At 37.8% G+C, this 230,686-nt stretch carries 246 protein-coding genes, 1 other RNA gene, 1 pseudogene, 2 riboswitches and 1 other annotated feature (2 of these 251 only partly in view); of the genes and pseudogenes, 198 read left to right on the top strand and 50 right to left on the bottom strand.

Annotation, left to right across the window (positions count from 1 at the left end):
- Positions 1-917 carry the 3' portion of a ribonuclease Z gene (gene rnz, locus AN957_RS18455; RefSeq protein WP_053476907.1) on the top strand. 16 nt of this gene lie to the left of the window's left edge, so the window shows 917 of its 933 coding nt (coding positions 17-933); its start codon lies beyond the left edge, outside the window; it ends in the stop codon at positions 915-917.
- 72 nt (positions 918-989) lie between these two features.
- Positions 990-1,208: a binding site (T-box leader), on the top strand.
- 85 nt (positions 1,209-1,293) lie between these two features.
- Complete coding sequence (locus tag AN957_RS18450) at positions 1,294-2,634, top strand: sodium-dependent transporter (protein WP_053476906.1); 1,341 nt, start codon at positions 1,294-1,296, stop codon at positions 2,632-2,634.
- A gap of 44 nt (positions 2,635-2,678) precedes the next feature.
- On the opposite strand, the gene namA is transcribed toward AN957_RS18450, so the two are convergent.
- The 4 genes from namA to AN957_RS28595 form a co-directional block, all read right to left on the bottom strand.
- Complete coding sequence (gene namA, locus AN957_RS18445; RefSeq protein ID WP_053476905.1) at positions 2,679-3,701, bottom strand: NADPH dehydrogenase NamA; 1,023 nt, start codon at positions 3,699-3,701, stop codon at positions 2,679-2,681.
- Between the two features lie 95 nt (positions 3,702-3,796).
- Entirely contained in the window at positions 3,797-4,219 is a 423-nt protein-coding gene (locus AN957_RS28605) for a hypothetical protein (protein ID WP_245637798.1), read from the bottom strand.
- Positions 4,219-4,401, bottom strand: coding sequence for a hypothetical protein (locus AN957_RS29215; protein ID WP_425388914.1), 183 nt, complete (start codon positions 4,399-4,401; stop codon positions 4,219-4,221). The genes AN957_RS28605 and AN957_RS29215 overlap by 1 nt, the downstream gene beginning before the upstream one ends.
- 32 nt (positions 4,402-4,433) lie before the next feature.
- Positions 4,434-4,904 carry a glycosyltransferase family 2 protein gene (locus tag AN957_RS28595; protein ID WP_425388913.1) on the bottom strand — a complete coding sequence of 157 codons (471 nt, stop codon included), beginning with the start codon at positions 4,902-4,904 and terminating at the stop codon, positions 4,434-4,436.
- A 592-nt stretch (positions 4,905-5,496) separates the two neighbouring features.
- Between AN957_RS28595 and AN957_RS18435 the strand changes: the two genes are divergently transcribed.
- Complete coding sequence (locus AN957_RS18435; RefSeq protein WP_142108675.1) at positions 5,497-5,886, top strand: hypothetical protein; 390 nt, start codon at positions 5,497-5,499, stop codon at positions 5,884-5,886.
- A gap of 223 nt (positions 5,887-6,109) precedes the next feature.
- Here the strand turns inward: AN957_RS18435 and proC are convergent, their stop codons facing one another.
- Both proC and tagU read right to left on the bottom strand, forming a co-directional pair.
- Complete coding sequence (proC, locus tag AN957_RS18430) at positions 6,110-6,940, bottom strand: pyrroline-5-carboxylate reductase (protein ID WP_053476902.1); 831 nt, start codon at positions 6,938-6,940, stop codon at positions 6,110-6,112.
- Positions 6,941-7,308: 368 nt separating this feature from the next.
- Complete coding sequence (gene tagU / locus AN957_RS18425) at positions 7,309-8,238, bottom strand: polyisoprenyl-teichoic acid--peptidoglycan teichoic acid transferase TagU (protein WP_053476901.1); 930 nt, start codon at positions 8,236-8,238, stop codon at positions 7,309-7,311.
- A 295-nt stretch (positions 8,239-8,533) separates the two neighbouring features.
- Here tagU and AN957_RS18420 point away from each other — a divergent pair, with 295 nt between their 5' ends.
- The gene (locus AN957_RS18420; RefSeq protein WP_056685484.1) at positions 8,534-9,493 is read left to right on the top strand and encodes an MBL fold metallo-hydrolase; all 960 of its coding nucleotides are present in this window, start codon (positions 8,534-8,536) and stop codon (positions 9,491-9,493) included.
- Between the two features lie 26 nt (positions 9,494-9,519).
- Positions 9,520-10,314 (top strand): SDR family NAD(P)-dependent oxidoreductase, encoded by a 795-nt coding sequence (locus tag AN957_RS18415; protein WP_053476899.1) that lies wholly within the window; start codon positions 9,520-9,522, stop codon positions 10,312-10,314.
- 29 nt (positions 10,315-10,343) lie between these two features.
- Here AN957_RS18415 and AN957_RS18410 read toward each other — a convergent pair whose 3' ends face one another.
- On the bottom strand, positions 10,344-10,544 hold the full coding sequence (locus AN957_RS18410; protein ID WP_053476896.1) for a YqzH family protein: 201 nt from the start codon (positions 10,542-10,544) through the stop codon (positions 10,344-10,346).
- A 162-nt stretch (positions 10,545-10,706) separates the two neighbouring features.
- Between AN957_RS18410 and AN957_RS18405 the strand changes: the two genes are divergently transcribed.
- The 3 genes from AN957_RS18405 to AN957_RS28145 all read left to right on the top strand — a co-directional run bounded on the left by AN957_RS18405 (position 10,707) and on the right by AN957_RS28145 (position 12,553).
- A complete protein-coding gene (locus AN957_RS18405) occupies positions 10,707-11,966 on the top strand; it encodes a Y-family DNA polymerase (RefSeq protein WP_053476895.1) in 1,260 nt (419 codons plus the stop codon).
- A 19-nt stretch (positions 11,967-11,985) separates the two neighbouring features.
- Positions 11,986-12,318: a YolD-like family protein gene (locus tag AN957_RS18400; RefSeq protein ID WP_053476894.1), complete on the top strand. Its 333-nt coding sequence runs from the start codon at positions 11,986-11,988 to the stop codon at positions 12,316-12,318.
- Positions 12,319-12,391: 73 nt separating this feature from the next.
- Positions 12,392-12,553, top strand: a complete 162-nt coding sequence (locus tag AN957_RS28145; RefSeq protein WP_056685480.1) for a hypothetical protein — start codon at positions 12,392-12,394, stop codon at positions 12,551-12,553.
- 30 nt (positions 12,554-12,583) lie between these two features.
- Here AN957_RS28145 and AN957_RS18390 read toward each other — a convergent pair whose 3' ends face one another.
- Positions 12,584-12,796 (bottom strand): CDGSH iron-sulfur domain-containing protein, encoded by a 213-nt coding sequence (locus AN957_RS18390; RefSeq protein ID WP_056685477.1) that lies wholly within the window; start codon positions 12,794-12,796, stop codon positions 12,584-12,586.
- Between the two features lie 127 nt (positions 12,797-12,923).
- Between AN957_RS18390 and AN957_RS18385 the strand changes: the two genes are divergently transcribed.
- The gene (locus tag AN957_RS18385; RefSeq protein WP_053476891.1) at positions 12,924-13,256 is read left to right on the top strand and encodes an iron-sulfur cluster biosynthesis family protein; all 333 of its coding nucleotides are present in this window, start codon (positions 12,924-12,926) and stop codon (positions 13,254-13,256) included.
- A gap of 246 nt (positions 13,257-13,502) precedes the next feature.
- Here the strand turns inward: AN957_RS18385 and AN957_RS18380 are convergent, their stop codons facing one another.
- On the bottom strand, positions 13,503-15,233 hold the full coding sequence (locus AN957_RS18380; protein WP_053476890.1) for a glycine betaine ABC transporter substrate-binding protein: 1,731 nt from the start codon (positions 15,231-15,233) through the stop codon (positions 13,503-13,505).
- A gap of 3 nt (positions 15,234-15,236) precedes the next feature.
- On the bottom strand, positions 15,237-16,442 hold the full coding sequence (locus AN957_RS18375; protein ID WP_053476889.1) for a quaternary amine ABC transporter ATP-binding protein: 1,206 nt from the start codon (positions 16,440-16,442) through the stop codon (positions 15,237-15,239).
- Positions 16,443-16,727: 285 nt separating this feature from the next.
- Between AN957_RS18375 and AN957_RS18370 the strand changes: the two genes are divergently transcribed.
- Entirely contained in the window at positions 16,728-17,261 is a 534-nt protein-coding gene (locus AN957_RS18370; protein WP_231690099.1) for a hypothetical protein, read from the top strand.
- Positions 17,262-17,289: 28 nt separating this feature from the next.
- Here AN957_RS18370 and AN957_RS18365 read toward each other — a convergent pair whose 3' ends face one another.
- The 3 genes from AN957_RS18365 to AN957_RS18360 all read right to left on the bottom strand — a co-directional run bounded on the left by AN957_RS18365 (position 17,290) and on the right by AN957_RS18360 (position 19,731).
- Positions 17,290-18,207 (bottom strand): alpha/beta hydrolase, encoded by a 918-nt coding sequence (locus AN957_RS18365; protein ID WP_142108678.1) that lies wholly within the window; start codon positions 18,205-18,207, stop codon positions 17,290-17,292.
- Positions 18,208-18,623: 416 nt separating this feature from the next.
- Complete coding sequence (locus AN957_RS28900) at positions 18,624-18,755, bottom strand: hypothetical protein (protein WP_256376264.1); 132 nt, start codon at positions 18,753-18,755, stop codon at positions 18,624-18,626.
- A 70-nt stretch (positions 18,756-18,825) separates the two neighbouring features.
- Positions 18,826-19,731 carry a hydroxymethylglutaryl-CoA lyase gene (locus tag AN957_RS18360; RefSeq protein ID WP_053476888.1) on the bottom strand — a complete coding sequence of 302 codons (906 nt, stop codon included), beginning with the start codon at positions 19,729-19,731 and terminating at the stop codon, positions 18,826-18,828.
- Between the two features lie 425 nt (positions 19,732-20,156).
- Between AN957_RS18360 and AN957_RS18355 the strand changes: the two genes are divergently transcribed.
- From AN957_RS18355 to AN957_RS18335, 5 genes are all read left to right on the top strand, one after another.
- Entirely contained in the window at positions 20,157-21,344 is a 1,188-nt protein-coding gene (locus AN957_RS18355) for an acetyl-CoA C-acetyltransferase (protein WP_053476887.1), read from the top strand.
- 54 nt (positions 21,345-21,398) lie between these two features.
- Entirely contained in the window at positions 21,399-22,088 is a 690-nt protein-coding gene (locus tag AN957_RS18350; protein WP_053476886.1) for a CoA transferase subunit A, read from the top strand.
- 26 nt (positions 22,089-22,114) lie between these two features.
- Positions 22,115-22,783, top strand: a complete 669-nt coding sequence (locus AN957_RS18345; protein ID WP_053476885.1) for a CoA transferase subunit B — start codon at positions 22,115-22,117, stop codon at positions 22,781-22,783.
- A 62-nt stretch (positions 22,784-22,845) separates the two neighbouring features.
- Positions 22,846-23,217, top strand: coding sequence for a VOC family protein (locus AN957_RS18340; protein WP_056685474.1), 372 nt, complete (start codon positions 22,846-22,848; stop codon positions 23,215-23,217).
- Positions 23,218-23,261: 44 nt separating this feature from the next.
- Entirely contained in the window at positions 23,262-23,507 is a 246-nt protein-coding gene (locus AN957_RS18335) for a YqkE family protein (RefSeq protein ID WP_053476883.1), read from the top strand.
- 162 nt (positions 23,508-23,669) lie between these two features.
- Here the strand turns inward: AN957_RS18335 and AN957_RS18330 are convergent, their stop codons facing one another.
- Positions 23,670-24,584, bottom strand: a complete 915-nt coding sequence (locus AN957_RS18330) for an aldo/keto reductase (protein WP_056685471.1) — start codon at positions 24,582-24,584, stop codon at positions 23,670-23,672.
- Positions 24,585-24,770: 186 nt separating this feature from the next.
- The gene (gene mciZ, locus AN957_RS27025) at positions 24,771-24,920 is read right to left on the bottom strand and encodes a Z-ring formation inhibitor MciZ (RefSeq protein ID WP_075209179.1); all 150 of its coding nucleotides are present in this window, start codon (positions 24,918-24,920) and stop codon (positions 24,771-24,773) included.
- 77 nt (positions 24,921-24,997) lie between these two features.
- On the opposite strand from mciZ, the gene AN957_RS18325 reads away from it, so the two are divergent.
- From AN957_RS18325 to AN957_RS18235, 20 genes are all read left to right on the top strand, one after another.
- Positions 24,998-25,549: an NUDIX hydrolase gene (locus AN957_RS18325; RefSeq protein WP_056685468.1), complete on the top strand. Its 552-nt coding sequence runs from the start codon at positions 24,998-25,000 to the stop codon at positions 25,547-25,549.
- On the top strand, positions 25,550-26,713 hold the full coding sequence (locus AN957_RS18320) for an endonuclease Q family protein (protein ID WP_053476880.1): 1,164 nt from the start codon (positions 25,550-25,552) through the stop codon (positions 26,711-26,713). It abuts the gene before it with no gap.
- A gap of 103 nt (positions 26,714-26,816) precedes the next feature.
- Positions 26,817-27,455, top strand: a complete 639-nt coding sequence (spoIIM, locus tag AN957_RS18315; protein WP_053476879.1) for a stage II sporulation protein M — start codon at positions 26,817-26,819, stop codon at positions 27,453-27,455.
- Positions 27,456-27,667: 212 nt separating this feature from the next.
- Positions 27,668-28,144: a ferric iron uptake transcriptional regulator gene (gene fur, locus AN957_RS18310; RefSeq protein ID WP_053476878.1), complete on the top strand. Its 477-nt coding sequence runs from the start codon at positions 27,668-27,670 to the stop codon at positions 28,142-28,144.
- Positions 28,145-28,273: 129 nt separating this feature from the next.
- Positions 28,274-28,504 carry a YqzK family protein gene (locus tag AN957_RS18305; RefSeq protein WP_053477582.1) on the top strand — a complete coding sequence of 77 codons (231 nt, stop codon included), beginning with the start codon at positions 28,274-28,276 and terminating at the stop codon, positions 28,502-28,504.
- A gap of 8 nt (positions 28,505-28,512) precedes the next feature.
- The gene (gene xerD / locus AN957_RS18300) at positions 28,513-29,406 is read left to right on the top strand and encodes a site-specific tyrosine recombinase XerD (RefSeq protein WP_053476877.1); all 894 of its coding nucleotides are present in this window, start codon (positions 28,513-28,515) and stop codon (positions 29,404-29,406) included.
- A 121-nt stretch (positions 29,407-29,527) separates the two neighbouring features.
- Positions 29,528-29,665, top strand: coding sequence for a hypothetical protein (locus AN957_RS27825; protein WP_156319135.1), 138 nt, complete (start codon positions 29,528-29,530; stop codon positions 29,663-29,665).
- A 134-nt stretch (positions 29,666-29,799) separates the two neighbouring features.
- Complete coding sequence (deoB, locus tag AN957_RS18295; protein ID WP_056685465.1) at positions 29,800-30,984, top strand: phosphopentomutase; 1,185 nt, start codon at positions 29,800-29,802, stop codon at positions 30,982-30,984.
- 13 nt (positions 30,985-30,997) lie between these two features.
- Complete coding sequence (locus tag AN957_RS18290; protein ID WP_053476875.1) at positions 30,998-31,822, top strand: purine-nucleoside phosphorylase; 825 nt, start codon at positions 30,998-31,000, stop codon at positions 31,820-31,822.
- Between the two features lie 30 nt (positions 31,823-31,852).
- Positions 31,853-33,157: a pyrimidine-nucleoside phosphorylase gene (locus tag AN957_RS18285; protein WP_053476874.1), complete on the top strand. Its 1,305-nt coding sequence runs from the start codon at positions 31,853-31,855 to the stop codon at positions 33,155-33,157.
- Between the two features lie 139 nt (positions 33,158-33,296).
- Complete coding sequence (locus tag AN957_RS18280) at positions 33,297-34,466, top strand: D-alanyl-D-alanine carboxypeptidase family protein (RefSeq protein WP_053477581.1); 1,170 nt, start codon at positions 33,297-33,299, stop codon at positions 34,464-34,466.
- A gap of 225 nt (positions 34,467-34,691) precedes the next feature.
- Positions 34,692-35,042, top strand: coding sequence for an anti-sigma F factor antagonist (gene spoIIAA, locus AN957_RS18275; protein ID WP_053476873.1), 351 nt, complete (start codon positions 34,692-34,694; stop codon positions 35,040-35,042).
- Between the two features lie 3 nt (positions 35,043-35,045).
- Positions 35,046-35,486, top strand: coding sequence for an anti-sigma F factor (gene spoIIAB / locus AN957_RS18270; RefSeq protein ID WP_053476872.1), 441 nt, complete (start codon positions 35,046-35,048; stop codon positions 35,484-35,486).
- A gap of 12 nt (positions 35,487-35,498) precedes the next feature.
- A complete protein-coding gene (gene sigF / locus AN957_RS18265; protein WP_053476871.1) occupies positions 35,499-36,257 on the top strand; it encodes an RNA polymerase sporulation sigma factor SigF in 759 nt (252 codons plus the stop codon).
- A 205-nt stretch (positions 36,258-36,462) separates the two neighbouring features.
- Positions 36,463-37,083, top strand: coding sequence for a stage V sporulation protein AA (locus tag AN957_RS18260; RefSeq protein WP_053476870.1), 621 nt, complete (start codon positions 36,463-36,465; stop codon positions 37,081-37,083).
- A 13-nt stretch (positions 37,084-37,096) separates the two neighbouring features.
- A complete protein-coding gene (locus AN957_RS18255) occupies positions 37,097-37,495 on the top strand; it encodes a stage V sporulation protein AB (protein ID WP_053476869.1) in 399 nt (132 codons plus the stop codon).
- Positions 37,496-37,553: 58 nt separating this feature from the next.
- On the top strand, positions 37,554-38,132 hold the full coding sequence (gene spoVAEA, locus AN957_RS18250; protein WP_053476868.1) for a stage V sporulation protein SpoVABEA: 579 nt from the start codon (positions 37,554-37,556) through the stop codon (positions 38,130-38,132).
- Between the two features lie 13 nt (positions 38,133-38,145).
- Entirely contained in the window at positions 38,146-39,615 is a 1,470-nt protein-coding gene (locus AN957_RS18245; protein ID WP_379999331.1) for a spore germination protein, read from the top strand.
- A 149-nt stretch (positions 39,616-39,764) separates the two neighbouring features.
- Entirely contained in the window at positions 39,765-41,084 is a 1,320-nt protein-coding gene (gene lysA, locus AN957_RS18240; protein ID WP_056685463.1) for a diaminopimelate decarboxylase, read from the top strand.
- 464 nt (positions 41,085-41,548) lie between these two features.
- Positions 41,549-41,920, top strand: a complete 372-nt coding sequence (locus AN957_RS18235; protein ID WP_053476865.1) for a GNAT family N-acetyltransferase — start codon at positions 41,549-41,551, stop codon at positions 41,918-41,920.
- Here AN957_RS18235 and AN957_RS18230 read toward each other — a convergent pair whose 3' ends face one another.
- Both AN957_RS18230 and AN957_RS27020 read right to left on the bottom strand, forming a co-directional pair.
- On the bottom strand, positions 41,921-42,469 hold the full coding sequence (locus AN957_RS18230) for a DUF309 domain-containing protein (protein ID WP_056685460.1): 549 nt from the start codon (positions 42,467-42,469) through the stop codon (positions 41,921-41,923).
- A gap of 123 nt (positions 42,470-42,592) precedes the next feature.
- Positions 42,593-42,688 carry a YjcZ family sporulation protein gene (locus AN957_RS27020; RefSeq protein WP_075209178.1) on the bottom strand — a complete coding sequence of 32 codons (96 nt, stop codon included), beginning with the start codon at positions 42,686-42,688 and terminating at the stop codon, positions 42,593-42,595.
- 351 nt (positions 42,689-43,039) lie between these two features.
- On the opposite strand from AN957_RS27020, the gene AN957_RS18225 reads away from it, so the two are divergent.
- The 17 genes from AN957_RS18225 (at position 43,040) to AN957_RS18145 (ending at position 58,966) form a co-directional block, all read left to right on the top strand.
- Positions 43,040-43,801: a segregation/condensation protein A gene (locus AN957_RS18225; protein ID WP_053476863.1), complete on the top strand. Its 762-nt coding sequence runs from the start codon at positions 43,040-43,042 to the stop codon at positions 43,799-43,801.
- Positions 43,797-44,384, top strand: a complete 588-nt coding sequence (gene scpB, locus AN957_RS18220) for an SMC-Scp complex subunit ScpB (RefSeq protein WP_053477580.1) — start codon at positions 43,797-43,799, stop codon at positions 44,382-44,384. The genes AN957_RS18225 and scpB overlap by 5 nt, the downstream gene beginning before the upstream one ends.
- Positions 44,385-44,512: 128 nt before the next feature.
- Positions 44,513-44,932: a hypothetical protein gene (locus AN957_RS18215; RefSeq protein WP_053476862.1), complete on the top strand. Its 420-nt coding sequence runs from the start codon at positions 44,513-44,515 to the stop codon at positions 44,930-44,932.
- A gap of 146 nt (positions 44,933-45,078) precedes the next feature.
- Positions 45,079-45,969 (top strand): superoxide dismutase, encoded by an 891-nt coding sequence (locus AN957_RS18210; protein ID WP_053476861.1) that lies wholly within the window; start codon positions 45,079-45,081, stop codon positions 45,967-45,969.
- 100 nt (positions 45,970-46,069) lie between these two features.
- Entirely contained in the window at positions 46,070-47,215 is a 1,146-nt protein-coding gene (locus AN957_RS18205; protein ID WP_056685457.1) for a D-alanyl-D-alanine carboxypeptidase family protein, read from the top strand.
- Positions 47,208-47,795, top strand: a complete 588-nt coding sequence (locus AN957_RS18200; RefSeq protein WP_053476859.1) for a nucleoside recognition domain-containing protein — start codon at positions 47,208-47,210, stop codon at positions 47,793-47,795. Before AN957_RS18205 ends, AN957_RS18200 begins: the two co-directional genes overlap by 8 nt.
- Before the next feature lie 304 nt (positions 47,796-48,099).
- On the top strand, positions 48,100-48,636 hold the full coding sequence (locus tag AN957_RS18195) for a spore maturation protein (RefSeq protein ID WP_053476858.1): 537 nt from the start codon (positions 48,100-48,102) through the stop codon (positions 48,634-48,636).
- Between the two features lie 169 nt (positions 48,637-48,805).
- Positions 48,806-49,525 (top strand): 23S rRNA pseudouridine(2605) synthase RluB, encoded by a 720-nt coding sequence (gene rluB / locus AN957_RS18190; protein ID WP_053476857.1) that lies wholly within the window; start codon positions 48,806-48,808, stop codon positions 49,523-49,525.
- A gap of 165 nt (positions 49,526-49,690) precedes the next feature.
- Positions 49,691-50,215 (top strand): thiol-disulfide oxidoreductase ResA, encoded by a 525-nt coding sequence (gene resA / locus AN957_RS18185; RefSeq protein ID WP_053476856.1) that lies wholly within the window; start codon positions 49,691-49,693, stop codon positions 50,213-50,215.
- 19 nt (positions 50,216-50,234) lie between these two features.
- Positions 50,235-51,860, top strand: a complete 1,626-nt coding sequence (gene resB, locus AN957_RS18180) for a cytochrome c biogenesis protein ResB (protein ID WP_053476855.1) — start codon at positions 50,235-50,237, stop codon at positions 51,858-51,860.
- Between the two features lie 12 nt (positions 51,861-51,872).
- Positions 51,873-53,057, top strand: coding sequence for a c-type cytochrome biogenesis protein CcsB (gene ccsB / locus AN957_RS18175; RefSeq protein ID WP_053476854.1), 1,185 nt, complete (start codon positions 51,873-51,875; stop codon positions 53,055-53,057).
- A gap of 132 nt (positions 53,058-53,189) precedes the next feature.
- Positions 53,190-53,906, top strand: coding sequence for a response regulator transcription factor (locus AN957_RS18170; protein ID WP_053476853.1), 717 nt, complete (start codon positions 53,190-53,192; stop codon positions 53,904-53,906).
- Positions 53,903-55,684, top strand: coding sequence for an ATP-binding protein (locus AN957_RS18165; RefSeq protein ID WP_053476852.1), 1,782 nt, complete (start codon positions 53,903-53,905; stop codon positions 55,682-55,684). Before AN957_RS18170 ends, AN957_RS18165 begins: the two co-directional genes overlap by 4 nt.
- 350 nt (positions 55,685-56,034) lie before the next feature.
- Positions 56,035-56,586 carry an RNA polymerase sigma factor SigX gene (sigX, locus tag AN957_RS18160; RefSeq protein WP_053476851.1) on the top strand — a complete coding sequence of 184 codons (552 nt, stop codon included), beginning with the start codon at positions 56,035-56,037 and terminating at the stop codon, positions 56,584-56,586.
- Positions 56,561-57,790: a GerMN domain-containing protein gene (locus AN957_RS18155; RefSeq protein WP_053476850.1), complete on the top strand. Its 1,230-nt coding sequence runs from the start codon at positions 56,561-56,563 to the stop codon at positions 57,788-57,790. The genes sigX and AN957_RS18155 overlap by 26 nt, the downstream gene beginning before the upstream one ends.
- A 119-nt stretch (positions 57,791-57,909) precedes the next feature.
- Entirely contained in the window at positions 57,910-58,089 is a 180-nt protein-coding gene (locus AN957_RS18150) for a hypothetical protein (protein WP_056685453.1), read from the top strand.
- Positions 58,090-58,153: 64 nt separating this feature from the next.
- Positions 58,154-58,966 (top strand): histidinol-phosphatase, encoded by an 813-nt coding sequence (locus AN957_RS18145; RefSeq protein ID WP_053476848.1) that lies wholly within the window; start codon positions 58,154-58,156, stop codon positions 58,964-58,966.
- 256 nt (positions 58,967-59,222) lie between these two features.
- Here AN957_RS18145 and serA read toward each other — a convergent pair whose 3' ends face one another.
- Positions 59,223-60,803: a phosphoglycerate dehydrogenase gene (serA, locus tag AN957_RS18140; RefSeq protein ID WP_056685450.1), complete on the bottom strand. Its 1,581-nt coding sequence runs from the start codon at positions 60,801-60,803 to the stop codon at positions 59,223-59,225.
- 208 nt (positions 60,804-61,011) lie between these two features.
- Positions 61,012-61,215, top strand: a riboswitch (FMN riboswitch).
- Positions 61,216-61,379: 164 nt separating this feature from the next.
- Here serA and AN957_RS18135 point away from each other — a divergent pair.
- The gene (locus AN957_RS18135; RefSeq protein ID WP_053476846.1) at positions 61,380-61,964 is read left to right on the top strand and encodes an ECF transporter S component; all 585 of its coding nucleotides are present in this window, start codon (positions 61,380-61,382) and stop codon (positions 61,962-61,964) included.
- 102 nt (positions 61,965-62,066) lie between these two features.
- Here AN957_RS18135 and AN957_RS18130 read toward each other — a convergent pair whose 3' ends face one another.
- Entirely contained in the window at positions 62,067-62,315 is a 249-nt protein-coding gene (locus AN957_RS18130) for a ferredoxin (protein ID WP_053476845.1), read from the bottom strand.
- Positions 62,316-62,622: 307 nt separating this feature from the next.
- Between AN957_RS18130 and AN957_RS18125 the strand changes: the two genes are divergently transcribed.
- The 5 genes from AN957_RS18125 (at position 62,623) to AN957_RS18105 (ending at position 67,011) form a co-directional block, all read left to right on the top strand.
- Entirely contained in the window at positions 62,623-63,681 is a 1,059-nt protein-coding gene (locus AN957_RS18125) for a YpbB family protein (protein ID WP_056687229.1), read from the top strand.
- A gap of 14 nt (positions 63,682-63,695) precedes the next feature.
- Complete coding sequence (locus tag AN957_RS18120; RefSeq protein WP_245637797.1) at positions 63,696-65,183, top strand: RecQ family ATP-dependent DNA helicase; 1,488 nt, start codon at positions 63,696-63,698, stop codon at positions 65,181-65,183.
- Positions 65,183-65,782 carry a CPBP family intramembrane glutamic endopeptidase gene (locus AN957_RS18115; protein WP_053476843.1) on the top strand — a complete coding sequence of 200 codons (600 nt, stop codon included), beginning with the start codon at positions 65,183-65,185 and terminating at the stop codon, positions 65,780-65,782. Before AN957_RS18120 ends, AN957_RS18115 begins: the two co-directional genes overlap by 1 nt.
- Complete coding sequence (locus tag AN957_RS18110) at positions 65,775-66,467, top strand: LysM peptidoglycan-binding domain-containing protein (protein ID WP_053476842.1); 693 nt, start codon at positions 65,775-65,777, stop codon at positions 66,465-66,467. The genes AN957_RS18115 and AN957_RS18110 overlap by 8 nt, the downstream gene beginning before the upstream one ends.
- 85 nt (positions 66,468-66,552) lie before the next feature.
- On the top strand, positions 66,553-67,011 hold the full coding sequence (locus AN957_RS18105; protein WP_053476841.1) for a YpbF family protein: 459 nt from the start codon (positions 66,553-66,555) through the stop codon (positions 67,009-67,011).
- 41 nt (positions 67,012-67,052) lie between these two features.
- Here the strand turns inward: AN957_RS18105 and AN957_RS18100 are convergent, their stop codons facing one another.
- From AN957_RS18100 to AN957_RS18090, 3 genes are all read right to left on the bottom strand, one after another.
- On the bottom strand, positions 67,053-67,622 hold the full coding sequence (locus AN957_RS18100) for a manganese catalase family protein (RefSeq protein WP_053476840.1): 570 nt from the start codon (positions 67,620-67,622) through the stop codon (positions 67,053-67,055).
- Between the two features lie 80 nt (positions 67,623-67,702).
- Positions 67,703-67,963, bottom strand: a complete 261-nt coding sequence (locus AN957_RS18095) for a spore coat protein CotJB (RefSeq protein WP_053476839.1) — start codon at positions 67,961-67,963, stop codon at positions 67,703-67,705.
- Positions 67,960-68,187, bottom strand: a complete 228-nt coding sequence (locus AN957_RS18090) for a spore coat associated protein CotJA (protein WP_053476838.1) — start codon at positions 68,185-68,187, stop codon at positions 67,960-67,962. Before AN957_RS18090 ends, AN957_RS18095 begins: the two co-directional genes overlap by 4 nt.
- Positions 68,188-68,324: 137 nt before the next feature.
- On the opposite strand from AN957_RS18090, the gene AN957_RS18085 reads away from it, so the two are divergent.
- From AN957_RS18085 to AN957_RS18065, 5 genes are all read left to right on the top strand, one after another.
- A complete protein-coding gene (locus AN957_RS18085; protein ID WP_053476837.1) occupies positions 68,325-68,957 on the top strand; it encodes a CBS domain-containing protein in 633 nt (210 codons plus the stop codon).
- A 123-nt stretch (positions 68,958-69,080) separates the two neighbouring features.
- Complete coding sequence (locus AN957_RS18080; RefSeq protein WP_053476836.1) at positions 69,081-69,854, top strand: metallophosphoesterase; 774 nt, start codon at positions 69,081-69,083, stop codon at positions 69,852-69,854.
- Positions 69,855-69,964: 110 nt separating this feature from the next.
- Positions 69,965-70,537: a genetic competence negative regulator gene (locus tag AN957_RS18075; RefSeq protein WP_053476835.1), complete on the top strand. Its 573-nt coding sequence runs from the start codon at positions 69,965-69,967 to the stop codon at positions 70,535-70,537.
- 378 nt (positions 70,538-70,915) lie between these two features.
- Entirely contained in the window at positions 70,916-72,190 is a 1,275-nt protein-coding gene (locus tag AN957_RS18070; protein WP_053476834.1) for a Glu/Leu/Phe/Val family dehydrogenase, read from the top strand.
- A 225-nt stretch (positions 72,191-72,415) separates the two neighbouring features.
- On the top strand, positions 72,416-73,381 hold the full coding sequence (locus AN957_RS18065) for a YpdA family putative bacillithiol disulfide reductase (RefSeq protein WP_056685444.1): 966 nt from the start codon (positions 72,416-72,418) through the stop codon (positions 73,379-73,381).
- Positions 73,382-73,433: 52 nt separating this feature from the next.
- Here AN957_RS18065 and AN957_RS18060 read toward each other — a convergent pair whose 3' ends face one another.
- Entirely contained in the window at positions 73,434-74,411 is a 978-nt protein-coding gene (locus tag AN957_RS18060; protein WP_056685441.1) for an asparaginase, read from the bottom strand.
- Positions 74,412-74,611: 200 nt separating this feature from the next.
- Here AN957_RS18060 and prsW point away from each other — a divergent pair, with 200 nt between their 5' ends.
- The 9 genes from prsW (at position 74,612) to fni (ending at position 82,387) form a co-directional block, all read left to right on the top strand.
- The gene (gene prsW, locus AN957_RS18055) at positions 74,612-75,283 is read left to right on the top strand and encodes a glutamic-type intramembrane protease PrsW (protein ID WP_053476831.1); all 672 of its coding nucleotides are present in this window, start codon (positions 74,612-74,614) and stop codon (positions 75,281-75,283) included.
- Between the two features lie 132 nt (positions 75,284-75,415).
- The gene (gene sleB, locus AN957_RS18050) at positions 75,416-76,273 is read left to right on the top strand and encodes a spore cortex-lytic enzyme (RefSeq protein WP_053476830.1); all 858 of its coding nucleotides are present in this window, start codon (positions 75,416-75,418) and stop codon (positions 76,271-76,273) included.
- A gap of 14 nt (positions 76,274-76,287) precedes the next feature.
- Positions 76,288-77,637, top strand: a complete 1,350-nt coding sequence (gene ypeB, locus AN957_RS18045; RefSeq protein ID WP_056685438.1) for a germination protein YpeB — start codon at positions 76,288-76,290, stop codon at positions 77,635-77,637.
- Positions 77,638-77,743: 106 nt separating this feature from the next.
- The gene (locus AN957_RS18040; RefSeq protein WP_056687226.1) at positions 77,744-78,400 is read left to right on the top strand and encodes a flagellar brake protein; all 657 of its coding nucleotides are present in this window, start codon (positions 77,744-77,746) and stop codon (positions 78,398-78,400) included.
- Positions 78,401-78,470: 70 nt separating this feature from the next.
- Positions 78,471-78,650 (top strand): YpfB family protein, encoded by a 180-nt coding sequence (locus AN957_RS28140; protein WP_053476828.1) that lies wholly within the window; start codon positions 78,471-78,473, stop codon positions 78,648-78,650.
- Positions 78,651-78,773: 123 nt separating this feature from the next.
- Complete coding sequence (gene cmk / locus AN957_RS18030) at positions 78,774-79,448, top strand: (d)CMP kinase (RefSeq protein WP_056685434.1); 675 nt, start codon at positions 78,774-78,776, stop codon at positions 79,446-79,448.
- 3 nt (positions 79,449-79,451) lie between these two features.
- A complete protein-coding gene (locus AN957_RS18025) occupies positions 79,452-80,033 on the top strand; it encodes a lysophospholipid acyltransferase family protein (protein ID WP_056685431.1) in 582 nt (193 codons plus the stop codon).
- Positions 80,034-80,185: 152 nt separating this feature from the next.
- On the top strand, positions 80,186-81,325 hold the full coding sequence (rpsA, locus tag AN957_RS18020) for a 30S ribosomal protein S1 (protein ID WP_053476825.1): 1,140 nt from the start codon (positions 80,186-80,188) through the stop codon (positions 81,323-81,325).
- A gap of 12 nt (positions 81,326-81,337) precedes the next feature.
- The gene (gene fni / locus AN957_RS18015) at positions 81,338-82,387 is read left to right on the top strand and encodes a type 2 isopentenyl-diphosphate Delta-isomerase (RefSeq protein WP_053476824.1); all 1,050 of its coding nucleotides are present in this window, start codon (positions 81,338-81,340) and stop codon (positions 82,385-82,387) included.
- Positions 82,388-82,672: 285 nt separating this feature from the next.
- On the opposite strand, the gene AN957_RS27015 is transcribed toward fni, so the two are convergent.
- Positions 82,673-82,813: a YpzI family protein gene (locus AN957_RS27015; protein ID WP_075209177.1), complete on the bottom strand. Its 141-nt coding sequence runs from the start codon at positions 82,811-82,813 to the stop codon at positions 82,673-82,675.
- A gap of 128 nt (positions 82,814-82,941) precedes the next feature.
- Between AN957_RS27015 and AN957_RS18010 the strand changes: the two genes are divergently transcribed.
- From AN957_RS18010 to AN957_RS17825, 37 genes are all read left to right on the top strand, one after another.
- Positions 82,942-83,550, top strand: coding sequence for a YphA family membrane protein (locus AN957_RS18010; protein ID WP_053476823.1), 609 nt, complete (start codon positions 82,942-82,944; stop codon positions 83,548-83,550).
- A complete protein-coding gene (locus AN957_RS18005; protein WP_056685428.1) occupies positions 83,547-84,440 on the top strand; it encodes a YIEGIA family protein in 894 nt (297 codons plus the stop codon). The genes AN957_RS18010 and AN957_RS18005 overlap by 4 nt, the downstream gene beginning before the upstream one ends.
- Positions 84,440-84,625, top strand: coding sequence for a capping complex subunit for YIEGIA (locus AN957_RS18000; RefSeq protein WP_053476821.1), 186 nt, complete (start codon positions 84,440-84,442; stop codon positions 84,623-84,625). The genes AN957_RS18005 and AN957_RS18000 overlap by 1 nt, the downstream gene beginning before the upstream one ends.
- A 608-nt stretch (positions 84,626-85,233) precedes the next feature.
- Positions 85,234-86,544 carry a ribosome biogenesis GTPase Der gene (gene der / locus AN957_RS17995; RefSeq protein ID WP_056685425.1) on the top strand — a complete coding sequence of 437 codons (1,311 nt, stop codon included), beginning with the start codon at positions 85,234-85,236 and terminating at the stop codon, positions 86,542-86,544.
- 206 nt (positions 86,545-86,750) lie between these two features.
- The gene (locus AN957_RS17990) at positions 86,751-87,791 is read left to right on the top strand and encodes an NAD(P)H-dependent glycerol-3-phosphate dehydrogenase (protein ID WP_053476819.1); all 1,041 of its coding nucleotides are present in this window, start codon (positions 86,751-86,753) and stop codon (positions 87,789-87,791) included.
- 365 nt (positions 87,792-88,156) lie between these two features.
- Positions 88,157-88,357 carry a DUF2768 domain-containing protein gene (locus AN957_RS17985; RefSeq protein ID WP_053476818.1) on the top strand — a complete coding sequence of 67 codons (201 nt, stop codon included), beginning with the start codon at positions 88,157-88,159 and terminating at the stop codon, positions 88,355-88,357.
- Positions 88,358-88,423: 66 nt separating this feature from the next.
- Positions 88,424-89,137 (top strand): hypothetical protein, encoded by a 714-nt coding sequence (locus AN957_RS17980; protein ID WP_053476817.1) that lies wholly within the window; start codon positions 88,424-88,426, stop codon positions 89,135-89,137.
- 226 nt (positions 89,138-89,363) lie between these two features.
- Positions 89,364-90,842 (top strand): stage IV sporulation protein A, encoded by a 1,479-nt coding sequence (gene spoIVA / locus AN957_RS17975; RefSeq protein ID WP_053476816.1) that lies wholly within the window; start codon positions 89,364-89,366, stop codon positions 90,840-90,842.
- A gap of 496 nt (positions 90,843-91,338) precedes the next feature.
- Positions 91,339-91,611 carry an HU family DNA-binding protein gene (locus AN957_RS17970; RefSeq protein ID WP_053476815.1) on the top strand — a complete coding sequence of 91 codons (273 nt, stop codon included), beginning with the start codon at positions 91,339-91,341 and terminating at the stop codon, positions 91,609-91,611.
- 249 nt (positions 91,612-91,860) lie between these two features.
- Complete coding sequence (gene folE, locus AN957_RS17965) at positions 91,861-92,427, top strand: GTP cyclohydrolase I FolE (protein WP_053476814.1); 567 nt, start codon at positions 91,861-91,863, stop codon at positions 92,425-92,427.
- Positions 92,428-92,687: 260 nt separating this feature from the next.
- The gene (gene mtrB, locus AN957_RS17960; protein WP_053476813.1) at positions 92,688-92,924 is read left to right on the top strand and encodes a trp RNA-binding attenuation protein MtrB; all 237 of its coding nucleotides are present in this window, start codon (positions 92,688-92,690) and stop codon (positions 92,922-92,924) included.
- Positions 92,925-93,126: 202 nt separating this feature from the next.
- On the top strand, positions 93,127-93,939 hold the full coding sequence (locus AN957_RS17955) for a heptaprenyl diphosphate synthase component 1 (RefSeq protein ID WP_053476812.1): 813 nt from the start codon (positions 93,127-93,129) through the stop codon (positions 93,937-93,939).
- Between the two features lie 5 nt (positions 93,940-93,944).
- Positions 93,945-94,652, top strand: coding sequence for a demethylmenaquinone methyltransferase (locus tag AN957_RS17950; RefSeq protein WP_053476811.1), 708 nt, complete (start codon positions 93,945-93,947; stop codon positions 94,650-94,652).
- A 96-nt stretch (positions 94,653-94,748) separates the two neighbouring features.
- On the top strand, positions 94,749-95,711 hold the full coding sequence (gene hepT, locus AN957_RS17945) for a heptaprenyl diphosphate synthase component II (protein ID WP_053476810.1): 963 nt from the start codon (positions 94,749-94,751) through the stop codon (positions 95,709-95,711).
- A gap of 105 nt (positions 95,712-95,816) precedes the next feature.
- On the top strand, positions 95,817-96,263 hold the full coding sequence (gene ndk, locus AN957_RS17940; protein WP_053476809.1) for a nucleoside-diphosphate kinase: 447 nt from the start codon (positions 95,817-95,819) through the stop codon (positions 96,261-96,263).
- A 145-nt stretch (positions 96,264-96,408) separates the two neighbouring features.
- Complete coding sequence (locus tag AN957_RS17935) at positions 96,409-97,497, top strand: sensor histidine kinase (protein ID WP_172797654.1); 1,089 nt, start codon at positions 96,409-96,411, stop codon at positions 97,495-97,497.
- Between the two features lie 13 nt (positions 97,498-97,510).
- Positions 97,511-98,143, top strand: coding sequence for a response regulator transcription factor (locus AN957_RS17930; RefSeq protein ID WP_053476808.1), 633 nt, complete (start codon positions 97,511-97,513; stop codon positions 98,141-98,143).
- 157 nt (positions 98,144-98,300) lie between these two features.
- Positions 98,301-99,233, top strand: coding sequence for an ABC transporter ATP-binding protein (locus tag AN957_RS17925; protein WP_053476807.1), 933 nt, complete (start codon positions 98,301-98,303; stop codon positions 99,231-99,233).
- A gap of 13 nt (positions 99,234-99,246) precedes the next feature.
- A complete protein-coding gene (locus tag AN957_RS17920; RefSeq protein ID WP_056685422.1) occupies positions 99,247-100,509 on the top strand; it encodes an ABC transporter permease in 1,263 nt (420 codons plus the stop codon).
- Positions 100,506-101,603: an ABC transporter permease gene (locus tag AN957_RS17915; protein ID WP_053476805.1), complete on the top strand. Its 1,098-nt coding sequence runs from the start codon at positions 100,506-100,508 to the stop codon at positions 101,601-101,603. The genes AN957_RS17920 and AN957_RS17915 overlap by 4 nt, the downstream gene beginning before the upstream one ends.
- Positions 101,604-101,720: 117 nt before the next feature.
- A complete protein-coding gene (locus AN957_RS17910; RefSeq protein WP_053476804.1) occupies positions 101,721-102,494 on the top strand; it encodes a CheR family methyltransferase in 774 nt (257 codons plus the stop codon).
- 196 nt (positions 102,495-102,690) lie between these two features.
- On the top strand, positions 102,691-103,863 hold the full coding sequence (aroC, locus tag AN957_RS17905) for a chorismate synthase (protein ID WP_056685419.1): 1,173 nt from the start codon (positions 102,691-102,693) through the stop codon (positions 103,861-103,863).
- A gap of 1 nt (position 103,864) precedes the next feature.
- Positions 103,865-104,947, top strand: coding sequence for a 3-dehydroquinate synthase (gene aroB, locus AN957_RS17900; RefSeq protein WP_056685416.1), 1,083 nt, complete (start codon positions 103,865-103,867; stop codon positions 104,945-104,947).
- Positions 104,948-104,949: 2 nt separating this feature from the next.
- Positions 104,950-105,327, top strand: coding sequence for a chorismate mutase (gene aroH, locus AN957_RS17895; protein ID WP_053476801.1), 378 nt, complete (start codon positions 104,950-104,952; stop codon positions 105,325-105,327).
- 46 nt (positions 105,328-105,373) lie between these two features.
- A complete protein-coding gene (hisC, locus tag AN957_RS17890; protein WP_053476800.1) occupies positions 105,374-106,492 on the top strand; it encodes a histidinol-phosphate transaminase in 1,119 nt (372 codons plus the stop codon).
- A gap of 71 nt (positions 106,493-106,563) precedes the next feature.
- Positions 106,564-107,670, top strand: coding sequence for a prephenate dehydrogenase (locus AN957_RS17885; protein WP_053476799.1), 1,107 nt, complete (start codon positions 106,564-106,566; stop codon positions 107,668-107,670).
- A 49-nt stretch (positions 107,671-107,719) separates the two neighbouring features.
- Complete coding sequence (aroA, locus tag AN957_RS17880; protein ID WP_053476798.1) at positions 107,720-109,003, top strand: 3-phosphoshikimate 1-carboxyvinyltransferase; 1,284 nt, start codon at positions 107,720-107,722, stop codon at positions 109,001-109,003.
- A gap of 164 nt (positions 109,004-109,167) precedes the next feature.
- Positions 109,168-110,067, top strand: a complete 900-nt coding sequence (locus AN957_RS17875) for a hypothetical protein (RefSeq protein WP_053476797.1) — start codon at positions 109,168-109,170, stop codon at positions 110,065-110,067.
- A gap of 40 nt (positions 110,068-110,107) precedes the next feature.
- Positions 110,108-111,364 carry a tetratricopeptide repeat protein gene (locus tag AN957_RS17870; protein ID WP_053476796.1) on the top strand — a complete coding sequence of 419 codons (1,257 nt, stop codon included), beginning with the start codon at positions 110,108-110,110 and terminating at the stop codon, positions 111,362-111,364.
- 49 nt (positions 111,365-111,413) lie between these two features.
- Positions 111,414-111,965: a ReoY family proteolytic degradation factor gene (locus AN957_RS17865; protein WP_053476795.1), complete on the top strand. Its 552-nt coding sequence runs from the start codon at positions 111,414-111,416 to the stop codon at positions 111,963-111,965.
- A 144-nt stretch (positions 111,966-112,109) separates the two neighbouring features.
- A complete protein-coding gene (locus tag AN957_RS17860; protein WP_053476794.1) occupies positions 112,110-112,574 on the top strand; it encodes a YpiF family protein in 465 nt (154 codons plus the stop codon).
- Positions 112,575-112,723: 149 nt separating this feature from the next.
- The gene (locus tag AN957_RS17855; protein WP_053476793.1) at positions 112,724-113,230 is read left to right on the top strand and encodes a QcrA and Rieske domain-containing protein; all 507 of its coding nucleotides are present in this window, start codon (positions 112,724-112,726) and stop codon (positions 113,228-113,230) included.
- Positions 113,231-113,233: 3 nt separating this feature from the next.
- Positions 113,234-113,908 (top strand): menaquinol-cytochrome c reductase cytochrome b subunit, encoded by a 675-nt coding sequence (qcrB, locus tag AN957_RS17850; protein ID WP_053476792.1) that lies wholly within the window; start codon positions 113,234-113,236, stop codon positions 113,906-113,908.
- Positions 113,909-113,959: 51 nt separating this feature from the next.
- Complete coding sequence (locus AN957_RS17845; protein ID WP_053476791.1) at positions 113,960-114,727, top strand: menaquinol-cytochrome c reductase cytochrome b/c subunit; 768 nt, start codon at positions 113,960-113,962, stop codon at positions 114,725-114,727.
- A gap of 534 nt (positions 114,728-115,261) precedes the next feature.
- Entirely contained in the window at positions 115,262-115,855 is a 594-nt protein-coding gene (gene lhaT / locus AN957_RS17835; protein WP_053476789.1) for a lipoprotein heptaprenylglyceryl N-acetyltransferase LhaT, read from the top strand.
- Positions 115,856-115,963: 108 nt separating this feature from the next.
- Complete coding sequence (gene ypjB, locus AN957_RS17830; RefSeq protein ID WP_053476788.1) at positions 115,964-116,752, top strand: sporulation protein YpjB; 789 nt, start codon at positions 115,964-115,966, stop codon at positions 116,750-116,752.
- 69 nt (positions 116,753-116,821) lie between these two features.
- Complete coding sequence (locus tag AN957_RS17825) at positions 116,822-117,502, top strand: zinc metallopeptidase (protein WP_053476787.1); 681 nt, start codon at positions 116,822-116,824, stop codon at positions 117,500-117,502.
- Positions 117,503-117,565: 63 nt separating this feature from the next.
- Here AN957_RS17825 and AN957_RS17820 read toward each other — a convergent pair whose 3' ends face one another.
- Positions 117,566-118,438 carry a YitT family protein gene (locus AN957_RS17820; RefSeq protein WP_053476786.1) on the bottom strand — a complete coding sequence of 291 codons (873 nt, stop codon included), beginning with the start codon at positions 118,436-118,438 and terminating at the stop codon, positions 117,566-117,568.
- 184 nt (positions 118,439-118,622) lie between these two features.
- On the opposite strand from AN957_RS17820, the gene AN957_RS17815 reads away from it, so the two are divergent.
- The 18 genes from AN957_RS17815 to AN957_RS17735 all read left to right on the top strand — a co-directional run bounded on the left by AN957_RS17815 (position 118,623) and on the right by AN957_RS17735 (position 135,360).
- A complete protein-coding gene (locus AN957_RS17815) occupies positions 118,623-118,952 on the top strand; it encodes a nucleotide pyrophosphohydrolase (protein ID WP_053476785.1) in 330 nt (109 codons plus the stop codon).
- A gap of 12 nt (positions 118,953-118,964) precedes the next feature.
- Positions 118,965-119,765, top strand: coding sequence for a 4-hydroxy-tetrahydrodipicolinate reductase (gene dapB / locus AN957_RS17810; RefSeq protein ID WP_053476784.1), 801 nt, complete (start codon positions 118,965-118,967; stop codon positions 119,763-119,765).
- 14 nt (positions 119,766-119,779) lie between these two features.
- The gene (gene mgsA, locus AN957_RS17805) at positions 119,780-120,211 is read left to right on the top strand and encodes a methylglyoxal synthase (RefSeq protein ID WP_053476783.1); all 432 of its coding nucleotides are present in this window, start codon (positions 119,780-119,782) and stop codon (positions 120,209-120,211) included.
- Entirely contained in the window at positions 120,192-120,908 is a 717-nt protein-coding gene (bshB1, locus tag AN957_RS17800) for a bacillithiol biosynthesis deacetylase BshB1 (RefSeq protein WP_056687224.1), read from the top strand. The genes mgsA and bshB1 overlap by 20 nt, the downstream gene beginning before the upstream one ends.
- Positions 120,905-122,053, top strand: a complete 1,149-nt coding sequence (gene bshA, locus AN957_RS17795; protein WP_053476782.1) for an N-acetyl-alpha-D-glucosaminyl L-malate synthase BshA — start codon at positions 120,905-120,907, stop codon at positions 122,051-122,053. The genes bshB1 and bshA overlap by 4 nt, the downstream gene beginning before the upstream one ends.
- The gene (locus tag AN957_RS17790) at positions 122,050-123,249 is read left to right on the top strand and encodes a CCA tRNA nucleotidyltransferase (RefSeq protein WP_056685414.1); all 1,200 of its coding nucleotides are present in this window, start codon (positions 122,050-122,052) and stop codon (positions 123,247-123,249) included. Before bshA ends, AN957_RS17790 begins: the two co-directional genes overlap by 4 nt.
- Entirely contained in the window at positions 123,234-124,217 is a 984-nt protein-coding gene (locus AN957_RS17785; RefSeq protein ID WP_082446637.1) for a biotin--[acetyl-CoA-carboxylase] ligase, read from the top strand. The genes AN957_RS17790 and AN957_RS17785 overlap by 16 nt, the downstream gene beginning before the upstream one ends.
- A gap of 273 nt (positions 124,218-124,490) precedes the next feature.
- The gene (gene panB / locus AN957_RS17780; RefSeq protein WP_056685411.1) at positions 124,491-125,327 is read left to right on the top strand and encodes a 3-methyl-2-oxobutanoate hydroxymethyltransferase; all 837 of its coding nucleotides are present in this window, start codon (positions 124,491-124,493) and stop codon (positions 125,325-125,327) included.
- Positions 125,324-126,178, top strand: coding sequence for a pantoate--beta-alanine ligase (gene panC / locus AN957_RS17775; protein ID WP_053476778.1), 855 nt, complete (start codon positions 125,324-125,326; stop codon positions 126,176-126,178). Before panB ends, panC begins: the two co-directional genes overlap by 4 nt.
- 11 nt (positions 126,179-126,189) lie before the next feature.
- Positions 126,190-126,573, top strand: coding sequence for an aspartate 1-decarboxylase (gene panD, locus AN957_RS17770; RefSeq protein WP_053476777.1), 384 nt, complete (start codon positions 126,190-126,192; stop codon positions 126,571-126,573).
- 162 nt (positions 126,574-126,735) lie between these two features.
- Positions 126,736-129,537, top strand: a complete 2,802-nt coding sequence (gene dinG / locus AN957_RS17765) for an ATP-dependent DNA helicase DinG (protein ID WP_056685409.1) — start codon at positions 126,736-126,738, stop codon at positions 129,535-129,537.
- 193 nt (positions 129,538-129,730) lie between these two features.
- Positions 129,731-129,901, top strand: a complete 171-nt coding sequence (locus AN957_RS27010) for a YpmA family protein (protein WP_075209175.1) — start codon at positions 129,731-129,733, stop codon at positions 129,899-129,901.
- A 14-nt stretch (positions 129,902-129,915) separates the two neighbouring features.
- The gene (locus tag AN957_RS17760) at positions 129,916-130,389 is read left to right on the top strand and encodes a cell wall elongation regulator TseB-like domain-containing protein (protein WP_053476775.1); all 474 of its coding nucleotides are present in this window, start codon (positions 129,916-129,918) and stop codon (positions 130,387-130,389) included.
- Positions 130,390-130,402: 13 nt separating this feature from the next.
- Entirely contained in the window at positions 130,403-131,593 is a 1,191-nt protein-coding gene (locus tag AN957_RS17755) for a pyridoxal phosphate-dependent aminotransferase (protein ID WP_053476774.1), read from the top strand.
- Positions 131,594-131,999: 406 nt separating this feature from the next.
- Positions 132,000-133,295 carry an asparagine--tRNA ligase gene (gene asnS, locus AN957_RS17750; protein WP_056685406.1) on the top strand — a complete coding sequence of 432 codons (1,296 nt, stop codon included), beginning with the start codon at positions 132,000-132,002 and terminating at the stop codon, positions 133,293-133,295.
- A 152-nt stretch (positions 133,296-133,447) separates the two neighbouring features.
- Positions 133,448-134,158 (top strand): DnaD domain-containing protein, encoded by a 711-nt coding sequence (locus AN957_RS17745; RefSeq protein ID WP_053476772.1) that lies wholly within the window; start codon positions 133,448-133,450, stop codon positions 134,156-134,158.
- A 24-nt stretch (positions 134,159-134,182) separates the two neighbouring features.
- Entirely contained in the window at positions 134,183-134,836 is a 654-nt protein-coding gene (gene nth / locus AN957_RS17740; protein ID WP_056685403.1) for an endonuclease III, read from the top strand.
- A complete protein-coding gene (locus AN957_RS17735) occupies positions 134,836-135,360 on the top strand; it encodes a YpoC family protein (RefSeq protein ID WP_056685400.1) in 525 nt (174 codons plus the stop codon). Before nth ends, AN957_RS17735 begins: the two co-directional genes overlap by 1 nt.
- A gap of 31 nt (positions 135,361-135,391) precedes the next feature.
- Here AN957_RS17735 and AN957_RS17730 read toward each other — a convergent pair whose 3' ends face one another.
- Both AN957_RS17730 and recU read right to left on the bottom strand, forming a co-directional pair.
- On the bottom strand, positions 135,392-138,022 hold the full coding sequence (locus AN957_RS17730; protein ID WP_053476769.1) for a penicillin-binding protein 1A: 2,631 nt from the start codon (positions 138,020-138,022) through the stop codon (positions 135,392-135,394).
- Positions 138,023-138,075: 53 nt separating this feature from the next.
- Positions 138,076-138,687 (bottom strand): Holliday junction resolvase RecU, encoded by a 612-nt coding sequence (recU, locus tag AN957_RS17725; RefSeq protein ID WP_053476768.1) that lies wholly within the window; start codon positions 138,685-138,687, stop codon positions 138,076-138,078.
- Between the two features lie 116 nt (positions 138,688-138,803).
- Here recU and AN957_RS17720 point away from each other — a divergent pair, with 116 nt between their 5' ends.
- The 3 genes from AN957_RS17720 to AN957_RS17710 all read left to right on the top strand — a co-directional run bounded on the left by AN957_RS17720 (position 138,804) and on the right by AN957_RS17710 (position 140,919).
- Positions 138,804-139,799 carry a DUF2515 domain-containing protein gene (locus AN957_RS17720; protein ID WP_053476767.1) on the top strand — a complete coding sequence of 332 codons (996 nt, stop codon included), beginning with the start codon at positions 138,804-138,806 and terminating at the stop codon, positions 139,797-139,799.
- A gap of 404 nt (positions 139,800-140,203) precedes the next feature.
- Positions 140,204-140,476: a hypothetical protein gene (locus AN957_RS17715; RefSeq protein WP_053476766.1), complete on the top strand. Its 273-nt coding sequence runs from the start codon at positions 140,204-140,206 to the stop codon at positions 140,474-140,476.
- A 68-nt stretch (positions 140,477-140,544) separates the two neighbouring features.
- The gene (locus AN957_RS17710; protein WP_053476765.1) at positions 140,545-140,919 is read left to right on the top strand and encodes a YppE family protein; all 375 of its coding nucleotides are present in this window, start codon (positions 140,545-140,547) and stop codon (positions 140,917-140,919) included.
- 38 nt (positions 140,920-140,957) lie between these two features.
- Here AN957_RS17710 and AN957_RS17705 read toward each other — a convergent pair whose 3' ends face one another.
- Positions 140,958-141,140, bottom strand: coding sequence for a YppF family protein (locus AN957_RS17705; RefSeq protein WP_053476764.1), 183 nt, complete (start codon positions 141,138-141,140; stop codon positions 140,958-140,960).
- A 215-nt stretch (positions 141,141-141,355) separates the two neighbouring features.
- On the opposite strand from AN957_RS17705, the gene AN957_RS27005 reads away from it, so the two are divergent.
- The 3 genes from AN957_RS27005 to AN957_RS17690 all read left to right on the top strand — a co-directional run bounded on the left by AN957_RS27005 (position 141,356) and on the right by AN957_RS17690 (position 145,321).
- The gene (locus AN957_RS27005; RefSeq protein ID WP_075209174.1) at positions 141,356-141,949 is read left to right on the top strand and encodes a YppG family protein; all 594 of its coding nucleotides are present in this window, start codon (positions 141,356-141,358) and stop codon (positions 141,947-141,949) included.
- Between the two features lie 122 nt (positions 141,950-142,071).
- Positions 142,072-142,935: an ABC transporter permease subunit gene (locus tag AN957_RS17695; RefSeq protein WP_056685397.1), complete on the top strand. Its 864-nt coding sequence runs from the start codon at positions 142,072-142,074 to the stop codon at positions 142,933-142,935.
- Positions 142,928-145,321 carry an ABC transporter permease subunit gene (locus AN957_RS17690; protein ID WP_056685393.1) on the top strand — a complete coding sequence of 798 codons (2,394 nt, stop codon included), beginning with the start codon at positions 142,928-142,930 and terminating at the stop codon, positions 145,319-145,321. The genes AN957_RS17695 and AN957_RS17690 overlap by 8 nt, the downstream gene beginning before the upstream one ends.
- 36 nt (positions 145,322-145,357) lie before the next feature.
- Here the strand turns inward: AN957_RS17690 and AN957_RS17685 are convergent, their stop codons facing one another.
- Together AN957_RS17685 and AN957_RS17680 are read right to left on the bottom strand one after the other, a co-directional pair.
- The gene (locus AN957_RS17685; protein WP_053476761.1) at positions 145,358-145,828 is read right to left on the bottom strand and encodes an Hsp20/alpha crystallin family protein; all 471 of its coding nucleotides are present in this window, start codon (positions 145,826-145,828) and stop codon (positions 145,358-145,360) included.
- Positions 145,829-145,959: 131 nt separating this feature from the next.
- Positions 145,960-146,652, bottom strand: coding sequence for a Crp/Fnr family transcriptional regulator (locus AN957_RS17680; RefSeq protein WP_056685392.1), 693 nt, complete (start codon positions 146,650-146,652; stop codon positions 145,960-145,962).
- A gap of 209 nt (positions 146,653-146,861) precedes the next feature.
- Here AN957_RS17680 and AN957_RS17675 point away from each other — a divergent pair, with 209 nt between their 5' ends.
- From AN957_RS17675 to AN957_RS27820, 9 genes are all read left to right on the top strand, one after another.
- Positions 146,862-149,147, top strand: a complete 2,286-nt coding sequence (locus AN957_RS17675; RefSeq protein ID WP_056685390.1) for a DEAD/DEAH box helicase — start codon at positions 146,862-146,864, stop codon at positions 149,145-149,147.
- Positions 149,137-150,402 (top strand): ribonuclease H-like domain-containing protein, encoded by a 1,266-nt coding sequence (locus AN957_RS17670; protein ID WP_053476758.1) that lies wholly within the window; start codon positions 149,137-149,139, stop codon positions 150,400-150,402. Before AN957_RS17675 ends, AN957_RS17670 begins: the two co-directional genes overlap by 11 nt.
- A gap of 324 nt (positions 150,403-150,726) precedes the next feature.
- The gene (locus tag AN957_RS17665; protein ID WP_053476757.1) at positions 150,727-151,044 is read left to right on the top strand and encodes a CotD family spore coat protein; all 318 of its coding nucleotides are present in this window, start codon (positions 150,727-150,729) and stop codon (positions 151,042-151,044) included.
- Between the two features lie 173 nt (positions 151,045-151,217).
- A complete protein-coding gene (locus AN957_RS17660) occupies positions 151,218-151,784 on the top strand; it encodes an SLOG family protein (protein ID WP_053476756.1) in 567 nt (188 codons plus the stop codon).
- 78 nt (positions 151,785-151,862) lie between these two features.
- The gene (gene gpsB, locus AN957_RS17655; protein ID WP_053476755.1) at positions 151,863-152,165 is read left to right on the top strand and encodes a cell division regulator GpsB; all 303 of its coding nucleotides are present in this window, start codon (positions 151,863-151,865) and stop codon (positions 152,163-152,165) included.
- Between the two features lie 81 nt (positions 152,166-152,246).
- Positions 152,247-152,649: RNase P RNA component class B (gene rnpB, locus AN957_RS27000), an RNA gene on the top strand.
- Between the two features lie 175 nt (positions 152,650-152,824).
- The gene (locus AN957_RS17650; protein WP_053476754.1) at positions 152,825-154,537 is read left to right on the top strand and encodes a putative bifunctional diguanylate cyclase/phosphodiesterase; all 1,713 of its coding nucleotides are present in this window, start codon (positions 152,825-152,827) and stop codon (positions 154,535-154,537) included.
- A 10-nt stretch (positions 154,538-154,547) separates the two neighbouring features.
- Positions 154,548-155,681 carry a THUMP domain-containing class I SAM-dependent RNA methyltransferase gene (locus AN957_RS17645; RefSeq protein WP_053476753.1) on the top strand — a complete coding sequence of 378 codons (1,134 nt, stop codon included), beginning with the start codon at positions 154,548-154,550 and terminating at the stop codon, positions 155,679-155,681.
- Positions 155,682-155,749: 68 nt separating this feature from the next.
- A complete protein-coding gene (locus AN957_RS27820) occupies positions 155,750-155,923 on the top strand; it encodes a hypothetical protein (protein ID WP_156319134.1) in 174 nt (57 codons plus the stop codon).
- Positions 155,924-155,986: 63 nt separating this feature from the next.
- Here the strand turns inward: AN957_RS27820 and AN957_RS17640 are convergent, their stop codons facing one another.
- Positions 155,987-157,198: an MFS transporter gene (locus AN957_RS17640; protein WP_053476752.1), complete on the bottom strand. Its 1,212-nt coding sequence runs from the start codon at positions 157,196-157,198 to the stop codon at positions 155,987-155,989.
- 1,280 nt (positions 157,199-158,478) lie between these two features.
- Between AN957_RS17640 and AN957_RS17635 the strand changes: the two genes are divergently transcribed.
- Positions 158,479-160,404, top strand: a complete 1,926-nt coding sequence (locus AN957_RS17635; RefSeq protein WP_053476751.1) for an ATP-dependent DNA helicase — start codon at positions 158,479-158,481, stop codon at positions 160,402-160,404.
- Positions 160,405-160,436: 32 nt separating this feature from the next.
- Here AN957_RS17635 and AN957_RS17630 read toward each other — a convergent pair whose 3' ends face one another.
- The 7 genes and pseudogenes from AN957_RS17630 to AN957_RS17605 form a co-directional block, all read right to left on the bottom strand.
- Entirely contained in the window at positions 160,437-160,736 is a 300-nt protein-coding gene (locus tag AN957_RS17630) for a metal-sulfur cluster assembly factor (RefSeq protein WP_053476750.1), read from the bottom strand.
- Positions 160,737-160,748: 12 nt separating this feature from the next.
- Positions 160,749-161,999, bottom strand: a complete 1,251-nt coding sequence (locus tag AN957_RS17625; protein ID WP_056685387.1) for a hypothetical protein — start codon at positions 161,997-161,999, stop codon at positions 160,749-160,751.
- Between the two features lie 8 nt (positions 162,000-162,007).
- The gene (locus AN957_RS17620) at positions 162,008-162,214 is read right to left on the bottom strand and encodes a DUF2249 domain-containing protein (protein WP_053477575.1); all 207 of its coding nucleotides are present in this window, start codon (positions 162,212-162,214) and stop codon (positions 162,008-162,010) included.
- 5 nt (positions 162,215-162,219) lie between these two features.
- A complete protein-coding gene (locus tag AN957_RS17615; protein ID WP_053476748.1) occupies positions 162,220-162,453 on the bottom strand; it encodes a DUF2249 domain-containing protein in 234 nt (77 codons plus the stop codon).
- A gap of 34 nt (positions 162,454-162,487) precedes the next feature.
- Complete coding sequence (locus AN957_RS17610) at positions 162,488-163,177, bottom strand: Crp/Fnr family transcriptional regulator (RefSeq protein WP_053476747.1); 690 nt, start codon at positions 163,175-163,177, stop codon at positions 162,488-162,490.
- A gap of 146 nt (positions 163,178-163,323) precedes the next feature.
- Entirely contained in the window at positions 163,324-163,458 is a 135-nt protein-coding gene (locus tag AN957_RS28895) for a hypothetical protein (RefSeq protein WP_256376266.1), read from the bottom strand.
- A 5-nt stretch (positions 163,459-163,463) separates the two neighbouring features.
- Positions 163,464-164,630 (bottom strand): annotated as a pseudogene (locus tag AN957_RS17605) (MFS transporter); the annotation flags it as partial.
- A 193-nt stretch (positions 164,631-164,823) separates the two neighbouring features.
- Between AN957_RS17605 and AN957_RS17600 the strand changes: the two are divergent.
- From AN957_RS17600 to AN957_RS17590, 3 genes are all read left to right on the top strand, one after another.
- On the top strand, positions 164,824-165,057 hold the full coding sequence (locus AN957_RS17600; RefSeq protein WP_053476745.1) for a DUF2249 domain-containing protein: 234 nt from the start codon (positions 164,824-164,826) through the stop codon (positions 165,055-165,057).
- 118 nt (positions 165,058-165,175) lie between these two features.
- Positions 165,176-166,690 (top strand): carboxypeptidase M32, encoded by a 1,515-nt coding sequence (locus AN957_RS17595; protein ID WP_053476744.1) that lies wholly within the window; start codon positions 165,176-165,178, stop codon positions 166,688-166,690.
- Positions 166,691-166,747: 57 nt separating this feature from the next.
- Positions 166,748-167,665: a DMT family transporter gene (locus AN957_RS17590; protein ID WP_053476743.1), complete on the top strand. Its 918-nt coding sequence runs from the start codon at positions 166,748-166,750 to the stop codon at positions 167,663-167,665.
- A 34-nt stretch (positions 167,666-167,699) separates the two neighbouring features.
- Here the strand turns inward: AN957_RS17590 and AN957_RS17585 are convergent, their stop codons facing one another.
- From AN957_RS17585 to AN957_RS17575, 3 genes are read right to left on the bottom strand one after another with little or no spacing between them, the layout of a single operon-like run.
- The gene (locus AN957_RS17585) at positions 167,700-169,352 is read right to left on the bottom strand and encodes a b(o/a)3-type cytochrome-c oxidase subunit 1 (RefSeq protein ID WP_053476742.1); all 1,653 of its coding nucleotides are present in this window, start codon (positions 169,350-169,352) and stop codon (positions 167,700-167,702) included.
- Positions 169,352-169,828, bottom strand: a complete 477-nt coding sequence (locus AN957_RS17580) for a cytochrome c oxidase subunit II (protein ID WP_053476741.1) — start codon at positions 169,826-169,828, stop codon at positions 169,352-169,354. Before AN957_RS17580 ends, AN957_RS17585 begins: the two co-directional genes overlap by 1 nt.
- Before the next feature lie 21 nt (positions 169,829-169,849).
- A complete protein-coding gene (locus tag AN957_RS17575; protein WP_053476740.1) occupies positions 169,850-170,002 on the bottom strand; it encodes a cytochrome c oxidase subunit 2A in 153 nt (50 codons plus the stop codon).
- Between the two features lie 382 nt (positions 170,003-170,384).
- A riboswitch (purine riboswitch) is annotated at positions 170,385-170,486 on the top strand.
- Between the two features lie 145 nt (positions 170,487-170,631).
- Here AN957_RS17575 and AN957_RS17570 point away from each other — a divergent pair.
- Together AN957_RS17570 and AN957_RS17565 are read left to right on the top strand one after the other, a co-directional pair.
- Complete coding sequence (locus AN957_RS17570) at positions 170,632-171,228, top strand: xanthine phosphoribosyltransferase (RefSeq protein WP_053476739.1); 597 nt, start codon at positions 170,632-170,634, stop codon at positions 171,226-171,228.
- On the top strand, positions 171,225-172,532 hold the full coding sequence (locus AN957_RS17565) for a nucleobase:cation symporter-2 family protein (RefSeq protein WP_053476738.1): 1,308 nt from the start codon (positions 171,225-171,227) through the stop codon (positions 172,530-172,532). Before AN957_RS17570 ends, AN957_RS17565 begins: the two co-directional genes overlap by 4 nt.
- A 571-nt stretch (positions 172,533-173,103) precedes the next feature.
- Here the strand turns inward: AN957_RS17565 and AN957_RS17560 are convergent.
- The gene (locus tag AN957_RS17560) at positions 173,104-173,562 is read right to left on the bottom strand and encodes a chemotaxis protein CheX (RefSeq protein WP_053476737.1); all 459 of its coding nucleotides are present in this window, start codon (positions 173,560-173,562) and stop codon (positions 173,104-173,106) included.
- A gap of 283 nt (positions 173,563-173,845) precedes the next feature.
- Here AN957_RS17560 and AN957_RS17555 point away from each other — a divergent pair, with 283 nt between their 5' ends.
- From AN957_RS17555 to AN957_RS17530, 6 genes are all read left to right on the top strand, one after another.
- Positions 173,846-174,934, top strand: a complete 1,089-nt coding sequence (locus AN957_RS17555) for a type III polyketide synthase (RefSeq protein ID WP_053476736.1) — start codon at positions 173,846-173,848, stop codon at positions 174,932-174,934.
- Positions 174,935-174,938: 4 nt separating this feature from the next.
- A complete protein-coding gene (locus AN957_RS17550) occupies positions 174,939-175,499 on the top strand; it encodes an isoprenylcysteine carboxyl methyltransferase family protein (RefSeq protein ID WP_056685384.1) in 561 nt (186 codons plus the stop codon).
- A gap of 319 nt (positions 175,500-175,818) precedes the next feature.
- Entirely contained in the window at positions 175,819-179,478 is a 3,660-nt protein-coding gene (locus AN957_RS17545) for a dynamin family protein (protein ID WP_056685382.1), read from the top strand.
- Positions 179,479-179,482: 4 nt separating this feature from the next.
- Complete coding sequence (locus AN957_RS17540; protein ID WP_053476733.1) at positions 179,483-179,674, top strand: hypothetical protein; 192 nt, start codon at positions 179,483-179,485, stop codon at positions 179,672-179,674.
- Positions 179,671-180,516 carry a sulfurtransferase gene (locus AN957_RS17535; RefSeq protein WP_053476732.1) on the top strand — a complete coding sequence of 282 codons (846 nt, stop codon included), beginning with the start codon at positions 179,671-179,673 and terminating at the stop codon, positions 180,514-180,516. The genes AN957_RS17540 and AN957_RS17535 overlap by 4 nt, the downstream gene beginning before the upstream one ends.
- Positions 180,517-180,621: 105 nt before the next feature.
- Positions 180,622-181,509: a 5'-3' exonuclease gene (locus AN957_RS17530; RefSeq protein ID WP_056687222.1), complete on the top strand. Its 888-nt coding sequence runs from the start codon at positions 180,622-180,624 to the stop codon at positions 181,507-181,509.
- Between the two features lie 33 nt (positions 181,510-181,542).
- Here AN957_RS17530 and sspL read toward each other — a convergent pair whose 3' ends face one another.
- Positions 181,543-181,680, bottom strand: a complete 138-nt coding sequence (sspL, locus tag AN957_RS17525) for a small, acid-soluble spore protein L (RefSeq protein ID WP_053476731.1) — start codon at positions 181,678-181,680, stop codon at positions 181,543-181,545.
- 100 nt (positions 181,681-181,780) lie between these two features.
- Here sspL and AN957_RS17520 point away from each other — a divergent pair, with 100 nt between their 5' ends.
- Together AN957_RS17520 and AN957_RS17515 are read left to right on the top strand one after the other, a co-directional pair.
- Complete coding sequence (locus AN957_RS17520; RefSeq protein ID WP_056685379.1) at positions 181,781-182,239, top strand: divergent PAP2 family protein; 459 nt, start codon at positions 181,781-181,783, stop codon at positions 182,237-182,239.
- 64 nt (positions 182,240-182,303) lie between these two features.
- On the top strand, positions 182,304-182,579 hold the full coding sequence (locus tag AN957_RS17515) for a DUF6123 family protein (RefSeq protein ID WP_053476729.1): 276 nt from the start codon (positions 182,304-182,306) through the stop codon (positions 182,577-182,579).
- 171 nt (positions 182,580-182,750) lie between these two features.
- On the opposite strand, the gene AN957_RS17510 is transcribed toward AN957_RS17515, so the two are convergent.
- Both AN957_RS17510 and AN957_RS17505 read right to left on the bottom strand, forming a co-directional pair.
- Complete coding sequence (locus tag AN957_RS17510) at positions 182,751-183,677, bottom strand: DMT family transporter (RefSeq protein WP_053476728.1); 927 nt, start codon at positions 183,675-183,677, stop codon at positions 182,751-182,753.
- Between the two features lie 18 nt (positions 183,678-183,695).
- Positions 183,696-184,082 (bottom strand): reverse transcriptase-like protein, encoded by a 387-nt coding sequence (locus AN957_RS17505; RefSeq protein ID WP_053476727.1) that lies wholly within the window; start codon positions 184,080-184,082, stop codon positions 183,696-183,698.
- Between the two features lie 150 nt (positions 184,083-184,232).
- Here AN957_RS17505 and AN957_RS17500 point away from each other — a divergent pair, with 150 nt between their 5' ends.
- The gene (locus tag AN957_RS17500; protein WP_053476726.1) at positions 184,233-184,889 is read left to right on the top strand and encodes a reverse transcriptase-like protein; all 657 of its coding nucleotides are present in this window, start codon (positions 184,233-184,235) and stop codon (positions 184,887-184,889) included.
- Positions 184,890-184,900: 11 nt separating this feature from the next.
- The gene (locus tag AN957_RS26995; protein ID WP_425388908.1) at positions 184,901-185,098 is read left to right on the top strand and encodes a zinc-finger domain-containing protein; all 198 of its coding nucleotides are present in this window, start codon (positions 184,901-184,903) and stop codon (positions 185,096-185,098) included.
- A 45-nt stretch (positions 185,099-185,143) separates the two neighbouring features.
- Here AN957_RS26995 and cspD read toward each other — a convergent pair whose 3' ends face one another.
- Positions 185,144-185,344, bottom strand: a complete 201-nt coding sequence (gene cspD, locus AN957_RS17495; RefSeq protein WP_053476725.1) for a cold-shock protein CspD — start codon at positions 185,342-185,344, stop codon at positions 185,144-185,146.
- A gap of 304 nt (positions 185,345-185,648) precedes the next feature.
- Between cspD and AN957_RS17490 the strand changes: the two genes are divergently transcribed.
- From AN957_RS17490 to mntR, 9 genes are all read left to right on the top strand, one after another.
- Entirely contained in the window at positions 185,649-185,936 is a 288-nt protein-coding gene (locus AN957_RS17490) for a hypothetical protein (RefSeq protein ID WP_053476724.1), read from the top strand.
- A gap of 177 nt (positions 185,937-186,113) precedes the next feature.
- Positions 186,114-186,719: an alpha/beta hydrolase gene (locus AN957_RS17485; protein ID WP_053476723.1), complete on the top strand. Its 606-nt coding sequence runs from the start codon at positions 186,114-186,116 to the stop codon at positions 186,717-186,719.
- 177 nt (positions 186,720-186,896) lie between these two features.
- Positions 186,897-187,508 (top strand): NAD(P)H:quinone oxidoreductase, encoded by a 612-nt coding sequence (gene wrbA / locus AN957_RS17480; RefSeq protein WP_053477573.1) that lies wholly within the window; start codon positions 186,897-186,899, stop codon positions 187,506-187,508.
- 204 nt (positions 187,509-187,712) lie between these two features.
- A complete protein-coding gene (locus tag AN957_RS17475; RefSeq protein WP_056685377.1) occupies positions 187,713-188,639 on the top strand; it encodes a metal ABC transporter solute-binding protein, Zn/Mn family in 927 nt (308 codons plus the stop codon).
- Positions 188,640-188,650: 11 nt separating this feature from the next.
- Positions 188,651-189,400: a metal ABC transporter ATP-binding protein gene (locus tag AN957_RS17470; RefSeq protein WP_053476721.1), complete on the top strand. Its 750-nt coding sequence runs from the start codon at positions 188,651-188,653 to the stop codon at positions 189,398-189,400.
- 10 nt (positions 189,401-189,410) lie between these two features.
- On the top strand, positions 189,411-190,352 hold the full coding sequence (locus AN957_RS17465; RefSeq protein ID WP_053476720.1) for a metal ABC transporter permease: 942 nt from the start codon (positions 189,411-189,413) through the stop codon (positions 190,350-190,352).
- Positions 190,342-191,220 (top strand): metal ABC transporter permease, encoded by an 879-nt coding sequence (locus AN957_RS17460; RefSeq protein ID WP_053476719.1) that lies wholly within the window; start codon positions 190,342-190,344, stop codon positions 191,218-191,220. Before AN957_RS17465 ends, AN957_RS17460 begins: the two co-directional genes overlap by 11 nt.
- A gap of 127 nt (positions 191,221-191,347) precedes the next feature.
- Complete coding sequence (locus tag AN957_RS17455) at positions 191,348-193,501, top strand: DNA topoisomerase III (RefSeq protein ID WP_056685374.1); 2,154 nt, start codon at positions 191,348-191,350, stop codon at positions 193,499-193,501.
- A 143-nt stretch (positions 193,502-193,644) separates the two neighbouring features.
- Positions 193,645-194,079 (top strand): transcriptional regulator MntR, encoded by a 435-nt coding sequence (gene mntR / locus AN957_RS17450; protein ID WP_053476717.1) that lies wholly within the window; start codon positions 193,645-193,647, stop codon positions 194,077-194,079.
- 10 nt (positions 194,080-194,089) lie between these two features.
- Here the strand turns inward: mntR and AN957_RS17445 are convergent, their stop codons facing one another.
- Positions 194,090-194,308 (bottom strand): DUF3892 domain-containing protein, encoded by a 219-nt coding sequence (locus AN957_RS17445; protein ID WP_053476716.1) that lies wholly within the window; start codon positions 194,306-194,308, stop codon positions 194,090-194,092.
- A gap of 180 nt (positions 194,309-194,488) precedes the next feature.
- Here AN957_RS17445 and AN957_RS17440 point away from each other — a divergent pair, with 180 nt between their 5' ends.
- Together AN957_RS17440 and AN957_RS17435 are read left to right on the top strand one after the other, a co-directional pair.
- Positions 194,489-195,172 carry a class I SAM-dependent methyltransferase gene (locus AN957_RS17440; RefSeq protein ID WP_056685371.1) on the top strand — a complete coding sequence of 228 codons (684 nt, stop codon included), beginning with the start codon at positions 194,489-194,491 and terminating at the stop codon, positions 195,170-195,172.
- 16 nt (positions 195,173-195,188) lie between these two features.
- Positions 195,189-195,881 carry an AIM24 family protein gene (locus AN957_RS17435; RefSeq protein ID WP_056685368.1) on the top strand — a complete coding sequence of 231 codons (693 nt, stop codon included), beginning with the start codon at positions 195,189-195,191 and terminating at the stop codon, positions 195,879-195,881.
- Positions 195,882-196,854: 973 nt separating this feature from the next.
- Here the strand turns inward: AN957_RS17435 and metA are convergent.
- Complete coding sequence (gene metA, locus AN957_RS17430; protein ID WP_053476713.1) at positions 196,855-197,760, bottom strand: homoserine O-acetyltransferase MetA; 906 nt, start codon at positions 197,758-197,760, stop codon at positions 196,855-196,857.
- A gap of 174 nt (positions 197,761-197,934) precedes the next feature.
- On the opposite strand from metA, the gene AN957_RS17425 reads away from it, so the two are divergent.
- The 18 genes from AN957_RS17425 (at position 197,935) to AN957_RS17340 (ending at position 220,114) form a co-directional block, all read left to right on the top strand.
- Complete coding sequence (locus AN957_RS17425) at positions 197,935-199,623, top strand: formate--tetrahydrofolate ligase (protein ID WP_056685365.1); 1,689 nt, start codon at positions 197,935-197,937, stop codon at positions 199,621-199,623.
- Between the two features lie 13 nt (positions 199,624-199,636).
- The gene (locus tag AN957_RS17420) at positions 199,637-200,158 is read left to right on the top strand and encodes a hypothetical protein (protein ID WP_056685362.1); all 522 of its coding nucleotides are present in this window, start codon (positions 199,637-199,639) and stop codon (positions 200,156-200,158) included.
- A gap of 231 nt (positions 200,159-200,389) precedes the next feature.
- Positions 200,390-203,455, top strand: coding sequence for a GNAT family N-acetyltransferase (locus tag AN957_RS17415; RefSeq protein WP_056685360.1), 3,066 nt, complete (start codon positions 200,390-200,392; stop codon positions 203,453-203,455).
- A gap of 10 nt (positions 203,456-203,465) precedes the next feature.
- Positions 203,466-204,320, top strand: a complete 855-nt coding sequence (locus AN957_RS17410; protein WP_056685358.1) for an amidohydrolase family protein — start codon at positions 203,466-203,468, stop codon at positions 204,318-204,320.
- Positions 204,321-204,417: 97 nt separating this feature from the next.
- Positions 204,418-205,266, top strand: a complete 849-nt coding sequence (locus AN957_RS17405; RefSeq protein ID WP_053476708.1) for a DegV family protein — start codon at positions 204,418-204,420, stop codon at positions 205,264-205,266.
- Positions 205,267-205,567: 301 nt separating this feature from the next.
- Positions 205,568-206,227, top strand: coding sequence for an HD domain-containing protein (locus tag AN957_RS17400; RefSeq protein ID WP_172797652.1), 660 nt, complete (start codon positions 205,568-205,570; stop codon positions 206,225-206,227).
- The gene (locus tag AN957_RS17395) at positions 206,224-208,104 is read left to right on the top strand and encodes an ABC-F family ATP-binding cassette domain-containing protein (protein WP_056685355.1); all 1,881 of its coding nucleotides are present in this window, start codon (positions 206,224-206,226) and stop codon (positions 208,102-208,104) included. The genes AN957_RS17400 and AN957_RS17395 overlap by 4 nt, the downstream gene beginning before the upstream one ends.
- Positions 208,105-208,233: 129 nt before the next feature.
- Positions 208,234-209,361: a conserved virulence factor C family protein gene (locus AN957_RS17390; RefSeq protein ID WP_056685352.1), complete on the top strand. Its 1,128-nt coding sequence runs from the start codon at positions 208,234-208,236 to the stop codon at positions 209,359-209,361.
- A gap of 342 nt (positions 209,362-209,703) precedes the next feature.
- Positions 209,704-211,416 (top strand): dihydroxy-acid dehydratase, encoded by a 1,713-nt coding sequence (gene ilvD, locus AN957_RS17385; protein ID WP_056685348.1) that lies wholly within the window; start codon positions 209,704-209,706, stop codon positions 211,414-211,416.
- 75 nt (positions 211,417-211,491) lie between these two features.
- The gene (locus tag AN957_RS17380; RefSeq protein ID WP_056685344.1) at positions 211,492-211,926 is read left to right on the top strand and encodes a BrxA/BrxB family bacilliredoxin; all 435 of its coding nucleotides are present in this window, start codon (positions 211,492-211,494) and stop codon (positions 211,924-211,926) included.
- Positions 211,927-212,002: 76 nt separating this feature from the next.
- Positions 212,003-212,776, top strand: coding sequence for a class I SAM-dependent methyltransferase (locus tag AN957_RS17375; RefSeq protein WP_056685341.1), 774 nt, complete (start codon positions 212,003-212,005; stop codon positions 212,774-212,776).
- Between the two features lie 429 nt (positions 212,777-213,205).
- Positions 213,206-213,811: a YpjP family protein gene (locus AN957_RS17370; RefSeq protein ID WP_056685337.1), complete on the top strand. Its 606-nt coding sequence runs from the start codon at positions 213,206-213,208 to the stop codon at positions 213,809-213,811.
- An 89-nt stretch (positions 213,812-213,900) separates the two neighbouring features.
- Positions 213,901-214,482: a TerD family protein gene (locus AN957_RS17365; protein ID WP_053476700.1), complete on the top strand. Its 582-nt coding sequence runs from the start codon at positions 213,901-213,903 to the stop codon at positions 214,480-214,482.
- 84 nt (positions 214,483-214,566) lie between these two features.
- Positions 214,567-215,340, top strand: coding sequence for a TerC family protein (locus AN957_RS17360; RefSeq protein WP_053476699.1), 774 nt, complete (start codon positions 214,567-214,569; stop codon positions 215,338-215,340).
- 156 nt (positions 215,341-215,496) lie between these two features.
- Positions 215,497-216,708, top strand: coding sequence for an HpcH/HpaI aldolase/citrate lyase family protein (locus AN957_RS17355; protein ID WP_056685334.1), 1,212 nt, complete (start codon positions 215,497-215,499; stop codon positions 216,706-216,708).
- Positions 216,635-218,002 (top strand): phosphoribosyltransferase family protein, encoded by a 1,368-nt coding sequence (locus AN957_RS17350; protein ID WP_075209172.1) that lies wholly within the window; start codon positions 216,635-216,637, stop codon positions 218,000-218,002. Before AN957_RS17355 ends, AN957_RS17350 begins: the two co-directional genes overlap by 74 nt.
- 193 nt (positions 218,003-218,195) lie before the next feature.
- Positions 218,196-219,314 carry a cysteine protease StiP family protein gene (locus AN957_RS17345; RefSeq protein WP_053476696.1) on the top strand — a complete coding sequence of 373 codons (1,119 nt, stop codon included), beginning with the start codon at positions 218,196-218,198 and terminating at the stop codon, positions 219,312-219,314.
- Entirely contained in the window at positions 219,311-220,114 is an 804-nt protein-coding gene (locus AN957_RS17340) for an HAD family hydrolase (protein ID WP_053476695.1), read from the top strand. The genes AN957_RS17345 and AN957_RS17340 overlap by 4 nt, the downstream gene beginning before the upstream one ends.
- On the opposite strand, the gene AN957_RS17335 is transcribed toward AN957_RS17340, so the two are convergent.
- Complete coding sequence (locus AN957_RS17335; protein ID WP_053476694.1) at positions 220,111-220,359, bottom strand: hypothetical protein; 249 nt, start codon at positions 220,357-220,359, stop codon at positions 220,111-220,113. The two genes, AN957_RS17340 and AN957_RS17335, sit on opposite strands and share 4 nt — an antisense overlap.
- Before the next feature lie 291 nt (positions 220,360-220,650).
- Between AN957_RS17335 and AN957_RS17330 the strand changes: the two genes are divergently transcribed.
- The 7 genes from AN957_RS17330 (at position 220,651) to AN957_RS17300 (ending at position 227,157) form a co-directional block, all read left to right on the top strand.
- Complete coding sequence (locus AN957_RS17330; protein WP_053476693.1) at positions 220,651-222,288, top strand: YceG family protein; 1,638 nt, start codon at positions 220,651-220,653, stop codon at positions 222,286-222,288.
- Positions 222,289-222,301: 13 nt separating this feature from the next.
- Positions 222,302-223,402, top strand: coding sequence for a toxic anion resistance protein (locus AN957_RS17325; RefSeq protein ID WP_053477572.1), 1,101 nt, complete (start codon positions 222,302-222,304; stop codon positions 223,400-223,402).
- Positions 223,403-223,469: 67 nt separating this feature from the next.
- Positions 223,470-224,084 (top strand): TerD family protein, encoded by a 615-nt coding sequence (locus AN957_RS17320; RefSeq protein WP_053476692.1) that lies wholly within the window; start codon positions 223,470-223,472, stop codon positions 224,082-224,084.
- 188 nt (positions 224,085-224,272) lie between these two features.
- A complete protein-coding gene (locus AN957_RS17315; RefSeq protein WP_056685331.1) occupies positions 224,273-224,974 on the top strand; it encodes an anthrax toxin lethal factor-related metalloendopeptidase in 702 nt (233 codons plus the stop codon).
- A 71-nt stretch (positions 224,975-225,045) separates the two neighbouring features.
- Positions 225,046-225,840, top strand: coding sequence for a thymidylate synthase (locus tag AN957_RS17310; protein WP_053476690.1), 795 nt, complete (start codon positions 225,046-225,048; stop codon positions 225,838-225,840).
- Positions 225,837-226,322 carry a dihydrofolate reductase gene (locus AN957_RS17305; RefSeq protein WP_053476689.1) on the top strand — a complete coding sequence of 162 codons (486 nt, stop codon included), beginning with the start codon at positions 225,837-225,839 and terminating at the stop codon, positions 226,320-226,322. Before AN957_RS17310 ends, AN957_RS17305 begins: the two co-directional genes overlap by 4 nt.
- A 103-nt stretch (positions 226,323-226,425) precedes the next feature.
- The gene (locus AN957_RS17300) at positions 226,426-227,157 is read left to right on the top strand and encodes a lysophospholipid acyltransferase family protein (protein WP_056685328.1); all 732 of its coding nucleotides are present in this window, start codon (positions 226,426-226,428) and stop codon (positions 227,155-227,157) included.
- A gap of 326 nt (positions 227,158-227,483) precedes the next feature.
- Here the strand turns inward: AN957_RS17300 and AN957_RS17295 are convergent, their stop codons facing one another.
- Entirely contained in the window at positions 227,484-227,720 is a 237-nt protein-coding gene (locus AN957_RS17295; RefSeq protein WP_053476687.1) for a hypothetical protein, read from the bottom strand.
- Positions 227,721-227,906: 186 nt separating this feature from the next.
- Here AN957_RS17295 and ilvA point away from each other — a divergent pair, with 186 nt between their 5' ends.
- The 4 genes from ilvA to AN957_RS17275 form a co-directional block, all read left to right on the top strand.
- On the top strand, positions 227,907-229,175 hold the full coding sequence (gene ilvA / locus AN957_RS17290; protein ID WP_053476686.1) for a threonine ammonia-lyase IlvA: 1,269 nt from the start codon (positions 227,907-227,909) through the stop codon (positions 229,173-229,175).
- A 238-nt stretch (positions 229,176-229,413) separates the two neighbouring features.
- Entirely contained in the window at positions 229,414-229,611 is a 198-nt protein-coding gene (locus tag AN957_RS17285) for a twin-arginine translocase TatA/TatE family subunit (protein ID WP_053476685.1), read from the top strand.
- 86 nt (positions 229,612-229,697) lie between these two features.
- The gene (gene tatC, locus AN957_RS17280; protein WP_056685325.1) at positions 229,698-230,456 is read left to right on the top strand and encodes a twin-arginine translocase subunit TatC; all 759 of its coding nucleotides are present in this window, start codon (positions 229,698-229,700) and stop codon (positions 230,454-230,456) included.
- A 91-nt stretch (positions 230,457-230,547) separates the two neighbouring features.
- Positions 230,548-230,686: the 5' portion of a DUF2535 family protein gene (locus AN957_RS17275; RefSeq protein WP_053476683.1), read on the top strand. 113 nt of this gene lie beyond the right edge of the window; 139 of the gene's 252 nt are visible here — the first part of the coding sequence; it begins with the start codon at positions 230,548-230,550; its stop codon lies beyond the right edge, outside the window.

Raw genomic sequence — 230,686 nt, 5'->3', positions numbered from 1 at the left:
TAGGCACAGGTGCGGGAATGCCCGCTAAACTGCGAAATGTTACTTCAATTGCGTTGAAATTGCTAGAAGAGCGGGGAGCCATCTGGCTTTTTGACTGTGGAGAAGCAACCCAGCATCAAATTTTACATACATCGATTAAGCCGCGCAGAATAGAAAAAATTTTCATTACCCATTTGCATGGGGATCATATTTATGGGCTTCCAGGACTATTATCAAGCAGATCGTTTCAAGGAGGAGAATCAGAGGTTGTTTTGTATGGACCAAAGGGGATAAAGGAATTTGTTGACATCTCACTATCTGTTAGCCAGACCTATTTGAAATATCCGCTGAAAATAGTAGAAATCAAGGAAGGAATTATTTTTGAGGATGAAGAATTTACAGTAGAAGCAAGGCTTCTTGAACATGGGATTCCTTCGTATGGCTTTCGAGTGAGCGAAAAGGACAGACCTGGTACATTGCTCGCAGATAAGCTTATGGAAGCAGGAGTAAAGCCAGGACCGCTTTATAAAAAAATAAAAAATGGAGAGGCAGTAAAGCTTGAAAATGGAAATGTAATTGAGCCTGGAGCTTTTTTAGGACCTTCGCAAAAGGGACGAATCATAACGATTCTTGGGGATACGAGAATTTGTGAGGCAGCCGCCTATTTAGCCCAAGAGGCGGATTTGCTTGTTCATGAAGCAACATTCTCGAATGGAGAAGAAAAGCTCGCATATGATTACTTTCACTCAACAACTGTTCAAGCCGCACAGGTCGCCAAAGAGGCAGGTGTGAAAAAGCTGTGCTTAACTCATATTAGCTCAAGGTATGATCGTACTGATTGGAATCATCTTGAGGAAGAGGCAAGAAAGATTTTCCAGAATACAGTTATTTCAGAGGATTTTAAGGAAATATCATTGCCAATTTGTAAAGGAAATTGAATTTTTCCGATAATTTTATTGACTTGACTAAAAATGCATACTATAATCTCATTTAAACCTAAACATTATATTTATAAAGCTATGAAGAGTATCTATTAAGTCTTATTTCCCTGTTATAGAGAGTCAGTGGTTGGTGAAAACTGATACAAAGGTAAGATGAATTTCAGCTTGGAGCTTTTTCTTGCTGCATGTATTATGCAGGAAGAACGGAAGAATCCGTTAACATGTCAAGTGGAAAGTCACATGCTTTCAAAAAGGGTGGTACCGCGTGAATCAAATCACGTCCCTTTTAGATAGCTGTGACTTTTTTGTTTTTAGTAAGAAATCGGCCAATTTCTGAACGATTCAATCTTAATTGAAACTAGAGGGGGAGCAAATGATGCAAAATGAACAATGGTCTTCAAAAATTGGCTTTATATTAGCTTCTGCCGGTTCAGCAATTGGACTTGGAGCAATTTGGAAGCTTCCATATGTAACAGGGAATAGCGGGGGCGGTGCATTTATTCTTTTATTCTTAATTTTTTCCTTGCTTATCGGGTTTCCGCTTTTACTAGGTGAGTTTATTGTTGGGCGCAGTACAGGAAAAGAGGCGATTTCTGCATACAAGACGATTGCCCCGAAATCCAGATGGCATTGGATCGGTTATATAGGGGTATTTACATGTTTCCTGCTTCTGTCATTTTATAGTGTAATTGGCGGCTGGATTATTAAATATTTATTTGCAAGTGTTACGGGGGGAATGCCTGCCGAAGCTGATGGCTATGTAGCATTTTTTAATCAATCAGTTGGAAATCCTCTTGAAGTTATTATTTTCCAAGCAATCTTTTTAATTATCACTATTGTTGTTGTTGCAAGAGGTGTGCAGCAAGGAATTGAACAAATTAGCAAAATCATGATGCCCGCTTTGTTCTTATTATTTATCGTTCTAATTGTCCGTTCCTTAACATTAGAGGGGGCAATGGCTGGAGTTACGTTCTTTTTAAAGCCTGATTTTTCAAGCTTAACTTCTGAAAGTGTGCTTTATGCGATGGGACAATCATTCTTCTCATTGAGTGTAGGGGTTTCTGTGATGGTCACGTATAGCTCGTATTTATCCAAAAAGGAAAGTCTCCTGCAGCCAGCGCTATCCATTGTGGCGATGAATCTATTCATTTCTATCTTAGCTGGATTGGCAATTTTTCCAGCTGTGTTTTCATTAGGGTATGAACCTGAAGGTGGACCTGGATTGTTATTTATTGTTCTGCCATCTGTTTTTGATCAAATTGTTTTTGGAAAAGTATTTTTATTGCTATTCCTTTCCTTATTTTTATTTGCTACGCTCACATCCGCTTTTTCGATGCTTGAAATTGTCGTGGCAGCATTGATGTCTAACAAGGGAAAAGGAAGAGGCCGAATGGCTTGGCTAATTGGTGCAGCGATTTTCCTAGTCGGAATTCCTTCTGCTCTATCCTTCAGCACATTATCTGAAATCTCTATTTTTGGTAAAAGTATTTTTGACAGTGCTGATTTTCTAGTTAGTAATATTTTGATGCCGATTGGCGCGTTGCTCATCTCTATTTTCGTATCATATAAAATGAAGAAGGATCTTTTAAGAAGTGAACTGATTCAAGGGAAAAAAAGTTTGAACTTAATTTTTACAGTGTGGTTCTTCCTGATGAGATATGTCGTTCCTCTTGTCATTATTATTGTGTTCCTTGATGCAGTGGGTCTTATTTAAACAATAAAAGGGATGGACATATAAGTGTCCATCCCTTTTATTACCTATACAAGCCATCCGCGTTCATATTGCTTCGGCGAATCAATGTTGACACCAAGCTCTTTCGCTGCTGTGCGCGGCCAGTATGGGTCACGCAGAAGCTCACGAGCAAGGAAAATTAAGTCGGCACGTTCATTTTGCAGAATCTCTTCTGCATGCAGCGGTGCTGTAATTAAGCCTACCGCACCAGTAGGGATACCAGCCTCCTCTTTAATTTTTTCGGAGAACTTTACCTGATAGCCAGGGTACGTGTGAATCCTAGCTGGGACTACTGCGCCAGAGCTAACATCAATAAGATCGATTCCTTGTTCTTTCATCCATTTCCCAAATCGTACATAATCTTCAGCAGTTAAGCCTTTCTCATGATAATCATGTGCAGAAACTCGAACAAATAATGGCCCATCCCATACAGTTTTAATTGCCTCAATGATTTCACGAAGGAAACGATAACGATTTTCAGGAGATCCACCGTATTCGTCTGTCCGCTGGTTAGAAAGAGGGGATAGGAATTCATTAATTAGATAGCCATGGGCCCCGTGAATTTCGATGATATCAAAGCCTGCTTTTTGTGCTCTTTCTGCTCCTTGCTTGAATGCTTCTATTGTTTCTTGTATTTCTTCAATCGTCATTTCTTTTGGCTGTTTCATTTTTTCATTGAATGCTAGAGCGGATGGTGCAAGGATTTCACCCTCAAGCACTGCTTTTCGGCCAGCATGGGCAAGCTGAATGCCGGTTGCTGCTCCATGTTCCTTCATTAAATCAGTGAGTTCCTTTAACCCAGCAATGTGGTCATCGCTCCAAATCCCTAAGTCATTTGGGGAAATCCGTCCTTGTGGAGTGACAGCAGTTGCTTCTAAAATAATCAGTCCTACTTGACCGACTGCTCTGCTCGTATAATGTGTTTTATGCCAATTCTCTACCATGCCATCCTCGTTCGGGCACGAGTACATGCACATCGGTGCCATGACAATCCGGTTTTTAATCGTCGTATTCTTAATCGTAAAAGGGGTAAAAAGCTTTGCTTCCATTCGAAAAACCTCCTCTTATATATGTAGCTTTTCTCTAGTATAACAATCGTTTCTTAAAATGAAAAAGAACTAGCTTCTCTTTTCACGCAATTCACTCAGACGGTACTTTGTTCCCCTCCATATGATGCCGCCTCTTTAAATGTCAAGAAGCTCGCACGGATAATTGAATAAATAAAGACAAGTGCTGTTATTGGAAATAAGAGAAAGGGGAGCGGGGAGAAGGCCGTCATCCGCTTTATGATCAATGTGTAAACAATAGCTAGCAGAAGGATATTGGCTGCACTTAAAGCAATATGGTCTTGGGAAAACAATGTGAAGAAAGGAAGAACTTGTGAAAGGAACACACCGGCTATCGCGAATAGAACCATACTGATCCGATAATGGAGACTGGCAAACGTATTTTTCTCAAGGCCAATTAATGCTTCTTTTAAGCTTCTATACCACTCTACCTCAAGTAATTCCATTGCAGTCACCATTCGCTGATGATGCCCCATTTCCTTCATTTTCTTCCCGAGCATTAAATCATCGTCCGGGCGCATTTTAATCGCTTCATGCGTTCCGAAAGCATGATATCCTTTTTTGTTAGCATATTGAAAGCACCGATGCCCATTCCCGTTTTCGAAGTCGGTCTATTTGCCATCCACGGACGCTTATAGTAAGAAAAGCCAAACATGAAAAAGGCAATAAAGGATTGGAGCATGATGCTTCTTCCATATAGATTTGGAGCGGCAGTTAAGTGATCAAGTTTATTGTTTGTAAAATAGCTGATTGCCTTGCCAATGGTTTGTTCTTGGAATTGAACATCTGCATCCGTAAATAATAAGAGTCTCCGGCGGCTTCTTTTGTACCTGTATAAAGCGCATAATTTTTCCCAAGCCAGCCTTTAGGGAGCTCCTGAATATGAATGATTTTTATTCGTTTGTCAGTTTCCCGCAATTGGTCCATTATCTTTCCAGTTTTGTCAGTAGATCGATCATTCACTAAGACCCATTCAATGTTTTTATAGTTTTGTTTCAGCTGGCTGATGATGCTGCTTTCGATGTTCTCTTCTTCATTCCGAGCTGCAACAATAATTGAAAGCAGCGGTCCATTTATTTGTTCCGCTTCATCTTCCAGCCGTTCTAATTTTCTAAAGCCTGCACTGGCATCAAATAGAACCGCCAGCCAAACAAACAAGCTTAAAAAAAGCAGAGCGGTTAGCATGGAGACACTTCCTTAAGAAATTTGTATAAAAAATTGGCGTTTTGCAAATTTAACTTGATTTTCACAAATATATTATTTGGTTTGCAAATAAACAAAGAATACCGAAAAAAAAAATTTAAAAAGGTTAGTAATCGGGATCTTGCAAAAATTATGTCATATTTCGCAAATATATAAAAACAATTTGCTAATAAACTAATTTACAGAAGGAATTTTTGCCAACTAGATTGAATATATTCTTGACATTACGAAAGGTGTGATCTAATTGATTGTAATGGAACGTGTTAAGCCGGTGAGAGTGCTCAAAAATGAGGCATTATTAAGGCGGCTTCCCAAAAGCCATGTGAAACGTCCCATAATTGAAACTGAACAAGGGAAAAGAACTGCTGGCCCGATTCTCCAAGCGAAGAGGTAGCAAAGTGAATTTACAAACTGGCTAAAAGAGCTAAAAGTTCATTTACCTTCAGAATGTTTAATTACCATTAGCAATCCCTCAACAATTATTAAATCAGATCCCCATCATTATGAAGCACATCAAAAGGTTGTGCGACCACAAGAGATAGTAGAAAAGATCGTTAAAATTAGTAAGCAATTTATGAAGGAGCAATTGTCCTCTTATGAATTAAAAAAAGTAATCAAAACCTTAATAAATAGGCATGTTCCAGAGTCTTTTGATGCCTTAGCCTATTTTAAAATACCCGAAACGGATGTTATTACTGGTGTTCAGTGCAAAGAATGTGAAGTGTTTGGTATGGAACGAATACATGGGACTTGGTATTGTCCATCATGCAAAGCGAAAAATAAAGATGCACATATTCAAGCAATTAATGATTATTTTCTTATAATAAATACAACGATTACGAATAAAAAGCTATGTGAATTTCTCCATTTAACCTCACCATATATTGCTAGCCGTCTCTTAACAAAAATGAACCTTCCCTTTACTGGTACGAAAAAAGGTAGAGTGTATAAGCAAAAACACTAAATTTGTGCTTTGCAAAAATAAGGTAGATCTTGCAAATAAAATGAGTATTTCACAAAAATAAGGTTGATATTGCAAATAAAATGAGCTATTTGCAAAAATAAGGTAGATATAGCAAATAAGAAGAGCATTTCGCAAAAATAAGGTTGGTATTGCAAATAAAATGAGCATTTCGCAAAAATAAAGCGGATCTAGCAAATAAAATCAGCTAATTGCAATTAACCAGCTATACGTTCATTCCTGCAGAGATATCTTCGCCAAGGCGCTTTGATTGGGCAGTTGCTTCTTTTATACAATCGATAAATGCATGCTGTACGCGATAGTTTTCCAAGACTTTCAGTCCCGCTTCTGTTGTGCCGCCAGGACTTGTTACTTCCTTCCGAAGCTGCTTGGGTTCTTTTGCTGACTTTGATAGCATTTCTGCCGCTCCCAGTAATGTTTGTACAATGAATTCTTTTGCGATTTCTTTCTCGAGACCGACGTCGACTGCACTTTTTTCCATTGCTTCTGCCAGATAGTAAATATAGGCTGGGCCACTTCCCGACAAACCTGTCACGGCATCAAGCTGCTCTTCTTCAACGATTGCTGTTACACCAACCGTTGCAAACATGTTTGACACAAGCGTCATCTGTTCAGCTGATACTTTCTGATTGATCGCAAGGGCAGTAGCTGATTTTCCGACAGCTGCTGATGTATTTGGCATGGCCCTTACAATGGCTAATGATTGTCCGGCAAGCATTTCAACACTGTTCATCGATACGCCAGCTAATACCGAAATAATTAGCATTTCCTCTGTTAAGTACTTCTTAATATGCTCTATTGCCTCAGCTGCATCCTTTGGTTTCATTGCTAATATAACAATGCTGGCATTTTGAAAAAGTTCATTTAAATTATAGGTCGTTTGCACATCATATTGATTTTGTAAGGATATTAATTTTTCATGATCTGTCTTGTTTGTAACCCATATTCGCCTGCTATCCATTAGCTTATTTTTTACAATGCCGGCTATTAAAGCCTCCGCCATAGAGCCTGCGCCAACGACTGCTAATTTTTCCATTTCATATTCCTCCAGTGTGAATGAATGTGTAAACAAAAAAGTCCTTCCATCCTGTAAAGGACGAAAGGACTAAGCTATTCGCGGTACCACCTTCAATTACCTTTTTCATCTAACCGAAAAAGGCATCTCGACTCCGTTAACGCCGGAAAACACGTTTAGGTTTGCCTAACCGCTCATAAGGTAGGTTCAATGGTCAAGTGGACGGTGAAGCCTTTCAGCCTGTCGAGCTTCACTCTCTTACGTCTTTTTCCATTTACTGGCCTTACTCATCGCTATTTCCATTCTAAAGATATTAATAGTGATTATGAAGGGGGACAAGCATAGTTGTCAAGAGTTAATTGTTTAAATAAACAGAAAATGATCTTTTGTTATTGTAACTCCAAATGCTCCCTTAATTCATCTTGAACCCTCTGTTTTTCTTCGTCAGGCACAATAAAATAATAAATATCTTTGATTAATTTTCCATCACCGGCAATAGACATTGGTTCTACCGTTTTTGCAGCATTACGGTAATTTTTTTGGATATCGACCATTTCGTTGAAAATAAGGTTTGTCTTAATGTTTTTTCCTAACGCACTAAAAATCTTCTGATAATTTGTTAAGGATGAAAGGCTTGCTCCTTTTTTAATCACCGCCTGGATTACTTCTCTCTGTCTTAGCTGGCGTCCAAAATCACCTCTCGCATCCTCGTATCTCATACGTGAAAACATTAACGCTTCTTTTCCATTTAAAGTGATTTCGCCTTTAGGAAAATGGTTCCCATCAACAGTAAAGTCTAAATCATTGTTTACGGTTACACCACCAACAGAATCGACGATATCCTTGAAGCCCTCCATATTAATTTGCAAGTAGTAATCAATGGGAATATCCAAGAAATCCTCTACGGTTGCCATCGACATTTCAATTCCGCCAAATGCATAGGCATGATTAATTTTATCTTCTGATCCATGACCAACAATTTCTGTTCTCGTATCCCGTGGAATGCTGAGCATTTTGATGGTATTTTGATTTGGGTTTACTGTTAAGACAATCATCGTATCAGAACGTCCACGATCACCTTTGCGCTCATCAACCCCAAGCATTAGAACAGAGAACGGTTCTTTCTTTTCAAAAGTCACCTCTTCCATTCTTTTTTCAGATAATTCTCTTTCAATGGGCTGATGCATGGTGTCAACTGCATCTGTCAATGATTTATATACTGAATATCCGTATACTCCGGTACAGATTAGCATAAATAAAATGACAATCCCAGTTACGCGGAGCCAGGTTCTTTTTTTTCTTTTGGAATCAGATCTCATTTCCTTGTCCTCCATTAAAGGGTAGATCTATATTAATTAAAAGAATAACAGATATTCTTTTAAAAGAACACTAAATACTTATGTGAAGAATGTGAATATTCAATCGTCAGTGGTTCCGAACATTAGGGGAAAAACCGCTATATTTGTCTCACGATTGTTTCCAGTACTAATTAATTATGTGAAAATAATGACAATTACCTAAAAGAGGGTTACACTTATTTATATACACGGAAGTCAGCAAAAATACGTGAAGATAATCCTATCGAGAAATAGTAATTTTTGAGGAGTTGGAAAAATGGCACAGTGGAAAGACGGCATTGCAAAACTAATCATCCCGACCCCTTTTCCAGTCGGAGATGTAAATGTATATGTGGTGAAGGGAGAGAGGCTGACACTCGTTGATGTTGGGCCGAAAACAGAAGAGGCATGGGAGGCATTGACTGAGCAGCTGAAGGAGTTAGCATTAACACCAGAGGATATTGAGCAGGTCGTGCTCACCCATCATCACCCGGATCATTCAGGTCTGCTGGATTATTTTTCACCAGCCTTGGAAGTGTATGGGCATCGATTTAATCAAAGATGGCTTTCCCGTACCGATCAGTTTCTAGAGGCACATGACGAATTTTATCATCAGCTTTTTGGTGAATTTGGCATTCCCGAACAATATTTTCCGCTCATTGGGGCATTGAAAAAAACGCTGCGTTTTGCATGCCATCGTTCTCTTACCGGTGAATTGGCAGAAGGAGATACGCCTGTTGGTCTGGAGGAGTGGATGGTGATTGAAACACCGGGACATGCCCAGAGCCATATCGGTCTCCTGCGTGAAAAGGACGGCGTGTATATAGGCGGGGATCATTTGCTCGCCCATATCTCGCCGAATCCATTATTAGAACCGCCTCTTCCAGGCGAAACGGTGCGTCCGAAACCCCAATTACAATACAATGAATCATTAAGAAAGCTTTCGACGCTTCCGATTCAGCTCGTTTATTCGGGACATGGCGACGATATTTATCAGGTGAACATGCTAATTGAAAAAAGATTGTCTCGCCAGCGCGACAGAGCAATGGATGTAAGAAAATGGCTTGAGACAGAAAGGCTTACTGTTTTTGACATTTGCCGCCGGCTGTTTCCAACGGTCTATGAAAGGGAGCTTTCTCTTACTATCTCTGAAACAATCGCCCAGCTTGACTATTTGTATGCAATCGGGGAAATTAAGGTAAGTAAAGAGGAGAAAGCATTTTTATATTATGTTTAGTTCTAAAGTCAAAGTGAGGTAACTGCATGTCTGATCGATTAAAAAATAAAAATATAATTATTACAGGAGCGTCAGGGGGAATTGGAGCAGAAATGGCTGCGCTTTGTGCCAAGAGCGGGGCGAATCTTGTGCTGCTCGCCCGAAATTTTGAAAAGCTTAATGCCTTGAAGACACAATTAGAAAATCAATTTCATGTTCAAGTTGACGTACATAAACTTGATGTTTCCAATACGGATGATGTGCAGGCTGTTTTTTCAAACATACTTGCTAAGATTGATCACGTCGATGTCCTTGTGAATAATGCTGGCTTCGGGATTTTCCGTGAGGCCCATGAGGCAAAAATTGATGAAATAAAGGGAATGTTTGATGTAAATGTTGTCGGATTGATGGCTTGTACAAGTATGGTGCTGCCAAAAATGAGGCAGAAGCAAAGCGGACACATTATTAATATTGCTTCCCAGGCTGGGAAAATTGCGACGCCAAAATCGAGTGTATATTCCGCAACGAAGCATGCGGTTCTCGGGTATACAAACAGCCTTCGGATGGAGCTTGCCCGCACGAATGTCTATGTAACAGCTGTGAATCCAGGACCGATAGAAACGGACTTTTTTACAATTGCTGATGAAAAAGGCACATATGTTAAAAATGTACAGAGATACATGTTAAAACCCACGTATGTGGCAAGAAAAGTTGTTGATGCCATGCTTACTCCTACTAGAGAAATTAATTTGCCGCGCTGGATGAATGCAGGAAGTATTGTTTACGCACTTTTTCCCCGTATGTTCGAACGGCTTGGCCGAAAGGCGTTCGAAAAAAAATAGCCGCCAGTTCTTGGCGGTTTTTTTTTTGTCTAAAAATAAGGGGAATCCGTTATGTAACCGTAAACAACATCATTAACGATATCATGCAAATCATCTTCCTCTTTTTTTGTTGCAATAATTTTATTATAGATCTCCTCGAATGTTTTGCTGTTTAGTGTGATCGAATCGCCATCCTCATTGTATTGCTTCAAGCAGTTTTGTACCATTTTTAAAATAAGTTTACGATCCATTTTTTTGCCTCCTTCTACAAGATTATACATGCTAAGGGGGGAATAGCTTCTCACGTTTAAGAAATTAGTCGATAAATTCCTGTTGTAAACGAACGTATATTCGATTAATATAATGGATATAATCAGAACAAACGTTCCCTTTGGTTTTAGGAGATGACGAATATGATTGATTACAGCATGATGCCAAAGAACAAAATTCTGTGTGTTGATATGAAAAGTTTTTATGCAAGCTGCTCTGCTGTCATGCGAGGGCTTGATCCGCTTGAGTGCTATCTTGTTGTAGCCGGCAATCAGGAGCGAAAGGGGAGTGTTGTTTTGGCAGCATCTCCCCAGATGAAAAAGGTATTTGGAATAAAGACAGGTGCTCGCCTTTACGAAGTTCCGAATGACTCGCGGATCATCATTGATGAACCGAAAATGGCAACATATTTAAGAGTTGCTGCTGAAATTACACGTGTTTTTAATCGCTATGTCCCGAAGGAGGACATTCATGTGTACAGCGTGGATGAGAGTTTTATTAAAGTCGATAGTGTCCTTCATCTTTGGGGGGATGCATTTACGATTGCAAGGAAAATAAAAGATGATATTGAGCGGGAATTTCAATTGCCGTGTGCTATTGGAATTGGACCAAACATGCTGCTGGCCAAGCTTGTGCTTGATTTAGAGGCAAAAACGAAAGAAATTGCTCAATGGACATATGAGGATGTCCAAACAAAACTATGGAAAGTTTCTCCTTTAAGGGAAATGTGGGGAATCGGGCGCCGTGTGGAAAAAACGCTGAATGGGATGGGGATTTTTTCAGTTGGCCAGTTAGCCAAATATGATTTAGAAAAACTTGAAAAAAAGTTTGGGGTTATGGGCAATCAGCTGTACCATCATGCATGGGGAATTGACCTTTCAGACTTGGGTGCACCGATCATGGAAGGGCAAATCAGTTTTGGGAAAAGTCAAATTTTGTTACGGGATTACAAAGAAGAGCATGAAATCAAGGCTGTTATGTTGGAAATGTGTGAGGAGGTAGCAAGAAGGGCACGAGACCATCGAAAAGCCGCACGCACTGTTAGTTTTGGCGTCAGCTATAGCCAAGATGAATTTGGCGGCGGTTTTTATCGTTCCCAAACAATCGATGAGCCGACGAATATCACAATGGAAATTTACGGTGTCTGTTTAAAACTTTTTCACAAACATTATGAAGGTAAAACCGTTAGGCAAATTTCTATTTCACTTAGCAAGCTTGTTGATGATACGGAAATGCAGCTAAATCTTTTTGATGCGAATGGCTGGAAGAAGCGGGAGTTAGGCTACACCGTTGACCATATTCGTTCTAAATTTGGAGCTGGGGCTCTTTTGAGGGCCGTTTCTTATACAAGCGCAGGAACTGCTAAACACCGAGCAACACTTGTTGGCGGTCATAAAATGTAGACAAGGGAGGATCAATCATATGATTCGGGATCGCGGCAGAATAAAATGGACAGCAATGATGCTTCCTGAACATGTAAAGTTATTGAGAGACTGGGCCGAGGAAGATAGGCACGAACAAAAGCGGGAAATTGACGAGCAGGCATTAGAAAGCATGAACGACTGTATTTCCGAGGCAATGGAATATGGAAGAGCGGTGACACTTACCTACTATCAGCATAAAAATTACCATCTCGTCATTGGGAACATTCATTATTGGGATGAAATCAATCATAAAGTGCATATTGTCGATCACTTCGGGGAGGTACATCAAATTCGAATTTCTGAGATAGCCGATGTGCGGTTTACGGATTGAAAATGAAAAAATGTAAAAAGAAGGGCTAGTTTTCCAATGATTGAAGCAACTTAACATGTAGGAGGTGATTCTTGTGCCAAGAGGAAAAGAGCTTGAACAGCTTCCCATGTCGACGATTGCTTCAGGTGCAGGAGAGGATAGCACGAGGATGGATCGGGAAAATCTCCAAGGAATGATGGATGAGGAAGAAGTGACCCCAGCAAAGGCTGGAAATGACAAGAAAAAGCGAGGTTGAATTCCTCGCTTTTTCTTTATATCCCCTAATTTAATCCTTAGCTGGCTTCGGTGCACGAACAACAGATTCAAATACACCTTTATGGCTTCCATCACAAAATGGAGCGTTGGACGACCTTCCACATCTGCATAGCGAAAATGTTGGCTTCGTAACAAATGGATTTCCTTCCGCGTCAACGAGCTCAACATCACCAGTAATACGATAAGAACCATTATCATTCACTTTAATTGTAACCTTTGACATACATATCTATCCCTTCACAAAATTGACATATTTTCCTCTGATGTTAAAGGGAATGGAGGAAAAAAGCAATAGAAAGGGTCTACATGCCAATTTATGATAAAATCAAGCGATAGAGGGGGTTATATAATTGGAAATTATCGTAACCGAGGAAGCAGCAAATAAAATAAAAGCGAAAATAGCCGGCAAAAATGGCTGCCTAAAGCTAAAATACGATACAGAAGGCTGCGGATGTGTGGTCAGTGGTGTATCAGCTCTTTGGCTCGTAAATGAGCTAGACGATGATGACCATGAGATTAAAACAAATATTGGCAGTATCTATATTGAAAAATCAAAGGAAGTCTTTTTTGAGGAAACAATGACAATCGATTTTTCGGAGAAAGCGAACTGCTTTCAATTAAAAAGTCCAAATCAATACTTAAATCCAAGAATGAGTTTGTATGACCGAAAAATAGTTAAATAGCATGGTAAAAAGTGAAACTTCAAGCGGGGGCCTCTCTTAGAAGTTTCACTTTTTATTTTCCACACAAGCAGATAGGTATGTACCTTAATAGATTTATGAACAACTATTATCACCCCATCCTCTTTATCCTTTTTTAGCTCCTATTATATACAGTTCCTAGCATGTCTACCTGTTGCACAGTATTTTTTAAAAATACCAATATAATTTTTTTGGAGAGAGTCTCCAGAAGGACACTCTCTCATTATTTTATTTCAAATCTTCAATCGAATCAATGTCGACATACTCTGGTACAACTAGTCCATTCTTCGTCCCATGAAGATTTTGTCCAAGGTCAATGAAATCCTTCTTATAGGTATTATAATACTCAACATGCGTAGTTGGGAGCCATGCACCAACCATCCCATCCACACTTCCATTGGCTACACCAGCAAACATTGGCCCAACTTCAACTTGGCTTAATGTCACATCATAACCATTTTGCTCAAGAACCTTGCCAATAACATATGTACTAGCTATTTCTGTGTCCCAAGCAACAAAAACAAGGTTGATCGGTTGGCCACTTCCTGATTGGGCACCGTTTTTCCATTCAGAAACTTTGTCAGGATTGGCATCAACCCACTTTTCAGCCGCTTCTGTTGGATCCATTCCATCTGTAATATCGACCATCACGGCTTCCATATCACTTGGTTCCCAAGAAAATTGATCAAGGATTTTATAGGCACCAGGTGCATCTTGTTCAAGACCTTTTCTTACGATTGTATGAATACTTTCAGCCCCACCAAAGGATCCTTTCGGGTCGTCGAGATATTTCAAATCGAATGCGGAGAACATCCAATGTGGTGACCATCCAGTGATAATAATGGGTTCTTGATTATTATAGGCTTTCTGCAGTTCAGCAACCATTGCAGCAGAAGAGCCTTCAAGTAACGTCCAATCATCTAACTGGTAATCTTCTAGTGCTGTACTTGTCAAACCCATCAAGCCTGCTCCAGGTTCAATCCCAACAATTTCGTATTCTGTTTGGGCACCAATCCCATTCACATTTCCATTCACAGCAGCCTTGTCTTTTGGAATCGCTAATACAATAGCTGTACCAACTGCAAGTAAAGCAAAAATAGAAAAGACTATTTTAGGCTTCACAGCATGCCCATAAGCCGGCTTACGTAAGTTTTGCGTGATACGGTCAAGAATGATGGCGATGAAGACGATCGATAATCCAGCTTCAAAGCCTTGCCCAACGTCAATTTGACTAACTGCCCGGTAAACATCTGCTCCAAGTCCAGGCGCCCCAACTAATGAAGCGGTAACAACCATTGATAGGGCAAGCATAATACTTTGGTTAACCCCAGCCAAAATGGTTGGAGTTGCCAAAGGTAATTGAACTTTGAACAATTTTTGACTGGTAGTTGCACCAAAAGCATTCGACGCTTCAATTAAATCTTTAGGCACTTTCTGAATACCAAGATTTGTCATACGAATGGTTGGTGCAATAGCGAAAATAAAGGAAGCGATAATTCCTGGTACGACTCCAATCCCGAAAAATAAAATGGATGGAATTAAATACACAAATGCAGGCATGGTCTGCATAAAGTCTAAAATAGGTGTAACGATGCTCTGCACTGTTTTTCTTTGCGCACACCATATTCCAATAGGGATACCAATAATGATCGTAAGCAATCCCGATAATAATACAATCGCAAGAGTTTGTATACTTGAATCCCAATAACCAAGATTATCAATCAATAGTAAACTAATGAACGTAAAAACTCCTAATGGCCATCTGCTTGTATAGGTAACTAAAAGAGTCAAGATGAGAATTAAGATGATAGGAGGTCCTACACTTAATACATCCGCTATAACATCCAATAAACCATCGATTAAATTGGTTATAAAGGTAAAAAGTCCAGCCCATGCAATGGTTAACCATGCGACAAAAGAATCTACCCATTCTCCTAAGGGAATTTTGGGAATATCCATTTATTAGTCACTCTCCAATTCATTCAAAGAATCTTTATTTCCCGTTAAAGCACCAATAACGGCCCCGCGTATCACAATTCCTTTGAATCGATTTTCTTCATCAATAACAGATATCGGCAAATTGGATGTTGCAATCACATCCATCAGATCTGTAAGTAATGTATCTTCTGAAACCGTTGGGATATCTGTGGTCATGGCTTCGGCAATGGTTTGATTTTGATCAATGGCTTGACGTGCTTGTTCAGCAGTAATTGCCCCCAACAATTTATTTTTACGGTCTACGATAAATATGCTGGAATATCCTTGATTCCGCATTATTTCCAACGCAACCCTTGGACCTCGGTCTACACCGATTTTTTCTCCTCGCTTCATCACATGTGAGGCTGTTATGATCTTCGATAAATCAACATCTTCAACAAACTTTTCAACAAATTCATTTGCGGGCTTGATCATAATTTCTTCAGGTGTCCCTAATTGAATGACACTGCCATCTTTCATCAGGGCAATTCGATCCCCAATTCTTAGTGCTTCATCTAAATCATGGGTGATAAAAATAATCGTTTTCTGGTATTGTTCTTGAATGCCCATTAATTCATCCTGCATATCTTTACGAATTAACGGATCTAGGGCGCTGAAGGCTTCGTCCATCAAGATAATATCTGTATCGCTTGCAAGAGCTCTAGCTAGACCAACCCTTTGTTGCATTCCACCGCTTAATTGTGATGGGTATTGATGTTCGTAACCTTTTAACCCGACAGCTTCTAAAGCCTGCATCGCTTTTTTGCGGCGTTCATCCGGAGCGACTTTCTTAATTTCAAGACCAAATTCAGCGTTTTCGAGAATTGTTTTATGTGGAAAAAGGGCAAAGTTTTGAAAAACCATACTGATTCTTTTTTGTCTGGTTTCCCGTAATCTTGCGGCATTCATTTTAACGATATCTTCATTTTTTATTAGTATTTCTCCAATTGTAGGATCGATCAGCCTGTTAAACATTCGAATTAAGGTTGATTTTCCGCTTCCAGATAAACCCATGATGACAAAAATTTCACTGGGATAAATTTTAAAACTAACATTATTAACACCAACCGTGAGCCCTGTTTCTTTTAAGATTTCTTTCTTTGATTTGCCCTGTTTCAATAAATCAATGGCAACTTTAGGAGATTTACCAAAAATCTTCGAGACATTCCTGACTTCTACATATGGATTCACCAAATCACCTCATTTTATTAATCGCCTAGTCCCTATTTAGTTTTCCCTATTGTGTATCTCAGTATGAAAGGTTCCAAAGGAGAAGGGAAAAAAGCATGAACTTATTGAATGAAATCCTCATGATGCGGTACAGGAGTATGGATGAAAAGAAAGCAGCGTTAATTGCGATTGCCAAGACAATTTTAAAATAATCCTGTTCTTTATCCAAAATTTACAAAAAACAGGTATGTTCTCTCCCTAACCAACATTTAATGATAAAGATGTTGCTAAAGTGGAGGGAACTGTGTGAATCATAAATGGATTGTCGTATTGCTAACAGTGATGCTATTGCTGACAGCCTGCAGGGCAGTGCCGATGAATCAGGTAATTGAAGAGGACATCCCATTTAATGTAAAAGAAGTTATACATACAGAAAAAGTGAAGGATGGCGTAATTCTGTTATATGTAACAAGGCAGAAAAATGAAAAGAAAGAGGAATTTGATGCGGTCACAGTAGCCTTTTTAAAGGGAAATGATCGGGACGGATGGGAAAATGCGGGGCATAATCATTGGGATTATGATGAAGATGAACTGCTGACTGTCTTTAAAAATGTTTTCTATGAATATAATGGCAATGGCGACTTAGAAAACAGAATCCCTGTGATCTATGGAAAAATAGAAGATAGCAGCATTAACAGTATTGAAGTGATCGGGAATGAAGGATTGGAAAGAGCACAAATGATTAAAAAAGATAGTGGTCGCTACTTTTTTAAAGTAGGGGATTATGAAACTGCTAGGGGTTTGTCAGGGAGTGAAAATGAAATAAAGCTGCTAAAATAAAAAGAGGCCAGCATCAAGGCCTCTTTATTCATGTGAAGACATATTCCTCTAAAAACTCATCAATCACCTTTTCATAATCATTTTTATTCTCGTTCAATGACTGTGCATGGACCCCATTGGAGGCTAAGTAAAGCTTTTTGGGTCCTTTTTTTAATTCATATAAGGCTTCAGACATTGTCGGTAAAATAAAATCATCTTTCTGGCTATGAATAAAGAGAATGGGTTTTTGAATATTCTCAATGACCGAAATCGGGGAAACATCTTTAATTGAATACTTTTGCCGCATGCGTAAAAATAAATCACCGACAGATAGGATAAGCCTTGGCGGCAGCTTCAATTCTCTTTTAATTTGGTAAGCAAGCTGTTCCTTAAAGTCAGAAAAAGGACAGTCTGCAATATAAAAATCTGCACCATCCTCAAGCATACCAGCATAAAGCAGCATCGTTGCTGCTCCCATCGATTCCCCGTGGATCCCTATCTCGATGTTTGGACCGTGCTTTTTTTTCAGCCAGTCCACAATGGTCTTTAAGTCGAATTTTTCATAGTGACCAAAGCTTGTTGTTTTTCCGCCAGACTCCCCGTGGCGGCGATGATCGTAAATCACTGCATTAAACTCGCGTTCTAAAAAAAGATTCATATATTTAATGGAGTTCATTTTATTTTCCGTTACTCCATGAGAAATAATGATAAAGCGATTATTTTTGTGTGGTTCAATAATGACAGTCTTGAGATTATAGCCAAAAGGGGAAGGAATGAGAACTTCTTTCTTTGGAAGCCCGTCATATTCCATTAAATCAAGCCTTCCTGCTCCTTGTTCCCGATCCAAAATAAATTGATCTTCTTTCTTCTTCATATACATAAGCCGATTCGTAAAATAAACACCGATTGATGTGAAAAAGAGAAGGAAAGAAATAAAGTAACGAGTTAAACGAAGCAGTCTTTTCATGTCGATCCTCCCGATAATCTTTTTCTTTATTTTACCATTCTGGAGGGGATTAAAACATGAATTCGACTTATATGGAAAAGGAAAAATAATCACTAATTATTGTCGGCCGAACATTGGAGAAAAAAGATAAAAGGGTATCCAATCGCCCCTATTGGTGAATGAACACTGGAGAAAAAAGACAGAAGGGTATCCAATTGCCGTTATTGTCGACCGAATACTGGAGAAAAAAGACAGAAGGGTATCCAATCGCCATTATTGGTGACCGAACACTGGAGAAAAAAGACAGAAGGGTATCCAATCGCCGTTATTGTCGACCGAACTCCCGAGAAAAAAGTAAGAAGGGTAGCCAATCCCTGTCATTGGCTACCGACTTTCCGGGAAAAAGGATAAAACGGTAGTCAATCGCTCCCGCCAGCTTACTGCTCTGAATTTTGCCGTTTCGTCGGATGGATCGCCTTTTCTAATTCCTCGGCAGCGATTGTTTGATTTACTGTATCACTATTTGGCTTGCCCTTCTGGCTAAAGCCTTTATCTCGTTTCCGGCTCATTTGGAATGGTCCCCCTTTTCGTATGGTTTACCTAATAAGATGGATGATCAAAGGGAAGTTTATTCATTATTTAAACGTTTTGTTGATGAAGGCGATAATAGGTACTTTCAATCGCCCGAGATAAATGCGGCGTGACGATTGAAATCGCCTCAACTAATTTTTCTAAATTAACATTTGTTTGAATCCCCATTCGCTCAAGCATGTAGACGACATCTTCTGTTGCAGCATTTCCTGCGGCCCCGGGAGCAAATGGACACCCGCCAAGCCCACCGGCTGAAGTATCGAACCGGTCAATCCCGGCTTGCAAAGCAGCAAATATATTAGTAAGGGCAAGCTTCCTCGTATCATGGAAATGAGCAGTCAGCAAGGTATCCGTAAACGCCCGCTTCAAGCTGCTGAACAAAGCAAAAGATTCATGAGGCGCAGCCATTCCAATGGTATCAGCCACACTCAGCTCATCAACACCAGCATCAACAAATTGTCGGCATAACCTCAAAGTATCATCCGGCTCGATTTTTCCTTCATATGGACAGTAGAAAGCAGTGGAAATACAAGCACGGACAAAGTATCCTTTCTCCTTTAATTCGCCAATAATCGGCAGGAGCTCAGTCATGCTTTCCTTTGTAGATTTATTGATATTCTTTCGATTAAACGTATTACTGACCCCAACAAAAACAGCAACAGCTTGGCAATTGGTCAAATAAACTCTTTCAATTCCTATACGGTTTGGTGCCAAAACGATGTTGCGTGTTTCGTTATCAAGACAGTCAGCGACAATTTCAGCTGCATCTCCCATTTGCGGAACCCATTTTGGCGAAACGAAAGAAGTAAGCTCCATTTCTGTTAAGCCAGCCATTTTCAATCCCTTAATAAACTCCTTTTTAATCTCTGTAGGCACAAAAGCTTTTTCGTTTTGAAGCCCATCACGCGGACCGACTTCAATAATTGTTACTTTAGCAGGTAATTGCAGCGTCATGTTTTCCTCTCCAGTCTCATAGTTTATAAGGGTAGAATCAAAAGTTGTAAACGTTTTCTACTTGTCTAGGAATTTCTAAAATCGGATATTGTGGGTACTTTGTATAAGGTTTGGTCTACGTTTAGCGCAAGCGTCCTATCGCCTATCAAACTTCAGGTCTCCTCCGCAACGATTGCGTCAACATCGGTTCGCTCACTCACCGTGTTTCCTTTATCGCTGTCGTTGTCCCTTCTGCGTTTGTACGGCGATGATCAAGGCGCTTACGCATTTGTACTTCAAACTGAGCGGGCGCTCTCCTATTCTCTTATTTTATTCAATTTGTTTTTTAAAAAGCAAGAATAATAGAAATTTTGACATAATAAAAGGGTTTTTGCGTTTTTTCTCGAAATAGTATGATTGAAACTGATTGTGAAAGGGTGGGAAATATGACACAAACAGAAGTAGTAATTGTAAGTGCTGTAAGAACAGCGATTGGCAGTTTTAATGGGAGTTTAAAGGATATTTCCGCTCCTGAACTAGGGGCAGTGGCAATTAAAGGTGCACTTGAAAAAGCGGGTTTGAAGCCTGAGCAAATAGACGAGGTTATTCTTGGAAATGTATTGCAGGCAGGGCTTGGTCAGAACCCAGCAAGGCAAGCGGCACTTAAAGCGGGTCTTCCTGTAAGCGTTTCCGCAATGACGATCAATAAAGTATGCGGTTCTGGATTAAAGGCAGTCCATTTGGCGACACAAGCGATTATCGCCGGGGATGCTGAGGTTGTGGTAGCTGGTGGAATAGAAAATATGAGCCAAGCTCCATACATATTAAAAAATGCCCGCAATGGATTCAAAATGGGTGATCAGAAGCTGATCGATACGATGACTTCTGATGGCTTAACATGTGTATTCAATGATTATCATATGGGTGTAACAGCAGAAAATCTTTGCGAAAAATATGAATTAACAAGAGAAGAGCAGGATGAATTTGCTGCAGCGAGTCAAGAAAAGGCAGTGAATGCGATTGAAGCAGGCAGATTTAAGGATGAGATTGTTCCTGTTGAAATCCCGCAAAGAAAAAGCGATCCAATTATTTTTGATACAGATGAATATCCGAAGAAAGGAACAACAGCTGAAAAGCTGGCAAAGCTGAGACCGGCGTTTAAAAAAGACGGCAGTGTCACAGCTGGTAATGCTTCAGGGATTAACGATGGTGCAGCTATTCTAGTTGTTATGAGCAGGAAAAGGGCGGATGAGCTAGGAATCAAGCCACTTGTAACGATAAAAGGAAATGCAAGTGCTGGAGTAGATCCAAGCATCATGGGCATTGGTCCGGTCCAAGCGGTAAAAAAAGCGCTTGAAAAAGCAGCTGTATCCATGGAAGAGTTGGAGCTGATTGAAGCGAATGAAGCATTTGCAGCCCAGTCGCTGGCCGTTGATAGAGAGCTTGCGTTTAACAAAGACATTCTTAATGTCAACGGAGGAGCAATCGCGCTAGGTCATCCGATTGGTGCGAGCGGAGCCAGAATTCTTGTCACTTTGATTCATGAAATGCAGAAGCGGCAGGCAAAAAAAGGTCTTGCCACGCTTTGCATCGGCGGGGGCCAAGGTGTTGCAACAGTAGTTGAACTGGCATAAACAAGTACCTATTCATATAAACAAAAAGTTCTCGGAAAAGAGGGGGAGAATGACATGAAAACAATTTGTACTTCCTTTAATGAAGCAGTGAAGGATATTCATGATGGCGCTGTTTTAATGGTGGGCGGATTTGGTCTCTGTGGAATCCCGGAAAACTTAATCCTTGCATTGGTTGAAAAAGGCGTGAAGGATTTGACCGTTATTTCGAATAACTGTGGAGTGGATGACTGGGGACTTGGACTGCTTTTGAAAAATAAGCAGATTAAGAAAATGGTAGGTTCCTATGTAGGGGAAAATAAAGAGTTCGAAAGACAGGTGCTTTCAGGGGAGATTGAGGTAGAGCTCCTCCCGCAAGGAACGCTTGCCGAGAAAATTCGAGCAGGCGGAGCAGGAATTCCTGCCTTTTATACACCTGCTGGAGTTGGTACGCCAGTTGCTGAAGGGAAAGAAACAAAGATCTTTAATGGAAAAGAATATTTGCTGGAGGAAGCGTTGATCGCGGACTTTAGTTTAGTGAGAGCGTGGAAGGGCGATAAAATGGGAAATCTCGTCTATCACAAGACGGCAAGGAACTTTAACCCCATGATTGCTGCGGCAGGGAAAGTAACAATTGCTGAAGTAGAAAAGCTGTATGAAATTGGTGAGCTTGATCCGAATGGGATTCATACACCAAGCATTTATGTGCAGTCTTTAATCGAAGGAAACCAAGAAAAACGAATTGAAAGGCTGACTGTCCAAAAGTAAAAACGATGAGGAAGGAGACGCTGCAAATGACTAATGATAAAGCTTCTGTTCGAGAAAAAATTGCTAGACGTGCAGAAAAGGAAATTGAAAATGGATTCTATGTAAATCTTGGGATTGGCATGCCAACACTTGTAGCAAATTATATTTCAGATAATAAAGAAGTGGTGCTGCAATCAGAGAATGGCTTGCTTGGCATTGGTCCATATCCTGCAAATGAAGAAGTAGATCCTGATTTAATTAATGCGGGGAAAGAAACAGTTACGGCCATTCCTGGGTCTGCTTACTTTGATAGTGCGGAATCCTTTGCCATGATCCGCGGCGGTCATGTAAATATAGCAATCCTTGGCGGAATGGAGGTCTCCGAAAAAGGCGATCTCGCAAATTGGATGATTCCTGGTAAAATGATTAAAGGAATGGGCGGCGCGATGGACCTCGTTCATGGAGCAAAGAAAATCATTGTCATCATGGATCATACGAACAAAAATGGCGAGTCAAAAATTTTGAAGAAATGCACGCTGCCATTAACAGGAAAAGCGGTTGTGAACCGAATCATTACGGAACGTGCCGTTATTGATGTAACGGAGTCCGGCTTAAAGCTTATAGAAGTAGCAAAGGGCTTTACGATCGAAGAGATCATTCAATCAACAGAAGCGGAATTGCAAGTAGATGAGAACGTTCTTACAGAAGCTTATTAATTGATTTTGAAAAGTGCGGCTGTAAAAGCTGTGCTTTTCTCTATTTTAGGAGGAGAATGTACATGAGATTTTCATTTAAGGGAATTGATCATATTCAATTAGTAGCACCCGAAGGCTGTGAATCACAGGCTAGAACATTTTTCGGAGAGATCCTCGGACTTAAGGAAATTCCAAAACCAGAAAATCTGCGAAAACGTGGTGGATGCTGGTTTCAGTGCGGGAACCAGGAAATCCATATAGGTATTCAAGAAGGTTTCGTGCCTGCCAAAAAAGCACATCCGGGATTGGTAGTAGAAAATTTGGAAGCATTGCGTGAAAGCTTGCTAAGTCAAGAGATTATCATAAAAGAAGAACCGCCAATCGAAGGAAGAAACCGATTTTTCGTTGATGATCCCTTCGGAAATCGGATTGAGTTTCTCGAATTTTTGAAGTGAAAATGATATAATAATTTGTAAATTATTTATATGAGGGGATTTCCATGAAAAAGAAAAAACAGCATTCCCAACCAAAAAAGGATGATAAGCCAGTAACACTTGGTGATATGCTTAACCAAGATTTAATGGCAAAACTAAAAGATACAAAGCAGCAATTAAAAGCGGCTGAAGATAAGAAAATGGAAGAAGAAGAACAACGCAAGAAAGAGGAAAGACGATTGCGCGAAAAGAACAAGAGCTTCGAAGAATTGCTAGGTGAAAGCAATTTGAACTGGAAGGAATATAAATAAAGCAGAAATAAAAATGCCGCTTGGAACGCAAGCGTCATTTTGTTTATCGCGGATTAACGGGAACGAAAAATTCTAAGTGGGCATCAACAGACCGTAAAGGCCCGATTAGTTCAACTAACAATCAGTGGGATGAAAGAAAACCTCATTGATTGAAGTTTGACTTTATAATCGATGCTGTTCATATTTGTTCGCTTTAGTAATCGATTGAATAAGTGAAATTTCATTTTCTGAAAGTGGATTGGCCCGTACCGCCTTTGCATTTTCTCTAATCTGTTCTACCTTGCTTGCCCCTGCCACTACTGAGGAAACCACAGGCTGGGCCAAATTAAACTGGAGGGCAATCTCCGTCGTTGTCCGGGAATCGGCAAACTTTTCTCTCAGTAAAGGTAAAATCGAGTTTAATTCTTGGTTGCTATAATCGAGAAAGCCTTGTTCTGAGGCTTTCTCAAGCATCTTATTACTTAATAACCCCTTTGCCAGCGGTCCTCTAGTAACAATATTAATGTTATTTTCCTGTAGTAGCGGTATTGCCTGCTCATCAGGACGGCGGTCTAACATACTGTATTGCATCATGACAGAGACAATACTTGATTTTTTCGCGTATTCACGTATGACATTCGGACGAATCGAGGAAATGCCATAATAACGGATAAAACCTTCTGCTTTCAGCTCTTCGAAAGCTTCAATGGTTTCATCAATTGGATCCTCCATTGTTCCTCCATGGAGCTGGTATAAATCAATGTAATCTGTACCGAGCCTTGTTAAGCTATTCTTAACTGCTTCTTTAATATATCGTTTGGAAGGGTCCCAGTGCCAGCCATCCATTTCCTCTCCCCACCGGTTTCCGACTTTCGTAGCAATAATGACTTTGTCTCTTACATGCTTTAATGATTGCCCGACGATTTGCTCGTTTTGACCGAAATCGTAAAGGTCAGCAGTATCAAAATAATTAATGCCTTCTTCTAGTGCAGTTTCGATGATTTCCTGTGCCTTTTTCGGTTCAGTACTAAGGGACATGCACCCAAGCCCAAGCTCACTCACATATAAATCTGATTTCCCAACTTTTCTTTTTTTCATTTGATATCCTCAATTTTCTTTTCTTTCTATTGTATAAAATAATTAAAGCTAATCGCAATGAAAGTGAATATGCAAATAAAGATCGAATTTCGCAAATATAATCATTTTTTCACAAAAATATTGTAGAAAATGCAAATAAAAAGAAATTATTGCAAAAATAATGATTTATTAAAGGAAATAAGGGAATTAATCTTCTTTATTTCTGTTGTTTTTTGTACAAGAATAAACCCAATCCTTTAACAAATAATAATCCTTGCTGTATTCTTTTAATTTCGCTCGAATTTCCCATGCTTTTCCGACGAGTGTAATCCCTTTCTCATGCACGTATATTTTCACGGTCTGCTCCCCCAATTAAAGTATGATAATATGTATGAGAGAACATAATCGGAATAGAACAGGAGTGGGCCGCAAATATGAGTCACCTAGAAGAAAAGACGTTACATACAGAGAAAGTTTTCACTGGTAAGATGATTAGCCTTCAAGTGGAAGATGTAGAATTGCCGAATGGAAACGTTTCAAAACGGGAAATCATTAAGCACCCAGGTGCGGTAGCGATTTTGGCGTTAACAGATGATGATAAAATAGTCATGGTCGAGCAGTACCGTAAAGCGCTGGAAAAGACAATCATCGAGATACCTGCAGGAAAGCTTGAGCATGGAGAAGCCCCAGAAACCTGTGCTAAAAGGGAATTAGAGGAAGAAACTGGTTATGCCTGCAAGAAAATGGAGTGGCTGATCTCTTTTTATACATCACCAGGTTTTGCAGATGAAATTGTCCATCTATACATAGCTGAAGGGCTGGAGAAAAAGGAAAATGCTGCATCCCTTGATGAGGATGAATTTGTCAATTTGATGGAGATCACTTTAGAAGAAGCGCAAGCATACTTGAAAGAACAAAGAATATATGATGCAAAAACAGCATATGCTGTTCAATTTCTGCAATTACAAAAGGCGTTGAAGAAGTAAATGGAGAATTATTATTCTGATCTGCATATTCATATCGGAAGAACACGATCTGGAAAACCAGTGAAAATAACAGGGGCTAAATCCTTAACCTTTACGAATATTATTGAACATGCAAGAAATGAAAAAGGATTGAACATCATTGGGATTATTGATTGCCATTCACCAGAGGTGATTTTGGAAATCGCGGAGCTTATGGAAACAGGTGATGTGACGGAGCATCCTGATGGCGGCTTACAGTATGGGGACTTAACGATTATTCCTGGGTCAGAGCTGGAAATATATGATGAGAATTGTCACGGTCCGATTCATGTTCTTGCGTATTTTCCTACTCTTTCCATCATGCGGGAATTTTCGATGTGGCTATCGAATCATTTGAAAAACATCACACTTAGCTCACAAAGAATTTATGTTTCAGGCAGGGAGCTCCAATTAAAAGTAAAAGAGCTTGGCGGATTATTTATTCCTGCCCATGTTTTTACCCCGTTTAAAAGCCTGTTCGGAAAAGGTGTTCAAAAATCATTAACAGAAGTGTTTGATAAGAGGCTGATAGACGGAATTGAGCTCGGTCTAAGTGCTGATACTGTGATGGCAGATCAAATAAAAGAACTGCATGACTATTCATTTGTAACGAATTCTGATGCTCATTCTTTAAAGAAGATTGCTAGAGAATACCATGTTCTTCAGATGGCAGCACCAACCTTTAATGAACTTGAAAAGGCATTGAAAAAAATCGATGGAAGAAAAGTAAAAGCTAATTATGGCCTTGATCCACTCCTTGGAAAGTATCATCAGACCGTGTGCTCCCAGTGTTTTGCCCCGTTTGATCCTGAAAAGGGAGAATGCAGTAATTGCGGCAGTTCCAAGTTTATTAAAGGAGTCGCAGATCGAATTACTGAACTAAAAACAGCAAGCATATCCCCTGTTCATCGACCGCCATACATCCATCAAGTACCACTTGAATTTATTCCAGGGCTCGGACCGAAAATGCTAGAGAAGCTTCTTGATCATTTTGGAACGGAAATGGCGATCTTACATGAAGTTGCTATAGAAAAATTGGAACAGATTATTCCAGCAAAAACAGCGGAAATGATCATCAAAGCACGTGAAGGAAAACTAAGTTTATCTGCTGGCGGCGGAGGGAAATACGGGAAAATCGCAGATTAATAAAAAAGGGTCTAGTTCCTAAAAGAACTAGATCTTTTTTTGTGTCATACAAAGCAAGGACAAGCATACAATTTAATAACAGAAATATAGCAGGAGGATCGCAATGAGAAAAAAAATATACCAGAACGTCGTCGCAAATCATTTCCGTGAGCATTCCTCAATTTATTTATTTGTAGTTGTATTATTTTTAATGGGTGTTATTTTCGGAGCAATTATTGTGAATAGTTTGAGCTTTACACAAAAAGAGGACTTATTTTTTTACCTCTCACAATTTTTTGGACAAGTATCGGACGGAAATGTAGCGGCTGCAAATGACTTATTCAAGCAAAGCTTCTTCCATAATACGAAATTTATCGGGTTAATGTGGATTTTAGGAATATCTATCATTGGTCTGCCTGTCATCCTAATTCTCTTATTTATGAAGGGGATGGTTGTTGGATTTACGGTTGGATTTTTAGTAAACCAAATGGGCTGGGATGGCTTTTTGCTTTCATTTGTTACAGTTTTGCCGCAAAATTTAATTATCATTCCTGTCTTCATTGTCGCCTCAACGATCTCAGTCGCATTTTCATTAAAAATGATTAGGAGACAATTTATGAAAAAGGTTGGTCAGCCGATCATGCCGATGTTAGGAAAGTATATGTTTGCTTTTGTTGTTGCAGTGCTATTTTTATGTGCTGCAGCCGGAATTGAGGCACTGCTCTCACCAATATTAATGAAATCAGTAATCAATTCATTCTAGCTTGAGAACATACTTCATCTTATATATAATGGGCGAATAAACCAGTTTGGTTTATTCGCCTTTTCTCATTAAATAACGAATAATTACTCTTCTCTTTTGATAATAATTATTATATAATATAAATTATCAACTCTTATTTGTAATAATTTTATTTTGAATCTATCCCATAATCTGTTATAATGAGAATGTTAGTGGCGAGGGAGGAACTTCAGATGGAAAGTAGAATTGATAGAATAAAGAAACAGTTGCATTCGTCAAGCTATAAATTAACGCCTCAGCGTGAAGCAACCGTTCGCGTTTTGCTGGAGAATGAAGAGGACCATTTAAGTGCGGAAGATGTCTACCTCCTTGTAAAAGAAAAATCGCCTGAGATAGGCTTGGCAACTGTATATAGAACACTTGAATTATTAACAGAACTGAAAATTGTTGATAAAATTAATTTTGGTGATGGGGTTTCTCGCTATGATCTTCGTCAAGAAGGAGCAGCACATTTCCATCATCATTTAGTATGTATTGAATGTGGAGCAGTAGATGAGATCCAGGAAGATTTATTAGAGGATGTTGAAGAAGTTGTTGAACGAAGATGGAATTTTAAAATAAAAGACCATCGTTTGACATTCCATGGCATTTGCTATCGTTGTCATGATAAAGCCAATAGTGAAGAAACTGAAAAAGTTGAACAACAATAGCCCAAAAACCTTTTCTGTTAGTGGAAAAGGTTTTTTATTTTTAAAACTAAACATAAGCGGGATCAGGTATAATTCTTGTCCAAAATGGCATATCTTTTACTATTAATGATATGGTGGGGGACAAATATGATGAAATCCTGGCTAAAAATTGTTTTTCAAACGTTCAAAGTGTTCGTGCTTTTCACAGGATGCACAATCCTTTTTTATTATGGTATTATGTGGTTAAATGAAGAATATCAAGATTATCACCGCTATGATGAACCAGAGGGCACTGCTGTAAAAGTATCCTCTAGCGGAAATGCTGAAAATTCATCAAACTGGTTTGATCGGTTAATTCTTTTCTATTTAAATGGAGAGTAGGGCCATCCATGGAGGACAATCTGAAAGATTTCATACATTATTTAATAGTAGAAAAAGGGCTGGCGAAAAATACAATCGTTTCTTATGAGAGAGATCTGAAAAGCTATATAAAGTATTTAAAAAAGGTTGAAGTGATAGCGGCAATGAATGATGTCCAGCGTGTTCAAATCATTCATTTTCTAAAGAGCTTGAAAGAACAGGGGAAATCATCTAAAACTTTGGCAAGGCATATTGCTTCAATTAGAGCGTTTCATCAATTTCTCTTGAGGGAGAAAGCAGTAGACCAAGACCCTTCCGTACATATTGAATCTCCTCAGCATGAACGTTCACTGCCAAAGGTATTGAATATGCAAGAGGTGGAAACATTGTTAGATTCACCGAAAGCCCATGATCATTATGGACTTCGTGATAAAGCAATGCTTGAATTACTATATGCAACAGGAATCAGGGTTAGTGAGTTAATCGGTTTGAAGATTGGAGATGTCCATTTAACTATGGGGTTTGTTCGCTGTATTGGAAAGGGCAATAAGGAGCGAATCATTCCAATTGGAAAGACAGCTACAGAAGCACTTGACCGGTATCTGCATGACGGAAGAAGCCACTTTGTTTCAAAGAAACAAAGAGATGAATCCTTATTTTTAAATCATCATGGCCGTGGGCTATCCAGACAAGGCTTCTGGAAAATACTTAAACGTCTTGCTGCTGAAGCAGGTATTGAAAAGGATTTAACTCCGCATACGCTCAGGCATTCCTTTGCAACCCATCTTCTTGAGAATGGGGCGGATTTACGTGCCGTACAAGAAATGCTTGGGCATGCGGATATATCAACAACACAAATTTACACTCATGTAACAAAAACTAGATTAAAAGATGTATATAGTCAATATCATCCGCGAGCCTAAGGTGATGCGGAAGTACCTTCGGAAAAAATATAATGATGTCTAGCTCCAGCGCCTACCCCTTCGAGGTCACAAGTCAATCCTCCCAGAAAGGTAAAGAGCACCTTTCCGGGAGGCTCGTCTTGTGCTTGTCGGGGGTGAGCACAAAGGAAAGCTCCTAAGAGCAATCTTCGCAGGAACAATCGGCACTTTGATTGTTCCGAAGGCGCTTGCACTTTTCAAAGTTGCCATAAAATATGGCAGCTTTTTCTTTCATTTATGATAAATATTAGGTAAAATATAGATGTCAGACTTCCGACATATAGAATGGAAAAAATGTGATAAACGTATGTATAAAGGGTAACCTAATTTATATTTACTAATGTAACCGCATTCACTTAAAAAGGAGGAGTTCTAATGACTTCATATGCATATAAAAGAATTTTCGTCGTTGTAATGGATTCAGTTGGAATCGGTGAAGCACCGGATGCTGAAAAGTTCGGGGACAAAGGGGCCGATACGCTTGGCCATATTGCAGAAAAAATGAATGGCCTAAAGATGCCGAATATGGGTAAGCTTGGTCTCAGCAATATTCGTGAAATAAAAGGTATTGAAAAAGCAGAGAAGCCACTCGCATTCTTTACGAAAATGAAGGAAGCATCGAATGGAAAAGATACGATGACAGGTCATTGGGAGATTATGGGGCTTAATATTCAAACCCCTTTTCAAGTATTTCCTGAAGGCTTCCCGCAAGAATTAATTGCTGAACTAGAATCACGCACTGGCAGAAAAGTGATCGGCAATAAACCTGCAAGCGGAACGGAAATTCTCGTTGAACTTGGGGAAGAACATATGAAGACTGGTGCACTTATAGTCTATACATCAGCTGATTCGGTTCTGCAAATTGCTGCACATGAAGAAATTATTCCATTAGAAGAGCAATATAAAATTTGTCAAATCGCTAGAGAACTTACATTGGATGAGAAATATATGGTTGGCCGGGTAATTGCTAGACCATTTATAGGTGAACCAGGACACTTTCAGCGAACATCTAATCGTCATGATTATGCCTTAAAGCCTTTTGATCGGACAGTCATGTCAGAAATGAAGGATGCAGGTTTTGACGTTATTGCTATAGGGAAAATTTCTGATATTTTTGATGGCGAAGGTGTAACAAAGTCCCTTCGTACTGTTTCAAACATGGATGGAATGGATAAATTATTGCAATCATTTGATATGGACTTTACAGGTATGAGCTTCTTGAATTTAGTAGATTTTGATGCCCTTTACGGACACCGAAGAGATCCTGAAGGATATGGAAAAGCGCTTGAAGAGTATGACGCCCGTCTGCCGGAAGTATTTGAAAAGATGCAAGCTGGGGATTTGCTGATGATTACGGCTGACCATGGAAATGATCCGATTCACCAAGGAACAGACCATACAAGAGAATATGTACCACTTCTTGTTTATGCAAAAAATAATGAAAATGGCAAAGAGCTCACGATTCGTGAAACATTCGCAGACATTGGCGCAACGATTGCAGAAAACTTCCATGTTAAAATGCCTGCTTATGGAAAGAGTTTTTTACAGGAATTGAAATAGGAGGAAATGAAATATGTCATTCGAAAAAATTGAAACAGCAGCAAGCTTCTTAAAAGGAAAGTATGAGCAGACACCACAAATCGGTCTAATCCTTGGGTCAGGCCTTGGCGTTTTAGCAGATGAAATCGAAAACCCTGTGAAAATTCCATATAATGAAATTCCAGATTTTCCTGTTTCTACTGTTGAAGGCCATGCAGGCCAGCTTGTATTTGGCTTGCTTAATGGCATTCATGTCGTAGCGATGCAAGGGCGTTTTCATTATTACGAAGGATACTCATTTGAAAAGGTAACATTCCCTGTCCGTGTAATGAAAGAGCTTGGAATCGAACAGTTAATTGTAACAAATGCAGCCGGCGGAGTGAACGAAAGCTTTTCACCTGGCGATTTAATGCTTATTAGTGATCATATTAATAATATGGGAAGCAATCCGCTAATTGGTTCGAATGATTCTCGTCTCGGTGTTCGTTTCCCTGATATGTCTGAAGCCTACTCCTTAGAACTGCGACGATTGGCAAAAGGAATAGCAGCGGAATTAGGCTTAAACATTCAAGAAGGTGTCTATGTCGGCAATACGGGTCCAACATACGAAACACCTGCTGAAATACGCATGCTTCGCAAGTTAGGTGGAGATGCAGTTGGCATGTCTACAGTGCCTGAAGTAATTGTCGCGAGACATGCAGGCATGAAAGTATTAGGAATTTCCTGTATTTCAAATATGGCCGCTGGAATTTTAGATCAGCCGTTAAATCATGAAGAAGTAATTGAAACAACTGAAAAAGTGAAAGCTGATTTTCTTAGCTATGTAAAAGCGTTAGTGCAAAAGCTTGGTACAAAGTAGGAAATAGAAGAAAGCGAGCGGTGATTTAATATGAGAATGGTAGATATTATTGAGAATAAAAGAGATGGAAAAGAATTATCGACAGAGGAAATCCAATTTATTATTAAAGGATATACAGACGGCTCGATTCCTGATTATCAGGTAAGTGCCTTAATGATGGCGATTTTCTTTCAAGGGATGACGGAACAAGAAAGAGCAGATTTAACAATGGCAATGGTTGAATCTGGCGATAAAATCGATTTATCCAAAATAGAAGGTATCAAAGTGGATAAGCATTCGACTGGCGGGGTTGGAGATACAACAACACTTGTATTAGGACCTTTAGTGGCAGCCGTTGGTGTTCCAGTCGCAAAAATGTCTGGAAGAGGGCTAGGGCATACTGGAGGAACGATTGACAAGCTTGAATCTGTTGAAGGCTTCCATGTAGAAATCGAAAATGAAGAATTTATCAATCTTGTGAACACAAATAAAATTGCCGTTATTGGGCAAAGCGGAAATTTAACCCCTGCAGACAAAAAGCTCTATGCTCTTCGTGATGTCACAGCAACCGTTGATAGCATTCCATTAATTGCAAGCTCGATTATGAGCAAGAAAATTGCCGCAGGAGCAGATGCGATTGTGCTTGATGTGAAAACAGGTGCTGGTGCATTTATGAAAACTCTTGATGATTCAAAAGAGCTCGCTAAAGCAATGGTTAGTATCGGTAATAATGTCGGAAGAAATACAATGGCCGTTATTTCTGATATGAGTCAGCCGCTTGGATTTGCGATTGGAAATGCGCTTGAAGTAAAAGAGGCGATTGATACGCTTAAAGGAGAAGGACCGGAAGATCTAACAGAGCTTTGCTTAACATTAGGAAGCCATATGGTTCTTCTTGCTAAAAAAGCAGACAGCTTAAAGGAAGCACGTGAAATGCTTGAAGAAGCCATGAAAGACGGTACAGCTTTAGAAACATTTAAAACATTCCTAAGCTCACAAGGCGGCGACGCGTCAGTCGTTGATGATCCAGCAAAGCTTCCACAAGCAAAATTCACATTTGAACTAGAAGCGAAGGAAGATGGCTATGTTTCCGAAATAGTGGCAGATGAAATTGGCACAGCAGCCATGCTACTCGGCGCTGGAAGAGCTACGAAAGAATCAGTTATTGACCTTGCAGTTGGTCTTATGCTTCGAAAAAAAATCGGTGATCAAGTGCAAAAGGGAGAGTCGCTTGTGACGATTTACAGCAATTTTAAAGAAATTGATGAAGTAAAAGCAAAACTTTATGCAAATATTACCTTATCAAAGGAAAAAGTAGCTGCACCAACGTTAATACATGGAGAAATTACCGAATAAGTAAAAAGTGTCAGGGGAAATTTACCTCTGACATTTTTTATTTTTGTCATTCAAAATATAAAATTTTTACGAATAGAAAATTGTATAAATTTGTTACAAATGGAAATGATGGAGGCTATAAAGAATGGAGGTTTATGTGATGAAACGAATTGTCTCTTTAATAGTTATCTCTTTCCTATTGTCAACACTCTTTGTACCTGCAGCATTGGCAAAAGAAAACGATGGACTAGATTTAGCTAAAAATGTAAAATCCGCCATCTTAATCGAACGAGATACAGGTGCAATTTTATACGAAAAGAATAGCAATGACCAACTCCCTCCCGCAAGCATGACGAAAGTAATGACAATGCTATTAATTATGGAGGCATTAGATGAAGGCAGGCTGTCGATGGATGAAAAAATTCGCACGAGTGAATATGCTGCCTCAATGGGAGGATCACAAATTTTTCTTGAGCCGGGAGAGGAAATGACGACAGAGCAAATGCTAGCGGGAATTGCCATTGGATCTGGCAATGATGCTTCTGTTGCGATGGCAGAGAGGCTTGCTGGTTCTGAAGAAGAGTTTGTAAAGCTTATGAATAAAAAAGCAAAGGAACTCGGGCTAAAAAATACAGAATTTAAAACAGCAACGGGTTTGCCTGGCCATGGAGATTATAGTACTGCTCATGATATGTCAATGATGGCTAAGGAGCTTCTCAAATATGAAGGAATAACGAAATTTACTGGTACTTATGAATCTTATCTTCGTGAAAATACAGATAAAAAATTCTGGCTAGTAAATACAAATCGCCTCGTCAAATTTTATCCGGGTGTTGATGGGTTGAAAACGGGATTCACAAATGAAGCAAAATACTGTTTAACAGCAACGGCTGAAAAGGATGGTATGCGCGTAATTGCAGTCGTATTTGGAGCTCCGACCTCAAAGGAGAGAAATGCCCAAGTAACAAAGATGCTTGATTATGCATTCAGCCAATATGAGACGCACCCGCTGTATAAGCGAAATGTGGCACTTGGAAAAGTAGCTATTAGTAAAGGTGAGAAGAAAAGGGTTGAAGCAATGACAAGTGAGCCTATTTCCCTTTTAACAAAGAAAGGCGAGGGCATTGAAAATATAAAACAAGCTGTTGAATTAAATAAAAATGTGAAAGCACCTGTAAATAAAGGGGATAAAGTAGGAACCTTAAAACTGAAACAGGATGGAAAAACAATCGTTGAAACACCATTAGTAGCAAAGGAAGATAGCAAGGAAGCTAGCTGGTGGACCTTGTATAAACGTTCAATGGGCATGTTTACGAAAGCGGGACAATAGGGAGATGCAAGGCGCTTCCGCTTTTCTATTTTGTCGAAATGTTGATTATACATTCTAGTTTTAGCGAAATGTCACTAGTTTTGTCTTTCGGAAGGAAATGCGTAAGTAAATATCGAATTTGACTCACTATAAAGGCCAATGTATGTCATGTAAATGATACGGTCAACCGATCCTGTCAAGGCTTTTACATAGACAATCGGGATCCTAGATAAGGAGGCTATGATAGTGAGTCTTACCATTAATTTAGAAGTGAAAAAAGATGTCCTATGTATTCGTTTAAGCGGGGAATTAGATCATCATTCTGCTGATGAGCTTCGGAGACAGGCGTCTAACGCAATTGAAGAATATGATATTCATCATATTATCTTAAATCTTGAACAGCTTTCCTTTATGGATAGCTCAGGTTTAGGCGTCATTCTAGGCAGATATAAACAAATTAAACAGCAACATGGCGAAATGGTTGTTTGTGCAATTTCTCCAGCAGTCCAAAGATTATTTGATATGTCGGGTTTATTTAAAATTATCCGTTTAGAACCGACAGAAGAATTTGCTTTGCAAAGACTGGGGGTTGCATGATCAATGAAAAATGAAATGCAAATTAAATTCAGTGCATTAAGCCAAAATGAATCGTTTGCGCGTGTAACAGTCGCAGCATTTATTAGTCAGCTTGATCCGACAATGGATGAGTTAACTGAAATTAAAACAGTTGTATCTGAGGCAGTTACCAATTCAATCATTCACGGCTATGAACAAGATCCAGACGGGCTTGTGTATATAACTGTGAAAATTGAGGATGGTTTCATCGATATGTCCATCCGTGATGAGGGATTGGGAATAATGAACGTGGATGAAGCGCGTCAGCCGCTGTTTACAACAAAGCCAGAACTTGAGAGATCAGGCATGGGCTTTACGATTATGGAAAATTTCATGGATGAAATCGAAATTCAATCGCAACCGGGGAAAGGCACAGAGATCCGATTAAGAAAGCATTTATCAAATAGTAAAATGCTATGCAATTAAGGGAGTCTTGCTATGGATGTGGAGGTTAAAACAGAAAAGAGCCAAACTTTTTTGAAGGATCATGAAGTCAAGGAGTTAATCCAAAAAAGCCAGGCGGGAGATCAGGAGTCTAGAGATTTAATTGTCCAAAAGAATATGCGTCTCGTCTGGTCGGTTGTTCAGCGGTTTTTAAACCGCGGATATGAGCCGGATGATCTCTTTCAAATCGGTTGTATTGGATTATTGAAGTCAGTCGATAAATTTGACCTAACATTTGATGTGAAATTTTCAACGTATGCCGTTCCAATGATCATTGGAGAGATTCAACGTTTTATCCGTGATGATGGAACAGTCAAGGTAAGCCGCTCATTAAAAGAAATGGGAAATAAAATTCGGAAAGCAAAGGATGAATTGTCAAAATCGCTTGGCAGAATTCCGACTGTATCAGAGCTTTCTGAATTCCTAGATATCCCGCCTGAAGACATCATCCTTGCTCAAGAAGCTAGCCGAACCCCATCATCCATTCATGAAACGGTTTACGAAAATGATGGGGACCCAATCACATTGCTGGATCAAATAGATGATGGAAATGAAGGAAAATGGTTTGACAAGATTGCTTTAAAAGAAGCGATTAATGAACTAGAAGACAGGGAACGTTTAATCGTCTATTTGCGCTATTATAAAGATCAAACGCAATCTGAAGTGGCCGCAAGACTTGGCATCTCACAAGTTCAAGTATCTAGGCTAGAAAAAAAGATCCTCCAGCAAATGAAAGACCGTATGGATTTATAATCCATACGGTCTTTTTTTCGATTTAGCTAACAATTTTGCGGAATCCGGTATTATATTTGCAAATTATCTATTATTTTTGCAATTGCTCTAATAATTACGCGGAACCTCATTATTTATTCGATACCCAATTATTGGTCGTCATGAAGTAAATATATGTAACTCATACTAGTGATACAAGGAAATAACTGTGTGGGAAGTGAACGAAATGGAACGAACGGTTTATATTCGATTGCGACACCGCATACAAGTTCGAGCACGTGAAGAGATTTTGCTAAAGGATATTGCGCAATTAATTGTCGATGAAATGCTATATGAGCAGTTAAGTAAAATGAAGATTTATGAAGTTTCTGAACAAGACCGCAATATAATTATTATCGATGTCATGATGGTGATCCGTTTAATTACAGAAATACTGCCGAACTTAGAAATTCAAACACAGGGCCCATCTCAAGTTATCGTTGAAGTGGTTCCGAAAAAAAAGAGGGTATCCCTGCCACTTTTTATTTTAGTATGGCTTTTATTGTTTATTGGTGCTGCCCTTACCATTATGAACTTTCATGAAGATGTTAGCATGCAGGCTGTTCAGCAGCGAATTTACACAATCATTACGGGAGAAATTGATGACAAACCTTTAATCTTTCAGATTCCATATTCCATCGGTTTAGGCCTAGGAATGATTCTTTTCTTTAATCATCTTTTTAAGAAGCGTCTTAATGAAGAGCCGAGCCCGCTAGAAGTAGAAATGTTTAATTATCAGCTGGATCTAGACAATTATGTGGCAATGAAGGAAAACAAAGAAAGTATGAAAAATATTGACGAGCGGTAATGTTGTCTTAGTTATGTTTGTCGGTCTTGCGGGAGGATTAGCAGTAGGCTCAGGGTTTGTAGCGTTTTTGTCAGTATTAGGTGTGATCCCAAGACTTATGCAGCTGACAAAAACAATGAAAATGATCCGGTTCTATGAGTGGGCTGTTGTAATTGGAGCTGTTATTGGTGGAATGAGTACGTTATGGGATCCACTCTTTCACCTTACTTCCTACCTATTAGTCCCGATTGGTTTGGCAGCAGGGATATTTGTAGGTATGATTGCTGCAGCTCTGACAGAAGTACTAAATGTCCTTCCGATTCTTGCAAAGCGAATAGGGATTGATGGACAAATTATTTTTTTATTAATGGCTATTGTATTTGGGAAGATTGTAGGATCTTTCTTTCAGTGGATCTATTTTGTCGATAAGTAGCAGGGAAATAGCTGATTTAAGATAGCTGTATCAACCTATGACGAAAGGATAATAAAATATGGAGGACCATCGAAGGCACGTAGTTTTAATTACAGATGGAGATGACTATGCTAGAAAATCAATCGAACACATAGCCAATGAAATCGGGGGGAGATGTATCTCCCTATCCCACGGAAATCCTACCACATTAGACGGAGCCCTAATTGTTAAGCTTATCAAAAAAGCATCGCATGACCCAGTATTTGTTATGTTTGATGATAGTGGTTTTGTCGGTGAAGGTGCAGGAGAACGTGCGTTAAAGTATGTAGCAAGCCATAAAGATATTGATGTACTCGGGATTATTGCAGTCGCCGCAAAAACAAGACAAGCCGAATGGGCTAAAGTAGATGTTTGCATCGACCGAGATGGTGAAATAACCCCTTATGGAGTCGATAAATATGGTCTACAAGAAATGGATAAAGGAAGACTTTATGGTGACACGGTATATTGTCTCGATGAAATAGATGTCCCGATTAAAGTAGGAATTGGCGATATAGGAAAAATGGCGAAAAAAGACCATTATGAAAATGGCTCACCAATTACGAAAAAAGCCGTAGAACTCGTATTGGAAAGGAGTGGTTATCGTGGCAGACAATAAGATAAAAAATAAAATGCCCATTCCTGATTCAGTAGATGAAATTGAAAAGTATATGAAAAATAGAATTGGGCTGGGAGATAGTTTCGATTTAGGTGTAAGGAAACTAAAAGTTCTCAGAAAAGACGTGCATATTTATTTTGTAAATGGGTTAACCGATACACAATTTATTATCGAAATTGTTGAAGAGCTTGTTGCAATCAATGATAACGAGAAATTATCAACGAATCTAAGTAAAATAGTTGAAAACAGGTTAGTTCACCAATCAGTTGCCCAAATAAAAACAATGGATGAGCTTGTGGACCAAGTCTTATCAGGCCTAATTGTTGTTGTAATGGAAGGGGTTACCCATGGATTAGTTATTGATGTCCGCAGTTATCCGGGCAGAACACCGATGGAGCCGGATACGGAAAAAGTGGTGCGGGGATCAAGGGATGGGTATGTAGAAAATATTATCATTAATACTGCACTGACAAGAAGAAGAATTCGAGATGAAAGACTTCGCTTTGAAATTATGAGAGTTGGTGAAAGATCAAAAACGGATGTGGCAATAGGATACATTAAAGATGTTGCCAATCCCGATTTAATTAATATCATTCGAAAGGAAATTGCAGCCATAGACATTGATGGAATTACAATGGCTGATAAAACAATCGAGGAATTTCTATTAAAACAAGGATTTAATCCTTTTCCGCTAGTACGTTATACAGAGCGAGCGGACGTTGCTGCAACCCATTTGCTCGAAGGGCATGTTCTAATATTTGTGGATACCTCACCAAGTGTGATGATTTCACCTACAACATACTTTCATCATTTGCAGCATGCGGAAGAGTATCGACAATCCCCTGCAGTAGGTACGTTTATCCGCTGGATTCGTTTTCTTGGAGTAGCTTCTTCTTTGTTTTTGCTGCCGCTTTGGTTTTTATTTGTATTAGAGCCGTCACTATTACCCGAAAGTATTGCATTTATTGGACCGAACGAAGAAACAAATATACCTGTGATTCTTCAATTATTTCTTGCTGAAATAGGGATTGAATTGCTGCGGATTGCTGCCATTCATACACCAACTCCATTATCAACAGCTATGGGCTTAATTGCGGCTGTCTTAATTGGACAAATTGCTATTGATGTTGGTTTATTTGTTCCGGAGGTCATTTTATATGTGTCACTTGCTGCAATTGGGACTTATACGACACCAAGCTATGAATTAAGTATCGCAAACAAGCTATTCCGGCTTTTATTTTTAGTTCTGGTCGCAATATTCCATACACCGGGATTTGTCGTTGGGATTACGCTGTTTATCCTATTCCTTGCGAATATGAAACCGTTGAATACACCGTATTTATGGCCATTTATTCCGTTTCATCCAAAAGCATTATGGCGAATTTTAGTTCGTGCATCAGTACCTGGTTCGAGTATACGACCGAGTATTGTTCATACGACAAACCGTTATAAGCAGCCGCCAAAAAACAGTTCCTCAAAATGATGTCTACTCATTGCGAATTTCACTGAATTGTGTTAAAATTTCTTAAAATTAATAAACAAAATACGACAGCAAGCAGAAAATAGACAGTTTCTTATAAAGATACTGTCTATTTTCTAATTAATATAAGCCAAGAGGGAAGAGGTAGATCTATGCATTTAAACGGTACATCGAAGGTTAATAACAAGGGACATTTGGAGATAGGCGGATTGGACACTATAGAGCTAGCCGAACAATTTGGTACACCTTTATACGTTTACGATGTTTCTTTAATTAGAGAAAGAGCGAGAGGATTTAAGCAAACATTTGATAAATTAGGGGTAACTGCTCAAGTAGCATACGCGAGCAAAGCCTTTTCTACGATTGCGATGGTTCAGCTTGCTGACGAAGAAGGGCTTTCACTTGATGTTGTTTCTGGCGGAGAATTATATACAGCGTTAGCAGCTGAATTCCCAACTGATAGAATTCATTTTCATGGGAACAACAAAAGCAAAGAAGAGTTGGAAATGGCTCTTAAACACGGTGTTGGCTGTATAGTAGTCGATAATTTCTATGAGTTGGAGCTCCTTCAATCCATTTGTGAAGAGATGGAAACGAACGCGAAGATTCTATTACGGGTTACACCTGGGGTTGAAGCACATACACATGAATATATTACAACTGGGCAGGCAGATTCTAAGTTTGGCTTTGATCTTCAAAATGGACAAGCAGAGAAAGCAATGAAGGCTGCTTTACAATTTTCCAAAATTGAACTGCTGGGCTTGCATTGTCATATCGGTTCACAAATATTTGAAACTGCTGGGTTTCTTGTAGCGGCACAGAAAATATTTGAGAAACTAAATGAATGGAAAGAGTCATATGCTTTTGAATCAAAGGTATTGAACTTAGGTGGCGGTTTTGGTATTCGCTATACGAATGAGGATCAGCCTCTGCCGGCAGGTCAATATGTGGAAGAGATTATCGAAGAAGTACAAAGACAGGCTGATCATTTTGCAATGAACATGCCCGAAATATGGATTGAACCAGGTCGTTCTCTTGTTGGGGATGCCGGTAGCACATTATACAAGATAGGCTCTAGTAAGGATGTTCCTAGCATACGCAAATATATCGCTGTGGATGGTGGAATGAGCGATAATATTAGACCCGCTCTTTATCAAGCAAGGTATGAAGCCATCTTAGCTAATAAAGCATTAGAGAAAGCAGAGGAAACTGTCTCTGTTGCTGGAAAATGCTGTGAATCCGGTGATATGCTCATATGGGATATTCCACTTCCAAAGTCGGATCATAATGATTTGCTAGCAGTTTTTTGCACAGGGGCTTATGGATATGCGATGGCAAATAATTATAATCGAATTCCAAGACCGCCTGTCGTCTTTGTTGAAAATGGGGAAGCAAAGCTAGTTGTAAGAAGAGAAACGTATGAAGATCTCATTCGGATGGATTTATCAATCAAAGAAAAGATTAATAATTAATCGTAGCATTTTATTAGTTAGAGAATGCAGTGAAAAAGCTTGTAGGATAGGAGTGCATGTTATTTGGGTCATTAACTGGACGTGCTTCCTGCAGGCTTTTTTGTATTTAATCGTATTAATTAATCGAGTAGCATGGAAAAATAGTAAGGATTCGTGTAGAATAGAACTAATCCTTGGATATGTGAAGACATAATGAGTTTGTAACAGGAGGTTTTATGAAAAAAAGCAATTGGATTCTTTTTATTCTATTAATAGCGATGAGTTTAGCATGGGGACTTTATTATTGGTTTTTTATCGTTCCATCTAAGTAGAGCCCAGTAATAATTTTTAGAATAAGTAAACAGTTAAAAGATCAGTTATTAGTGTACAAACTAGTGCTGTATACATATATTATTATTACAGTTTGAAATACTAAATTTTTGGGGAAAATAAGATGGAATGCTAAAATCTAATGAGGGATAAAAATGTTAATTCGATATAAAAAAACATTCGAAAAGATTGCTATGGGTTTGTTATCTTTTATGCCAAATGAAAAAGATCTCAAGAAGCTCCAGCAAACGATGAAACAATACGAAAGTGAGGAGAACCTGCAATTATTTCTATGGAAAGCAGGGGAAGATATAATTGGATTAGTGGGTGTTCTTATGAATGAAGATTCAGCCAAGATCCAGCATATCTCTGTCAATCCTTCTCATAGACAGCAAGGGATTGGGAAGTCAATGGTCAAGGCATTAAACGAACTATTCCCAGACAAAAAGATCATAGCAAATGAAAATACCGAATCATTCTTGAGCAAGTGTGATATTACGATTCATACAGAAAAAGGCAGCGAATAATTATTCATTGCCTTTTTTTATGTGTTGTTGTATGAATCTTGTGTTCCTTTTTAATGCTTCTAATCGTTCCTCGATGACACTGCTTCGGTCTCTAGTGGAATGGCGATGAACCACTTCTATATTATTCATATCACTAACTGATCCCCATATGAAACCGCGATCGATGCAGCCAGCTTGGCAGCTCGCAATTAACATCGGATCAATGATTGGAATTGTATAGCTATCATAGGGTTTTCCTAAGGCAATAGCCTTTTGTCTTAATAGGAGGTCGTACATTAATTTATCAGCATCGATTCCTAAAGGGAGAAGCTTATTTTTTTCGTTTTTTAGGATGGCAATTGATTTGGCAATGGTCTTTTTAGCACCAAGGTAATTTTCACGCCGGTGATGATAATTTGAAACCGCTAGGAGGATCAGACCTACCCAAATAGACTGTTTATTGTTTGGGTCAATCTCTTTCCAGTATTCTTCAAGGACTTCATGACATTCGAAATAATCTCTATCCCCATGAAAATGTATCAAAAATTCGATATATGCTTTTGGATACACCACTTCACCTCCCTATTAATATATGTTAATCATATCATAGAACACTCGTCCTAAAAATCAAACAACAGTTTTAAATCAAACAAAAAAACCCGGAAAAAACCGGGTCATAAATACATAATTAGCTTAGCACCAAGCAGCTCCTACAATAATCAGCAGGATGAACAAAACGACAAGTAAAGCAAACCCTGTTCCACCGCACCAGTTGTTTCCTTTAGACATACATCATACCTCCTGTTTCCTTTTTTTGTTTCAAGATCATTTTATGTAGGCAAATACCAAATTGTATGGGCGAATGAAGGAATAATTTCATATGCTTTGAATCAGATAGTTGTCTGGCTACAGCGCCTATCGCCTATCAAACTTCAGGTCCCCTCCCTACGATAAGTCAGCATCGGTTCGCTTACACTCACCGTGTTTCCTTTATCTCAGTCGTGACCCTTCCAGTTTGTACGGCGATGACCAAGGCGTTTTCGCATTTCTAATATTTTTCTATTGGATAGCTCACTTTTATAATTTATACTATAGTAGTCTTTAATGAGGAACTTAATAAGGAAATTTTGGTGAGTAGTAATGGAACATTATAATGTAAAGATTGATGCGTTTGAAGGACCGCTTGATTTGCTTCTTCATTTAATAAATCGGCTTGAGATTGATATATACGATATTCCAGTAGCGGAAATTACTGAGCAATATTTATTGTATATCCATACGATGCAAGTGCTGCAGCTTGATGTGGCAAGTGAATATCTTGTTATGGCGGCCACGTTGCTTGCGATTAAGAGCAAAATGCTTCTCCCAAAGCACGAGGAAGATTTGCTTGATGATGAGTTAGGCTTAGGACATGAAGAAGACACGATGGAAGAGCTTGTTGAAAGATTAGTTGAATACAGAAAATATAAAGAGGCTGCAGTTGATTTTAAAGAAATGGAAAAAGAGCGAGGCTTAATGTTTACAAAGCCTCCAAGTGATTTAAGCGATTATGCAAAAGACATTCAACCGGAAAAAACGGAATTAAACGTCTCCTTGTATGACATGCTTGGAGCATTTCAAAAACTATTAAGAAGACAAAAGCTGCAAAAACCGCTTTCAACAAAAATAGCACGTCAAGAAATCCCAATAGAAACGAGAATGGCTGAAATCCTTGATGATTTAAGGCAATTCAAGGTGCGTAAAAGCTTTTATGACCTCTTTCCCGTTCTTGACCGTGAAAATATTGTGGTTACTTTTTTAGCAGTGTTAGAGCTAATAAAACGCCATGACATCTTTATTGAGCAGGAAGGCAATTTTTCGGAGATTTATGTAAGTGCAATGGAAGGGGGAGAAGAGTATTAATATTATAAATTGGAAGGGCATTGTTGAAAGTCTATTATTTGCTGCAGGAGATGAAGGACTAACTTTAAAGCAGATGGCTCTTGTTCTCGAAGTCGAGGAGCTGCAAGCAGAAGAGATTATTCATGAATTAATGGAAGATTATCGTAATGATGCCATGCGAGGCATCACAGTTATAGAGCTAGCAGGCACTTTCCAGCTCGCTACAAAAAAGGAGAATTCAGCCTATCTAAAAAGGCTTGTCGTTACGCCGCAGGCTTCGACATTATCGCAAGCAGCGTTAGAAACACTAGCAATTATTGCTTATAAACAGCCCATTACAAGAGCAGAGATTGAGGAAATAAGAGGAGTGAAAACGGAGCGGCCAATACATACACTCATGGCTAAGGCACTCATTAAAGAAGTGGGTCGAGCAGATGGCTCGGGAAGAGCATACCTATATGGCACTACGAAAGAATTTCTTGATTATTTTGGATTAAAAAAGATTGAAGAGCTGCCGCCGCTTCCTGAAAAGATAGAAGATGATTACCAGCAGGATGATGCAGATTTGTTTTTTGGCAGGTTTCAAGAAACAATGGACTCTTGAATTTTTCATACAATTTAATTTTTTTGTGATAATATATACTTGTAAAATAATGCTTCATTTTCAAAATGGAGCATTTTCTATATCGTTTTTGTTATTACATATGGGGAAATGTTCGAGGAGGCGTTAAGATGCTAATTAAACAATGCAAGGGATATGAACTGGAAAAGGAGAAATCGAATACATCTGAGGATTTCTTTAATCGAAGTGAAGTTACCTTTGAAGAAGATGGACAAGAAAAGACACTACATGTCCTATATGTCAGGTATTTTGATGAACTGGTTCATGAATTTACTTCATTTGAAGCAAATCCAATTTTTAAAGCAGGGACTAGGGAAGTTGAATTTAAAGATATTGTGGCACTGATTTGTTTATTGAAGAATCCAGGTTTCCGCCATCGCAAGCGTGTATACATCAATTCTAAGTTTGATTTCGCATCCTATTTCCAGGATGTTGACTACGCTAAGCTGCCAGCTATCTTTGAAGATTTAGAAACGAAAAAAAGCTTTAATCTTCGTTCACCCTTAGAGTACATTGTTCAGCCTCAATAAGAATATTATTTTTTAAAAGGAGCAGCCTTTAGGTTGCTTTTTTTATTAGAAAATTGCCAGCTGTTTGCATATAAAACACTGGAAAAGCAATTTTTCTTCTGGCTGCTCATACGATAGAAAGGGACTATTTAGGAAAGAGGGATCGTATGAGCAAAATGAATGACTATATTCATGATGTGTTTAAGTGGAATAAGGAACTTCGGGCGTTTCTCGAATCAGAAAATGTCGACGAAAACAATGAGCTTTGGCAGAAGATGAATCGCATGACTGATATTATGGAGGGAATCCAAAATCCATTAGATAATCATGAATTGTTGGAGATTCAGAACTATGTAGAAGAACTGCACGCGGACATGGAGAACTATTTCGTGAAAAGGCAAGAGCTTGGAAGTGTTTATGTCAATCCCCCTCAAGTTGCTGCGGGCAATCATTCATTGCCTCCTTTGCCATATGCATACAATGCATTAGAGCCGTATATTTCTGAGGAAATTATGAGATTACATCATGAAAAGCATCATCAATCATATGTAGATGGACTGAATAAAGCGGAAAAAGAGCTAAATAAGGCAAGGAAATCAGGAGATTTTTCTTTAGTTAAGCATTGGTCACGGGAGCTTGCCTTTCATGGGTCCGGTCATTATCTTCATACGATTTTCTGGAATAATATGATGCCTAAAGGCGGGGGAAAGCCCTCAGGAAGCTTGTTAAAAGCAATAGAAAAGTATTTTGGCAGTTTTGAAGCATTTAAAAAGCAATTTACTGAAGCAGCAAAGCAGGTGGAAGGTGTTGGCTGGGCTGTTCTTGTCTGGTCACCTAGAGCCCATCATCTCGAAATACTGCAATCAGAGAGGCATATGCTTTTAACACAATGGGATACGATCCCTCTGCTTGTATTGGATGTCTGGGAGCATGCCTACTATCTTCAATATAAAACTGACCGTGCTGGCTATGTGAAAAATTGGTGGAATATTGTTAATTGGAAAGATGTGGAACAACGGTTTATGAAAGCTTCTGAGCTTAAATGGAAACCATTTTAATAGATTTAAAAGGCGAAAAACAATCTATGTTTTTCGCCTTTTATTGTCATATCAATACTTGTCCTGCATAAAATTGTACAAACCAGTGAAGGAGACTGCAATGAAAAATATGAAAAAGCTGATAATCTTTCCCCTGATTGCTGCAATTCTAATCTCGTTTATTCCTCAGGTGGCACATGCTTCTTTTTCTGTTAGTGCACATAGTGCCATTTTAATGGAGCAAAGTTCTGGCCGGGTTTTATATGATAAAAATGCAAATAAGCCGATGAGAATTGCAAGTATTACAAAAATCATGACAGCTATTTTAGCTATTGAATCAGGAAAAATGGATGAATTGGTAAAGGTAAGTGAAAAGGCAGTCCGTGCTGAAGGCTCCTCCATTTATTTAGTTCCGGGTGAAAAAATAAAGCTGGAGGATTTAGTTTACGGTCTAATGCTCCGATCAGGCAATGACGCAGCTGTTGCTATTGCAGAGCATGTTGGTGGAAGCCTGGATGGTTTTGTTTATTTAATGAATCAGAAGGCAGAAGAAATTGGTATGAAGAATACTCATTTTGCCAATCCGCATGGGCTTGATGACCATGAAAATCATATGTCAACGGCATATGATATGGCACTTTTAACACGTTATGCAATGAATAATGATGATTATGAGAAAATTTCAGGCACGAAAGTCCATAGTGCACCACATCCAACAGAAGAGTGGGATCGGAAGTGGAAGAATAAAAATAGACTGCTAACAGAGCTTTACAAATATACAACAGGTGGAAAGACAGGCTTTACGAAACGTGCGAAGCGCACATTAGTAACGACAGCTGCAAAAGGGGAGCTGAACTTAATTGCTGTGACTCTAAATGGTCCGGATGATTGGAATGACCATATTCAAATGTATGAGTCAGGGTTTAATACTTATCGTTTAGTAGAGGTTTTGCCAAAGGGAAATATTGCCCAGGTGAAGGATAAATTTTATAAAAAGAAGGTATATGTTGAACATGGATTTGACTACCCAGTAACATCAAAAGAAAAGAAACAATTCAAAATTGAATATAAATTAATAAAGCCAGAAAAGGAATGGAAAGAGAATCCCCCTGAAATTGTTGGTCAAGTAACTGTTTATTTCAACAAACAGCAGGTGAAAAAGATGCCAATATATTACAAGCATGCTGATAATAAAGACAAGCAATCGTTTTTTGAGCAATTTAGAAATATATTTCTCGTGATGATTGGTGTGAAAACAGATGGTTAATATTATATGGGTGTTCTTAACAGTCATAGGGATTATCTTTGCAATGGTTAATGGGACGATGGATCAAGTGAATGAAGCTATCTTTAATGGGGCAGCGGAAGCCGTTACTTTATGCATCGGATTAATCAGTGTTCTTGTTTTTTGGCTAGGAATGATGAAAATAGCCGAGGATGCTGGGCTATTAAAAAAACTGTCACTCTTATTTAGACCAATTGTGAAAAAGCTTTTTCCGGATGTACCGAATGATCATCCTGCAATGGGCTACATACTTTCCAATATGATGGCAAATATGTTTGGGCTTGGGAATGCAGCAACCCCGCTGGGAATTAAGGCGATGGAAGAACTGAAACGATTAAATGGCGGATTGGATGTAGCCAGCCGTTCGATGATCACCTTTCTGGCGATTAATACTTCAAGTATAACGCTAATACCAACGATGGTTATAGCCATACGGATGAAATATGAATCCGCATCTCCGACAGAGATTGTCGGTCCCACGTTAATTGCATCCTTCTGCTCTGCAATAGGCGCCATAATCATTGACCGATATTTTTATTATAGAAGAAAGAAAAAAGCGTAAACGCCTTGAATAGTCCCGACAAGTATAAGACAAGTCTCACTAAAAAGGTGTACTTTACCTTTCTGGGAGGGTTAGCTTGTGACTTCGAGGTCGACAAATACGCGACGTCCTCTTAAAAGCTTCACTTTTAGTCGTGCGATGCATTGCTGACGAAGCTTTCCTTGTCCTGTCGCATTGTCGACACTAGTACGTCCTGTACGTCGGGGCTAGACAGCTTGCGCTTGGTGCAGAAAATTAACTCAAAAAGAGGTGGACATCATATAGATGAAAACTATCTAAAAGAGCGAGAAAAGGATGAAGTCGTATGCAAGTTGTATCGGTTATCTCCCTCTGGTTTATTCCTGTTCTAATTGGTTTTATATTAATATATGGGACGATAAAACGTGTGCCTACTTATGAAAGCTTTGTTGAAGGCGGAAAAGAAGGGATAAAAATCGCTGTCTCGATTATCCCTTTTCTTGTTGGAATGCTCGTGGCTATTTCCGTTTTTCGGGCTTCTGGAGCCCTGGAGTATTTCATGGAGTTTATTCGGCCAGTGCTGGAGGCAATCGGCATACCTCCTGATATTGTCCCGCTCGCCATCATTCGTCCGATTTCAGGTTCAGCCGCACTTGGAATAACAAGTGATCTTATCGCCGTTCATGGCCCAGATTCATTTATCGGAAGGTTAGCATCTGTTCTCCAAGGCAGCACAGACACAACTTTTTATGTTTTGACTGTTTATTTTGGTGCGGTTGGAATTAGGAAAATGGGAGACGCCTTAAAGGTCGGACTATTGGCAGATTTAATTGGAATCATCGCAGCAATCGTAGTTGTGACGCTTATTTTCGGCAGAATATGAAAGATACAAACAATCTAAAAACCATTCAAAGATACCTAAAACAATAGGTATTTTTTTTGCTTTATTATTTGAAAAAAGCGTCTACTTTGAAAAAAAGATGATTTATGTCATAATTCATAAGGATGGAAATAGGTATAATTCTTATTAAGTATTAGTCGGGGTGACATAAATGGAAAGATTGCAAAAGGTAATTGCTCATGCAGGATTTGCTTCACGCAGAAAAGCAGAGGAGCTTATCAAGGAAGGTCATGTAAGGGTTAATGGAAAAACTGTAAAGGAACTTGGTGTTAAGGTTTCATCTTCAGATCGAGTAGAAGTGAATGGGATTCCAGTTGAAAGGGAAGAACCCGTTTATTTTCTTCTATACAAACCAAGAGGTGTTATTTCAAGTGTAACAGATGATAAAGGGAGAAAAGTGGTAACTGACTTTTTTCAACAAATTGAGCAGCGAATTTATCCAGTAGGGCGTTTAGACTTTGATACTTCAGGCCTGCTGCTTTTAACAAATGATGGGGAGTTTGCGAATCTGCTCATGCACCCAAAGAATGAGATTGAAAAGGTGTATGTTGCAAAGGTGAAAGGAATTCCTTCAAGAGAGAAAATGAGAAGCCTTGAAAAAGGAGTTCGCCTGGAGGATGGGAAAACAGCTCCTGCAAAGACAAAAGTGCTTTCAATTGATAAGAAAAAGCAAACCGCAATCATTGAATTAACCATTCATGAGGGGCGAAATCGTCAAGTCAGAAGGATGCTCGAGGCAATCGGCCATCCAGTCATAAAATTAAAAAGAGAAAGATACGGCTTTTTAACACTGCAAGGGTTAAAAGCGGGAGAAGCAAGAGAATTAACAGCACATGAAGTCAAGCAATTACGCACGCTATCCAAATCATAAAATCTTTTGCTTATTTGTGTTAATTTTCGACCAATTAAGGGAAATTTCATAGAAAAGTCACAGTTACTTCAAATTGTAAACATTATTAGAATGTTGATAAATGGTATAATAAAAATCGGCTGTTTCGTTTTAAGACGCACAGTGTTTTTTAAAGGGGAGAGTGTGATGAAAAAGCGTCGTTTAGTGATAAGAACGATTATTTTGCTAATTTTGGGTGCAGCTGTCGCCTATACTTTGTATGCAAATTTCACAAAAGATGATATTAAAAAGGTTGTAATTGGAGAACAAGCACCTGATTTCGTTCTCGTCGATTTGAATGGAGAAGAGCATCGTCTCTCAGATTATAAAGGTCAGGGTGTCTTTCTTAATTTCTGGGGTACATATTGCAAGCCATGTGAAAAAGAAATGCCGTATATGGATAACCAGTACAAGCAATTTAAAGACAAAGGTGTACAAACTTTAGCTGTTAACGTAGGTGAGTCTGAGTTATCGGTTAGTAAATTTGCTGAAAGACATAAGTTAACTTTTCCAATTGTATTGGATAAAGACGGGCAAGTTCAGACTGCTTATAAAATTGGCGCACTTCCTGCAACATTTATGATTGATAAAGATGGAAAAGTTGTTAAATATCACACAGGTCAATTGACGGAAGAAATGATTAAAGAGTTAATGGAACAAGTTCAACCATAAGCTACGGGGAGTTTTTTAAATGAAACATGTAAAATGTGAATGCGGGCATGTGAATCCGCATGGAACCATTCTTTGTGAAGCATGTGGAAGAGTTCTTCAGGAATCGGAAAAAGATAAGAAACTTGTTGATATGCGCTATGAAGGCAGTGCACGTCGTTCACAAACATACAACAAAACAATCATTGATAAAATTTGGAACTTTTTCTCATCTGTAAAAGTTGGTGTTTGGCTGATAGTTATTACACTGATTGCTTCAGCACTCGGAACGATTTTACCGCAAGAAATGTACATACCTCCTGTTATGCCTGCTGCAGAGTATTATGAGGATCAGTATGGATGGATAGGGAAATTGTATTATGAACTTGGATTTCATAATTTGTATAGCTCATGGTGGTATCTTGTATTAATCGCATCAATTGGTATTTCCTTAGTCATATGCAGTCTTGACCGGATGATACCGTTATGGCGGGCTTTAAAAGCGCAACGTGTCGCAAGGCATGAAGGGTTTTTAAAACGCCAGCGAATCTTTGGCGTCTCAGAGGCTAGCAATCTTGATGTATCCTATGAAAAGATAAAAGAAAGATTAAAAGCAAAGAGATATAATATCCGAGAAGAAGATGGGAATATTCTTGCAGAAAAGGGCAGATTCTCTAGATGGGGTCCATATGTTAACCATATCGGTCTAATTATCTTCTTAATCGGCGGAATGCTTCGGTTTGTTCCAGGGATGTATATTGATGAAGTCCTTTGGGTTCGTGAGGGTGAAACAAAAGTTATTCCGGAAACAGACGGACAATACTATTTAAAGAATAATAAGTTTATTTTAGAAGTTTATGATAAGGATAAAGATAATAAAGCGTTTAGTAATGCAATTGAGGAAAAAGGGATGGTAGCTAAGAATTACCAATCAGATGTAACCCTATATAAAAAGAAGGGTGAAACGGTTGCAGGACAAGCACCAGAACTTGAGAAGGTAAAGGATTATTCGATTAAAGTAAATGAGCCGTTAAAGTTTGAAGGATATGCACTCTATCAAGTTAGTTATAAATTAGATGAATTAAATCAAATGACCTTTAGACTAAATAAAAAGGATTCAGAGGAATCGTTTGGCGAAATAAAAATTGATTTAAATGACCCGAAGGATCGCTATGATCTTGGCAATGGCTATGCAGTAGAAGTAGTAAGCTATTTTCCTGACTTTGAATTTGATGATAGCGGGGAGCCGATCACGAAATCAAAGGTTCCAAACAATCCCGCTTTTGTATTCAAAATGATTAGTCCTGATAAAAAAGATGGAGAAATCAGCTTCGTAGCGATTCAGCAAACGATCGAGCCATTTGGTGATAATGAATATAAAATGAATTTTGCTGGTATTGATACGAAACATGTTTCATCCATAACAGTTCGTAAAGATTTAACACTATGGATCATCGCTTTAGGCGGACTAATCTTTATGATAGGCGTTGCGCAAGGATCGTATTGGAATCATCGCCGTATCTGGCTTCGCAGAGTAAATGATGAAGTTTGGATTGCTGGACATACGAATAAAAACTGGCATGGATTAAAAAGAGAAATTCAGTCTGTACTAGAGGGTACTGGAATTGATGATCCTGAAGATCAAGTGCAGAAGGAAACTAAAGAATAAGGAGGGAAATCAGTGGTAAGTTTGAGTGGAAATTTATTATTTTCTTCGTTTATCCTGTATTTAATCGCCACTGTCTTTTTTGCTGGTTCGATTAAGGATAAAAAAGGAAAGATGAAAGAAAAAGGCCCAAATAAATGGGCGAAAATTGCTGTTTTTATAACAATTGTTGGATTCATTTGTCAATTAGGTTATTTTATTACTCGCTGGATTGTTGCTGGACATGCTCCAGTAAGTAATATGTTTGAATTTGGAACGTTTTTTGCATTATCATTAGTCGGTGCATTTATCGTTTTATACTATATGTATAAAACACCATTGCTCGGTGTATTCACCTTGCCTGTAGCACTCTTGCTAATCGCATTTTCAAGCATGTTTTCACGTGATATATCACCACTCATTCCTGCACTGCAAAGTCATTGGCTTTATATTCATGTAACAACGGCGGCAATGGGACAAGCAATTTTAGGAATGAGTTTTGCAGCAGGCTTAATTTATCTTGTAAAAGCAGTAGACCAATCAAAACCAAGTAAACGGACTTTTTGGCTAGAAACAATCATGTTTGGTCTCATTTGTACTCTTGGATTTGTACTTGTAACAACTACATTTTCATTATTAGATTATAAAGCTGAATTTAATTGGATTGATAAGAACGGACAACAGTTAAAACAAGAATATACGATGCCTGCGATCACTGGCCCGAATGAGGGCGAGTTATTAACAGCAGGAAAATTTGAGCCGCTTGTAGAAATGCCTGGCATTATTAATGCGAAAAAGCTGAATACCGTTATATGGTCCTTATTGTCAGGAACTATTATATACTTATTATTCAGGTTGATTATTCGTAAACGTGTAGGGGCTGTGTTGCAGCCAGTAGTGAAAAATATTAAACTAGATTTAGTAGACGAAATTGGCTACCGCTCAGTGTTAATTGGTTTCCCAGTATTTACCTTGGGGGCATTAATATTTGCCATGATTTGGGCCCAAATTGCTTGGACACGATTTTGGGGCTGGGACCCGAAAGAAGTTTGGGCACTCATCACCTTCCTATTCTATGCAGCTTTCCTGCACTTACGATTATCAAAAGGGTGGCATGGCGAAAAGTCTGCTTGGCTAGCTGTTATTGGATTTGTCATTATTATGTTTAACTTTGTAGCAGTAAATCTTGTTATTGCTGGTCTGCATTCCTATGCAGGTTAATCAAGCAGTAATATATTTTCGAAAAAGAAAGAGTATCGACTTAAATTAGGGAAAAAGCCTTCACTTCACGTTAGTGAAGGCTTCTTTTAAAAGATATTTTGGGGGATATATGAAAAGAGGGGGATATGAGTTATGGACAAAGACGTTAGGATTTTAGTAGTGGATGATGAGGAAAGGATTCGACGTTTATTAAAAATGTACCTAGAGAGGGAAAACTATTTCATAGACGAAGCTGAGGATGGGAATGAAGCGGTAGCAAAGGCATTAGGAAATGAGTATGATGTCATTCTGCTCGATTTAATGATGCCCGGGAAAGATGGAATCGAAGTATGCCGTGAAGTAAGAGAGAAAAAAGCTACGCCAATTATCATGTTAACAGCCAAAGGGGAGGAAGTTAACAGAGTACAAGGTTTTGAGGTTGGCACTGATGATTATATTGTGAAGCCGTTTAGTCCAAGAGAAGTTGTTTTGCGTGTAAAGGCATTGCTGCGCCGTTCATCAAAAACATCTTTCATTCAAACAGAAACGACTGCGAAAGATGTCATTGTCTTTCCTCATTTAACAATTGATCATGATGCGCATCGTGTATTAGCGGATGGAAAAGAAGTAAGTCTTACTCCGAAAGAATATGAACTGCTTTATTTCTTAGCAAAATCTCCTGATAAAGTTTTCGATCGGGAACAATTGCTTAAAGAAGTGTGGCATTATGAGTTTTTTGGTGACTTAAGAACGGTCGATACACATGTAAAGCGCTTGCGTGAAAAGTTAAATAAAGTGTCAGAACAAGCGGCAAAAATGATTGTAACTGTTTGGGGAGTCGGCTATAAGTTTGAGGTTATTAATGAATGATGCTGTGGCGCAGTGTTGTAGGTAAACTGTGGATTACCACACTTTTGCTCGTATCTTTTGTGTTATTTATTTTAACGATTATGCTCCTTGAGTTCTTTGAAAATTATCATATCAACGAAACAGAAAAAGGGCTTACAGATACTGCGCAAAAAATTGCTCGGATTCTGGAGGAACATGAGAAAGAAATCGGGCTGGAAATTGCGTGGGAATTAGTTGATGACTTTACAAAAATTGTTATCATTCACAAAGAAAATGAATACAATTATTCACCTAATAAAAACCAATCATTTCAGTTGCCTTTGTCGTACTTAACGGAAGATAAAGATTTACAAAAGGTATTTACCGAAAAGAAAACAGTACAGAAGATTTCCCCCTTTTCTATAAAAGAGGAAATGGATAATGATAAGACGAAAATATTAATTATTGGTGTGCCTTTAAAGGAAACAGATAATGAAAATGGTGCTGTTTTTATATACCAGTCATTAGAGGTTATGCAGGAAACAACTCGGACGACAACGAAATTTATTTTTCTTGCTGCGGGTGTAGCCATTATTTTAACAACTATTTTTGCCTTTTTCTTATCCACTCGTATTACTGCTCCACTTCGTAAAATGAGAGAGGCTGCATTTGAAGTGGCAAGGGGGAAATTTGATACGAAAATCCCTTTAACCTCTCATGACGAGATTGGTGAATTGGCGATTGCCTTTAACCAAATGGGGAAACAGCTGAAATTTAATATGAATGCTTTAAGTCAGGAAAAAGAGCAATTTGCCAGTATTTTAAGTGGGATGGCAGATGGTGTCATTACGTTTAATAGAGATGGTACGATTTTAATCACTAACCCTCCTGCAGATCGCTTTTTGCATAATTGGTATTATGAACAAGAGGAAGGCAATGCAGATACAGCGGCTGTTCCTTCAAAAGTAATGGAGCTTTTCCAACAGGCTGTTAATACAGAAAAAGAACAAGTTGGTGAAATCTCTATTCAGGGAAGGTTCTGGGTGATGATTGTAAGTCCACTCTATAATAATAAATATATTCGTGGTGCGGTAGCTGTTATCCGTGATATGACAGAAGAAAGACAGCTGGATAAGCTTAGGCAGGATTTTATCGCAAATGTTTCGCATGAACTTCGGACACCCATTTCAATGATGCAAGGGTATAGCGAAGCCATTGTAGATGATATAGCTGGAACTGATGACGAAAAGAAAGAGATGGCTCGAGTCATTTATGATGAATCCTTAAGAATGGGCAGGCTTGTCAATGAATTGCTAGATCTTGCTAGAATGGAAGCTGGTCATATCCAATTAACAATTGAAGAGATTGAAGTTCATTCTTATTTTCAAAAAATTATTCGGAAGTTTCAAGGACTTGCAAAAGACAAGGGGATTATGCTGGAGCAGGAACTTGAAGGAACTGAAGCTTGGTTTAAATTTGATCCTGATCGATTAGATCAAGTATTAACCAACCTAATTGATAACGCGATTCGCCATACACCTGAAAATGGATTTGTAAAGGTCTCCGAACAAATGGATGAACGCGGCTTGATCATAGAGGTGAAAGATTCGGGTTCAGGTATTCCAGAGGAAGATTTGCCTTTTGTTTTTGAACGGTTTTATAAAGCAGACAAAGCGAGAACAAGAGGACGATCAGGAACAGGATTAGGACTGGCCATTGCCAAAAATATTGTCAATGCACATAAAGGTCAAATTACCGTACAAAGCAAGCTTGGTCAAGGAACGACATTTTCTATCCTTATTCCTCGAAAAAACGAATAATATTGTAGACCATGCCGATTGTTCTTGATTCACGGGAAACAATAGAAAAGCGGAAGCGCCTTGATCATCGCCGTACAAACTGGAAGGGCCTGTTCTTTCGATAAAGGAAACACAATGAGTGATAGCGAATTGATGTTGACTTATCGTAGGGAGGGGACCTGAAGTTTGGTAGGCGATAGGCGCTGTAGCTAGACAATTCTCGTCTTTTTAAAACAAATGAATCATGAACAAATGCAAAAGGAAGGATTCCTGAGAAAATCCTTCCTTTTTTGTATAGAAAATACTATATTTAAAGGTGTAACTTTTTCATTTTTTTATTCGACTAAATTAATGAACGGGGAGGGGAATCGATGGACTCCGTTTTTGATGAATTATATAGAAAATATCATCATGACGTTTTTCAATTTCTTTTTTATATGGTCAAAAACAAAGAACAGGCTGAAGACCTTGTACAAGAGGTATATATAAGAGTATTAAAATCGTATGAAAGATTTGAAGGAAAAAGCAGTGAAAAGACATGGCTTTTTTCGATTGCGCGTAATGTGGCAATTGATTCTTTTCGTAAACAAAAAGGGTGGAAGCAAAGAATTTTAGAAAAGTTTGATTGGTCTACCTCTCAGGTTAAGGATGATCAGCCCATACCTGAAGATATCGCGGTACAAAATGAGGAGATTCAACAAATATACAAGTGTTTGGATCAGTGTACGGTTGATCAGCGGCTTGTCATCGTTATGAGGTATATTCATGAGTTTTCAATCTTAGAAACCGCGGAAAGCTTAGGCTGGACGGAAAGTAAGGTAAAGACGACTCAGCACAGAGCATTAAAAATTTTAAAGAAACAGATGGAAGAAACGATTGGAAAGGAGGGGATGGAAAGTGAAAAAATCAGAATGGAGCGATGAACAGCTTAAAGAATTATTAAGCCAAATGCCAAAAATTAAAGATGAACGTGATCCTCGTGAGATATACCAAAATATTACCATTCGGATGAATAAGCGAAAACAACGAACATGGATCATGCCTTCTGCAGCAGCTGCTTTAGCCGCCGTTCTATTTTTTATTCTTGTCCCTAACCTTTTTAATTGGCAGAGCTCAGAAGAACAGGTGGCAGATCTTGCAAATCAATCGGAATCCTCTCAAAAAATTTCAATGAAGGAAAATGCTGATTTACAAGAAACAGAGGAAAAAGTAAGCATTGAAGAAGAAAATGCGATCCCGTATACGGCAGAGCAGAACCCTGAAGTGCAAGACAAGATGGAAATCAGATCATTGGACATGGAAGATCTAACAACGGCTGTATATGAAGAGGATATTGGCGGGATGGAAGTACTGACTTATGCGATCCCTGATGAAAAGGCAATGATGGCGGTACCAGTTAGTGTACTAGTAGCAAAGGAAGAAGATAAAACCAAATTTGATCTTTTTGAAGAAAATATGATGAATTTAAATGAAAAAGAGTGGGGACTGAAGGATTATTTCCCATTAAAAGCAGAATTTATGCTTGATGAGCAAAGCAAAGTACTAACAGTCGATTTTCCTGTCGACCATCCATACGGAGACGGTTCAGCAGCTGAAACGGTTTTTAATGTAGCGCTTAGCTACACGCTGTCCGCTTTAGATATTAGTGAAATTAAGTTTACAACAGATGGGAAGCCTGGGATGGACCTTGGGAATAGTGGCGTTATAGAAGAATTTATACCTGAATATGGAAATCATGCGTATTATTTTTATTATCCGAATGAGACGGTAAAAAAGCCTTATATTGTTCCGTATGGAGAAAAGTTTAGTTCAATCAGCGAAGCATTAGCGGCTATGAAAGAAAACCAGGAAAAAGCAAAATTATTTGCTTCAATACCTGATGATATAAATTTTGAAACAGAGGTAAACCAGGAAGAAAAGAAGTTAACCATTCACTTTGGAGAAGGTTCCGTCATTAATAACGATGAGTCTACATTGCATACAATCGAGGCCATTCTCTTAACAGCTAAAGACTTTAATTACCAGGCAGTAAAAATGGAGAATGCGAAAGTAGAGATGGTAGGCAGATTTAATTTAACCGAGGAAATTAAAGTACCGGTTGCAGCAAATAAGCGCAGCTTACCATAAGTAAAGCGGAAGCGACTTCGTAACAAATAAAAACAGTTTGGTAAAGAACAAAAGAAGATGAGCCAATGGCTTGTCTTCTTTTTATGTAATAAACATAAGATCCACATCATATGGTGAATATGGCAGGAATTAAAGAAAGAAGAGGAGCGGGGAGCAAGGTGGATTACATCAAACGTTTTATTATTGCAATTATAATGGTACTCTGTGTCAGCCTATTATTTCTTGGCGGAAAAAATACACGGGCACATCACGCAGAAGCAATAGACACACCAGTGGAGTTATCTCAATTTATTTCATAGAATCTATGATTTGCTAGTCTGTAGCCTTCAAAGTATAATAGGTAAAAATTAGGGAGGCGAAAAGGTGCTTACAGATTATCATAATCATTTGGAAATGGGTACTTTGAGTTTAGACTATTTACGGCAGTTTACAGATATGGCAAAACAAAAAGGAATAAATAGCTTTGGTATTTCAGAGCATGCCTATCATTTTTATCAGACAGCAGACATTTTGCAGAATCCATGGGTAAATGAGAGACGTTATTATGATATGAAGGATTATATAAGTCTATTTCAAGAAGCATGGACAAAAGAGATAGATGTAAAAATGTCGATCGAAATGGATTACACTCCAGGGAAGCATGAGGAAATGAAGCAATTCATTCAAGCCTATTCCTTTGATTATGTAATAGGCTCGATCCACTGGATAGGCGATTTTGGCATTGACTTAGCAGAGTATAAACATGAATGGGAAAAAAGGGATATTTACGAAATTTACAAGCAGTATTTTGACCAGGTTGTTACCCTGGCCCAGTCCAATTTGTTTGATATTATTGGACATATTGATTTAGTAAAAATCTTTAAATATGTACCGGAAAATGAGGAGTTTCTTTTAGAACAGTATGAGCGTGCTACAGATGCTTTAGCCGAATCAAAGACATGTGTGGAAATAAGCACAGCAGGCATAAGAAAACCGGTGGGAGAGCTATACCCAGATAAACGGCTATTAGAAAAATGTTTTGCGAAAAATATCCCAATCGTATTGTCATCAGATGCTCATTTCCCGGAGCATGTGGGTGCGGACTTTGATCAAGCAATAACTTTGGCAAAAGAAGTTGGATATACATCAATCATGACTTTTTCAAAAGGAGAACGACAAACATACCCACTAGGTTAATAAAATAAGAAAAGCGCAAGCGCCTTGATCATCGCCGTACAAACTGGAAGGGACAACGACAGCGATAAAGGAAACACGGTAAGTGAGCGAACCGATGTTGACGCAATCGTTGCGGAGGAGACCTGAAGTTTGATAGGCGATAGGACGCTTGCGCTAGACAATTTCCTTTTTCCAAAGTTATCCACAACATTCGATTTTATTATTTCCTAGACTACAAGAAAGGGAGGACTCCACTTGCGAGTCATCCCTTTCTTGTTTATTCAGATACTGTTATTCGATTGATTGAAACAATATCATCAAGCTTTGTTAGTAATGCGAATGTGTCGTCCTCCAATGGCTTATCAAAAGAAAGCACCATGATGGCCTCACCGCCTGCCTCTTTTCTTCCTACCTGCATTGTCGCGATATTAATGGAATAATCCCCTAGTATTCTTCCAACACGTCCAATGACACCAGGGCGATCCATATGCTGAATGTAAAGGAGGTTTCCTTCTGGGAGAAAATCAATATTAAATCCATTTAGATAAACAATACGAGGCCCGTAATGCTCAATATATGTTCCTCTGATTGTAAATGAAGTTTCTTCACCCTTAGCAGTTACAGTAATGCAGTTAGCATAGCCATAAGAATCAGCAGATATTTTTTCTCCAACGGTGATGCCACGTTCTTTGGCTGTCAGCAGGGCATTTACTTCGTTAACATTAACAGCGATTCTATTTTTAAAGAATCCTGCTAATGTTGCTTTCGTCAAATAGGAAGTTTCTAATTCGGCAACAGTTCCTGAATATGTAATCGATAGTTCACGAATCCCTTCTTTTATGCATTGAGATATAATATAACCCATTTGTTTGGACATTTGATGAAATGGACGAATTTTCTCAAAAATATCTTTTGAGATTGCCGGTAGATTGATAGAGTTTGAGACTGGATTATTTTCTAAAAATAATCGCACTTCCCTTGCCACTTGGGTAGCCACATTTAGCTGTGCTTCTTTTGTTGAAGCGCCTAGATGAGGAGTGGCAATCACATTATCGAATTTAAACAGTGGATTTTCACCTGGAGGCTCCGTTTCAAAGACGTCAAGAGCAGCACCGGCTACATGTCCAATCCCAATATACTTAGCAAGTGCTTGTTCATCAATAATGCCTCCGCGGGCGCAATTAAGAAAGAAAACCCCTTTCTTCGTTTTGCTTAAAGCTTGTTCATTAATCATGCCTTTTGTTTCTGCAGTGAGTGGGGTATGGACAGTTATAATGTCCGAGTCCTGTAATACTGAATCAATGGGACAAGACTCAACTCCTAGCTTTGCTGCGCGGTCTTTTGTTAAAAATGGATCAAATACTTTAATCATCATGCCAAATGCTTTTGATCGCTTAGCAAGTTCTGTACCAATCCTACCCATCCCGATAATACCTAATGTTTTTCCAAAGAGCTCTGTTCCAAGATAGTTATTTCGCTTCCATTCTAAATTTTTGACTGTTTGATGGGCTTGGGGAATATTTCTCATCAAGGAGGCCATCATGGCAAAGGTGTGTTCGGCGGTAGAAATTGTATTGCCATCAGGTGCATTAATGACAACGATGCCTTTGCGTGTGGCTGCATCAACTTCAATATTATCAACTCCTACACCAGCACGGGCGATAATTTTTAAATTCGGCATCTTGTTTAATAATTCATCGTTAACCTTAGTTGCACTTCTTACAAGTAAGGCATCAATGACCTCTAGGCTAACTTCTGGATCTGAGGCTTTTTTTTGAATAATCGTAGCATTATCCATTTCTAATAACGGTTGTAAACCTTCTTCGCTAATTGCATCAGCAATTAAAATAGTAAACATGTAAACACCTCGAATGGAAATAATATTCAGATAATTTTACAAGACAGACAGACATCTGTCAATTCACTAAGCATACTTATTTCGTTTGGAAGCGCTTTAATATTATAAAGTTAATAAATTGTCATTTTATAGCCTGAATGGTGGCAAAGTTAAAGCCTTCCCTTTTTATTTTTTTTCGAGTATAATAATATTTGTAAAAAATTATACGGTCTATCTTCGGGGCAGGGTGAAATTCCCGACCGGCGGTGATGAGTATTATTTACTCTAAGCCCGCGAGCCTATAATAGCTAAAGCATAATTCAATGAAACCTTAGCAGCAAAATGCTGATGTGATCTTTGGATGTTCTAGCTTGGGGCAGGATTTGGTGCGAATCCAAAGCCGACAGTACAGTCTGGATGGGAGAAGATGGAGGTTCTGCAGACGTTCAAAAAATGCAGGTTATTTGAACGTTTATTTAGTGAGCCTTTGTAATCTCCCTCAAGCGATGTGCTTGAGGGTTTTCTTTTGCTTAGGCTTTATAATACTGCTGAACCTTTCTTCTTTAGGAGAGATAGTCCTAACAAGGAGAGAGGAACATGAAAAAACTTACGGTTAAAGCTTTAGTTGGAATTGGGATGCTCAGCAGCATTTCGTACATTTTGATGCTATTAAATTTCCCATTGCCGCCATTTCCAAATTTTCTAATGATTGACTTTAGCGATATACCTGCATTGATTGCTGCGTTAATCTTTGGTCCAGTGGCTGGGATTTTAGTGGAATTGATTAAGAACATATTAGATTACTTTATGACTGGAAGTGCAACTGGTGTGCCAGTAGGCCATATTGCAAACTTTGTGGCGGGTATCCTATTTATATTACCGACATACTTCGTGTATAAGAAATTAAAAACAAAAAAAAGTATGACAGTTGGATTAGTAATTGGCACCTTTATCATGGCTGTGATCATGAGTGTATTAAATTACTTTATCATTTATCCGGCATATACCCTCTTTTTGAATATGCCAGCAATGTCTGCTCCAGAAATACGTACAGTCGTTGTAACGGCTATCTTGCCTTTTAATATTATCAAGGGGTTATTAATTACTCTTGTATTTATGCTATTATTTACACGCATGAGTCCTTGGATTAACAAGCAAGGTTCATATAAGAATGCGATCTAATATAAAAAAGAAAGCAACGGCCTGCACCGTTGCTTTTTCTTTATATTAAAAAACTCCCTTTTAATAAAAAAAGGGAGCAGTAGCGTTCACTATAAAAGAAAACTATTCGAATTTAAGTGGATCTCCATCGAATGAATCATCAGCAACTTTAATGGAATCAGTTGGGCAGCCTTCGAAAGCATCCATCATATCGTCGATTAATACATCTGGAATTTCAACAATTCCTTGGTTATCATCTAGTGTAACGAACGCAATGCCTTCGTCATCGTAATCATAAATGTCTGGTGCTGCAGCTCCACATGCCCCACATGCGATACATGTTTCTTTGTCAACAATTGTATACTTTGCCATGAAAAAACCTCCCAAAATTTAAAACAAATATTCTGATATTTTTTGAAGATTAAAACGTATTCCTCATACCTATTGTAAAACTGAATGGTCAACATTTCAATAGAAAAAGTATTGAGAATGCTTATCACAACAAGTTTGAGCGATTTCCTATAAAAGTGAGATTTAATCAGACTCAAAATTTTTATTCATGATAAAATGTAAGATGATAGAAAGTTCCTATCATATAAAGAATAAATTTCCAAAGAAAAATAGAATTATTTTAATTATGGATATGTTTGTTTCAGTAAATCTAAGGCTGTGTGATATGATGAAAAATTCTTATCTTTCTATGATTGTTTTATACTGTTTACATAAAATAAATGGGGAGCGGACCATTTATTCCATTCTTCATCTATTGAATGGAAAGAAATCATCGCAAACTATTCAGGATGCTCACATTTTTAATTTAACGACATTTTTTAGTACGTTCCCATTACTAAAAAGAGCAGAATTAGACATGCACATTGACATTTTGAACAAGCAAGGATTCGTTTCAACAAATGCGGAGCAGAGCTATTGTGTGACGTCCGTGGGTTTAAAGCAGCTTGAAGAGTACTTCAAACCAAATCCTATTCCCGCCAATTTGAATGGCTGGAAATTTCATAACTTAACAGATCTTTTTTGGGAAAGGCTTTCACTAGCTATCCAAGTAATCTCCCATCTGAAAAATCGCAATTCTAAATATTTGCCCATACAAAAGAGCAAGGAACATCATAAGTGGCTAAAGGGTTACTTATATAAATGTAAGCTTAGCAAGGATGAACTAGCTGAGAAGTTATATGATGAACTTGTGGCATGCCTGGAAACAATGGACGGTCTAGATCCGTCTATATTTGTGAAGAGAGTAACAGGCTATCAAATAATTGGATTAACTGAAGCACAGGCTGCTGATCAATTTGATATGGATGAAGAAGCTTATCATATACAATTCCTTAGTATACTTCATTATATGCTGGAAAAAGTCGGAACGAAACAAGGCGATTTTCCGCTTCTTAGCTGTATGATTGAGGACAAAAAAAGGGCCACGCCACTCACAGAGTCAAGTAATCGAACGTTTAATCTATTACAGATGGGATACAGACTTGAAGAAATTGCCCAAATGCGGAAATTGAAAAAGAACACGATTGAGGATCATCTCGTCGAAATCGCCTTGAATATTCCTAATTTTGATATCTCAGCCTTTGTAAATATAGACAAGCAAAAGGAAATAAAAATGGCAATCAACTCAGTATCATCAAAACAGCTTAAATATATTCGAGAATTAGTTCCAGATGTAGACTATTTTGAAATCCGTTTAGTTTTAGCAAAAGGCGGTGAAAAGAAATGAAGCTGGAGGAGCATTTGAAAAAGTATTTTAACTACACGACTTTTAGAACTGGACAAAAAGAAGTGATTTCCTCCATTTTAGAAGGAAATCATACGATAGCGATGCTCCCCACTGGAACGGGAAAATCATTATGCTATCAGTTGTCAGGTTATTTGTTAAAAGGACAGGTTATCATTATTTCTCCACTTTTATCTTTAATGCAGGATCAGACGGAGCAGTTAATGATGAACGGGGAAAAGAGAGTAATAGCATTCAATTCTTTTTTAACGCCACAGGAGAGAAAACAAGCCTTATCTCAATTGAATACGTATAAATTTATCTTTCTTTCTCCAGAAATGCTGAAATCTGATTTTATCTTGAATAGACTGAGGGAGCTTCAAATCGCACTTTTCGTTATTGACGAAGCACACTGTATTTCTCAGTGGGGGTATGACTTTAGACCTGATTATTTAAAGCTTGGGGATTTCAGGCGGAAATTAGGAAACCCGTTAACCCTTGCGTTAACTGCAACGGCAACACCTGAAGTAAAGGAAGAATTAATTTCTTCACTAAGCTTGAAAAATTGGAATGAATATATATATTCAGTAGACCGCCCGAATATTGTATTAGCTGTTGAGGTCATTGACTCCTATCATGATAAATCTGATCGATTAGTGGAGCTGGTACAAAACCTTGAAGGTCCAGGGATTGTATATTTTTCCAGTAAAAAAATGGCTGAAAAGATGACAATTCACTTAAAGCAAAATGGGATCGATCGGGTGATGGCGTATCATGGAGGGATGGAACAAGAAAATAGGGTTCTTATTCAACAGCAATTTCTTCATGACCAGCTGGATGTCATTTGTGCTACTAGTGCATTTGGGATGGGGATTAATAAAGAAAATATTCGTTATGTGATCCATTTTCATATGCCGCTCCAGCTCGAATCCTATTTGCAGGAAATTGGGAGAGCAGGCAGGGATGGAATGAAAAGCATTGCCCTCCTTCTATATTCTCCAGGAGATGAGCAGCTGCCATTTCAGCTTGCAGAGGGAGAACTGCCAAGTGAGGCACAGCTTGATTTTGTCTATCATTTACTTGAAGAAAAAAATAATTCAATTAATGATTTAGGTGAACTTGAAAATGAACTGATAAGTCTTTCCGGCTTAACAGAGGTCCAGTGGAGGGTAGTAGCAGATTATTTATTTGGGAACACTAAAGAGCCTATGCAGCAAAGGTATGTACAATTAAAAGTCTTCATTAACGAGCGTTTACAGGTGAAGAGGAAAAAAATTAACGATATGCTTATATGGACACAAGCACAATTAAATGGCTGCAGAAGAAAAAATATCTTGAAGTATTTTAAAGAAGACAAGACAATAGAGATAGATGATTGCTGCGATCAATGTGGAATTGATTTAACTGTTTTTTATCCGAAAACAAAAAATCATAAAACTGCTGATAATTTTTTTGATTGGAAAAAACATCTGGCAAAAATTCTTTTAGTAAGTGAGCGAGGCTGATGAAGAACAATTATGCTGATATGATTAAGGAAATTTCTACTAAACAGCTATTATTTCATCTCTATTTTACCCAATTGATCCTATTAACGATTTCACTTATTTTAGGTATCATTTTATTTGATAGTCTTTCAGAGTTTTTGAACCTGTTTCAATGGAATGATTATCGGATATTTTTAATTGGGGGAGTGGCTGGATTAGCAGTGGTCTTACTTGACCTTATTTTAATGAGAATCCTGCCGGCATCTTATTATGATGATGGGGGATTAAATGAGAGAATCTTTCGTAACCGAAATATCATACACATAGCATTCATTGCAGCAGTAGTTGCCTTCTGCGAGGAAGTATTATTTCGGGGCATTATCCAGACGCATGTCGGATTAGTATTCTCTAGTATAATTTTTGCTATCGTTCATTATCGCTATTTATTTAACTGGTTTTTATTTGTAAATATTATTGTTTTAAGCTTTTTTATTGGTTATCTTTTTTTACTAACGGGGAATTTATGGGTAACCATTTTTATGCATTTTATTATAGATTTTTTACTTGGTATACTTATAAGGAACCGTAATAACAAACAGGAAGGGATGTTCAATGAATAGAGAAGATCCTTACAGAGATCAAGCTGAACGGCTTAGGAAGAAAATTGAGAAAAATTTAGATAATGAAAATGAACCGGTTAAAGAAAAATTGCCGCCGAGGAGCAGGCTTCACCACCAGAAAAAAAAGAAAAATAAATGGAAAATAAAGTATCCTGTCATTAGTTTACTTGCTTTATTTTTTATCTTGCTGCCAATAGCGGTTTTAAGTATTTATCATTCTTTGAATGGTGATAGCCCGAGAAGTTCTGAAAAGGCGAGCACAGCGAATTCAGGGTTTGAAACGGTAGGCTACGAAAATAAAAAAGACAAAGAGACAGTGATAGAAGTAAAAGAAGATACCCCGAATACAAAAGATGACGCAGCTAAAAATAATAATCAGGCAGATTCTGATTCTTCTATCCCAACTCCAAGGGATCCAGTTAATGGCGACGAAAATGATAAAGGTTTGACGGAAACCTCAAAAGAATCCGAAAATCAATCAAATCAAGAACTGCCAAAAGAACAAGAAGAACAAAAAGAGGAAGCAGCAGTCATTTATCATACAGTTAAGTCAAATGAAAATCTGTTTCGTATTGCTTTGAAATATTACCAATCTCAAGATGGCGTTGAAATTATAAGAAAGGCGAATAATTTAAACGGTACCGACATTCATGTAGGTCAAGTATTAACGATTCCCAAGAAGTAATTTCATCTTCCTTAATCATATACCTGCGTACAAGCTCATATAGTAGGAGTATAGTGAGCTGTATGGGTATACGAGGAGGGGGAAAATGGAATCATCGATTAAAATGCTTGATGAAAGAACGGATCAAGCAACAAGAAAAATGCTTCAAAAGGTAGTAGAAAGAAAAAGAAAGTTTGATAATTTTAAGCGCCGACATTTATATGTTATGTGGGCAACGGTTTTTATAACCTTCTTCTACTTACTTTATATTAATCAAACCGTGATTGAACCGTATTCCTACTCCTTTGCTGCCATGTTTTCTGCTTATGTGAATAATTCAGCTAATTTATATTTAATTGTTTTTACAGTTGGATTGTATGGGTTAATGAATTTATTAAAAGCCAAAAGAGAAAAAGCAGAGAAAGAATACCATGCATTAAGATGTGAAATCATTGATAAAAGCAAGGATCTCTGGAAGAAGGAAGAGGAATGGAAAAACAGGCATCTTGTTTTTGACATGATGAAAGCAAATTATGATATTAATCTTTTTCATGAAAATAAATAAACTAGAAAAGAAGCATGGTGAATTGCTTCTTTTCCAGTCTATTAAAATATTCTCTTTTTACCTTGTTCATCTTTCAGGATTTCAACGGCCTCTCTAAAGCGCTGGGAATGTATAATCTCTCGTTCTCTTAAAAAGCGTAAACTATCATTTAAATCTGTATCGTCACTCATATTGATAATCCATTGATAGGTAGCTCGAGCCTTTTCTTCCGCAGCAATATCCTCGTATAAATCCGCGATCGGATCTCCTTTTGCTTGAATATACGTAGCAGTCCAAGGGACACCGCCCGCATTTTCATAGTAAAGGGCGTTATCGTGATTTGCGTAATGTGCACCTAACCCTGCGGCCTTCATTTGTTCTGGTGTTGCATCTTTAGTTAGCTTGAATACCATTGTGGCAATCATCTCTAAATGTGCAAACTCTTCTGTTCCGATATCTGTTAAAAGTCCTATCACCTTATCTGGAATCGTATACCTTTGGTTTAAATATCTTAATGCAGCTGAAAGTTCTCCGTCCGCTCCGCCGTATTGTTCAATCAAAAATTTTGCAAGCATCGGGTTACAAGTACTGACTCGAACAGGATATTGTAATTTCTTTTCGTAGACCCACATAGAACCCCTCCTTCATTCTTTCTAATAATACTTTCAAAATCTGCTATCTTACTGCCCGAACCGAATCCTTCCTCCAGTCCTTAAACTTGCCATGGCCATGGGGCATCGTCCCAATTCCAAGGGGTACCTGAATAGCTGTGGCCGAAGTGCATTAGTGGACCGTACCTGCTTTCATATGCTTTCCTTAACTTTTTCCGCTCACTGACATAATGGTTAAATTGCTTTATTGCCTCTTCATCTCCATTATGTGTGTCAAGGTATAAATTGAGTTCAACTAATACGAAGTCTACTGCCTGAAGCTGTTCTAAAAGCTGATAATATTCTGCTGGCAGCTGTTTCATGAGCGTCCCTCCTTTACCTTCTCATATGGACTGAAATATGGATCATAGAATGGTTTCCATAGAGTTCCTGCTCTGAGAGCCTCCATGGGGCTGAATTGAGGAAGATTAGGAGGCTGAAAACCCATATAAAGATTGGGGGGAGTGGAGTAGGTTTTTACTTTAATGGGTGGGCAAGGATCGAAAGGACTAATATATGGGTAGTAAGCTTTAGTAGGTGTAAACATGTAATCCCTCCTTTGTAAGTAGGTCATTCAATCATATGAATAAAATTTTGCTTTCATGTTAAATTTTAAGAAGGGTTTTGCTGTTTCGTGTGGAATAATAAATTTGTAGCTGTAAATAATACTTTGAGGTGATAAATATGTTTGTGAAAAGCGTCATGATTCCAAAGTTTAAGAGTTATACGATTGATCACGACAAGACAATTAAGGAGGCCCTTGAAAAATTAGAAGAACATCAAATTGATGGGTTACCAGTTTTAGATGGGGATTCCTATGTTGGAATTGTTACACGATACGGAATTTATGAAAATTATTTTAAAGCTGAACAAACGAAGGAAGATTATTTACAGAATACACAAGTGAAGCAAATTGCAACTCATAAAGAACATTATTTACGTGGGGATGAAATATTTGAACATACCCTTATTGATTTGAAAGATTTCCCATTGCTTGCTGTGTTGGATGACAGTCTTAAGTTCTTGGGGGTCGTGACACGTTATGACGTTCTTGCACAATTTCAATCTGCTTTTGGAATGAATAAGCCAGGCATTCGAATTGCTTTTACTTCATCTGAAACAGAGGGAAGACTGGCACGTTTAGCAGATATCTCCCAGCAGTTCCACGAACAAATTATCTCTCTCGTTACTTTTGATGAAACGGATCGACTTATTCGAAGAATCGTCATGAAAATCGAGAAGAAAGACAACATTGACAAGTTTATTGAAAAGCTTGAAGGATCAGGTTTTCGTGTTCTTGATGTAAAGGAAAGCTAGCATTAAAGAGGAATAATGGGCACCCCCTCTCACACAATTATAATGGGAGGGGATTTTTTTGTTTCGATTATGGTATTATTTCTAAAGACTGAAAATAGCTAGGAATTTTGAGCAGGAGGAAATATGGGATATTTGTTCTTAGTCGTATTTATCTTAGTAATTGGACTGATTATTTATATGGTAAAGGAGGCCTTTGCTAATCGTGTCATTTATAAGGAGATTACTTTTTCTGATTTTCCCGAAACGTTTGGTGAAGTAAAGCTGTTTTTTATTTCTGATATACATAAAAGAGTTATTTCGGATCATATTATTCAAGAAGTTCAGCGTTCGAAAGCGGATATTGTAATTATTGGCGGCGATTTAGCAGAGAAAGGTGTTCCTTTTGAAAGAGTAAAAGAAAACCTCCTCAAATTGAAGACGCTCGGGGATGTTCTTTTTGTATGGGGCAATAATGATTATGAGGTGGATTATCGGTATTTAGATGCACTAATGCTCGATTGTGGTGTGAAAATTCTCGATAATACGGCTGCTTTTTTTGAATCAGCAGAAGGCGAACGGCTGATTTTTATGGGAATTGATGATATAAGCTTGAAAAGAGATCGATTTGACCTTGCATTAGCAGATGCAGGCATTGATGAGGGCTTCAAAATCCTGGTAAGCCATAATCCGCAAGTAGTTAGCAAAATAAAAAGCGAACATCAGATACGACTTGTTTTAAGTGGACATACCCACGGGGGGCAAATTCATATTCTGGGATACAGTCCATATGAAAAAGGAAAACTAAAAAAAATGAAACAGACGACACTGTTAATAAGTAATGGGTATGGAACAACTGCTCTCCCGCTTAGATTAGGTGCCAAAGCGGAAACCCATCTAATTACCTTAAAAAGAGGATAATATGGCTTAAAAAATATAAGCGCCATTTAGTATATGGGTGGACGACTCACAAACATTAATTGCTCTCATATACTAAACAAAAGAGTTGGTTCACGGCAGGGGGCATTTACATGCGCTTAGAACGATTGAATTATAATAAAATCAAAATTTTTCTAACGTTAGATGATTTATCAGAAAGAGGTTTGACGAAAGAAGATATATGGAAAGATTCCATGAAATGGCATCAGCTATTCCATGAAATGCTTGAGGAAGCAAGTGATGAGTTTGGTGTGGAATTTCAAGGGTCTGTTGCAGTTGAGATATTTTCTATGCAGGCACAAGGAATGATTATGATCGTTACGATGGAAGAAGAGCAGGAAGATAGCTTTGAAGACGGCTTTATCGAGATGCAATTAATTATAGAGGGCAAGGATATTCTTTTTGAATTTGAGGAATTTGAATATGTAATCCAGCTAACGAAAAGGTTATGCACGATTCCGATGAATTTTGGTTCACTATATGCTCTTCATAATAAATATTATATTCACCTCGGGCTAAACGACCCGAATGAATTAAACAAGCTTATTGCGATCCTTGCTGAATATGGAAATCCATCATTAGTAAGTATTCATACATTGCAGGAATATGGAAAAGAAGTTATCAAGGATCATGCCATTGAAACAATTATCAAGTATTTTCATTGAAAAGGGGAGAGATAGCACTCTCCTCTTAAACATATATCCCTGTTTTTAAATTCTTAAAAGAATAAGTATAACATTTTAGAATTTGGCAGCTGTCTAGCACAAGCAGTCTATCGTCTATCAAACTTCAGGTCTCCTTCCTCCGATAAGTCAACCTCGGTTTGCTCACGCTCAACGTGTTTCCTTTATCGCTGCAGTTGTTCTCTCCAGTTTGTAAGGCGATGATCAAGGCGCTTGTGGTTTTCGTATTTGAGAGCGTTTACATAAAATTATCGAAAAATGCAAAAAAAACCTTTTTTCATCTTGCATAAATTAAACAAAGGTGTATACTATGTCATGAAAGCGGACAACAAATGAAAGAGATTTCTAGGAGGTTTACTAATGGTAGCCAATAATGGTACTGAAACGAATAAAGAAGACAAACTTGACGTATTAAAGTCAACTCAAACTGTCATTCACAAGGCATTGGAGAAGCTAGGATATTCAGATGAAGTGTTTGAGCTTTTAAAAGAGCCACTTCGGATGATGACAGTGAAAATTCCAGTCCGGATGGATGATGGAACTGTGAAAGTCTTTACTGGCTACCGGGCGCAGCATAATGATGCAGTTGGCCCAACTAAAGGTGGTATTCGTTTCCATCCAGGTGTAACAGAGAAAGAAGTGAAAGCACTTTCTATTTGGATGAGTTTAAAATGTGGAATTGTGGACCTTCCCTATGGCGGAGGAAAAGGCGGAATTGTATGTGATCCAAGAAACATGTCCTTCCGTGAATTAGAAGCGCTAAGCCGCGGGTATGTTCGTGCAATTAGCCAAATCGTTGGCCCGACGAAAGATATCCCTGCACCAGATGTCTTTACTAACTCACAAATCATGGCATGGATGATGGATGAATATAGCAGAATGGATGAGTTTAACTCACCAGGGTTTATTACTGGGAAACCTTTAGTTCTAGGTGGATCTCATGGCCGTGAATCTGCAACGGCAAAAGGGGTAACAATCTGCATTAATGAAGCAGCTAAAAGAAGAGGGTTTGATTTAAAAGGTGCAAGAGTGGTTGTGCAAGGATTTGGGAATGCAGGAAGTTTCTTGTCTAAATTCTTACATGATGCCGGAGCAAAAGTAATTGGTATTTCAGATGCTTATGGTGCATTACATGATCCAAACGGTTTGGATATCGATTATTTACTTGACCGTCGCGATAGCTTCGGAACCGTAACGAATTTATTTAATGATACAATTACTAATAAAGAGCTTTTGGAATTAGAGTGTGATATATTAGTTCCAGCAGCAATTGAAAATCAAATTACAGATGAAAATGCTCATAACATAAAAGCTAAGATTGTTGTTGAGGCTGCAAATGGGCCAACTACTTTAGAGGCAACACAAATTTTGACTGAGCGAGGCATCTTGTTAGTTCCAGATGTATTAGCTTCTGCAGGTGGAGTAACAGTATCCTATTTTGAATGGGTTCAAAATAATCAAGGGTACTACTGGTCTGAAGAAGAAGTTGAAGAAAAATTGGAAAAGATTTTAGTCAAATCTTTTGAAAATATTTATGAAACTGCTGAATCCCGCAAAGTAGATATGCGTTTAGCTGCCTATATGGTTGGTGTTAGAAAAATGGCTGAAGCATCAAGATTCCGCGGTTGGGTATAAAGTGTATTTGAATATTTTTGAAAAATCCCCTATCCTAATGGATAGGGGATTTTTTGAAGACTCTTATCTAAAAAGTATTGTTTTGTCATATGAAGGACGACTGTTGAAAAAATACAAAGTTGACTGAAGCGTAAGTCAACATCTACCGCTATATTTAATTAGCAGCAAAACTATTTACGAAAACACGGTTTTGTAATGAAGTATAACAATTAAAGGAGTAAAAAAATGTATAAAGAAGATGCCATTATCGTTGGGGGAGGTCCATGTGGGCTTGCTGCAGCCATTGCACTGCAGGAGATTGGGCTAAATCCTTTAATTATTGAAAAGGGTAATATTGTGAATGCGATCTGCCATTATCCAACACATCAAACTTTTTTTAGTACAAGTGAAAAGTTAGAAATAGGGAGCATTCCTTTTATAACGGTTGAATATAAGCCTCGAAGAAATGAGGCTTTAACCTATTATCGTGAAGTGGTTAAAAGAAAAAATATTAAGGTGAATGCATATGAAAAGGTTACCAAAGTAGTAAAGCAGGATGGAAATGATTTTCTAATCATGACAAACAAGAATCAATATGCAGCAAGTCATGTGATTATTGCAACAGGATATTATGACAATCCGAACTTTATGAATATTCCAGGTGAAGATTTATCAAAGGTGTTCCATTATTTTAAAGAAGCCCACCCATATTTTGATAAAGATGTTGTTGTTGTAGGAGGAAAGAATTCCAGTGTAGATGCCGCGTTAGAATTGGTTAAGGCTGGGGCAAGGGTAACAGTCATTTACCGGGGAAAAGAATACTCTCCAAGCATTAAACCTTGGATATTGCCAGAGTTTGATTCACTCGTTCGAAATGGGGTGATCCGAATGGCGTTTCAATCACATGTGAAAGAAATTCTTGATGATAAAGTCATCTATACAAAAGAAGGGCGAGATTTCGAGGTTAAGAATGATTTTGTATTTGCAATGACAGGCTATCACCCTGATCATCGTTTTTTAGAAGCGATGGGTGTTCAGATAGACCATAAATCAGGCAGACCCTTATTTAATGGTGAAACGATGGAAACAAATATAGAAGGCATTTATATCGCCGGAGTGATAGCTGCAGGAAACAATGCGAATGAAATTTTTATTGAAAATGGACGTTTCCATGGAGGACTTATTGCACAAGCGATTAAAAATAAGCAATAAATGTAAGCGAAAAGAAATCAGCTGGATGGCCGATTTCTTTTCGTTCAAACGATTAAACTTGGAATATTTTCTCTATATCCATTATGTTTTGTGAGCTCTCTAGTCCAATTAGGAGTTTTAGTCTTGCTTTTTGTCCATTCAACCCATTAGAAAAGATAACCCCAAAATCTTTTAAATGTTTTCCGCCGCCTTCATATCCATAAACATCCTGAGCAATCCCGTTAAAACAGCGGGAAACGATAACGATCGGGATATTTTTTTCAATCAGTGCTTTAATCCCATCAACAGTAGCAGGCGGTAAATTGCCCTGTCCCAGAGCTTCGATAACTACACCATGATATTCCAAATCTCTTATCGCCCATAAAAGAGTAGAATCCATTCCAGCATGAGCTTTAATTAATGCGACCTTCTTTGATATTCCGGAAATTTGATAATATTCATTTACAGTCGGTAGATGGTGGAAAAATACCCCTCTCTTCGTGACAATTCCGATAGGTCCATATTGTGGGCTTTGGAAAGTGGAAACATTACTTGTATGGGTTTTAGTTACATTTTCTGCGGTATGAATCTCATCATTAAGAACAACAAGAACTCCTTTGTTCTTTGCCTCTTCACAAGAGGCAACGCGAATAGATGAAATTAAATTGTAAAGACCATCTGCACCAATTTCATTGCTTGAACGCATGGCGCCTGTTACAACAATTGGCATGGATGTTTCAATGGTTAAGTGAAGAAAATAGGCAGTTTCTTCTAGTGTATCTGTTCCATGTGTAATGACTACACCTGAAATTTCATTCAAAGCAATATATTTATCAATTATTTTTTTTAGCTCGTACATTTCAACAGGAGTTATGTGTGGAGAAGGAAGATGAAATGGTTCCTCGATGACAATGTCTGCTAAAGTTAATAATTCATTTGTTTTTTGTGTCAGTGGGTTATTTTCGGTTGGTTTCACAGCTCCAGTTGAGGCATCTTCGCTCATAGAAATTGTTCCGCCTGTATGGATAACTAGTATCTTTTTCTTCTGCATCTTACATTCCTCCGAGGTTGAATTTAAATGACTGTCTTGCTCCTGTGCCCAGCGGCTAGTTGTACTTAAGGCTCCTCCAATACATACATTGCTATGCATGGCACTTTTCGCATTTCGATTCCAAATTTTGAAAAATCATTTTCAATCTTTACATATCATGTTACGATTAAAGAAAACTAAAATTGAAATGAGGGCAGCTCATGCTTGGAATATTATCTGCGGGGATTGCTCCAGGATTAGCATTATTAAGCTACTTTTATTTGAAGGACCAATATAGCTCTGAGCCCATTTCAATGGTGTTCAAAACCTTTTTTTTCGGCGCGCTGCTTGTTTTTCCAATCGCGTTTATTCAGTATGTACTTGAAACGGAAAACTTGATTCATTCAAGTTTTATAAATGCTTTTCTCTCAGCGAGTATGCTAGAAGAATTTTTTAAATGGTTTATCCTATTTTATGCTGTGTATCAGCATGTAGAGTTTGATGAACCATATGATGGAATTGTGTATGGTGCTTCTGTTTCATTAGGATTTGCTACTTTAGAAAATATATTTTATCTAATTGCCCACGGGGTGGACCATGCTATAGGAAGAGCGCTTTTACCAGTATCTAGTCATGCCTTATTTGGTGTCATCATGGGTTATTATATCGGAAAAGGGAAATTTACAGCAACCAAAAAATTCAAATGGATATTTTTATCCTTATTTTTTCCTTTTGTTCTTCATGGAACATATGATTTTATTTTAATAACGCAAAAGAACTGGATGTTCATTATGTTTCCATTTATGATTTTCCTATGGTGGCTGGGTTTAAGAAAGGTTAAAATGGCACGGGCATTAACTGCCAAACATATAGAAAATCAGCTTCACTATTAAAAAACTCTTCATTGTGAAAAATGAAGAGTTTTTTTTATTACACAATTATCACTATCATCATTGCATAAAAAGTTAGTTACTACAAAATATAGAGATAATGAGATAAAGATTTCCACTGGAGGTTACAATTCCATGAAAAAGAATTTGTTTATAACGAAAGTCATTTTAATCATTTCTCTCTGCATGCTGTTTGTGCCAATTAGCGGAAATGATAGGAAGGTAACAGCCTTTACAAATCAAGTCATTCAGCAAGGTGCTGTAGGGGATGATGTAATTGAACTTCAATCAAGGCTGCAATATCTTGGATTTTATAACGGAAAGATTGATGGGGTGTTTGGATGGGGGACATATTGGGCTTTAAGGAATTTTCAATATGAATTCGGGTTGGATATTGATGGAATGGCAGGGGGAAAAACGAAGAAAAAGCTTGTAGATGCGTCAAAGTATGATAAGGCATTTGTGAAAGAACAAATAAATAAAGGAAGCAAATTTACTCATTATGGGGGAGTGGATTTAGAAAAGCAGAAAAAGCCTGCTGGGCAATCTGCAGAGAAGCCAAAGGCACCTGCAAATAACAATGGCGGCGGCCAAAAAGCCGAGCAGAAACCAACAGCAACTAACATCCCTAATGGATTTTCTCAAAATGATATCCAATTAATGGCTAATGCCGTTTATGGGGAAGCGAGGGGAGAACCATATACAGGTCAGGTAGCTGTTGCTGCTGTCATATTAAATCGTGTAGATAGCGCATCCTTCCCAAATACGGTTTCAGGCGTTATTTTTGAACCGCGTGCCTTTACAGCTGTAGCGGATGGGCAAATATGGCTAACACCGAATGAAACAGCTAAGAAAGCAGTTATGGATGCTTTAAATGGATGGGATCCAACTGGAAATGCCCTTTATTATTTTAATCCTGATACAGCTACAAGCGGCTGGATTTGGTCTCGCCCGCAAATAAAACAGATCGGCAAACATATTTTTTGTAAATAGAGAGGTGAAGAATATTGCTTAGAGGAATATTAATTGGTGTACTTGCGTTAGGTGTGGCAGGAACTGCTTTTTGGGGGTATCAGGAGCATCGTGAAAAGAATGCTATCCTGATCAATGCAGAAAATAATTATCAACGAGCCTTTCATGATTTAACCTATCAAATAGATGTTTTACACGACAAAATTGGGACAACTTTAGCAATGAATTCTCGGAATTCCTTATCGCCAGCATTGGCTGATGTTTGGAAACTTACATCTGAGGCACATTCCAATGTTGGACAGCTGCCATTAACCTTGCTGCCATTTAATAAGACGGAAGAATTTCTTGCTAGCATTGGAGATTTCAGCTATAAGACTGCAGTAAGGGATTTAGATAAGGAGCCGCTATCTGAGAAGGAATACCAATCATTGAAGAAATTGTATTCACAGGCTGGAGAAATCCAGCAAGATTTACGAAAGGTACAGCATATGGTGTTAAAAAATAATCTTCGCTGGATGGACGTGGAAATGGCATTAGCGACGGATTCTCAGCCAGCAGATAATACAATTATTGACGGGTTTAAAACAGTTGAAAAAACAGTTGATGGCTATGGAGAGACAGATTTTGGTCCAGCATTTGTAAATATGCAAAAAAAGGACGAAAATTTCAAATACCTTGAAGGCAAAGAAATTACAAAAAAAGAAGCTGAGAATATTGCGAAAAAGTATGCTGCCTTCGGTAATAATGTAAATATAAAGGTAACAGAAAATGGAGATGGATCGAAATATGGCTTCTTCAGTGTAACCGTTCAAGACAACAAAACAAAGAATGAAGCAAACATGGATATCACAAAAAAAGGCGGCTATCCAATCTGGTTCATCCTTGCAAGAGATGTGAAAAAACAAGCAATCAGTCTGAATGATGCTAGTATAAAAGCAATACAATTTTTGAAAGATAATGGGTTCGAAAGCTTGGATTTATTTGAAAGTGCACAGTATGATAATGTAGGTGTATTTACATTTGTAACGAACGAAAATGATATCAGAATTTATCCGGATTCTATAAAGATAAAAATAGCGCTGGACAATGGAAAATTATTAGGGTTTTCAGCAGAGGATTATTTGAGAGCCCATCATGTTCGAGATATTCCTAAACCTGTAATAACTAGAGAAGATGCACGTTCAAAAATTAATCCCCAAGTAAAGGTCATGGAAGAGGGAATGGCGATTATTATAAATGATATAAATCAAGAAGTTCTTTGCTACGAATTCCTTGGCACATTAGGGGATGATACGTATCGAGTATTTATTAACGCAGACGATGGCAATGAAGAACGAGTAGAGAAATTAAAAAATGCAGAACAAATATTTGATGATGTTGTTTAAAGGAAAAGCCGCAAGGCTTTTCCTTTTAATATGAATGACAAAACTGTTTATCCATGTCATAATTAAGTATCTAGATGATCCTTTTGAACAAGAAAGTGTGGTCTGTATGATAAATATTGGTGATGTTTTACTGTTAGAACCTAGTCATTCTGAAAAAGTTGAAAAATATAAATGTAAGATTGTTGAAAAGTCAGAGAGCAAAATATATATCGATTACCCGATTAATATGGATACCAATAAAACAGTATTTTTGATGGATGGCACTCAATTAAAAGGGACGTTTGTTTCTGAGGATGGTTCTGTGTATTTATTTGAAACGGAAGTCCTTAGAAGGGTGAAACAGAAGATTCCAATGATTGTTCTTTCCTATCCTGGTGAAGAACAATTAGTTAGAATTCAGCGAAGACAATTTGTCAGAGTAGAAACAGCTGTCGATGTTGCGATGCATCCTATACATATGGAATTTTCTCCAATGATATCTATAACAGAGGATATTAGTGCTGGCGGAGCAGCGATTATCTGCCAAAATTCATCAGTGATTAAACCAAATATGATGATACATAACTTGTTTGTATTGCCAATGCAAAATGGAGAAATTCATTATTTAAAGTTAAAGAGCAAAATAGTTAGGGTGCTCGAGAAAAAGGATTCAAAGCCTGTCGCTTCTGTCCAATTTGTAGATACTTCGCCTAGTGACCGTCAAATGCTTCTTCGTTTTTGTTTTGATAGACAGCTCGCGTATAAGAAAAAAGGGTTAGAATAAAAATGATGGAATAATTTTTTCAAAATGATCGCATACTAATCGTAAAGTAAAAAAGAGCGGAGCGATTGTGATGAAGACATTTGAAAGAATCCTAGTGAAAATTGCCATAATACAATGTTTATTCCTAATTATTACGCAAATATTTTTTCACAAATTGAATGCTTTTCCCGAATTAAATCAGATCAGCCAGTATGAAGGTGTGACAGATAATAATTTCATGGAATTGCTAGAAACATTTAAAGGGAAATAAGTAAGCAGACAAATTGTCTGCTTACTTTTTATTTTTAAGTAAAGATTAAAAAAGCTCATTTTGTATCATCATATGTTAAAATATAATCTAAAATAGAGCATTAAGGTTATTTTAGGAGGCATTATGACGAATAAAATTTCAATTGCAATTGATGGGCCAGCAGCTGCTGGGAAAAGTACAGTTGCAAAAATCGTAGCAGAAAAACTTTCTTATATTTATATTGATACAGGTGCTATGTACAGGGCATTAACGTATAAAGCAATCTTAAACAATAGTAACTTAGAAGATGAACACGATCTAATGAAAATATTAAATGAAACAGTTATTGAGCTGCAGCCTGGAAATCAAGGTCAATTGATTTACTTAGATGGAAAGGATGTAACAAGCGAAATCAGAACATCTGAGGTAACCAATTCTGTGTCCATTGTAGCTAAACATAAACTGGTTAGAGAAGAAATGGTAAGAAGACAGCAAAGCTTTGCAGTAAATGGCGGTGTTGTTATGGATGGAAGAGATATCGGAACGCATGTGCTGCCTAATGCAGAAGTGAAAACCTTCCTTTTAGCTTCTGTGGAGGAAAGGGCAATTCGCAGACATAATGAAAATATTCAAAAAGGGTTTTCGTCTAATTTGGAGAAATTAAAGGAAGAGATTTCTTTAAGAGATAAGTTGGATTCTGAACGCGAAGTGGCCCCGTTAAAAAAAGCAGACTGCGCTGTTGAAATTGATACAACTGCCTTATCGATTGAACAGGTTGTAGAAAAAATTATGAACCTGGCTAATGAAAGGATCGGATGAATCGTGACGTTTTACTCTTTTGCAAAATCGGTCGTATATGGAGTATTAAAACCTATCTATCGATTTGAAGTAATTGGGAGAGAGCATTTTCCTAAAGAAGGCGGTGTGCTCCTCTGTTCAAACCATATTCACAATTTTGATCCTCCTGTGGTTGGCATCAATGCCCCAAGGCCTGTTCATTTTATGGCAAAGGAAGAACTATTTAGTGTTCCGATTCTCGGGAAGCTCGTCCCGCATTTAAATGCATTTCCAGTTAAAAGGGGAATGAGTGACCGAGAGGCATTAAGAAAAGGACTTTCTATTTTAAAGGATGGCCATGTTCTAGGACTGTTTCCAGAAGGTACACGAAGCCAAACTGGCGAATTAAAAAAAGGGCTAGCAGGTGCTGGTTTTTTTGCCCTGCGAACAGATGCAGCTATTGTTCCTTGTGCAATTATTGGTCCTTACAAGGCTTTTAAAAAATTAAAGGTAGTTTACGGAAAACCGATAGACATGGAAAATTTACGTGAAAGAAAAGCTTCTGCTGAAGAGACAACAGAAATAATTATGGGTGAAATTCGCAAACTGATTGACGAACATCGCTAGACCTTCTTGCTTGACAAAAGAAGTCGTTTGTAAGAAGTTAAATAAAAGGCATTTTTTTAAAATAGAATAGGTGTATAACAGTTTGGTTGCTATTTAATCTTAGCATCATCTAACTAAAGCACTTTTCGCATTTTAAATTAGGAGGAATACATATGTCAGAAGAGATGAATCAAGTTGATGTGAGAAATTTCGAAGTTGGCGATAAGGTTTCTGGCCTTGTTACGAAAGTGGAAGAGAAGCAAGTCATCGTTGATATTAGTGACAGCAAATTAGATGGAATTATTCCAATTAGTGAACTATCAAGTCTTCATGTTGAAAAAGCTAGTGATGTAGTTGCAGTTGGGGATCAGCTAGACCTTGAAGTATTAAAGGTGGAAGAAGAAGCACTAATCTTATCAAAGCGTAAAGTAGATGCGGAAAAATCTTGGCAGGAGCTTGAAGAGAAATTTAATAATGGCGAGATTTTTGAAGCAGAAATTAAAGATGTTGTTAAAGGTGGACTTGTTGTTGATTTAGGTGTGCGCGGATTTGTACCGGCATCACTTGTTGAAGCATTTTTTGTTGAAGATTTTTCTGAGTATAAAGGAAAAACGATGACATTTAAGATTGCAGAGTTAGAAAAAGATAAGAACCGCTTAATCCTTTCTCATCGTGCAGTAGTAGAAGAGGAAAAAGGAAAGCAAAAGCATCAAATACTTGATTCGTTGAAACCTGGTCAGATTATTGAGGGGACCGTACAAAGAATTACTGATTTTGGCGCGTTTGTTAACATTGGCGGAATTGACGGACTTGTTCATATTTCACAGCTTTCATATGAACATGTTGATAAACCATCAGAAGTAGTTGAAGAAGGACAAAAGGTTCAAGTGAAAGTGTTAAGTGTTGACCGTGACAATGAGCGAATTTCTTTATCGATTAAAGAAACATTGCCTGGACCTTGGAGCAATATTGCAGAGAAAGCACCAAAAGGAAGTTCACTTAGCGGTGTCGTAAAAAGATTAGTTTCCTACGGTGCGTTTGTCGAATTATTCCCAGGGGTAGAAGGTCTAGTTCATATCTCACAAATTTCTCATAAGCATATTGGAACTCCACATGAAGTATTAAAAGAGGGTCAGGAAGTTCAAGTGAAAGTTCTGGATGTAAATGAAAAGGATCAGCGATTATCATTAAGTATTAAAGAACTGCAAGAAAGAGAACAGGAATATGTAATTGACTATGAGCTTCCAGAAGAATCAAAAGGATTCCAGCTCGGTGAAATGATTGGGGATCAATTAAAGAATTTAAAAAAATAATGGTGATAAATGGTGTCTAGATCAAAAAGAAAATGGGATCATATACGGCTTGCTCTAGCAACTGGGCAGGAAAGAAATGCTGGTTTTGAGGATATTACCTTTATCCATCAAAGCTTGCCAAATACTTCTTTAGAGCAGGTAAAGCTGGACACGAAAATTGGCGAACTTTCCGTAAGTTCGCCAATTTTTATCAATGCGATGACTGGTGGCGGTGGAACCCGTACGTTAGAAATCAATCGAGACCTTGCTTTTGCTGCTAAAGAACTGGGGATGGCAATTTCTGTCGGATCACAAATGTCTGCACTAAAGGACCCGGCAGAATCGGAGTCTTACCGGGTAATACGAACAACATATCCGGATGGAATCGTGATTGGAAATTTAGGAAGTGAGGCAACAATTGACCAGGCAAAAACAGCGGTTGATATGATTGAAGCAAATGCGCTGCAAATTCACTTAAATGTTGTCCAAGAGTTGACGATGCCTGAAGGAGATCGGAATTTTTGCTCTGCGCTTACACGGATTGAAGATATTGTGAAAAGTTTAAATGTCCCAATTATTGTAAAAGAAGTTGGGTTTGGTATGAATAAAGAAGCGGTATCAAGGCTCCTTTCAATCGGTGTGTCTGCGGTAGATGTGGGTGGGTATGGCGGAACTAATTTTGCTAAGATTGAAAATAATCGTCGGGAAAATGCATTTTCCTTTTTTAATGATTGGGGAATTTCAACCACTGTATCTATTGCAGAAGCTAAAGCTGCGGGTAAAGAATTATCAGTGTTGGGCTCTGGAGGGGTACAAAATAGCTTGGATATAGCAAAAGCTATTGCTCTTGGAGCAGATGCTGTCGGTGTGGCAGGCTATTTCTTGAAAATCCTGATGAAAGAGGGAGTGGATGCTCTAATAGAAGAGCTTCATCTCATTCATGGAGAAATTACGATGATGATGACCGCACTTGGTGTTAGGACAATAAAAGAGCTTCAACTAGTCCCAATTATTATTTCCGGTAAAACTCATCATTGGTTAAATGAAAGAAATATTGATACAAAGCAATACAGCCAAAGATAAAAAATTAACAAAAAAAGGTTCTCGCATTTGCGAGAACTTTTTTTGTTGCAAATGAAAATTTAAAATCATCTGTTGTGTACCACTTTGTGAATAGTTTGGCTACGTTCAGCTCCAGCACCTACCCCCTCTTGGGGCTAAGCCAAGCCTCCCAGAAAGGTAAATTACGCCTTTCCGTGATGCGCGTCTTATGCTTGCCGGGGTGAGCACTAAGGAAAGCTTCTTAGAATAATCTCCGCAGGAACAATCGGGTTTAAGATTGTTCCGAAGGCGCTTCCGCATTTGTTCTTATAGTTTATTATTATTCAAATCTCTAGCTTCTTCAGGGCTTTGCATTTTCGTAGCTCCAGGATAATGAAGGGCTTGGTCACGATCTGATTCCACCTTTTTACTTTGTTTTAATTTTCTTTCCTGACGATCCTTACCCATAAATACACCTCCCTCTCTTTAACATGGAACGAGTATGGCGAATTTAATCGTAAATTTATTTATTTCTTTTGATAAAGATTAAAGTACATAGTAGACAGCCATAATGGGAATAGTAGGAGGTGAGTATTTTGGAAGGATTAACCTTTTATTGGGTATCATGGTTTTTTTGGATTATAGCAACCTTTTTTATGAATAAGAATGGTCGTTCAAGGCTCATGCTATCATTGTTTCTTTTACTATTAATAATTGTCTCTCCATACACGGTTGTGCTTTTCAATTTTGAGTTATCGATTGCTGGTCTATTACTATGCTGTCCATTATATTCTTTTGCTGCACGTTTAGATTGGAAAAAGAGGATGTATTTATTAATTTGTTCTTTTATTATTATGCTGGCATATGTTTGTTTCCATTTATTTGCCCTATTTGATCCGGTATGGCTTATTTTTCCTCGTAATTGGATGCTTGCTGTCATACTCATGCTCTTGTCTTTTGTATTAAATGGAAAAAAAATCCATCGAATGTATATCGTTGTACTTGGGGCAATCCAAGGTGAGTTTTTGTATGCACTTATTTTAAGTAAATATTCATTTCCCTATGTAATTGGTTCACTGACATTCTTAGATGTTCTTTCACTTTCAACGATACTCATTGTTTTGTGGAGTGGAATGGAGTCATTAGCGTCATTCTATGAAAGACATTTTAATCAACTGGAAAGGGAGAAACAAAAACTATCATGAATGAATATACATTACCGATTATATTCGGGATCACAATTGGCACTTTAACAAGAATATACATGCTAAGGACTGACTATCGCCAGTATCCCACCTATCTTCATGGGAAAATTATTCATACGGCACTTGGTTTTATAGCGGCTGGTCTTGGATCAGTGGCCATCCCATCTATCCTGAATGAAGAATTTACAGCGATTACTTTTCTAACGTTAGCTGCTTCCCAATTTCGAGAGGTACGGAATATGGAAAGAAATACATTAACTGAGTTAGATAGCTACGAAATGGTTCCTAGAGGAAAGACGTATATCGAAGGAATAGCTATTGCTTTTGAAAGCAGAAATTATTTGGTCATCTTTACTTCTCTTGTCAGCGTTCTTGGTTATTTGCTATTCAATATTTGGGTTGGACTCATCTTTGCAGTGATTGCCTTAATAATCTCAAGAGTCCTTATGTCGGGGGGCAAAATAGGTGATATTGTAGATGTTGAATATGTTAAACCACGCTTTGATGGTGCAGGTTTATATGTTGATAACATTTATATAATGAATATCGGACTTCCGCAAAGACAAGAAGAAGTTTTAAGATATGGAATGGGGTTTATTCTTAGACCAAAGAATTTTAATGCTCGCTCAACCATTGCCAATTTAGGGCAGAGACAAGCGATTCTCCATGATGTGTCAACTGCATTGGGTGTTTATCGGGATTCAGGTACACCTGCACTTGTGCCGCTCGCCAAACGAGATTTAAATGATGGGAGAGTAGGAGTATTTGTCTTGCCGCAAGAGAAAAATATCGATAAGGCTTTAAAGATCATAGGGGCTGTACCGACCCTTGAAAACGCGATTCGTATGCCTACAGAAAGAAATACTTCCGAAGAAAGGAGTCAATCGTGATGGTGCTGGAAAAATATATACTCGCAGTTATTACGACAAATCCTTCGAAGGTGCCTAGCGGTGCAACGGTATTCTCTTGCGAAAACAAAGAAGAAATGGAATCGATCGCCGCAAATCTTGAAGCTATTCTTGACGGAATCGCACACGCATTAAATGAAGAATTATATGTAATAGTGAAACATTAACCACTCTGCCAAGTTTTTCTGCATTCAGCTCCACAAGGACCACTTCGGCAGCATAGGCATCAAACGAGTATAAGCGGTAGCTTATAGGAGGAGCGCCTACCCCTGACGTACAGGACGTACTAATGTCGACAATGCGACAGGACAAGGAAAGCTTCGTCAGCGATGCATCGCACGACTAAAAGTGAAGCTTTTAGGAGGACGTCGCGATTTTGTCGACCTCGAGGTCACAAGCTTGTCTAGTTGCGGCTCCTAGGAACTCGTGTCTTTAGCCAATCCCTTTCAGAAGGCAAAATACACCTTCTTACAGGTCTTGAATTATGCAGTCGTCCCTGGACAGTCGCCTCCACATTTCAATCAATCCTCCCAGAAAGGTAAAGGACACCTTTCCGGAAGGCTTGTCTTGTGCTTGTCAGGGGTGATTAAGGCGCTTGCGCATTTGTTCTTGATAGTATGGTACTGCTTTGATAATATAATGAAGTTAGGCCCTTCTATTTAAGAAGGGTTTATTTTATAAAGAATTACTTTTGTACGTTCTTAGGCTGCAGGTTAGGATACATTCGAATGTTTAAGTAATGTTTGAAAGAAATAAAGGTAAAGGGGTGATGTTCATGGCAAAACCAGTAGTGGCGATTGTCGGACGTCCAAACGTTGGAAAATCAACGATTTTTAACAGAATTGTAGGTTCTCGAATTTCAATTGTTGAAGATATTCCTGGTGTTACAAGGGATCGTATATACAGTTCAGGGGAATGGCTAACACATGAATTTAATATTATTGATACAGGTGGAATCGATATAGGGGACGAGCCTTTCTTAGAGCAAATTCGCCAGCAGGCAGAAATTGCTATTGATGAAGCGGATGTGATTATTTTTCTTACAAACGGAAGAGAAGGTGTAACATCTGCAGATGAAGAGGTAGCAAAAATCCTTTATAAAGCAAAGAAGCCTGTAGTACTCGGTGTAAATAAAATCGATAATCCGGAAATGAAGGACCAAATTTACGACTTCTACGCATTAGGATTCGGGGAACCATTCCCTATTTCGGGTTCACATGGGTTAGGACTTGGTGATTTACTTGATGAAGCAGCCAAGCACTTCCCGAAATCGGGTCAAAAGGATTACGAGGATGATGTGATTAAGTTTTCTTTAATTGGGCGTCCGAATGTTGGGAAATCCTCTCTTGTTAATGCAATTCTTGGTGAAGATCGAGTGATTGTGAGCAATATTGCGGGCACGACTAGAGATGCGATTGATTCCGAGCTGAAGTTTAATGGGGATAAATATGTCATCATTGATACAGCGGGTATGCGTAAAAAGGGAAAAGTTTATGAGACAACTGAAAAGTATAGTGTTCTTCGGGCATTAAGAGCGATTGAACGTTCTGATGTCGTTCTGGTTGTTATTGATGGTGAGGAAGGCATTATTGAACAGGATAAACGTATCGCTGGATATGCGCATGAAGCGGGAAGAGCGGTCGTTATCGTTGTGAATAAGTGGGATGCTGTTGAAAAAGACGAAAAGACGATGAAAGAATTTGAACAAAAAATTCGCGAACATTTCTTATTTCTTGACTATGCTCCAATTGTTTTCTTATCTGCAAAAACAAAAAAACGAATTCATACCTTGATTCCAATGATAAATAAAGCAAGTGAAAATCATGCACTGCGTGTAGAGACTAGTGTGTTAAATGATGTCATTATGGATGCGGTGGCTATGAATCCAACTCCGACAGATAAAGGAAAGCGTCTAAGAATATATTATGCAACACAAGTCGCTGTAAAGCCGCCTGCTTTTGTTGTGTTTGTAAATGATCCAGAGCTTCTGCATTTCTCATATGAGCGTTTCTTAGAAAATAGAATTAGAGATGCTTTCGGCTTTGAAGGAACCCCGATTAAGATATACGCTAGAGAGAGAAAATAACTAGAAAAGCGAAGCGGCTTGCCCAGGGGCGACAAGCATAAGAAAAGCCGGCATGAAGGTTGTATTTTAACCTTCGTGACGGAATGGCTTATGACCTCGAGCCCCTAGCCGCTGCAGCTGGACAAAGAAAAGCGAAGCGGCTTGCCCAGGGGCATTAAGCCCCTAGCCATGCAAGATAGACAATATCATTTAAAGGTAGTGATCTTATGGAGCGGAAAAGGGAAAGCATTGCTGTCATCGGAGCTGGCAGTTGGGGAACTGCTTTAGCAATGGTGTTAGCTGATAATAATCATGAAGTAAAGCTCTGGGGACATAACCCTGAACAAATTAAAGAAATAAATGAACACCATATTAATAAAAAATATTTGCCAGATATCCTGCTGCCAGATGGAATTACCGGCTTTGCATCATTAGAGGAAGCCTTATTTGGAGTAAATACAATTATTCTTGCGGTCCCTACGAAAGCGATTAGGGAAGTGATCGGCAAAATTCGCGCCATTAGAAAAGAACCTTTGACTGTTGTCCACGTAAGTAAAGGGATTGAACCAGATACGCTGCTGCGCATATCTGAAATGATTGAAGAAGAAATGCCAGCAAGCCTTTTAGCAAGCGTAGTTGTGCTTTCAGGACCAAGTCATGCGGAAGAGGTTAGCTTAAGGCATCCGACAACAGTCACTGTCTCCTCTAAAAATATGGCAGCTGCGGATCAAGTTCAAGATTTATTTATTAATAATAATTTCCGGGTATATACAAATCCGGATATTGTTGGTGTTGAAATTGGCGGAGCACTTAAAAATATTATTGCTCTGGCTGCAGGAATTACGGATGGCTTAGGTTATGGAGATAATGCCAAGGCTGCATTGATTACACGTGGTTTAGCTGAAATTGCCCGCTTAGGAATGAAAATGGGTGCAAGCCCGTTAACCTTTTCTGGGTTAACAGGAATAGGCGACTTAATTGTGACATGCACGAGTGTCCATTCCCGAAATTGGAGAGCGGGTCATTTGCTTGGGAAAGGCCAAAATCTTCAAGAGGTTTTGGACAATATGGGAATGGTCGTTGAAGGGGTAAGAACGACAAAGGCTGCTAAGCAGCTCGCAGAGAAATATGAAGTCAACATGCCGATAGCAGATGCTCTTTATGACGTCTTATTTAATAATATAAATGCAAAAGATGCAGTTGACCGCTTGATGGCTCGTGGAAAAAAAGATGAAATGGAGGACCTCACAAACGTTCTCGATATATAAAAATGAGTATCGATGCAAATAAATATTTGAAATATAGGCATTCGAGGATACGCGAGAGAAACTATTTGCATACAATGCAACGAAGCAAACTGGTGAATTGAACAGGGTATTAGGGTTATTTAGTCACAGGCTAAGTTAAAGAATTGCCCCTCTTTAACTTAGCTTTTTTTTCGTTAAGAGTGTTTAAGGGTAGAAACATCGGTTTGTGCAGCTAAACTGGCTGTAAGACCCCACTTCAAGAAGTTAAGGGAATAGAAATTTTTAAGTAGGGGAAGAAGGAGTTCCTTACTAATTGAAGTTTCACTTTATGTGCCAATCGTCTTGGTGATATGATATAATACTTCTCGGAAAAAGGAGTTGAAATCATGTCACCATCATTAATGAAAATGTGGATATCACTTGCGTCTATGGGGTTTATGTTTTTGGCCATATTACTGATATATTTTAGTCGTTTTAAATTAGGCGGGGTTTTTAAGTTTGTAACCGCTCTAGTTGCCTATATTTTAATGATTGTATCAGGAATTATCATATTTCTTGTTGTCTTTAGCGGTCCCACCCCTGAGTAGAAGAGGAAATGTAGCGGCCGTTTTATGAAAGTACAATAAATACATAGCCAAAAAGGATTGATTCGGTTGAAAAAGGAAATACGGCTTCTTTCTTTGCTTCTATTAGTTATTTCAGTATTATCGGGATGCATGTATCCTGAAGAAAGACTTGCAGAAAATCAAATCCCTTATGAGGACCAGATTCAAGCTGTTCAATCAGTAATAAATAAATATAAAGAGGATACTGGAGGACTTCTTCCAATTAAAACGAGGGATCAAACGACTCCTATCTATCAAAAGTATCCGATTGATTTTAAAATGGTCGTACCAAAGTATATGGCGGAACCGCCCGGAAATGCATTTGAATCCGGGGGCATTTTTCAATATGTACTTGTTGATGTAGAAACGAACCCAACAGTTAAAATATTTGATTTAAGAATGGCTGAAACCATTCGCGATATTAAACTGCGGATAAAAACTCAAGGGTATCCACCATATAAAGAACAAATTGCTGACCATGTTTTTTCATTGGATTTTAGCAAATTAGGCTATAAAGAAGATCCAACAGCTAAAAGTCCATACACGGGACTTCCTTTGCCATTTGTTGTAACAGGAGATGGGGAGGTTTATGTGGATTATACAAGTGATCTTTTTGAAGCAGTAAAAACGAAAAAAATGAATTATCAGCCGGGTGAAGATATCAGAGGGATACTTGTTGAAGACTCAGCATTTGTGCCTGCTTATTCTTTGCCATATACAATTGATGAGAATACGAAACAGCCAATCTTTTTGGCGAAATAGTCATAACCCTTCTTCTGCAAAATATATTGTAGGAGAAGGGTTTTTTCTTCGTTTTGATTATGACCTTAACAGTAATGAATTGGAAATAAAGTGTTTAAGTTTTACTTTCAAAACGGGGTGATTTAAAAAAAACTGTCATAACGGAGTAGGACAACATCATAAACATATAATGTCCAAACGTAATTGATAGGATAATTTTATCCCACAGATTTTAGGAGGGGATCACTTGGAAAAGGTAGATATTTTCAAAGATATTGCCGAAAGAACTGGCGGTGATATCTATTTCGGTGTAGTTGGAGCTGTACGTACAGGCAAATCAACTTTTATAAAAAAATTTATGGAGCTTGTTGTATTGCCGAATATGAGCAATGAAGCTGACCGCGCTCGCACCCAGGATGAACTCCCTCAAAGTGCGGCCGGTAAAACAATCATGACAACTGAACCGAAATTTGTACCAAACCAGGCAGCTACTGTTCACGTTGATGAAGGTTTAGATGTAAACATCCGCTTGGTCGATTGTGTCGGCTACACGGTACCTGGGGCAAAGGGTTATGAGGATGAAAATGGTCCAAGAATGATCAATACTCCATGGTATGAAGAACCAATTCCTTTCCATGAGGCAGCAGAGATTGGTACAAGGAAAGTGATTCAGGAGCATTCAACGATTGGGGTTGTTATTACTACGGATGGTACAATTGGCGAAATCCCGCGTAGCAACTACCTTGAAGCTGAAGGAAGAGTGATTGATGAACTAAAAGAAGTTGGAAAGCCATTTATAATGGTCATCAATAGTGTTCAACCGCACCACCCTAATACGGAAGCGCTTAGGAATGAATTAGCTGAAAAGTATGATATCCCAGTACTGGCCATGAGTGTAGAAGGAATGAGGGAATCGGATGTATTAAACGTCATGCGTGAAGCATTATATGAATTCCCTGTGCTTGAGGTGAATGTGAATTTGCCAAGCTGGGTCATGGTTTTACATGAAAACCACTGGTTAAGAGAAAGCTATCAAGACGCCGTAAAAGAAACAGTTAAAGATATTAAGCGACTAAGAGATGTCGATCGAGTGGTCCATCAATTTAGTGATTTTGAGTTTATTGATCGTGCCGGCTTAGCAGGAATAGAAATGGGTCAGGGAGTAGCCGAAATTGATTTGTTTGCTCCAGATGACCTTTATGATGAAGTATTAAAAGAAATTGTCGGGGTAGAAATAAGAGGGAAAGATCATTTACTTGAGCTTATGCAGGATTTTGCACATGCTAAAACAGAGTATGATCAAATCTCAGATGCTTTGAAAATGGTAAAACAAACAGGTTATGGGATTGCGGCACCATCACTTTCTGATATGAGCTTAGATGAACCGGAAATCACCCGCCATGGCTCGAGATTTGGTGTTAGATTAAAAGCAGTTGCCCCTTCCATTCATATGATTAAAGTCGATGTTGAATCGGAATTTTCGCCAATTATTGGAACAGAAAAACAGAGTGAGGAGCTAGTCCGCTACTTAATGCAGGATTTTGAGGATGATCCGTTATCTATTTGGAATTCAGATATTTTTGGACGCAGCTTAAGTTCTATTGTGAGAGAGGGAATCCAAGCGAAGTTAGCGATGATGCCGGAAAATGCCCGATATAAACTAAAAGAAACGCTTGAAAGAATAATAAATGAAGGTTCAGGCGGATTAATTGCAATAATTTTATAATTAAAGGACTCCATTGGGGGTCTTTTTCTTGTTTTATTCCCTAATAAAAGAGGGATAATCAAATATTTTCGTCAAAATATATGAAAACTTCCCATTTAAATATGAAATATTCTTGATAACCGCAAATGATTGTGATAATCTTTAAACTGAATTACACGAAAAGTGCTTTAACCCTTAGTATTAAAGGATTTTTAATACAAATGAATTGATATTTTTTCAAATATGATTTATTATTGGGCATGTTAAACAAAAATACATGAAAACGTTTAGAAATCAGTAAATTTGTTTACAAATGTAAGTAAGAATACTATTATGACTTAAGAAGATTCTACTTTTACGAGTTAGACAGGTGTCTAGCTTCAGCGCCTAGGGGCTCGAGGTCATAAGCCAATCCGTCAAGAAGGTTAAAGTACAACCTTTCTGCCGGCTCGTCTTATGCTTGTCGCCCCTGATCATGGCGCTTCCGCATTTCGTTTTTTGGGAGGAGGTGAAAGGCATGAATAAGACAGAACTAATTAATGCAGTTGCTGAAAGCAGTGAGCTTTCTAAGAAAGACGCTACTAAAGCAGTTGATGCTGTTTTTGATGCAATCTTAGATGCTTTAAAAAATGGTGATAAAGTTCAACTAATTGGTTTCGGAAACTTTGAGGTACGTGAGCGTGCTGCTCGTAAAGGACGCAACCCTCAAACAGGTGAAGAAATTGAAATCGCTGCAAGCAAAGTACCTGCTTTCAAACCAGGTAAAGCATTGAAAGATGCAGTTAAATAAGTACATATTGTGCTAAAAGCTTTTGCTTGAGCTAAAAACCGCGACTCTCTCGCGGTTTTTTCTTTTAAAAAAAACAAAATATACATACTAGAAATTTTACAAAAGGATCAATGGATTTTATTGCTTTTTTACAAAGATTATCTGTATGGCCAGCTTCCGCTTTTCTTTTTTGCTAGTAACGAAATGATTGTGCTAATATGGACATATTACGTTAGATTTAGATAGTTGTGAACTTGAGGAGGATGTATGATGGCAGAGGTAAATCGTGCGCAGATTGAGGATGCGGTACGTTTAATATTAGAAGCAATCGGAGAGGATCCTAATCGTGAGGGTCTGCTCGATACACCGAAAAGAGTGGCAAAAATGTATGAGGAAGTATTCCAAGGATTGAATCAAGATCCAAAGGAATATTTTGAAACGGTATTTGGCGAGGACCATGAAGAAGTTGTACTAGTAAAAGATATACCTTTTTACTCTATGTGTGAACATCATCTTGTCCCGTTTTACGGCAAAGCTCATGTTGCTTATATTCCAAGGAACGGAAAGGTAACAGGATTAAGTAAGCTGGCAAGAGCAGTGGACGCAGTTGCGAAAAGGCCGCAGCTGCAAGAAAGAATAACATCAACCATTGCGGAGTCAATCTTAGAGAAGCTTGATCCACATGGAGTTATGGTCGTTGTAGAAGCAGAGCATATGTGTATGACCATGCGCGGTGTGAAGAAGCCTGGTTCACAAACAGTGACTACTGCAGCAAGAGGCGTATTTGCTGATGATGAAAGAGCACGTGCTGAAGTGCTTTCATTGATTAAATTCTAAACTGTGTTAAAGGTGAATGTTGATTGCCGCAGAACGTACGAGAATCCTCGGAAATGCTGTCGTATTGACTAGATGCGGTGTTAGTATTCAAAGATGCTTATTCTGCAGGAGTAGGACAGGTAAGTCGCCACATGAGCTTGTTCTTCGATAAGGCTTACTGTCCATTCTGCGATAAGCGTGTGCTTCCAGCGAAAATCAACTGCAACATTCAGCACAGCCAAATTCTAAGATCAAATCACTATAGGCAAAAGGGTGTTTATATGGAGAATAGAATTCAAGTAGGAAATGAATATGTCATTATTAAAGCAAAAGAAGACGGTGTAAATGTAATTGGGTTGACAAGAGGGTCAGATACTAGATTTCATCATTCTGAGAAACTAGATCATGGAGAAGTAATGATTGCTCAATTTACTGAACATACGTCTGCAATAAAAATTAGAGGAAATGCCGTCATAATGACTGCCTATGGAGAAGTTGAAAGCGAATCAAAAAAATAAAATTCATACTAAATGTAAATTAACGTTCACAAAGCCGCGGTTTCTTCGAAAATTCCCTGACATTGATTTGTAATATATGATATAATGGTCTCTGCCTTATGTATACGTAAAAATAGACTAGTAAAGGGTCTATTTTCCTTAAATATAAATAGAGATCTTATTGAAATGAAGAAGAAAACTCAGGGAAAACAAGGGTGATTGTATGCAAAACTTGATGGTTAAATTAGCAGATGTGAAAGAGCAAATCAATGAAAAGATTAAGCACCCTTATTTACTTAAGCATATTGAACCGCCAATAATCGATGAAGACAAGCTTTTGCTCCTTCTTTCACTTCTTAATAAAGGAAGTGTACCGGAATTAATCGCGAAAAAATATTGCATAACAATCATGCTTATTCAAATTGCCCTTGATACTCATGAGCTTGTATCGAATCACAGACTAGATTCTGAGGAACTAAAGTCTAGGCAGCTTACCGTACTAGCTGGTGTATATTATAGCGGATTATATTATAAAATTCTTGCCGGTATTGATGATATTGAAATGATTCGTTCATTAGCTGAAGGGATAAAAGAGGTAAATGAACATAAAATTTCCCTCTACCAAAAATCAGCTAATACTTTTGATGAGTTAATGAATGATATAAAAAAGATTGAGTCTTCTTTATTTGTAAAGGTCGCTTCTTATTTGGATGACACGGAATGGAATGATTTTTCAGCTAATCTTTTATTCGTCAAAAGGCTAAACGCTGAGAGAGAATTATTCCTACAAGGAAGAAAGTCAATTGTTTTTGAAGCAATCAAGAATATAGTTGGCAAAAATGAAACATGTCATGATACGAATGATCAAGACAAGGATTTGCTCGCTATTTGTGATCATTATATTGACTGCTCAAAAAATCTCATTCAAAAGCAATTCAGGAAGTTCCCAATAATGGATGAATTATTAGTTAAGAAAATTCAGTCGGTACTTAGTAAGAATGAATCCTATGCAAATACATTAGTGGAAGAAGGGTAAGCAGTATGCAGCAATCTAAAGAAGAACGTGTCCATCATGTATTCGAAAAGATTTATGGGAATTATGACAAAATGAATTCCGTCATCAGCTTTCAGCAGCATTTAAGATGGCGTAAAGATACAATGAAGAAAATGAACGTCCAAAAGGGTGCGAAGGCTCTTGATGTGTGCTGTGGAACAGCTGATTGGACAATTGCATTAGCTGAGGCAGTCGGTCAAAAAGGCGAAGTGATCGGATTAGATTTCAGTAAAAATATGCTGAAAATCGGGGAACAAAAAGTAAAAGAAATGAATCTTAAACAAGTCCAGCTAGTGCATGGAAATGCGATGGAACTCCCTTTTCCTGATAATACTTTTGATTTTGTAACAATCGGATTTGGTTTGCGAAATGTACCGGATTATTTACAAGTATTAAAAGAAATGCATCGAGTTGTAAAGCCAGGAGGATTGGCTGTTTGTCTTGAAACATCTCAGCCAACGATGATTGGCTATAAACAAGCTTATTACTTCTATTTCCGCTTTATTATGCCGATGTTTGGTAAGATATTTGCGAAAAGCTATAAAGAATATTCATGGCTACAAGAATCTGCACGAGACTTCCCAGGAATGAAGGAGCTTGCCCGCATGTTCGAAAATGCTGGTTTTGATCAGGTTAGCTACAAACCATATACCGGAGGAGTAGCAGCTGTTCATATAGGGAAAAAAGAAAAATAATATTTTTTCTGAATGCTTTTTCATAGGAATGTTTGTGCATATAATAACATGATGTATGGAAGCAGCAGACAGGATATAAGCTGGGTGAGTATAGATATGAAGTTGAAAATGATGTATTCATTTTTGAATTCAGATTTAACGATTATTGAAGAAGCACTCGAGGAGACAGTCCAAGCAGAGTCTCCTTTATTGCATCAAGCATCCTTGCATTTATTAAAAGCCGGGGGAAAACGAATCCGCCCAGTTTTTGTTTTGCTAGCTGGAAAGTTTGGAAATTATGATATCAGTAGAATAAAAAATGTTGCTGTATCGCTCGAACTAATTCATATGGCCTCACTTGTTCATGATGATGTCATTGATGATGCTGAACTAAGAAGGGGCAAACCTACGATAAAGGCTAAATGGGATAATCGCATTGCGATGTATACAGGGGATTATATATTTGCACGCGCGCTTGAATTAATGACTAAGATTGAAAAGCCATTTGCTCATCAAATTTTAGCGGATACCTTAGTTGAGCTATGTATTGGTGAAATTGAGCAAATTAAAGATAAATATAATTTTGATCAGAATGTACGTAATTATTTTCGGCGAATAAAAAGAAAAACGGCGATTTTAATTGCTGTTAGCTGTCAGCTAGGTGCGATTGCAGCTGATGTTGAAGATGAGGTGCATAAAAAGCTTTACCAATTTGGCTATTATGTTGGAATGTCTTATCAAATTATTGATGATGTGCTTGATTTCACTGGTACAGAGAAACAGCTAGGAAAGCCAGCAGGTGATGATCTCCACCAAGGAAACATTACACTTCCCGTTTTATTTGCGATGAAAAATGAGGAAATCCGCGAAAAAATAATTAAAGTAAATGTGGCGACAAAGCGTGAGGAAATTGAACAAATGATTTCTTTGATTAAGAATTCCGGTGCAATTGAAAAGTCTTTGAAGGTAAGTGACAATTACTTAAATAAAGCGCTTGAAATCTTAAATGAGCTTCCACATAATCGAGCTAAAAAAACACTAAGAGATATTGCTAATATGATTGGTAAACGGAAGTTTTAAACGCTGTTTTCCGAATATATTGCTAAATTATCAAAAAAATGTTACTATTTTCATGGGTTGTCTTCTTAGGTAATTCACTATACATATGTTTTAGGAGTGGAAATCATGGAAAAAACATTTTTAATGGTAAAGCCTGATGGTGTTCAACGTAATTTAATTGGAGAGATTGTCTCTCGTTTCGAAAAGAAAGGGTTTCAACTTGTAGGCGGTAAGCTTATGAGCATTCCGCAAGCGCTTGCAGAGGAGCATTACGGAGAACATAAAGAGCGCCCATTCTTTGGAGAATTAGTTGACTTTATTACTTCTGGACCTGTATTTGCAATGGTTTGGGAAGGTGAAAATGTCATCGCTACAGCTCGTCAAATGATGGGGTCTACTAATCCTAAAGATGCAGCACCAGGTACAATCCGCGGTGACTTCGGAGTTACAGTTGGTAAGAACATCATTCACGGATCCGACTCACCTGCAAGTGCTGAACGAGAAATTGGTCTTTTCTTTAAAGAGGAAGAACTTGTAGAATATGCTAAACTAATGAATGAATGGATCAATTAATTGATTTGTTTGAAAAGCACTTGCTTTTAGCGAGTGCTTTTTTTGTTAGGTCGTTTAGATATTTTCATTTCTATATTGACCAATGATATCCAATTTGTTACGTTAAATCCATCTTTATTTAATAGAGTTGATGGGTGGAATGATCTTGCTTTCTTTTCGTATTCGTTTTATTTTATTATTTTCAATTTGGGCATTAATCATCCTTTCTCCTAGTAAGAATACTGGCGTGTTCGTATTGCTCTTTTGTGCTCTTTCACTATCTGTTTATTTTCTTCTTCCTCTTTTTAAAAAAAAGCTGCCTATTACCCTAATCTTACTAGCTATTACGTACATGTATGCATTTTTATTTGAGGAAAAACTCATGCCATTTTTTGTATTATTAATTCTCTTATATAAATTGGAGTCTGCTTTTTATTTATCCCCACTCTATTTTCGTAGTTTGCTAATTGGAGTAAATATTATTTTAATAATTTACCTTGTTGTAACGGTGGAGTCAGCAAGTGTACTGGCAAGTCTGTTTATTTTGATCCTCCTCCTCTTTTATGCTTTTTGGTACTTAAATACTCATTATTTTAATCTCATTCATCAATCCCAATTATATGAACAGCTTATTGATGAATATAGAAAGGTAAAAAGATATGCAGCAAAAAATGAGAAAGCAATACGAATGGAGGAAAGGACTCGGATCGCAAGAGAAATGCATGATTCTGTCGGACATAAGCTAACCGCTCTAAGTATGCAATTAGAAATACTCCTTATGAATGAGAAAAATGATGTCCTTCAATCGATGAAGGACATTGTTAATGAAAGTTTAGAAGAGACAAGAAAAGCTGTTAGGGCTTTAAATATGGATGATGTCGAAGGAATATCTTCAGTTATTCAATTAATAAGAAAACTGGAATCAGAGAGTCACTTACGAGTACATTTTACAACAAAGCAGGGAGCTTTAAGTCTCACCTTATCTAATCAAAACAGCATCACCTTATACCGGGTTTTACAGGAATCCTTAACAAATGCAATGAAGTATGGACAATCTAGGGAAGTGTTTGTCACATTAGGAACAACTCCGCTTGGCCATTTATATTTTGATATTAGAAATTCATATGATCATATGAAACCATTTCATGAAGGTTTTGGTTTGAAAAATATGAAGCAAAGGGTGGAAGAAGCGGGTGGTACGCTCGAAATTTATCAATTAGATCATACCTTTATTATTGAGGGGTCATTGCCATAGAGGAGAGATGAAATTGATTCGTGTATTAATTGTAGAAGACCAAAGCATCGTCCGCCAAGGGATAAAAATGATTCTGGAACAAAACGAGCTATTTTCCGTTGTTGGAGAAGCGGAAAATGGCTTAGTGGCGATTGATTTTTTGGAAAATCATCTTGTAGATGTTGCTTTAATGGATATACGGATGCCGAAGATGAATGGAATAGAGGCAGCTCACAAAATGAAAGAAAGATGGCCGAATATTAAGATTCTAATCCTTACGACATTTAATGATGAGGAATATGCACTCCAAGCCTTAAAGCTTGGTGTAGATGGATTTCTGTTAAAAACCTCAGATGGGCATAAGTTAATTCATTCAATAAATAGCTGTCTTGAAGGTGGCATGGCAATACATGAACAAGTAGCAGCAAAGGTGCTGCCAAGGCTGTTAGAAAAACCAGAAATCGATTCAATCGACATTCATTTAACACCAAGAGAATTAGAAATTACAAAGCTGATTGGAAGAGGAAAGACGAATAAAGAGATTGCAAGTGAACTCTACTTGTCCATTGGGACGGTTAAAAATCATCTAACACAGATTTTACAAAAACTTGGTTTAAGAGATCGCACTCAGCTGGCGATCTTTGCTATTAAGCATGATCTTCTATAAGCAAAAGCTTTTTTTATGAGTTATGTCAATTGACATAGCTTTTTTCATGATAAGGAAAATGACTAAGGTCATGGATAAAGGGTTTTTTAATGACTTAGGGCAGTGTAGAAAGCTTTAAATCTTTTCTATACTAATCATGTACAAAGGAGGGAATTTCATGTTAGAAGTGGTGGAGTTATCCAAGCATTTTAAAAATAAAAAGGCAGTTAAAGGAGTTAACCTGTATTTGGAAAAAGGGGAGACAGTTGGCTTGCTCGGTCCAAATGGTGCAGGAAAGTCAACAACGATATCATTAATCTCTTCATTGGTTCATCCAACGAGCGGAGATGTTCGGCTTAAAAATGAAAGTATAATAAGGAAACCGGAGAAAATAAGAAAGATTCTAGGCGTCGTTCCTCAGGATATTGCCCTGTATATGGATTTAACAGCAGAAGAGAATCTCGAGTTTTTTGGAAGGATTCATCGTATTAAGAAAAAAGACTTACAGAGAAAAGTGGAAGAAGTATTAGATATAATTGGCCTTACAGATCGAAAAAAGGATTTGGTAAAAACCTTCTCAGGTGGGATGAAAAGACGTTTAAATATTGGTGTTGCATTACTTCATGAACCTGAATTAATCATTATGGATGAGCCGACAGTCGGCATTGACCCCCAATCAAGGAACTATATCCTTGAAACGGTCAAACGATTAAATACGGAAAAAAATATAACTGTATTATATACAAGTCATTATATGGAGGAAGTAGAGTATCTGTGTGACCGTATTTATATAATGGACCATGGGGAAGTGATTGCAGCAGGCACGAAGGAGGAAATAAAGGCCATATTATCTTCAGAACAGTCCATTGCAATAAAAGTAGAAATCTTGAAAGGGGAATATTTACAACTTCTGCAAGCCCTTCCTAATGTAAAAAATATCTCAGTTCAAGACCCAGCAATTACTTTAATTGTCCCTAAAAAGGCAAATATTCTAAAAGACCTTTTCAAATTAGCAGAAGAGACAAAAACAAATATTATCTCTGTTCATATTGAGACACCCACTCTGGAAGATGTGTTCCTCCATTTAACAGGCAGGCAATTAAGGGATTAGGGGGAGGACGAAAATGATAGCTCAATTAATTAAAAAAGAATTGCTCATGGTATGGAGAAGACCACGTGAACTAGTCATCCTCCTCTTTATGCCTTTTGTCCTCATCACTATTTTAGGAGCTGCATTAGGATCAATTATTGATGGTGAAGCTCCTGATTTGGATATTAAACTCGCAGTTATTCAAAAGGATGATGCCGCTTACGGAGAAGAAAAAATGATTAAAAAAATGGCAAGCTTGCCGATCTCTCCAGAAGAAAAAGCAGTGGCAATTGAAGGAATAAAAAGCTTCAATCCGATAAGAATCTTATTTGATGACGTATTTGCAAGCGAGGAATTTAAAGATAGTATTCAAGTAACAGAAATGGAAACTGTGCCATCTGACAAAGAGGCACTTGAATATAGTGGAATTCTAGAGATTCCTGCAGGCTTTACGGAACAATTTTATCTTCATGCTTTTTTTAATGAGGACGAAGTCCCTAAATTAAACCTTAAACTAAATGAATCAAGCACACTAGAAGGCAGCGTGTTAAATGATATATTTACCTCTTTTCAAGAAGATATTTCTCTATGGTCAGCTCTGCCATCACTAGGAATTGATCCGGAAACACTGCAAAACAGTATTATTTCTAAAGTAGGAAAAACAGAAACAGTAACAAAGAAAAAGCCAGTTAATGCTGTCACTTATTACGCAATTGGGATGTGCGTGATGTTTATGTTTTACGTAGCAGGAAATTCGGCGGCGTTGGCATTAGAAGAAAAGGAAAATCAGATTTATGGACGGATTTTGTTAGCAAACGTACCCGTACCGATATTTTTTGTTGGCATTTTTGTGTCAACGATTATTATCACCTTTGTGCAAATGAATATATTGTTTGGCTTATCTGCACTTATCCATGGTGTAAGCTGGCCAAATGTTATTGATTATTTTGTTGTCACTTTTACTTTATGTGTGATGGTTGGAGGGTTTGCTGTTTTTATTTCAGCAATTAATTATCGTTCGAATTCAAGAAGTGCAACACAAGTATTTTCAAGCTTTTTAATACCAATTATAGCTTTTGTTGGCGGAAGTTTTATTCCAGTTTCACAAATCGGTGGTTTTTTTGAAATGATATCTCAATACTCACCTGGTGGGGCAGGGATTTCTGCCTACTATAAAATCATGCAGGGATATTCTCTAAGTGACGTATCAAGTCAATTATTGTCTGTGTCGATTACAACTGTCCTGTTACTATTGTTGTCAATTTTGATCCGGCCGAGAAGAGGTGAATCGATATGAGAGGAATCATATGGGCGAATTTCCGCTTGCTACTTAGGAAGCCAGGTGCATTTATTACAACGACGATTATTTGTATCGCATTTGCCTATTTATTAGGGAAGTCATCCTTCACAAAAGTTGAAGTTCCCGTTTATAGTTCCTTACCTGAAGAAGAGGTAAATTTAATTATAGAAGATCTTAATAAGGGTGACGCATTTGAATTTGTCGTTGAAGATGAACAAGAGGTTAAGAACAAGGTTGCTGCAGGAAGTGTAGAAGCAGGTATTTTACTTGAAGCTGATTCCTTTACATTATATCAAGTGGGCAATACTGAGAATTTTCATCTGATTAATCAATATGTGGAAAGATACTATATAAAAAGATTAAAAGAAAAAGCAGTCATTGACCTTGCTGTTGATACAAATAAAGCGTTAGAAAAAATTAATGAAGTGAAAGAAAATCAACTTTTCCAGCTTTCCTTAGCATCTTTTTCAGATGAAGAACAATGGGTTTATGATCCGGGTCTGCAATCATTATTTGGATTTGCCTTGTTCTTCTCAATTTATACTGTTGCATTTAATGTAGTTGAAATATTGCGAGAGAAACAAATGGGAATTTGGGATCGGCTGATTCTATCTTCTACGACAAAGATGGAAATGTATATCGGGAATTTACTTTATTGTTTTTTCATTGGCTATATACAGATTGCCTTAATATTTGTCGTTTTTAAATACGGTGCAGGAGTGGACTTTTATGGTTCATTTGGTAAGACCTTGATCCTGATTATTCCTTATTTATTTTCGATTGTCGCATTATCAATCTTTTTAACTGGCATCGTTAAAACAATCGGTCAATTTAATGCATTAGTTCCGTTAATAAGTGTGAGCTTTGCTATGCTTGGTGGAGCTTATTGGCCAATTGAAATTATTACTTCTGAGACACTTTTAACTATTTCAAAGGCTATCCCCATTACATATGGGATGGAGCTTTTAAAAGGGGCAACGATATCTGGATTATCATATAGCGAATTATTATATCCGATTTCTATATTAATTTTAATGGGTGTAGTCATGATGGGGATTGGCATTCGGTTAATGGAAAGAAGGCATGTATAATCGCGAGTCACCCACATTTTACGCAAAATTTTCAACAAAATACACTCCAATATGCCAAATTTCAGCTATACTAATAATGTATATAAGAAAAATTAGCAATGAATAGAGGAGTAGGCAATGTCGCAGGATTATCAGAATTTCATTGTAAATATTAAAAAGAAAACAGGGATAGATTTATCCTTGTATAAAGAAGCACAAATGAAAAGAAGGCTCCAATCGTTATATGAAAAAAAGGGGTTTAAGTCTTTTAACGATTTTTTTGATTCTATGAATAAAGATAGAGAATTACTAAATGAATTTCTTGATCGAATGACAATTAATGTGTCAGAGTTTTATCGAAATGCCAAAAGATGGGAAGTGCTTGAAAAAAAAATTATTCCAAAACTGCTTACGAAGAATAAGCGTTTGAAAATTTGGAGTGCCGCATGTTCGACAGGAGAAGAACCATATACACTTGCCATGGTTATGTCGAATTTTATGCCATTATCACAAGTCCAAATCTTAGCAACAGATTTAGATGAAAATGTAATTGCTAGAGCAAAAATGGGTGTGTATCCGGAAAGGTCTTTAAATGAAGTGCCAGAGGAAAAGAAAAAGAAATATTTCACGAAAGATGGAACTTTTTTTACAGTATCTGATGATGTGAAGAAAACAGTAACCTTTCGCAAGCAAAATCTCTTAGCTGATACTTTTGGGGGTCCATTTGATTTAATCGTCTGCCGAAATGTGCTTATTTATTTTACAGAAGAGGCGAAGGATGAGCTCTATTATAAATTTAGCGGGGCATTAAACAAAGATGGCATCTTTTTTGTAGGAAGTACGGAGCAAATCTTTAATCCAGGGAAATATGAGTTTGAAACAGAAGACACATTCTTTTATCGGAAAAAGTAACTGAGGACCTGGAGAAATCCAGCCTCTTTTTTTTACATTGCATTGCTTTTCTTTTTTGAGTAACCAACCATTTCATGTTAAAATGCATTAAATATAGAAATAAATTATAGGAATTTTCTTTTTTTAACTATTTTTATTATTTATCCTATGTTATATTGGTACATAATCCTTTAATGAGTTGAAGGGGGAAAGAGTTTTGCGATACTTAACTTCGGGTGAATCCCATGGTCCGCAGCTGACGGCCATTATTGAAGGGCTGCCAGCAGGTTTGCCGTTACTGGATACAGATATTAACTTTGAATTGGCAAGACGGCAAAAAGGACATGGCAGAGGAAGAAGAATGCAAATCGAAAAAGATACTGTCCAAATTGTAGGAGGCATTAGACATGGGTATACCCTTGGATCGCCAGTTGGATTAGTTGTTGAAAATAACGACTGGAAGCATTGGACGAAAATTATGGGACAGGGACCAATTGCCCCTGATGAAGAGGAAGAAATCAAAAGAAAGATTACACGTCCTCGCCCAGGTCATGCTGACTTAAATGGTGCACTAAAATATGGACATCGGGATATGCGAAATGTTCTTGAGCGCTCATCGGCAAGGGAAACAACAGTGAGAGTAGCGGCAGGAGCAGTCGCAAAAAAACTATTAAAAGAGCTTGGAATCGAGGTTGCTTCACATGTTATTGAAATTGGCGGAGTGACGTCTGCTATTAAAGAATATGAATCTCTTCAAAAATTACAAGAAATCACTGAAGGTTCGCCAGTAAGATGCCTTGATCCAGTCGCAGAAAAGAAGATGATGGATGCCATTGACGAGGCAAAACAACAAGGTGATTCTATTGGTGGAATTGTTGAAGTTATTATCGAAGGTATGCCTCCTGGAGTAGGAAGCTATGTTCATTATGACAGAAAGCTTGATGCGAAACTAGCTAGTGGAATGATGAGCATCAATGCATTTAAGGGCGTTGAGATTGGTATTGGTTTTGAAGCTGCTAGTAAGTCTGGCAGTGAGGTTCATGATGAAATTGCCTGGAGTGAGGAACGGGGCTATTACCGGAAAACCAATCGTTTAGGCGGCCTTGAGGGCGGGATGTCTACAGGCATGCCAATTGTTGTCAGAGGGGTAATGAAGCCGATACCTACTCTTTATAAACCGCTTCAAAGTGTTGATATTGAAACGAAAGAACCCTATTCGGCGAGTATTGAACGTTCAGACAGCTGTGCTGTTCCCGCTGCAGCAGTCGTTGCCGAAAATGTGATCGCTTGGGAGCTTGCAGCTGCGATTGTTGATCAATTTTATTCTGATCGATTGGAAACATTGAAGGAGACAGTTGATAGGCAAAGAGCTTTTGCAAGGGAGTTTTAATATGAAACAAATTACCATTCAAACTGCCTCAAAAACATATCCTGTTTTTGTTGGTTCGGGTGTTATTAAGGAATTGTGTACATTTATTAATAGTGCATTCTCTTCCATATCAAAAGTAATGATTATTACGGATGAAACTGTTGCCGATTTGTATTTATTTGACATTGAACATGCGTTGGCAGATTTCCAAACACATACATGTATCGTCCCAAGCGGAGAAATAGCAAAAACGTTTGATGTGTATTACCAATGCATAACCTTTGCGCTTGAGAACAAGCTTGACAGGAAATCGCTTGTCATTACGTTTGGCGGAGGTGCAGTTGGTGATCTTGGAGGATTTGTTGCTTCTACTTTTATGAGGGGAATCCCATTTATACAAGCGCCGACAACCATTCTTGCCCATGACAGTGCAGTAGGTGGGAAAGTAGCTATTAATCATCCTTCGGGGAAAAATATGATTGGAGCCTTCTACCAGCCGGAAGCTGTTTTTTATGACTTGAATTTTCTTCAGTCGCTTCCATTGCATGAAAAAAGATCTGGCTTTGCCGAAGTGATTAAGCACGGACTGATTCATGATTCATCCTTTTTTTTCTGGCTGCATGATCACATTCTTTCATTGGAAAAGCTACCAGTGCCTGATTTAGGTTATATGCTTGCTAGAGGAATTGAAATTAAACGGGATTTTGTTTCTGTTGATGAAAGAGAGACAGGCATTCGTGCATTTCTCAATTTTGGTCATACACTTGGCCATGCGATCGAAGCGGAGGCAGGTTACGGCAAGTGGACCCATGGAGAGGCAGTTGTAATTGGAATGTTATTTGCATTGGAGCTAAGCCGGAAAAAAATGGGTCTATCTTTTAATCATGAACATTTGAAGAGATGGCTCGAGCAGTTGGGATATGCTACAGAACTTCCGAAAGAATTAAGACTTAATAAACTTCTTGAGCGTATGAAACAAGACAAAAAGTCGATCAATCAAAAGGTGAATTTTGTATTGTTAAAGGATATTGGTAGCCCCATCTCATATGAAATGACGGATGAAGAGTTATTAAATGGGCTGTACATATTTCAGAAGGGGGAATGATTGTGATTCGAGGTATAAGGGGAGCCACTACTGTAACTGAGAATATAGAAGATGAAATTATCGAAGCTACAGAAATCCTGCTAAGACAGATGATTGAACAGAACAAGATTGAAGCAAATATGGTTGCATCTGTTTTTATTTCTGTGACAGAAGACATTACTGCTGCATTCCCGGCAAAAGCCATCCGTTTAATTAATGGCTGGACGTTTGTCCCTGTTATGTGTATGAGAGAAATTCCTGTTCCATCTGCATTGGCAAAATGTATCCGCGTTATGATGCATGTAAATACAATGATTCCGCAAGAAGAGATAAGCCATATTTATTTAGGTAATGCAATAAGTTTAAGGCCAGATTTGAAAGTTGAGAATAAGTCCTTATAATTCATAGAATTGTATTCGCAAAAATGATAGGAAAAGGTGAATGATCATGAAATGGAAAGAGCAGCTGCTTCAATTAACTCCCTATCAGCCAGGGAAATCAATCGATGAAGTGAAAAAGCAATATGGCCTAGATAAGATCATCAAGCTCGCATCCAATGAAAATCCCTTTGGGTGTTCAGAAAAAGTTGTTGAAGCTTTAAATAATGCTCCTTTAACATTCCCGTTATACCCAGATGGATATGCGACAGAATTAAGAACAGCAGTAGCAGAACATTTGAAGGTCAATGAGGAGCAATTAATCTTTGGGAATGGTTCAGATGAGATTATTCAAATGATTTCAAGGTCATTACTAGGAAAAGGAACAAATACAATCATGGCAGAACGGACATTTCCACAGTATAAGCATAATGCCATTGTTGAAGGAGCAGAAATTCGGGAAGTTCCTTTAATAAATGGAGAACATGATCTTGATAACATGCTAGCGTCTATGGATGAGAATACGTCTGTTGTTTGGATTTGCAACCCGAATAATCCTACAGGCCATTATATTCCTGAGCACCAATTGCTCTCTTTCTTAGAAAAAGTACCGAAAGATGTTCTTGTTGTTCTTGATGAAGCTTACTGCGAATATGTGGATGCTTCAGATTATTGTGAATCTATTTCTCTATTGCAGCTTTTTCCTAACTTGATTATTCTGCGAACATTTTCGAAAATTTATGGGCTTGCAAGCTTGCGTATAGGCTATGGAATTAGTCTGCCAAATACTATACGTGCACTAGAACCAGTTAGAGAACCCTTTAATGTGAATCGTGCAGCACAAGCAGCGGCAATTGCTGCGATTAATGATCGATCATATGTTGAGCAATGTAAGCAGAAAAATCGGGAAGGGCTGGAACTTTTCTATCATTTTTGTATGGAAAACAAGCTCGAGTGTTACCCTTCACAAGGCAATTTCCTTTTAATTGACTTCAAAACAGATGGAAATGAAGTGTTTCAATATTTACTTGAAAGAGGATACATTGTACGCTCCGGTAAGGCTCTCGGTTTCCCGACTTCGGTTCGTGTAACTGTTGGGTCAAAAGAGCAAAATGAGGGTGTAATGAAAGTAATGGGAGACTATTTAACGTATAAAGCATCGTGCTTGGAGAGTGCGAAAGCTCAGTAATAATGATAAAAGTGTAACTTTTCAGAGGCTGTCTATAGCCTCTGAATTTATTTAAAAAGGTGGTGAGGAGCTTGAATGGCCGCGTATTTATCATTGGATTAGGATTGATTGGAGGTTCCCTCGCACTATGTATCAAGAAGCAGCATAAGAATGCAACTATTATTGGCTTTGATGTCATTTTCGAGCAGGCAAAGCTCGCAAAAATGCTTTCTGTTATTGATGAAATTGCCCCTTCAATCGAAGATGGTGCGAAAGAAGCCGATCTCATTTTAATCGCTACACCTGTCCAAGAGACGGAAAGAATTATGCAAGCTTTAGTGAATATGGAGCTAAAGGATCAAGTAATTATCTCAGATGCTGGGAGTACAAAAAAGGAAATCGTTAAGCGGTCAAAATTATTGGCAGATAAAGGGGTTGCATTTATTGGCGGACATCCAATGGCTGGATCTCATAAAAGCGGGATCACTGCTGCAAAGTCAATCTTGTTTGAAAATGCTTTTTACTTGTTAACACCTGAAGATCATATTCGTGCTGAACAGGTACAGCAGCTGCAAAGCTGGCTTTCAGGGACGAAAGCAAGATTTATCACGTTGTCTCCAGATGAGCATGATTATTTAACAGGTGTTATTAGTCATTTTCCTCACGTAATTGCAGCTTCGCTTGTGCATCAAGCAGAGAAAACAAGTGAAACGAAAAAGCTTGTTCCACGTTTAGCAGCCGGTGGTTTCCGCGATGTGACGAGAATTGCATCTAGCAGTCCTGAAATGTGGAGAGATATTTTATTACATAATAAAGAGGTTCTTCTAAGTCTATTAGTAAACTGGCAGGAAGAAATGCAAAAAGTTACAAATATGCTGGAAACTGAAAATAGTGAAGAAATCTATGATTACTTTTTAAGAGCAAAGCAATTTAGGGATGAATTGCCGCAAAAACAAAAGGGGGCAATCCCTGCCTTTTACGATCTTTTTGTAGATGTTCCTGATTATCCTGGTGTCATTTCAGAAATAACAGGAATTCTGGCCAAAGAGGAAATAAGTATTACAAATATTCGTATTCTTGAAACAAGAGAAGAAATATACGGTGTACTAGTAATTAGCTTTCAAACTGAAGAGGATCGTGAACGTGCGGAAGCATGTATTCATTTACATACAAGCTATGAGACTTCAGTTGCCCTATAAAAGATTATGAATATTAGTTTCCATTAATATTTGCGAAAGGATGATGAGGATGCCAAAAAAACTAGTAACCAAAGTGGAAGGCTTGAATGGGGAAATTGCCATTCCAGGAGATAAGTCGATTTCCCATCGGTCAATCATGTTTGGGTCAATAGCGGATGGAAAAACTGTTGTGACAAATTTTTTATTAGGTGAGGATTGTTTAAGTACAATCGATTGTTTCAAAAAAATGGGTGTCATGATCGAGCGGCAGGAAGAAAAGGTTATTATTCATGGCAATGGCTTTGAAGGGCTAAATGAGCCTTCAGAGATACTAGATGTTGGTAACTCTGGCACGACGATCCGTTTATTATTAGGGATATTGGCTGCGCGGCCGTTTCACTCTGTTTTGATTGGTGACCAATCAATTGGAAAAAGACCGATGACAAGAGTAACAAAGCCTTTGCAATTATTTGGTGCAGCCATTAATGGGAGAAAGAATGGTGAATTCACACCTTTATCCATTAAGGGCGGGAATCTAAAAGGAATTGAATACGAGCTTCCTGTAGCGAGTGCTCAGGTTAAATCTTCGCTACTTTTTGCTGGTTTACAAGCTAGCGGAACGACAACTGTCATTGAACCGGTGAAAACAAGAGATCATACTGAACGAATGATCAAACAATTCGGCGGAGAAGTAGAGAAAACCGGAACAGCGATCCGAATAAAAGGCGGACAGAAACTAACGGGTACATCGATTCATGTTCCAGGAGATATTTCATCTGCAGCCTTCTTTTTAGTTGCGGGTGCCATTGTACCAGGCAGTGAAATTAAATTGACAAATGTAGGTCTGAATCCGACCAGAACGGGCATTATTGATATTATGAAAGAAATGGGTGCAAAGATAACGATTAAACAGCTTACAGAGGATGAGTTTGAGCCAAGAGGAGATATCGTCATTCAATCATCTGCATTAAAAGGAATGACGATTGCAGGTGAGATCATTCCAAAGTTGATTGATGAAATTCCGATTATTGCTTTATTGGCTACCCAAGCCGAAGGTGTTACAGTAATTAAAGATGCACACGAATTAAAGGTAAAGGAAACGAATCGGATTGATACCGTTGTGGCTGAACTAACGAAGCTTGGAGCTACTATTGAGGCAACCGAAGACGGAATGATTATCTATGGCAAAACAGAATTAATTGGTGGCACTGTATCAAGTCATGGGGATCATCGGATTGGCATGATGCTATCTGTTGCGGCGACATTATGTAAAGAGGATGTCTACCTTGAGAATGAAGAGGCTATTTATGTATCCTATCCTACATTCTTTACTCATTTACAAAGTCTTATTTAGTTATTTGTCCACTTGGAGCTGCCTAAGCAGCTCCTTTTGTGTGAAATGTAAAACGTCAATCGATATTTACATGCTTGGTTGTGAACATTGCTCTAATAGATATTTGTCATATTTTATTTAACAAATACATAGCTTGTCATAAGACCGTATAAGAGGGGGGTTTTATGACTTATATTATTGAAAATGCAACCATATTAAAGGAACGAAAGATGACAAAGGCGTCACTGCTGATTGAAAATGGGAAGATTTTATCGATTAAACCGGATTATAAACGTTATGGGTTTATTCGAATGAATGCAGCTTCTTTTATTATGACCCCCACATCGACTCTTTTACTTAAAGAGTTCCCGTTAAATTTGCCTTTCCAAGAGTTAAAAAAATTCTTTATTGATGAATTCATTCTCAAAGGTTGTACAACCTTTTTAACGTTAGCTGTGGTTGCTCATGAGCAAGCGTTATTGAAAGAAATTAAACGAATTCATACACGGTTGTTAAATAGTCCAATCGATTATATTATTGGTGTAAAAATCTCTTCACGATTATTAACTCCGTCTATATTAAGAAAGTGCAAGCGTGAAAAGGTACCTGCTATCTTTGTAGAAATACATCATGTGGACGAGTTAGATGTTCTTCCTTGGGGATGGCTGAGGGAGGCAATGTTTCCATACAATAGTCCGCTGATCCCGATTTTTGTAAATGACAATGAGAAAGAAAGAAACGAAGCAAAAATCAAATGGAAGCGGGTCATGGAAAAAGAAAAAATTCCATCTATTAATGATGAAATAGCAGAAAATGAACCGATCCCATATCCTGTTTTGAAAAAAATAGGAATTTTCCCGAAGAAATCAAGTATTCATCAAGGCCTTGAGTTATCATATAACTTATACTTGAAGAGCAGGGAAATCAGAAATATTGAAGAAGTCGAGCTCTTTCATTATCATAGACATATGCTTGTTCATACTATCCATAAGGGCGAAGTCATCCGGGCACAGGATTATATTGATTTTCGTCCAGGGTTCGGTGAACATGTTAAAATAAACACACCATCCTATTTTACTATTTAATATACTGTAAGTTAGACAATCGTCCTGAAAGGAATTAATTATGGAAAAAGTAGATAATATTATTGAGCTAATAGAAAAAGGCCAGCATGAAGAAGCGATGAAGCAGCAGAAACAAATTTTGCTGCAAGGATCCCATGAGGAAAGATTTGTACTTGCGGAAGAGCTGTTTCAATATGGTTTTGTAGAGGAAGCAAAGGCTTTGTTTGAGCGATTACTGGAAGCATATCCAGAAGAAGGGGAGCTGCTCGTTCTTCTAGCAGAGGCTCATATCGACCTTGGTCAGGAAGATGAAGCAATCCTCGTCCTTGAACGAGTGCAGGAGGATGATCCAAGCTTTCCGCAATCGCTTCTCCTGCTAGCGGATCTTTACCAAATGGAAGGACTCTATGAGGTCAGTGAACAAAAGCTGCAGGAGGCTAAGTCCATCTTGCCAAATGAAATCATTATTGATTTTGCACTTGGAGAGCTATATGCTGAGCAAGGTAAATTTCTAGAAGCTACAAGAGCTTACGAAATGGTATTGCATAAAGAAGATGTAATTGCGGGTGTGAATGTTAACCAACGGATGGCTGAAGTCTTGAGTGTTGGTGGTGCATTTGAGGAATCAATGCCTTATTATGAAAAGGCATTGGATGATAAAATTGAAATTAATACATTGTTTAGCTATGCGTTCACAGCAATGCAAGCAGGCTTTAATCGGACCGCGATTGAAAAGTTTAATGAGCTAAAAGAGCTGGATCCTGAGTATCATTCTTTATATTTAAATCTGGCAAAAGCCTATGAACGGGAAGAGGAGCTTGAAAATAGCTACCAAGCGATAAAACTGGGAATCAAGCAGGATGAATATAATAAAGAGCTGTATTTTAGTGGTGGGAAGCTTGCATTAAAGCTTGGCAAGGGAGAAGAAGCGGAAAAGTTATTTAGGGAGTCATTAGCTTTAGATCCAGAGTTTACAGAAGCTGCTGTCACGTTGACAAAGCTGTTCCTTAAACAAGAGCGGTATGAAGATATTATAGAAATTACTGAAATGATGAACGATCTTGAAGAAGAAGAGCCACGGCTTCTATGGGATGCTGCAATCGCCCATCAGCACCTTGAAGAATATTCACAGGCATTAAACAAATACGACAGTGCATATACTTTTTTTAAGGAGCAGCCAGATTTTCTTTCAGACTATGGATATTTTCTAATTGAAGAAGGAAAAAGTGCCGAGGCTGCCGAAATTTTTAATACACTGATAAAAATAGAACCAAACAACTTAGAATATCAAGATATAGTACAAAGACTCTCGGAATAATCAACGAGGAGCTTGTCGCATTACAATTTGCAGAGGAGGGAATCTAATCATGTCAGCCCCTGTTTCTGTCAACGAGAAGAAAGATTTTATTCGCTGGTTTCTCAATCATTATCAATTAAAAAGGCGAGAATGCGTATGGATATTAAATTATTTAATGAGCCACGACCAACTAATGGAAAAGGTCCATTTTGTAGAGCAAGCGCAATATTGCCCAAAGGGTTTAGTGATGTCTACTCATTGTGTGGATGAAGTCCCTTTTCGTTTTTATAAGGAAAATGTCATGACTACAGACGCGGAGAAATCATTCCATGATATTAGATTGAACCGGGAGGAAGAAATCTTTATTCAATTAAACTTTCATGCATCAAACAAAACCCACCAATATGCAGCTGTTCTTGAGGAAAATCCTTTCATGCCAAAAAAGCTTCGAATTAATGAAAAAGACCGGCTGATTGCGGAACGATTCTTAGATAACTGTTTAGAAAGGTTTCAAAGGGATCATCTCTTGCAAAAAATTGATGAAGCGCTTGATAATCATGATGAACAGACCTTTTTACTGCTAACTGAGAAATTAAAAAAACTAAAGACAGATTTTCATTAGCTTGCTATACTGGCAAGCTTTTATTTTTTGCTTTGCTAGTGTGCTAAACTTCCTTTTAGTAAGTGAATTATAGTGATATGATTAGAAAGGATTATGGAATGTCAGTTATTTATTAGGACAAATTAAAGATATGGAGTGAAATGGATGAAGTGGATTTCCCAGGATATTGATATGTACTTAAAATCAAAGGAATATGTAGATACAGCTGTCCTGCCTTTGTTTCCTGTATCGTTACGAGATGATATAAAGCAAACGGCTGCGATGTCAGAGTTTATTTCTTTATTGAGTATTCAGCTTGAAAGACAGTTCAGAGGAAGATTGGTTATGTTCCCAGGCTATTCTTACTTAAAATCATTCCCTGAGGACAAGCTTATAAGTGATATAAAGCTATGGGAGAAAGAACTGACAGAGAAAGGATTCAAACACGTACTCTACTTAACATCTGATAGCAGTTGGAAAGCGCTTGAAAGTCAATTTGATGGTGGATTGATATGGCTGCCTTCCCTTCCGCTAGAACATATGGATGAGCAGTATAAAAATACGATTCTTGATGATCAAGTAAAGCAGCTCCTTCAATTGTTTCTGCAAAAATGGCAATCAGGCGAGTAAATGGCAATTTTAGTCACACAGTTGACATGTTTTCGTCAAACGATATATTGACCTTCAATTAAGATTGATATATCATTGTTATGTCCTAGTTTTATATTGTGTTGAATTTTGTCCGTTGGACTTAACTTCATAATAGAGGGGGGAAAGGTATGAGCAAAAATCGTGTTTCAAGACGTCAATTTCTAAGCTATACACTAACTGGTGTAGGCGGCTTCATGGCTGCTGGAATGTTGATGCCAATGGTTCGTTTTGCAGTTGATCCAGTATTGCAGGCAAAAGCTGGCGGTAATTACATTCCAACTCCGCAAAAGGTTGCTGATATTACAGAAGTGCCAACTCGTGTTGACTTTACATTTGAACAACAGGATGCATGGTACAATTCTGAAGAAACTGGAACTGCGTGGGTATACAAGGACGACAAGGGAGAAATTGTCGCACTTTCACCTGTTTGTAAGCATTTAGGGTGTGTGGTTAACTGGGAAGGGGATAAATCTAATCCTGACCATTTCTACTGCCCATGTCATGGAGGACTTTATACAAAAGATGGTACAAATGTTCCAGGTACACCACCTATTGCACCACTTGATGTATATCCTTACATTGAAAAAGATGGTTACCTGCACTTAGGTAAAGCAGAGCCAAAGAAGGGGGCGTAATCCTTGTTAAACAAAATTTATGATTGGGTAGACGAGCGTTTAGATATTACGCCTTTATGGCGCGATATTGCAGATCATGAAGTGCCAGAGCATGTAAACCCTGCCCATCACTTTTCTGCTTTCGTTTATTGCTTCGGCGGTTTAACATTCTTTGTTACCGTTATTCAAATTTTATCTGGAATGTTCTTAACGATGTATTATGTTCCAGATATTAAAAATGCATGGGAATCCGTGTATTACTTGCAAAACCATGTGGCATTTGGACAAATTGTTCGAGGAATGCATCACTGGGGAGCGAGTTTAGTCATCGTAATGATGTTCTTACATACGTTACGCGTATTCTTCCAAGGTGCTTACAAGAAACCGCGTGAATTGAACTGGGTTGTCGGCGTATTAATTTTCTTCGTTATGCTGGCTCTTGGTTTAACAGGCTACTTACTGCCTTGGGATATGAAAGCATTATTTGCAACAAAAGTTACAATGCAAATTATTGAATCTGTTCCGTTAATTGGGGTATATCTAAAAACCCTCATTGCTGGATCACCGGATATTGTCGGAGCGCAAACAATTACTCGTTTCTTTGCGATTCACGTATTCTTCTTGCCAGCAGCATTGTTCGCATTAATGGCTGCTCACTTTGTAATGATTCGTAAGCAAGGTATTTCAGGACCATTGTAAGATGAAATGAACAAAAAGAGGATTTTTAGATAAAGGAGGGGGAATCGCCCAATGCATCGTGGTAAAGGTATGAAATTCGTAGGAGACTCTCGTGTTTCTGCTGAACGAAAACCGAACATTCCGAAAGACTATTCGGAGTACCCTGGCAAAACGGAAGCATTCTGGCCTAACTTCCTATTAAAAGAATGGATGATAGGTGCCGTTTTCCTAATCGGATTTTTATGTTTAACAATTGCACATGAGCCGCCACTTGAAAAAATCGCGGATCCAAGTGATACAGCATATATTCCATTGCCAGACTGGTATTTCTTATTCTTATACCAACTATTAAAGTATACTTACGCATCAGGTCCATTTAATATTGTAGGTGCCTTAGTAATTCCAGGTCTTGCTTTCGGAGCATTGCTGCTTGCACCATTTATCGACCGTGGACCAGAACGCCGTCCATCAAAGCGTCCATTGGCAACAGGCTTTATGTTATTGGCAGTAGCAGCAATTACATTCTTAACTTGGCAGTCTGTAGCAACCCATGACTGGGAAGCAGCAGCGAACCAAGGGAAAATTGTTGCAGAAGTTGAAATTGATACAGAAGCTGAAGGCTACAAGATTATGGAAGCGAATACTTGTTTAACTTGTCATGGTGGAGAACTCCAAGGTGGAGGAGGAGCACCTGCTCTTATTGACACTGGTCTAACTCCTGAAGAAATAAAAGAAATAGTTACAAACGGTAAAGGTGCAATGCCAGGAGGACTTTTCAAAGGTACGGATGAAGAGTTTGACAAATTGGCTGAGTATATTTCAGGTATCGTAAGTGAATAAATAACAAGGCTGACGTTGATTCGTCAGCTTTTTTATTTTGTCTAGCGCAAGCAGCCTACCCCCGACGTACAGGAAGTACTAGTGTCGACAATGCGACAGGACAAGGAAAGCTTCGTCAGCGATGCATCGCACGACTAAAAGTGAAGCTTTTAGGAGGATGTCGCGCTTTTGTCGACCTCGAGGTCACAAGCTTGTCTAGTTGCGGCTCCTAAGGACTCGTGTCATAAGCCAATCCCTTTCAGAAGGAAATACACCTTCTTACAGGTCTTGTCTTATGCAGTCGTCCCTGGACAGTCGCCTCCACATTTCGATCAAGCCTCACAGAAAGGTAAAGAACACCTTTCCGTGAGGCTCGTCTTGTGCTTGTCGGGGGTGAGCACCAATGCAAACTTTCTTGAATATTCCTCGCAGGAACAAGCGGGTTTTGCTTGTTCCGAAGGCGCTTCCGCTTTTTTTAGTTTGCGTGCATATATTGTTCAGGCCTCTATGGTAAAATAATGAAGAAAATAAACATATATAGAGAAGAGGACAATCATGAAGTGGATTTATCCTGTTTTAGGAAATAAAGCTGTATTATGGCTACTGTTAGTTATCAATAGTGCAGGAACGATATACGGGTATATTTGGTATAAATGGCAGCTGGTTGATACACCTGCAATATTCTTGCCTTTTGTACCTGACAGTCCGACCGCAAGCCTATTCTTTGTATTTGTTTTAATTGCTTTTCTGTTAGGAAAAAATTGGCCATTATTTGAAGCTTTGGCAATCGTAACGTTAATTAAATATGGCATCTGGGCTGTTGTAATGAATTTATTAGTATTCCAAGTGACCGGAGAGCTTGATTGGATAGCATTGATGCTTATATTCTCTCATGGGGCAATGGCTATACAGGGAATGCTATATGCGCCTTTTTACCGTGTAAAAACGTGGCATCTTGTTGTTACAGGTATTTGGACGCTGCATAATGATGTCATTGATTATGTGTTTTTTATGCTTCCGCGCTACACGATTTTGGACTTATATACTCCACAAATTGGCTATTTTACATTTTGGCTAAGTGTATTTTCTTTAGGGATCACTTACTTTTTGACGATTAAAAAAAATCGTTTTCAACTAGAAATTAAATAACTGCTAATACTACTAGATAATAGAATTTAAACAACCGAAAATGGATTTCTGGTCTATCCTTGTCCCATCTCTCATACATATTTAATAGTAATTTGAGGGGGGACAAGTATGAAATCCAGAATAATGATTGCAATCATGATTTTTCTTCTATTGCCTATAGCAGGATATGCGGAAGAAACCTCATCTATTGATAGATTGGATCAATTATCAGATGAAGCACTGCAAATGGTCAAGCTTCATCGATATGAGGATGCCAAAAAGCTTCTAGATTATTTTTCAGATCAATTTCGTGCAACATCAGGACAAGTTAGCATATTGACTTCTGATGAGATGCGAATCCTTACTGTTTCTCATGATGAAGCGGTACAAGCTACCGCTAATGCCACCATTAATCATAATGAGAAAATCAATCGTGTAACAAAGTTTAGACTCGTTATGGATGCCATTTCCTCTCAAAATCAGCCTTTATGGACAGAAATGGAAGCCCCGATTATGACTGTATTTGGAGAAATGAAAGAGGCAGTCTACAACGGAGATAAAGAACATTTTCAATCGAAATTTAATACTTTTTTGTCTTTATATGATGTTATTTATCCAAGTATGAAAATTAATGTAACTGGGGAACGTATTCAAAGATTAGATACTCGTATTGATTATATCGATCGTTACCGTCCTCAAGTGTTGGCTGATGAAGGGACACAGCAGGAACTTGAGGCGCTCGAAGCTGATTTACAGCTTTTATTTGATGAAATGTCTGATGATGAAGCAGATCCATCTCTCTGGTGGGTGATTATTTCAACAGGCAGCATTATTATTCTTACATTGTCTTATGTTGGCTGGAGAAAGTATAAGGGGGACCAGCAAAAGGAAAAGAACCGTTCAAGAGGGCAAAAATAGTGACTTCATATTTCAGCAAGTGTACAATATAAAAAAACAACTAGAATTAGCGGAAATGGGAGGTTAATTATGGGTGGATACCTTATTTACTTCGCTATCATCATTTTAGTGCCCCTTTGGGCACAATTTAGAGTAAAGGGCTCTTATGCAAAGTATTCAAAAGTCTCATCTTCATCCCATATGAGGGGGGAAGAAGTAGCGAGAAAGATACTAGATGCAAATGGTTTATTCCATGTTGGAATAGAAGAGACAAGAGGACATTTAACAGATCATTATGATCCTCGTTCAAAGACTATCCGTCTTTCTTCAGCAAATTATCATGGACATTCTGTTGCAGCTGCAGCAATAGCAGCACATGAAGTTGGTCATGCGATACAGGATCAGCAGGATTATGCGTTTTTAAGATTCCGCCATGCGCTTGTCCCGGTTGCAAATCTCGGGTCTAACTTTTCCTGGATATTAATTATGATTGGATTTCTTGCAGGCTACAGCGGCTTTGTTTTATTAGGGATTATCTTTATGGCAGCTGCTGTTGTTTTTCAGCTTATTACCTTACCGGTCGAATTTAATGCATCCAATCGAGCGATGGATCAGGTGGTTTCACTTGGCGTCATTCGAAATGATGAAGAAAGAGAGACCAAAAAGGTTCTAAACGCGGCAGCTCTCACTTATGTAGCTGCAGCAGCAGTAGCAGTGATGGAACTGCTTCGTTTAATTCTAATTTATACTGGTATGCAAAGAAATGATTAAAACCAGCCACTTGGCTGGTTTTCTTTTGTCTTATCCTTGTCGAGGCTGAACAGTTTCAATGGATTAATGTTCGAGTGGTTTTTTGTTTTCATCTAATGTGAACCCTTCTCCAAGGACGTCATGAACAACGCTAACGGAGACAAATGCATGTGGGTCAACGGATGTAATGACATTCTTCAACCGGACAATTTCATTTTTCCCTACAACACAATATAGGACTTCTCGTTCTTTTTTTGTAAAAGAGCCGTGCCCCTTTAAAACAGTTACTCCTCTTTCCATTTCATTCATAATTTTAGCGGCAATTTCTTCATTGAGATCTGAAATGATCATTGCCCCTCTAGCAGAATAGGCTCCTTCCTGCATGAAATCAATCACTCTTGCACCGACAAAAACGCAAACAAGCGTATACATGGCTTCTTGATAGGACAGGTAGAAAATTAAAGAGAGAGTAATAACAACTGCATCAAACATAAACATTGTTTTCCCCATGCTCACCCCAGCATATTTATTTACTAAACGGGCGATAATATCAACCCCGCCAGTTGTACCGCCAAAGCGGAAGATAATACCAAGTCCAACACCAATAAAAACCCCGGCAAATAAAGCGGCTAATGTTAAATCCTCGTTCAGCGGCATGTTAATTTGATAGCGCTGGAAAATCCATAAAAAGACTGAAACGCTGACTGTTCCGATTATAGTATACAAAAAGGCGTTCCGCCCTAGCAATTTCCATCCAATAAAGAAAAGTGGGATGTTTAAGAGTAAATTCGTGTAAGAAGGATCCCATTTGAAAAGGAAGTATAGAAGTAATGTAATTCCAGTAAAGCCACCCTCAGCCAAATTATTTTGCATATTAAAATGTACAATCCCAAATGAAAAAATGATTGATCCAAGAAGGATAAAGATAATATTTTTAAGTTTAAGTCCAATTTTCATATAAACCCTCCACTACCAAAATTTCACTTAGATAATTGTGCATGTAATGGAATAGGAAAGTCAAGTTTGTTCATTAAAGGAATCAAGCGAGGGCAAAAATGTTTGTAAAAGAACCGTTGATTAGCTAACATGAAAGAAGGCAAATGAATCAATTTTCAAAGCATTAAAATGGAGAGTGGAATAATTGAAAGAAAAAACAATGAAAGAGCTTCAAACAGAAGTTGATGAATACATTGGTCAATTTAAAGAGGGTTATTTCAGCCCGCTTGCGATGCTAGCAAGAATGACTGAGGAGCTTGGTGAGCTTGCTCGGGAAATCAATCACCAATACGGTGAGAAGCCAAAGAAATCGTCTGAGAAAGATAAAGCAATTGAAGAAGAAATGGGTGATATGCTGTTTGTTCTCATTTGCCTTGCAAATTCTTTAAATATTGATCTGGAGAAAGCACATGATCTAGTAATGAACAAATTCAACACCCGGGATAAGGACCGATGGACGAGAATCAAAGAGTAGAGGAGTAATATAATGAGGGATATTAAGATTGTCATTGCTGGTCCCCGTGGACGTATGGGGAGAGAGGCGGTCAGACTTGTACAACAAACAGATAATTTTCATTTAGTTGCTGTTGTTGATCATAAAAATGATGGTGGATCTTTAAGTGATTTTGACGGGTTTTCAGGGCTGGATATTCCTGTTTATTCGAATATAGAAGAATGCTTTCAAAAGGTGGAAGCTGATGTTCTTATTGTTTTAACCACTCCTGAATTTGGGATGCTGCATACAAAGACAGCACTATCATACGGAGTGAGACCTGTGGTGGGAACAACTGGGTTTACAAAAGAGAACGTAAATGAGCTTGAAGCCATTTGCAAGGAAAAGGGTCTTGGCTGTATTATCGCGCCTAATTTTGCGATTGGAGCCGTTCTTATGATGAAATTTGCCCAATTAGCAGGTAAGTATTTTAACGATGTGGAAATCATTGAATTACATCATGATGAAAAGCTAGATGCTCCTTCTGGAACAGCAGTGAAAACTGCAGAAATGATCGCAGAAGTAAGAGAGGCTAAGCAGCAAGGACACCTAAATGAAAAGGAAACGATAGCTGGTGCAAGAGGTGCCGATTTTGATGGTATGCGTATTCATTCTGTCCGTTTGCCTGGATTAATTGCCCATCAGCAAGTAATGTTTGGAGCGACCGGACAGACGCTAACCATTCGTCATGACTCATATAACCGTGCTTCATTCATGTCTGGTGTAAAGCTGGCTGTAGATACAGTGATGAAAATAGATACGCTCATATACGGGCTAGAAAACATTATTGAATGATGGAGGGCAAAACGATGAATATAGCTTTAATTGCTCATGATAAGAAGAAAGACCATCTCGTCAGCTTTACGACTGCTTATAAAGATATATTGTCTAAGCATCATCTTTTTGCTACTGGAACGACAGGTTTAAGAATAATTAATGAAGCAGGCCTGGATGTTCATCGCTTTCAATCTGGTCCGTATGGAGGCGACCAAGAAATCGGCGCATTGGTTGCGAATAATAAAATGGATATTGTCATTTTTTTTCGTGACCCTTTAACATCACAGCCACATGAGCCTGATATTAGTGCGTTAATTCGGTTATGTGATGTATATTCTGTGCCGCTTGCGACAAATCTTGGAACAGCAGAGATATTAATCAAAGGGCTTGAACGAGGAGATTTAGCTTGGAGAACGATTGTGAATGGAAGAAGTGGTGAAACAAATGGAGCAGATCAAGCTTGATATACTTGCATTTGGCGCACATGCAGATGATGTTGAAATAGGCATGGGTGGTTCCATTGCAAAATATGCAGAGAATGGAAAGAAAATAGGGATATGTGATTTAACAAAAGCGGAGCTGTCATCAAACGGAACGGTTGAAATTAGGCAAATGGAAGCAAAAGAAGCGGCAGAAATCCTAGGAGTTGTTACAAGGGAAACACTTGATTTACCTGATAGGGGACTTTTTCATAATCAGGAATACATAAAAAAAGCTGTTCGTGTAATTCGTAAATATCAGCCGGCTATTGTGTTTGCTCCATATTATAAGGATCGCCACCCAGATCATGGCGGCTGTGCCCGCTTGGTTAAGGAGGCTGTATTTTCTGCAGGCATAAAGAATTATGATCCAGAGGATGGGATTCCTCCCCATAAGGTGAAAAATCTATTTTTTTATATGATCAATGGATTTCTTGAACCTGATTTTGTTGTCGATGTATCTTCCTATATGGATAAAAAGATAGCTAGCTTACAAGCGTATAAAAGCCAATTTACAAAAACAGCTCAATCCTTTAATACGCCATTAGTAAACGGTTATGTTGACATGATTGAAGCAAGGGAAAGACTTTTTGGCAGCCAAGTGGGTATTACATATGCGGAAGGTTTTAAACAAAATAAACCGCTAATTATGAATGATGATTTATTTGGAGAAGAGTTATGAAAGAGAAAAAATTAAAAATCGGCATTACCTGTTACCCAACTGTTGGGGGATCAGGTGCAATCGCAACAGAGTTAGGAAAAATGCTTGCGGAAAGAGGACATGAAATTCATTTCATTTCTTCAAGTGTTCCTTTTCGTTTAAATAAAATGAATCCGAATATTTATTATCATCAAGTTGAGGTAAATCAATATTCTGTTTTTCAGTACCCGCCATATGATATCGCCTTGGCAAGTAAGATGGCGGAAGTAATTAATCGTGAGAAACTGGATCTCCTACATGTGCACTATGCCATTCCTCATGCAGTTTGTGCCATCTTAGCGAAACAAATGTGTGATAGAGATATCAAAATTGTAACAACCCTCCACGGAACAGATATAACAGTCCTAGGCTATGATTCAACTTTAACGGATGCGATCCGATTCGGAATCGAAAAATCAGATGCTGTAACGGCGGTATCAAATGCTTTAATCGCTCAAACATATGATGTCGTCAAACCGAATAAAGAAATCGAGGTTGTTTACAATTTTATTGATGAACGTGTGTATCGATTAACTAATTCTTCGTATTTAAAAAAAGAGTTTGGGATTAATGAAGGGGAAAAGGTAGTCATTCATGTTTCGAATTTTCGAGCAGTAAAAAGGGTTCAAGATGTAGTGAAAGCATTTTCGAGAATGGCAGAAGATATTCCTGCCAAGCTTCTTCTAGTCGGTGATGGTCCAGAAATGACGGTCATTTGTAAGCTTGTTAGCCAATTAGGGATTGCCGATCAAGTTATCTTCCTAGGGAAGCAAGATAATCTAGAGGAATTATATTCTATCAGTGACCTTATGCTTTTACTATCTGAAAAAGAAAGCTTTGGATTAGTGGCGTTAGAAGCCATGGCTTGTGGTGTTCCGTGTATAGGGACGAATGTTGGCGGAATTCCAGAAGTAATTAAGGATGGAAAGAACGGCTATTTATGTGAATTAGGGGATATAGAAGCAATCGCCATAAAAGGTGTTTCATTGCTTACTGATGAAAATCTTCATCAAAAATTTTCTACGGAAGCGGTAAATTCTGCTTATATTCATTTTCGTTCAGGACTTATTGTAGCTCAATATGAAGAAATTTATTATGATCTTTTAAAGAATAGGGAGGACATATGAACGAGCCATTTTTATCTGCTGTTCCCTTACTAACAAAAATTGAAGATGAGGGATTCGAAGCTTATTTTGTTGGAGGCTCTGTCAGAGATTTATTACTCGGAAGGGATATAGCAGACATTGATATTGCGACATCGGCAACTCCTCAAGAGATTCAAGCTATTTTTCCGAAAACGATTGATGTCGGTGTAGAACATGGAACAATTGTTGTTCTATTTAGTGGGAAGACGTATGAGGTAACAACCTTTCGTACAGAAGCAGAATATGAAGATTGCCGTAGACCATCCGAGGTACAATTCATTCGATCACTGGAAGAAGACTTGAAGAGAAGAGATTTTACGATGAATGCCATTGCGATGGATAAGAGAGGGCAGTTCATTGATCCCTTTCATGGCAAACGAGCAATAGAGAATAGGGTGATTCAAACGGTTGGGAAGGCTGAAGAGCGTTTTAGCGAGGACGCATTAAGAATGATGCGTGCTGTACGGTTTTTCAGTCAGCTTAATTTTCAAATTGAAACCACAACAAGAGCTGCGCTTATTCAATATGCTCATTTGCTCAAACACATTTCAACGGAAAGAAAACTCATTGAGTTTGAAAAATTATTAGTCGGAAAAAATCGTAAGCATGCATTAGAAATGCTGCATGAAACTAGATTATATATGTATTTGCCTGGAATGGCTCCTTATTCAGAAGGATTAACTCGAATGTGCAAATACGATACTACGAGTTTGACAATTGAAGAAATGTGGGCATTTCTTATTTATCAGTTGAGAATAAATAATGATGAAATCAATTCCTTTTTGAAAACATGGAAGCTGCCTGTAAAGAAAATCAAAAAAATTATTCACTTAGTAAAATGGCTAATGATAAGATTGAAAATAGATTGGACGGATGAAGCCCTTTATAAGGCCGGAATGAATACAATTTTTTCAACAGAAAGAATATATAACTTATTACATAATCAGGAAATAGACAGCCGAATTGATCGCTTATTGGAACAATATGAAACACTGCCAATTAAACAACGAAGCGAGCTTAATGTGACAGGAAATGATTTACTGGATTGGTTTCAGAAGAAGCAAGGTCCTTGGATAAGGGAAAAAATAGAAATGGTTGAAAAGGCTGTGATTCATCGCAAAGTTAGTAATCACAATCAATCCATAAGGGAGTGGCTAATCGAGTGCAATCAGAACTAAGAAAAAAGCTGCTTGATGCATTTTCCAATAATCAGGAAGAGTTTTTATCGGGACAAGCGCTAGCCGATTTAGTAGGATGCTCAAGGACGGCAGTCTGGAAGCATATTGAAGAGCTGCGAAAAGAAGGCTTTGAACTGGAAGCTGTAAGAAGAAAAGGCTATAAGATTATTAAGACTCCTGAGAGGGTAACTGCTGATGAAATAAGACTTGGGTTAAAAACGGAATTCATGGGCAGACATATTCATTCGGAGGATGTTGTTGATTCCACTCAAAAAGTAGCCCATCGCCTTGTTTTTGAGGGGGCGTCAGAGGGAACAATTATTATTGCTGAAGAGCAGCTATCAGGGAGAGGACGAATGGATCGAAAGTGGCATTCGCCTAAATATACGGGTATTTGGATGAGTGTCATTTTACGTCCGAATCTTCCGCCTGCAAAGGCGCCACAGTTAACTTTAATTACTGCTGTTGCAGTTGTCCAAGCGATTGAGGAAATGACTGGTATGACACCAGAAATCAAGTGGCCAAATGATATATTACTAAATGGGAAGAAAGTAACCGGTATTTTAACGGAAATGCAGGCAGATGCAGATCGTATCCAATCGATAATTATCGGAATTGGAATCAATGTGAATCAGCAGTTGGAAGACTATCCTGAGGAATTAAGACCGATAGCAACTTCCCTAGCGATCGAATATGGGAAGAAGCTGGAACGGGCTGAACTAATTAAAGTTCTGCTCGTAAAATTAGAAAAGCTGTATTCCTTATATTTAGATCAAGGTTTCTATCCAATTAAGCTTCTTTGGGAAAGCTACGCCATCAGCATCGGGAAGAATATTACAGCAAGAACGATAACGGGAAGCATATCTGGACAAGCATTAGGAATAACGGATGATGGAGTTCTAATGATCGAGGATTCTCACGGGATCGTTCATCATGTCTATTCCGCTGATATTGAATTGGAAAAATAATATTTTTGTAGTCAGGTTATTCCTTGATTTGATATACTTTATTTGAAAAACGAAAGTGTTTTTCTCGGGCAGTATCCTCTTGTTGAACTGCACCAATTTGATATCAAATAAATTAAAGATTTCTGCCTAGATCCATAATGGACCGGGACAGAGGGATGAATTGCAAATCTGAGCTAAATTTCTATCCTTCTGTGTATTCAGAAGGGTTTTTATTTTGCAAAAAATAGCTCTAGCTTTATATCACCCTCTTCCTTAAAAAAAGGAGGACAAGAAATGAAGCAAACGACCGATTTCATGAAAATGAAAGAAAATGGTGAAAAGATTGTCATGTTAACGGCCTATGATTATCCAGAAGCGAAACTAGCTGAGAAATCTGGAGTCGACATGATATTAGTCGGGGATTCATTAGGAATGGTTGTCTTAGGGTATGAATCAACCATTCCGGTAACAATGGATGATATGGTTCACCATGCGAAGGCAGTGAAGCGCGGAGCAAAGGATACATTTATTGTTGTCGATCTTCCGTTTATGAGTTATCACTTATCCATGAGAGACACGCTTTTAAATGGAGCAAGACTGATTCAAGAAACAGGTGCACATGCGGTCAAGATCGAAGGGGCAGATGAGGTTATTAACAGCATTCGCGCATTAACAAAAGCAGGCATTCCAGTTGTCGCTCATTTAGGACTGACTCCGCAATCGGTTGGTGTTTTAGGAGGATATAAGGTTCAAGGCAAAAATGCAGAAGCTGCGAAAAAGTTAATTGAGGATGCCAAAAAATGTGAAGAGGCTGGGGCTTTTGCCCTTGTATTAGAATGTGTTCCCAAGCAATTGGCAAAAGAAATTTCCACATCCATTAAGATTCCAACAATTGGAATTGGAGCTGGAGTGGATACTGATGGACAAGTTCTTGTCTACCATGACGTGCTTACTTATGGTGTGGAACGTGTTCCGAAATTTGTTAAGCAATACTCGCAGTTGAACGATCATGTTGAACAAGGGTTAAAATCCTATTGTCAGGAAGTGAAACAAGGTTTATTTCCGAATGATCAGCACAGCTTTACGATGAAGGAAGAAGAATTGCTTAGTTTGTACGGAGGGAAAGCATGAGAGTAATAACAACAATTGAGGAAATGCAGAACACGATATCGCATGCAAAACAAGACGGACAATCAATCGGATATGTTCCAACAATGGGCTTTTTACATGAAGGCCACTTAACCTTGATGGAAAAAGCCCGAGAAGAAAATGACATAGTTGTCATAAGCATTTTTGTCAACCCACTTCAATTTGGTCCAACGGAAGATCTCAGTTCTTATCCAAGGGATTTTGAAAGAGACAAAGAATTAGCGGAAAAGAAAATGGTTGATTACATCTTTTACCCATCGGTGGAAGAGATGTATCCGCACCCATCTTCTATTACGATAAAAGTAAATGAAAGAACAGATGTCTTGTGCGGGAAATCTCGACCTGGTCATTTTGATGGTGTGGCAACTGTGCTGACAAAACTCTTTCATATTGTACAACCTGAAAGGGCTTATTTTGGGACGAAGGATGCACAGCAGGTGGCTGTCGTGGAAGGGCTAGTAAATGATTTTCACTTTCCGATTGAAATTATTCCTGTCGAAACGGTCAGAGAAATGGATGGGCTGGCAAAAAGCTCAAGGAATGTAAACTTGCTTCCAAATGAAAGAGAACAGGCTCCTATACTTTATCAAAGTCTTTTAAGAGCAAAAGAAATGATTCTTGAAGGAGAAAGAAATCCACAAACAGTGATCACTTTCATAACAGAGATGATAGCTGAGAATACGGATGGCAAGATTGATTATATTGAAGCATATTCCTATCCGATGCTGGAAGAAATGACTAAGTTAAATGGGAAGTTTATTATTGCGATGGCAGTAAAGTTTTCGAAAGCACGTTTGATTGATAATATCATTTTAGAAATTAATGAAAAATAGGGGGAAACATCATGTTCCGCACCATGATGAACGGCAAAATTCATCGTGCCGTTGTCACAGAGGCAAATTTAAATTATGTAGGAAGTATTACGATTGATACAGACATTCTTGATGCAGTCGGCATGGTTCCAAATGAGAAAGTGCAAATTGTTAACAATAATAATGGTGCAAGATTTGAAACATATATTATCCCCGGGGAAAGAGGTTCTGGTGTTATTTGTGTAAACGGAGCGGCAGCACGCCTTGTTCAAGAGGGGGATATCGTTATTATTATTTCCTACGCAATGATTGCTGAGGAAAATGTTCCGAATCATGAACCAAAAGTAGCCATCATGGATGAAAACAATCGAATCAAAAATATGATCAACCATGAACCGGAGAAGACGATTTATTAAATGTGATGATCAATAGCTGACTGGATATATCTGGTCAGCTTTTCTTATTCAGGTATGGATACAGGTAAATATAGCTAAAAATATAATTAGAAAGGTATATGTCTTTTTCTTTTTCCATTTTTGTGATACCGTTTGATTGACTGAATGTTAGAGGTGTTTAGTATGGGTAATAAATATGTTGTAATTGATTTAGAAACAACTGGTAACGCTCCAAAGAAGGGCGATAAAATCATACAATTTGCTGCAGTTGTCATTGAAAATGGAAAAATTACTGAAGAATATTCTTCTTTCGTCAATCCCGGAAAAGCGATTCCGCCTTTTATTGAAGAATTAACCGGCTTAAATGACCAGATGGTTGAGAATGCCCCTGATTTTTCAGAAATTGCCCCTAAAGTATTAACCCTATTAGAGGGAGCATATTTTGTTGCCCATAACGTACTTTTTGACCTTTCATTTTTACAAGAGGAATTAATTGAAACAGGGTATAACGGATTTTATGGCCCAATATTGGATACAGTGGAAATGTCGAGAGTACTTATGCCAACGGCAGATAGCTTTCAATTATCTGAACTTGCGATAAGAGAAGGGTTAAACCATGAACGTCCACATCAAGCTGATAGTGATGCATACGTTACAGCAGAGCTTCTTTTGCGTCTTTTAGAAAGACTTGAGCAACTGCCATTAAATACGGTAAAACAGCTTCATAAGCTTTCTAGCGGCTTAAAAAGTGATTTAGACCTTCTTATTGACAATATTATTGTAAAAAAAGAATCGTCGATCGAAACTATTCCAGATATTCTTGAAATTCATCATGGAATTGCGCTTAAAAAAGGAATGGATCAAACAGAAAATAGCAAAATGCAGCAAATTAACTATCCCGTGGGCAATGAGGAGAAAGAGGAGCTATTTCGAAAAGCTTTTTCCGCTTTTGAAACCCGCTTAGGTCAATTCGACATGATGGATTCTGTTTATGATGCTTTTAATCAAGAGAGGCATGCGATGATCGAAGCAGGTACTGGTGTTGGAAAATCCCTTGCCTATTTGATTCCTTCTGCTATTTATGCGAAAGAAAATAACCGAACGATCATAATTAGTACATATACGACTCAGCTGCAGGAACAATTGCTGTCTAATGATATTCCAAGGCTTGCAAAAATGCTTTCTTTTCCAATTAAAGCGGTGTTGTTAAAAGGCAGAAGCCATTATATAAGCCTTGCCAAATTTGAACAAACATTAAAGGACCAAGACGATAATTATGATACGATTCTTACGAAAATGCAGATTCTTGTTTGGTTGACAGAAACGATTTATGGAGATATCGATGAGTTGAATTTATCTAGTGGGGGGATGCTCTACTGGAATAAAATAAAAAATGACGAAACCGTCTTCTTGAAAAATAAATCTTGGCTGTCTAGGGATTTTTATATGCGTGCAAGAAAAGAAGCCTTGCAATCAGATATAATTATTACAAATCACTCCTTACTTTTAACCGATCTTGTAACAGATCATAAAATATTGCCTGAATATACCCATGTGGTTATTGATGAAGGACATCATTTTATGAAAGTATCGGGAAAGCATTTCGGTTTTACATTTGATTATTTATCTACCCGATTGCTTCTTAGTCAAATTGGTCTCATCGAGCAAAAGCAACTGCTGCATAAGCTAGAGCAAATTTTGGAAAAGGAATGGATAAACAAGCATGAACTCCTTCATTCTTTTGAAGTGAACCAAATGATGGCTGAGCTAAGTCTAGAAGCAGATGAACTATTTAAAGTGATCAGCTATTATGCTAAAAAGAGAAAGAAGGCGAGTAAAGGATATAACAGAATTAGCTGTCGATTGACTGTTGATGATGCAAATATGGAATGGAGAGCGGTTGAAATTTCTGCTGAGCGATTTATTTTCTTCGTTAAAGATTTCGTTGAAATGGTTCATGCAAGACTTGATTTCATCAAAACAGTTCAGGAATCGTTATCCGCTAGGGAAAAGTCCTCAATGGAAGAATTAACGTCACTTGTTGAAGAATTAAAGGACCTCTCTTTCGTTGTCAAAAATATCTTTTTACACCCTTCTGAGCAATTTGTATCATGGATTGAAATGGACGAGCGTGCCATGCAAAATGCAACAACAGTGTACGCACAGCCAGTTACTGTTGAGAATTATTTAAAAGAGCAATTCTTTGAAAAAAAGAAGTGTGCAATCATAACTTCTGCAACTTTATCAGTGAAAAATTCGTTTAATTATATGTTAACAGAGCTTGGATTAACGGCATCAGATTGTTCAGTACAGCAAATTCAATCACCATTTAACTATAAGGAACAAGTAAAGCTTATTATTCCTGATGATCTACCTGAGGTAAATGCCGTTCCGCTGGAAGAATACGTTGCATCGATTACGGAACATATTATTTCCATTGCAGAAGTAACAAAAGGGCGAATGCTTATTTTATTTACCTCTCATGAAATGCTTAGAAAAACGTATGAACTCATAAAGGAATCAGGATTTCTAAATGACTATGCAATTATTGCCCAAGGAATTTCAAGTGGAAGCAGGTCAAGATTAACGAGGAATTTTCAAAAGTTTGATAAAGCAATCCTATTAGGAACGAGCAGCTTCTGGGAAGGTGTAGATATACCTGGCGAGGATTTAACTTGTTTAATTATTGTTCGCTTGCCTTTCTCACCTCCGGATGAACCGTTAACAGATGCGAAGTGCGACCAAATTAAACAAAGCGGCGGTAACCCTTTCTCTGATTATTCATTGCCAGAAGCGATTATCCGTTTTAAACAAGGCTTCGGCAGATTAATTCGAACGAAAAATGACCGAGGGCTCATTTTTATTTTTGACCGCAGGCTAGTGACTACCAAATATGGGAAAGCATTTTTACAATCGATACCGGAAGTACCAGTTGAAAAAAGTGGGATAAATGAAATTATTCCATTGATTAAAGAGTGGATTTAAAAAAATGCTGCGCTAATTCTAGCGCAGCCAAAAGACGTAAGTGGATTAGAAGAAATTTAAAGTTGATATTTAATGCAAATCATTTAGCTGTTATACTAATTTAAAGGTTTGAACAGTTACGTACATATAGTTTATCCGTATGAATCAAACATATAAGTTACAAATTTTGTTGCCTATGAGGAGGATTTCCAGTATGGAAAGTAAAATTGAAGTCATTTCGACAGTTAAAATTCAGTTAAGCCCAGATCTTTATAAGGTGGTTGATGTGTTAAATCGTACATTAAAAGAAAAGGATTTAATGTTTGGGTTAGCACTTGACAAAGAAGATCAAAATAAAGCTGTATTTTCAATTTATCGTACATAAGAAGAGTGACATTCGTGAAAAAAATAATTATTATAAGTATATTCATAATTCTCATTGTTTTGGTTTCTGGAACAATTATTTATCAAAAAGCATTAAAGCCTGTGAAAACAGCTGAGGAAAAAGCCGTTCAAACAGCGATGGAGGAAACGGAACTTACGAAGGCAGAAGATTTTTATTTATACAACGGACAAGAAACTTATTATGTTGTAAAAGGTAAAAATGCTAAAGGTACAAACATTTATGTATGGATTCCTGAAAAAGAAGGAAGAATCATTGTTCGGAAGCAGTCAGACGGTGTTTCTGAAAAAGAAGCGGTAAGTAAACTTCGTGAGGAAAAAAATCCGAAAGAAATAGTTTCTGTACGCTTAGGGATAGAAAAAAATATTCCCTTATGGGAAATTTACTACCGTTCCGAAGGTGATTTAATCAATTATTATTATGTTAACTTTGAAACAGGTGAATGGCTGAAAAAAATTGAAAACTTATAGATGGAGGAAGAAAATGGAGATCCAATTAGCACAACGAGTGAAAACATTAACCCCTTCTTCAACATTGGCAATTACTGCGAAGGCGAAAGAATTGAAAGCACAAGGTTTTGATGTCATTGGTTTAGGCGCGGGGGAACCAGATTTTAATACCCCACAGCATATAATTGATGCGGCGATACAATCAATGAATGAAGGGCATACGAAATATACTCCTTCTGCTGGACTTCCGGCTTTAAAAAAGGAAATCGTAAATAAATTTGCTCAAGATCAAGGAATTACTTATGATCCAAGTGAAATTATCGTTACGAACGGTGCTAAGCATGCATTGTATACATTATTCCAAGCCTTCCTTAATGAGGGGGATGAAGTCATTATTCCAACTCCTTATTGGGTCAGCTATCCTGAACAAGTAAAGCTAGCGGGCGGACTTCCTGTTTACATTGAAGGAAAAGAAGAAAATGATTATAAAATTACTCCAGAGCAATTAACGTCGGCAATATCTAAGAAAACAAAGGCAGTCATTATTAACTCACCGAGCAACCCAACAGGAATGCTCTATTCACAATCTGAGCTAGAAGCAATTGGTGAAGTTTGTCTGAAGCATGAAGTTTTAATTATTTCGGATGAGATTTATGAAAAATTAGTATACGGCAATAATAGGCACGTCTCTATTGCTGGGCTTTCACCAGAATTAAAGGAACAAACGATAATCATTAATGGTGTATCGAAATCACACTCAATGACTGGCTGGAGAATTGGCTATGCTGCAGGAAATAAGGAGCTTATTAAAGCGATGACAAATCTTGCAAGCCATAGTACATCCAACCCAACAACAACAGCACAATACGGATCTATTGCAGCTTACGCTGGATCACAGAAAATGCTTCAAGAAATGCGTGAAGCGTTTGAGCATAGACTTAATACCATTTATGAAAAATTAATTGCCATTCCTGGTTTTACATGCTTAAAGCCGCAGGGAGCCTTTTATCTATTTCCAAATGTAAGCAAGGCATGCGAATTAACAGGCTTTGCAAATGTAGATGATTTCTCCCAAGCTTTATTAGAAGAAGCGATGGTTGCAGTGATTCCTGGCTCCGGTTTTGGTGCACCAAATAATATTCGTCTATCCTATGCAACATCACTTGAATTATTAGAAGAGGCTGTTCGTCGGATGCATGAATTTGTTGAAAGCAAACTGAAATAATTTGTGAGCTGGCAGCCGAATTAGGCTGCCGCTTTTATCATTATAGGGCATTGGCGAATATGTATGGTATTTTGGCGAATAAATTGAATAGCACGGCGCATATATCGGCTGCTACGGCCAATATATGCGAATAACGGCGAATAAACATACCATATTGGCGAATAAGTTTAAGTCGGGGCTGAACAGTCGCCTCCGCTTTTCATTTGTCTAGCTGCGGCTCCTAGCCCCTCGAGGTCATAAGCCAATCTGGCTAGAAGGTTAAAAAACAACCTTCTAGCCAGCTTGTCTTATGCTTGTCGAGGCTGAACCAGTCGCCTCCGCTTTTCTTAGTTGCTTGTCACAATGTCGGAAGGTATAATAAAAAGGATACATAAGTCGAGATTTACTAGTTTTTGGAGGGAACACAGTGGTTAAAACAACGATATCTGAAGTTTACAAATATGAAGATCAAGAAGTGAAGATTGGGGCTTGGATTGCTAATAAACGCTCAAGCGGAAAGATTGCATTCCTTCAGCTTCGTGATGGAACAGGCTTTATTCAAGGGGTTATCGTAAAAACAGATGTACCTGAAGAAGTATTCCAAGAAGCAAAATCAGTAACACAAGAGTCATCCGTTTATGTTACTGGAAAAGTACAAAAGGATGAGCGTTCTCCAATTGGCTATGAATTGCTTGTAACGAATATTGAAGTCATCTCAAGAGCTGTAGATTATCCAATTACTCCAAAGGAACATGGAACAGAGTTTTTAATGGATAATCGTCATTTATGGCTTCGTTCACGCCGTCAGCATGCGGTGATGAAAATTCGTAACGAAATTATTCGTGCTACGTATGAATTTTATAATGAGCAAGGATTCGTGAAGGTGGACCCGCCGATATTAACTGGAAGTGCACCAGAAGGAACATCTGAATTATTTGCAACAAAATATTTTGATGAAGATGCGTATCTTTCACAAAGTGGACAATTATATATGGAAGCAGCTGCAATGGCGCTTGGAAAAGTATTCTCTTTCGGGCCAACCTTCCGTGCGGAAAAGTCAAAGACACGCCGACACTTAATTGAGTTCTGGATGATAGAGCCTGAAATGGCATTCTATGAGCATGAGGATAGCTTAAAGGTTCAAGAAGAATATGTATCATTTATCGTACAATCTGTTTTGAAAAACTGCAGCCTAGAATTAAAAACGCTTGGCCGTGATACATCAAAGCTTGAAAACATTAAAGCACCGTTCCCGCGTATTTCTTACGATGATGCAATCAAATTCTTAAATGAAAAAGGCTTTGATGATATTAAGTGGGGCGATGATTTTGGTGCGCCACATGAAACAGCTATTGCTGAGAGCTACGATAAACCAGTGTTTATTACTCATTATCCGAAAGCAATAAAGCCATTCTACATGCAGCCTCATCCTGAGCGTGATGATGTTGTTCTATGTGCAGATTTGATCGCTCCTGAGGGGTATGGAGAAATCATTGGCGGCTCTGAGCGTATTCATGACTATGACTTAATGAAGAAGCGTCTTGAAGAGCATAATTTAGAAATGGACGCTTATAAATGGTATTTAGAATTGCGTCAATATGGATCTGTACCACATTCTGGGTTTGGACTTGGACTGGAAAGAACGGTTGCCTGGATTAGTGGGGTTGAACATGTTCGTGAAACGATCCCATTCCCGCGTCTATTAAATCGTTTATATCCATAATTATTTAAGGGAAAATCCGCTTTTTGCGGATTTTTTCTATTAAAGTGAAGAAACTCTTTAATGTCAAGTAGCGATTAATAGGAATGATTGCCTTTCATATTCTCCTTACTAGCTAGGGGTGTTCATGCTATACTTATGAAGAGGTGTCTAGAATGTCAAAAACAAGTTTATTAAAGTGGATCCAGGAAGGAAATGTAACGATCCCTGGAGTTTTACTCACTCATTATAAAGAGATGAATTTAGATGAAAATGAGCTAGTGCTTTTACTGCAAGTTATCTCCTTTATTGAAAATGGAAATGAATTTCCTACTCCTTTTGAATTGTCTTCCCGCATGACTATATCCGTTTCAGAATGTACTGGAATTCTCCGAAAATTAGTTCAAAAAGGATTTATTGAAATAAAAGAAAGTTATTCAGGAGACGATGTTCGATATGAAAGATATGATGTAGAACCGTTATGGGGAAAATTAATTGATTGCTTTTTGCTAAGAGGTAAACAGGAAGCTGTGATAGCTAATCAAAAAAATGAAACGGATTTGTATACTTGCTTTGAACAAGAATTCGGGCGCCCTTTATCTCCATTCGAATGTGAAACACTTGCTATGTGGATGGATGATGATCATCATGACCCGCATATTATAAAAGCTGCGTTAAGGGAATCGGTTATTTCCGGCAAGCTAAACTTTCGTTATATTGACCGAATTTTATTTGAATGGAAAAAGAATGGAATTAAAACCATTGAACAAGCCAAGAGCTACGGAAAAAAATTCAGACAAAGTCAAACTCCGCAGCGAAACAAACAAAATGAGGATGCCAATCCAACATTAAAATCTGTTCCGTTTTATAATTGGCTTGAGCAATAATTAGAAGAAGTAAGTGGTGGATACATGTTAAATAAAACTCAAATAAGATATTGTCTTGATCAAATGGGGGAAATGTTTCCCCATGCACATTGTGAATTAACACATTCCAATCCTTTTGAACTAGTCATTGCAGTGGCTTTGTCAGCTCAATGCACGGATGTTTTAGTAAATAAAGTAACAAAAAACCTATTTCAAAAATATAAAACACCTGAAGACTATTTAAATGTTTCTTTAGAAGAGCTGCAAGGGGATATTCGTTCAATCGGATTGTATCGGAATAAAGCAAAGAACATTCAAAAATTATGCCGGATGCTACTGGATGAATATGGTGGCATTGTTCCGCATGATCGGGATGAATTAACAAAGCTTCCTGGAGTCGGACGGAAAACGGCAAATGTTGTTGTCTCAGTTGCGTACGGCATTCCAGCAATTGCGGTTGACACACATGTAGAGCGAGTAAGCAAAAGATTAGCCTTTTGCAGATGGAAGGACTCCGTATTAGAAGTAGAAAAGACATTGATGAGAAAAGTACCCATGGACGAATGGTCTGTTACGCATCATCGAATGATATTTTTTGGAAGGTATCATTGCAAGGCGCAAAATCCCCAATGTTCTGTATGTCCATTGCTCGAACTTTGCAGAGAAGGGAAAAAGCGCATGAAGGAGAAGGGTGCATAATGAGTGAGCAATTAATTTTATCCATTCCGAATGAATTGAATAATCCTTTCTTTTTTTCTGCTAATGAAAGAATGACTGTTGAGAAAAGTCAATTACAAAATATGGTACTGAACATTCCTTTTCTGTATGAAGCAGCCTTTTATGCAAATATTGAGGCACTTAAGCCCTGGCAGTCACATGAGAATTCCATTCCTTTAATAAAAAGTGAGTGGGATACTGAAAAAAATAAACTTGAGCAAATCTTTACCAAAAGAAATTATAAGGATGCAATCGTACCTATGAAAAAAGGGATAGGTTTATTTTTGCAGTTTGTTTATTGGGCAAATGGTCAGCCCGTTCATTTTGGTATGCCATTATCAAGTAAATCATTAAAAGTTCAGCCTGTAAATTTAGAGGAGAGAATCGGCTTTATTATTCAGCGGCCAGCTCTTTATCATTCTTTTATACAATTAAATGAGCTTTTGATTGAAATGGAAAAGCAGTATGTAAAACATATGGCTATCAAAAAAGCGTCTAAGCAATAGCTTAGGACGCTTTTTTTTATATTTCATATTCTTATTGTCCGCCTGATCCTTGAGTCCCATCTGGATTGGTTGATCCATTGTTTGTATCGTCTCCGCCTGAGGTGTTTCCGCCGCCTTGGCCATTTTCGGTCCCGTTGTTATTTCCGTTACCGTTACCCCAGCCAGAACCCGAACCATCGCCATTTCCATTATTGCCGTTTCCGTTGTTTCCAGATGTTCCATCTTCTATCTCTTCTTCTTCTTCAAAGTCATCCATTGGATCACCGTCTCCAAATCCATCATCAATTTCAGATTCTGGAATAGGTATTTCAACTTTTACAGCAGCTGGATCACTGCGCATTTCACCTCGAATGGCAACTACCTTAAATTGATAGATGCCTCCAGGTACAGGATTGGCAATTTTTATGCCTTTTTCTGATACAACCTGTAGTGGCTGCTCTGTTCCATCATTTAGTGCAACCGAGACTTCATATTGTACATCTTCTGCTTCCTCAGGATATTCCCAAGTTAATGCAATTTCATTTGTTAGCTGATCATAAGATCCGTTAACATTTACAGGTGCATCAAGCTTTTCGAATTTGTCAGAAACCTCCTTAGGTGCCTGGCCTTTTACTGCATATTCGTAAATGATCTGATCTTTAGGTGTAAACTCACTTGCAAGCTTAGCAGGCATGGTTCCTTTTTCAATTGCTACCTTTTCAACACTATTTGGCATTTTAAAGTCTGGTGTATCAACATCCTTTGAAACATATGCCATTAAATTTTTGAACAATGCTTGGGCTATCTTTTGATCCTTAGGAGCAATCGAACTTTTCATGTTTGGATATCCAGTCCATATGGCTGCTGTATAGTTTGTCGTATAGCCAGCAAACCAAATATCAGGAACACCGCCGCTTTGGATTTGCCAATCTTTCTTTTCTTTAGAAGAATAGTTTGTCGTACCTGTTTTTCCTGCTAAATGGAGGTTAGGTACATTCGCTTGCTTACCAGTTCCGAAGGAATCCTTCACAACACTTTTTAAGACGTCAGTGATCATGAACGCTGTATAATCCTGCATAACAGCTTCAGTCTTAGGTGTCGCATCAATCGTTGTCTTATCTCGCATTTCAATCTTCTTAATGGAATGTGGCTCAGTATAGAAGCCTTCGTTGCCAAAAGCACTATAAGCCCCAGCCATTTCTAATGATGAAACTTCCTCAGTACCAATTGCACTTGATTCATAGACTTCATCCATATCAATACCCAGTTTATTAACGAATTCCTTTGCCTTATCTAAGCCAACCTCTTTTTCAACTGCCTGTAATGTTTGCAGGGCAGCCGTATTACGTGAACGCGCTAGCGCTTCCCGTAATGACATTTTTCCCATATGCTTCCGGTCCCAGTTATTCATCTGCTGACCGCTTGAATAGGTGGTAGGTTTATCATCAAGGGTATGGTACGTACCCCATTTTAAATATTCAACTGCTGGACCGTAATCCATAATTGGTTTAAATGTCGAACCCGCTTGTCGTTTTGAATCGGTAGCATAATTAAATCCTCTTTTTACTTCTTGATTTCTGCCACCGCCAATTGCTCTAATTTCCCCTGTTTTCGTATCAAGTAAGGTTATTCCTGCCTGAAATTCATCATTTGGAAATTGAACAATATCGTTCGAACTTAGCATTTTTTCAACATAGTCCTGTGCTTTTGTATCTAATGTTGTATAAATAGTTAGTCCATCAGAAGAGATATCTAAATCAGGATATTTACTTTCTACTTCCTCAATTACTACATCAACAAAGGCATCATATGGTGAATCATTTCTTTTTCTATCTTCTTCCTTAACTAGACTTGATTCGACTGGGATGGCTTGTGCAGCCTTCATTTCTTCCTTTGTAATAAATCCGTGCTGATTCATTAATGAAAGAACAATATTTCTTCTTTTCTCTGCACGGTCTGGATGTTTAAATGGGTTGTAATTTTCTGGGCTTTGTGGCATCCCGGCCAGCAAAGCTGCTTCGTGTAATTCTAATTCGTTAAGTTCTTTGCCAAAATAAATATGGGAAGCAGTCAATACTCCATGGCTTCTCTCTGACATCCATATTTTATTGACATACATTTCAAAAATTTGCTGTTTCGTATATTTCCGTTCTAGCTGGAAGGCAAGCCAAGCCTCCTGTGCTTTTCTGCTTAACGTTTTTTCATTATTAAGGAAGGAGTTCTTTACAACCTGCTGTGTAATCGTACTAGCTCCCTCTGATCCAAAACCACGGGTAACGTTGGCAAGTACTGCACCGCCTAAGCGGATTAAATCCATACCGTTATGCTTATAGAATCGGACATCTTCTGTAGCGAGAAATGCATCTTCAACTAGTTTAGGAATGTCCTCATAATTAACGTATTCTCGATTTTCTAAGCCAACTTCCGTAATTAGCTCTCCATTAATATCGAGAATTTTTGAAGAAATAGGGTCCTTTAATGCTTTCTCATCAAGCTTAGGTGCATCCTTTACCATAAAGGCAAAGGTAGCGGCACCAACTAGCATACCTGCAATGCCAAGGGCAATTAATATTAAAAAGATTCGTTTAAAAATACCTTTAGAAGGCTGTTTTCCGCCTTTTTTCTTTTGTTTAGAAGCATGCTGTTTTCTGCGCTCCTCTCTTGATTGATAATTCTCTGCCATATCTATTCATCCTTTCTGGACTGTAAAGAAAATATGATTCCTTTTAAATTTGTTTAACTAAGTTTATAAAGATAATCGATTTTTTTAATATAGTCAATTCTGGGCTGATATCCAAGTGGAATCAGATGACCAAATGTTTCAATTTCATCCTTTGTAATCGATTTTCTTCCTCCATCTTCCATCCTTTTCCAGAAGGTGAGCAAATGATCTGCTTCAAGAAGAAATATTTCTTCAGTAAGTGAAAACCTGAGCAGGACAAAGCAAATACCATCTTGCTTAAGGATCGTTTCCATGTGCTTGATCTGGTGATCATGAAAATTCTTTAATGGAAAAGATGTTGGATTTTGTGTTTCCTTTGCTTCAAAATCAATATATCTCCCTTTATATACCCCATTATAGTCGGTTGTAGAAGCTTGTTTAAAATAAGCTTCCTTAATGACTGCTGCACTTCTTTTAGGGTAGTCGACTTGAACGATTTGAAGAGGTGTTGGTTTTTTATGGATGGCTGCAATGTTCTGTTCCAAGTAATATTCGTTTGTTATGTTAATATCTTCCTCCAAAGTCATTCCACGGTTGCTGTAGGACCATTTTTTCTCTTTCTTTATTTTTATTGTCTCCTTTTTTTCCGGTATATATCTCTTGCCGTTAGGATAATTGAAATTCATTACACTCACCTCACAAGCTATTTCTTATCATACCAAAACTTTGTTCGATTTGGTTGAATAAAAAGTATTAGTTTGCAAAAGTTAAGCTAAATGCTTAAGGAGAGGCTGAGTGAACAATGTTTTATCAAAAAGGACTAACATTGAAACAGCTTTCCGTGGAGGAAATTGAATTAATTACCCAAATTAATAAAAAGACGAAAAGATGTAATATGGATAACATCTCCAGAACAAAAGCCTATCATCATTATTATAGTAAAAATCCGGAAATTAAATGGTCCTTTCTTGCCAGTATGGTATCCCGAAATGCTGGGTGGAACATGTGTGATCTTGAAGGGACTTTATTTTTAAGAGCATTAGATAAAGGTTTTCGGAAAAAGCTTTTTTTTACATACGAGCGTGCTAACTGGCTTATTTTTCAGGATGCTTTTCCACAATTGCTGCTCTATCAATATTCGACGAAAATAAAACGGCCAATGTTTCATTTATTAAAATTTTTTCATGTTTCTTCTTTTATGGAAAGAGAGTGGCAAATGTTTTGGGAGGAACGACATGTAAACAGATTAATGACGTCATTAATTATAAATGAGCAGAATGTGATTCAAAAACCAGTTATAAAGCATCCTGTCTATGAATCTACTGTTTTTCGTTCATTTTTATTTTTTTTTCAAGATTGGCTTCATTTTAGCTCAGTTATTTTTCCAACATGTGAAGGTGAATTATTTGGGGCCAGTGTGAATGGGTTTAAGTCCGTTTCTAAACGAATTGATTTAGGGAAGAGATTAGCAGATATTTTGTTTGAGAAGATGCTTTACCCTAGATTTTATGAATTTGCATATCGTACAGAGCATACGGGCTCAAGATTTGACTATGAACAATATTTTGCGCAAAAAAAAATAAGAACAACTCCATTTTTACGTTGTACTTATCCGATTGTGAAGCATCATCGCCATGATCGGAGAGACTGGTCAAGATCTGGACGAATTAAGAAAAAATGGATAAAAGAGATGGTAGATCATAAACATCCCATACAAATAACTGATTGGTATGAAAAGAAGCAGGATCAATTAAAAAAAGGGGTCTATTTAAGCGAATGGGTTAAATCTAACAAATAAAAGAGCTGAAATCGACGCGTGCTGATTTCAGCTCTTTTATTTATAGTACAAGCTGCTAGCTAAGTCTCTTATGTAGAAGGGCGGTCAGGTCCTTCAAGTTTTTTATCGCCGTACCCTGTTTTTGTTTCGTTTAGATTCTTGGGCTGTGTTTTATTTTGTTTTTGTTGCTTTTTCATTTTTCACACCTCCTTTAGTTAGTGTTCTTTTTTTTCATCACTTTTATTCTGATTTAATCTTGTCGAATAAGCGGGTTAGTGATTAAAAAATACTTCTTTATTTGCCGAATCACTTCTAGTTTTGTCAGTGATGAAGGATTGATAAAAGACAAGACGAATAGTGTGTAATAAGACAACATACATTTGGGTTAGATTGTGTACTTTTGCATTAATAAGGAGGCCAAATCAATGGATAAAAAGATCATTGCAAAAGAAGAACTGTTAAGCATGCTTACGGAGATTTCTGACCAATTGGAAGAACTGGAAGGGATTTTGGAAACGAGTCTATCTAAAGCTCGTCAAAATGTCCAAAGTGAATATACCGCAAAAATAATTGCATGTGAAGAACAACTTACTGCACTTGAAAATGAGACAGCAAACACCTTAAAAGAAAATGAAGCACTTGCAAATGCCAGTAAATTACATCGTCCAAATAGCATGAAGCTTGAACTAGGATATTAATTAAATTACAATGAAATGATCAGCAGCTTGAAATATAAAGCTGCGTTTATTTTTGGAGTTGAAGAGAAATGAAAGATTATAAAGAGCTTTTACAATTAACACAAAAATTACTTTCATACGTAGATACCCTTTCATTGAAATACATTCAAGTTAGAGAAACAGGCGAGAGCGGAGACTTTTTCGGAGAAGTAAAGCCATTTGCAGATGAAGTGAAGGAAGTAAACGATGAATGGAAGAAGCAGGCATATGAATGGATTAAAGATGTGGGACCAAAAAACTTGTATCATCAGCAAATCGATTCTGCCTCTGAACATATTGAAACCATTTCGGTCCAAGCATTTTTCCCGAACACGAGCCGTTCAAGATTTAATGATGTAGTAGCTTCAGCAAAATTTATCCTAACAAGTATCATTCATGAAATAGAAGGGGAGTCCTTGAAATAAGGACTCCCTTTAATTTTTTTGAGCATTTGGGAAATAGATTAGAAGCTTTCAGGAACTTCTGCTCCTTGAGCTTCGAGCTCACGAACTAGCTGCCGATAAACATTAATACAAATATCATTTTGAATATACGCCTTCTTCGTAAAATCTAGTAATTCATTTACATTTTCAGGACTGTAATTTCGCATTTGAAGAAACTTCATGTTTAGTTCGTGAACATTCATTTATAATTCCCTCCTCAAATTTGTATAAAAATGCTTTTTTCTTTTTATATATACTATCATGAAATTGAAGCTGTCCATTATTTTTAAAAAATTTAGACTTCCGACAGTTTATTTCATAATCTGACAAAGTGTTTAAATTTCATTTTTATTCACATGGTGGGCATTATGAACATAAATTACATTAATGAATAATACATTAAGGAGGAAGTCTGCCCATGTTTGGACGAAGAGGACACTCAGCATATACAGCTCCATTTCCTGCCCATCAGCCGTATTCAAACATGAATCGCTATGGACCGAGCATGTACAATCAACATTTTTACCGTCAGCAACAGTCAGCTTTTTACCCGAATCTCCCAGAACAATGGGGAAGTTCCTATTCCCAGCAAACAGTACCATATAATCAAATGCCACCCCATGGATATAATCCCTATCCGATCTCGCATCCATCGGTAAATCCATACCATGGGGCGGCCCCTTACCATAATTATGGCATACAGCCGTATGGACAGCAGAAACAGCCTAATGATATCCAAAGTATTTTTCAAAACCCGTTAGAGCCTGAACCAGACTCTAATTTTACAAACTCGAAGCAGCAATATTCTGTTAATCCATACATGAATCCTTATCCTAAACAATCATTTATTGCGAAACAGCCTTCAGGAGTTAAATCGATTATGAACTCCTTTAAAGGTCAGGATGGAACGCTAGATATTAATAAAATGGTTGATACAGCTGGTTCGATGATGAATGCTGTGAGTCAGGTCTCTTCAATGGTAAAGGGGTTAGGGGGAATAATAAAAGTGTAGGAAGAAAAATGGCTGTATGGCCATTTTTTTCATTTGTAGAATTATATGAATTCACATAATTTTATTGACAATTGCTAACGTAAAGTGAAAAAATAGATTTTGATAAGAAAGGAGGAGTGGATGTGTTAAGAATCATACAGCAATTTATTATTATCTTCCTCTTAATACTTTCATTAGCTGCACTGCCGATGATCATAGAAGTGAATTCGGCTGAGAACAAGCTGGAATGGAACTTTGAACAACTACCTAAAATATATGGATCATTTATAAGTGAAGTAAGTAAAGGAAGTCTCGGCTCATACCAATTGGGCACACAGGTTAGGGAAATCGAACAAGACATAGGAGACAACTTTTTAACGAGTTTAAAAGTTATGCTTATCGGAGTAAATGCAAGCATAATCATCAGTTTGCTATTTGGCATTTTCCTTAGTCGTTTCCGGTTAACTAAAATATTCAACTTTTTTATTAATATCTTGGCTGCCATACCCGATTTTATTATCATAATTATGTCAATGATTCTTGCTGTGAAAATTTATAGATGGACAGGAATAAGAGTAATCTCGCTAAGACCAGATGCGGGTGCATTAAATACTTGGTTTCCAACACTACTCGTTGCAATCGCACCAACGCTCTATTTATTTAAATTAATTGCTGTTAAGTATTTTCAAACGAGCAGCGAAGATTATATTAAAACAGCTGTCGCAAAAGGGATGAGTTTAAATTATATAAATTTCCAGCATGTATATAAAAATATTGAACCTTTCATTACAGCTGAATTAGTAAAGGTCATTTCTCTAGCGATTGGAAACCTTTTTATCATTGAATACATATTAAATGTTTCAGGCATTACAAAGTTTATTTTTCAAAGCAATGAGATTCAGCCGATTGCGATTGGGCTGTTTGCCATGCTGTTAATATCAGCGATTGTCTATGTATCAGTAAGATTAGTATTCTATCTATTCAAACGAGGATTTATTTATGAATAAACTATTAAAAATTAACTTCTCACTATACATAGGAATATTCTGTGTTTCGCTCTTACTTTTTCTATGTGTATTTGGACCGATGATGGCGTCGCATTCGTTGACAGAAACACTAGAAACACAGTATACGGATGGAAAAGTTATATCACCCCCAATGGAGCCGTTTGAATCAAAGGACTATCCATTAGGAACCGATAAATGGGGGTACGACTTACTGTCAATGATTTTTCATGGCATTCGTTATACGGTGTTTATTGCATTAGCAATCACATTGATAAAAATGCTGGTCGGTACGGTACTTGGTTTATATATAGGGCAATGGAAAAGGACACCTAGCTGGATGATTGCCTTTGAAAATGCATGGAGCTACGTGCCTTTATTTTTGATTCTTTACTTTTTTATGAGACCGATCAATTTTAATAGTCAGCTAGAAACGAATACACTGCTAGGCTATTTTATTCTTATTGCATCCATAATAAGTATACCGAGTATTGTTTCTTCTGTTAGGCTGAAAACAGCTGAACTAAATAAATCCGTTTATATAGAGGCAGCAAGAGCGTTAGGAGCAAGTAGGAACAGACTCATTTGGAAGCATATTTTTCCGCAATTGAAAGAAACCATTTTAGTTATGTTTATTCTTGAAATTGTCTATGTCATTACTATTATGGGTCAGCTTGCTTTGGTAAATATATTTGTTGGAGGAACGCTCGTGCGTTTTGACCCACTTATTTACCTTTCAGTAACGAAGGAGTTATCAGGCTTAGTTGGTCAGGCAAGATTAAATATATATGGGAATACTCATATTCTCATTGTTCCATTAATCGTGTTATTATTTACGACTATTTCATTTAGTCTGCTTGCAAATGGTTTGAAGAATCGATTTCAATCGAATTATGCTAGGACACCTTGGATAAAAATTGGACAAGTACCACGTATGAAGCCTGTTAGAAAACAGTTTGGCGAAAAAAGTAAATTTAGGTCACCGAGCGGGGAAAAATTAGCATTCCTTTCATTGATTATCGTCTTTATTGGGGCAGGCACATATGTTTATTTAACGAAAGATTCTGATGTGGGTGTGAAGAATTTTAGTAAAGCTGCGTACGAAATGCAGCTTGAAATGGATGAAAATGGGGAATTTGATACGGCAGTAACCATTCAAGTGAAGAACAAATCGGATGATGATTGGGATGAGCTCGTATTTTATTTTATTCCTAATGTATTTAAAGAGGGGCATGCTTTTGAATCAGTTAAAGGCAGTGCCAAAGTGAAAATGAAGGAGATTGAAGTAAATGGGGAAAAGGCTGATTACAGCTTGGAAAAGGATACACTAAAGATAGTCCTCCCTAACAATATGAAAGAAAAAAGGAAACATACGGTAAAGGTTGAATATGAGTTTACCCCTCCAGAACAGGGAGTTCGCTTTTCCAAAGAAAAAGATAATTATTACTTAGCTCAATGGTATCCAATGCTTGCAACTTATCAGAATGGCAAGTGGAACAAAGAGGATTATTCTGATGGTGTAGAGACCTATCATGTTGACTTTGCCAATTATAGGGTAGAATATAAGCTTCCAGAAGGCTATACATTAATTTCCTCCGCGGAAAAGGACCCTAAACCTGGAGTAAATAAGGGAACTGTAAAAATGAAAAAGGTAAGGGACTTTTTCATTGCTGTTACAAAGGATATGGATATCCATGAAACGACTGCAAATGATGGAGTGAAGATCCGCTTGTTTACAAAAAGCGATCATGACAAGAAAATCGATGATTCATTAGCACTTGCTAAAGGTGCACTTTCATTCTATCAAGAAAAAATTGGTGCTTACCCTCATAAACAATTGGATATCATCCTTGATAACGGACCTTTTATGGAATACCCTGGAGTTGTAACGATCAATCCGTATATTCAAGATATGAATTTTTACCGTACCTCGATAGTCCATGAAATTGCCCATCAATATTTCTATGGGGTCGTGGCGAATGATCAATATAATGAGGGCTGGATTGACGAAGGGATAACAGAATTTGCGACATCTATGTATTTTTATGCTGCGGAAAATCAGAGGGAGGAACAGGCGTTTGCTATTCCTAAACACCGGATGGATTTGATTAAAGAAGCTGGTCTGGGCAGACAATATTCTAACGTTCCAGTCCATGAATTGAAGCATACCGGCTACATGTATGGGCAGCCTACAGTCGAATTGTTAAAAATGATGAAGGTAAAGTATCGATTAAAAGGGGATGATGTAAAGGAAGTGAGCATGCAGTTCCTTTCAGATTACTATCATCACTTTATGTATAAGGAAGTGAATACGGAAGAATTTGTTCGTTTTACAAAGGATTATTTCTTAGTTCCATCTGGTTATTTTAATGGTTGGTTAAATAAATAGACAAAAAAACAAGCAGTCTAAAACGCTGCTTGTTTTTTATTCGATTTTATCAATCATTATTTTTTTTCCTTTTTGCTTAGGTATACGTATTTTTAATAAACCATTTTGATAGGAAGCTTTTACTTTATTTTCATCGATTGGCTGTGGAAGAGGAATACTTCTAATTGATTTTTTCATTGAAGTCTGTTTTTTGATGATTTCCTTATGATCGTTTTCTTCTTTGATGGATTCTAAGGAAAGGACAGTGATTGTGACATAATTATCAATCACATCAAGTTGGATTTGTTCTTTATTCACACCTGGAAGTTCAGCGGAGATGACGTGCTCATCATCCGTTTCGCTTACACTTACCTGAAATGATGATGCAGAAGAAGTGAACGGATTTTTGAAGAATTCATCCATCGTTTGTAACAAACCTCTTACAGGCTTTTCATGGAAAAATTGATTCATTGATTTCATTAAATCTCCAAAAGGCTCATTTTTTTCTTTTTTATTCCGCTCATTCATAATTATAGCTCCTTTCATAGAAAAGCGTAGGCCGTCTTTGTAGTATTTACGCCATGATATCTTATGAAAAAAGGTGGGTAATTGTTCCAGTTGGCGAAAAAAAGAAAGAACCGTAGGAATCACGGTTCTTGTTAAATAATCTCTTCTAATAACTTTTCGGAATCGATAATGATATTGCCAGAGGCATCTGTTTCAATTAATTTATCTTTTTTCAACTTAGTTAACGTCCTGCTGACAGTTTCTCTTGTCGTACCAATCATATTGGCAAGATCTTTGTTTGTAAATTCAGCTTTCAAAAGGAATAAACCATTTTCAAGCACCTCTCCATGAAGCTTTGCTAAACGTACGAGTAGTTTAATTATTTGTTCATACGTGTTATTTAATACTTGTGCTTCCAATCGTTCTTGTAAATCCACAATTTTTTCACCCAGAACATTAAATACTTTAATGCATAATTCAGGGTTTTCAATTAAGACACTCTCAAACTGATCAATCGGAACAACAACTAGTTTGGCATTTTCGAGTACTTCTGAGAAAGCTGGATATCCCCCTTTACGGAAGAAGCCGACATGAGGGAACATATCCCCGCTTTTGGCAATTGTGACAATCTGCTCTTTTCCGTTTATATCACTTTTATAAATTTTGATCCGGCCGCTTTGAATGAAGTAAACATTTTCAAGCGGATCGTCCTGCATAAAGATGTGGCTTCCTTTCTTCCATTCTCTTGAGATTGAAATACCGACTATTTTGTCCATCTCTTTATCACTAAGCCCGCGGAAAAGGGTAAATTGAGAAAGCATTTTTTTAATTTCGATTGTTTCCATATTTTCACCTCTACTGGTAAAAGCCATTATTACCAATATTGTAACAAAAAAAACATTTGAAAAAAGCGTATTCATGACAAAAATTTGAACGTTATATGAAAGGATTTAATGAAAGGGTAAATTTGGCAATGGAAATAAGAAAAAAATACAAGGAATCTCTTTTTTAACGAACGCTTATTCGCTAGAATGATAGGTATGAGGTGAATGAAATGAAAGTGCGAAAAGACCTTAATGAAATAATGAATCATTTAAAAGTAGCTGAATCATTTAAAGAAAACATTGTTCATTGGCAAACAATTGAAGAAAAGGAAGCTAGTACGGATGAGCTGCCTTTAGACATACACCCAGCTCTTAAGGAAGCATTACAGAAACGGGGAATTACAAGACTTTACACCCATCAGAAATCTGCTTATGAAGAAGCCATTCAAGGAAAAAGTATTGTGGCTGTTACTCCGACTGCTTCAGGGAAAACATTATGCTATAACCTGCCAGTTTTGCAGACGATCATAAATGATGCAAATTCTAGGGCATTATACATGTTTCCGACAAAAGCCTTAGCACAGGATCAAAAGAGTGAAATTAATGAAATTATCGAAGAGGCAGGCCTGCCAATTAACAGCTATACATATGATGGAGATACCCCTTCGAATATTCGTCAAAAGGTACGAAAAGCGGGACATGTTGTAATTACAAATCCGGATATGCTCCATTCGGCTATTTTACCTCATCATACGAAATGGGTCTCGCTATTCGAAAATCTGAAATATGTTGTGATTGATGAACTCCATATATACAGAGGTGTTTTTGGAAGCCATGTAGCAAATGTGATCAGACGTTTACAAAGAATTTGCAGGTTTTATGGAAGTAATCCTACCTTTATTTGTACATCTGCGACGATTGCCAATCCGCTTGAGTTAGCAGAAAGTCTCACAGAAAAACGTATTTCTCTTATTGATAATAATGGAGCACCAAGTGGGAGGAAACATTTTGTCTTTTACAATCCTCCGATTGTTAATCATCCGTTAAATATTAGAAGAAGTGCTACACTAGAAGTAAGAAAACTTGCAAGTGAACTATTGAAAAATAAGGTTCAGACGATTGTTTTTGCAAGAAGCCGTGTGCGGGTGGAGATATTAGTCACTTATCTGCAAGAGCTTATCAAGCATAAATTGGGGCCAAAAGCTATACGCGGGTATCGTGGAGGCTATTTGCCAACGGAAAGGCGTGAGATCGAAAAAGGCCTCCGTTCAGGCGAGATATTTGGAGTAGTAAGTACCAATGCACTTGAATTAGGTGTTGATATTGGGCAGCTGCAGGTTTGTATTATGACAGGATATCCTGGAACGATTGCAAGCGCATGGCAGCAGGCTGGACGGGCAGGAAGAAGGCATAGTGAATCCCTTGTGATTATGGTCGCATCAAGCAGTCCTCTTGATCAATTTATTATTCAAAACCCTGATTATTTTTTCAAGCGCAGTCCGGAAACGGCAAGAATTAATCCAGATAATTTGATCATATTAATTGACCATATGAAGTGTGCAGCTTACGAGCTTCCATTCAAGGCAGGTGAGCAGTTCGGTTCCTTTGAAACAGAAGAAGTGCTTGAGTACTTGGCAGAGGAGCGGGTTCTTTATCAAAATGGCGATAAATATTACTGGATGAATGACTCATTTCCAGCTCACAATATAAGCCTTCGTTCTGCCTCCCAAGAAAATGTTGTCATTATTGATCAAACTGATGTAGCGAATGTTAAGGTTATTGGTGAAATGGATCGTTTTTCCGCAATGACTTTATTACATGAGGAAGCCGTTTATTTGCATCAAGGCAGACAGTTTCAAGTAGAACTGCTTGATTGGGAGGAAAAGAAGGCATTTGTAAGAGAAGTGGATGTTGATTATTTCACAGATGCTAATCTTGCCGTGCAGCTAAAAGTTCTAGAACAGGATAAGCAGCAATTCATCTCATCAGGCGAAATCGGTTATGGGGATATAAGTATCACAGCAATGGCAACAATTTTTAAGAAAATTAAATTTGAAACACATGAAAATATAGGTTCTGGACCGATCTCGCTCCCAGAAGAGGAACTGCACACAAGTGCTGCTTGGATTTCTTTACATAAAGATATCGGGCAATTTAATCAAGAAAGATTAGAGCAAGGGCTAATAGGTACATCACATGCGCTTAAATCAATTGCTCCTTTATTTGTCATGTGTGATCCACAAGATATTCATGTTGTTCCTCAAGTGAAAGCAGCTCATAATGAAAAACCAACTATTTTCTTCTATGATCGCTACCCAGGAGGAGTCGGATTGAGTGAAAAAATATTTGATGGATTCCAGCTTGTTTTGAAAGAGGCTAGTGATCTAGTGAAGAAATGTCAATGTGCCCATGGATGTCCTTCATGCATTGGCATTGATTCCTCTTCACAAACAGCAAAGGCTGATGTTCTGAAAGTATTTGAAACGTTTATGAATGGTGAGATACATGTCAATTAAAAAGAAGCTGAACAGGCTAAAATCACATCTGTCACACGAAGTGAGCACAAAAAGTGTCCTCACAACATGTCAATCCATCGAAAGTGAAATTCCCTTTATAGAAGTATGGGAAAACGAAGGCGTGACTCCTTATTTTTTTGATGGAAGCTATTGCCTAATTAGAGAACGAAGGTTTCCAATTGACCAACAACATGGAATCTATACATTTTCCCAATTCTCAATTGCAGTGAATGCTTGGAATGAAAGCGGGATGAAACATCCGCTTTCAGCTGCAGGCATTAAACCTGAAAGCTTCGTTTTCTTTGATACAGAAACAACAGGTTTAGGCGGAGGTGTGGGAAATTCAATCTTTATTCTTGGCCATGCTAGATTGTCAGGAGATGAAATTCATTTAAAACAACATATCCTTCCCTCTCCTGGAGCAGAGGTCCCTTTATATCAAAGTTTTCTTGAAAGTGCGGACTATACAACGATGGCTACGTATAATGGGAAGTCCTTTGATTGGCCACAGGTAAAAACCCAGCATACATTAATACGAGAACATGTGCCTAAACTCCCATCGTTTGGACACTTTGATTTATACCATGCATCAAGAAGAATGTGGAAGCATAAATTAGAACGAATGAAGTTGTCTATTGTAGAGAAGGAAGTGCTAGGAATTGAACGAAAGGATGATCTTCCAGGCTTTTTAGCACCGATGATCTATTTTGACTTTGTGGAAAGGAAAGATCCACAAGGAATGCTAGGGATATTAAAGCACAATGAAATAGATATTTTATCGCTCATCAGCCTATATACACATCTGTCATTTCAAATTCTTGGCCTTGATCAAAAACAAACAGCTAAGGAAATGTATGAAATAGGAAGATGGTTTTCTCACGTAGGAGAAGCAGAAGGAGCGAAAGAATCATTTTCTCGTTTGGCAAACACCACTAACAGTGAAACGGCTGCAGCCAAGCATGCACTTGCATTTGAATACAAGAAAGAAAAAAAATGGATGGATGCACTACACATATGGGAAGACGTTGTGGATCAAGGAAATGAAGACGTGATAAGGCTAGAGGCATGTATTGAAATAGCAAAGATATATGAGCATCGAGAAAAAAATCTGCAAAAGGCGATTCATTTTACTAGAAATGCAGAAGCAATTTCTCAAAAATTGCAAAGTGTTAACAATAGGAAACTAACAATTAGTCATCAAGAAATCATGAAAAGATTAGAGAGGCTTAACAAGAGATTATATCGTTCATTTTGAGCAACTATCAAATTATTTTAAAAACCCACTATTTCCTAGTTGTTTGTCCATATTGAAAACTGTAAAATGTATAATTGTGTGGTGTATTTAGGCAGGAATAATTTATGTGAGGCTGACTGGCATGTATAAGACAATCTTGTTCATATTTTTTATCGTTATTATCTTTACAGCTATACTTTTTAGTAATTTTAGAGATAGTTTTTATAGCATGTTTTAAATTCATTTTTAAATTGGGTATAAATTAGACTTTTTCATTAGTACAAGATTAACCCTTTTAACATAGGCTGTTAATGTAAGTAAACTATGTAGAAAGGGGATCTTTAAATGTATTGCGGACCAAGACCTACTAATGTATTGCCAGCAATTGTTCATCCAACAAAATGTTGTGTAAACCATACGTTCCAAAACAATGTGGTTCCACATATTCATCCAACACATACAACGAATGTAAACCACATTAACTTCCAGCACCAACATTATTTCCCACAAACGCAATCAACTGTGAATCAAGTAACGAATCAGCAGTTTGTTGCATCACCAGGTCCAGTTCCTGGTGGCTTTGGCGGGCCTGGCCCAGGAGGCTTCGGTGGCCCAGCAGCAGGAGGCTTCGGTGTACCAAGACCGGGCTTTTTTGGTAGATAGGTAGGTTTGCGAAAGAGATGCGGTTTCGTTTGGAACAAGGGCATAGAGCCCTTGTTTCCTTATATAATATAATAATAAATGCTAATTTTCCTAATAAAAATAATAATTGACTCTCATTCCCTTTTAAGGCAAAATTTCAAGTATTAGAGCATACATAGAGGGGCTTACGAAAATTGGCAAAGATTGCGATCATTTCAGGTTACAAACCTTTTGAAATTGGAATCTTTAAGGATGATGATCCTGCAGTTGCATTTATCAAGAAAGCAATAAGAAATCAGCTTATTTCTTTACTGGAGGAAGGGCTGGAGTGGGTGATTATTAGCGGCCAGCTTGGTACGGAATTATGGGCTGCTGAGGTTGTCTTTGAACTGCAATTAGAAGAATATCCTGACCTGCAGCTAGGGGTAATTACTCCTTTTCTGAACCAGGAGGAGACTTGGAAAGAACAGAACAAGGAATGGTATGAATCGATTTTAGCCCAAGCGGACTTTATTGACTCTGTTTCAAGAAAGCCCTATGAAAATTCTTGGCAATTTCGCTTAAAAAATCGATTCTTTGTCGAAAAAAGTGATGTCCTTCTGCTGTTTTATGATACAGAAAAAGAAGGAAGCCCAAAGTACCTATTTGAGACTGCAAAAAGACAGCAAGAAAAGAACAATTATGATATTCGCTTAATTAATTTTTATGATTTACAAGTAATTGTTGAAGAAGAACAAATGAAAGAACAAGACTATTTTTAAAAGAGTAAGAAAAATTGACAAATATGCATATCTTTGAAAAAATATAAATACTGATTGGTGTATATTGAGGTGAGTGTTATGCATTCGGATAAAATCAAATTAACAGCAAAAGATATTTTAGAGAAAGAATTTAAGTCAGGCATGCGAGGCTATAAACCAGAGGATGTTGACAAGTTCTTAGATTTAGTCATTAAAGATTACGAAATGTTTTATCAGGAAATTGAAGATTTGCAGCAGGAAAACATGAAATTAAAGAAGCAATTAGATGATGCTTCTAGGCGACCAACAGCATCACAAACAGCGGGTACGACAAATTTTGACATTTTAAAACGTTTATCTAACTTAGAAAAACATGTTTTTGGCAGCAAATTGTACGATTGACATTTTTTTCTATTTCTTCAAATTAAATACCATTGCTATATGAGCGAAAGTTGCATATAATAACTTTTGTACTCATTAATGACGTTCGGGTAATCGCTGCAATGAGCATTATGCTACATTGTAGAGGAAAGTCCATGCTCGCACGGAGCTGAGATGCCTGTAGTGATCGTGCCTAGCCAATTCATAAGCTAGGGCAGTTTGGCTTTAAGCTGAACTGACGGCAGGGAAAATGCCTAAGTCCTTTGGATATGGCATGACTACCTTGAAAGTGCCACAGTGACGGAGCCTTTTCAGAAATGAAAAGGGTGGAACGAGGTAAACCCCACGAGCGAGAAACCCAAATAATGGTAGGGGCACTTTCTCTGAGGAAATGAACAAGGAGAAGGACAGGTGACGAATGGTAACCTGTAGATAGATGATTACCACCTAAGTACGAGGTCTATGACCGTTTGTAGTACAAAGGAACAAAACATGGCTTACAGAACGTTATTGGTGAATAATTTATGAAACATGATTAAAGCTCTCCTTTTTTAAGGGGAGCTTTCTTGTATTTACGCATAAATACATATATGATAAGAGGATGTGAATGACTTATCAAACGTGATAATAGAAGAAACGTAAAAGACTCATAACGTTATGCGAGCAAGGATGAATATATTATGTTGGAGTTTATAAAACAAAGAGATTCACTTAATATCGTTAAGATTGCAATGAAAGTCTTTGAAAATACGAGTGAAGGAGTTATGATTACCGATGCCCGCGGCAGAATCATATCAGTCAATCCCGCATTTGAAATTGTCACAGGTTATAATGCGGAAGAAGTAATTGGTAATAATCCTAATATCCTGCAATCGGGTGTACATGATGAAGCTTTTTATCAAACTATGTGGAAGCAAATATATAAAACGGGCGTATGGAAGGGTGAAATCTGGAATAAACGTAAAAACGATGAGCTCTATCCGGAATGGCTGACGATTAGCGTGATTAAAGATGATAGTGGAAATGTAACAAACTATGTTGGTGTATTCAGTGATATTTCAGATCAAAAGACCACAGAAAAACAGCTTAGGTTTTTAGCACATTATGATTCATTAACAGGTGTTGCGAATAGGTACAGTTTGAATAAACGATTAGAAGGTTTATTACAAACGGCAGAAAAATATCAGCAGCAGCTGGCCATCCTATTTCTTGATTTGGATCGGTTTAAGCAAGTGAATGATACGTTAGGACATAATTATGGGGATTTATTGTTAAAACAAGTATCTTCTAGGCTAAAAGGCTTGCTCAAAAATAAAGATATGATAGCCCGTCTTGGCGGAGATGAGTTTGTCATCGTTTTGCCAAATTTTAAGCACCCGAAAGAAGCTATTCATATCGCTGAACGTATCATCGAGTCTTTATCCAAATCATTTTTTCTTGATAGGTATGAAGTGTATGTCACAGCAAGTATCGGTATTAGCCTGTATCCACTTGATGGAAGCGATGCGGAAACCTTGCTAAAGAATGCAGATAAAGCGATGTATGATGCAAAATCTGGCGGGAAAAATCAGTACGAGCTTTACCATCAGGATATGCATCAGAATGAAACTAAACAAATGATATTAGAGACATACTTACGGAAGGCTTTGGAACGTAACGAATTATATCTTGTTTATCATCCAATTGTAGATACAAATACAATGGAAATAGTAGGTGTGGAAGCACTTGTAAGGTGGAAACAAAAAACACTTGGCAATATCCCTCCATCAGAATTTATCCCTCTAGCGGAAGAGACAGGGCTAATTGTTCCATTAAGTGAGTGGATCATCCAAAAGGCATGTGAAGACCTAAACAGCATCCATCTAAACGGCTCAAAAATTAGAATGAATATCAATGTTTCTTCCCTCCATTTTAGTCAGGATGGATTTATTAAATCATTAAATGAGATTTTCCAAAAGACAAATGTTAGCACACGACATATTGTATTAGAGCTAACAGAAAGCATGATCATGCCAAATGCACTAGAAACAGTAGATAAACTTGTTAAACTAAAGCAGCTTGGTATAAAATTATCAATAGATGATTTTGGGACTGGCTATTCCTCATTAAGCTACTTAAGACGCTTTCCTCTCGATACATTGAAAATTGATCAAAGCTTTATTAAAGGAATAGCCATGTATAAAGAGGATAGTTCGATTGTTGAAGCGATCATTATGATGGCTAATCGCTTGAATTTAAAGGTCGTTGCTGAAGGGGTAGAAAATAAGAAACAATACGAACTATTGAAAAAAGAAAAGTGTGACTATATTCAAGGATATTACATAACAAAACCACTCCCGAAACATCAGCTACTAGCATTATTGCAAAACTGGGATGAGAACAATTTAATATAAGGGTGAAATTATGTTTGATTTAATTGCAACATCAGCTATGGGGCTTGAAGCCTTAGTAGCAAAGGAAGTACGAGATCTTGGATACGAATGCGCGGTTGAAAATGGACGAATCTCATATAAGGGGGATGCGTCAGCAATTGTGCGCTCAAATCTATGGCTGCGGACAGCTGACAGAATTAGAATTAAGATTGGAGAGTTTAAGGCAACAACCTTTGATGAGCTTTTTGAGAAAACAAAAGCACTTCCATGGGAAAACTTTTTGCCTGAAGATGCTGAATTTCCGGTTACAGGGAAATCTGTTAAATCCAAGTTGTTTAGTGTATCAGATTGCCAGGCAATTGTAAAAAAGGCAATTGTTGAAAGAATGAGAAAGCACTATAAGAAATCTGGCTGGTTTGATGAAAATGGTCCACTTTTTAAAATCGAAGTGGCACTTCATAAGGATGTAGCCCTATTAACAATCGATGCCAGCGGAAGCGGACTGCACAAACGCGGGTACCGTGCGGGACAAGGGGAAGCGCCTTTAAAAGAGACACTTGCTGCAGCTCTTGTTATGCTAACGAATTGGACACCAGACAAGCCGTTTGTTGATCCGTTTTGCGGCTCTGGTACGATTCCGATTGAAGCCGCATTAATTGGCCAAAACATTGCTCCTGGCTTCAATCGAGAATTTGTTTCTGAAGGCTGGCACTGGATTCCTGAAAAGGTTTGGGAAGAAGCAAGGCTGGAGACAGAAGATTTAGCAAACTATGATCAGCCATTAGATATTACAGGTACTGATATCGATCATAGAATGGTAAAAATTGCTGAAGAAAATGCATTTGAAGCAGGTCTTGGCGATTTAATTCATTTCAAGCAAATGCAGGTGAGAGATTTCACCACAACAAAGGAATATGGTGTAATTGTAGGCAATCCGCCATATGGAGAACGGTTAGGAGATAAGGATGCAGTTCAAAAAATGTATGCGGAAATGGGTGCGGCATTGGCTCCTTTGGATACATGGTCTGTTTATATCCTTACTTCGAATGAACAATTTGAGCAATTCTATGGAAAACCTGCCACTAAGAAGCGAAAGCTATTTAATGGATTTATTCGTACAGATTATTATCAGTATTGGGGAAAACGCCCGCCTAGAACAAAATAACGGGCATATATTCTCCTGATCATGAATACCATATACTTATATCAAAAATGGTCAGGAGGGCTCTTTATATGTACGATACAAGAATTGATTTTAATAAAATCTCCCAATCTTTAACTGATACGATCGAAGCAATAAAGGCAGATCCGAATATATTATCAACCACAGCTCTCGAACAGCTTCAACATGCACAAAATGAACTCCATCAAGCCATGTCCTACTCATTCTCAACCTTACATAAATAGAGAATGAAAAATAATGATTAAAAATCCCCGTTTGTTGGCAAACGGGGATTTTTTTATTTTGACTTAAGAAACTTTATTAGTCACCTCTACGTTCGTTCTAAGCTGCTTAAACCTGAGATAGAAGGAGGCTGTCATAAACAGGGATAACGCACCAAAAATGATGGCCATATGCTGGAGACCTACTGTATCTAACAAGAACCCTGTCATTAAAAGTACGACCTGGAAGGTAACACGATCAAGCATATTTTTGAATGAAAAGAATCTGCCGTGAAACTCCTTTGGTACTCTTGTTTGAAAAATGGTTGCAGCTGTTGGGAAGAAGCAGCCAACAGCAAAGCCGAATACTAAAAAGGCCAAAACAGTTAATATCGGTACATTTGCAAAATAAAGCAGGAGCTGAGAGAAGCCGATAACAAATGAAAACAGAAACAGAATCGTGTACGGTGAGCTTCTTAAGCTAATTTGCTTTACAAGGAAAGCACCAAGCATGAAGCCAATCCCTTCTGTTGCGTAAATCCAGCTCTTAATAACTGAACTATCTTGAATCTCACTTATATTTATGACCATTAAATTAAATCCGCCGATAAACAAAAGTGGGACAAGCGTTAATACTAAGGTCATTAACACAATAGGAAGCCCCTTGATAATCGGAAATATATCCTTAAAGCTTGTGCTAGCAGCCGACGCTTTGTTTGGATGGTTCTGTAATGTAATTGGCTCATTAATTTTCAGAAAGCATGTAATCACGAATAATCCCGCATATGCTGCTAGAGACATAACATAAAGCATAGATAATGGCATAATAACTAATAAAATGCCGGCAACCGCAGTTCCTAGTACACGTGAAAGAGTGGACACATTCATGTGCACTCCGTTAAGCTGTAAAAGGTTATTTTCTTCAACAACAAGTGGGATTGCTGCTTGTAAAGCTGGGAAATAGAAGGCAGCGGAGATTTGGAGAAAAACAAGAAAGACAACCATCCACCAAACAGAACCTGTTTCAATAGCGATTAGCATAAAAACTACACTTACTGTCCGAACGGCTCCAGAAACAAGCATAACTGTTTTTTTGTTCATTTGATCAGTAACTTTTCCTGCCCAGGGGCCAACTGCAATACCGGCAAGCAATCCTGCCGCCAGAATAAGTGATTTGACAAAATCAGAGGGGACTTTTTCCTGCATAAACTCAAGATTTCCAATAATACCAAGCCAAAGTCCTAAACCAGCAATAAATTCACCGATAAGTAAAATCCATACATTTTTATTTTTCCACATAAATCTGCCTCTCGTTCGTTTGTATTTCGTCTCTCTAAAGATACTACAAATAATATTGAAAATGAATCAATTTTATAAATATTTTTGCAGATTTAAAGATGACGCACTTCAGCTAAGCACCATAAAATTTCAAATAAGCGCTTGGGATAAGTTAACCGGAGGTCGTTCATGTGGTTGATGGAGACCCAAATCGAGTAACAGCAAGGGGGAAAGGTCATTCATACAGCAAATGAAGTCCCCAATCGAGGAAGGGCACGAAAAAAAGGTTGTCTTACTACTGATGAAGTCCAATATGACATAAGTGAAACGAAGCAAAGTAGTGACTTTTTTTTCGGGGAAAAGCAGTTTGAATTCCTTCACATTTCTCATCACTGCAGTTTCAACGGATTCCTCGTACCTGCATTCTTGGCAAATGCATATTTTACCATTAATGAAAACCGAAATAGAGGTGCAATTGTCACAAGTAATTCCTTTTTGCAGCTGCTCGTATTTATAAGAAGGCAATAGTTTAATAGGAGAGTCTTCAATATGGTGGAAAATGATTTTGTCAGCTAACCATCTGTGTTTTTCATTTAAATTAGAGGAGTTCAGATTTAGTTTTTTCAAATAACTATTAATTTGTGTTGGCAATATAAATGGTTTATTGAGAGGTGTTTGATATAAAATGAATTCGGGGTTGATAAATACGACTTTTACATTGATGGGTAGATTGGATCCAATGGTTTGAAGGAACTGACCCAGAAGGGATTCACTTCTATTCATTTGAATTAAAGGATTAATAATTCAGATTTAGTTCGAGGTTTAAATAACATAGTCTACTCCCTTTCCTGTTTTTAAAGCTCCAAAACTATTATAATAAAAAAATGGATCAATTTTTTCAAAATAAATGAACACTTTTATAAATTGCCATAACTATTCTTTATTAGAGCAGAGTCTTGCGTTAAGAGGCTGCTGTTTATACATATGAAATAGTGTCTATAATATATTAAACTGTTCCGCATTGTTCTTTGCAAGCATGCGAATAATAGCAGTTACATATTGCTAATGATGAAAGAGCGGGCAGAAGGCACGCTCTTTCACTATTTATTACCTATCCAGAAACATTACTTGACACTGTCTCAATATACGTTAAAATGATTGTTGGTCTTTTATTTATGAAATCGTATAAAAATATTAAATTCCTAGAGCGGATTGAAGGAGAGAACTCGTAGTGTTGGGAAAAAGAAAGCTATCCCAACCGTTATACCTCTAACCTTCGAACTCTAGAACGGAGGGATACTATGCAAAGCAGAATGCCATTTGCATTGTCCAAAAGTGAATCGTTTTTTGAGAAATTAAGTGAATGGATTGGTGATGTTTTTTACGATATATTGCCTGAAGCAGGCTTTGAATTACGTGATGAACAAATTTTTATGGCTTTTCAGGTGGAAAAGGCATTTAAAGAAAAGAAGGTTATCTTTGCAGAAGCAGGTGTGGGAACAGGAAAAACACTTGTTTATTTACTCTATTGTATTGCTTATGCTAGATATGTAAATAAGCCCGCGATTATTGCCTGTGCGGATGAAACATTAATTGAGCAGCTCGTGAAAAAAGAAGGAGACATTGCGAAGCTTGAAAAAGCGCTAGGATTAACAATTGATGTAAGGCTGGCGAAATCAAGAGATCAATATTTATGTTTAAATAAGCTCGACCGGCTGATTGCAACAGAAGATATGGATGCATATAACTCTATCTATGACCGACTCCCAGAATTCGTACACACTGGCTCTTCTATGCAGATTTTTGAAAAATATGGTGACCGAAAGGAATTTCCAGAACTCCCTGATGAGAAATGGGGAAATATTGCTTGGGATCCACTTCAAGATTGCTTCACATGTGAAAAGCGTCATCGTTGTGGACAAACCCTCAATCGGGACTACTATCGAAATGCGAAAGATATCATTATATGCTCGCATGATTTTTACATGGAGCATATATGGACGAAGGAATCCAGAAAGCGGGAAGGACAGCTGCCATTGCTGCCAGAGAGTTCTTGTGTGGTATTCGATGAAGGGCATTTGCTTGAATATGCTTCTCAAAAAGCACTCACCTATAGACTGACTGAACAAACGCTTGAAACACTTTTAACAAGATTAATGGAGAATGATGTAAGGGAAAAAACTTTAAATATTATTGATGAAGCGATTATTCAAAATGAGCTGTTCTTTTCTGCCTTGACGAATACTTCAACTGTTTCTGAGGGATCGGATAAAAGAACGATTCAAAAAACGGCAGAGGTTATGAAACAAGGAAAAAAATTGCTTGATTTAATAAGTGCACTTGAAGAAGAGCTTGTGTTTGAGAGTGAAATGTATGTAATTAATGAGTATGATTTAAAAATTGTTGAAGAATATTTGGAACAGATCTCTTATTCCCTTTCTCTTTTCTTAAAGGATTTAAAAGGGATTACTTGGTTTGAAGAGAATGATGGGGAAAGGACACTCGTCATTATGCCGCGTATGGTTGAGGATATTATGAGAGAAGAAGTCTTTTCGCAAAAGAAACCATTCATTTTCTCTTCAGCTACCTTATCAGAAAATAAATCATTTGATTATATGGCAAAAAGCCTTGGAATTGATAATTTTTTATCTTTTTCCGTAGCCTCTCCATTTGATTATGAAGAGAATATGGCCATTTCCATGCCTAGTTTTTCTGAAAATAAACTCGAAGCAAAAATGCAATATGTCCATGAGCAAATTGAAAAATCTGAGGGCAGAGCATTAGTATTGTTTACAAATAAACAAGAGCTTGCAAGCTTTAAAAAGTATATAACTGGAAAGACCACTCTTTCTCTATACTTTGAAGGGGATGCTGAAATTAGCACATTAGTATCCAACTTTCAAAATGATGAGCATTCTGTCCTTTGCTCTGTTCATCTATGGGAAGGGTTGGATATTCCAGGAAGATCACTAGAAAATGTGATTCTATTTACATTGCCTTTTCCTCCACATGACCCTGTTTTTACAGCAAAAAGGGAAAGTGTGAATGATCCTTTTAAAGAAGTCGATTTGCCATACATGCTCCTTCGTTTAAGGCAAGGCATTGGCCGTTTAATTCGAACACATGAGGATAATGGAACCGTTCATATTTTAATGAGGGAAAATGAAAAACCAGAAGTAATCGAATTCGTGAAAAGTGTGCTGCCTACTGCATTGTCAGTGAAATAAGAAAATCCCCTCATTGTGAGGGGATTTTCTTATTAACGGCCGATTTGCTTTAATCCATCCGGAGTCATCTTTTCAGGTGACCAGGCAGGCTCCCATACGAGATTAACCTCTACCTTCGAGATTTCCTCCATCTCTTCAAGACAGTATTTTACACCGCTTGTTATGCTGTCATGCAAGGGACATCCAGGTGTTGTTAATGTCATTGTAACATAAACAAAATCCTCTTCAGGAAACTCAATATCATAAATTAAGCCTAAATCAACAACATTTATATTAAGCTCAGGATCCATTACTCTTTTTAAATTGCTTAGTACTTTTTCTTTTAATGTCATGATAGAACCCTCCTATTTTGTAACTACTTTGGCAATGGCAAAACAGAATAAGAAGCAGGCGATTGTAAATAATAACTGACCAGATATGAACAGTGCCTTGCTGCCGATGAATAAAGAAAGATCTACACCAATTATTCCGATTACTAGACAAGCAAACACAGGTGTAGATGCTCGATCATTGACCATATCTTTTAGTGATGGAACATCTTTTTTTCCAATTTCCTTGCTGTACTTTGCTGTCCACCATAAGAAGGGGACAATTTTATACAAGTAGCCAATGATACTAAAGGCAATCCAAAAGAAAAGATACATCATTAATAAAGGACCAACTGCTTTTGAAAAAACACCGGTTAGTGCTGTGATAAACGCAGCAAAATGAATTAATCCGCCACTTAAAATAGCAATTAATGCAAATGTAAACGAACGGTCAAGCTTCTTTTTCACTCTTTTTTTAAGGATGAGCGAAATATGATAAATAAATATGGCAAAACCAATGAGCTGCAGCAATAGACCAGCTATTAAAGCAACGCTTGACTCTGTAAAGAAGGAGACAATTGCTACAAACAGTCCTCCAGCATAAAACGGATAAACAAACTTCGCAGGCTTCATGCTGTATCCATGGGATAGAGAGAACATCGGCACCATTTTATAAGAAAAGCCGAAAATTAGCATCGTAAACCAGCCAGCCGTTCCAAGCAGTAAATGGCTTTTAAAGATCGCAAAATATTGATTGGCTGCTGCACCTGATTTCATGCTATAAAGCATAGTGATACCAAGTCCAATCGTTAGAAGCAGACAAACTAATGCGGTGCCAACATATAATGTTAATATATTTGGCTTTGCTTGTTTACGTAAGGTCATAAACATTTGAAAAAGGAACATGAGTATCCCAATTAACGTAATGATTCCTGGGATGAGCGCATTTTGTGGATCATGAAACAAGAAATGCGCGAATGCAAAAGTCCCGATGGCAGTCACACCAAATTGAATAAAACCGAATTTTTCATTCCAAATGGGGGTCAAGAAAGCGACGGGAACGAGCTGGTACATCGCTCCCATTCCTATCATTAATGCCCAGCCTAAAATGAACAGATGAGCTGCCGACCAGATGCCAGGAACACGGAATTGACCATCCATTAAAAAATCGCCCTGAAATAAAAGTAGAATCTGTGATGCCAACAAAGCGACCATGCTGACAAAAATAAAAGAAAATGGGAGTTTAATATTTGTTTCATTGCCTGAAGCTGAAGGACCCAACTTCATCACCTTCTTTATTTCGTAATTTCAATTAAATAGCTTCCATCTTCCCGTTCAGATGTTACATGTTTATATCCTTTTTCATCTAATTGTTCATATAAAAACATCGGTCTTCGATCATTAATAATTGATAATGTTTCACCAACGGATAAGGATTCCAGCGCATCAAGCGTCCTCATCATTGGCTGAGGCGGTTCAAGACCCCGATTATCTAGAATCATAGCCATTACCCTCTTTTCGTAAAAGTAACTTTCCAATGTTTCTTCTCTAATTCCTCTGCTTCATGTTCAAACCCTTTTGCTTTCAAAACAGTAAATAAGGGAGCTGGCTTAAATGGAGCATGAAGGATAAATACATCTCCTTTTTCCAGTCCGTTTATCGCTTGCATGATCTTTTGAAATGGTTCTAATTTGTTTTTAATATCTTCCCTAACATCTAATTCGATTACTTTATTTTCCATGTTTAACTCTCTCCTTCAAATATGAAATATATAATTATAGAATTTCTTGTTTAAGACCATCTCGATTAACTAGAAAGAATCCCTCTTCATCCGTTAACAAAAAGTCCTTTTTCTTTAATTGGCTGATTGTTCTGCTCACTGTTTCCCTCGAAGTTCCAATCATATTTGCCAGTTCCCGATTGGTGAAATGAGTAGTGATTTTATATAAATCATCTAATTTCATTCCATTTGTTTTGCAAAGCCTTAAAAATAGCATGATTATTTGCTCATACGTATTATGAAGAATTTGTTCCTCCAGCCGGTTTTGTAAATCAACAATCTTTTCCCCTAATACTTTGAATAGCTTAATACAAAGCAATGGATTAGTAAGGAGGATTTTTTCAAAATCATCGATTGGGATTGTTATTAGTTGTGCTTCTTCAATCACTTCCGCGTGTGCTGGATAATTCCCTTGTCTGAAAAAACCAGCGTGGGGGAACATTTCTCCGGCTTCAAGAACGGAAACAATTTGCTCTCTGCCAGATGTATCTGTTTTATAAATCTTTATTTTCCCCGAATGGATGAAGAACACGCGATCAAGCGGATCGCCCTGCATGAATACATATAATTTATACTTATACAATCGGGTTTGGGCGATATCTACAATATGGGAAAGCTCCTCTTTCTCTAAATCTTTAAATAGAGGAACTGCCTTGAGGCGTTTTTCAATATCCTCAATTCTCAATTAGCTCACCTTCTTACAATTTTCTAGCTTAATATAAACCAAGTGTAGCACGATATTTTTGGAGAATAAGTGACCTGAATCATAGTAAATAAATATTTTGATTCTCATTCTCAACTAAGAAAAAGCAGAAAAAAAGGAACCCACTCCTAAGTGGATTCCTTTTCCTCTGCGCAATCAAAACAAAGTGTTTGCTGCTCATCTGTATGAATACCATTGAAAAAACCATCGATACAATAAAGATCCTTCCCGCATAAGTGACATTTACTTACGAGCTCTCTCAATATTTTCACTCCATTCCTTCATGTAATGCTGCTTTTCTTTTGAAATAAATAAATATCCAAATACTGTTAGCAAATAGTAGACAGGCTGCAATAATAAATCCTGTACTAAAAGAAACAGATAAAATGCCTGTTAATGAAGACCCAGCAACAACACCGAGTGAGAAAAATGCATAAAACAACCCAAATGCTTTTCCTCTTGTCTCTTCATCCGTTTGTTCAACAAGCATGGCAGATATAGAAGGAAATAAAAAGGCAAAGCCAGCACCGTATAAAATCATACAAATAAATAGATATGGAAGGGAAGCTGCATTGCTTAATAGAATGAGAGCAAATCCAATGATGGTCATTCCAAGCACCATCGTATGATGATGCGGATATTTATCAAATATCCGATTGGTCGGCAACCCGAAAATTAAAATCGCAGTAATTCCGAATGTACTTAGCAGCATCCCGCTAAAATGAGTTCCGTAGTTAAGCGATTCAACCTGTAAAGGAAGCATATAAGCTAAAACACCTTGAGCGAACATCAATGAAAAAGCACCAATGAAACTAAAGGCTAATACAGGAGTCTTCAAAATGGAAAACAACGTATAAAAAGACGATTCGACCTTGCTGCTCAGTGTGACTGATCGATTTGGCAAAATAAACGCTGAACAACCCGCAATCAGCAGCATTGCACAGGCGATGATTATAAACACCCATTCAACATTGTATTTAGATGCGACAATTCCTCCAAATGCAGGACCGATAATAGCGGAAATCCCAACAGCAACGCCTGAAATTGCCATTGATTTCCCCTGTTTACTCTCTGTTTCTCTATTTGCAAGAACAGTAAATGCAGCTGGAACGAGAAATCCGCTAAATAAACCATGAAAGAACCTTACGGCCATTAACTGGCCAGGTGTAGTGACGATCGTATACAGCAGCAATATTGCAGCGGTTAGGGGAAAGCCGAAAAGTAAAACCTTTTTGCCGCCTTGTTTATCAATCCAATAACCGGCCAAAATATTTCCGAACATATTAGAGAATGAGTACATCCCGACAATTAAACCAATGAAAGCGGGGGATGCACCTAAGCTTTTAGCAAAAGGACTCATGATCGGCAATTGGGAGAACATATCGAAAAAAGATATCAAAACGATAATTAAGATAAATTGTTTCATATAAACTAATCTCTTCCTATTATATAGATTTCCTTATTCCTATTATAACGGTTTCTAAAAAATAAAACGATGATTGTTCATTTTGAACCGATATTTTTGCTGTGGGGGAAATATCATAGGATAAATGTGACCCCTCTCACTAATTGTTTTCCACTAATTATATAAAATGAGGTTGTTAATAAATGATTAGGGGGAAAGAAACATGAAAGAATTTGCTCAAACAATCAATGCACCTGATTATCCGCCAAGAGAAAAGCATCCAACAATTTTTAAAGCATTTGATTCATTACAATCAGGTGAATGTATGCAATTAATCAATGATCATGACCCTAGACCGTTACAATACCAATTTATGATGGAAAGAGAAGAGCAGTTTACTTGGGAATACCTTGAAGAGGGTCCTGATACTTGGAGAGTAGCAATCGGAAAGAAATAGACCTTTGCTTCATTATATTGAACGAAAAGGCAACAGTTTGAATGCTGTTGTCTTTTTCCATTTTTCGAAAGAATATGATAATATAGAAGGGGTCATATGAAAATGAGGGGGAATATGAATGAGCGAGACTGTAAAACTAGTAGAAAAAGAGTTTTTGGATTACGTGAAAAAGATGGAAGCGTATAAAGAAGCCCTCGGATTAATTTATTGGGATTTACGGACAGGGGCTCCAAAACAAGGGGTGGAGCAGCGCTCGGAAGTAATTGGCATGTTATCTACTGATGTATTTAAAATGTCTACGTCAGAAGAAATGGAAGCTTACATAGTAGAATTAAGTGGCAATGAGTCGATTCTCTCTGAAATTACGATGAAAACACTACTTGAATGTAAAAAGGAATATGATCTCAACAAAAAAATTCCTGCTGAAGAGTATAAGGAATATGTCATTCTCCAGTCAAAGTCTGAAAGTATTTGGGAAGAAGCAAAAGCAAAATCAGATTTCGAAATGTTTCGCCCATACCTTGAGAAGCTTGTAGCAATGACAAAGCGTTTTATTCAGTATTGGGGTTTTAAAGGGAATAAATATAATACATTATTAGACATGTATGAACCAGGTGTGACGGTGGAAGTGCTCGATCAGGTATTTGGCCAGTTGAGAGAAAAAATCGTCCCGCTTGTACATAGTATTTCACAGTCAGAGCAAAAGTTAGAAACTGGCTTCTTATTTGAACATTTCCCTAAGGAAAAGCAGCGTGATTTTAGTTTAGAAATTCTTAAGCAAATGGGCTATAACTTTAATGCTGGGCGCCTTGATGAAACAGTACATCCGTTTGCGACCGGGTTAAATCCTGGTGATGTTCGTGTAACCACTAAATATGATGAACACGACTTCCGGACAGCTGTATTTGGGACGATTCATGAAGGTGGTCATGCACTTTATGAACAGAATATATCTACAGATTTAATTGGTACGCCTTTATGTGATGGAACTTCAATGGGAATTCATGAATCTCAATCACTTTTCTATGAAAACTTTGTTGGAAGGCATTACTCCTTCTGGAAAAAGAATTACGATTTACTAAAGGAGTATTCTGCCGGACAGTTTGATGAAGTTGGCTTAGATGACTTTTATCGGGCGATAAATGAATCGAAGCCTTCCCTCATTCGGATAGAAGCAGATGAATTAACTTATCCCCTGCATATCATCATTCGCTATGAAATTGAAAAAGGTTTATTTAACGATGAAATGGAAGTAAAGGATTTGCCGGAAATTTGGAATAAGAAGTATGAGCAATATCTAGGTGTTAGACCAGAAAATGACGCGCAAGGGGTTCTGCAGGATGTTCACTGGTCAGGCGGAAGCTTTGGATACTTCCCTTCTTATGCATTAGGATATATGTATGCAGCACAACTGAAGAATGCGATGATCAAGGATCTCCCAAACTATGATCAATTAGTAGAAGAGGGGAACCTATTGCCGATTAAAGAGTGGTTTACCGATCACATTCACAAATTTGGAAAGATGAAAAAGCCGCTTGATATCTTAAAAGATGTTACTGGTGAGGAATTAAATGCAAATTATTTAATTGATTATTTATATGAAAAGTATAGTAATGTGTACCAATTAAAATAAGTAGGATGAAGGGGATGGCATCTGTCATCCTCTTTCATCATATATGGAGAGAATGCTTTGAAGAAAATATTGCCTTATATCATGATTGCATCAGGAGCAAGCCTATGGGGGATAATTGCTTTCTTTGTTAAAGGGTTAGGAGCATATGATTTTACAGCGATGGAAATTGTGGCAATTCGTGTGATATTTGCAGCTGTTTTTTTACTAATTATCGGCATTGTCCGATATCCGAAGGAGATGAAACTAAAAGAAGTAAAGGATGTCAGGCTATTTGTCGGAACAGGAATCTTGAGTATTGTATTTTTTAACTTTTGTTATTTTACAACCATAAGTCAAATGAATATTTCTGTTGCGGTTATTCTCCTTTATACATCTCCTGCATTTGTGACAATCCTTTCCTTTATTTTTCTCAAAGAAAGCTTAACTATAACAAAGATCGCTGCAGTAGCAGGGACAATCCTAGGCTGTGTATTAATTGCGGGAATATCAATGGAAGATAGCAATATTACCTTTTTGGGAATTATCACTGGATTAGGGTCAGGGCTAGGATATGCACTGTACACGATATTTGGAAAGTTTGCCCTAAAAAAATATCAGCCCTTCACGATTACTTTATATACTTTTCTTATTGCGGCAATTGCACTCATTCCGGTAACAAGGCTTTGGACCAGGCTTGAAATATTAATGGACATGAAGGTTTTGCTGTATGGGATTGGCTTAGGATTAATTCCTACTGTACTAGCTTATTTCTTGTATACCTGGGGACTAGAGAAAACAGAGGGGAGCAAAGCGGCTATTATTGCCACAGTAGAACCAGTTGTTGCAACAATGTTAGGCGTATTCCTATATGGGGAAAGACTTGGCGTATTTCAAGTAATTGGTGCCTTATTAATCCTAGGATCTGTATTAATCGTTAACCTCTCTTTCCGGAAGAGGAGATTGAATGAAAGTGGGAATACGGATATAGCACAATAAAAACACTCCGATCGATTGATCGGAGTGTTTGAACTTACCAAAGTTTAAATCCTTTTGATCCTGGAGGAGCATTTTGAATTAAATCAATGAGCGGAAGAGTGTAAGCGAAAACGATAAGTATAGCTGAAATTCCAAGCCATAGCTTCCAATTATCGAATACTAATGGTGTTTTTTCTGCCCCTTTAGCTACTTCACCAACAGGGAATTCTTGTTCTCCTTTAGGAGCAAAGAAAGCAAGATTAATAAAGACATAAACCATAAGAATGATAGAAATGAATAGAATTGATCCACCAACTGCTTGAGCAATTTGATATGGTATCCATTCCGCAGCTTGAGCTGCTCCGCCATATTCAGAGAATGCAGAACGACGTGGTCCTCCGAGCAGCCCCTGAATATGCATTGAACTTGACATGAATAACATACCGATTGTCCATGTTATTCCTTGGATCATCGCTAATTTATTCATTTTCTTTGTTAAAATTCTTCCTGTTAAATGAGGGATTAGCCAATAAGCAACCCCATAGAATGTTAGAATAACAGCAAATGCAACAGTCATATGGAAGTGTCCAGTAATCCAAATCGTATTATGGACAAGCTGGTTCATTTGGTGTGAAGCGTTAACAATACCGCCTGCACCGCCTGGAATAAATCCTAGCATACCAATGAACGGAATCGTAAATCTTGCATCACCCCAAGGCAGCTTTTTGAACCAGCCAAAAAGTCCTTTTGCCCCTTTCGAACGTCCATAGCTTTCAAACGTTGCGAATAATGAGAATGCGGTCATTAAAGAAGGAATGACAACTAAGAAAGTTAAGATAACTTGTATAAACTTCCAAGCTGGATCAATTCCAGGCTCTACTAACTGATGGTGTAAACCGACAGGAATGGAGAAAAATAAGAGCAATACAAAAGACAAACGTGCTAAAGAATCAGAGAATATTTTTCCGCCAATAATTTTCGGAATAATAGCATACCAAACCATATAAGCTGGCAATAACCAGAAGTATACAAGTGGATGTCCAAAATACCAGAATAATGTTCGTGAAAGACCAACATTAATCGTTTCTACCAACCCTAGAGACCAAGGCAATATTTGGAATAAAACGGTTGTCGCTACACCAATCGTAGCGATATCCCACATCATTAATGTAATTACTGCCATAAAGGTTAATAATGGGCTTGATTGACCTGGATTAGCTTTTCTCCATTCACCATATTTCATGAAAACAGCTGCACTGCCTACCCAAGAACCAACGACAACTAATGTTAGTCCTATGTAAAAAACTGCATGAGCTTGCAATGGTGCATAGAAAGTATAAAGTACAGATGCTTCATTTAATAGGATCATAATAGCTGCCATAATTGTACCAATTGTTAATAAAGCAAAACTGATCCATGCTAAAGTACGCTGGCGATTTGTATAAGTACCTGCAGTTTTACTAACGACTGCATGTAAGAAGCCCATAATAAAGAATGTAGTCATAACGAGTGCTAAAACAACGCCGTGCAGGGTTAATAATTGATAATAGCCAATTCCAAAGGGTAATTCAAATTTACCGGATCGAACGAATGTTTGTAATAAACCTGCTAGACCCCCTATTGCCAAAGCAACGATGAAAACATAGAAGTGAGCCATTGCTAGTTTTCCATCACGCGGATCCACCTTAAGTTTCGCTTGTATGTTCATTATTCAACCACCTCAATCATCGAGTGCATCATATGGTGTCCAACACCACAATATTCATTACATACAATTAAGAATTCACCTGGGTTTTTAAATGTTGTTACAACTTCACTTATATATCCAGGTTCAAGCATCATATTGACATTTGTACCTGCAGCTTGGAATCCGTGCATAACATCCTTTGATGTAGCGATTACTTTTACCTTTGCTCCAAGCGGTACTTCGACGCGTGCCGGGCTATAAGAGAACGCAGAAGCTACAAAAACTAATTCGTAATCCCATTCTTTTCCTTCTACCTTTTTCAGTCCTGGCTCATTAAATGGTGCAGTAGTGTCAACCTTTTCAGGATCAATTGTTGCCAAACAGCTTGGCGGCTGGTTTCCAAGATAAAATGCGCTGACACCAATTACTGTTAGAAATACTAACAGCGCACCAAACCCAAAAATAAGCCAGATCTTTTCAAACTTATGCATGTGCATGGTTTTTTTCCCCTTTCATTATTAACGGCTTAAAAATAGCATATAAAGTCCAACCCATGTAATAATTAGGATAGCTCCTAGAATCATTACGGAAGCTAATGTTCCATTTAGATTTGTACTATCCTCAACTTCTGTTTCAGTATCTATCTTCCTGTTGAGTTCCGTCTTCGCCATTTTCTTTCACTCCCTTCGAAAATTTGAAAAAAGTAAATGATTACAATTTCATAATACAAGACAATCGCTAGGAATCTACACCGTTATTGGGATTTCACAAAATGTTCATTCCTAACTTAATTACTATAGTAATAGTGAAAAATTGATTTTTCAGTGATAAATATCACGTCTAGAGTGTGATAAATGTGAAGAAATTGTGAAGCTTAATATGGTATCTTGACAAGATTATTTATCAAACAGAATATTTCGTGAAATCAAGTAAAAGTCTATAGATATTGAATATTTTAAATACACGAACATTTGTGGTTTTTGGTTTAATATAGTTCGTTTTGTTTTTGGGAAAACTATTGATTTTTAAAAAGAGGATGGTATAATAACTTTATTAATTTAATAGTCTTTCACTCATATAATCGCGGGGATATGGCCTGCAAGTTTCTACCGAGTTACCGTAAATAACTTGACTATGAGTGAGCAATGGATAGAGATTTTCTGTCTCTTTCTCGCCATTCACTTTACTTGTAAAGCCTGAAGGTCATTGCTTCACTCATTTTATGATGTGAATGCATTGTCCTTCAGGCTTTTTTATATTTGATCAACCTGAAGAAATCATTAGAGGAGGTACAAACAACATGGATTTACTTATTCAAACGATTAAAGAGGAAGGAATTGTTCTGTCTGATTCAGTATTAAAAGTAGATTCCTTTCTAAATCATCAGATTAATCCTCAACTAATGTTTGAGATCGGGAAGGAATTTGCAAACCGTTTTAAAGAGGATGGAATTACAAAGATCGTAACGATTGAGTCTTCTGGAATTGCACCATCCGTTATGGCAGGCTTACAATTAGGCATTCCAGTTATCTTTGCTCGAAAGAAGAAATCACTAACATTAGTAAATGATTTACTAACGGCGAAAGTTTATTCATTTACAAAGCAGGAATCAAATGATATATCCGTGTCGAAAAAATATATAAATGAAAATGACCGTGTTCTTATTATTGATGATTTTCTTGCAAACGGTCAGGCTGCGATTGGACTAGCGGAAATTGTCAAACAGGCAAATGCTGAAATTGCAGGTATTGGGATCGTCATTGAGAAAGGCTTTCAATCTGGCGGTAAGCTTCTTCGAGAACAAGGCTACAGAGTTGAATCACTAGCAACCATTCATTCACTAAATGAAGGAAAAGTGACATTTACATTGGATAAAACAGAGGAGGCAGTAAGATGAAACAGCACCCATTTAAAATTGCTTCACTAGGTATCCAGCATGTATTAGCCATGTATGCAGGTGCTGTTATCGTTCCGTTAATTATTGGAGGAGCACTTGGATTAACTGGGGAACAGCTGACTTACCTCGTATCAATTGATATTATGACAAGTGGCTTGGCAACCATTCTGCAAGTATGGAGAAATAAATATTTTGGCATTGGACTTCCGATTGTCCTCGGATGTACATTTACTGCAGTAGCTCCAATTATTGCGATTGGAAATTCATACGGGATTTCGGCGATTTATGGAGCCATTATTGTATCAGGTATATTTGTCGTTTTAATCGGTAAATACTTTGGCAAGCTTGTTCGATTTTTCCCTCCGGTTGTAACAGGATCTGTTGTAACAATTATTGGGATTACACTTGTTCCGGTTGCTATGAACAATATGGCTGGCGGGCAAGGAAGTCCAGACTTTGGCTCATTATCCAATATTGGTCTGGCATTTGGAACGTTGCTATTTATTGTTCTTCTTTTCCGTTTTTCGAAAGGATTCATTCGTTCTATTTCGATTTTAATTGGCTTAATTGCTGGAACAATCGTTGCTTTCTTCATGGGAAAGGTTGATTTTAGTGCTGTTGGGGATGCTTCATGGTTCCATATGGCAAAGCCATTTTATTTTGGAATGCCAACATTTGAAATAACTCCAATCATTACAATGATTCTCGTGGCAATGGTAAGTTTAGTTGAGTCTTCTGGTGTTTATTTTGCACTTGGGGATATTTGCGGAAAGAAAATTGAAGAAAAGGATCTTGTTAAAGGCTATCGTGCGGAAGGGTTAGCAAGTATTATTGGCGGGATATTCAACTCATTCCCATATACAACCTATTCACAAAACGTGGGTCTTATCCAAATATCAGGTGTAAGAACAAGCAATGTCATTTATACAGCTGCTGGAATGTTAATTTTGCTTGGGTTTGTTCCGAAAATTGGTGCACTCACAACCGTTATTCCTCCATCCGTTCTAGGTGGCGCAATGATCGCAATGTTTGGGATGGTTGTTGCTTCTGGGATTAAAATGCTAAGTAAAGTAGAATTTGCTTCACAGGAAAATTTATTAATTATTGCTTGTTCAGTAGGGATGGGACTTGGTGTCTCCGTTGTACCAGGATTATTTTCACAGCTCCCAGAAAACATCCGAATTTTAACGGAGAATGGAATTGTCGCTGGAAGCTTAACTGCTATCTTGTTAAATATCTTATTTAATGAATTAAAAATAAAACAAAAGCAGCCTGATATCATTGAGGAGCCAAAAGCTTCTTAAGGTGTTTTTAATTTTAATGTGGCTTTGCGAATACTAATAAAGTTGAAACTATCGTAATTTTCATCATTTAACTCTTTATCAAAAAAACAGCTCATCAAGATATTAGCTGTTTTTTTGTAATAAAAGTCAGTTCCTTCACTCTATCTAACAAGAAAAAATATGAGTTCCTGATGGAGGAATTGAATTTTCACCTCATAAATTAGGTGATTTAGTTATACCATTTACCTTGACAAAACTATTTGCAGAGAAAAACCATGCTTCATCAATAATTAATGCCTTATGGGAAAATGAATAAATCAACTAAAAAAACTTTTCTTCACACATTCATCAAAGGAGTAATATGATAGCTTATAGTTTACATTCAGGATGTGTATTGAAGATGATGGAGAAATATTATTGCGATAACTGCAGGCTTTTATATAATCAAGAAGGAAGTTGTACAGTATGCGGTACAATAGTGAAAAACAAATTAGTCATTGAAGTGCATAAGCAAAATAATTCGAACAATTATGCAGAACCGGAGTAATCCGGTGTTTTTTTTTTGAAGAAAACGGTACTGTAATGTACCGTTTTAGCTTCCTTCTATCATAAGCACAATCATTAAATCTCCAACATTTTGAATTTGAATAGGTAATTTTAATGCCTTAGAAAAGCCATAAACCTTCGCACCCCCAACAAGAACGGTTGGTGGGGTAATATCCATTTCAAATCCTTTATCGGAAATAAAAGTAGAAAGATTGCCAGCGATCATATTTCCAAGTTCTCCAGAAAATGATTCCAGCATTTCACCTTCAAGTGCCATTCCAAACATTGCCTCGCCAATTTTGCCAAAAACAATTGAATCGCCATCAATTATTATTCGGCCTCTTACATCGCCTGTCATCCCGATTAAGACACCAATAGAATGCTGCGTGAAAGGTTGTGTAAATATTGATGGTTTATCTACAGTTATTTCTAACGGCAATATGGCTTTGACTGCATGTATAGTACCGTTTAAAATGTCTGTTACACTTTTCGTAATTGTTGTCACACCGCATTCCTCCAATAAAAAGCTATTTTTAATATTATCATATTTGTCGAATTTTAGATGTAAAGAATCATAAAAAACTATGCAATTTTTTCATAGATGATAGATTAAATAAAAGTTGGAAAATATTTGTTAATGAAGAGGGTGTGAAATAATCTTATAATGAATGTGCACAACAACTCCTTCAAAACAATATGCTTCCTCCGTAATGGGGGAAGTATTTTTTTTGTATAATAATTTCCTTTGTGGAAAAAATATCCTTAACTAGTTGAAGGAGAGGGTATGTATGCCATCAATTGTTTCGGTAGGGGAGGCCATACCTAAACATATATTAAAACAGGATGAAGTAATGATTTTTGCCAAGGAATTATTTTCTGAATCCTTTCGGGATATCGGTCGATTATTAAATGTGTTTCATAATGGTCAAATCGAAAAAAGACATTTTGTAAAAGGGATGGATTGGTTTCGTGAAGATCGATCATTTAAAGAAAGAAATGATGCTTACATAGATGGAGCTGTCGAGTTGGGGATTGAGGCCATTGAGAACTGTTTAAAAAGTAATCGATTTCTAAAAAAAGAAATATCGACAAATGATATTGATGCAATCTTTTGTATATCAAGTTCAGGCCTTGCTACGCCAAGTATTGAAGCGCGAATTATGAATAAGCTTCCCTTTGCACCACATACAAAAAGAATTCCGATTTGGGGTTTAGGTTGTGCAGGCGGTGCATCGGGACTTTCCCGAGCATATGAATATTGCCTTGCTTTTCCCGATGCAAAAGTATTAGTGCTTACTATTGAATTATGCAGCTTGACATTTCAAAGAAATGACCGCTCCAAAAGTAATTTAATAGGTACATCTCTTTTTGCGGATGGGGTCGCATGTACACTCGTAACTGGTGATCATACGGACAAAGCTTCCTTTCAAAGGCTTGAATGCAGTCCCTTAATTATTGCTACACAGTCGACGCTATTGCCTGATTCTTTGGGTATTATGGGGTGGGAAGTGAAGAATGAAGGATTGTATGTTGTTTTCTCGAAGGATATCCCTTCGATTGTTGAAGGCTGGCTCAAGCCGAATGTAACTTCCTTTTTATCCGAACAGCAGATGGGGATCAAAGAGATTCAGCATTTTATTGCCCATCCAGGCGGAAAGAAGGTGCTTGACGCATATGTTCAATCATTAGGGATTGATCCTTCTATGACCAATAAATCACTAGAAGTATTAAAATCTTACGGAAATATGTCTTCATCAACGATTCTATATGTACTGAAACGATTTATGGAGGAAGGACGGGCAGGTGATTACGGACTTGCTACAGCACTAGGACCTGGATTTAGCTCTGAGTTGCTCTTATTGAAATGGGAGGCATAAACGGATGTTATTTTATACTTTTGTTTTCCTTTTAATTAGTCAAAGGGTGTTAGAATTATTGATTGCTAAACGAAATGAACGCAGCTTGAAACAAAAGGGCGCAATCGAATTTGGACACTCCCATTATCCTTTTATTGTGGCTGTCCATAGTTTATTTTTTGTTTCTTTAATCTTAGAAGTAATTCTTTTCCAAAAGCATTTAACGCCAAGTTGGCCGATTTTTCTTTCTCTTTTTTTAATTGCTCAGTTTGGCAGACTATGGGCGTTAACTTCACTAGGGACATTTTGGAATACGAAAATTATTGTCTTGCCTGAAGGGGATATTGTCAAAAAGGGACCTTACAAGTATGTAAAGCATCCAAATTATATCATTGTTTCGATTGAGCTGATCGTCATCCCACTCCTATTTCAAGCCTATATGACCGCCCTATTATTTACGATTCTTAATGCTATTATCCTAAGTATCCGTATCCCTGCGGAGGAAAGAGCATTAAATTCATTAACTGAATACAAAGAAGCTTTTGCAAAAGACCCTTCCCAAATAAATGATGTTAAAAAAGTGTGACGATTTAACTTTTATATTGATAATGATTATCGTTCGTGATAAAATTCTAATTGAAGATGAAAATTGTTCTCATTTCAATTTTAACAGGAAGGTGTTGTTACATATGGTAGCGATATTTATTGCAGGCACAGTAACCGCCTACGCATTAGTAATGAAGCATGTTTTAAACAATGTTGTGAAGCCGCATACTCGATAAATTTGATAGGATAGATGGAAACCAGGTGCCCCCCTGGTTTTTTTATTTTGTCTAGACATAGGAATTATTAGAAAAATCATTTAAAATAGAGAGTAAATTTAATGAACAAGGGGATACGAATTCATGGTTCAAAAGGTATTACAACTAGAAGCAACGGAACTTATGAGTAAAATAATTGCTTTATATGATTATTTTCATACAAATGGAGATAAGAAGACGGCTGAGAGGGCAAAGGATTTAGCCGTGAAGCTCAATAAAGAGGAATATTCGATTGCCTTTTGTGGGCATTTTTCTGCCGGGAAATCGAGTATGATTAATCAAATCATTGGTGAAAATTTACTGCCATCCAGTCCGATTCCAACGAGTGCTAATCTGGTGAAAATCAAATCGGGAGATAGTTACGCAAAAGTGGTTTTTAAAGAAGGGAAATCGCGAATCTATCCGGCTCCTTATGATTATGATCAAATTAAATCATATTGCAAGGATGGTGACCAAATACATTCGATTGAAATTAGCTATGCGAACACGAGCCTACCGAAGGATGCCATAATTATGGACACACCTGGCATTGATTCAACAGATGATGCACACCGAATTGCAACAGAGTCCGCTCTGCATCTTGCTGATCTCGTATTTTATGTCATGGATTATAATCATGTACAGTCTGAATTAAACTTTCTTTTTACAAAAGAATTAACAGCTGCTGGGAAACAAGTTTATTTAATTATTAATCAAATTGATAAGCATCGTGACGATGAATTAAGCTTTGATGAATTTAAGTCAAGTGTACAGGATTCATTTGCCTCATGGGGAGTAAAACCGGCAAGAATCTTTTACACCTCTTTAAAGGATTTGTTTTATGAAGAAAATGAGTTTTCTGACCTGCAGCAATTCATCGAAGACACGATCACGAAAAGAAAATCATTGCTTCCTGAATCCGTTTTACAGTCATTAACAAAATTGACGGAGGAGCATCTAATCTTTTTAGAGGAAAAACAATGGGAAGCTAGAGAGAAATACGAAGGTATTCTAGCTGAACTATCTTCTGAAGAGAGAAAGTTATTACCAGAACAATTGGAAGCGAACAGAAATATGTTAGCTGAAATGACAGCAATCGCAGCGACTACCGAAAATAGTCTCAACAATAAAGTAGATGAAATATTAAAAAATGCCTATTTAATGCCTTTCCAAACGAGAGAGTTGGCTGAGGCGTATATCGAGTCACGGCAATCTAATTTTAAGGTCGGCCTTTTCTTTTCAAAGCAAAAGACGGAACAGGAAAGAGAATCTCGTTTGAGTCAATTTCATAAAGGCTTTTTAGAAAATGTTCAATCACAGCTTGATTGGCATTTAAAAGAACTGTATGTGAAGGAAATGAAAAAATTTGATATTCATGATTCAGCACTTTTGGCAAAAGCACAAAGCTTTCAGCTAGATGTGCCAGAATCGTTGCTTGTTCAAGCTGTAAAGGACGGGGCCATGTTATCTGGTGATTATGTTCTCCAATATACAAATGAAGTGGCAGAGCTCGTTAAAAAGCTAGCAAAAAATAGCTTATTGCCATTAAAAGCCTCATTCCTTGAAGCACTGCAATCAATAAATGAGCATGAGAAGCAAAAGCTGGAAAAAGAATGCGAACAATTAAAAATTTATGCGGATGCATGGGAAGGATTAAAAAGTATAAAAGAAGTTCAAGGTCAATCCAAGAAACAAGTCTCTGATTTTCTAGCTGGGAAATTTTCAATGGAGCAAATGGAAGAAAAAACAGAACAATTATTAACTAGTGCAACAGAGGACGCAGAAATTGTCTATCAAATAGAGGAATCATCCATAAATTCTGAAAAAGACGAGCAGGATATTAAAGAAGAAACCGATGTACTAATAAAAGATAAAAAAGGTCTTGATCCATCTTCCATTCATAATTTAGTAGAGAAACTAAACTTTACGGCAAAAAAAGTTCAAACTGTTCCAGGCTTTAAAAAAATGGCTGAAGAGTTAGTACAAAAAGCAAAACGTCTTCAGAATAAGCAATTTACTGTTGCACTTTTTGGTGCTTTCAGTGCAGGAAAATCTTCTTTTGCCAATGCACTAATTGGAGAAAAGGTTCTTCCAGTTTCGCCAAATCCAACAACAGCGGCAATCAATAAAATTATGCCGATAAATGGGCAGCATGGACATGGAACGGTGTTAGTAAAGGTAAAGGATTCTCATATATTATTTGACGATGTGAGCCGTTCACTTAAATTATTTGATTTGACCGCTATCGATTTTGATGATGCATTAAAAAAAATAGCTAAAGTTATAAATGGAAAAATAGATTTTGAAGCAAATGAAAAGACTCACTTTGCCTTTTTACAAGCTTTTTTACGAGGGTTTGAAGCATTCCGTCAAGTACTTGGAACAACTGTGGAGACGGATCTAGATCAATTAAAGGATTATGTGGCAATCGAGGAAAAATCTTGTTTTGTAGAAATGATCGAAGTGTATTATGACTGTGCGCTCACTCGACAGGGAATTACGCTCGTGGATACACCTGGAGCAGATTCGATTAATGCTCGCCATACAGGCGTTGCTTTTGATTATATTAAAAATTCAGATGCCATTCTTTTTGTTACTTATTATAACCATGCATTTTCAAAGGCTGATCGCGAGTTTCTCATTCAACTTGGTCGTGTAAAGGATTCATTCGAGCTTGATAAAATGTTTTTCATTGTGAATGCAATTGATTTAGCTAATAATGAGGAAGAAAAAGATTCTGTACTTGAGTATGTGAGAGAACAGCTCACCCAATATGGGATTCGCCGGCCGAATCTATTTGGCCTATCCAGTCTCCAGGCATTGGCAGAAAAGCTAAATCAAAAGGCAGCGACCGAGTCAAAATTGAGTATTTTTGAAGAAAGCTTTTATTCATTTATAACGAATGAATTGATGGAAATATCCGTAACATCGGCTGAGATGGAATGGCAGCGTGTGTTAGAGCAGCTTAGAAACTTTATCCAATCATCCCAGGACGATAAAGAAAGTAAGAATCAGAGACGAAATCATTTAGAAAATGAGCAAAAAATGATTGAAGATATGATTCGCAAGCAAGATGCAGCTTTTTTTTCACAAAGGCTGACACAGGAAGCAGACGAGCTTGTCTATTATATAAGGCAGCGTGTTTTTTTACGATTTAATGATTTTGTTAAAGAAGCGTTTAATCCAGCTCTCCTTAAAGACGATGGAAGAAATTTAAAGAAAGCGCTGCAAACGGCACACACTGATTTTCTGCAAAGCTTCGGCTTTGATTTTGCTCAGGAGCTGAGAGCAACAACCGTTCGAATGGAGGTATATATCGGAAAACTTCTAAAGGAAGCGCAGGATAGACTAATTGCTTCAACACGTGAAATTAATTTAGAGCTTAAGTTTAGTCCGTTTGAAGGGAAAAAGCTTGAAGGCATCGATTTTGAAACAGCTTTCCAGAATGAAGACCAAGCCCAATTTAAAAAGGCACTTGCTCATTTTAAAAACCCGAAATCCTTTTTTGAGAAGAACGAACGGAAACATCTTAGTGATGAGCTTGAGGAAAATATGCAGGACCCTTCTGCTATTTATTTGCAAACGGAAAGTATGCGGCTGAAAAATTATTATGAGGACATGCTGAATGAAGAATTTGCTCGTTTTCTAGCCGTTCATATGGAGCAGGCAGAGGAATACTATAATGGTTTGTTAGCTGTCTTAAGGGATGACTTCCCGATTGAACAGCTAAAAGAAATGGAGAAGGAAATAACGGGCAAAGGGTGAAAAGATGAATATTGAAGCCTTTCATGCGTGTGCAACCTGTATCCACTTCCATGCTGAAAAAACTAAAACAGGAATGAGTTATTTTTGTAAGCGTTTGGGCTATGAAACCCGTCCCAATTATCAGTTTAACTGCTGGACACCGAAAAAACATGTCCAAGAATTAATCAATAAGCGAATGGAGGAGAAGAACCGATGAATTATTTTATTGAGAAAGAATGGCTGCTGGAGCATTTACAGGATAAGAATATTCGAATTGCCGATTGCCGATATAATTTGGGTTTATCTGAGGAAGGGTACGACTCTTACGTAAAGGATCATATTCCAGGAGCAGTTTATTTCCATTTATCAAAGGATTTATCAGGTCCTGTTTCTGTACATGGCGGCAGACATCCATTACCTGCTATCGAAGATTTACAGGAAACGTTTAGTCTCGCTGGAATTTCTGAGGAAACAACTGTCATCGCATACGATGGTGGCGAAGGTTCATATGCTGCTCGTCTATGGTGGCTATTAAATTATGTTGGTCATGAAAAGGTTTATATTTTGAATGGAGGATATAAAGCCTGGAAAGATGCTGGATATCCAACAAATGACACTATACCAACGTATTTAAAGACAGAATTTAAGGTTCATTTGAACGATAAAATATTTGCCTCGCAGGAAGAGGTAAAGAAAATGGTTGAAGCGAAGAATGACGAAACAGTTATCATCGATTCTAGAGAAAATAAACGCTATTTAGGCATGGAAGAGCCGATTGATAAAAAAGCGGGCCATATTCCGGGAGCAATTAATAAAGTTTGGACGGAAGGCTTTGAAAATGGCCGTATCAAATCCATTAAAGAACAAGAGAAAAGATTTAAAGAAATAGATAAAGATAAGCAAGTGATTGTCTACTGTGGTTCAGGAGTGACAGCAACGCCAAACTTCATCGCACTTAAGATGGCAGGCTATAACAATGTCAAACTATACGCCGGAAGCTTCAGCGATTGGATCACATATGAAGAAAACGAAGTGGAAACGGGAAAAAATGTTAGATAAGGATATTTTCAGCTATCCTAGTTGTAAAAGTTTACATTCTTATTCACACAAGACCCATGTTATAATGGTATTTATGAAATAAAGGACATGGGAGAGAAAAAATTGATTAATGAAAAAAAACCTTCATTTATGCTAGTAGATGGAATGGCTTTATTATTTAGAGCCTATTTTGCCACTGCTGTTACAGGGCAGTTTATGATCAATTCGAAAGGGATTCCAACTAATGGAGTATATGGATTTGTGAAGCATTTTCTAACTGCAGTTTCCACATTCAATCCATCCCATGTAGCCGTATGTTGGGATATGGGAAGCAAAACGTTTAGGACTGACATGTATGATGGGTATAAAGCAAATCGACCTGATGCTCCCGTTGAATTGATTCCTCAATTCGATTTAGTAAAGGAAATGGTTGAAGCCTTCGATGTGCCTAATATCGGACTGGCAGGCTATGAAGCAGATGACTGTATTGGAACGATTGCCAAAGGTGTCGGGGGAGATGCGAGTGTTAGAATCATAACGGGAGATCAAGATATTCTGCAGCTGATAGATGAACATATTACCGTTGCTTTATTACAAAAAGGCTTTGGGAACTATTTAGTTCATACAAAGGATACCTTTTTTGAAGCAAAAGGCATTCTACCGAAACAAATGATTGATTTAAAAGCATTTATGGGTGATTCTAGCGATAATTATCCAGGAGTGAAAGGCATTGGAGAAAAAACTGCCCTGAAGCTTTTACAGCAATACGAGCATATAGAAGGTGTACTTGCTAATTTAGAACTGCTTACAAAGGGACAAAGGCAAAAGATCGAGCAAGATCTTGAAATGCTGCATTTAAGTCGCCAGCTAGCAGAAATTAAATGCGATGTTCCTATTCAATATGATATAAATAAAGCCATTTTCCAATTTAACCGCGATAAGGTAATGGGCAAGTTCGAGGAAATTGAATTCCGTGGACTTCATCGTTTTCTGGATATAAAAGAATATGCATAAAAAAGTGCTGTCTCAATTTGAGACAGCACTTTTTTACTTTGTATTTTTCTTTTTCGCCGCATTCTCTAATTTACTTTTTGGTTCTTCAGCAAATTCAGCATCCTGCCCATAACCTTGTGGTGTCACACCAGGTGCTTTGGTTCCTCGATTTCGGTTCTTACGGTTACTCATTTGTGATACCTCCTATAATTTTTCCTCGCAAGTAGTAGTATTTCCTAAAAGAATAATATCACTCCGATTTCTTCACACTAGAGGTAGAGGTGAATTGATTATGAATAAAGGGGTTTACATTGCCTTATTAAGTATAGGACTGGCTCAAGGGTTAAAGATTCCAATCCATTTTATTAAGAAAAAGGAATTTCGTCCTGAATTGTTTTTTCAAACAGGCGGGATGCCAAGCTCTCACTCTGCGGGAGTAGCGTCATTAACTACATTTATTGCGTTAAAACGCGGATTGCCGACCATTGATTTTGCTCTTTCCCTTATCTATGGATTAATTGTTATGTATGATGCACAGGGAATTAGAAGACAGACAGGGGAATTAACATTAAAAGTGAATAGTATGGGTGAACTAATGGAGAAAATCCATAAAGATGAGGCAGTCGAATTTAAAGAAGAAAAGCCAAGAAAGCTGAAAGAAATGCTAGGGCATCAGCCCGCAGAAGTAATTGGCGGAGCATTGCTAGGAGTGGTAACAGGATTAATCGGCCATAAATTAACAAAAAAATAATAGATAATTGTCAAAATTTGCGATAAAATAAATAGGGCTTTGGGAGTAAAGGGAGTGGGATGGCATGTCTTTAATGACAGTGGAAGAATATATACAATTTTTACAGGGAAAAGGATTTCAGCTTCAAGAAGATGCAATCGGTTTTATTCAATTTGGCAAACAATACACTAATGCTTCAGATGAACTGACAAATACAGCGATTGAATTAACATTAAAGGCACAAAAAGGTTTTGACGGAAGCTTCTATGTTTCATTGCTTGAAATGCTTGTTTCAAATCAAATAAAAACGAGGCCTGAAGCTATAAAATATGTCAAAGAAAAAGATTTAATTTCTATTTAATTCTAGAAACGCGTGCCGAAAACATGCCTTTTTTGTCTAGCGTAAGCGTCTTACCCATGACGTACAGGACGTCCTATTGTTCGATAATGCGACAGGAAAAGAAGAGCATCGACAGTGACACATCGCACGAACAAGTGGGTTTTGCTTGTTCCGAAGACGCTTACGATTTTCTTACATTGCCTCTTTCTGTTTCTTTTTTAAGAGCTGCTGCGTCTTTTTCAGTGGGACTTCTGCAAAAATCATTCCAGCAAAGATGAGAAGGCAGCCAATGATTGCACTATATGAAAGTCGTTCATTTGCCCAGAGAAAAGCTGTTCCAGCTGCAAATACAGGTTCCATCGCAAAAATAAGGGCAACTCTCGTCGGTGTTGTGAATTTTTGGAATCTTGTTTGTGCAAAAAATGCAAGTGCTGTTGCAAAGACAGAAGTAATGACTAAAGCAGATATTACATTTCCTTGAAAGATCACCTCAGGATTGATCGCCTGTCTCCAGTCCTCAGTAAAAAATGCGAATACAATCGACAGGACGGAAACGGTTGTAATTTGGATAACTGTTAATAGCAGTGAAGGAAAATGACTGCTGTACTTCCCAGTAAAGATAATATGCATGGCAAATCCAATTGCACAAATAAATACAAGTCCATCACCAATATTTAATCCAACCCGATCGGTCATTGTCAGTAAATATAAACCAACTGTAGCAATGGATACACCAATTATTGCATTCATTCCAGGCTTACTTTTTAATAATAGCAATGAAAATAATGGAACCAATACTACGCTTAGTCCTGTGATAAAGCCAGCTTTAGATGATGATGTATATAATAGCCCCATTGTTTGAAAGGCATAGCCGATAAATAGCCAGATCCCAATTATGATTCCCGAAACGACTATTTTCCAGTTTAATTGTTTTAGCTGTTCTATTTCAAAAATGAGAAGCCAAGCACACAGCAAGCTGGCTGCAATTAAAAATCTTAATCCATTAAAAGAATGAGGCTCTAAAAAGGCAATGGCGTTTTGGACAATGACAAATGTAGCTCCCCAAATAAATGCAACAAGTAAAAGGCTTGCATCTGCAAAGAAAACGTTTTTTTTCAATCGAGTTTCTCCTTCCGTCTAGTTTAATCGTATGGCAGCTCTAGCGAGTTCATCAGCTGTTTTGTTTTCGCTGCTAGGAACCCATTTCATGAAAAATAAATCTAACTGCTTGCTTAATCCTAAAGCTTTTTCTAAAAGAGGGGCATATCCTTTATTTTTTACATATTCCTTTTCAATCGCTCGGTTCACTGCTTGGGAATCCGTTCGAAACGAAACGACCTTGTAATTATTCTTTATACAGATTTCAAGTGCTTGAATTAAGGCTTGAAATTCTGCTGCATGATTTTCCATATTTCCAAGAGGGATAGAGAATTTTTCTACTTTGCCATCATAATTTATAAAAATGCCAGCACCACTTGGTCCAGGATTGCCAGCACTTGCTCCATCTATATATACTTCAATCAATAGAAACTCCTCCAATATTTAATTCAGATTCACCATATTTATTATCAAAGGGCATATCAGGGTAAGATAAAGTGAAACTTCTATCAGTTAGGTTCTTACTGCCCGTTAATCTGCGATAAAATTAGTTTATCATAAGAAAGGCTGAAAAAAATGAAATATAAATTAGAATGGAAATATAAACTAAAAGGAACAGAAGGAACCATTTTTACATCAGATTGGTTAGATGGAGAGTTGGCATTACAAATAGGCGAAGACCTTGAAAGGAGTGGAAAGACTTCCGAGGTTATTTATCATGACGAGCGTGGCACAACCTGGATCACAAAGGAAATGAAAAAGCTATTAGAAGAAATTGAAGAGGATCCACATGACTTGACCATTTATTTTGATGGCGGATTTAATAAAAAGACTTTCCAAGCGGGGTTAGGAGCGGTCATTTATTTTAAGCAAGGGAAAAAGAAATACCGTATTCGCTCGAATGAGCTGTTTGATGAAATTGAAAATAATAGCGAAGCAGAGTATGCTGCAATGTATTATACAGTTAATATGCTTGAAGAAATGGGAGTTCACCACATGACCTGTGAGTTTAAAGGAGATGCACAAGGTGTGTTAATGCAGCTAAAAGGGGAATGGCCATGCTACGAAGAAAACTTAAATCGCTGGCTTGATCGAATTGAAGAAAAGCTGAAATCACTGAAGGTTGATGCAAAGTTTACTCCAATCCCCAGAACTGAAAATAAAGAAGCAGATAAGCTTGCAACCCAAGCACTTGAAGGGAAAATGATCAATAGTAAGATGCAAATTATTTAAGCTGATGTGAGGTGAAAGGACGGTGTCAGGGATTGAAACGAAAGCAATTATTTAATGAAGTTGAGGAATTATTAAACAATTACTGCGATGGATGTTTTCTTTATAAGCATCATAAGGCTGATAAAGGTCGTCTATATGCGCATAAATTCTGTATTTCAAAATGTACAGTTGGCGAGAAAATAAAGGCAATTGGTAGTAAATTGTCTTGAGAATAAATAAAGGCTGGCAAGATGCCAGCCAGATTATTTATTAGATTATAGTTTAACAACGTTTGCAGCTTGTGGTCCACGGTTGCCTTCAACGATTTCGAAAGAAACTTCTTGACCTTCTTCTAATGATTTGAAGCCTTCGCCAGTGATAGCTGTGAAGTGTACGAATACATCGTCTCCGCCTTCAACTTCGATAAAACCAAAACCTTTTTCATTATTGAACCATTTTACTTTACCGTTTTGCATGTAACTTTTCCTCCTAAACCTTTCAAGACACGTTAAAGGTGTCTTCGATGAATATTATCACTCAACATCCTACACAACAGATATTTTCTAGAAATAACGGAAATATATTCTGTTAAATGATGCCTTTAATATACACGATACTTCATTATCAGTCAAGGAGTTTCACAGGATTTTCACAAAAAACTATTAAAAATTCGAAATATTAAAAATTTACTTCTTTACTAGATTTAATTCTTATTCATAATTATCAAATTTTCTCATAGCTATTATTAATTATACTCTTTTTAAGCAAGAGGGTGAAGCAATGTACCGATTTTCTATTGGCAGTCAGGAATGGATTTTGCGATTTTCTCCACATATTGAAATTGAGCCAGAAATTAAACAGGCTATTGTAAGCACGATCCTCCAGCTTGGAAGTGAACTTCAAACATACTCACATGGTGAATCTTTTGTAATCATAAATGACTACGTAGGCATAATTGTCTTTAATGTTGAAAAACTCCCTTCTTTCATGTTAACAGTCTCAAATATTGTCAGTGAGGAGAATTGGTACATTCAAAATAATTTAACGCTTAAAAAATACAAGCAGTAAATTATTAAAATCGGCTAGTTGCCGATCTTTTTCTTTTAGAAGGAACGATAATCATGTTTGACAAAAAAGTAACAATCCATTATTATCTTGAATTAGAGATTATTTAATTAAAAATAATTAAATTCAAATGATTATTTTCGGCAAGTAATGAAAAAATATAAAAAAGGAGAAAAAAGCATGAAGCATATTTTCGAAAAAGGAACAGATTTAATTAAACCAACTTTATTATTACTTCATGGTACAGGAGGTAATGAATTAGATTTATTGCCGCTTGCTAAAAAAATCGACAATGAGGCTTCAGTGTTAAGTGTCCGGGGAAATGTGCTTGAAAATGGAATGCCTCGGTTTTTTCGGCGATTAGCCGAGGGTGTTTTTGATGAAGAGGATCTCGTATTTCGAACGAAGGAATTATATGCGTTTCTTGATGAGGCTTCAATTTCATATGGGTTTGATAGACATAATGTAATTGCTGTTGGCTATTCCAACGGAGCGAATATTGCGGCAAGTTTATTATTTCATTATCAAGATGCATTGAAAGGGGCGATCCTTCATCATCCAATGGTTCCAAGAAGAGGGATTGAATTGCCCGACTTAACAGGTAAAAAAGTGTTTATTGGTGCAGGGAAGAACGATCCGATATGTCCTTCTGAGGAATCGGAAGAACTAAAATTTTTATTGGAAAATGCAAATGCTAACGTTCTTTTACACTGGGAAAATCGCGGCCATCAGCTGACATTTGATGAGGTTGCTGCGGCAGCAGAATGGTTTCGAAAACAAATTTAAAAATATTAATTAGGATGTTGTCATCAAGAATAATCTCCCTTTTTAAGGACAAGATTTTATATGAATCAATTGTTTTTAGAATAGGGGGTTGATTAGCATAAGAATAAACTAGGGGTGTAGAAATTGGGTTTTTTAAATAAATTATTTGGCAGAACAAATGATCAGGAGGAACAAACAATGACAAATGTAAAGCTAGCGGTAATCTATTACAGTTCCGGAGGCACTAACTTTCAATTAGCAAAATGGGCTGAGGAAGGTGCGAAAGACGCAGGTGCCGAGGTGAAGGTATTAAAAATTCCTGAAACAGCTCCACAAGCAGCCATTGAATCAAATCCTGCATGGAAAGCACATACGGAAGCAACTAAGGATGTACCAGAAGTGACCTTAAATGATTTAGAATGGGCAGATGCCATTATTTTCAGTGTGCCAACACGCTTTGGAAATATAGCCTCACAGGTTCAAGCCTTTATAGATACAACAGGCGGTTTGTGGTTCCATGGGAAGCTTGCCAATAAAGTAGTAAGTGCGATGAGCTCAGCACAGAACCCACACGGAGGACAAGAGGCTACTATTTTATCACTCTATACTACCATGTATCATTGGGGTGCCATTGTTGCAGCACCTGGTTTTACAGATCCAGTCACATTTGCTGCCGGCGGGAATCCTTATGGAACTAGTGTAACAGTAGGGCAGGACGGAAAGATGATTGAGGATGTTCAGGCAGCAGTTAAACATCAAGCAAAACGTACTGTCACTGTTGCGGAATGGGTGAAAAAAGGAAATCAATAATTAATTAAATAAGTATAAAACAAAAAATCGGTGAAAGCCGATTTTTTTATTTTGTCCAAGCTTAAAATGTTGCATAAGGGAAACTTTTATAGTTTAATATAAAACAAGTGGATAAACAAAAAATATGTGCACTTAAGTAAAAAAAGTGCATAGACTCATTTAAGAGGCTGTAACAAAAATCATAAAAAAGGGAGATGGGAAAAGATGAAAAAAATAGTAGGGATATTTCTTGTTATTTCTTTGATCTTTGTCAGCGCTTGTTCGAAGCAGAAGGTTAATGAAGGAAATGATGACAGCAAAATAATCGTAACTACTACGATTGGGCAAATTGCTGATGCGGTTAAACATATTGGCGGGGAGAAAGTAGCTGTAAAAAGTCTGATGGGACCAGGAACAGATCCACATTTATATAAAGCAACACAAGGGGATATAGCTAAGCTTGAAAAAGCCGATATTATTTTCTACAGTGGTCTTCACCTTGAGGGGAAAATACTTGATGTATTAGAGAGAATAAACAAAACGAAACCAACCTATGCGATTGCCGAAGCAATCGATAAAGAATCGCTATTATCTGCAAACGGTGGCAGCTATGCGTATGATCCACATGTGTGGTTCGATATAAACCTATGGAAACAGGCACTGGAGGAAGTGAAAACAGGCTTGATTGAAATAGACCCTGATAATGAGGCCTACTATGAGGAAAATGCGCAAAACTATTTTAAACAGCTTAATGAATTACATGCGTATGCTGCTGAGGAAATGGCCCGAATTCCGGAGGAGCAAAGAGTGCTTGTCACTGCACATGATGCATTTGGATACTTTGGCAAGGCATTTGATATGGAAGTGATGGGGCTGCAAGGTCTAAGTACAGATTCGGAGTATGGTCTCGGAGATGTCCAAAAATTAGTAGATACATTAGTTAAGAGAAATATTAAAGCGGTGTTTATTGAATCAAGTATTTCTGAACGTTCCATCAATGCGGTCATTGAAGGGGCTAAGAAAAAGGGGCATAAAGTGAAAATCGGCGGAGAATTATACTCAGACGCGATGGGTAAAGAAGGAACGGATGAGGGTACTTATATTGGCATGTATAAACATAACGTGAAAACTATTTCAGAATCAATTAAATAGGAGGGAGTAAAATGAAGCCTGTTGTTGTGGAAAATCTAACAGTTGCTTATCAGAAAAAGCCTGTTTTATCAAATGTCAGCTTTGAAGTGCCTGAAGGTAAGTTAATTGGAATCATCGGACCGAATGGGGCTGGAAAGTCGACATTGATTAAAGCTATTTTGGGCTTGATACCAAAAGCGGCTGGGGAAATAAAAATTTATGATAAAAAATATCGCGCAAAAGATAGAGTTGTTGGTTATGTTCCACAAAGAGGTTCTGTAGACTGGGATTTTCCGACAAATGCCCTTGATGTTGTATTAATGGGGCGATATGGCCATGTCGGCTGGTTTAAGCGTCCTGGAAAAAAGGATACAGAAATAGCTATGGAATGTTTAAAGAAAGTTGGAATGGAGGAATACGCAAGCAGACAAATCAGCCAGTTATCAGGAGGACAGCAGCAAAGAGTCTTTCTAGCACGTGCTCTTGCACAGGATGCAAAGGTTTATTTCATGGATGAACCGTTCGTAGGGGTAGATGCAGCCACAGAAAGAGCCATCATTGAATTATTAAATGAATTGAAAAGGCAAGGAAAAACCGTTCTAGTTGTTCATCATGATCTGCAGACCGTCAAAGAATATTTTGATCATGTCATTTTATTAAACGTCAACACCGTTGCTGCTGGAGCAACAGAGGAAGTATTTACACTTGAGAATCTGCATCGAACGTATGGCGGAAAACTATCCTTTTTGGAAAAAGACCAATTGGTTGTAGAACAAAAATGAGGTGCTGAGGATGAACGATCTTTTGAAAATGATTCTTTTTGATGCGAATACTCAGTGGGTATTGATCGGGACGATGCTGCTAGGAGTTGCAAGCGGAGTTCTTGGAAGCATTGCACTTTTAAGAAAACAGAGTTTAATAGGGGATGCTGTAGCACATGCGGCGCTGCCAGGCATATGTATTGCATTCTTGCTTTCCGGGGAAAAATCTTTATTTGTCTTATTGATTGGGGCAACCATGACAGGACTATTGGCTGCCTATTGTATTCAGTTCATTATTTCTTCATCAATTATTAAAGAAGATGCCGCCATCTGCTTAGTTTTATCTGTGTTTTTCGGCTTTGGAATTGTACTTTTAACAAAGGTATCTCAGACTCCATCCGGTAATAAGAGTGGGTTAGATGATTTCATTTTCGGTCAGGCTGCTTCTCTAGTTGGAAATGATGTGAAACTAATGGCAGGTGCAGCAGCCGTTTTAATTTTTATAACAGCATTAATTTTTAAAGAACTGAAGGTATTAACCTTTGATCCTTCATTTGCTAAAGGGCTTGGATTGCCAACAGGCTTGCTGAATTTTCTTTTCCTCTCCCTGCTAGTTGCTGCTGTTGTCGTTGGAATTCAGGCAGTAGGGGTCATTTTAATGGCTGCTCTCCTTATTACGCCTGCGATTGCTGCACGATATTGGACGAATTCATTAAGTAAAATGATTGTTATATCTGGTATATTTGGCGCTTTATCAGGCATGGCAGGAACGCTTATAAGTACGATAGGTGAGGGACTCCCGACAGGGCCATTCATCGTTGTAACTGCAACGGCATTATTTCTTCTTTCGATGCTGTTTGCTCCTGAAAGAGGTTTAGTAACAAAGTGGGTAAAAAGAATGGCAAATAATAAGCAGCTTAGAAGGAATAAGCTTCTGCAGGGAGAAAAAAGGAGCGGTTTTCATGAGCTATGAGTCTTGGATTTTAATTGTAGGTTCCTTAGCTGGGATTACGTGTGGAATTACCGGCTGCTTTTTGATATTGAGGAAACTCTCAATGCTTGCTGACGCGATTAGTCATACTGTCTTGCTTGGGATTGTACTCGCGTTTATCGTCAGTCAAAGCATGAGTGGAGTTTATATGCTAATTGGGGCAGCTGTTGTCGGCTTACTCACTGCCGTAGGTGTCCAAATGCTCCATCAGGCTGGGATACAGGAGGATGCTTCAATTGGGGTAGTGTTCACATTTCTGTTTGCCGTAGGGGTTATTTTGATTACAGTGTTTGCAGATGATGTTCATTTAGATGTGGATCATGCGCTAATGGGAGAAATTACTTTTGTTCCTTGGGATCTCGTGCAATGGGGCTTCCTTCCAGAGCTTCCAAAAGCATTCTTGATGCTATCAACGGTGCTAGTCATTAACCTAGTTATTATTGGATTATTTTATAAAGAACTGAAGATTACTTCATTTGATCCTCAAATGGCCGCTGCCATCGGTATACCAGTCTTGCTAATCCACTATTTGTTAATGGGATTAGTATCTATTACAACGGTGGCCTCCTTTGATAGTGTAGGAGCCATTCTAGTTGTCGCTATGCTGATTGCCCCCGGTGCCTCCGCCTATTTAATAACGGATAAATTAAGTATCATGCTTCTTTTAAGCGCATTAATAGGGGTTGCAGCAGCTGTGATCGGCTATTATCTTGCTAGCTGGCTAGACGTGTCAATTTCAGGAAGCATGGCAACGATTAATGGAATCATCTTTGCTTTAGTTTTCTTATTCTCACCAACAAAAGGGTTACTATCGAAGAAAATTTCAATGAAAAGGTTAAAAATGGATTGAGTGTAAGCTCCTCGTTATTTTAATGAGGAGCTTTTTTATTGTACCATGTTTTTCCTAGTCCTTTACTGATTAATTGAGTAGAATTAAAATAAGTATCTAATCTAGTAAACTGGAAGTGAGCAAAAAAATGAAACTCATTATTGCGGAGAAGCCTGACCAAGGGCTGACTCTTGCTTCTATTTTTAAAATAAAAAAGCATCAAGGGTTTGTTGAAATTTTCCCAAATGATGTTTTTCCTGAAGGTGCTTATGTAACGTGGGCAGTAGGGCATCTTTGTCAGCTCGTTGCACCGGAAAGTTATAATTCTCAGTGGAAGAAGTGGTCATTGAATACTTTACCGATCATTCCTTCTCAATTTGAATATGAAGTAACGAAAGATAAAACGAAGCAGTATGCTGTTATTAAAAAGCTGATAAACAATCCTTCTTTAACAGAAGTCATACATGCTGGAGATGCAGGGCGAGAGGGAGAGTTGATTATTCGTAATATCCTTCGTATGACGAAATCAAGCCTTCCGATGAAAAGATTATGGATCTCCTCATTAACACCAAAAGCAATCAAGGAAGGATTCCTATCATTATTAAATGAATCAGATACTAGAAACCTCTATTATGAGGCATATACGAGAGCTTGCGCGGATTGGGTTGTTGGAATGAATGCTTCAAGGCTGTATAGCCTTCTTCTTCAGCAGCAAGGATTCTCTGATGTTTTTTCAGTAGGCAGAGTGCAGACACCGACACTTGCACTAATTGTCAAACGAGAATTAGAGATTCAAAGCTTTGTTTCCGAGCCTTTTTGGGAGGTACAGGCTAGATTTAATATCGATGGAAAAAAATATCTAGGAAAATGGGAAAAGGATGGGGAAACAAGAATTAAGACGAAGGAGCTAGCTGAAAAGATTGCTGCTTTTTGTGAGAAAAAAGCAGCAGAGGTCACAGATGTTAAGGCTGAAAAAAAGGAATTTCTTCCGCCTATGCTCTATAATTTATCTGCCCTCCAAGCAGAGGCAAATCGACGATTCAAATTTCCGCCAAAGAAAACGCTCGATGTGCTGCAAAAGCTGTACCAAAAAGGAATTGTCTCTTATCCCCGTTCTGATTCAAGGCACGTTACACAAGGGGAAGCAGAAATGTTTGCTGAAACATTGAATAAAATAGCCGCGATCGATGAATACAAAACGCTCTTTCCTTTGCCGACCAGTTCAATTATGGATAATAAGAGATATGTAAATGACAAGAAAGTGACCGATCACTACGCCATTATCCCAACAGAACAAGTTCCTGGCATGAATAAGCTTTCTCCAGATGAAAACACTCTTTATGACCTCATTGTAAGAAGCTTAATTGCTGCTCATTATGGGAAGGCAGTAACCGAGTATACAACAGTCACCACCCTTGTCGATGGGAGGGCTGCATTCCTATCAAAAGGAAAGGTTCAGCTTGAAGAGGGCTGGCGTAAGGTAATTCCGCCGTTTGAAAAGGATAAGGAGGCACTTCTCCCTTCGATACAAATAGGAGAAAAAGGAAATGTCATGAAGGCAGAGGTGAAAGAAAGCAAAACTCAGCCGCCAAAAAGGTATACGGAAGGCCAGCTGATTACACTGATGAAAACAGCCGGAAAGCATATTGAGGATAAGGAATTAGAAAAGGTACTTATGAAAACAGAGGGTCTTGGTACTGAAGCAACAAGGGCAGGAATTATAACGATGTTAAAAGATCGAAAGTATATTGATATTAATAAGAACCTCGTGTATGCAACACCGAAGGCAAAAATATTAATTGGTGCAATTGGATCTGAAATTCTTGCCTCCCCTGAAATGACGGCAAAATGGGAGAAGCGATTAAAGGATATTTCGGAAGGAGAGGCTTCACCGAAACAATTTATGGAACAAACGAATAAAATGATATCACACCTCATTGAAGTATCTGTAAAAAACGCAGGGGATTGGGCTTTTGATGAGGAGGACAAAAGCAGCTTTACCTCAGCGAAGTCTAAATTTAAACGTCCAACTCAATTAGGGAAATGCAAGCAATGTGATGGCCAGGTTATTGACAAAGGCAGCTTTTATGGCTGTTCATATTACAGCAAAACAAAATGTAATTTTACAATCTCCAAAAAGATTTTGGGTAAATCAATCACTCAAAAAATAGTCAAACAGCTCTTGAAAGACGATGAGACAGAAATGATAGAAGGTTTTTCAAATAAGGACAAATTATTTTCAGCTAAATTAACTTGGAATGATAATGAGCGGAAATTAAAGTTTATTTTTCCAAATAAATAGACACATTCCTTCTATAATAGATAACCTTGTCTCGCCTACCCTTATATAGTAAACTTTTACTTGACTGTCTTCATAAAATGTAATGATTGATAAAAATGGAACTAACAGAGACCTTCAGCACGGTTCCTATGGGAGGGTTTGGGATGCCAACACCTAGTATGGAAGATTATATTGAACAAATATATATATTGATTGAAGAGAAAGGGTATGCCCGTGTGTCTGATATCGCAGAAAACCTTTCCGTTCATCCCTCCTCTGTAACAAAAATGGTTCAAAAGCTCGATAAAGATGAATATCTTGTTTATGAAAAATACAGAGGACTGATTTTAACTCCAAAAGGAAAGAAAATTGGCAAGCGGCTTGTATATCGCCACGAATTACTTGAACAGCTTCTTCGCTTAATTGGGGTTAAGGAAGAAAATATATACGAGGATGTAGAAGGAATTGAGCATCATTTAAGCTGGGATGCAATAGACCGAGTAGGAGACCTTGTTCAATTTTTCGAAGAGGATGATAGCAGGATTGAAGCGTTAAGAGAGATTCAAAGAAATAATGAGGATATAGCAGAGGGTCCATAAATGGACCCTTTTAGTATACATTCGGCAACTCATCAAATGAGGATGTGAAAGCTGGCGTAAGATAGGGAGTACCATTCTGCCCTTCTTCTATAGTTACCCCGGTTATTACCCCTTCCTTCGCTTCTTTCAATGCTTTTCTGTAAGAAATCATTCTCCCCTCAGAAGTTTGAAAAGAAATGATTTCCCCCAGATAGTTGCGATGAACAGCGACTAACTGTTCTCCTAACATATAATCAACTCCTTCCGAGTCATAATTAAATTACTCGTCTATTCAATCTACATCTTCATTGTTGCACCATTTTCTTTTCTTTAATCAAAGGGATATTTACTTTTCTTGGCGAAAATATAATAGTCTGAAACTTTTTAAGCGAGTGAACGTATAAATGGTGAGGGAAAAGCGAGGGATACGATGAGCGATTTTAATTGGAGTAAGGAAGCAGAAAAACAATGGGATGAGCGTTCATCTGGATGGAATACAATGAGTAAGGAGATGTGGAAGTCAGGAAGCCGGAAGGAGATTGCTCCGTTTTTCGCAAAGCATGTAGAGCTTAATGGAGCGGTTTGTGATCTTGGCTGTGGAGATGGGTATGGATCATTAAAGTTAGCTGAATTAGGTTATTTAGTAACCGGTTTAGATGTTTCAGAGGAAATGATACATAAAGCGAGAGTAACAAATAAAGGAAATACGGCTCAATTTATTAAGGGAGATATTTCAAATTTACCATTTGAGAATGATTCCTTTGATGCGGTATTAGCCATTAATTCACTTGAATGGACAGAAGATCCGCTTAAAGTGATAATGGAAATTCAGCGGATTGTAAAGCCTGGAGGGTTTGCTTGTATTGGCATTCTTGGTCCTACGGCTGCCCCAAGAATAAATAGCTACCGACGCCTATATAATGAAAAAGTCATTTGTAATACGATGATGCCTTGGGAATTAGACCAGCTTGCTGAAGAAAATGGCTGGGGCAAGGCTGATAGCTTAGGGGTATATAAGCGAGGGACTGATCAAATGCCTATTGGATCATTGTCTACTGAACTAAGGCAAGCCCTCTCGTTCATGTGGGTTTCCATGCTTAGAAATAATAAATAAGAAGGGTTGGAATACGATGAGTCGCTATTCAATTGAAGATTTTGTAAAACAAACACAACAGCAAGATAAAGGAGAAGGGTTATTTGAACTAGAATCTCCGAGAATTCTTGAAATCAATTTAACGAACCAAATATGGACAAAAGCTGGAGCTATGATTTCTTACCGCGGAAATATTAAATTTGAACGAGAAGGAATTCTCGAACACGGCTTAGGAAAATTATTTAAAAAGGCACTAACGGGTGAAGGAACTGCCTTAATGAAAGCTACAGGAAATGGGAAGCTTTATGTGGCTGATCAAGGGAAAAAAATATCCATTTTAAATTTGCAAGGGGACTCCATTTTCGTTAACGGCAATGATTTACTTGCTTTTGAACCATCAATAAGTTGGGACATTAAATTAATGAGAAAGGTCGCTGGTATGCTTTCTGGCGGATTATTTAACGTGCGTCTTGAGGGGAGTGGAATGATTGCCATCACTTCCCACTACGAACCACTAACCCTGCTAGTTACACCAGATAATCCGGTATTTACTGATCCGAACGCAACTGTCGCATGGTCAGGAAATCTGCAGCCTGAATTTGTGACCGATATTTCCTTTAAAACCTTCTTAGGAAGAGGTAGCGGCGAATCTGTACAAATGAAATTTGCTGGGAATGGATTTGTTGTCGTTCAGCCGTTTGAAGAGGTCTACTATTCAGAGCAATCTTAAATGCTAATCATTAAATTCAGGATCGTTTTTAAAAAGGCAGCAACAAATATTAGAGCATATGCAGAAGCTCAACATTAACTTTCACTAAAGAAAAAAGAATATTATATACTTAAAGAATGGCTCATGATTTAGAGCCATTTTTCTATTTTAAGTGGATGATTATACGCATTTTTTGCTGGTTCTACGAGAATTCCCTTTAGTTCAGACGAGACTATTTTTACTCAGCTTTACCTGTCAAATTAGCTTAATAGATCGTAATTTTGGGGTAGTAAAGTCTAACCTAAATCGACCTCTGACATCTTTGTTAATATTATGGGTAATCGAGTCCGAACTGCGGTGTAGTTTAGATAGCTATGGTGATTCTAGGTGAAGTGAGTCCGAACCGCAGTCGAGTTCAGACAGCTTTTGTGACTTCCAGGTGGATCGAGTCCGAACACCAGTCAAGTTCGGACAGCAATGGCGATTTTAAGGTGAATCGAGTCCGAACACCAATCAAGTTCAGACAGCAATGGCGATTTTAAGGTGAATCAAGTCCGAATAGCAGTCGAGTTCAGACAACTTTGGCGATCTAAAGGTCAATCGAGTCCGAACACCAGTCAAGTTCAGACAGCAATGGCGATTTTAAGGTGAATCAAGTCCGAATAGCAGTCGAGTTCAGACAACTTTGCCAAGACTCGAGTTCTGATAGGACCAGGTAACTTTCATCTACCCTTATCTGAAATCACTATCAATAAATATTTTTTATTTCTAATATACTCAGATCTGAAAATAACACCTTTTCAATCACCGAAAAAATAATTATTTCCACTCTTTTGATTCCTCCTTGAATAGACTGCTTATAACTCCATTGCTATAAAAATAACAAAACACACGATATTTCCAATGTGAAATGTCGTGTGTTCCAATTCAACTTTATTAATAAACTACTTATTTAAACAGGTTTGTCTGTTTTTCTTGCATCTTTTTCGGCAGCTTAATCCCATTCAAACGGAGTTTCTTGGTATACATAATAATTTAACCAATTCGAAAATAATAAATGGGCATGTGATCGCCACTTATTTGATGGGCTTTTCGAAGGATCATCATTTGGAAAATAATGCTGTGGAAGAATATTTAGCCCTTTTTCCAAATCCCGTCTATATTCTTCTGCTAGTGTACTAGCTTCATATTCTAAATGGCCGGTGATCATAATTTGCTTGCCGTCATTGGCACACATAATAAATGGACCTGCTTCTTCAGAAGAAGAAAGTAATTTAACAGTTGAATTCGCTTGCAGCTGCTTGATAAAAATATCTGTATTTCTTGAATGAGGTGCTAAATAAACATCATCAAACCCTCTTAATAATTTTTCTGATTTGTCGTCAATATGATGCCAGAAAACACCAGTGCATTTTTGTGGAAGCTCATATTTCATGATGCCAAAGTGATGATACAACGCTGCTTGTGCTCCCCAGCAAATATGTAGAGTAGATGTTACATTATCTTTCGTCCAATCCATAATATCGGTAAGCTCTTTCCAATAATCCACCTCTTCGAATGCAAGCAGTTCGATTGGTGCTCCAGTGATGATCATTCCATCAAATTTCCGCTGCTTAATCTCCATGAAGGTTGTGTAGAATTGATCCAAGTGCAGCGAGCTTGTATTTTTTGATTCATGCGAAGCTGTCTTCAGAAACGAGATATTAACTTGCAGAGGGGTGTTTCCTAACAGTCTTAAAAGGTGTGCCTCCGTTTTCTCTTTCTCCGGCATTAAATTTAATATAAGGATATTGAGCGGGCGAATATCTTGTGTTAATGCACGATCCTCATCCATAACAAAAATGTTTTCTTCTTCTAATATTTCTCTGGCTGGAAGCAGTCTTGGAATTTTAATTGGCAATTCATCATCCCCCTTTTAGAAAATTCAATTAAATTCATTATAAAGACGATTAAACCTCACCGCAATCATATGTTTAAAAAATCACAAAATTGACTATCTACTAATATGGCATGGAATGGTACAATGTAATAGTAGGAAAACGTTTTCAATAATTGAATGCTTAGGGGGATATTTATGAACGTAAAACCTGTTGTCAAATCAGACATTGAAATCGCTCAACAATCATTTATGAAACCAATTACAGAGGTCGCAGAAAACATCGGCCTTCATGAGGATGACCTCGAATTATTTGGAAAATATAAAGCAAAATTATCGACAGAGGCATTGAAAAAGCTTGAAACAAAGAAGAGTGGGAAAATTATTCTTGTAACTTCAATTAATCCAACACCAGCTGGAGAAGGAAAATCAACAGTAACTGTTGGATTAGGAGATGCATTTACGAAAATTGGCAAGAAAGCAATTATTGCCATGCGTGAACCGTCTCTTGGACCAACGATGGGTGTGAAAGGGGGAGCAACTGGCGGAGGATATTCGCAAGTATTGCCGATGGAAGATATTAATTTACATTTTACTGGTGACTTGCATGCGATTACGACTGCTAATAATGCACTTGCAGCCTTCATCGATAATCATCTTCAGCAAGGGAACGAGCTTGGCATTGACCAGCGCAGGATTGTATGGAAGCGTGCCCTTGATATGAATGACCGTGCTTTAAGAAAGGTAGTGATCGGCTTAGGTGGTCCAATGCAAGGGGTTCCTCGTGAAGATGGTTTTGATATTACGGTGGCCTCTGAAATCATGGCCGTATTGTGCTTATCAACCGATCTCCAAGATTTGAAAAAGCGCTTAGGTCAAATGGTCATTGCCTATAACTATGATAAACAGCCTGTAACAGTAGCAGATCTTGGTGTTCAAGGGGCATTAACAATGCTGCTGAAAGAGGCAGTTAAACCGAACTTAGTACAAACCATTGAACATACGCCTGCATTTATTCATGGTGGTCCTTTTGCAAATATTGCCCATGGATGCAATAGTGTCATCGCTACCAAAACAGCGTCAAAGCTTGCTGATTTTGTTGTTACTGAAGGAGGCTTTGGAGCTGATTTAGGAGCCGAAAAGTTCCTTCATATTAAGGCTAGAAGTGCAGGGATTAAACCAGAAGCAGTAGTCATCGTTGCAACGATTCGTGCATTAAAAATGCATGGAGGTGTACCGAAAACCGACCTTAGCCATGAAAATGTACAAGCACTTACGACAGGATTTGCCAACTTAAAGAAGCATATTGAAACAATTGAAAGCTTCGGCTTGCCGTTTGTCGTTGCGGTTAATAAATTCATTACAGATACGGACCAAGAGGTTAAAACACTAATGGATCTTTGTAATCAAACAGGCATTCCTGTGTCCTTAACTGAAGTATGGGAAAAAGGCGGGGAAGGCGGAGTAGACCTCGCAAACAAGCTGTTAGAGGTCATTGATAAGAAAGAGTCAAACTTCCAGCCATTATACGATTTGTCCGACTCACTTGAAAATAAAATTCTTACGATTGCCCAAAGGGTTTATGGAGCTGAAAAAGTCGAATTTTCATCAAAAGCGAAGAAACAGCTGAAGGATTTTGATAGCTTTGGCTGGAGCCACTTACCAATTTGTATGGCAAAAACGCAGTATTCTTTATCTGATGATCCAACAAAGCTTGGACGACCAACTGGGTTTACAATCACAATTCGTGAATTTAAACCTTCCATTGGTGCTGGATTCATCGTCGCTTTAACAGGAGATGTGATGACAATGCCTGGATTGCCTAAGTTACCTGCCGCACTGAGGATGGATGTGGATGAGAACGGCAATGCCATTGGACTATTTTAACAGGTTGACTTGAATGTTTGATCCAACTGCATTTGAAAATATGAAAGTTGTCATTGATGGCGCGATATATGATGAGGATTTATCAGGTGGTATCACAATTATTGATCGAAATGATTTATTAAACTCTGCAAAGCTTTCTCGGAAATACGAAGTAACTTTTACTTCTCAAGCGGATAACCGAGTTGCTTGCACATTTATGATGGAGGCAGGATTGGAAAATTTGGCTGCCGAGCTTTTGCCATCTGCTCAATCGGAGATTCTTGCTGGGTGCCAATTGTTTGTGAAATTTACTTTTATGCATCCGAATGAACACTACTACTTTCAAACGATTGAAAGATGTCTTAAAGACATTTGGGGTCCTGAACGGACAATCAGTCAATCTGCCTTCTTCAATCCTTTTGACGAGGACAATACGATAAAGAATGAGGCAATCATTTCTTTTAACCGCTTAGTTTACGAAGATCAAATGGATGATATCCTAGAGATGGTTAATTACATGATTATTAGCCTAGAAAGATTGAGGGCCATAATATAACCACGAAAAGCTCTGCCTGTACACGTTCAGGCGGAGCTTTTTTATCAGAAATGGAGGTAGAAGATTCAAAATTATCTTTACATTACAACGAGCAGCTTTTACGATATAGAAGAATGTGGAAAACATTCAAATAAATTAAAGGAGGAGAAGGTAATGAGTAAGATAGAGGCAAAAGGTGAAGGAATCGATAGAAAAAGGAATGAAGTAACCTAGTTAGGGAGGAACAAAAGGATGAGCCAAATGACGAATACAATCATAATCACGGAATACCGAGAAGAACATGCACAGGCAATTGCGAAAATGTGGAACCTTAGCCGTGACAGCTGGGGTGGGGATACAAGGGTTTATACGGAAGAATCGGTCAAAACGAAGGAAGCGAATGCGGGGAATATTGCTCTATATTTAGCTATAGATGGGGGAGAGGTTGTAGGCTATTGCAGCTTGTCAGAATATAAGGAGGATGTTGGCTCCTTATACATCCCTTTGCTAAATGTTAGACCTGATTATCATGGCAAGAAGATCGGTAAAATGCTTGTTATGAAAGCAGTTGAAAAAACAATTGAGCTTGGCTGTCCAAGGGTTGATCTATACACATGGCCGGGCAATGTAAAGGCTGTACCTCTGTATAAGAAATGTGGATTTTTTTGGGAGGATCGGGATGACACAACCCACTTGATGAATTTTATTCCTGCGGTCATCAATACACCCCTATTAAAGTCAGTTTTCGCAAAAGTAGATTGGTATGATGCAAGTATAAGAGAAATAGAAGTTAAACCGGACGGATTGAAGGAAAATGGCTTTACCTTCTACGAATATGAGTGGAAAGATCAACAGACGAGTGCACGTGTAAGATTTGAACGAAGCGGAAGAGGCATTAGCTTGATTGAAACGGATGATTATCTGCTCGAGCTAAAAATGGCTGACCATGAAGTAATTGAAGAGATGCCACAAAAAGTTGAACTGCTATTTGTAAATAAAACGGCTAAACCAGCCATGTTAAAAGTAGACGGAAACGATCATGAGCGTACTGTATCTGCTTTTAAGGATGAATTATTAGTAGCAAAGCGAGCGATACTCTCAGATCAAGTGATTTTTAAAAAAGGGGAAGAACCAAGTGAGTGGAAAACACACCCGTTTTTCTCTGTAAATGTGTCCATTAATGGAGAAGAATGTGAATTGAGGCTTGGAGTGAAACCAAAACAGCCAGCGAAATTAACCGCAAAAATTGATGGGAACTTGAGCTTCCTAGGCGAAAAAAAAGGGATAGAACTAGAGGTAGAAAACAGTGTAAAGGAAGAGGCTGTTTTTGAACTAGTTTTTTCTTCGGATGAACATGTCGAGTTAGAAAGGAACACTTTCTCTGTTTCTTTAAAAAAGAATGAGAGAAAACTAGTTGTGATTCCATTTGTTGTGAAGAAATTTGGTTATTACCAGCCACATATTACGATCACAGCACAAAATGAGAATGGTTCAGAGTATACCTTTGAAAATAACTTAGTTGGAATAGCTCTGAAAGGCTTTGGTGAAAAATTTGGCGGGGAAACGAAAGATTTTTGGCATATATATAATGGCAGTTACCAAGTGAATATACGAAAACGGGATTTTTTAATAACGGCTGGAAGAAATCAACAAATGAATCATCCTTTTGCATTTTTTGTGCCAAAGCTCGGTAAGCCCTATTCAACGGAATTTTCTAAGCAAAAGCCGGTAACAGTGGAGTGGTATTTCAATGACACAGCGATGATTTTTAAAATGGTTTTTCACTCTACTGAATTTGCAGGAGTCACCCTTACTCTTTATACAGCCCTCTATGGGGATGGAATCGTGAAGAAGTGGGCTGAGGTTGAGAATGAAAGCAACGAAACTATACAACAACTATACTTGAATCAATCACTGTATCATGAAAAAAGTCATGCGTATTTCCCGCTTGAAAAAGAAATAATTGAGTTTTCGGAAATAAAAGCTGTCGATTTTGGAGATATTCACTCTCAGCATTTAACAGAGAATTGGTATTTTACAGTGGATCATGGAGAACCAACTGGCTTTTGCTGGCCAGCAGAATGTAAGGCAAATTTTGAAGGCTGGCAATTTTACTTAGAATATGAACTTGGGGCCATTCAGCCAAAAGAATGTAAACGACTAGAACCATGTTATTTATCTATTGGTGCGTTTCGGACATGGCAGGAGCAAAAGGCATTTGCAAATAAAGTGTCGAATGTGGTGCCTACCCAATCTATTAACGAAAAATCATTAAAATTAGAGAGTAATAATCCAGTCGTTTACAAAGATCATCTATCCTTAGAGTTGCAGACCTCCCGTACGAGCTTTATTAGCGGATCTATTGAGCTGTTTTTAAATGGTGAACCGAAGCTATCTGATCAAATTTCATCAGAAGATGAGAGAACAAATTATCAAGCTTCTATCCCAGTTATTGATGCACAGCCTATCTCATTAGTAATGGGAAGTATGCAAAGTGATAGTACAACGACAAACTTAAATCAATTAATGGTTGTTCCAAGAGGTAAAGTGGAAGCCTTTAATGAAGCAGAACAAGGGATCACTTCCTATATTTTAGATAATGGCATCATTCGAATCAAAGCGGCACCGGAATTTTACCCAGGTTTATATTCACTCGTCTATAATGAGAATGAATGGTTTGATACTTCCTTTCCTGAGAAAGTTGCAAAGGGATGGTGGAATCCTTGGGCAGGTGGAATGAAAACATCCCCTGCACAGCTAAATACATTTTCATTAATGAAAGAGTGCACAACTGCTGAGTTTATGGATATTGAAGATAAGCATGGAAATCAGTGGAGAAGCATCGCCTTGCACACGAAAATAGTGAATCATCCAATTTGGAAGGGGCTTCACTATACACAGTATTTTGCACTTCTTCCTGGTGTGCCAGTTCTCGCCTATTTTGTAAAGGTCGTTGATTCTGGCGGCAAATCATTGCTTTCAGAGACGTTGGAAACGGACATTTACTTAGTAGGAGAATCTTTAAAAGATCTTAATGTCATTTCCAATTTCAATGACAATAAAATAAATGCAGGAATGGAAGAACAGGGATTAAATTTGAAAAATGTAAGCTACATCTCCTCAGAGATCAGAAAAGAAAAACTTTATCATATTGAAGGAGAAGAAAATGATATCTTTGAAGGATATATGAATAAAGATGCGTTTGAAGTGATCCTTCTCCAGGAAATAAAGGAAACAACAAAACCGGGGTTTATTTTATTTGATCAAAGAGAGATTTCGAAAGCAATCCTCGAGAATCTTCGGCGGATCGTATTTTAAAGGAGACAATATGAAGATTATTGATGCACACGTCCATTTCTCGAACATCCAATCCTTTCACCAAACAGCTAAAGAGCTTTCTTTTGTCGACTATTCTTTTGAGGGATTTGTAAAAGAATACAGCGAGGCAAATGTCGCTTTAAGTATAGCGATGGGGGTTACAGAAACGAATGGAATGGGATTTCCAGATTATGATGTAACAACACCGATGGGGATTGACCTGGCTGAGGCAATTCCTGAAAAAATGGTCTATTGTCCTGGGATAAATCCCTATGATTTAAATGAACAGACTCTGGAAAAGCTAGAGCTTGAAATTCAACATCCGCGGGCTGTTGGGATTAAAATATATTTAGGCTATTACCCTTTCTATGCGTATGATCAAGTGTATGAACCTGTTTATGCATTAGCACAACAATATCAGCTGCCTGTTGTGTTCCATACAGGGGATACGTATTCGGAGAGAGGCCTGTTAAAATATGCACATCCATTAACGATTGATGAGGTGGCAGTGAAGCATCGCAAAGTAAATTTTATGATGGCTCATTTTGGTGATCCGTGGACACTTACAGGCGCTGAGCTCATATATAAAAACTCCAATGTGTATGCAGACCTTTCGGGTTTAATCGTCGGAACGGAAAAGGAATTGAAAAAACATAGTGAAAGCAGATTTTTGGATCATTTACGGCACGCACTTGTCTTTTCTGATTCATATGATAAGCTCTTATTCGGTACTGATTGGCCGCTGGCACCTATTGGCCCATATATTGAATTTATTAAAGCATTAATTCCTGAACAATATCATGAGGATGTTTTCTACAATACAGCATTAAAGGTATTCCCAAAGATTAAGCCGTTTTTAACATAAGCAATATATGCTGGAGACTGGCATTTTTTCGTCAGTCTCCAGATATTTTAAACCGCGATTCCTACATAATAAATGAAACAGAAAAGGGGTAGAGATTTTGACAAAAATCGCATGGGTTATAGATAGTACAGCTTTCATTGATGAGGAATTGATCAACCACCCTCATGTGTATCCCATTCCAATTACGATTTTACTTGATGAAAAGGAGTATACAGAAGGGGTAGATATTACACCAACCGAGCTCTATGAAAAATTGAAAACGTTAAAAACTCCTCCGAAAACATCGCAGCCCTCGATTGGGGCATTTCAGGAATTATATGAGCGTTTGAAAGAGAAATACGAGCTTGTTATTGCCGTGTTGCTTTCTAGTAAATTAAGCGGTACCGTTTCTTCAAGCGAGCAAGCTGCACAGCTGGTTGATATCCCGGTTTTAACCATTGATTCGAAAATATTAACTTATCCCCTAACAAGAATTTTGAAAAAAGGTGTGGAACTGGCAAATTCAGGTTTTGAACCAGATGAGATCAAACGTAAATTAGAAGAGTTAAGTGATACAAGTGAAACGTACGTATTGATAGGAAGCTTAGAACAGCTGCATAGAAGCGGCAGAATGTCGGGTGTGCAATTTTTCCTTGGAAGTATGCTCAATGTAAAGCCGATCATCTCCATTGAGGGTGGTACTTTGCATGTGAAAGAAAAAGCTAGAAGTGAACGAAAGGCGAAGGATAAAATAATTCAGCTGCTCCGTATTGCTCATGAAAAGAAGCCTTTAAAAGAAGCATACATTTTATATGGATTACATGAGGAGGAGGCACTGAATTGGAAAGAAGAACTCATTAAGGAATTTCCTGAGATCGAATTCGGACACTATCCAATCGGTGCCGCAATCGGCGTGCATGCTGGAGAAAATACATTGGGGATCAATTGGTTTAATGGATTGGATTAATTTTTGAGGTTCATTTTTACCTTATTATGTAAAAATAGGTAACGTAAATTAGTATATGAGCTGTAATTTTCTATATTTTGGGATATAAGGGTTCAAAAAGTGTTTTGGAGCTCAATTTTACCGTTTAATGTAAAATCGAGTATTATAAAAATATTATAGAGCCCTTTATTCCTATATATTGGAATAATGCAGTTCCAACCCTTATCTTATAAATTAAAGTGCTGAATAAAGCACTTTTTCTTTTGCTTATTTTTCTTCCTATCCTCCTCTTCATGGTAAAATAAATCTGGAATGAAAAAGGATGGTGCTTTTAGTGAAAGAAGATATGATTGTGAGAACGGAAAGCTTTGTGAGAGATGTGCTTAGTGATGACAGTACCGGACATGATTGGTATCATATTGAACGCGTAAGAAAAAATGCCTTATATATAGCGGAAAAAGAAAACAAGGGCGACCGTTTTATTATTGAAATGGCTGCATTGCTGCATGATATTCCTGATGAAAAGTTGAACGAATCGAAAGAGGCTGGGGAAAAGAAACTAACGGATTTCCTCGAATTATTAACACTAGAAAAAACGACTCAAGAGAAAATTGTTGAAATTATACATTCCATCTCCTTTAAAGGTGGAAGAAAAACAGAATTAATGAGTGTGGAAGCTGAAATTGTTCAGGATGCAGACCGATTGGATGCAATTGGAGCGATTGGGATTGGACGGACCTTCGCTTACGGTGGAAAAAAAGGTCATCTTCTTTACGATCCAACGATTAAAGTTAGAGAAGAAATGACAGAGAAGGAATACCGCACTGGAAAATCATCAACGATCCATCACTTTTATGAGAAGCTATTAAAGCTAAAAGATCTGCTTAATACGGATACAGCACGAGAATTGGCTTCGAAACGGCATCAATTTATGGAACAATTCCTTGAGCAATTTTACAGTGAATGGAATGGTCAGATATGAAAATGCTTTCAGTTGAACATGTAACAAAAACATATGGGGAAAAAGAGCTTTTTAACGATATTTCCTTTACGATTTCTGAAAAGGACAGGATTGGACTTATCGGTGTAAATGGAACAGGTAAGTCTTCCTTATTAAAAATAGTTGCAGGTGTGGATCTTCCAGACTCTGGTGAAATCAGCTCTCCGAAGGATTATACAATTTCCTACTCAGCCCAGCAGCCGGATTTAAATCCTGAACTTTCTGTTCTGGCACAGGTGTTTGCAGGTGATGCACCAGTACTTGTCTTGCTTCGAGAATATGAAGAGACACTTCTTGAGTTAAATAAGACTCCTGATAATCAAGCGATTCAAGAGAAGCTTTTTGAGCAGCAAAAGAAAATGGATGCCTTGAACGCTTGGGATGCAAGTACGAATGCAAAATCAATTTTAACGAAACTTGGTATTGAAAGTTTTGATAAAAAAATCGGGGAGCTTTCCGGTGGACAAAAGAAAAGGGTTACCCTCGCCCAAGCACTTATTCAGTCACCTGATTTGCTGATTCTTGATGAGCCGACAAACCATCTTGATTATGAGTCGGTTAAATGGCTTGAAGAATACTTAGGACGATATCAAGGTGCTCTCTTACTCGTTACCCATGACCGCTATTTCCTTGACCGTGTAACCAATCGAATGTTTGAACTGGATGGCGGGAACTTATATAGCTATAAAGGAAACTACGGTGCCTTTCTTGAAGCGAAAGCCATTCGTGAAGAAAACGAAGCCGCCACGATAGAAAAAAGAAAAAATCTTTATCGAAGAGAGTTAGAATGGATTCGTAGAGGAGCGAAAGCGAGAACAACAAAACAAAAAGCACGAATCCAGCGTTTTGATCAATTAGATGATCAGCTTGCGTCTGTGAAACAAACAGAAAAGCTTGATATGTCTTTAAACGGAAGCCGGCTTGGGAAGCAAGTGTTTGAATTAAAGGATGCGTCAAAGAAATATGCGGATCAAACCATCTTACATTCATTTGACCTTCTTGTGAAGCCTGGAGATCGAATTGGAATTATCGGAAAGAATGGAACAGGAAAATCGACTCTTCTCAATATCCTTGCTGGAAAAATCCCATTAGATTCTGGTGAACGAATCATCGGACAAACAGTGAAAATCGCTTACTACACACAAGAAAGCGAAGATATGGACGAGAATAAGCGAATGATTGAGTATTTGAAGGAAACGGCACAAGTTGTAGAAACCTCAGATGGGAAAACCATTTCCGCAGCTCAAATGCTTGAGCGCTTTCTTTTTCCCACCTTTACACATGGAACCCCGATCCGCAAACTTTCAGGCGGGGAGAAGCGCCGTCTGTATTTATTGAAAATCTTAATGACAGAACCGAACGTTCTTCTACTGGATGAACCAACAAATAATTTGGATACACAAACATTAACGGTGCTTGAGGATTATCTTGAAGATTTCCCCGGAGTAGTTATTACTGTATCCCATGATCGCTATTTCTTGGATAAGGTGGCTGATCAGCTTCTTGTCTTGCAAGGAGAGGGACGGATTGACACTTTCTTTGGCAATTATAGCGAATATCTTGAAAAAGAAAATGAAAAACCTGTTGTGCAAGTAAAGACCGCGGCTCCTGTTCTCAAAGAACAGGAAAAACCAAAGAAGAAAAAGCTAAGCTATAACGAACAGCGTGAATGGGAAGGAATCGAGGATAATATAGCGAATACAGAAGCTCGTTTAGAGGAAATTGCTGTAGAAATGAACAATACAGGCAGTGATTTCGAAAAAGCAAGCTCATTAATGGAGGAAGAAGCCACTCTAAATGAAAAACTGGAACAGTTGATTGAGAGATGGAGCTATCTTTCAGAGATTGCCGAACAATGAATTTACAGCAGCCTGCCCTATATGGGCAGGCTGCTTTTGTACATGAAGCTCATCTTATGATTCGTAACATCTATTATGTTAAAATGATTTTAGTTATTACTGTGACAATATTGCAAAGGGTGAAAAACTGTGAAAATAAATGCAATTGAGCCAACACCAAGTCCAAATACGATGAAGGTTATTCTGAATGAAGAGCTTCCAATGGGGAAAAGCAATAATTATAAAAAAGATCATCGTGAAGGTGCACCTAAAGTCATTCAAGATATTCTTGAAATTGAAGGCGTAAAGGGTGTTTACCATGTAGCTGACTTCTTAGCTGTTGAAAGAAATGCAAAATATGATTGGAAAGATCTTCTGCCGCAGGTAAGAAGTGCTTTTGGCGAAGACGCGGAGACAGATACTGAAAACCAATCTGCGATGAATGAACACTTTGGTGAAATAAAAGCGTTTGTCCAAAAGTATAAAGATATTCCTATGCAAGTAAAGCTAACTGACGGGACAGAGGAACGGAGATTCGGATTGCCTGAAGCGTTTATGAATGCATTGGCAGCAGCACAGCTTGAAGGAGATAATGTAGTTTTAGTTCGAAAATGGGTAGAGGTTGGAGTCCGTTATGGCGACTTCGAACAGATTGGCCATGATGTAGTTGAAGAATTAATTGCAGCCTATCCTGAAAGCAGATTACAAATGCTTGTTGATCAGGCAATAAATCCAGACAATGTGCATGAGAAGCATAGCCGGCAGCTGCTGAAACTTACATTAGGGGATTTAGATCATCCGGATTGGCGGGAACGCTATCAAAAACTAGAACAAATGAATGATCCAGAGCTAGAGGATTTACCTGTTTTAGAAAAAGCATTACAAGATGAAAAAGCTTCAATCCGAAGACTGGCAACGGTTTATTTAGGTATGATTGAAGATCAAAACGTTCTTCCGCTCCTATATAAAGCTTTAAAGGATAAAACGGTCACAGTGAGAAGAACAGCTGGTGATTGCCTATCAGATCTTGGCTTTAAAAAAGCAATGCCTGCTATGATAGAAGCATTGAAGGATACGAGCAAGCTCGTGCGCTGGCGGGCAGCGATGTTCCTCTACGAAGTAGGGGATGAAGAAGCCATTCCTGCATTAAAAGCAGCAGAAAATGATCCTGAATTTGAGGTAAGCATGCAAATTAAGCTTGCGATTGAAAGAATTGAGCAAGGGGAAGAAGCAAAGGGCTCTGTTTGGAAGCAAATGACGGAATCTAGAAAGAAATAATAGTAAAAATAAGATATATTTGTGGAAAAATAACTTTATTTGCAAATCCAGATTTTTAATTGCAAAAAACTAAATATATTTGCAAATCCAGATTTTTAATTGCGAAAAACCAATTATTTTTGCAAAGCTATGTTTTGTTTGCGAAAAACCAAATATCATTACAAAATCTGAATTTTAGTTTGTTTACGATAGACAAGATATTTTTATAATTTCAAGACGCCATCGCTCTTTGCAGCATGGCGTCTTTCTGTTTGTGGAATAAAATTAATTTTGGGAAAATTGTTGCAATTCTATTGAAAAAGGTCTATATTGGAAAGAAATTATTTTTGGGGGGAATCATCGATGTCGAAGGATTTAAGAATTCGCAGTCATGTAATTAGTGATGATGAAAGAAGGGCACCTAACCGGGCGATGCTCCGAGCGGTAGGATTTACAGATGAGGATTTTCAAAAACCAATGATCGGGATTGCAAGTACTTGGAGTGAAGTGACACCATGTAATATACATATTGATGAACTAGCTGTTCAAGCAAAGAATGGGGCAAGAGAAGCTGGGGGTGCTCCGTTAATTTTTAATACAATTACTGTTTCTGACGGAATTTCCATGGGGACAGAAGGAATGAGGTATTCGCTTCCAAGCCGTGATTTAATTGCCGATTCTATCGAAACCGTTGTAGGCGGTGAATCTTTGGATGGATTTGTGGCAATTGGAGGCTGTGATAAAAACATGCCAGGCTGTATGATGGCTATCGCCCGAATGAATTTGCCTTCTATTTTCGTCTATGGCGGCACGATCAAACCAGGGAAGCTGCATGACAAAGACATTGACATTGTTTCCGTCTTTGAGGGGGTTGGTCAATTCAATGGAGGTGCTATTGACAAGGAAGAGTTAACAAAAATCGAATGCCATGCTTGTCCAGGGTCGGGTTCCTGTGGTGGAATGTATACTGCAAACACGATGGCAAGTGCGATTGAAGCACTTGGACTAAGCTTGCCAGGAAGTTCTTCGAATCCAGCCGAAACAGCCGAAAAGCGCAATGATTGCGTAGAAGCTGGCAAGGCAGTATACAAACTGCTAGAAAACAATATTCGCCCGCGTGATATTTTAACGAAAAAGGCGTTTGAAAACGCAATAACAGTCGTGATGGCACTTGGAGGCTCAACCAATGCGATCTTGCATTTAATGGCCATTGCCCATGCGGCAGAAGTTGATTTGTCTTTAGATGATTTCAATCGATTGCAGAAAACGGTTCCCCATATTGCTGACCTAAAGCCGAGCGGCAAATATGTGATGCAGGATCTCTTCGAGGTCGGCGGAGTACAAGCAGTAATGAAGCTGCTATTAAGAGAAGGCTTGCTTCATGGGGATTGCTTGACGGTTACAGGCAAGACTTTAGCTGAAAACCTTGCAAAAGCAGCAGACTTAAAGGAAGGTCAAAAGGTTATCTACCCGCTTCAACAGCCGTTAAGAGAAAATGGACCGCTAGTTGTTCTTAAGGGGAATCTTGCACCTTCTGGGGCAGTTGCTAAAGTTTCGGGATTAAAGGTCACCCGTATGACTGGACCTGCAAAAGTATTTGATGACGAAGAGTCAGCCACAGTTGCAGTTATGAACGGTGACATTCAGGCAGGAGATGTTCTTGTTATCCGCTATGAAGGGCCAAAGGGCGGACCAGGTATGCCAGAAATGTTATCGATTTCGGGTATTTTAGTAGGAAAGGGCTTAGGAGAAAGTGTAGCCTTATTAACGGATGGCCGTTTCTCAGGCGGTTCGCACGGATTCGTTATTGGTCATATTGCGCCAGAAGCACAAGTTGGCGGCTCAATTGCATTAATTGAGAATGGTGACTTGATTACGATTGATAGCGAAACCCAGGAATTATCTGTAAATTTAACAGGCGAAGAATTTGCTAGAAGGAAGGAAAACTGGACTGCACCTCCTTTACTATCTAGAGGAACATTGGCAAAATACACTAGGCTTGTCTCTTGTGCATCTAGAGGTGCGGTGACAGATTACTTTGAAGAGGCAGAAGAGAAAGTCAACCAGAAAGTTTAAACACTTCCTTTTGCAAAATAACCATAGATTATAGTATGCTTACAATACAAATGTTGTAATGGAGGCTGATTGAACATGTCTATGGCATATGAGGAATATATGAAGCAAATGGTTCAACCGATGAGACAAGAGCTTGTAAATGCTGGGTTTAATGAATTACTATCTGCAGAGAAAGTAGAAGCATTTATGGAAAAGACTGAGGGGACAACGCTTGTTGTTGTTAACTCTGTATGCGGTTGTGCGGCAGGACTTGCACGTCCAGCAGCAACGCAGGCTGTACTAAGAACTGAAAAGAAACCAGATCATTTAGTAACTGTATTTGCAGGACAAGATAAAGAAGCAACAGCGAAAATGCGAGAGTACTTTGCTGGATATGAGCCATCTTCTCCGTCTATGGCTTTATTAAAAGGAAAAGAAGTTGTCCATTTTATCCATCGTTATGATATTGAAGATCATCCGATGGAAGCAATTATGGAAAACTTGCTTGCTGCATTTGAAGCGAATAATTAAAGTGAAAAAACAAAAGGATGTCTAATGACGTCCTTTTGTTTTTTCGTAACTCGAAGGAAAAGGTGACATCATTACAATGATTATTACGACAGCAGGCAGGACAAATGAAGAAATGACGAGGCAAGCGATCAAAGTGGCTCAAGATTTAGATGGCCGCTTTGTTGAAAGGAAGAAGCGTTCGGTCCAAATGATTCAGCAAGTGGAAAAAGAGGATTGCATAGTTGTAGGGAAAGAGAGGTTAGAACTCTATCCAATCGATGAATTGGAACCATTCTTTTTCCACCCTAATTCCGCCATGTTTAGAGTGAAGCGATTAATGAAGGGGGAGCATGATCCGTTTGTGGATGCAGCGAGGCTTCATGCAGGCAAAACGCTTCTCGATTGCACATTAGGTCTTGCCTCTGATAGCATTGTTGCGAGCTTTATCATTGGAAGAGAAGGAAAAGTGACCGGTATCGAAGGAAATCCGTATTTAGGTTACATTGTGAAAAATGGGCTGCAATCATGGGTCTCTGGGATTCAGGAAATGGATCAGGCGATGAAAAGAATACAGGTAAAAAATAATATGACCTTGCCATTCCTAAAAAGTATTCCTGATCAATCCTATGACTGCGTATATTTTGATCCAATGTTTGAGGAGCATATTCTGGAATCTGATGGCATTAAAGCATTAAGTCATTTTGCTATTTACGAGGAAATGACTGAACAAGTGATAGAGGAAGCTAAGAGAGTAGCGAAGGAGTGCGTTGTTCTAAAGGATCATTTTCGAAGTCCGCGGTTTGAAAGATTTAACTTTCATGTACATAAGAGAAAAACAGCAAAATTCCATTTTGGAGTCATCGAAAAATAAAAACGGAATAGAGAATGGTCTCTATTCCGTTCCGCTTATTCTGCAATAGCTAAATAAACAAAGTAACCTAGCAAGATAAATGAAATAATAACAATGAATACAGTCCAGTCCATATAAAGATTCTCCTTTCCTTTGGCTAATCAGAATTTATGACCATAAATTCTGAACGCATAAGACTAAGGCATTCGCCGGAATGCTTGGCGAATGCCAAGTCTTTCTAATATTCAATTTAGTTATATGGTCTTTTTCCCTTACTATTCCCAAAATATAAGTAACTATTCATAGATTTTATTTTTTTTGCGAAAAAATAAAGCCTATTTTTCCATTTTTCTGAAGAACAAAGTATAATAATAGTATAAGAGTATTTGGGGATTTAAAGATCGATTGATTACATATAGATGGTTAAAGATTAGAAGGGAGACTAAAATCATGCCAAATTGGCTTCGTAAATCGTTCGTCGTCATGGTAACTATCTTAACCTTTGGACTAGTTACCCCTTCACATGCTATATTTTATGATAATTCTAGTACAGATAAGAACCCGAAAAGGGATATTATTGAACCTACAAATGAGGAAGGCCGTTCAGCCAATATCCAGTCTTCTACTTCCGAAGAAATTGGGCATATTAATAAAGAAGAATTTATCAGGAAAATGATACATGAGGCTGAAAATCAGTCATATGCTAAGTTTGGACCAAAAATAAAACCTGTAATTGAAAATGAATTTTCTGAAGTCGTTCTGCCAAATATCGAAAAAGCAATTCAAAACGTGGCTGAGCAGTATCCAGAGGAAGAATTGGCTTTTTTAGCGGTGACTGAACGTCCTGGCGGCGGTCAATCCGAGAAAATTTTCCATATAAAAAATGAAACAACAGATGAAGACATTATCCGTTTTCATGTTAGAAGAGATCAGCCGCCTCAGCAGGGCTATTGGTTTAATTTTCATTACCATACTTACCATGATCAATTTCAGGCACACCATGAGCTAGGAACAATTTATTGGGATAAAAACACCCCGCCAAAATGGATGAGTTAAATTTTGGCAAGGGATTTTTTATATTTTTTTTGAAACCTTTTTGAAAACCTATCGTATTAAAAAGTATTCTATTAAATGGAGGTAAAAAAATGGCAGTTAGCTTATCAAAAGGACAAAAAGTAGATTTAACAAAAACAAATCCAGGACTAACAAAGGTGGTAGTAGGTGTTGGTTGGGATGTTAACAAATATGATGGCGGAAATGATTTCGATCTAGATTCATCCGTTTTCCTTTTAGGAGATAATGGAAAAGTAACTTCTGATAGTGACTTCGTATTTTATAATAATGCGAATGGCGGAAATGGTTCTGTTGTACATACAGGGGATAATCGCACTGGAGCAGGAGATGGGGATGATGAGCAAGTAAAAGTAGACTTAGCTAATGTTCCAGCCAATATTCAGCGTATTACATTTACAATTACTATCCATGACGGGGAAGCCCGAAATCAAAACTTTGGTCAAGTTTCAAATTCATATGTCCGAATTATGAGTGAAGATTCTGGTGAAGAATTGATTCGTTATGATTTAGGTGAAGATTTCTCGATTGAAACAGCTATTGTAGTTGGTGAATTATACCGTCATAATGCAGAATGGAAATTTAGCGCAATTGGAAGCGGCTATCAAGGTGGTTTGGCAGCACTTGCGAAAGATTTTGGACTGCAAATTGGCTAAGTAGAAAATTTTTGAAAAGATTCGGATTAACTGGGTCTTTTTAAATCAAAATTATAGATATATAATCAGGAGGAACATACAAGAATGGCGATTTTAGAAGGTATATTAAATACCTATGCCCAGTTTTTTGATTGGGGAATGTGGGTAGAGGTTTTAACAAATCCAGTCAGCTGGGGATTAATTGGAACACTGGTTATCATGGAAGGGCTTTTATCAGCGGATAATGCACTCGTTCTTGCGGTTATGGTTAAGCATTTACCAGAAAAACAGCGAAAAAAAGCATTGTTTTATGGATTGCTAGGTGCTTATATTTTCCGTTTTATTGCGATTGGGATCGGTGTATTCTTAATCGAACTTTGGTGGGTAAAAGTATTAGGAGCAGGATATCTTGCATGGCTAGCAATTAAATATTTCATTGATAAGAAAAAAGAAGCAGATAGTGAAGATGAAGAAGAAGCTCAAGGAATAAATAAAGGCGGCATCCTCATTCGACTATTTGGAACATTTTGGGGAACCGTTGCAGCTGTTGAAATAATGGATATTGCCTTTTCCGTTGATAGTGTTCTTGCTGCCTTCGGGATTAGCCAGGAAGTATGGGTCTTGTTGCTCGGAGGAATGCTTGGTGTATTGATGATGCGAGGAGTTGCAGGCGTATTCTTGAAATTAATTGATGCAGTGCCTGAACTGGAAACCTCTGCATATATTCTCATCTTGATCATTTCTGCCAAAATGCTATTGGGTGTTTTCGGCATTCATATTGAACATATTTATTTCTTCATCCTATTACTAGTTGTATTTGCAGCTACATTCATTATCCACTTCATGAATAAAAAGAAAGAAGCAACTAGTGGAGAATAATTAATTGCATAATCAATAAACCAAAAGGGAACAGACAATTGTCCGCTCCCTTTCTTTTTACCTTTTTAAGGGAATTAATGAGGATTCTATGCTATCCTATCTTTTATAAAGTTATAATCAAAGACCTATTTATTTTTTTGAAACGGAGTTAGTGGGATGAGATTATTTTCAGATCTTCATGAAGAAGAATATGACCGAATTTTCTATAAAAAACCTTATCATTTTTCAAAAAATTCTCAGAGGAAAATCCTTGCGTATGCACTAGGTGCAACCCTTTATATGCCAGCAACCCGGCCTAACATCCATCAAGATTTACTATCGAAGAAACACGCCGGACTGACTTCGATGGTTATTGATTTAGAGGATGCGATTGGTGACGAAGAAGTACAGGTAGCTGAAACACTTCTCATTGAGGAACTGAACAACTTAAGTCAAGAGATGGAGAAAGGTTTGCTAAATGAGGATGACCTTCCGTTAATCTTTATTCGGATAAGGGATATTGATCAATTTATGCGGCTGAAAAATCGTATACAGAAAGGGCTGCAACTGCTCACGGGCTTTGTTATCCCTAAATTTTCTCCAGAACATGGCGAACCCATTTTACAAGAAATTAAACTACTAAATGATAGAGGACATCAACTATATGCTTTACCCATTTTAGAAACAAAAAAAGTGATTGAAAAGGAAACGAGGCTACGGGAGCTTCTTTCTATTAAAACTCTCGTTGATCAGTATGAGGAATATATTTTAAATATTCGTATTGGTGCAACTGATTTTTGTGGTCTTTATGGCATCCGCAGAAACTCAGATACAACGGTATATGATATTGCTGTAATAAGAGATTGTATATCAGATATTATCAATGTATTTTTACGCTCCGATCATCCGTACGTTATCTCAGGTCCTGTATGGGAGTACTTTTCTTCGAAGGAAAGAATGCTGAAGCCTCAATTAAGACAAACGCCATTTCGTGAACGCTTTGGCCAGGATGGAATAGATTTAAGATCGAAGTTAATTGATAAGCATATGGATGGCCTTATTCGGGAAATTCTGATGGATATTACGAATGGATTAACTGGAAAGACAATTATTCATCCGACACATATACGTCCTGTTCAGGCATTGAATACTGTAACCTATGAAGAATATTTGGATGCAAAAAGCATTATTAGCCAAGCGAATGGGGAAATCGGGGTAATGAAAAGTGCGTTCCAAAATAAAATGAATGAAATAAAGCCTCATTATTATTGGGCGCAAAAAGTACTTTTGAAATCAGAAATATACGGGGTGCTAAATGAAGAATACACATACATTGACCTGCTTACCAATGAAATTAACACTTCCAATCCTGAACCAGTTAACAGTTGAGATAGAAATTACGGATAATCCATATGGGCTAACACTGGATGATTTATTTCAGATGGCTGCCAGAATGAATAAAAAAAGATCGTTTCTATTTGTTAGTAAAGTATTGGGAAAGCATATTCCAATCAATCCGAAAATGGGGCTATTAACCGGAGCATTGCTGGCAAACCGTTATATAGAAACGGTGAAAGGGATTGAGACAGGATGCAGGGAAGATTTGCTTTTCTCGTTCTTAAACGATTCAAAAAGGTATGTAGACGATCCATTTATTGATGAACGAGTGAATCCTGTCATCATCGGCTTTGCTGAAACAGCTACTGCACTTGGACATGCATTCTATCATTCTTTTAAACAGGCGGATTTCTTCCATACAACAAGGGAGGAACTGCTGGGAATCGCCCCGGTTATTACATTTGAGGAAGAGCACTCACATGCGACATCTCACCGCTGCTATGTAGATGAATCGATTCTAAATAACGATCGTGAAATCATACTTGTCGATGATGAAATGACGACAGGAAAAACAAATGTGAATATCATTCGTTCCATACATGCAAGATTTCCAAGAAAGATGTATACAGTTGTCTCCATATTGGATTGGCGTGCGGAAGAACATCTACAATTGTATAAAAAACTTGAACATGAACTAGGAATTACCATTCATTCAGTTAGTTTACTTAAAGGGAACATCGAAGTAGCAGGTTCCCCAGAGATTGAAGAACAATTATCCGAAGAAACAGAGAGTATATGTCCTACGGCAGCAGTATCGACTATTCATATAAATGAAAGATTTTCTAATGAGTTAACACCAATTAATTATTCCTCTATTTCCCAAGAGAGGGTAGTCAGGGATATTCCTTTTTCAACTGAAACGGGACGCTTTGGTTTAAGTGCCGGATCGAATAAGCTGATTGATCAATCACTTGAGGAAATAGGACAATTTTTAGCAACTGTGAGAACCGGAAAAAAAGTCCTTTGTCTTGGGACAGGTGAATTTATGTATGTGCCGATGAAGCTAGCTTCCTATATGGGACAAGGAGTCAGCTACCAATCAACCACACGAAGTCCGATATATATAGAAAATCACAAACAATATGGGGCAAAATATGGGATCGCCTTTCCAAACCCAGAAGATTGGGGAATCAAGCAGTTTGTTTATAATATTCCTCCGAATGAATATGATCAGTTATTCGTATTTTTTGAAAGAGCTGTTTCAATGGATAAATTGCAGCCAATGCTAAATGAGCTGATGAAAGCAAAAATTCCTGAAATAAAAGTAGTTTTCTTTAATGGTTAGGAATTTAGTATCTTTGAATTTTGATTACTGTCTAGCTTCAGCGGCCAGCAGCTATTGTACTTCGGTCGCTTCCCTTCGATAAGTTAACATCGAATCGTTATCGATCTTCGTGTTTTCTTTATCTTAGGCAGAGCTCTTCAGTCCATACGTTGCTATGCGGGGCGCATATGTATTTCTAATGGGAGTTGTTAGAATGAATAAAGTTATAGACAAAAAAAGTCAGTTTGGCTCATATCATGAGAATGATGTTATTTTTTTATTAAAGGATTTAAGTAGCTATGAGCTTGAAGGCACTACTGAGAATCGAGAGAAAAATATTCAGTCAGGGCAGCATTATAGTGAGACATTGCCTATTGAGTACCAGCCGCCAGCACATTATATGCAGGTTTTCAGGAAAACGCTTGAAGAGTACAAGCGAATGGTTGCTTTATGTTCGGGGATTGTTGCTGAGCAAATTTTTCACCAAAAAGGAAAAAATACTGTTTTGGTGTCTTTAGCTCGTGCAGGGACTCCAATTGGCGTTCTCATTAAACGTTATATTCTATCAAAATATCAAGTGGATCTTCCACATTATAGCATCTCGATTATCCGGGACAAAGGAATCGATGAAAATGCTATTCATCATATTCTAAATAATCATCCTGAAAAACAAATTCAGTTCATTGATGGCTGGACTGGAAAAGGGGCGATATCAATTGAATTGACAAAAGCATGCAAGGTATATAAGGAAAAGTACGGGATTGTTCTTGATGATACACTCGCTGTTTTGGCAGACCCAGGACAATGTACAAGTCTTTATGGAACAAGAGAGGATTTTCTCATCCCGAGCGCATGTTTAAATTCTACTGTTTCAGGCTTAGTCAGCAGAACGGTATTAAATGATCAATTGATCGGACCGAAAGACTTTCATGGGGCTAAATATTATGAAAACTTGATTGATACCGATGTTTCCAATGAGTATATTGATATTGTTTCAAAGGAATTTCCAGCGATCCAGAAAGAGGCATTTGAAGAGTCTGAACGGTTACTGAAAAATCAAAATGAGGCTGCTTTTAAAGGGATGGATGAAGTGGTAAGAATGGCTAAAGAATTTGATGTTGATTCCACCCATTTTATCAAACCGGGGGTCGGAGAAACAACGAGAGTCTTGCTCCGCAGAGTCCCTTGGAAAATATTAATGAAAGATCCTGATAGTCCATATGTTCGGCATATCTCGCTGCTAGCTAAAGAAAGAAACGTGGAGGTCGTTCATTATCCAAACATGAGCTATACCTGCTGTGGACTAATAAAAAAGGTAAGTGATAGTCAATGATGATGTTTGCCTCTGATTTAGACCGTACCCTGATCTATTCCAATCGGGCACTCGCTGATTTTAAGCAGCAAACAGTAAGCGATCTAATTGCTGTTGAGCTAAAAAATGCTCAAGAAGTTGCCTTCATGACAAACAAAGCATACAGTTTATTAAAGGACCTAGCTGCTTCTCTTTTATTTATCCCTGTTACAACGAGAACATATGAGCAATATAAAAGAGTTTTTATTTTTACAGAGTCTTTTTGCTTAAAATATGCAGTCACATCAAATGGAGCAACAATCATTTATAATGGTCTTCCCCTTCAGGAATGGAGAGAATCCGTTCAAAAACGGCTAGAAAATGAGTGTGTACCTCTTCAGAAAATGATGGAAGAAATGAACGGGCTGGAGATAAATGGTGCCTTAAAAAAAGTAGAAAATCTTTTCTTTTATTATATTTTAGAGGCTCCATTAGCTCTGGATGCAAAGAATGTTATTCAAAAAATTGCAGACACGAGCGGCTGGAGAATTTCCATCCAAGGAAGAAAGCTGTATTTAATGCCGAAACCAGTTTGTAAAGGGGAAGCAGTTAAGTTTATTAAAGAAAGGGAAGGGATCCATACTGTTTTTGGTGCGGGTGATTCCATCCTTGATAATGATTTCCTAAAAATATGTGATTACGCATTTGTTCCTTCCCATGGTGAATTAAAAAATGAGGGGATTCATTGTTCCAATTATTTATTTACTGTTCAGCAAGGAGTGATGGCGGGAGAAGAAATTTTACATAGGATTTCAAACGCAGCGACAGAAAAGAGCTCTTAATTTTGTGGTTCTTTCATCCATCTTCTTAAAAACAAGTGCAGGCTTGCTCCAAAAATATAGGAACTAATAAAAATGGTACATGCCCCAAGTAATGAAAAATGAAGGGATAATGTGAGTAGGGTCATTAATAGTGACCAAAAAAACAAATCTATGAAAATAAAAAAGTCAGAACTCAAAACATCCTCTACTACTTTTGTATCCAATTCATGTGTACGGTATTTTGCCCTTCTATAAAGAAACCTCATAGCTGCTCACCTTCTAATCATAGTACTCAACTATATGCATGGACAAGTTGAAAGGTGAAAGGATAAAACGAAAGAAAATTACGATATGCGGGTTTAGCCGCAGGAACTTGAATGATTTTTTATGATATTTGGAGGAATCGTTTTAGAATTCAATGGCACGTATGGTATCATGGTAATAAGTTTACATTTATTTTTAACTCCATTCCTTTTTGGAGTTAGATTTTAGTAGTTTTTATTATTCTTTATTATTCTTATTACAGTCTTTCGCTCATAGAGGGAAGGGATTATTAAATGAACGAGACATATAGTCAAATGAAACCTCATTTATTGCCGATTTCTAATGAGAATTGGCTACCAACATTAAAAAAAGAAACAAAGGAAAGGCCGCAATTTTCCATTGAACAAAGAACGATTCATTTTGGTCAAGTGGTTGCTCGTTTTTTGGGTGTTCCATTAGATGAAGATGAGTACTACAACAAGCTGTATGATTTTATTCATACGGAAGCAGCAGGACTTGTTTTGCTAAGCGAGGACACCCTTGATAAAACGATTGATAATCAGCAATTTCAATCCATCCAAAAGGTTTTGAATATTAATCGGGAACAGAATTTATCAATTAATCGATTTGTTGCCTTCCTTGATGGAGAACAGCTTTTACTGAAATCAACCATTCCTTCATTACATAGGAAAACAAGAGAAGCGATGATTGCTGTTCTCGAGCTGTTTTCAATCCAGGAACCAGAGGGATTAAAGAGTCAGGAATTGAGACGTGTCCTTGTTGATATCATTAAATGGACCATTAATCATCTTGGTGTGGATTGGAATAAGGTAAACCCTGAAAAGTCGATGCCAAAATTTTTATGGTATGGGAATTCGAATAAAAGCCAGCATTATTTTCTATACTATTTATTCCAAATGGGATGTGACATCATTGTTTTCTCTCCATCCGGGGATGACATTGCAATTGGTGGTCATACAGAATTAGAGAAAGCGTTTATTCACAACTATCCGGAGCAAAAACAGCCTGAGCCATTCCCAACTGAAAAAAGCAGGCGTTCTTCTACCGTTGCCTATCGTGCTTCTAGAGAAATTGAATCCATATTAAACCATGAAGGTTCGGGATTTTATAAGCCGTGGCAGCTTCGAGAGTATACTCCATTATCGGTAACGTTGAAAACGACCTATGATGAACTATTTCTTTTAATTAAGGAAAAGGCAATGGTACGGCCAAACTTTGAGGTGAAGAATGGCCAAGTGAAAATTCCTGCTATTTTTGCTAAGGTGCAGGGAGTGAGCAAGAACCGGAAAGAATATTGGGATCGATTACAGATGATTAGCCAAATGGATCATAGTCTTCTTATCCAAAGGTTTCCATTCACGAATAATGTTAACAACGATTTCCGTTTTCATTATCGAAATGCACTCGGAAATGATGGCTTACTCGATACGAAAAAAATGGTGTCAGCTCATTATTGGAAGTATCAGCAATTGCCAACAGGGCTTCAGAACGGGATTGCAACGGCTATCCGTAATATATGTGCGAGACCTTACATTAAGCCGGTTTATCATGAGGATATAGAGGAACTCGGATCATTTCTCTTTACTCAAGGAATGCAAATACCTGTCAGTATTTTGCAGCTTCTGCAAAAGTTTGATTATTCCCAGGACGTACCAAAGCTAGTTCTATATAATAATGAGCTTAATGGCACGATGACGCGAACAGACGCTGCATTGCTGTTGTTACTTAATCAATTTGGCATTGATATTGTTTTGTATAATCCTCCAGGGCATAATGATTTAGAAAACTTTATTGAAGAAGGGGTCTATGATGTCCATTGGCTAGAGGATGTAGTTTTCGAACAAGAATTTAAAGAACCATCACTGTTAAATAGAGTAAAGGGCATTTTCAAAAATTTAAGAGGAGATTGAAGCAATGAATCAAATGCAGCCAACAAATCTTGATCTTACATTAACGAAACCAACAGAAGATAAATTGACGGAAACCACTGCTTCAGAAATTAAGCTGGCTCTTCGTCAAGACCCAGAAGTGCAAAATCTAGCACGGTCGATTGATGAACGAGATCAAATTCAAATTCTTGAATTCGGGAAAGAGCCAGCAACACAAATCTCTCGTTTCTCCGATCAAATTCTAGGCAATATGCGAGCAACAAAGGTCGAAGATTCAGGTGAATTATTAAAGCAGCTCGGTCGTATCATGGATAAGTTTGATAAGAAGGATTTTGAAAAAACTTCAGGCGGATTATTCGGAAAGCTGTTCAAAAAAGGTGAAAAGCTTATTGATAAGCTGTTTGGAAAATATCAAACGATGGGACATGAAATTGACAAGGTATATGTAGAAATTTCAAAGTACCAAAATGAGATGGTTGAATCGACAACCATGCTGGATCAAATGTATGAGCAGAACTATCAATACTATTTAGCGCTTGAAAAATATGCGGTAGCAGGGCAAATGAAGGCGGATGAGCTGAAAGCCAATCAGCTTCCCCAGCTGGAATCACGAGCAGCTGCTGGCGACCAAATGGCATCGATGCAGCTGGATACCCTCAGAAATGGCATTGAATTACTAGAGCAGCGTGTATATGATCTGGAAATGGCGAAAATGGTTTCCTTACAAACCGCACCCCAAATACGTCTTTTACAAAGAGGAAACACAAAGCTTATCGGGAAAATTAATTCAGCTTTTGTAACAACAATTCCGATATTCAAAAATGGAATCATTCAAGCCGTTGCAGCGAAAAGACAGAAGCTTGTGGCTGACTCAATGAATGAGCTTGACAGAAGAACAAATGAAATGCTTTTGCGCAATGCACAAAATATTTCTACCCAAAGTGCTGATATTGCAAGACTTGCAGGTAGTCCAAGCATTAAGATTGAAACCATTGAAGAGTCTTGGAACATCATTATTAAAGGAATGCAGGAAACAAAAGCAATTGAAGAAGAGAATAAGCGTATGCGTGAAGAAGGAACAAGAAGACTTGAACAGCTTCAGGATAATTTTAAAAAAATTAAGCTGCAAGGTTAATAGGCAATTGGTTTTTTGCCAATTGTTTACATAAAATTACAACCAATAAAATTATGAGGTGAAAATGATGGCAATTAACTTACAAAAAGGACAACGTGTTGATCTTACAAAAGGAAATCCAGGTCTTTCAAAAATCATGGTAGGCCTAGGCTGGGATCCGGTTCAAAACCGTGGTGGCGGCGGGCTGCTTGGCTCTTTATTCGGAGGTGGCGGAGGAGGTGCAAATATCGACTGTGATGCGTCCGTGATTATGCTTGGTGAAAATGGAAAAATTAGAAGCAACAGTGATGTCATTTATTTCGGAAACTTAAAGAGCAGCGATGGTAGTGTCCAGCACACAGGCGATAATTTAACAGGAGACGGAGACGGCGATGATGAGCAAATCTTAGTTGATTTAAGCCGTGTACCTTCTCAAGTACACAAGCTTGTCTTTGTGGTTAATATTTATGATTGTGTGAAAAGAAAGCAGCATTTCGGAATGATTCAAAATGCATTCATTCGTATCGTGAACTCAGCTAATAATCAAGAAATGATCCATTTTAACTTAACCGATGATTACAGTGGACAAACATGTCTAGTTGTTGGCGAAATTTACCGTCATGGAAATGAGTGGAAGTTTGCAGCAGTGGGAACTGGGACGTCAGCACCAGGCTTAGGTGATGTTGTCCGTTCATTCTCTTAATCAATTGAATGTTGCTTAAAGCAGGGACCAGACAATATTGTCTGTGTCCTGTTTTTTTGGAAAACATTGGACCGCCCCCTATATTCTTCTAGATAACAACTACTCAATTAGATATTCCCACATGATATAATAATAGTATTCTATTAAAAATCACTTGACCTCAACGAATGATAGAAGGTGTACTTCTTATGCGAAAAGTGAGCCTATTTATATTTATCCTGTTTATTTCTCTAGCATTAATGGGCAGTTCTCAAGCAGCAATGGGTGGTATCCAGCTAAAAGATTATCCAAGTCACTCAACCTTAAAAAAATCACTTGTGCTTAATTCTCCATCTGTTCTTGGAAGTATTATTCTTTTACCAACGGACCCATTTGATGAGCGTGAAGCCTCACAAATTATTTCTAGAGTAGATAATTTGCCATTTTCCTTATTATCAAAAGTAGGGGAAGAAAATATTAAACTTAAATTATTTATTGGCAGACTAACTGATAATCCAACGGCAGCCCATCTTGAAGGAATGATTCCAAGAGGATATAATGGCGGAACAACATGGGATGACGTACCTGGCATTGGAGGGTCCAAAACAGTCCTAGTGAAGATTGGCTTCAGTGATAAGGGAAGTGGTCATAGTTCGGTGAATTTAGAGCTTCATGAGCTAGCTCATTCTATTGATCGCTATGTTTATGATGGGATGCGTAATAATCAGAAATTCTTAAAGATTTGGAAGAAGGAAAAACCGTTATTATTCCCAGCACAGGATTATTTCTTAACCTTTCCTGAAGAATATTTTGCGGAGACCTTTGCGATGTATTTCCTTGGTGGGGATTCAAGGAATCTGCTCAAGGCCAAGGCACCCGAAACATATCGTTTTATGAAAAGCTTAAAATAGAGGAAAGTATTTTTTTACCCCTCCCAATTTGATACAATAAAAACAATGCGAAAATAAAAGGTTGGGTTGAAATGAAACAATATTTAGAGCTTTGCAAGCATGTCCTTGAAAAAGGAGTGAAGAAGGAAGATCGAACAGGAACGGGCACGATTAGTACATTTGGCTATCAAATGCGATTCAATTTAGCAGAAGGTTTTCCGCTTTTAACAACAAAAAAGCTGCATATGCGGTCAATCATTTATGAATTGCTTTGGTTTTTAAATGGGGATACAAATGTCAAATTTCTTCAAGATAATGGTGTAAGGATCTGGAATGAATGGGCAGATAAAAACGGAGAGCTTGGTCCTGTATATGGTCATCAATGGCGTTCATGGACAGGGGCAGACGGGAACACGATTGATCAGATCAGCGAACTCATTCAGCAAATAAAAACAAATCCTGATTCAAGACGGATGATCGTAAATGCGTGGAATGTCGGTGACCTTGATAAAATGGCTTTGCCGCCATGCCACTGTATGTTTCAATTTTATGTAGCAGATGGGAAGCTATCATGCCAGCTCTATCAGCGTTCAGCAGACGTATTTCTTGGTGTGCCATTTAATATCGCTTCATATGCTCTGCTTACACTTATGATTGCACAGGTTTGTGATTTAGAGCCAGGTGAATTTATCCATACATTTGGTGATACACATATTTATTTAAATCATCTCGAACAAATTGAGCTACAGTTAAGCCGTGAGCCGCGAGCTCTTCCAAAATTGAGAATAAATCCAGAAGTGAAGGATCTCAACGGATTTCAGTTTGAAGACTTTGTTCTCGAGGAATATGATCCACATCCACATATTAAAGGAGTGGTAAGTGTATGATTTCACTCATGTGGGCAATGGACAATAACCATGTTATTGGTTATAATAATCAGCTTCCTTGGCATCTTCCAGAAGATTTAAAGTTTTTTAAGAGAACTACGATGGGACATCCAATCGCAATGGGCAGGAAAACATGGGATTCCATTGGACGGCCGCTTCCTGGAAGAGAAAACATCGTAATCACTCGCAATCCTGAATTCACATGTGAAGGATGTACAGTCCTAAACTCAGTTGAAGCCCTTCTTGAATATAGCCGACAAAAAGAAGAGGAAATCTTTGTGATCGGCGGGGCGGAAATTTTCAAACTCATTTTGCCTGATGCGGACAAGCTTTATTTAACTCGAATATACGATGAATTTAAAGGAGATACCTTTTTCCCAGCACTAAATTTGGAAGAATGGTCCTTGCTCTCTCGAGAAAAAGGCATTAAAGATGAGAAGAACCCATATGATTATGAATTTATGATTTATGAAAAAAAATAGTGTACAGAAGCTGCTCATATGTGAGCAGCTTTTCTTTTGATCCTAGTTAAAATAGCCTATCTATTATATAATAATAAGATGCAGATAGATTGGGAGGAACAGCATGATTCGATTAATCGCATTTGTAGTATATATGATTAGCTATTTAGTTTATAGTTTGCCGACTCTAGCAAAAATGAAGAAGCTACATCCAGAAATGCCAGTTGCTGAAAGGGATCGACTCATTCATCAATTACCTAGTAAATGGTCAAGCACAATCATGAAGATCACTGGCTCAAAGGTGGAAGTGAAGGGACAGGAATTTTTACCTGAAGGTCCAGTTGTGTTCGTATGCAATCATGAAGGTGATTTTGATATTCCGGTTTTATTAGCGTGTATTGATAAGCCATTTGGTTTTATTTCAAAGGTAGAAGTGAAAAAGGCACCGATTATCTCATCATGGATGGAAGTAATGAATTGTGTCTTCATTGATCGTAAAGATCGGAGAAGTGCGGTCAAATCTATTCGGGATGGGGTTGAAAAGCTAAAGAGCGGGCATTCCATCGTTATTTTTCCTGAAGGTACAAGAAGCAAGGGTGGACCTATTGGGGATTTTAAAGCAGGGGGCTTACGATTGGCGAAGGATGCTGGGGTTCCGATTGTTCCAATTGGAATAAAGGGCACCGCAGATATTTTTGAAAAGAATAATCGGCTTGTTCGTCCTGCAAATGTTCAAATTAATATTTGCCAGCCAATTGAACCACACTTGATTCGTGAAAAAGACATGAAAGAAATTGCCGCAGACGTAAGAAATATAATTATTTCGAGCTTTATAAAAGAGAAAAAAGCTTCGTAACAATCAAAGACTCCTGAAAATGTGTCTGAAGGCACCAAAATTGGTACAACTGTATTAGGACATTTCTTAACGATTATAGAGGCGCTTCAAGTTCAGACAAGAATGTGCTTTGAAATACGAAAGCAGTCCGAAGCGGTTTAGAGTTCAGCCAAGATTGTACTTTAAAAGTCAAAAGCAGTCCAAAATAGCCACAAGTTCTGATTTGTTAGTAACGATCGAATTAGTTTCAAGTTTTTTAAAATTTACATAATAAGGGTGCATAACAAAAAATAGGGTATGAAACTATTGCAGTTTCATACCCTTTTGCTGCTTTGCTCATGTGTAGGCTAGTACGTCGGATTGATCAAATAGTCTGTTAATGCATTCACCATGACTTGAAACTCATTTGGATCACAAAATTCCTCAGGAGAAAAATTACTTTTTACCCATTGGATTAATTCGTGTGGAGTGTTGAAAAACTCCCCACTTGAATCACTTTTGCGAATCATATACCGCCCGTTATCCTCATCCAATGTCACTTCCACCGGCAGTGCACAGTCAAGACTGCATAATGAAAACTCCACTTTTCCACCTCCCGAGAAATTATAGGAATCTGTTTTACTTAACTTTCGATTAGTATATGTAAATATCCTTCTTTTCTATTCAGTTAAATATCGGAAAAATAAAAATTTTTAAATTATATGATTGAAATCAAAAACTCACATGGTATAATGAACAAATTAATATCGGAAGAGAAATGAGGGGGACATATGGAACAGAAGGTAATGAAGAAAAAATGGGTGCAGTTGGAGGAGATTTTGATTGCATACCAGCAATTGAAGGATATTGTTGCCCATACCCCACTGCAAAAAAATGAACGCCTATCAGAGAAATATAGCTGTAATATTTATTTGAAGAGGGAAGATTTACAACATGTACGATCATTCAAACTGAGAGGAGCATACTACTCGGTTAAATCATTGAATGAAGAAGAGGTCAAAAATGGGGTTGTCTGTGCAAGTGCAGGCAATCATGCACAAGGTGTTGCTTATGCTTGCCGTCATTTAGGGGTACGTGGAAAGATCTTTATGCCAGCAACGACGCCTAAACAAAAAGTATTTCAAGTTGAAATGTTTGGAAGGGAATTTGTCGATATTGTTCTCATAGGTGATACTTTTGATGATTCCTATGAACAGGCAATGAAATGTGCTGAGGAAGATCAGAGTGCTTTTATCCACCCATTTGATAACGAGAAAGTAATTGCCGGACAAGGAACGGTTGCTGTCGAACTACTGAATGATTGTGAGGAGCCAGTGGACTATGTTTTTGCAAGCATTGGAGGCGGAGGACTAGTCGCAGGAATTAGTACATATGTTAAAAGCATTTCCCCGAATACAAAAATTATTGGTGTTGAGCCGGCTGGAGCACCATCTATGCTCACTTCTTTTCAAAATAAGGCTGTCATCGCATTAGATGAGATTGATAAGTTTGTAGATGGGGCAGCGGTGAAATGTGTAGGATCAAAAACCTTTGATATCTGTTCTGAATTGGTTGATGATATTTTGCTTGTTCCTGAGGGAAAGGTTTGTACAACGATTCTTGAGTTGTACAATGAGCACGCGATTGTGGCTGAACCAGCAGGTGCGCTGCCAATTTCCGCATTGGATTTGTATAAAGAGGAAATCAAAGGGAAAAATATTGTATGTATCGTAAGCGGTGGGAATAATGATATTGAACGGATGCAAGAAATGAAGGAACGGTCTTTATTGCATGAGGGTTTGTTGCGTTATTTTATTGTTAATTTTCCTCAGCGTGCAGGGGCCTTACGTGAATTTCTCGATGAAGTGCTTGGAAAATCAGATGATATTATTCGCTTTGAATATACGAAAAAAAATAATAAAGAAAATGGACCGGCATTAGTAGGAATTGAGTTGAAGAATAAGGGAGATTACAGCAGCTTAATTGAGCGGATGGATAAAAAGGGGTTCGCTTATAAGGAGATAAATAAGGACAGTAACCTTTTCCATTTGCTTATTTAGTTGGTTTAGGAGTAATATAGTACATGTAGGAATGGCTGTCCGTAAATGGATGGCATAGGAAAGGCTAGTGAAAAGAAATTTAAATTGTTCAAGATAGAAATGAAAAAAGTCACATATTCAAAAATTAGTTTTTTTATGTGAACTAAATATGAACTTTTTTATTCTTTTCCCACAAGCTGCGCTAAAACCACTATAATGATACTAGAATGACTAGTAAGCACTTTAAGGAGGATGTTTTATGCTATCAAACATCGGTATTCCTGGATTAATATTAATTCTTGTATTAGCATTAATTATTTTTGGTCCAAAAAAATTACCTGAAATCGGTCGTGCATTTGGGCAGACGTTAAGAGAATTTAAAAAATCTACGCGTGAATTAACAAGTGATGTCATGGAAGAATTTGAAGAAGACGATAAGAAAAAAACGGTTAAATAAGGTGCGAGATTTAATATCTTGCCCTTTTTTTATCGTGTTTTTCATCGTTTAATAAGATATTCACTTCAAATTGGCAGGAGAAAAATATGAAAGATAAAGAATTGAATTTAGTTGATCATTTAGATGAATTAAGGAAAAGGCTCATTATTACAGTTGGTGCATTTTTAGTTTTTTTTGTTGTTGGATTTATATATGTCAAAGATATTTATCAATGGTTTGTTCGAGATCTTGATGTAAAATTAATTGTTCTTGGTCCAAGTGACATTGTTTGGGTTTACTTTATGATTGCCTCTGTCATTGCAATTGCGGGGACCATACCGATTTTAGCTTTGCAAATATGGTTATTTGTTAAGCCTGCATTAAAACCGATCGAACGAAAAATTTCTCTATCGTATGTTCCAGCTCTATTTATTTTATTTATCATTGGACTTTGTTTCGGCTATTTTGTCATTTTTCCAACCGTACTAGGTTTTCTAGTTGAATTGGGGGGGCAAATGCTAGAGACCAATTTTACAGCTGATAAATATTTTAGATTTATCATGCATATGACAATCCCTTTTGGTATTCTTTTTGAATTGCCGGTAGTGATAATGTTCTTAACATCACTCGGTGTAATTAATCCATATGCCCTTCAAAAGATCAGAAAATATGCGTATTTTATTTTGATTGTTATTTCTATAGTTATTTCTCCGCCAGATTTTATGTCAGATATTCTTGTGGCGATACCATTGCTGTTTTTGTATGAAATTAGTATTAATTTATCAAAAATTGTTTATAAGCGTAAGCTGAAAAAAGAAAAGGAATGGGAAGAAAGCAACGAATTTGAAACGCTGGACGAGAACTAGTAAAAATTTTTTTACTCCCCAAAATTAGACAGTTTTTGAACAGAAATTAGGGTATAATATAGTCAAACGGGTGAAAAAGAGGATTGATATTTTGCTATTCAAAAGCCTAGAGTTCAAAAATGCTGTTGGACAGAAGGTAAAGATCACAGAAATTCCTGTATTAAACAGAAATAGCCCTGATTATTTCATGATTCAAGTCCGTTTGCAAGCCTTCATACAATCAATTTATG

This window comes from Cytobacillus solani (genome assembly GCF_001420595.1).
Classification (GTDB): Bacteria; Bacillota; Bacilli; order Bacillales; family Cytobacillaceae; genus Cytobacillus; species Cytobacillus solani.
The sequence above is the reverse complement of the archived record's forward strand: the minus strand, read 5'-3'. Positions and strand labels throughout refer to the sequence as shown.

What these genes read in the sequence shown, in the direction of transcription:
- AN957_RS17705 (WP_053476764.1), bottom strand. Translation starts at nt 141,140, where the DNA reads ATGAATGTTCACGAACTAAACATGAAGTTTCTTCAAATGCGAAATTAC.
- AN957_RS28900 (WP_256376264.1), bottom strand. Translation starts at nt 18,755, where the DNA reads ATGAGCCGGAAACGAGATAAAGGCTTTAGCCAGAAGGGCAAGCCAAAT.
- AN957_RS17550 (WP_056685384.1), top strand. Translation starts at nt 174,939, where the DNA reads ATGTTATTTTATACTTTTGTTTTCCTTTTAATTAGTCAAAGGGTGTTA.
- aroB (WP_056685416.1), top strand. Translation starts at nt 103,865, where the DNA reads ATGAAACAAATTACCATTCAAACTGCCTCAAAAACATATCCTGTTTTT.
- AN957_RS18450 (WP_053476906.1), top strand. Translation starts at nt 1,294, where the DNA reads ATGATGCAAAATGAACAATGGTCTTCAAAAATTGGCTTTATATTAGCT.
- AN957_RS17490 (WP_053476724.1), top strand. Translation starts at nt 185,649, where the DNA reads ATGTACCGATTTTCTATTGGCAGTCAGGAATGGATTTTGCGATTTTCT.
- AN957_RS17345 (WP_053476696.1), top strand. Translation starts at nt 218,196, where the DNA reads ATGAATAAAGTTATAGACAAAAAAAGTCAGTTTGGCTCATATCATGAG.
- AN957_RS17870 (WP_053476796.1), top strand. Translation starts at nt 110,108, where the DNA reads ATGGAAAAAGTAGATAATATTATTGAGCTAATAGAAAAAGGCCAGCAT.
- dapB (WP_053476784.1), top strand. Translation starts at nt 118,965, where the DNA reads ATGAGGGATATTAAGATTGTCATTGCTGGTCCCCGTGGACGTATGGGG.
- AN957_RS17990 (WP_053476819.1), top strand. Translation starts at nt 86,751, where the DNA reads ATGGAGCGGAAAAGGGAAAGCATTGCTGTCATCGGAGCTGGCAGTTGG.
- AN957_RS18070 (WP_053476834.1), top strand. Translation starts at nt 70,916, where the DNA reads ATGGTAGCCAATAATGGTACTGAAACGAATAAAGAAGACAAACTTGAC.
- AN957_RS17555 (WP_053476736.1), top strand. Translation starts at nt 173,846, where the DNA reads ATGCCATCAATTGTTTCGGTAGGGGAGGCCATACCTAAACATATATTA.
- AN957_RS17305 (WP_053476689.1), top strand. Translation starts at nt 225,837, where the DNA reads ATGATTTCACTCATGTGGGCAATGGACAATAACCATGTTATTGGTTAT.
- AN957_RS18075 (WP_053476835.1), top strand. Translation starts at nt 69,965, where the DNA reads ATGCGCTTAGAACGATTGAATTATAATAAAATCAAAATTTTTCTAACG.
- AN957_RS17640 (WP_053476752.1), bottom strand. Translation starts at nt 157,198, where the DNA reads ATGTGGAAAAATAAAAATGTATGGATTTTACTTATCGGTGAATTTATT.
- AN957_RS17730 (WP_053476769.1), bottom strand. Translation starts at nt 138,022, where the DNA reads ATGGCAGAGAATTATCAATCAAGAGAGGAGCGCAGAAAACAGCATGCT.
- serA (WP_056685450.1), bottom strand. Translation starts at nt 60,803, where the DNA reads ATGTTTACTATTTTAATTGCTGATGCAATTAGCGAAGAAGGTTTACAA.
- AN957_RS17360 (WP_053476699.1), top strand. Translation starts at nt 214,567, where the DNA reads ATGGCGATTTTAGAAGGTATATTAAATACCTATGCCCAGTTTTTTGAT.
- AN957_RS17460 (WP_053476719.1), top strand. Translation starts at nt 190,342, where the DNA reads ATGAGCTATGAGTCTTGGATTTTAATTGTAGGTTCCTTAGCTGGGATT.
- AN957_RS17475 (WP_056685377.1), top strand. Translation starts at nt 187,713, where the DNA reads ATGAAAAAAATAGTAGGGATATTTCTTGTTATTTCTTTGATCTTTGTC.
- hepT (WP_053476810.1), top strand. Translation starts at nt 94,749, where the DNA reads ATGAAGTTGAAAATGATGTATTCATTTTTGAATTCAGATTTAACGATT.
- AN957_RS17970 (WP_053476815.1), top strand. Translation starts at nt 91,339, where the DNA reads ATGAATAAGACAGAACTAATTAATGCAGTTGCTGAAAGCAGTGAGCTT.
- AN957_RS18355 (WP_053476887.1), top strand. Translation starts at nt 20,157, where the DNA reads ATGACACAAACAGAAGTAGTAATTGTAAGTGCTGTAAGAACAGCGATT.
- AN957_RS17440 (WP_056685371.1), top strand. Translation starts at nt 194,489, where the DNA reads ATGAGCGATTTTAATTGGAGTAAGGAAGCAGAAAAACAATGGGATGAG.
- AN957_RS17570 (WP_053476739.1), top strand. Translation starts at nt 170,632, where the DNA reads ATGGATTTACTTATTCAAACGATTAAAGAGGAAGGAATTGTTCTGTCT.
- AN957_RS17375 (WP_056685341.1), top strand. Translation starts at nt 212,003, where the DNA reads ATGATTATTACGACAGCAGGCAGGACAAATGAAGAAATGACGAGGCAA.
- AN957_RS17685 (WP_053476761.1), bottom strand. Translation starts at nt 145,828, where the DNA reads ATGAATGAGCGGAATAAAAAAGAAAAAAATGAGCCTTTTGGAGATTTA.
- ilvA (WP_053476686.1), top strand. Translation starts at nt 227,907, where the DNA reads ATGGAACAGAAGGTAATGAAGAAAAAATGGGTGCAGTTGGAGGAGATT.
- AN957_RS17425 (WP_056685365.1), top strand. Translation starts at nt 197,935, where the DNA reads ATGAACGTAAAACCTGTTGTCAAATCAGACATTGAAATCGCTCAACAA.
- AN957_RS17285 (WP_053476685.1), top strand. Translation starts at nt 229,414, where the DNA reads ATGCTATCAAACATCGGTATTCCTGGATTAATATTAATTCTTGTATTA.
- resB (WP_053476855.1), top strand. Translation starts at nt 50,235, where the DNA reads ATGAAACATGTAAAATGTGAATGCGGGCATGTGAATCCGCATGGAACC.
- rluB (WP_053476857.1), top strand. Translation starts at nt 48,806, where the DNA reads ATGGAAAGATTGCAAAAGGTAATTGCTCATGCAGGATTTGCTTCACGC.
- aroA (WP_053476798.1), top strand. Translation starts at nt 107,720, where the DNA reads ATGCCAAAAAAACTAGTAACCAAAGTGGAAGGCTTGAATGGGGAAATT.
- cspD (WP_053476725.1), bottom strand. Translation starts at nt 185,344, where the DNA reads ATGCAAAACGGTAAAGTAAAATGGTTCAATAATGAAAAAGGTTTTGGT.
- AN957_RS18225 (WP_053476863.1), top strand. Translation starts at nt 43,040, where the DNA reads ATGGAACATTATAATGTAAAGATTGATGCGTTTGAAGGACCGCTTGAT.
- bshB1 (WP_056687224.1), top strand. Translation starts at nt 120,192, where the DNA reads ATGGAGCAGATCAAGCTTGATATACTTGCATTTGGCGCACATGCAGAT.
- AN957_RS17310 (WP_053476690.1), top strand. Translation starts at nt 225,046, where the DNA reads ATGAAACAATATTTAGAGCTTTGCAAGCATGTCCTTGAAAAAGGAGTG.
- AN957_RS17865 (WP_053476795.1), top strand. Translation starts at nt 111,414, where the DNA reads ATGTCAGCCCCTGTTTCTGTCAACGAGAAGAAAGATTTTATTCGCTGG.
- AN957_RS18290 (WP_053476875.1), top strand. Translation starts at nt 30,998, where the DNA reads ATGTCATTCGAAAAAATTGAAACAGCAGCAAGCTTCTTAAAAGGAAAG.
- AN957_RS18255 (WP_053476869.1), top strand. Translation starts at nt 37,097, where the DNA reads ATGTTTGTCGGTCTTGCGGGAGGATTAGCAGTAGGCTCAGGGTTTGTA.
- AN957_RS18305 (WP_053477582.1), top strand. Translation starts at nt 28,274, where the DNA reads ATGAAATCCTGGCTAAAAATTGTTTTTCAAACGTTCAAAGTGTTCGTG.
- bshA (WP_053476782.1), top strand. Translation starts at nt 120,905, where the DNA reads ATGAAAGAGAAAAAATTAAAAATCGGCATTACCTGTTACCCAACTGTT.
- AN957_RS18415 (WP_053476899.1), top strand. Translation starts at nt 9,520, where the DNA reads ATGTCTGATCGATTAAAAAATAAAAATATAATTATTACAGGAGCGTCA.
- AN957_RS17715 (WP_053476766.1), top strand. Translation starts at nt 140,204, where the DNA reads ATGGATAAAAAGATCATTGCAAAAGAAGAACTGTTAAGCATGCTTACG.
- AN957_RS17950 (WP_053476811.1), top strand. Translation starts at nt 93,945, where the DNA reads ATGCAGCAATCTAAAGAAGAACGTGTCCATCATGTATTCGAAAAGATT.
- AN957_RS17720 (WP_053476767.1), top strand. Translation starts at nt 138,804, where the DNA reads ATGTTTTATCAAAAAGGACTAACATTGAAACAGCTTTCCGTGGAGGAA.
- AN957_RS29215 (WP_425388914.1), bottom strand. Translation starts at nt 4,401, where the DNA reads ATGCTCCAATCCTTTATTGCCTTTTTCATGTTTGGCTTTTCTTACTAT.
- AN957_RS17355 (WP_056685334.1), top strand. Translation starts at nt 215,497, where the DNA reads ATGAGATTATTTTCAGATCTTCATGAAGAAGAATATGACCGAATTTTC.
- AN957_RS18400 (WP_053476894.1), top strand. Translation starts at nt 11,986, where the DNA reads ATGATTCGGGATCGCGGCAGAATAAAATGGACAGCAATGATGCTTCCT.
- AN957_RS17315 (WP_056685331.1), top strand. Translation starts at nt 224,273, where the DNA reads ATGCGAAAAGTGAGCCTATTTATATTTATCCTGTTTATTTCTCTAGCA.
- AN957_RS17340 (WP_053476695.1), top strand. Translation starts at nt 219,311, where the DNA reads ATGATGATGTTTGCCTCTGATTTAGACCGTACCCTGATCTATTCCAAT.
- der (WP_056685425.1), top strand. Translation starts at nt 85,234, where the DNA reads ATGGCAAAACCAGTAGTGGCGATTGTCGGACGTCCAAACGTTGGAAAA.
- AN957_RS18105 (WP_053476841.1), top strand. Translation starts at nt 66,553, where the DNA reads ATGGAATCATCGATTAAAATGCTTGATGAAAGAACGGATCAAGCAACA.
- AN957_RS17910 (WP_053476804.1), top strand. Translation starts at nt 101,721, where the DNA reads ATGTCGCAGGATTATCAGAATTTCATTGTAAATATTAAAAAGAAAACA.
- AN957_RS17875 (WP_053476797.1), top strand. Translation starts at nt 109,168, where the DNA reads ATGACTTATATTATTGAAAATGCAACCATATTAAAGGAACGAAAGATG.
- AN957_RS18065 (WP_056685444.1), top strand. Translation starts at nt 72,416, where the DNA reads ATGTATAAAGAAGATGCCATTATCGTTGGGGGAGGTCCATGTGGGCTT.
- tatC (WP_056685325.1), top strand. Translation starts at nt 229,698, where the DNA reads ATGAAAGATAAAGAATTGAATTTAGTTGATCATTTAGATGAATTAAGG.
- AN957_RS17630 (WP_053476750.1), bottom strand. Translation starts at nt 160,736, where the DNA reads ATGACATTAAAAGAAAAAGTACTAAGCAATTTAAAAAGAGTAATGGAT.
- AN957_RS17745 (WP_053476772.1), top strand. Translation starts at nt 133,448, where the DNA reads ATGTCAAAAACAAGTTTATTAAAGTGGATCCAGGAAGGAAATGTAACG.
- nth (WP_056685403.1), top strand. Translation starts at nt 134,183, where the DNA reads ATGTTAAATAAAACTCAAATAAGATATTGTCTTGATCAAATGGGGGAA.
- AN957_RS17915 (WP_053476805.1), top strand. Translation starts at nt 100,506, where the DNA reads ATGAGAGGAATCATATGGGCGAATTTCCGCTTGCTACTTAGGAAGCCA.
- AN957_RS17680 (WP_056685392.1), bottom strand. Translation starts at nt 146,652, where the DNA reads ATGGAAACAATCGAAATTAAAAAAATGCTTTCTCAATTTACCCTTTTC.
- AN957_RS18405 (WP_053476895.1), top strand. Translation starts at nt 10,707, where the DNA reads ATGATTGATTACAGCATGATGCCAAAGAACAAAATTCTGTGTGTTGAT.
- AN957_RS17455 (WP_056685374.1), top strand. Translation starts at nt 191,348, where the DNA reads ATGAAACTCATTATTGCGGAGAAGCCTGACCAAGGGCTGACTCTTGCT.
- AN957_RS17845 (WP_053476791.1), top strand. Translation starts at nt 113,960, where the DNA reads ATGCATCGTGGTAAAGGTATGAAATTCGTAGGAGACTCTCGTGTTTCT.
- AN957_RS17985 (WP_053476818.1), top strand. Translation starts at nt 88,157, where the DNA reads ATGTCACCATCATTAATGAAAATGTGGATATCACTTGCGTCTATGGGG.
- AN957_RS18280 (WP_053477581.1), top strand. Translation starts at nt 33,297, where the DNA reads ATGAAACGAATTGTCTCTTTAATAGTTATCTCTTTCCTATTGTCAACA.
- AN957_RS17565 (WP_053476738.1), top strand. Translation starts at nt 171,225, where the DNA reads ATGAAACAGCACCCATTTAAAATTGCTTCACTAGGTATCCAGCATGTA.
- AN957_RS17445 (WP_053476716.1), bottom strand. Translation starts at nt 194,308, where the DNA reads ATGTTAGGAGAACAGTTAGTCGCTGTTCATCGCAACTATCTGGGGGAA.
- AN957_RS18350 (WP_053476886.1), top strand. Translation starts at nt 21,399, where the DNA reads ATGAAAACAATTTGTACTTCCTTTAATGAAGCAGTGAAGGATATTCAT.
- AN957_RS17535 (WP_053476732.1), top strand. Translation starts at nt 179,671, where the DNA reads ATGAATTATTTTATTGAGAAAGAATGGCTGCTGGAGCATTTACAGGAT.
- AN957_RS18435 (WP_142108675.1), top strand. Translation starts at nt 5,497, where the DNA reads ATGAAGGAGCAATTGTCCTCTTATGAATTAAAAAAAGTAATCAAAACC.
- hisC (WP_053476800.1), top strand. Translation starts at nt 105,374, where the DNA reads ATGAAATGGAAAGAGCAGCTGCTTCAATTAACTCCCTATCAGCCAGGG.
- deoB (WP_056685465.1), top strand. Translation starts at nt 29,800, where the DNA reads ATGACTTCATATGCATATAAAAGAATTTTCGTCGTTGTAATGGATTCA.
- mgsA (WP_053476783.1), top strand. Translation starts at nt 119,780, where the DNA reads ATGAATATAGCTTTAATTGCTCATGATAAGAAGAAAGACCATCTCGTC.
- lysA (WP_056685463.1), top strand. Translation starts at nt 39,765, where the DNA reads ATGCATTTAAACGGTACATCGAAGGTTAATAACAAGGGACATTTGGAG.
- AN957_RS17645 (WP_053476753.1), top strand. Translation starts at nt 154,548, where the DNA reads ATGTTTGATTTAATTGCAACATCAGCTATGGGGCTTGAAGCCTTAGTA.
- folE (WP_053476814.1), top strand. Translation starts at nt 91,861, where the DNA reads ATGGCAGAGGTAAATCGTGCGCAGATTGAGGATGCGGTACGTTTAATA.
- sigX (WP_053476851.1), top strand. Translation starts at nt 56,035, where the DNA reads ATGGACTCCGTTTTTGATGAATTATATAGAAAATATCATCATGACGTT.
- AN957_RS18345 (WP_053476885.1), top strand. Translation starts at nt 22,115, where the DNA reads ATGACTAATGATAAAGCTTCTGTTCGAGAAAAAATTGCTAGACGTGCA.
- AN957_RS17410 (WP_056685358.1), top strand. Translation starts at nt 203,466, where the DNA reads ATGAAGATTATTGATGCACACGTCCATTTCTCGAACATCCAATCCTTT.
- AN957_RS18085 (WP_053476837.1), top strand. Translation starts at nt 68,325, where the DNA reads ATGTTTGTGAAAAGCGTCATGATTCCAAAGTTTAAGAGTTATACGATT.
- mtrB (WP_053476813.1), top strand. Translation starts at nt 92,688, where the DNA reads ATGGAGAATAGAATTCAAGTAGGAAATGAATATGTCATTATTAAAGCA.
- ypjB (WP_053476788.1), top strand. Translation starts at nt 115,964, where the DNA reads ATGAAATCCAGAATAATGATTGCAATCATGATTTTTCTTCTATTGCCT.
- AN957_RS17585 (WP_053476742.1), bottom strand. Translation starts at nt 169,352, where the DNA reads ATGAACATACAAGCGAAACTTAAGGTGGATCCGCGTGATGGAAAACTA.
- AN957_RS17395 (WP_056685355.1), top strand. Translation starts at nt 206,224, where the DNA reads ATGAAAATGCTTTCAGTTGAACATGTAACAAAAACATATGGGGAAAAA.
- AN957_RS17370 (WP_056685337.1), top strand. Translation starts at nt 213,206, where the DNA reads ATGCCAAATTGGCTTCGTAAATCGTTCGTCGTCATGGTAACTATCTTA.
- AN957_RS18380 (WP_053476890.1), bottom strand. Translation starts at nt 15,233, where the DNA reads ATGGATATTCCCAAAATTCCCTTAGGAGAATGGGTAGATTCTTTTGTC.
- AN957_RS17485 (WP_053476723.1), top strand. Translation starts at nt 186,114, where the DNA reads ATGAAGCATATTTTCGAAAAAGGAACAGATTTAATTAAACCAACTTTA.
- AN957_RS18170 (WP_053476853.1), top strand. Translation starts at nt 53,190, where the DNA reads ATGGACAAAGACGTTAGGATTTTAGTAGTGGATGATGAGGAAAGGATT.
- AN957_RS17575 (WP_053476740.1), bottom strand. Translation starts at nt 170,002, where the DNA reads ATGGCGAAGACGGAACTCAACAGGAAGATAGATACTGAAACAGAAGTT.
- AN957_RS18165 (WP_053476852.1), top strand. Translation starts at nt 53,903, where the DNA reads ATGATGCTGTGGCGCAGTGTTGTAGGTAAACTGTGGATTACCACACTT.
- sspL (WP_053476731.1), bottom strand. Translation starts at nt 181,680, where the DNA reads ATGAGTAACCGTAAGAACCGAAATCGAGGAACCAAAGCACCTGGTGTG.
- resA (WP_053476856.1), top strand. Translation starts at nt 49,691, where the DNA reads ATGAAAAAGCGTCGTTTAGTGATAAGAACGATTATTTTGCTAATTTTG.
- AN957_RS17335 (WP_053476694.1), bottom strand. Translation starts at nt 220,359, where the DNA reads ATGAGGTTTCTTTATAGAAGGGCAAAATACCGTACACATGAATTGGAT.
- AN957_RS18215 (WP_053476862.1), top strand. Translation starts at nt 44,513, where the DNA reads ATGCTAATTAAACAATGCAAGGGATATGAACTGGAAAAGGAGAAATCG.
- tagU (WP_053476901.1), bottom strand. Translation starts at nt 8,238, where the DNA reads ATGAGATCTGATTCCAAAAGAAAAAAAAGAACCTGGCTCCGCGTAACT.
- fur (WP_053476878.1), top strand. Translation starts at nt 27,668, where the DNA reads ATGGAAAGTAGAATTGATAGAATAAAGAAACAGTTGCATTCGTCAAGC.
- panC (WP_053476778.1), top strand. Translation starts at nt 125,324, where the DNA reads ATGAGAGTAATAACAACAATTGAGGAAATGCAGAACACGATATCGCAT.
- xerD (WP_053476877.1), top strand. Translation starts at nt 28,513, where the DNA reads ATGGAGGACAATCTGAAAGATTTCATACATTATTTAATAGTAGAAAAA.
- AN957_RS18130 (WP_053476845.1), bottom strand. Translation starts at nt 62,315, where the DNA reads ATGGCAAAGTATACAATTGTTGACAAAGAAACATGTATCGCATGTGGG.
- namA (WP_053476905.1), bottom strand. Translation starts at nt 3,701, where the DNA reads ATGGAAGCAAAGCTTTTTACCCCTTTTACGATTAAGAATACGACGATT.
- AN957_RS18060 (WP_056685441.1), bottom strand. Translation starts at nt 74,411, where the DNA reads ATGCAGAAGAAAAAGATACTAGTTATCCATACAGGCGGAACAATTTCT.
- AN957_RS17580 (WP_053476741.1), bottom strand. Translation starts at nt 169,828, where the DNA reads ATGCACATGCATAAGTTTGAAAAGATCTGGCTTATTTTTGGGTTTGGT.
- AN957_RS18110 (WP_053476842.1), top strand. Translation starts at nt 65,775, where the DNA reads ATGAATAGAGAAGATCCTTACAGAGATCAAGCTGAACGGCTTAGGAAG.
- spoIIM (WP_053476879.1), top strand. Translation starts at nt 26,817, where the DNA reads ATGAGAAAAAAAATATACCAGAACGTCGTCGCAAATCATTTCCGTGAG.
- cmk (WP_056685434.1), top strand. Translation starts at nt 78,774, where the DNA reads ATGACGAATAAAATTTCAATTGCAATTGATGGGCCAGCAGCTGCTGGG.
- AN957_RS18115 (WP_053476843.1), top strand. Translation starts at nt 65,183, where the DNA reads ATGAAGAACAATTATGCTGATATGATTAAGGAAATTTCTACTAAACAG.
- AN957_RS27020 (WP_075209178.1), bottom strand. Translation starts at nt 42,688, where the DNA reads ATGTCTAAAGGAAACAACTGGTGCGGTGGAACAGGGTTTGCTTTACTT.
- ilvD (WP_056685348.1), top strand. Translation starts at nt 209,704, where the DNA reads ATGTCGAAGGATTTAAGAATTCGCAGTCATGTAATTAGTGATGATGAA.
- AN957_RS17515 (WP_053476729.1), top strand. Translation starts at nt 182,304, where the DNA reads ATGTCTTTAATGACAGTGGAAGAATATATACAATTTTTACAGGGAAAA.
- proC (WP_053476902.1), bottom strand. Translation starts at nt 6,940, where the DNA reads ATGGAAAAATTAGCAGTCGTTGGCGCAGGCTCTATGGCGGAGGCTTTA.
- AN957_RS27015 (WP_075209177.1), bottom strand. Translation starts at nt 82,813, where the DNA reads ATGGGTAAGGATCGTCAGGAAAGAAAATTAAAACAAAGTAAAAAGGTG.
- prsW (WP_053476831.1), top strand. Translation starts at nt 74,612, where the DNA reads ATGCTTGGAATATTATCTGCGGGGATTGCTCCAGGATTAGCATTATTA.
- dinG (WP_056685409.1), top strand. Translation starts at nt 126,736, where the DNA reads ATGGGTAATAAATATGTTGTAATTGATTTAGAAACAACTGGTAACGCT.
- AN957_RS17790 (WP_056685414.1), top strand. Translation starts at nt 122,050, where the DNA reads ATGAACGAGCCATTTTTATCTGCTGTTCCCTTACTAACAAAAATTGAA.
- AN957_RS17350 (WP_075209172.1), top strand. Translation starts at nt 216,635, where the DNA reads ATGAAGAATACACATACATTGACCTGCTTACCAATGAAATTAACACTT.
- AN957_RS17300 (WP_056685328.1), top strand. Translation starts at nt 226,426, where the DNA reads ATGATTCGATTAATCGCATTTGTAGTATATATGATTAGCTATTTAGTT.
- AN957_RS17545 (WP_056685382.1), top strand. Translation starts at nt 175,819, where the DNA reads ATGGTTCAAAAGGTATTACAACTAGAAGCAACGGAACTTATGAGTAAA.
- AN957_RS17625 (WP_056685387.1), bottom strand. Translation starts at nt 161,999, where the DNA reads ATGAAGTTGGGTCCTTCAGCTTCAGGCAATGAAACAAATATTAAACTC.
- AN957_RS18360 (WP_053476888.1), bottom strand. Translation starts at nt 19,731, where the DNA reads ATGACGCTGCAATTACCTGCTAAAGTAACAATTATTGAAGTCGGTCCG.
- AN957_RS17955 (WP_053476812.1), top strand. Translation starts at nt 93,127, where the DNA reads ATGCAAAACTTGATGGTTAAATTAGCAGATGTGAAAGAGCAAATCAAT.
- rpsA (WP_053476825.1), top strand. Translation starts at nt 80,186, where the DNA reads ATGTCAGAAGAGATGAATCAAGTTGATGTGAGAAATTTCGAAGTTGGC.
- AN957_RS17320 (WP_053476692.1), top strand. Translation starts at nt 223,470, where the DNA reads ATGGCAATTAACTTACAAAAAGGACAACGTGTTGATCTTACAAAAGGA.
- panD (WP_053476777.1), top strand. Translation starts at nt 126,190, where the DNA reads ATGTTCCGCACCATGATGAACGGCAAAATTCATCGTGCCGTTGTCACA.
- AN957_RS18000 (WP_053476821.1), top strand. Translation starts at nt 84,440, where the DNA reads ATGGTGCTGGAAAAATATATACTCGCAGTTATTACGACAAATCCTTCG.
- ndk (WP_053476809.1), top strand. Translation starts at nt 95,817, where the DNA reads ATGGAAAAAACATTTTTAATGGTAAAGCCTGATGGTGTTCAACGTAAT.
- AN957_RS18245 (WP_379999331.1), top strand. Translation starts at nt 38,146, where the DNA reads ATGCCCATTCCTGATTCAGTAGATGAAATTGAAAAGTATATGAAAAAT.
- AN957_RS18235 (WP_053476865.1), top strand. Translation starts at nt 41,549, where the DNA reads ATGTTAATTCGATATAAAAAAACATTCGAAAAGATTGCTATGGGTTTG.
- wrbA (WP_053477573.1), top strand. Translation starts at nt 186,897, where the DNA reads ATGACAAATGTAAAGCTAGCGGTAATCTATTACAGTTCCGGAGGCACT.
- lhaT (WP_053476789.1), top strand. Translation starts at nt 115,262, where the DNA reads ATGAAGTGGATTTATCCTGTTTTAGGAAATAAAGCTGTATTATGGCTA.
- AN957_RS18100 (WP_053476840.1), bottom strand. Translation starts at nt 67,622, where the DNA reads ATGTGGGTCTACGAAAAGAAATTACAATATCCTGTTCGAGTCAGTACT.
- AN957_RS18320 (WP_053476880.1), top strand. Translation starts at nt 25,550, where the DNA reads ATGGAGAATTATTATTCTGATCTGCATATTCATATCGGAAGAACACGA.
- AN957_RS27005 (WP_075209174.1), top strand. Translation starts at nt 141,356, where the DNA reads ATGTTTGGACGAAGAGGACACTCAGCATATACAGCTCCATTTCCTGCC.
- mntR (WP_053476717.1), top strand. Translation starts at nt 193,645, where the DNA reads ATGCCAACACCTAGTATGGAAGATTATATTGAACAAATATATATATTG.
- AN957_RS18195 (WP_053476858.1), top strand. Translation starts at nt 48,100, where the DNA reads ATGCAAGTTGTATCGGTTATCTCCCTCTGGTTTATTCCTGTTCTAATT.
- AN957_RS18205 (WP_056685457.1), top strand. Translation starts at nt 46,070, where the DNA reads ATGAAAAATATGAAAAAGCTGATAATCTTTCCCCTGATTGCTGCAATT.
- AN957_RS17435 (WP_056685368.1), top strand. Translation starts at nt 195,189, where the DNA reads ATGAGTCGCTATTCAATTGAAGATTTTGTAAAACAAACACAACAGCAA.
- AN957_RS17920 (WP_056685422.1), top strand. Translation starts at nt 99,247, where the DNA reads ATGATAGCTCAATTAATTAAAAAAGAATTGCTCATGGTATGGAGAAGA.
- AN957_RS18135 (WP_053476846.1), top strand. Translation starts at nt 61,380, where the DNA reads ATGAAAAAACTTACGGTTAAAGCTTTAGTTGGAATTGGGATGCTCAGC.
- AN957_RS17415 (WP_056685360.1), top strand. Translation starts at nt 200,390, where the DNA reads ATGAGCCAAATGACGAATACAATCATAATCACGGAATACCGAGAAGAA.
- AN957_RS17860 (WP_053476794.1), top strand. Translation starts at nt 112,110, where the DNA reads ATGAAGTGGATTTCCCAGGATATTGATATGTACTTAAAATCAAAGGAA.
- AN957_RS17925 (WP_053476807.1), top strand. Translation starts at nt 98,301, where the DNA reads ATGTTAGAAGTGGTGGAGTTATCCAAGCATTTTAAAAATAAAAAGGCA.
- AN957_RS18095 (WP_053476839.1), bottom strand. Translation starts at nt 67,963, where the DNA reads ATGAAACAGCTGCCAGCAGAATATTATCAGCTTTTAGAACAGCTTCAG.
- AN957_RS17735 (WP_056685400.1), top strand. Translation starts at nt 134,836, where the DNA reads ATGAGTGAGCAATTAATTTTATCCATTCCGAATGAATTGAATAATCCT.
- AN957_RS17710 (WP_053476765.1), top strand. Translation starts at nt 140,545, where the DNA reads ATGAAAGATTATAAAGAGCTTTTACAATTAACACAAAAATTACTTTCA.
- AN957_RS18330 (WP_056685471.1), bottom strand. Translation starts at nt 24,584, where the DNA reads ATGAAAAAAAGAAAAGTTGGGAAATCAGATTTATATGTGAGTGAGCTT.
- AN957_RS18040 (WP_056687226.1), top strand. Translation starts at nt 77,744, where the DNA reads ATGATAAATATTGGTGATGTTTTACTGTTAGAACCTAGTCATTCTGAA.
- AN957_RS17670 (WP_053476758.1), top strand. Translation starts at nt 149,137, where the DNA reads ATGTCAATTAAAAAGAAGCTGAACAGGCTAAAATCACATCTGTCACAC.
- gpsB (WP_053476755.1), top strand. Translation starts at nt 151,863, where the DNA reads ATGCATTCGGATAAAATCAAATTAACAGCAAAAGATATTTTAGAGAAA.
- sleB (WP_053476830.1), top strand. Translation starts at nt 75,416, where the DNA reads ATGAAAAAGAATTTGTTTATAACGAAAGTCATTTTAATCATTTCTCTC.
- AN957_RS17690 (WP_056685393.1), top strand. Translation starts at nt 142,928, where the DNA reads ATGAATAAACTATTAAAAATTAACTTCTCACTATACATAGGAATATTC.
- AN957_RS17540 (WP_053476733.1), top strand. Translation starts at nt 179,483, where the DNA reads ATGAATATTGAAGCCTTTCATGCGTGTGCAACCTGTATCCACTTCCAT.
- AN957_RS17600 (WP_053476745.1), top strand. Translation starts at nt 164,824, where the DNA reads ATGAAAGAATTTGCTCAAACAATCAATGCACCTGATTATCCGCCAAGA.
- spoVAEA (WP_053476868.1), top strand. Translation starts at nt 37,554, where the DNA reads ATGGAGGACCATCGAAGGCACGTAGTTTTAATTACAGATGGAGATGAC.
- AN957_RS17470 (WP_053476721.1), top strand. Translation starts at nt 188,651, where the DNA reads ATGAAGCCTGTTGTTGTGGAAAATCTAACAGTTGCTTATCAGAAAAAG.
- AN957_RS17500 (WP_053476726.1), top strand. Translation starts at nt 184,233, where the DNA reads ATGAAATATAAATTAGAATGGAAATATAAACTAAAAGGAACAGAAGGA.
- panB (WP_056685411.1), top strand. Translation starts at nt 124,491, where the DNA reads ATGAAGCAAACGACCGATTTCATGAAAATGAAAGAAAATGGTGAAAAG.
- AN957_RS17380 (WP_056685344.1), top strand. Translation starts at nt 211,492, where the DNA reads ATGTCTATGGCATATGAGGAATATATGAAGCAAATGGTTCAACCGATG.
- spoIIAB (WP_053476872.1), top strand. Translation starts at nt 35,046, where the DNA reads ATGAAAAATGAAATGCAAATTAAATTCAGTGCATTAAGCCAAAATGAA.
- AN957_RS18420 (WP_056685484.1), top strand. Translation starts at nt 8,534, where the DNA reads ATGGCACAGTGGAAAGACGGCATTGCAAAACTAATCATCCCGACCCCT.
- AN957_RS17520 (WP_056685379.1), top strand. Translation starts at nt 181,781, where the DNA reads ATGAATAAAGGGGTTTACATTGCCTTATTAAGTATAGGACTGGCTCAA.
- AN957_RS18200 (WP_053476859.1), top strand. Translation starts at nt 47,208, where the DNA reads ATGGTTAATATTATATGGGTGTTCTTAACAGTCATAGGGATTATCTTT.
- AN957_RS17465 (WP_053476720.1), top strand. Translation starts at nt 189,411, where the DNA reads ATGAACGATCTTTTGAAAATGATTCTTTTTGATGCGAATACTCAGTGG.
- AN957_RS28595 (WP_425388913.1), bottom strand. Translation starts at nt 4,904, where the DNA reads ATGCTAACCGCTCTGCTTTTTTTAAGCTTGTTTGTTTGGCTGGCGGTT.
- AN957_RS18365 (WP_142108678.1), bottom strand. Translation starts at nt 18,207, where the DNA reads ATGAAAAGACTGCTTCGTTTAACTCGTTACTTTATTTCTTTCCTTCTC.
- AN957_RS18285 (WP_053476874.1), top strand. Translation starts at nt 31,853, where the DNA reads ATGAGAATGGTAGATATTATTGAGAATAAAAGAGATGGAAAAGAATTA.
- AN957_RS17420 (WP_056685362.1), top strand. Translation starts at nt 199,637, where the DNA reads ATGTTTGATCCAACTGCATTTGAAAATATGAAAGTTGTCATTGATGGC.
- AN957_RS18150 (WP_056685453.1), top strand. Translation starts at nt 57,910, where the DNA reads ATGGCAGGAATTAAAGAAAGAAGAGGAGCGGGGAGCAAGGTGGATTAC.
- recU (WP_053476768.1), bottom strand. Translation starts at nt 138,687, where the DNA reads ATGAATTTCAATTATCCTAACGGCAAGAGATATATACCGGAAAAAAAG.
- AN957_RS17820 (WP_053476786.1), bottom strand. Translation starts at nt 118,438, where the DNA reads ATGAAAATTGGACTTAAACTTAAAAATATTATCTTTATCCTTCTTGGA.
- AN957_RS17620 (WP_053477575.1), bottom strand. Translation starts at nt 162,214, where the DNA reads ATGATTCTAGATAATCGGGGTCTTGAACCGCCTCAGCCAATGATGAGG.
- AN957_RS28605 (WP_245637798.1), bottom strand. Translation starts at nt 4,219, where the DNA reads ATGCTCGGGAAGAAAATGAAGGAAATGGGGCATCATCAGCGAATGGTG.
- AN957_RS17595 (WP_053476744.1), top strand. Translation starts at nt 165,176, where the DNA reads ATGAGCGAGACTGTAAAACTAGTAGAAAAAGAGTTTTTGGATTACGTG.
- AN957_RS17365 (WP_053476700.1), top strand. Translation starts at nt 213,901, where the DNA reads ATGGCAGTTAGCTTATCAAAAGGACAAAAAGTAGATTTAACAAAAACA.
- AN957_RS17330 (WP_053476693.1), top strand. Translation starts at nt 220,651, where the DNA reads ATGAACGAGACATATAGTCAAATGAAACCTCATTTATTGCCGATTTCT.
- AN957_RS18260 (WP_053476870.1), top strand. Translation starts at nt 36,463, where the DNA reads ATGGAACGAACGGTTTATATTCGATTGCGACACCGCATACAAGTTCGA.
- AN957_RS18125 (WP_056687229.1), top strand. Translation starts at nt 62,623, where the DNA reads ATGAAAAATTCTTATCTTTCTATGATTGTTTTATACTGTTTACATAAA.
- AN957_RS17615 (WP_053476748.1), bottom strand. Translation starts at nt 162,453, where the DNA reads ATGGAAAATAAAGTAATCGAATTAGATGTTAGGGAAGATATTAAAAAC.
- AN957_RS18005 (WP_056685428.1), top strand. Translation starts at nt 83,547, where the DNA reads ATGAATGAATATACATTACCGATTATATTCGGGATCACAATTGGCACT.
- AN957_RS18325 (WP_056685468.1), top strand. Translation starts at nt 24,998, where the DNA reads ATGAGTCACCTAGAAGAAAAGACGTTACATACAGAGAAAGTTTTCACT.
- AN957_RS18080 (WP_053476836.1), top strand. Translation starts at nt 69,081, where the DNA reads ATGGGATATTTGTTCTTAGTCGTATTTATCTTAGTAATTGGACTGATT.
- AN957_RS28140 (WP_053476828.1), top strand. Translation starts at nt 78,471, where the DNA reads ATGAAGACATTTGAAAGAATCCTAGTGAAAATTGCCATAATACAATGT.
- AN957_RS18210 (WP_053476861.1), top strand. Translation starts at nt 45,079, where the DNA reads ATGAGCAAAATGAATGACTATATTCATGATGTGTTTAAGTGGAATAAG.
- AN957_RS17825 (WP_053476787.1), top strand. Translation starts at nt 116,822, where the DNA reads ATGGGTGGATACCTTATTTACTTCGCTATCATCATTTTAGTGCCCCTT.
- AN957_RS27010 (WP_075209175.1), top strand. Translation starts at nt 129,731, where the DNA reads ATGGAAAGTAAAATTGAAGTCATTTCGACAGTTAAAATTCAGTTAAGC.
- AN957_RS17635 (WP_053476751.1), top strand. Translation starts at nt 158,479, where the DNA reads ATGCAAAGCAGAATGCCATTTGCATTGTCCAAAAGTGAATCGTTTTTT.
- AN957_RS18410 (WP_053476896.1), bottom strand. Translation starts at nt 10,544, where the DNA reads ATGGATCGTAAACTTATTTTAAAAATGGTACAAAACTGCTTGAAGCAA.
- AN957_RS18340 (WP_056685474.1), top strand. Translation starts at nt 22,846, where the DNA reads ATGAGATTTTCATTTAAGGGAATTGATCATATTCAATTAGTAGCACCC.
- AN957_RS17650 (WP_053476754.1), top strand. Translation starts at nt 152,825, where the DNA reads ATGTTGGAGTTTATAAAACAAAGAGATTCACTTAATATCGTTAAGATT.
- AN957_RS17855 (WP_053476793.1), top strand. Translation starts at nt 112,724, where the DNA reads ATGAGCAAAAATCGTGTTTCAAGACGTCAATTTCTAAGCTATACACTA.
- AN957_RS18390 (WP_056685477.1), bottom strand. Translation starts at nt 12,796, where the DNA reads ATGTCAAAGGTTACAATTAAAGTGAATGATAATGGTTCTTATCGTATT.
- AN957_RS17325 (WP_053477572.1), top strand. Translation starts at nt 222,302, where the DNA reads ATGCAGCCAACAAATCTTGATCTTACATTAACGAAACCAACAGAAGAT.
- AN957_RS17675 (WP_056685390.1), top strand. Translation starts at nt 146,862, where the DNA reads ATGAAAGTGCGAAAAGACCTTAATGAAATAATGAATCATTTAAAAGTA.
- AN957_RS17400 (WP_172797652.1), top strand. Translation starts at nt 205,568, where the DNA reads ATGGTGCTTTTAGTGAAAGAAGATATGATTGTGAGAACGGAAAGCTTT.
- AN957_RS27820 (WP_156319134.1), top strand. Translation starts at nt 155,750, where the DNA reads ATGTACGATACAAGAATTGATTTTAATAAAATCTCCCAATCTTTAACT.
- AN957_RS18090 (WP_053476838.1), bottom strand. Translation starts at nt 68,187, where the DNA reads ATGTTTACACCTACTAAAGCTTACTACCCATATATTAGTCCTTTCGAT.
- AN957_RS17665 (WP_053476757.1), top strand. Translation starts at nt 150,727, where the DNA reads ATGTATTGCGGACCAAGACCTACTAATGTATTGCCAGCAATTGTTCAT.
- AN957_RS17755 (WP_053476774.1), top strand. Translation starts at nt 130,403, where the DNA reads ATGGAGATCCAATTAGCACAACGAGTGAAAACATTAACCCCTTCTTCA.
- AN957_RS18335 (WP_053476883.1), top strand. Translation starts at nt 23,262, where the DNA reads ATGAAAAAGAAAAAACAGCATTCCCAACCAAAAAAGGATGATAAGCCA.
- sigF (WP_053476871.1), top strand. Translation starts at nt 35,499, where the DNA reads ATGGATGTGGAGGTTAAAACAGAAAAGAGCCAAACTTTTTTGAAGGAT.